Below are 230686 nucleotides of genomic sequence, written 5' to 3' on the forward strand. Positions count from 1 at the left end.
TCTAATGAAATAAGTAACTGGTGCGGGCGGCGGGACTTGAACCCGCATGGCCGAAGCCTCCGGATTTTAAGTCCGGTGTGTATACCATTTCACCACGCCCGCAGGCTGCGCTGTGCCTTATGTCACAGCTTACGTACAGCGCACAAGATCACGTTGCGTGATCCTTACGCGAAAATTCCTATCGACCATTACCCGATGCGGCAATCCGAGCCACAGAAAGAGGGGTAGTTATGATGATGCTCGCGGCTGAACTCAATGTCTGGCCAAGGCCTCGCGCAAGACCATCCACACCACTGGCGATGTTGCCATCCGATGCGGCGCTGAGTTCGTCGTCCCGTTCCAATTGCTGGCCCAGCATTTTGATGAGTTCTGGATTTTCCGCGAAACGCGTATGGCCAAGCGGGTCGCCGCCCGACACACTGCTGACGTCCACAGCAATAATACCGAGTTCCGCTATATCTTTGGCGTCGGAGATGCCCCCGAGACGCGGCCGATTACCGGCGATAAGACCGGAAAGACTAAGCGCGCGATCATTTTTCGAATACATGAGTATGAACGGCTTTTCCGGTTTCCCGATGCGTCGCATCTGTGTCTTGAAGACGTCGACGTCAATATCGGGTGAGGCGAGTAGAACGTCGCCTAGCCGCTCGCGCATCTTCGTCTCCTTCGCGAGGGCCATCTGGCGGAATGTCTCCATCAGGAGCCAGTTTCCCATAGAATGGGCAATGACATCGATCCGTGTTGCGCCATTGGCAGAAAGCATGCGGAACGTTTCTTCCAGAGAGTCGCGCGCCATAGTTGCGGAATTATTGTCGTAGACGTAGTCGATCAACCGACCGGCTGAAGCCCAGGTAAAGAGGAACGGCGTGCCGCCATAGCCTGAGTCATGCACGATCTGCGTCATGCGGTATACGGATTCGTCAAAATAGGTATTGTAACCGTGGACGAACAGAAGAACGCGACCATTCGTCTTGCGTATCTGCTCTGAAAGACGCGGTGAGATCGCCGCGCGATCCTGGTAGGCTTCCATCTTTACCGCCGTGAAATATTCGTGCGGCTTGAGGATGCTTGTTGTTGGGCGCTCGAGATGCCCCGTCTTGTGCGTAAGCGGGACGCTTATTGTAACCGTGGCATAGCTCATGCCGTCGGAACGAAGCCCTCCATAGATTTCCCGTGGCTTCTCTGCTTTCTTGCGCGTCGTTGCAACGAATATCTCGTGAATGCCAGCAACTTCGACACGCCCAAGATTGTAGGGCATCCTTCCCATGATCTCACGCGCGTTTTCGCCGACACAACCGCTCAGGATGAGTGCGCTCAACAGCGGGAAAATCAGCCGTGATTTGAGGAAACGAAGATGCATTTCTCGACCTTGAACAAAGAACGGTACTTCAACCGCGCCAGAATGCTGGCGAAAACATGATCAGTACAACGAGAATTTCCAGACGACCCAATAACATAAGTAGCGCCAATATCCACTTGGCCATATCAGGAAGCGGCGCAAAATTGCCTGCCGGACCAATAATATCGCCAAATCCCGGCCCCACATTGGTCAGCGCCGTTAATGCACCTGTAATGGATGTGAGGAGGTCGAGACCTGTCGCAGCAAGGAGTACGGTCGAGATCGCCCATATTACCAGGAACGAGGCTATAAACATCATCACAGCCCGTTGCATGTCCGTATCGATGATACGATCACCATATCGGACGCTTGCCACTGAGTTCGGATAGATCAGTTTGCGCAAGCCTATGCCCATCATCTTGAACAGGATCAGAAAACGATAAGCCTTGATGCCGCCGGCTGTCGAACCTGAACAGCCACCGAGGAAGGTGGCGACGAAGAGACAGGCTACGGCGAACGGTCCCCATAATGTGTAGTCGTCGCTGACGAAGCCAGTGGTGGTAATAATCGACACGACATTAAAAGCGCTATGCGTGACGGCAGATAGGAGCGAGGCGCCGTTGCTCACCCTCAAATAGACTGCCGCTATGATGATGATCGATAATGTGTAGAAGGCATAGACCAGGATTTGCGGATCGCGCAGGGCTTCAAAACGACCACGCAACGCGAAAAGGATGAGAATGGAGAAGGGCAACCCGCCTATGAACATGAAAATAGTGCTTACCCAGAGGATCGCGTAGTTTCCGCCAAAAAAGCCAAAGGATGAGTCGTGAGTAGAAAAGCCCCCGGTGGCCAGCGTTGCCATGGCGTGGTTGATCGAATCGAACCCACCCATGCCGGCAGCCGAGTAAGCGAGGGCGCAAAGCAGCGTCAAACCGCCATAAATGCCAAAGATGGACAGCGTGAAGGTTGCGACCCGCGCATATGGCCGGTCCTGGATATCGGAGGATTCCATTTTGAAATAGGTGACGCCGCCCACCTTCAGGAACGGCAGCAGGAAGAGGCCAAGGGCGATCACCCCCAAGCCGCCAGCCCAGTTCAAGATCGACCGCCACATGAGAATTCCCGGTGGCAGGTGGTCTAGCCCGGTAATTACGGTGGAACCAGTCGTGGTTACAGCGGAAACCGCTTCGAAGAGGGCGTCTGTAAGGCTGAGATTGAGCGATCCACCCATGAGGGGAAGGGCACCCGCGGCTGCCATTGTCAGCCACAGCATGTTTATCAGGAGAAAGCCGAAACGTGGCGTGACCGCGGGTTGTGCGCCATGCGTGGCCAACGCAACCGCGAGGGAAAATCCACCCAGCACAAGCGCGGACAATGCAAACACCTGCCAGTCGCTATTGCCATAGTAGAGATCGACAGCTGCTGGAATCAGCATCGCGACGGACAGATAAAGCGCAAATATCGCGGCGATATGGATAGCAGCGCGTAGGGCAAGCCTGTTCAAGGAAACATCCCGACTGTTCAAGAAATGCCAGCATTGCACCAGCCAAGCCGCGCAAGAGTGGCGCGGCCCCGTAGAATATGCAATAGCGGCATCCGCGTACCCAACAGTTTTGCATACGAGAAAACAGCTGACGGTGCGTACGCAAGCAAAGCAGGCCGGATGCATCGACGATTCGACACCTGCGATCACGAACTGTCGATCAAAAGGAGAGCAAGACGATGACGCAATTTCTCGACAATGTGAGAAGCGCTCGAATTGCGATTGACGGTTTGTTCGAGCCGACGCCGTTGCAGGAAAACCCCTATCTCTCCCGTAAGTATAATGCCCGCATTTTTCTGAAGCGTGAGGATCTGACACCTGTGCGCTCCTACAAGTTGCGCGGCGCGTTCAATTTCATCCGCAAGGCACTGGAAAACGGTAGCAATAACGCTGTTTTCACCTGCGCATCCGCTGGCAATCACGCACAGGGATTTGCCTATGCTTGCCGCTTCTTTGGTCGCAAGGGGGTCGTTTTCATGCCGGTCACGACGCCGCAGCAGAAGATAGACAAGACGCGCATGTTCGGTGGGGAATTCGTCGAGATCCGCCTCGTCGGCGACTATTTCGATGCATGCTATCGCGCATCGCAGCAATTTGCAGCCGACAGCGGCGCGCACATGGTGCCGCCCTTCGATCATGAGGATATCATCGAGGGACAGGCGACTGTCGGTCTGGAAGTTATCGATCAGATCGAGTCGGAGCCTGATCTCGTCATCCTGCCCGTTGGCGGCGGAGGCCTTGCCGCCGGCATTACGCGCATCTTGCGTGAAAAGGGCTGGAAGAGTGAAATTCTTTTCGTCGAGCCCGTAGGGGCTCCCAGTTTGAAAAGCAGCCTGGCTAAGGGCGAAGTCACGCGACTGACCAGTGTCGACACTTTTGTCGATGGGGCATCGGTCGCAGAGATAGGCAGGACGAATTTCTCGCACCTGCAACAGTTCTCGGAAGGTCATGTCCAGCTGGTGCCGGAAAACCGAATCTGCTCGACCATTCTCGAAATGCTCAATGTGGAAGGCGTTGTGCTGGAGCCTGCAGGTGCCATGTCCATTGATGCGCTGAAAGACGTGCCCCGCGAAAAGATCGACGGGAAAACGGTTCTCTGTGTCGTTTCTGGTGGCAATTTTGACTTCGAGCGTCTGCCGGAAGTCAAGGAGCGTGCTATGCGCTTCGAGGGGCAGAAGAAATATTTCATCTTCCGCTTCCCGCAGCGCCCCGGCATGTTGCGCGAATTCCTGGACATGCTTGGTCCGGATGACGATGTGGCACGCTTCGAGTACTTGAAAAAGACCGCTCGCAACTTCGGCTCGGTATTGATTGGCATTGAAACCACGAATGCTGCCAATTTCAGTGCATTGATCGCCAAGTTCGACGAATCCGGTCTGCAATACCAGGATATAACCAATGATGAGACCATCTCCGGCCTCATCATCTAGCCATTCATAATGCCGGCACATGTTGCCGGTATTGTTGCCCGCAAGAAAAAGCCGCCGCAGATGATTTCTGCGGCGGCTTTTTCAACTCAGAAAGATTTAGCGCTTGTCGATCGATACATAGTCACGGGTCGGCTCGCCGGTGTAGAGCTGACGCGGACGGCCGATCTTCTGGCTCGGATCTTCAATCATTTCCTTCCACTGCGCGATCCAGCCGACGGTGCGCGCGAGCGCGAACAGCACGGTGAACATGGTGGTGGGGAAGCCGAGGGCCTTGAGCGTGATACCCGAGTAGAAGTCGATGTTTGGATAGAGCTTCTTTTCGATGAAATACTCGTCGGTCAGCGCGATCTTCTCGAGTTCCATCGCCACGTCGAGCAGCGGATCGTCCTTGATGCCCAGTTCCTTCAAAACCTCATGCGTTGTCTTCTGCATGATCTTGGCGCGCGGATCATAGTTCTTGTAGACGCGGTGACCGAAGCCCATCAGACGGAACGGATCATTCTTGTCCTTCGCCTTGGCGATATATTCGGGAATGCGATCGACCGAACCGATCTCGGCCAGCATGTTGAGCGCTGCTTCGTTTGCACCGCCATGTGCGGGGCCCCAGAGGCAGGCAATGCCGGCAGCAATACAAGCAAACGGATTGGCTCCTGAAGAACCGGCAAGGCGAACAGTCGAAGTGGAGGCGTTCTGCTCGTGATCGGCATGCAGGATGAAGATGCGTTCCATCGCGCGTGCCAGAACGGGGCTGACCTTGTACTCCTCGCACGGCACGGCAAAGCACATGTGCAGGAAGTTTTCGGCGTAGCTCAGATTGTTCTTCGGATACACGAATGGCTGGCCGACATGATATTTGTACGCCATCGCAGCAATCGTCGGCATCTTGGCGATGAGACGGATCGAGGCGATCATACGCTGCTGCGGGTCGGAAATGTCGGTAGAGTCGTGATAGAAGGCGGACATCGCGCCGACGACGCCACACATGACAGCCATTGGATGCGCATCGCGACGGAAGCCGCGATAAAGCCAGACCATCTGCTCATGAACCATAGTGTGACGCGTGACGCGCTCGTCAAAGTCGGCCTTCTGGGCCTTCGTTGGGAGTTCGCCATAGAGAAGCAGATAGCATGCTTCGAGGAAGTCGCCATTTTCGGCAAGTTGCTCGATCGGATAGCCGCGATGCAGCAGAACGCCTTCATCGCCATCAATGTAGGTGATTTTGGATTCGCAGCTGGCGGTCGACGTAAAGCCGGGATCGTAAGTGAACGCGCCAGTCTGCTTATAGAGCGAAGCGATATCAATTACGTCCGGACCGACTGTGCCTTTGCGAACCTTCAATTCGTGAGTTTCGTCACCAAATTGCAGTTTAGCTGTCGATTCGGTCATTAAAAACTCCTTCTCATACTGCGCCGTCGGTGATCGAACCTGCGCAAAAGGTTGCAATTCCACAACTGCAGCCGATGCCGGCTGTGCCTGAATGTCGCATGTGCTAGCGCATTTCCATGTCGCTGCCAAGACAACCAAAAGGCTCGAGTTGAACCATTGCGATCTTTTGATGGCGCAAAGCCGTTTCGCTTGAAATGCAGTTCAAATTATGGACCAGATCACCCGATTTACACGATGATTGCCTTGATTTTATTACTGAAACGATAGCTGCGGCATACCGACATGGAAAGGAAAAATGATCAGCCATGCAAACTAAATCATGAAGCTGATATTAGAAACCCGGCTTCGAAGCCGGGTTCCATGCAAACTTAACCGATCTGATCACCTATACGTGCAAGGCTTTCGTCTCGTCCAAGGACGGCCAGCACGTCAAACACACCTGGAGACGTGCCCCGCCCGGTCAATGCAGCACGCAACGGTTGCGCAATCTGCCCGAGCTTGATGCTTTCATCCTCGGACAATGCACGGATCGCAGCTTCCGTGTTTTCCGCGTTCCAGTCATTTATGGTTTCGAGCCGGTCCTTGGCTTTGGCAAGAATGGCCTTTGCATCCGGTGAAAGAATGGAAGTCGCCTTTTCGTCGAGCGGCAACGGCCGTTGGGCAACGAGAAAACGTGCTCCATCAGCCAATTCCACCAGCGTCTTTGCGCGGTCCTTGAGGCCAGACATGGCAGCGAGAAGCTGCGCCTTTACATTGTCATTCAGCCCGTCGCGAAGCGCTTCCGCGTTCTCGAGATAGGGCAGTGTCTCAATCAACGCTTTGCACAGCTCGGCATCGTCCATCTGGCGCATGTGCAGGCCATTGAGCGCTTCCAGTTTCTTGAAGTCGAAGCGTGCGGCACCCTTATTGACATCTTTGATATCGAACCAGGAGATCATGTCGGGAGTGGACATGACTTCATCGTCGCCATGGCTCCATCCGAGCCGCGCGAGATAGTTCCGAAGTGCGGCTGGTAGATAGCCCATCGCGCGATAGGCCTCGACGCCGAGAGCACCGTGACGCTTGGAAAGCTTGGCGCCGTCTGCGCCGTGGATGAGCGGAATATGCGCCATCTTCGGCACGGCCCAGCCCATTGCATTAAAGAGGATCGTCTGGCGCGCGGCGTTGGTCAGGTGATCGTCGCCGCGAATAATATGCGTGATGCCCATGTCGTGATCATCGACGACGACTGCCAGCATGTAAGTCGGCGTGCCGTCGGAGCGCAGGATCACCATGTCGTCGAGATCTTTGTTCGGAAAGCGAACGGTGCCCTGAACAAGATCATCCACAATGGTTTCGCCATCGAGCGGCGCCTTGATGCGCACGACGGGCCGGACGCCTTCGGGAGCGTCCGAAGCGGGGCGATCTCGCCAGCGACCGTCATAACGTGGTGGCTTGCCTTCCGCCTTGGCTTTCTCACGCATCTCTGTCAGCTCTTCTGGCGAGGCGTAGCAATAATAGGCTTTGCCGGCAGCAACCAGTTCATGCGCTACTTCGGCATGACGTGCAACGCGGGAAAATTGCGAGACCGGCTCGCCGTCCCATTTCAGGCCGAGCCAGTCGAGACCCTCAAGGATGGCCGCGGTCGCTGCGTCGCTGGAGCGTTCGCGGTCCGTATCTTCAATGCGCAACAGCATCTTTCCGCCCCGGTTCTTTGCATAGAGCCAGTTGAACAGCGCCGTGCGCGCGCCGCCAATATGGAGATAGCCGGTGGGAGAAGGGGCGAAACGAAGCACGATTTCATCGGACATTGAAAAACACTCGTATGGGTAGAAGAAGCGCGATTGCCGCATTTTGACGGCGTGGCGCGGCGTTGCGGTTCATGTACCATAGCAGCCGTATTGCGCAACAGTGTCGAAACTTGAGACGGCGATGGGGTTAGACGAATCAGCTGTTACACGCAGTGAAACTGCGTCCCGGCAGCAAACGCTCCCCGGATCACGATCATCTGGACCACACAGGCTGTTCGTCGACATAAAAAATTCCGTCTCTCGCTGGGTGCGATACGAAGCGACGCATGGAACGGGTTTTCTACTGGGAACGGTTCTGATCGGCACGGGCGTCATATTTCATTTGACGCGGACCAGCCCGATCGGTTGGTGGACGGTTATTGCCACCCTTATCACCTTCCTCGTAGCGTCTGCGGCAGCGCCTTGGCGTTGGGTGAAAGTCGTGTCGATCGCAATAGTACTCGTTACGATAGGGATTGGCACCGCGCGATTTCAGGAAATGCGTCTCGCGACGCCGATGGTTGGGTCGGTAGTCAATACCACGCTGACAGCACAGATAATGCGTATCGAGAAGCGTGATAATGGCAGCCTGCGCTATCTTCTCGATATACGAAAGACAGAGCGCCCAACGCTGCGCTTCGCGCCAGAACGTGTCCTTATAACGCAACGCAGCACCGAAACTGAAAAGATCGAGGTTGGAGACATTGTTATGGCGCGCGTGAGGCTTCTTCCGGCCAGCGGTCCCGTCATGCCAGGCTCTTATGATTTCGGTTTCAATGCTTTCTTTCGCGGCATTGGCGGAAACGGTTTCGTCATGGGCAAGCTTGCTGTTCTGGACAAAAGCGAGAAAAGCTTATCATTCTCGATTGCCGTTGAGCGCATGCGTACCCGGCTCGCTGAGCATGTTCGCTCCCGTATCGGCGGGGTCGAGGGCGAGATCGCAGCAGCGCTGATCGCTGGCGTTCGCAGCGGTATCCCTGATGAAATCAATGCAGCATTGCGCCAAACCGGTCTGGCACATGTTTTGTCTATTTCGGGGTTGCATATGGCAATGGTCACGGGGTTCGCCATGGCCGGTTTCAGGGTCCTACTTGCCCTTATTCCAAGCCTCGCATCCCGCTATCCAATCAAGAAAATCGCCGCGGTTCTGGCTCTTCTGGCGGCGAGCTTCTACCTGGTTCTCTCGGGAGCGGAGGTTGCAGCGCGACGAAGCTTCATCATGGTGGCCATCATGTTGATCGCAGTTATCTTCGACAGAGCCGCGATCACGATGAGAAATGTGGCGTTGTCGGCACTGGTGATCTTCGCGATCTCGCCTCACCAGATCCTCGGTCCAAGCTTCCAGATGTCCTATGCAGCAACAATTGCGCTTATCGCTGCATACGGCGCGTGGGCGCGTGGGAAACGCTCCGGTGCCTGGTGGCTTGCTCCTCGCGGCTCCGTAACGGCGAGCATTGCCAGCTACATTGCCGCACTCTCCATGACGGCGATCGTTGCCGGAGGCGCAACGACTATATTTGGCGCTTATCACTTCTACCGAGTCTCGCCCCTTTCGCTGCCGACCAATCTTCTTGTCATGCCGATCGTATCGATCTTCATGCCAGTCGGCGTTCTCGCCATGATCATGACGCCACTCGGTCTCGACGCACCATTTTTCTATGTAATGGGCGAGGGCATTGGCATGATGAACGCTATAGCGCTCTGGCTGGGGTCTCTTTCCCCGGACGACGCCGTGGGCCGTATACCAGAGCGGAGCCTCGTTGCGCTGACGATAGCGTGTCTTGCGCTGACGCTCTTTCGGACGCGTCTTGTGCTCTTGTCGGTTCCCGTCGGCTTACTAGGTTTGGTTTGGCTCTTTCAACGCACCGAACCGGATATTCTTATTTCGGAAAACGGCAAGCTGGTGGGCGCGCGTCTGGGCAATGGTACTCTTGCGCTCAACAATGGCCGAGGATCCGCCTTCACCATCGATAACTGGCGCTACGCATTTCAGGTCACTCAGATCGTGAAGCCTGTTTCTTCGACCAAAACATCCTCTGAAAACGGTTTCCGCTGTCAGGACAGGACGTGCTATATCGATCTCGGAGGATATGCCATTTGGACCGTCGACTCTGCGCAGAGTGCTAGGGGGTTCTGTGACACGGCCGATCTTCTGATCATTACTGCCGACGCGACCGCAAAGAACATCTGCGGGAATAGTAGTAGGGCTCAACTGGTTACGTTGCGCGATCTCGCACGCCGCGGCGCCGTCGGCATTCATATTCCCCGAGCCCATGTCTCAAGAGAGGGAGCACTAGACAGGCTCCAAAACCGCGATGCCAAGCTGCCGCTCAACATCGTCCATGCGATCAACGAGCCTTACCGGGTCTGGCATCAATATCGGCAATATAGCCGTGAGGCTAGGGGGCTTCCACCCTTTCAGCCCAAGGCAAGGCTGAACGCAGGTTCCGGTCAACGCTCTGATACTACGGCCTCAGACCATCCGACGCAGCGGAACAAACGAGTTGCCAATGAGACCATCCCCGAAGACAGGTTACAATCTCTCGTCGCTCCAAGCCAGTGAGAGCATCCCGCATCTTGTGTACCGGTCACCGCAGAATCTTTGCCCACAAGTGCCAGTCCTCAGGTCTCAATATTTGCGGATCAATCCAGCCAGACGACCCTGGATTTTGACCCGGTCCGGCCCAAAAATCCGCGTTTCGTAAGCGGGATTGGCAGCCTCGAGAGCAATAGATGCCCCTTTGCGGCGGAAGCGCTTCAGCGTTGCTTCTTCGCCGTCCACCAGCGCTACCACGATTTCTCCCGGCGTGGCGGTGTTGGTCTCGCGGATCACCACCGTATCCCCGTCAAAAATACCTGCTTCGATCATCGAGTCACCTTTGACCTCAAGCGCATAGTGCGTGCCGCCCGACAGCATTTCAGGCGGAACCGAGATCGTATGCGTCTGGTGCTGGATCGCGTCGATCGGAACGCCTGCCGCAATGCGTCCCATCACAGGAATGGCAACCGGGCTGTTGGCTGCGTCGCGAACTGGCTCCGGTGGCTTCTTACCGAGACTTCCCTCGATGACGCTCGGGGAAAACTTGCGGGGGTGATTGAAGCCCGCCATCGATTCCGGCAGCCGTACCACTTCCAGAGCACGAGCACGGTTCGGCAGGCGGCGAATAAACCCGCGTTCTTCCAACGCTGTAATCAGGCGGTGAATACCCGATTTTGAAGCGAGATCGAGCGCCTCTTTCATTTCATCGAACGAAGGCGGGATACCAGATTCCTTCATTCGCTCGTTGATGAAGAGAAGCAGTTCATGTTGTTTACGGGTCAACATCGCGATCCCCCGAGAATCGTTGAAACAAAGCCAGAACAATCACTATCCGTTCTATCTGTGTTCCGCAACAATTAAAAGTTTACTGATTTTTGGCAAACAAAATAAGAACAGAGAACAAAAAATTGCATCAATTACGCAGACGCAGCACCCGGCAGGTATCGCCCGCGATGGCGGCGGGAGCAAAAGGCGGACGGACGATCAGGCAATTTGCTACTGCCAGCGTTGAAAGCATCGACGAATCTTGAACTGGAAACGGCTTCGCCACTAGCCGGCCATTCTCTTCATGCAGGGTCGCGCGCAAATAGTCCTGGCGTTGGTCGTTTTCTCGTAATTCCGCGGCAAGGATTGCAGTTTCGAGCCGTGCGCGAGGTTCTTGTCCCGTCATACCAGCAATCAGCGGCACAAGGAAAAGATGCGCGCCGACAAAACTTGCAACAGGATTTCCGGGCAAGCCCAGCACATGAACACCCTTGTCATTGCGGCCATACATCGTCGGCTTTCCGGGCCGCATGGCAATTTTCCAGAAGTTCATCGCGACCCCGCATTCGGCAAGCGCCGTTCGCACGAGATCATGATCGCCAACGGAAGCACCGCCGAGCGTTATCAGCACATCGCAACGCCTCAACGCCATGGCAATGGCTGCATTCAAGGCCGGCATGTCATCGCGAACAATGCCAAGATCGATGACCTCAGCGCCTGCCTGTCGCGCTATTGCCGCGACGCCGTAGGCATTTGAAGCAATAATCTGTCCGGGTTGAAGACTATCGCCCGGTGCGCGAAGTTCGTCTCCGGTCGAAAGGAGGGCCACTCGTGGCTTACGATGAACGGGCAGAACAGCATGATTGCAGGCCGCCGCAAGTGATAACGCCGCCGGATCGAGCAATCGCCCCTTGCGAAGAACAATATCGCCCTGGCGGAAATCCAGTCCAGCTTGCCGGATATGTTGACCGCGCGTGACCGGAGCTGTTGCCTTGATCGTTGCATCGTCCACTCGCGTGGCATTTTCCTGGATAAGAATACTATCGGCTCCTGCCGGGACCGGGGCGCCAGTGAAGATGCGAACGCATTCGCCAGCGCTTACTACGCCGTTAAAGACAGTACCGGCCGGAGCTGCGCCGATAACCCGCAAAGCCTCACCAATAACGAAGACATCCTCCGCCCGCACCGCATAGCCGTCCATGGCAGAGGAATCGAATGGTGGCTGCGTCCGCAACGCGCTCAAATCCTCAGCGAGTACGCGTTCGTCGCATAAATGTAGCGGCAGATGCTCGACAGAGGTTGTTTCCACGCTATCGAGAACGCGGGCCAGCGCCTCTGCCAGTGGAAGCAGAGCCATCAGTCCTGGCGCTCCTGACGCAGGTAATCGCCAGACTTTCCGCCGCTTTTGGCGACAAGCTCAAGGTCCGTAATCATCATGGATTTTTCGAGCGCCTTGCCCATGTCGTAGATCGTAAGGCAAGTGATCGAGGCGGCCGTCAACGCTTCCATTTCGACACCGGTCTTGCCATCGGTCTTTACCGTCGCCTTGACCACGAGACCCGGTACGGCCTCGTCCGCTTCGATCTCGATCGAAACCTTGGAGAGCGACAGCGGATGACATAGGGGGATGAGTTCGTGCGTCTTCTTCGCCGCCATGATACCGGCAATTCGCGCTGCCGCAATCACGTCGCCCTTCGCGGCGTTGCCCGCGAGAATGGTTTCAAGCGTCGCAGCCTGCATTCGAACGACGCCACGCGCCGTCGCCGTCCGCGTCGTCACCGCCTTGCCTGCAACATCGACCATGTGCAAGGCGCCGGTTTCGTCGAGATGAGTGAGGCGACTGCCGCTCATGTTAGGCTCCGGTCATCAGTCTAATGGTCGCGGCGGTCACATCGTCCTGACGCATCAAGCTTTCGCCGACGAGGAAGGTCGAGATACCCTTGCCTTGGAGCATAATGCAGTCTTCATGCGTAAAGATGCCGCTTTCGCCGACCAGTAGATAATCATCCGGCACCTGTGCGGCGAGTCTTACCGAGGTATCGAGGCTGACCTCGAAGGTCCGCAGGTTGCGATTATTGATACCAAGCAGCTTCGAACGCAGTTTCAGCGCCCGCTCCAGTTCTTCCTCATCATGCACTTCGATTAGTACGGACAGGCCCAGTTCATGCGCTGCATCTTCAAGTGCTCGTGCTTCGTCGTCGCTAAGGCTTGCCATAATGATAAGAACGGCGTCAGCTCCCCAAAGACGGGCCTCGAAAACCTGATACGGCTCGAAGAGGAAGTCCTTGCGCAATGCAGGGAGTGTGCAAGCTTTCCTCGCTTGCGCCAGAAATTCCGGCGCCCCTTGGAAGGATGGCTTGTCGGTCAACACGGAAAGGCAGGTTGCGCCGCCCGCCTCGTAGGCGGCTGCCAGAGTCGCCGGATCAAAATCATCGCGGATCAAACCTTTGGAGGGACTCGCCTTCTTGATTTCCGCAATCAGGCCAAACCGCCCGTCATCCCTCTGCGTCTGCAAGGCACGCTCGAAACCGCGTGGCGCTTCAATGTCAGACAAGCGGGCCTTTACGTCCGCGAGAGGCAATGCCTGTTTTGCAGCAGCAATTTCCTCACGTTTATAGGCCTCGATTTTTTTGAGAATATCGGCCATATCAGGCTTCCGTCTTTTCGTTGGACACGGCGACGAGCTTTGCCAATGCCTCTTTTGCACTGCCGCTATCGATCGAACGAGCGCATGCCTCCACCCCTGCCGCAAGACTGTCCACCTTGCCGGAAACGAGGAGGGCGGCACCACCATTCATCAATACGGCATCGCGATAGGCACCGCGTTTGCCTGAAAGCACGTCCAGCAAAGCAAGCGCATTGAAATCGGCATCGCCCCCGCGCAAGGCCTCGGATACATGTCGATCCAGCCCGACATCTTCAGGTTTGATCCTAAATTCGCGAACCGTCCCGTGACGTAGCTCTGCCACAAGCGTCTCGCCGGTCGTCGTGATCTCGTCGAAACCGTCTCCATGCACCACCCAGGCGCTTGTAGAACCAAGCTTCTGCAGGACATCGGCCAGCGGACGTACCCACTGCGGCGCAAAGACGCCGATGACGTGGTGCTTGACTCTGGCCGGATTGGTCAACGGTCCTACCAGATTGAAGATAGTCCGCGTCCCGAGTTCAATGCGCGTTGGCCCGACGTGCTTCATCGAGGAGTGATGCATCGGGGCAAACATGAAACCTATACCGGCCATCTCGACACAACGACTGATGCCAGACGGATCGAGCTCCAGATTGACGCCGAGTCGCTGCAGAACGTCTGCGGTACCGGTCTTGGAAGAGGCTGCGCGGTTGCCGTGCTTGGCAATCTTAACACCGCTACCTGCAACGACGATTGCCGAAGCTGTCGATATATTGACGCTGTGTGAGCCATCGCCGCCAGTGCCGACAATATCAACGGCTCCTGCCGGTACGGTGACCGGAAGCATCTTGGCGCGCATCGTCGAAACAGCGCCGGAGATTTCCTCCACTGTTTCGCCGCGAACCCGGAGCGCCATGAGAAAGGCGCCGATCTGCGAGGGCGTTGCTTCGCCCGACATGATGATATCGAAGGCGGACGACGCTTCTTCGAGGGTGAGGGGGTGGCCGTCGGCAACCCGCGCGATATAATTTTTCAGGGTTGCCATCGTCAGAACGCCAATGCCTGATCGATTGCCGTCTGGTTGACCCGCACATCGTATTTACCGCGCAGACGCGTCACTATCTGTTCAAGCAGGTCGGCGCCGACACCCTGGTCGATTCCTTGACGATCCTGCGCCGAAAGCGCGGATGCGTCGCCTGCGGGAAGCATGGTTTGCGTGATCTGGAAAATCAACCTGCCATCGCCTTCCGCTGCATTTGCAATGCCTACCTCGCCTTCCTTGATATCGAAAACGGCCTGTACGCCGGCTTGGCCAAGCGTGGAATCGGTACCGTCGCGGCGAATGCCAAGACGACTTTCAACTGTGCTGCCAAGCTCCTGTGCAACCGCCTCCAGTGCCTTGCCGCCGGCAATTTCTTCACGAATCTGATCGGCACGATCCTGCAGGCGCTTCTGCGTCTCGGCCCGCGTCCAATCGCTCACGACGCGATCACGCACCTCGTCCAGCGTACGGTCCCGCGGTGCAATCACATCGATCACCTCGTAGAAGAGATAGCCGGTCGTACCTAGATCCAGCGCGGGGTTCTCGACGCCAGGCTCCGTCTGGAACGCCTGCGATACGAGCTGAGGACCCAGCGGCAGATCGGGTACGGGTTCGCCTTCCGGATTATTGCCCTGTGCATCGATGGCGTCGATCGTCACCGCCGATATCTGCAATTGCGAAGCGGCTTCGGCAAGCGTCGCGCCGCCGGCACGCAGATCTTCATATTCATTCCACATATCGGCAATTACACGCGTTGCCTCGCGCTGCGCGAGGTCCGTGCGAATCTGCTCGCGTGCTTCGTCCAGAGCTTGGACGCGTTCCGGCGTGATATTCGTCACACGCAATAGGACGGAACCGAAACTGCTTTTCACCGGTGCACTGACTTCGCCGACCTGAAGAGAGAAGGCAGCCTCGGCAATTGCCGCGTCGGGAATCTGTTCACGGGTGACATTGCCCAGAGATACATCGGCTTCCGTGCGGCCGGACTCGGTGATGAGCTGCTCGAATGGCACACCGGAATTGAGTTTTTCGCGTGCAGCATTCGCGGCTTCTTCATCCGGGTAAAGAAGCTGCTGCACCTGACGCATCTCAGGCGTTGTGAATTGCGCCTCGTTGGCCTCGTAATCCTGAATGATTTGTTCTTCCGTGACAGCATTCGGATCGGCAATCGATTCCGGTGTCAGTGTCGCATAGATAAGTTTGCGATATTCAGGCGCAGCATATTGCGACTTATTTTGATCGAAATAGGTAGAAAGCTGCTCATCCGTCGGCGTTTCGATTGGCTCTACCGCGCTTTGAGGCAAATGGACGAAGGCAATGTTGCGTGTCTCGCCGCGATAAACCGCGACTGCGCTCAAAAAGACCTCCGGCGTCTTCACACCATCCGATAGCGTGGAGATGATTTGCTGACGGGCCGATTCCTTGCTGCGTGTCGCGAAGTAGTCTTCCGGACGCATGCCGACCTGCGCAAGCACATAGTCGAAAGCCTGGCGGCTGAACTGGCCGCCATTCTGGAAACTGGGATCGGAACGGGTCAGCTCGGCGATCTGCTGCTCGGAGATGCCGAGACCGAGGAGGCGTGCCTCTTCATCGAGCAGGGCGCCGGAGACCAGCGACGACTGAACCTGGTTTTCAATTCCGTAGGCGCGTGCCTGCTCGCGTGTCAGACGCTGGCCGAGCTGCTGGGAATAGACAGAGATCTGACGTTCATAAGCCAGACGGTATTCGGTCGGAGACACGGTAGTCTCACCCGCGCTGATGGCAAAGTTGCCGCCAACATTGTCAAAGACCGTGCCTGAAATTCCCCACGCGCCGAAGCTCGCTACAAGAAGCAGCAATAGGATTTTGACGACCCACGTATTGGCCGCCCCACGTAGACTGTCGAGCATGGCGAATTTCCATTCGGTTTTCGTTTCGCTTCCCGAATAACGGCCTTCTGCGCGAGTGTCGATTGCTTTGTTGTCGGATTTTGTTAGTGAAGTCTGCAATTGGAACAAGATTTATTGGAGGAAACGCATGAGCATACGCCCGCTGGTTGCCGGAAACTGGAAAATGCACGGCACCTCGGTTGATCTCGAGCAACTGGTTTTAATGGGAGAGGGCTTTGAAAGCGCGTCGGGCGGAAACGCCGATGCGGCTATCTGCCTCCCAGCTACGCTCCTTGCACGTGGTGCGGACAAGGTTGCGTCCGGGCGCGTCAAGCTTGGCGGACAGGATTGCCATTTCAACGAAAAGGGAGCGCATACTGGCGATATTTCGGCACAAATGCTCAAGGATGCAGGTGCAGAATACGTCATTGTTGGCCATTCCGAACGCCGCACAGATCATGGCGAAACCAGCGAAATCATTCGGGCGAAAGCGGAAGCGGCATGGGCGGCAGGCCTCGTCGCCATCATCTGCATTGGCGAGACGAAGGAAGAACGCGGAGCAGGCAAGACGCTCGATATCCTCACAGAGCAGTTGAAGGGTTCCGTGCCTGCTGGCGCCTCGGCTCAAAACACCGTGATAGCCTACGAGCCTGTCTGGGCGATAGGCACCGGTCTCACGCCCTCGCTGGACGATGTGGCACAGGCGCATGCCCATATTCGTGCGACTCTGGCGGAAATCATGGAGGCTGGGGCGACTGCGACCCGCATTCTCTACGGTGGCTCGGTCAAGCCTTCCAATGCAGCGGAGTTGATGGCCGTCGAGAATGTCGATGGGGCCTTGATCGGCGGTGCCAGCTTGAAGGCGGAGGATTTCCTCGAGATCGCTAAAGCTTACAAATAGGCGTTACGCTCTTCGCCAGGAGTCTTGCAAAAACGTGAAGGATGGCCATATTCCGCCGCAACGGACTTGGAATATGGCGTGAGAGCGTGTATTCCACGCCACTTCACGTGCAGGCTCTGCATCCTTTGAACTAATTCGGGCCACGGCCTATCTGGATAATCTTATGGAAACGGTCCTTATCGTCATTCATCTCATGATCGTGGTCGCGCTTGTCGGCGTTGTGCTCATGCAGCGTTCGGAAGGCGGCGGCCTCGGCATCGGCGGCGGTTCGGGCTTCATGAGTGCACGCGGCGCCGGCAATGCTCTCACCCGCACAACCGCCATTCTTGCGACACTCTTCTTCCTGACCTCACTTGGTTTGTCCTTGCTTGCGCGTTATGGCGGCAACCCGGCTGACATTCTCGATCAGTTTCCAGGAAATGGTACGCAGCAGCAGCAGCAGGGAACGCCTCCAGCCGGCGGATCAATCCTGGACCAGATTGGCGGCGCTCCGGCACAGCAGGAAGCACCCGTCGAGCAAGCTCCGGCTGACACCCAGGGTGGGGTTCCGACAGGCGCCGAGCCACAGGCGCCAACGGCTCCCACCGAATCTCAGGCTCCCGCTGCACCAGCGGAGCAGGGCGGACAAGTTCCGCAGAATTAAGTTAAGTATTAAGTATTTATTAAGCAAACGGCGCCTCCTGTGGCGCCGTTTGTGTTTCATAACTGTCACATTTGAGTAAAATACGAACGAGTCTTGTCCAGGGGGACGATGGCCTTCTTGAGAAGGCTCCATCCGGTTGGTATCAGGTTTCTCGACGGCGCGCCCATCACGAGTCTCGGGCGTCGCTCTGGGGGTTATATCCATGAAAATTTCGTCCATCCTCACCGCTTCATTTTTGAGCGCCTCGGTGGTGCTTGTCGCAATACCTGCCAATGCACAAACCACCAAGGCACGTGAAACGCAGGACGTTAAAAAGACCGCACAGCAGAAGCGCGGTACAATGCCGGCTTCGGCCAGCCGCCAAGCAAAAACGGCAGCTCCCGAAAAGACCTATCTCTTCGACAATCTTTTCGGCGGCGGCGTCAAGCGCGAGGCTCCACGCGCGGAAGAGCCGCGTCGTGCTCCGCTACGCTCTCAGGCGTCTGTGCCGCCCGCTGCTGGTGGTGTCCATCCGGAAGTCGCTCGCTTTGCTAAGGAAGGCTCCAAGCAGGACGCAGCTAGCGTTCTCGCCAATGGTAATGACGGTGAATTGCGCAGCGACGAGATTGTTCGTACTTCCGCGCGTGGCGGCGGCCTTTGGGGTGGAGCTGTTGCAGCGCCGCAATTTCTCCCGCAGACCGCTGCGCTCGATCAGGCTCTCGCCGCGCACGATGCCAAACGCCCATTCACGCCCAGGGCTGAATATTTACCGCAGACCGTTACGTTCAGCGGCTACGAACGGGGCACCGTGGTCATCGATACGAGCGCTCGCTTCCTCTACCTCGTGGAAAGCCGCAATACCGCGCGCCGTTACGCAATTGCTGTGGGCAAGGAAGGCCTTGAGTTCAAGGGCGAAACGGTTGTTGGAGACAAACAGGAGTGGCCACGCTGGTTCCCCACCAAGGAGATGCAGGAACGCAGTCCGGCGCGCTATGGCCGCTACGCCAAGGGCATGCCGGGCGGATTGAGCAATCCTCTCGGTGCGCGAGCCATCTATCTGCATCAGGCGCGCAAGGATACCCATATCCGCATTCACGGTACCACCGAACCACAGTCGATCGGAAGCGCAGCTTCGAACGGTTGTTTCCGCATGATCAATGAGCACGTGATGGAACTCTATAACCGTATCGGTATCGGGACCAAGGTGGTCGTCATCTGACCTATCTCGAGTAACGACCCTTTTGACTGAGGCGGTTTTTGCACGTGCAAAGGCCGCCTTTTTTACATATTCCGAATTTCCAGAAATGATTTCATTTCGCTATTATTGACTTCGAAATGAAATCAATAATAATAGTAAAGCCAATATTTTTATTTTATTTAATTGGTGAATTTAGTTCTTTGAAATAGATTAATACAATGACGAGAGAAGTTACAAGCAATTTTCACCTGTTTGATCAGGGCGCGTTGAATGGCAACGATAATTTGACGGGAAGCCATCACCACGATGGTATCTGGACCGGCGATGGCACGGATCATGTCCAATCCAAAGGTGGCAATGATGCAATTTTCTTAGGGAAGGGGCACAAGGAGGTCGACGCAGGAAAAGGCCACGACACGGTCATCTTCCGGGAGACTGAAGAAATATACGACATCACTATTAATGAACGAGGGCGAATTTCCGTCAACGCCGGAGAGACGCGCGCTAACCTTTGGAATGTTGAACAGATACTATTTCGCAACGACACCCAGACCTCGCATCTTCTGATCACCTCGTTTCTTCGCGCTGGCAAGCTCAATCGCGTGCAGTTTACGAGGAAGGCGCCGTTGATAGCTTCGGACGAAGGTGAAGCACTTCTCTCAATTGGCGACGACGGGTGGCTGAGAGGGGGGCGCGGAGATGACCATCTTATTGGCATCGGCGACCGGACCAAGGTCTTTTACGAGGGGAGCATGTTCGATTATGCAATTCATCGCGACGAGGAAGGAAATCTGCTTATTCGCAGCAAGATGTTTGGCACCGACATGCTGATGAATATTGACTGGCTCCATTTCAGCAATAACACGCGTATCCAGGAAAATTTCATACCCGACGAGTGGTTGGGGGAGACAGGCTTTCAGGGGATTTATGATACGCCTATCGATCTTGCGACGGCTTCGTGATCAATCGCCTGCCGCATCCGGTTGAGGAAAACACACTCATGCTGAAATTTCCTCTGGCGCAAATGCCGCATCGGCGTTAAGGGTCAACTCCCATGGCGCGATATGTATTCATCACCGGCGGCGTGGTTTCCTCCCTTGGCAAAGGCATTGCAGCAGCAGCTCTTGGAGCTCTCTTGCAGGCGCGTGGCTACAGGGTCCGAATCCGCAAACTTGATCCTTATCTAAATGTTGATCCGGGCACGATGTCGCCCTATCAGCATGGCGAAGTCTTTGTTACCGATGACGGTGCGGAGACCGACCTGGATCTGGGTCATTACGAGCGATTTACCGGGCGCTCGGCAAACAAGGCCGATAACATAACCACCGGCCGTATCTATAAAAATATCATCGAGAAGGAGCGTCGCGGCGATTATCTTGGCGCGACGGTCCAGGTCATTCCTCACGTCACGGACGAGATCAAGAATTTCGTCCTCGAAGGTAATGACGACTATGATTTCGTCCTCTGCGAGATTGGCGGCACGGTCGGCGACATCGAGGCAATGCCGTTCCTGGAAGCGATTCGCCAGCTTGGCAATGAGCTGCCACGCGGCCAATGCGTCTATATCCATCTGACATTGATGCCGTGGATTCCGGCAGCAGGCGAACTCAAGACGAAGCCAACGCAACATTCGGTCAAGGAGCTACGTTCCATCGGTATTGCGCCGGACATTCTTCTGGTGCGTGCAGACAGGGAAATCCCGCGCGAAGAGCGCCGCAAGCTGTCACTGTTCTGTAACGTGCGCGAAGAGGCCGTCATTCAGGCCCTCGACGTCAAGCACATTTACGATGTCCCGAACGCCTACCACAATGAAGGCCTGGATACGCAGGTACTTTCGGCATTCGGCATCGATCCGGCTCCCAAGCCGCGTCTTGATCGCTGGAACGAGGTGCGCGAACGCATTCACAACCCAGAAGGCGAAGTCACCATTGCCGTTGTCGGCAAATACACGGGCCTCAAGGATGCCTACAAGTCGCTGATCGAAGCGCTCAACCACGGTGGCATTGCCAACAAGGTTCGCATCAATCTCGAGTGGATCGAATCCGAAGTGTTCGAAAAGGAAGACCCTTCGCCGTTTCTCGAGAAGGTGCACGGTATTCTGGTGCCGGGCGGCTTCGGCGAGCGCGGTTCCGAAGGCAAGATCCTGGCCGCGAAGTTCGCACGTGAACGCAAGGTGCCTTATTTCGGCATCTGCTTCGGCATGCAGATGGCCTGCATTGAGGCAGCGCGTAATCTTGCAGGCGTGGAGCAGGCATCCTCAACCGAATTCGGCCCCGCAAAGGAACCGGTCGTAGGTCTGATGACCGAATGGCTTTCCGGTAACATGCTGGAAAAGCGCGAGGCGGCCGGTAATCTTGGTGGAACCATGCGTCTCGGTGCGTTCGATGCAGCGCTCGCGCAAGGTACCCGGATTGCCGATATTTATGGTTCGACGACGATCTCCGAACGCCATCGTCACCGTTACGAGGTCAATATAGAGTATAAGGAGCGGCTGGAGAAATCCGGTCTGGTCTTCTCCGGCATGTCACCGGACGGGGTACTTCCGGAAACAATTGAATATGCCGATCATCCGTGGTTCATCGGCGTTCAATATCATCCGGAGCTCAAGAGCCGGCCCTTCGAGCCGCACCCGCTTTTCTCCAGTTTCATAGAAGCTGCGATGGAGCAGAGCAGACTGGTTTAACAGATAAAGCCCGCGAAAGCGGGCTTCATCATTTCAGACAATGGAGAACCTAGTTTTCTTCAATCTGAACGCCATTCTGGTCTATGCGCATCTCTACGCCACTGGGTTGGCTTTCCTCCTGATAAACATAGATTCCCAAACCCACGACGATCACTAAAAGCGCGCCGACAAGAAGATAAAGCGTATTCTTCTGCAAATTTGTAACTCCGCTGTGCTGTCTATGCTCGAGGCGAAAATACCCGCCTTAAAAGAAAAAATACCAGATCAATAGAACAGCGACGAGCGGAACGCCCATAAGCCAGAGAATGAAAGCACGCAGCATTTTTTTTATCCTCGAATGATCGTGGAAAAATAATGTCTATCTGCTCGAATTGTTCCTTTCACGATCCGTGGCGTCTGCTTCCCATCTCCCAGATATTTCATTTCGACAGAAAGTTGCAGGAACATCATCCCTTAAGGCAGATTTGTAATGCAAATGAGCGCCTTCGGTGAAACGGCTTTTCAGGTCAAACGGCATTTGTGCAAACCACCCTTGTAATCCCGGCACTTTTTAATTCCGGAAGATACACTAGTTCTACCTTCGAAGGAGTGCAGGTATGGCAGAGCATCATGTTGTCGTGATCGGCGGCGGTTTTGGCGGGTTGGAGGCGGTCAACGGTCTCAAGAATGCGAATGTTCGCATCACCCTTATTGATCGGCGAAATCACCATCTTTTTCAGCCCCTGCTTTACCAGGTAGCGGTCACCACGCTGGCGACCTCTGAAATTGCTTGGCCTATCCGGACCCTTTATCGCGATCAACCGCATGTTCGCACCATACTTGCAGAAGTCGTTGGCGTTGACCCGAACGACAAGATCGTCAGGCTCGATAATGGCCAGACGATGGATTACGACACACTGATCATCGCGACGGGTTCTACACATGCCTATTTTGGCAAGGATGAATGGGCTCACGTTGCGCCAGGTCTCAAGACGCTTGAAGATGCCACCATGATCAGACGTCGCATTTTGCGGGCGTTCGAGGCAGCCGAGCTTGAACAGGATACGGATAAGCGCCGGGCTCTGCTGACATTCGCGATCATCGGTGCCGGTCCGACCGGGGTGGAGATGGCCGGCATTATCGCCGAGCTTGCGCACAAGACCTTGCATGGAGAGTTTCGCAGCTTCGATCCTGCGGAGGCGCGCATTATCCTGATCGAGGGTGGGCCGCGCGTCTTGTCGGCCTTTACGCCCGAGCTATCGGAGTATACGCGGAATTCGCTGGAGAAGCTCGGCGTTGAAGTCCGCACCGACAGTATCGTGTCTGGATGCAGCGAGGAGGGCGTATCCATCGGCGAGGAATTTATCGCGGCTCGGACCATCGTCTGGGCTGCTGGCGTACAAGCGTCGCCCGCCGCGAAATGGCTTGGCGTCGAGGCCGATCGTGCGGGCCGTGCAATCGTCGACGAAAACCTGCGCCCGGCTGGCTTGTCCGATGTGTATGTCATCGGCGACACTGCGGCTGTCGCGAGCAACGGAAAGCCCGTACCGGGCATTGCCCCAGCCGCCAAGCAAATGGGTGCCTATGTCGCTCGCCGCATCCGGTCAAAGCTTGCAGGTACCGAACTCCCAGGCCGGTTCAACTATCGTCATCAGGGAAATCTCGCAACTATAGGAACACGTTCGGCGGTTGTCGATTTCGGTAAGATCAAGCTGCGCGGCGCTCTCGCATGGTGGCTCTGGGGCATCGCTCACATCTACTTCCTCATAGGGACCCGCAGTCGCATGAGTGTGGCGTGGAGCTGGTTATGGATTTATCTCACCGGTCAACGTAGTGCACGTCTGATAACCCAGAAGGAGGCGGCACCGCCGCCTGCACCACCTTCCACCTAGCGAGAAGATCGGCGCGCCTGCGGGCGCGCTATTTCGTCACGATCTCGAAAAAGTCGATTACGATGGCCGACGCCACCCCTAAAGCCGTCAGGCACACGCCGACCAGAAATTGCTTATTCGCCTTATCGTATACACGTCGTTGCAAGGCGGTCGTTCGCAACAGTTTTCCCAACGTCATGATCTGCAGGACAATCCCCCCGATCAGTAGAATCAGCGTCGGCAGATCTCTCAACGTCCACGGAATGGGGTTATTGGCCCACTGAGTCACGAAACCGAGCGAAAAAGACAGGATGATGCCAACAACCGTCAACGTGCCATTGCGAAATAACGTCTCAACCAACTGTTCCGCTTCTTCGCTACTTTTGTCTTGATGCGATCTTCCGGTCAGCCTGGACAATGAACTACCTCTCCAACGATTTCACCTGCGCCGCTCATAGGCGGCTGTTCAGGCAATCATATAGGTAGAACTACGGTTGGGAAGTGGGGGAAGAAGGCGCAGCAGGCTCAGTCGTCTGGAGCGGATCAACATCGCCTTCGGCATCTCCCGGATGCGAGAGAAAAGTATAGGCCCCCGCAATCAACAGCCCCAGGACGAACAGAGTCAGGATGAAGAATTTGAAATTCGACTTAAGCATGAAAATATCCCGTTGCGACTAAGGAGGATAAGCCGCGAGGCTGCGGAACGTTCCAATCTGGCGGAAGCGACATGATCGGCGAAAACTTTTGGGTAGGCCTGTGGGAGGCTCGTGCTTCACAATATGAGCGCATCATCGTTGATGACTGTCGCTTTCCCAACGAGGCGGCCGCCGTGCGAAGGTTGGGCGGAGCGATCGTCAAGCTTGAGGGGAGAAGGGGCGTTTACTCAGGGCACGCTTCGGAGCGCTTCGACTTTTTCGCCGACGCAGTTGTCACTAACGACCGCGGTATAAGGGGGCTTATATGCAGCGTTGTTGAGGCGCTAGCGGCATGAGAAAAGGGGCCGCGAGGCCCCTTTATTTTTGTCCGAAACGGCAAGTAACGCTATCGGCAAAGGCGCGTCACCCAAAGCGCCGCGGCTCTCTGAGTTATGATAAATAGTCAAGGAGGCCAAAAAAGTCAATAAAAACAATGGTCATGGCGGAAGAGGTGGGATTCGAACCCACGGAGAGCTCACACCCTCGCCGGTTTTCAAGACCGGTGCCTTAAACCGCTCGGCCACTCTTCCGTGATGCGGGCAGGCATGGCTGCCTCCCATCGGCAAGCTGTATGCGTCAGAAGTTCGCCGATTACAAGTCTGCAAAACAAGAGGATCAGCCGAAACTGTGAACGAGACCCAAAAGCGTTCGCGGTCATCTCACTCGCCCACCGTTTCATCGTCGCGAACCCCAATGTTCGGCACGCCTTTGTCGAGATTGCGCAGCATCGAGACCGCATAGGCTGCAAAAGGCCCAATCCATCGCTCGTGAATAGCGTGAATGGGGAGCGCGTCCAGATGATTCCAGCGTTCGCGCCCGCGGCGCTCAACAATTACAAGATCGGCATCGACCAGTACCTTTAGGTGCTGCATCACCGTGCAACGGTCAATCTCCGGGAAAAAATCACAGACCATCCCCGTCGTCTTTGGTCCTTCCTTGAGGACGTCGAGCATTTGGCGCCTCGTTCGGTGTCCCAGTGCCTTGAAGAGGGCATCGTCTTTATCGTGCGTTGACATGTTATAAATCTACAACATAATGGAGGAACATTGGAAGGAGGAATATGCAATGGAAATCAGGTTTTCTGTAAGCGGTAGAATTTCCAGACCCGTCTCGGAGGTCTTTGAAGCTGTCGTCAATCCCGAACGACTATCCAGATTCTTCACGACCGGCGGCGCGACGGGACGCATTCAGCCCGGCGCTGTCGTAGAGTGGGATTTTCACGATTTTCCAGGCGCCTTTCCGGTCTATATCGATGAGGTGGAGGAGGACAGACGCATCGTTCTGCGCTGGGACGCAAGCAATGGCGCAGCACAGCCAGATGCGAACGGTGCGGCAAGAACCACCGTGGTCATGACCTTCAAACCGCTTGGCGACGGCCGAACCCTGGTTGAAATCAGCGAATATGGATGGTTGGAAACGCAGGAGGGACTAGGCGCGTCTTATGATAATTGCGAAGGCTGGACGGGTATGCTTTGCGCCATGAAGATGTGGCTGGAACACGGCATCAACCTTCGGGATGGGTTCTACAAGTAAGAGGAGGTGCCCGATCAATGCTGGGATACTCATGATTGGTTAACCATAAATGCAGGCAATTCCAAGAGGTTGTATAAAAGGCCCATAATTTGCCACATTATCCCAGCGTTTTTGACAGCCGGGATGATCTGGCATATTGACCTCTGGTTGAAGAAAAGTTCGGGGACGACACAATGGATTCTGGCAGGACTGCGCTGAAGCGCGCAAGCACGGCACTTGTGCTTCTTGCGGCCTCATTCGCGCTCGTCGGCTGCGGGTCGGCTCTCCAGAGGGAGAATACCAAGCCCTCCAATCGCTCCAAGGAATATTTTCCCGAATCGAAATATGGCAAGGCAAGTCCGCGTGTCTCCAACAAGAAGAGCGGCCTGAAACGTGGCGGCGGCCGATATCATGTCGGAAAACCTTATAAGGTCGCTGGACGCTGGTATAAGCCAAAGGAAGACCCGGGTTACAAAGGCTCAGGCAAGGCATCCTGGTATGGCGATGCCTTTCATGGCCGCCTGACCGCCAACGGTGAAATCTACGACATGACGCATCTCACCGGCGCGCATCCTACCATGCCGTTACCAAGCTATGCCCGGGTCACAAATAAGAAGAACGGTCACTCCGTCATCGTTCGTGTCAACGACCGCGGACCGTTTCATGCGGGCAGGGTGATTGACCTGTCACGCCGCGCTGCCGAGCTTCTCGATTACACTGAAACTGGCACGGCGGACGTTGATGTCGCCTATGTCGGTCCAGCTCCTCTGGACGGTCAGGATGAACAATTCCTGCTTGCCTCCTATCGGCCAAATGGCGCGGCTCCGGATCCATCCGACGGTATGCCTACCGGCGTCATGGTGGCTATGAACGGGCCTACGCCGTCGCAAAGCGGCTCGAACCGCTCACTGGAAAGCTTCAACGTCGCGCAATTGCAAGCGCGGACGCCTGTGCCTGCGGCTCGTCCACAGGCTGCTCTTGTGCCCCAGCCTGTTGCAGCGGCCACGACTATTCCTGCCGAACGTCCAGAGCCGGCAGCTGACGCCTATGCGCCGACTCAGCCACCCGTTCCTGCGAATATCCCCTTTCAGGTCATCGATGGGCCGTATCCGATACCAGAGAGCCGGGCGCCCGAAATGTCCTATGCCGATGTGCGGATCAGCGGCGCGATCGGGCATGTCCCCGATGCATTCAAGGCCTTCTCCCGCCAGTCGAGTGAAATCCGCCAAGCCTGGAAAAACAACATGCAGGCGCATGGCGGCGATTATATTTCAGCCGGCAGCTTTGGCGATAAGGATGCGGCGCAAAAGCTTTTCCGGGCGCTTTCGGCTTTCGGAGCTGTCGAGATGGAAACCAGTCACCTATCCGGCCACGCTATCTACTCGCTTAGTCTGCGGCCGAACGGCACGCTCGGCATTGATCAGCTTTTGCAGAAAAGCTGGACTTTGGGGGCGTCTGACGCCTTTATCGTGCGTCAGGATTCCTGAATTTCATTGGATTGAAAAACCCCATATGGCTCCCGCTTGGGCAAAATAGTAGCATGAAGGCGGGAGACTGATCATGCGCGCTGCATTCATCAAACGTATCATCGTAAGCCTGTTCTTTATCGGCGTTGCGGGCTTGGCCATGGCGCAGGATGCAGATGAAAGCGTCTCTTTCGGCATCCAGACGCGTGCGCCGCAAGCTTTTCTCGTCGATGCCGAGACGGGCACCGTGCTTTTCTCGAAAAATGCCGATCAAAAAGTTGCTCCGGCCTCGCTTGCCAAATTGATGACGGCCGAATTGGTCTTCAAGGCATTGCACGACGGTGACCTGCGTATGGACCAGGCATTCCAGATTACGGAGGATGCATGGCGTCGGGGCGGCGCGCCATCACGCGGCTCCACCATGTTTGCGGCATTGAAGTCCAATGTCGCGGTTTCGGATCTTCTACAGGGCCTTATCGTTCAATCCGCCAATGACAGCGCAATCGTTCTGGGCGCTGGAATCGCCGGATCGGAAAGTGCTTTCGCAACAAAGATGAATGAGCGCGCAGCCGAACTCGGCCTTTCCAACTCGCATTTCACCAATGCGACCGGGCTACCGGATCCTGCACAGCACGTTTCAATGCGTGACATGACGAGGCTCGCCCAGCACATTTGGCGCAGCTATCCGCAATATTACCACTATTTCAGCCAGGAAGCCTTCGAGTGGAACCGGATTTTTCAACGGAATCGAAACCCGCTGCTCTCCCTTGGCATCGGAGCGGACGGGCTGCAAACCGGCAATACCGAGGAAGCCGGTTTCGCGCTGGTTGCCTCCGCGACTCGGGACGGACGCCGGCTCTTTGCTGCCATGAGCGGCATGGCGGACAATAAGGAGCGCGGTGACGAGGCGCGCAAGCTCATCGACTGGGGATTCTCGAATTTCGAACGTGTTCATTTGTTTGATGAGGGCGAGGTCATCGGCACCGCCGTCAGCTTCGGCGCGAACGGCAAGCCAGTCGAACTGCGGACGGATCGGGTAATTGATGTTCTGCTACCGATCGCAGAACGCGATCAGATCGCGGTGGAAGTTGTCTACCAGGGGCCGATCGCTGCTCCTGTTGCCGCCGACACGCGTCTCGGCACTCTGCAGGTCAAGCGCGCTGATGAAATTCTCTATGCGGCCCCCGTATTCGCAAAAACCTCGGTTGAAGCTGCCTCCCTCTACAGTCGTGCCTCCAATGCACTTTGGGAACTTGCGTTCGGCTGGCTGCGCCGATGGCAGCGGCTTTGAAATCTTCGTGTCTATAGGCTAGACGGAGAAGGATGTCTCATCTCCGACGCCCAAACAGTTAAGAGCATTTGTGAAGCTAGGATCGTTCATTACCTTTGAAGGCGGAGAGGGCGCCGGCAAGTCGACGCAGATTGCCCGGCTGGCCAAACTCCTGCGTTCACACGGCCTTGCCGTGATGCTGACCCGTGAACCAGGCGGATCAGCAGGGGCTGAGGCCGTGCGCCATGTCGTGCTTTCCGGAGCGGCAGAATCCTTTGGTGCCCAGATGGAAGCCATGCTCTTTGCAGCGGCGCGCGCCGATCATATCGACCAGCGTATTCGTCCGGCGATCAAGCGTGGCGAAATCGTTCTGTGTGACCGTTTTGCCGACTCAACCCGTGTCTATCAAGGCAAGGTCGGTGGCATGGATCAGGATTTTCTCAAAACCCTGGAGCGCGTCGTTGTGGCTGACATGCAACCAGAACTGACACTCATTCTCGATATCGCGCCGGAAGAGGGGCTTCGTCGTGCCGGCTTGCGTCGTGGCAATGAAACGCCCGATCGTTTCGAGAAGGAAACGCTTTCGGTTCATCGCAAGCGGCGCAAGGGATTCCTCGAGATTGCCAAGGCCGAACCGGAGCGTTGCAAAGTGATAGATGCCAGCCTGGACGAGGATGCCGTTGCGGAACAAGTCGCAAAGCGGGTCAGCGACTTCCTGATGGCCAAGAACGCGATCTCGGAGCCGCTCGTGCCATGAATGAACGTCTCGCACCCGAAAATTACGATACGCTCGACAATGTACTTGAGCCGGCCGAGAATCCCTATCTCGTCGGCCATGATGCCATACAAATTATGCTGGCTCAGGCTTATCGCGAAGGCAAGCTTCACCACGGCCTCATGTTTGCCGGCGCGCGCGGCATCGGCAAGGCGACCCTCGCCTTCCATCTCGCTTATCACCTGATGCGCCACCCCGATCATAGACAGGCACCGGAAAGGCTCCAGCCACCTGATCCATCCTCTGGTTTGTTTCGTCAGATCGCCACGGGGGCACATCCGGCAATCCTGCATTTGAGCCGTCCATTTAATGACAAGACCAAGACCTTCAAGTCGGTAATAACCGTTGAGGAAATTCGCCGCGTTTCAAAATTCTTGTCTATGACGGCCTCGGATGGCAGCCCACGTGTCGTTATCGTCGATCCGGCGGAAGACATGAATATAAATGCTGCCAATGCCTTATTGAAGAATCTTGAAGAACCACCTGCACGAACACATTTTATTTTGATCACGCACGCGCCGGGGCGTCTTTTGCCGACCATCCGTTCGCGCTGTCAGCTTCAGCTCTTTCATCCACTCGAAGACGAGGCGATGACACAAGTGGTCTCCCGCTTCGGCATGCTTGGCAGTGTGGAAAGAAATTTGCCTGAAGCGCTCGCGAGCCGGGCCGATGGCAGCCCGCGCAATGCCGTTCTCCTCACGCAATATGGCGGGATGGACATTGCCGAGGCCGTGGAAAAGCTCGTCGCCTCCAGCACGCCGGATATAGGCACAATGATGCGGCTCGCCGATGCCGTCACGGGTAGGGACAGCGTGGTGCAATTCGAACTGTTCAACCGGGAAATGCTCGACGTAGTGGCAGGTCGTGCGTCAATAGAAGCGCGCACCGGTAACATTGCCTACGCGGATCGTCTTTCCCACCTTTGGCAGGAGGTGCGTCAGACAACAATCGAGTGCGAAACCTACAATCTCGACAAGCGCCAACATGTTTTCTCGCTGATCGAAATGGTGCGCGTGGCCTTCGCAGGCTGACAATTCGAAAACGCATTTCTCATGCGCGAATGCAGGGTGGTCAGGTACGTTTCTATACGCTATTCACGCTTTAACTTTTGAACGACTGGTTTCCTATGGCGCGCGAAAAATTCTATATCACCACTGCAATTTCCTACCCGAACGGCAAGCCGCATATCGGCCATGCTTACGAGTTGATCGCAACGGATGCTCTGGCTCGTTTCCAGCGCCTGGACGGGAAGGAGGTGTTTTTCCTGACCGGCACCGACGAGCATGGCATCAAGATGCTGCAGACGGCCCGCAAGGAGGGAATTACGCCGCAGGAGCTTGCCGATCGTAATACGGCCGAGTTCCAGAAGATGGCCGCCTATCTTAACGCTTCCAATGACGACTTCATCCGCACAACGGAAGAGCGACACAAAATTGCCTCGCAGGCGATCTGGCGGGCGATGGAAGCCAATGGCGACATATACAAAGGCGGCTATTCGGGTTGGTACTCGGTGCGCGACGAAGCATACTATGCGGAAGAGGAAACCGAACTCCGTGCGGACAATATTCGCTACGGTCCACAGGGCACACCGGTCGAATGGGTTGAAGAAGAAAGCTATTTCTTCCGTCTGTCGAAATATGAAGAAAAGCTCCTGAAGCTTTATGAGGAACAACCGGATTTCGTCGGCCCTGTCGAACGCCGCAACGAGGTTGCGTCCTTTGTTCGCGGTGGCCTCAAGGATTTGTCGATTTCCCGCACCACCTTCGACTGGGGTATTCCGGTGCCTGGCGATGAAAAGCATGTCATGTATGTCTGGGTTGATGCGCTGACCAATTACCTGACGGCAACAGGTTATCCAGATGCCAGTGCAGATCGCGCCGCGTTCTGGCCCGCCAACGCCCATATCATTGGTAAGGACATTACCCGTTTCCACGCGGTATACTGGCCCGCCTTCCTCATGTCCGCTGACCTTCCGCTTCCAAAGCGCGTTTTCAGCCACGGCTTCCTGTTTAATCGCGGCGAGAAGATGTCGAAATCGATCGGCAATGTCATCGACCCGCTGGCCATGATCGAGCACTATGGCCTCGATCAAGTGCGTTACTTCCTTCTGCGCGAAGTTCCCTTCGGCCAGGATGGCTCCTATAGCCATGAGGCGATCGTCAATCGCACCAATGCGGACCTCGCCAACGATATCGGTAATCTGGCGCAGCGTTCGCTTTCGATGATCGCCAAGAACTGCGAAGGCAAGGTACCTTCCACGGAGGCGATAGACGAGGAGGATCGTGCCATGCTCTCCATGGCCGATGACGCGCTGGTGCAGGCCCGTAAGTTCATGGCGGAACAGGCGCCCCACCACGCGCTTGCAGCCATCTTCAATGTCGTTTCGGAAGCCAATCGATACTTCGCCGGAAAAGAACCTTGGTCACTCAGAAAGACCGATCCTGTTCGCATGGAAGCAGTGCTCTACACGACCGCCGAGATAGTGCGCCGCGTCGGCATTCTCTGCCAGCCGTTCATTCCGGCTTCTGCGGAGAAGCTCCTCGACCTTCTAGCCGTCAAGGCAGAGGAGCGCGCTTTCGCTCACGTGGGAGATTCCTTTGCATTGAAGACGGGCGACGATCTTCCAGCACCTCAGGGCGTCTTTCCGCGCTATGTAGAACCTGTGGCAGAACAGAAGGCGTAAGATGATGCTCGTCGACAGTCATTGCCATCTGGATTTTCCGGATTTCGCTGAAGAACGCGACGCCGTCATCCAGCGCGCGGTCGATGCAGGCGTGGCATACATGGTCAGCATCTGCACACGCGTCAAGAAGTTCGAACCCATTCTTGCTATCGCCGAGCAATATAAGCAGGTCTATTGTTCCGTCGGCACCCATCCGCATAATGCGGAGGAAGAGCTGGACATAACGGCCGAGCAATTACTTGAGCTGGCAAAGCACCCGAAGGTCGTCGCTATTGGCGAAGCGGGTCTCGACTATTTCTATGACAAGGCACCTCGCGCGGCACAGGCGCAGGGCCTGCGCGTCCATATAGCTGCGGCGCGCCGGTCGGGTCTGCCGCTGGTCATCCATGCGCGTTCCGCCGATGAAGACATGGCGGCCATTCTGCGCGAAGAAACGGAGAAGGGCGCCTTTCCCTTCATCCTGCACTGCTTCTCGTCAGGGGCAGAGCTTGCCCGTATCGGCGTAGAGATGGGCGGATATATTTCTTTTTCGGGCATCCTGACCTTCAAAAACTCGCAGGATATTCGCGATATTGCCGCAACCGTCCCGCGCGATCGTCTTTTGGTCGAAACCGATGCGCCATATCTCGCGCCGATTCCACACCGGGGTGGCCGTAACGAGCCTGCCTATACTGCGGAGACGGCACGCGTCCTCGCCGATACTATCGGTGTAACGCGCGACGAGATAGCACAGATCACGACCGACAATTTCTTCCGGCTCTTCACCAAGGTGCCGGATCCGCGGAAAGCCGGCTAATCCATGGCCGATCGCTTGCGCCTTACTATCCTGGGCTGCGGCTCGTCTCCGGGTGTGCCGCGCCTGATGGGCGATTGGGGGGCGTGTGATCCGAACAACCCGAAGAACCGTCGTTATCGCTCGAGTGCGCTGATAGAGCGCATCCGGGAAGATGGAAAACGTACGACAGTCGTCATCGATACCGGTCCGGATTTTCGTTCGCAAATGCTGATGGCGCAGGTCAAGAAGCTTGATGCCGCTATCTATACACATCCGCATGCCGACCATATTCATGGTATAGATGATCTGCGTGGCTTCGTTCTCGTGCAAAAGAAACTTATCGATCTTTATGCTGATCGCCCGACTACCGCGAGGCTGAAGGATGCGTTTGGCTATTGCTTTGAGACGCCCTCGGGCAGCTCCTATCCGCCTATCGTCAAGGCGCATGAGATTACTCATTATGAGCCCTTCAAGATAGCGGGCGAGGGTGGCCCCATTGATTTCGAACCGCTTACGCAAATGCACGGCGACATTTTCTCTATAGGTTATCGCATTGGCGACATCGCCTATTGCCCGGACGTATCGGCGTGGCCGGAGGAAACCGTTCGCCGGCTTTCCGGGCTGGATCTTCTGGTGATCGACGCGTTGCAATATATTTCTCATCCGAGCCACTATTCGCTCAGTGAAGCGCTGGAATGGATAGAGAAGCTTGGGCCGCGCAACGCCATTCTGACTCATATGCACATCCCTCTTGACTACGAAACGGTCGCCCGCGAAACCCCGGATCACGTTACGCCTGCCTATGATGGCATGATCTGGGAAGTCGAAATCTCCTGATTTACGCACCTTTAAGTGTTCACGCCTCGTTCACCCACGCACATCTAACGTGACGGAACTTAAGGACGCGCCCGACAATTGGTGATGCGATGTCATGCCATGCGATCCAGAGGCCCCAAGGCCTTGGACGCCGGGAGTGAGGAGAATTCTGATGACAATCAAATCCAGACTGTTCGCCAGCGTGGCGGTTCCATTCATGTCGCTGCCGCTCGTCTTGCAACCGGCAGGCGCGATGCCCAATGTCACGCCTTCGGTAAATCACGTCCGAGAGGGCGTAATTCTCGCCCAGCAGCCGCTTTTGCCACGTGAGGGCCAGCCCGAAGAGGAAGAGGCGCAGCCCCGGGAAGGAGAACGTGCGCCGGAACCGGAATCGGAAACTGAATCTGCACCCGGCCAGCAACGGGAAGCGCCTGCTCCCGAAGCAGCGCCAGAATCTGAACCGAACTCCGAGCAGCAGGAAGCGCCTGCCGCGGAGCCGGAACAACCTGAGTCTTCCGGGCGTGAAGCCCCTCCAGAGCCAGCAGAGGAAACACCGAGCTCCGAATCACAGGAACAGGAATCGCAACCGGCGGAAGAGCCTGAGGCTTCTCCGGCGCCAGAGCAGCAGCCGGCCCCTGAACCAGAAGTTCAGCAGTCAGAAGAACCCGCTACACCTCCGGTTCCTGAGTCCGAAACACAGACGCTGCGGCCTGAACGCGATGACGCACAGGAAACCGCCCCTGCATTGGAGGGTGGTGAGGAACAGCGTCAGGATGGAGAGGACGAAGCGCCGCGCATGGAGCGGGACGGCGCGGCTAGCCCGGAAAGTCAGCCGGAAACGTCTACACCTGACGCACCGGCCATGTCTCCGGAAACCCCGGAATCTCCCGCTGATGCCGATGCACCCACGCCAGTATCCCCCACGGAGACGGCACCAACAATTGATCAACAAGCTGCTCCGCAGCCCCCAACCACGCCTCAGGATATTGAGCGAGCGGAAGAGATTGCCAAGGATCCGGCATCGGCTCCAGATGATCAGCCCATGGTACTTCCTGTGGAGAACGGCGCAGCCGTCCTTGATAGCGCCAAGGAAGAAGCTCCGCAGACCCAGGGCGAGAGCCGGCAAGGCGAACCCGGACCTGCCACTCCTCCAGCCCAGGCAGAGGGCGAGATCGTGGTACCTCAATCGGATGCCGAGGCGCAGATCCAGCCCCAGGACAGCGCACCTGTTAGGATTGAAGCTGCCACTGCCGAACGTGGCGAACGTCTCGAGCGTCGGCCGGAATTCGAGCGCCCGCGTGGATGGGAAGAATGGGATAGCGATGGGCGTGATGGCCGGGACCGGGATGATAGTCGCATCATCTTCCAGATCGACAACCGCACGGTCATTCGTCACGATGACAGCCGCCGCTTCTATGGAGGAGAGAACGTCGAGCCAATATACGAGCGCCTGCGCGGCGGTCGCACACGAGAGATTGTCGAACGCCGTGACGGCACGCAGGTGGTGACTATTCGTAACCGCTACGGCGAGGTTATCCAGCGGTCGCGTATCGTCCCGGGCGGCGAGGAATATGTGCTCTTCTATGCGGTTGATCGCGGCGATGAAGGCGAGGATTATGTCTGGCGTGACCCGGGGCTTGATCTTCCTCCGATGCGCCTGACCGTCCCGCTCGACGAGTATATTATCGATACGTCGAGCGATGAGGATCGCGACTATTACGAGTTCCTTGAATTGCCGCCGGTCGAGCGAGTGGAGCGCGTCTATTCCTTGGACGAGGTACGCTACTCGGCCCGTATTCGCGACAAGGTGCGCCGGATCGATCTTGACACGATCACCTTTGACACTGGCAGTGCCGAAATCTCCATGGATCAGGCCCGCTCACTGAGAAAGGTGGCGGAAGCCATCAACAAGGTACTGAAAGATAATCCGGCCGAAACCTTCTTGATCGAGGGCCATACCGATGCCGTTGGCTCTGATGAAAGCAACCTGGTGCTTTCCGATCAGCGCGCCGAATCCGTGGCATCCGTCCTGACGGACGCGTTCGGCATCCCGCCTGAAAACATGGCTACGCAAGGCTATGGCGAACGTTACTTGAAGGTGCGTACGGAAGGGCCCTCACAGGAAAACCGTCGTGTCACTATCCGCCGCATTACACCGCTGGTGAGACCTGTAGCCAGCAACGAATAGTTTCTCTCGATGGAAAGAACTAGGCGCGCTCTATCCGAGCGCGCCTAGTTTCTTGAAGGCAGGGGAACTACGTTGGATGGCAGATGGTTCAGGGCCAGAACCGCGCGGTGCTGCTCAGCGCATCGGCCAGCAACAATTCATACTCGCCGCGCGGCACGTCGATGGCACCGAAACGCTCCAGGTGTTCCGTAGTGAATTGCGTATCCAGCAAACGAAAATCACGTTCTTTCATACGCTGGACAAGAAAGACCAGACAAACCTTGGAAGCGTCCCTCATGCGCGAAAACATGCTTTCACCGAAGAACGCGCTGCCCAGCGATACACCATAAAGCCCGCCGACGAGTTTTCCTTCGTGCCAGGCTTCTACCGAATGAGCGTGACCCAGCGCATGAAGCGCGCTGTAAGCCTTGAATATCGTGGAATTGATCCAGGTCGTTTCGCGTTCGAAACCGGGCTCCGCGCACCCACGCATGACGCCTGCAAAATCCGTGTTCACGCGGATAGTGAACACGTTCTTGCGAATGGTCTTCGCAAGTGAACGTGGCACGTGAAATTTGTCCAGGGGAATAATGCCCCGTTCTTCAGGGCGAACCCAAAACACTTCTGGATCGTCCGCGCTCTCGGCCATGGGAAAAACGCCCGACGCGTAAGCACGAAGCAGCACGTCGGGCGGAATGTCATGGCCGGGAGCGATCGGCTTGCTCAATCAGACCTCTTCGGATGGTTGAGCGAGGTATTTTTCCAGCCAGTGAATATCGTAATCACCATTTGCAATGTCTGGATTATTGATCAGATCGCGGAACAGCGGCAACGTCGTATTGATGCCGTCGACCACAAACTCGTCAAGTGCGCGGCGCAAGCGCATCATGCATTCCACGCGGTTGCGGCCATGCACGATGAGCTTGCCGATCAGGCTGTCGTAATAGGGCGGGATTTTATAACCGGAATAGACGCCGGAATCGACGCGAATGCCAAGACCGCCCGGCGTATGGAAATGCGTGATCAAACCGGGGGAAGGCGTGAAGTTGCGCGGATCCTCGGCATTGATGCGGCATTCGATCGCGTGCCCCTGGAAGCGGATGTCCTCCTGCTTCACCGAGAGACCAAGGCCTGCGGCAACACGAATCTGCTCGTGCACGAGATCGATGCCGGTGATGGCTTCCGTAACCGGATGCTCTACCTGCAGACGCGTGTTCATTTCGATGAAATAGAACTCACCATTCTCATACAGAAACTCGATCGTGCCAGCGCCGGAATATCCCATATCGGCAACGGCGTTCGAACAGATGTCGCCGATCTTGTTGCGCGCATCGACATTCAACGCAGGTGAGTTTGCCTCTTCCCAGACTTTCTGGTGGCGACGCTGTAATGAGCAGTCGCGTTCGCCTAGATGGATGGCGTTGCCCTGACCGTCGCCGACGATTTGCACTTCGATGTGACGCGGCTTCTCGAGATATTTCTCGATATAGACGGAGTCATCACCAAACGCGGCGCCGGCTTCAGTCTGTGCCGTTTGCAACGCAACAACGAGATCATCTTCCGTGCGCGCCACCTTCATGCCTCGACCACCGCCACCGGCTGCTGCCTTGATGATGACGGGGAATCCTATCTCCTTGGCAATCTTCATCGCCTCGACAGGATCGCTGACACCGCCATCGGAGCCGGGAACGCAAGGAATACCAAGCTTCTTGGCCGTGCGCTTTGCTTCGATCTTGTCACCCATCACGCGGATGTGCTGCGAGGAAGGGCCTATGAAGGTGATGTTATGCGCTTCGAGAATTTCGGCGAATTTCGCGTTCTCTGAGAGGAAGCCATAGCCTGGATGTACAGCATCGGCGCCGGTGATCTCGCAAGCGGCGACGATCTGCTGGATATTCAGATAGCTGTCGCGCGAGGCTGGCGGTCCGATGCAGACGCTTTCGTCGGCAAGGCGCACATGCATGGCATCAGCATCGGCGGTCGAATGCACGACCACGGTCTTGATGCCTAGTTCCTTTGCCGCACGCAGCACGCGCAGAGCGATTTCGCCGCGATTGGCTATGAGGATTTTCTGAAACATTGCGTTTCCCGTTACTCGATGATGACCAGCGGCTCGCCATATTCGACCGGCTGCGAGTCTTCGCACAGGATCGCCTTGACAGTGCCGGAGCGCGGGGAAGGAATTTGGTTCATCGTCTTCATGGCTTCAACGATGAGAAGCGTCTGGCCTTCCTTGACCTGCTGGCCCACTTCGATGAATGCCTTGGCGCCTGGTGCCGGTGCGAGATAGGCAGTGCCCACCATCGGGGAGGTCACGGCATTCTTGTCGTCGCGCGGTGCGGGCGTTGCTGCCGGAGCAGAGGCCACCGGTGTAGCAGCGGGCGCAGACGGCGCGGGCGCGGCAAACTGCGGGTAGGGGGCATAGGCCGGAGCAGCAGCGTTCTGGCGCGAAACGCGGATACGCAGTTCACCCTGTTCGATCTCGATTTCCGTCAGGTTCGTATCGTTGAGGATTTCCGCGAGGCTGCGGACGGTTTCCGAATCGACCACCGGTTTCTTGAGCGACATTCTTCTTTATTCCTTATGATCGGAGGCTTAGCCAAGCCGTTCTGCAAGCGCACGCAGCGCCAATTGATATCCGAGCGGACCAAAACCGCAAATGACGCCAATTGCAACCGGAGAAATATAGGATTTCTGGCGAAACGCTTCTCTGGCATGCACATTGGTAAGGTGAATTTCGACGACGGGTACATGGGGCACAGACTTGATAGCGTCATGCAACGCGACCGAGGTGTGCGTATAGGCACCGGGGTTGAATACTATTCCGGCTGCCTTCTCGCCTGCCTCATGGATCCAGTCAATAAGCTGGCCTTCATGATTTGACTGACGGCACTCGACCGTCATCCCGATCGTTTTTCCGAAAGAAATACAGTCGGCCTCGATGCTTACAAGCGTATCGGCACCGTAAATGCCGGGTTCACGCTTCCCGAGCATGTTAAGATTGGGGCCGTTGAGCAGATAGACCGTCTTCACTCTTAATCCTTTCGGAAAGCCGTACGAATTCGCACGTCAGATACGTCGTTCTGACCATGCGGCCAGAAGGGACATGTCTTCTATAAACGCCTGTTTCCGCCGCGGAAAGCCTGTATAGCCTGCTCAGAATGACTAGACGCAGATGATTGCGGCATTTTTCACAGCTTGCTTAGTTTGACTGCTGCTTGGCCGCGGCGATTTTTTCCAGAAGAGTATCTTTGCCCATCGCGCCAAAAACCATCTCGTTGCCGATTACGTAGGCAGGCGTACCATTCACCGCGAGCGATTCCGCCAATGCATAGGTTTTGGCTAGATCTTGCTCGATTTCAGGCTTCCCCATTTCCGCCTTCAGCTTTGCCTCGTCCACGCCCTTGGAGACGGCAAGCTGCACTGCAGTCGCGCCGTCAACGCGTCCTTCAGCGCCAAGCAGATCCTTGTGATATTCGGCGTATTTTTCCGGAGCGAGGCGATGAACAGCCATCGAAACCACGGATGCTTCCTTGGACGCTTGGCCGAGAATTGGAAATTCCTTCATGACGAAGCGAATGTCCTCATTTTCGGCAGTGATCTCCATCATGTCCTGAAGGGCATGTTTGCAGTAGCCGCAATTGTAATCGAAGAACTCAACCACCGTGAAGCTTGCATCGGGATTGCCTACGACGCCATCAGCTTTCGAATTATAGATCGCATCTCTTGCGGCCGCGATTACACGCTGCTGCTGCACCGCCTGCTCATCCTGCTGCTTCGTCTGAAGAACCTGCTGCATCTCAAACAGGATTTCAGGATTAGCGAGCAAATACTCGCGCACAATTTTCTCGACCTCCGCCTTGTCGACGGTCTGAGCGTGGGCCTGGCCGGCCAGCGTAGCGACGGCCAATGCGGCAGCAGACAGGAGGCCACGGCTACGAAAAAAAGAACTGGTCATGGAGTGTACCTTTCGCGACGACTGACAGGTGTCAGTTGCGCTTCTTCTGATTGATAATGTCCTGCGCCCGTATCCAGGAGGGAGATCCCTTCACCAGGCGTGTCTGCGCGCGGGCCGCAAAGATACGCGCCTCCAGGAGATTGCCACCGTGATAATGACCCTCCGCCGTGGCCAGTTCGGCCTCGCCAATCTCTCCCATTTGCCCGTAGGCTTGCGCAAGGAAGCGATAGCCGGTGATATTGCCGGGATCCTTGTCGAGCCCTTCACGCAGGATACGTGTCGCAGCCTTCACATTTCCGGGATTTCCGGTCGCTAGGAGCGCGCGACCGTAGGAGACACGGATCAGGCCAGAGTTGGACTTGTCCAGTTGCATCGCTTTTTTATAGGCGTTGGCTGCCTCGCTGGCCATATTGGCCTTGAGATAGGAATCACCCAGCAACTCGTGGAAATAAGCGTTCTGTGGCTGCTTCTTGGCCAGAGCCTGCGCCCGTGTAACTGCGTCGCGTGGATTGCCATTCGTATAGGCAGAGAGCGCCGTCATATATTGTGAAACGAGCGGATCCGGATTGCGCATCATGCGCGCTGCCGCCTGTGCGCCCTGCATGTGAACCGCAATCTTGGCACGCATCAGATCATGGCGCAGTTGAAGGGCAGGCGGATCCCTTCTGTCGAAATGTGGACTTTTCTTTGCCAACGTTTCCAGATTGGCGATACGCTCACGCGGCATTGGATGCGACACCTGATAGGGATCGACACGCGTGCCTGCAAGCGCAAGCGCGCTTTGAAAACGCGAGAAGGTTTTCAACATGCCTTGCGCGGACTGGCCTGTCGCTTCAAGATAGCTAACGGCCATACGATCTGCCGTCACCTCTTCGCCGCGCTGATAACCAAGGATGCTGCGGCGCGCCATTTCCGGTCCCCCCGCCGCCATGCCCATGCCTGCCTTGCCAAGCCCATCGGAATTCGTGGCGGCAGCCGCCGCAACAGCGCCCATGCCAAGCAGGCTGGCGACGATCGCCATGGTCTGTGCTCGAGCGAGTTGTCCGCGCAACCGCTCCTGGTGGCCGCCAGCAAGATGGCCAGTCTCATGGGCAAGAACGCCGATGATCTCATTAGGGGTTTCCGACGTCATCAACGCACCCGCATTGACGAAAATGCGCCGCCCGTCCACGAAAGCGTTGAAGGAACGGTCATTGACGATGACGATCTCGATACCCGATCGCGAGAGACCCGCAGCCCGGAGAATCGGTGTTGTATAATCGCGGACAAGCGCCTCTATCTCCGCGTCGCGTATAATCGATACGCTGCGCTGGGCATATGCGGCACTTGTTACGGCAATGGAACTGAAGGCCAACGTTAAAGCCAGACTGCTTCGCGCCAAAAACCTGCCGATCATACCTCGCTCCCGAACTGTCTGCATCGTAGCAATCGTGGAACCACGACCCTTATCAACTCTACCGAACCCATAGCATAGAACGCAGCGCGGGTAAGGCCCACTCTTTCGATCACCATTTTGTGGCGAATGGGGCGATTATGCGGTCACGATCGCTTGCCCTTGAGGCAATTCCCAAACCGGATGCAATAGGCTACGACGCACGAAACGGATTTGATGGAGAAAGCCGGTGCAAATCAATCTGTCGACGCGTGGCAACGTCGAACCCTTCCATGCCATGGACGTTCTCGCTGAGGCGAATCGGCTGCGTTCCGAAGGGCGCTCGATAATCTCCATGGCGGTTGGCCAGCCGGCAGCACCCGCACCGCAGATCGTGCGCGATTCTGCTGCCGCGGCACTCGTGGACGGGCGCATTTCCTACACTGACGCGTTGGGTCTCCGCATCATTCGCCGTGCAATTAGCGAGCACTATCGCGATCATTATGCCGTAGATGTCGCTCCAGAGCGCATCTGCATTACGACCGGTTCTTCCGCCGGCTTCAACCTCGCCTTCCTGTCGCTGTTCGATGTCGGCGATCGCGTCGCAATCAGCGAGCCGGGTTATCCTGCCTATCGCAACATTCTGCGAGCGTTGGGTCTCGAGGTTGTCGAAATTCCACTCGATGGTGCCTCGAACCTGACGGCTGCGGCTCTTGAGACTGCCCATCGTGTAAAGCCGCTGAGGGGTGTCCTTTTCGCCAGTCCGGCCAATCCGACCGGCGCCAATATCGCGCAGGACGAACTTAAAGCCATCCTCGAACTGTGCGAAAAGGAAAACATCGCACCGATCTCGGACGAGATTTACCATCGTCTGTCCTACGAAAGCGAGGACGTGACCGCGCTTGGCTTCAGCGCTCGCGTCACCGTCATCAACTCCTTCTCCAAATATTATTGCATGACCGGCTGGCGTATCGGCTGGATGGTTCTGCCGGACCCACTTGTGCGCACCGTCGAACGCATTCAACAAAGCCTTTATATTTCCGCGCCGGAACTGTCGCAGATCGCAGCCTCCAAGGCTTTCGAAGCGAGCAGGGAACTCGACATTATCCGTGAAGGCTATATCAAGAACCGTGCGCTCCTGAGCCATAACCTTGCCAGATTACGCCTGCCGCTGATAACGCCGATGGATGGCGCCTTCTACGCCTATTGTGACATCAGCGCGCATGCTAATGATTCCATGAGCTTTGCCAAGCGTATGCTGCACGAGGCGGGCGTTGCGGCTACCCCTGGTATTGATTTTGACACGCGCGAAGGCCATCGCTCCATGCGCTTTTCCTATGCCGGCAGCTTCGAGGATATGCAGGAGGCTCTTGAGAGACTTGCTGGTTGGATAGGATAATTATTTATTATTTCAGATCGTTATCGATATTTTCTCACCTAAAGAATGCACCTTAAAGAAAGGCCCCCATCCGGAGATGGAGGCCGTCCCCTCTGTGTTATAAAGGCATCCGCCGAATTAGACGGAGTAGTACATGTCGAACTCGACCGGATGTGGCGTCATTTCGAAACGCATCACTTCGGCCATCTTCAGTTCGATGAAGCTGTCGATCTGATCATCGTCGAACACGCCGCCAGCCTTGAGGAAGTCGCGGTCCTTGTCCAGGTTCTCCAGCGCTTCACGAAGCGAACCACTGACGGTCGGAATTTCCTTCAGTTCCTTGGCAGGCAGATCGTAAAGATCCTTGTCCATGGCCTGGCCTGGATGGATCTTGTTTTTGATGCCGTCGAGACCAGCCATCAGAAGCGCCGCAAATCCAAGATACGGGTTTGCAGTCGGATCGGGGAAGCGAACTTCGACGCGCTTTGCCTTCGGATTCGAGCCGAATGGAATACGGCAGGAAGCCGACCGGTTACGTGCCGAATAGGCAAGCAGAACCGGTGCTTCATAGCCCGGGACCAGACGTTTGTAGGAATTGGTCGACGGGTTGGTGAAGGCGTTGATGGCTTTTGCATGCTTGATCACGCCACCGATGAAGAACAGGCAAGTCTCTGAAAGGCCGGCATATTCATTACCAGCGAATGTCGGCTTGCCATCCTTCCAGATCGACATGTGAACGTGCATACCTGAGCCATTGTCGCCGAATACCGGCTTCGGCATGAAGGTAGCTGTCTTGCCGTAAGCATTAGCGACCTGGTGCACGACGTACTTGTACTGCTGCATCTTGTCGGCGTTGCGAACCAGCGTGTCGAACTTGACGCCTAGCTCGTGCTGGGCGGCAGCCACTTCGTGGTGGTGCTTCTCGACCGCAACACCCATCTCGCCCAGGACCGAAAGCATTTCAGAGCGCATGTCCTGACAGCTATCAATCGGTGGAACCGGGAAGTAGCCGCCCTTGACGCGCGGACGGTGCCCCATATTGCCGACTTCATAGTCGGTGTCGTCATTCGACGGCAGTTCCGTGGAGTCGAGCTTGAAGCCGGTATTGTAGGGATCGGCCTTGTATTTGACGTCGTCGAAAACGAAGAACTCGGCTTCAGGACCAACAAAAACCGTGTCGCCAAAGCCCTCTGATTTCAGGTAGGCCTCGGCCTTCTTGGCGGTGCTGCGCGGATCGCGATTGTAGGACTCGCCCGAGATGGGATCCAGAATGTCGCAGGTGATAACCATGGTCGACTGCGCAAAGAACGGGTCCATATGTGCCGTTTCCGGATCCGGCATCAAAACCATGTCGGATTCGTTGATAGCTTTCCAGCCAGCAATCGACGAGCCGTCGAACATGACGCCATCGGCGAACATATCTTCATCGACCAGACCGACGTCCATGGTGACATGCTGCCACTTGCCGCGCGGGTCAGTGAAGCGCAGGTCAACGAACTTGATGTCCTCATCCTTGATCTGCTCCAGGATGTCTTTTGCTGTCGTCATAATGAATTCCCTGTGGATGGCGTGGATAGGTAATTTGCTGGTGGGGGTTAGATCGCGTCGACGCCGGTCTCGCCGGTACGGATACGGATCACTTCCTCTATGCTGGAGACGAAGATCTTGCCGTCGCCGATCCGTCCTGTCTGCGCAGCATTGCGAATGGCCTCGACAGCTGCCTCGACGGATTCGTCAGCGAGGATGATCTCGATTTTCACCTTTGGGAGAAAATCGACAACGTACTCAGCGCCGCGATAGAGCTCGGTGTGGCCCTTCTGGCGCCCGAAACCTTTTGCCTCGGTGACTGTGATGCCCTGCAGGCCGACTTCCTGAAGAGCTTCCTTCACTTCGTCGAGCTTGAACGGCTTGATGATGGCTTCAATTTTTTTCATTCAGTCCGAACTCCGCTTGAGTAAGGTCACCGCGACCGCTCATTCGAATGTTAAGCATGGAGCGTGCCAAGTCCACATGGAAGCATAAATAAAAATCTGCGAACTCGATTTTAAACGAGTAGCGCAGGCTTTCCGAGGTCAGAACGGCTAAAAAAGATGCAGGGTGTCGCGTCGGCTTTGAGTGGTAGATCGGGGCAGAACGATTTCGATCGGGATCATGTGCGTAAATATTAGTCATCGTGATTTAATTTGCGGCAATATACCCAACTCTCCGGGGCAGTTTGTTTTTCTGTGCAGTGGCCTTGAAAAGGACGCATTGCATGAACATATAGGCTTGGTGCAGCGCGTCCCTGACGAGGTCGATGCGCTTTTAGTCCTCAGCTTTTCCGACCACGGATGTACTGGCGAGTTGAGCAAAGAGGGCGCACTCTCACGTGAGAAGCGGGAGCCGTTGGATCAGTCCAGCGGCTTTTTGCGTTTTAAAACTAATCAATGTCTCGATGGACGTCGTTTTCGACAGCAGGTTGATAACGAGACGATAAGTGCAACACCTATCAAACCGGCTGCATCCAGGCGCTGTCCATAAATCACTCATTCAGCAAGAGCGACGAGCAGCCATCGATGAGTGACGGAGAAAGGCGGGTAAAGCCCCGAAGGCTTTCATCGCACTTGTTCGGCGACCTCTGCCATAATCGCTAGGGCGAGAGGAGCGTAGCTGGCATGGTTGAGCAACTCCTTATGGGGAGCTGTCCAACCGTCAGAAATTGTTAGGACCGTCACGCCCTTATTCATGATTGAGAGATTTTGCCTAGTTCAGCTCTTCAGCAACCGCGTCGAAAAACTCCAGCGGATCGATCGGCTCTTTGCCGGTCGGTTTCGACTGCGCGCCGAATGTAACGATAACGACATTCTTCGCTGGGTTAATATAGATGTTCTGGCCGTGAATGCCGATCGCTGCAAAGGCCTTGTCGTTAATCGACGGCTCGGTCCACCCCGTCCACCACATATAGCCATAGTCAAGCGTCTCGCCATTCTTAAGCTTTGTCGGCTGCGATGCCTCCGCAACCCAGCCGTCGGGGAGGGCAGAGATCCCGTCCACCTTGGCTTCATTCAGGAAGAACAGGCCGAAACGGCCGTAGTCGCGCAACGTGGCACTGATGCCGCTCCCCCCGATCTCGACACCGTCCGGTGAATCCAGCCACCACGTGGCATCAGATTCCATGCCAGCCGGCCGCCAGATTTTCTCAGACAGATATTCCGACAGCGGCTTTCGGATCGCACCCCTGACGATCTCGCCAAGCACCTGTGTTTCGCCGGTACTGTAAGTATTGACCGTGCCTGGTTCTGCCGCGCGGGGCAGGGACGCCATAAGCTTCATCGCCGATCCCGGCTCTTGCGATATCTGTGCCTTCAGCAATGCGCGCCGGTCAGAACCGGGATCCGTATAGGTTTCGTTCCACTTGACCCCGGACGACATCATCAGCACGTCCCTAACCGTAACGCCATCATAGGCGCTGCCTTCCAGCGCCGGAACATAATCCACTACCTGCGCATCCAGACCCGAAATAAGCCCATCCTTTATCGCGATGCCGGTTAGAGTTGAAGTGATCGACTTCGCCACTGACATCGACATCCAACGCGTATCTTCCGTATTGCCGCGCTGATAGGTTTCGTAGGCGATCTTACCATCCTTCAACACAAGCAGCGCCGTGATGCTGTCGAGCGCCATGAAATCATGAAGGTCATAGCTTTCGTCGCCGATCTTGAAGCTGACATTGACCAGTTGCTTCTCGGATCTCGGGAGTTCGGAAGGGCGACCGCCCGCCTTGACCACGCGCGTTGGGAACAGGCGATCGATATTGCGGAAAGTCGCGACTGCGTCGTCCGGTAACAGTGCCCCGTCGTAAACCTGTTCGACAGTGCCGATCTTCTCGCCGCTGTGCGGATTTTTCGGTGTTTGCGCAACCGCGTTCAGGCACGTTGCCGCGTATAATGCTGCCCCCAGGATAAGACGGCCCGCTGGTTTTTGCTCGATCATGATCACCTCCCAAGATGCTCCCACTGTTTCTCAAGCCACTCTCCGAAGCAAGGGCAGATCCTGCCGACCGGAACGATTAGACCGGGACTTGTCCGACTAAAGCTTTCCTTCGTCTCCACGGGCAACAGAAATAGTGCACGCCTCATTAGAGAACATAATAATCGAATAAATTCAAAGCCTTACAAAAAAGTCTTCATCGTGGATGCATATCAGCGTCAATGGAATAATTATCCAAGCAATTTCAATCATTTAAAAAAATAAGCGCCGCTAGATCGCCCAAATCCATCCACACCCTGGCCGGCTGCGCGATACTTCTCGTGCGTCAGGGATAGGTGAGCTCCCGAACACCGAGACGCTGAGACAGCGGGCGGAAACCGCCGTTTGGCCTGGCAAGCCGGACGGAGGGCCGAACGAGAGAAGATTTGCGACCTTCTCTCCTCTTCGGGTTCTTCCAGATACCGTCAGGGCATGTGGAAGCATGCGAAATTGAAATGAAATGCAACGGGCCACATGCCCTGATCCCATTTCATTTCCCATCAACCGTGCGGCATTCGCCGTGGCGGATTTCAGTCATGACTATTCGGCATTTGCGAAGATACGCCAGCGGAAAGCCAGCGCCGACGCGTGTCCAGCGCTCAGACGAGCGTCTATACTCCCCTCGGTCACTCTCGTCCCCGAGTTCCGTTGAATACCAAGGATATCAGGCCCGTGAGTGGCGGCGCGACTTGCCGCCTAGTGATATCATTCTGCTGCGTATTCAGACCGGACAACCGTCAGGCAGCGGCGTATCTTCAAAAAGATTTCGTCAATCATATCCGCCCGCCTCGCGATTAAGTCAGTGTCTTGTGTCGTCACCCGGTTGCACCGATGCTGTCATGGTTGCAAATATGATCACCGACGTCCTCCTCGGCCAATCCGGCTCCGCCTCTCTTTGCCATGCCTGAGGACCGCCCTGCGTTACTCGCCTCGCAGCCTCCGCATCAGCGCCTGCGCGCCGAAAGGCGCACGCACCTTGCCCTCCGTGATGAAGAAGACAAAAACGTCCCGCGGCTTTTTCTCTGCATCACCAACCTGGCCGATATAGGGGAGATCATCGGGCGTGCCGCCATCAGCCCAGATTTGTGTCCGCTTCGCCCATGCATCGAGATCGCTGTCCGGATAACAATCGGGATTGTCATCGCTGCCGCGCTGCAAGCGTGCATAGACGAAATCTCCAGTCACATCGGCAATTTCCGGATACTCCGCATGGTGCGCATACACGATGGCACATCCATATTTGCGGGCGAGCGCCGGAAATTGCGGCGTGCAGAAACTCTCATTACGCACTTCCAGCGCATGCCGCAGGACGATGCCGTCCTGTTTACTCGGCAGCAGTTTCAAGAAGGCTTCGAAATCCTCCTGATCGAATTTTTTTGTCGGCATAAATTGCCAGAGGATCGGGCCAAGCTTTGCTCCCAGCTCGCTGATCCCGCTTGAAAGGAACCGTTCCATGGACTCACCGGCCTCGGCAAGTATCCTGCGATTGGTAACGAAGCGATTGCCCTTCAGCGTGAAAATGAAATCGTCAGGTGTTTCGGAAGCCCATTTGGCAAAGGTTTCCGGCTTCTGCGAACCATAATAAGTGCCATTGACCTCGATCGCCGGTACGGCTCGACTGGCAAACTCCAGTTGACGCTTCTTTGCAAGCTTCTCCGGATAAAAGCTCTCATCCCACGGTTCGAACGTCCAGCCGCCCATGCCAGCGCGGATTCTTGCTGCGTGCTCGGTCATATCAAACCTCCCAATAATCCGTAAGCGCGGCGGCTCAGCAGCTGCACTTGTCGCTTATGCCCAAAAACCAGTCGCATGCTTGAAGCGAATGCGTACGATGCCCGCCCGTACGCATTGCAGCATATCCATCGGTTTCATGACAACTTACTCGGCGGCCTCCACCCGTTTTGCGGGGCGGCGCTCCAGAACTTCCTTCAGGAATTTCCCGGTGTAGGAACGTTTCTCCGCAATAATATCGAGAGGACGTCCCGCCGCCACGATTTCACCGCCGCCATCGCCGCCTTCCGGTCCGAGGTCGACGATCCAGTCCGCTGTCTTGATAACTTCGAGATTGTGCTCGATGACGACAACGGTATTTCCCTGATCGACCAGCTCATGCAGCACTTCGAGCAACTTGGCGATGTCGTGGAAATGCAGACCCGTCGTCGGTTCATCGAGAATGTATAGCGTCTTGCCGGTGGCCTTGCGGGAGAGTTCCTTTGCAAGCTTGATGCGCTGCGCTTCCCCCCCCGAAAGGGTGGTCGCCTGCTGCCCGACCTTGATATAGCCGAGACCGACTTTCTCCAGCGTTACCAGCTTGTCACGTACACTCGGCACGGCAGAGAAAAACTGCACGCCTTCCTCGACCGTCATATCCAGTACATCGGCAATCGACTTGCCCTTGAAGGTCACGTCGAGCGTTTCTCGATTGTAGCGCTTTCCGTGACAGACGTCACAGGTGACATAAACATCCGGCAGGAAGTGCATCTCGATCTTGATGACGCCGTCGCCCTGGCACGCCTCGCAACGTCCGCCCTTCACGTTGAAGGAGAAGCGGCCGGGTTGATATCCGCGCGCCTTGGCTTCCGGGAGATTGGCGAACCAGTCGCGGATTGGCGTGAAGGCACCGGTATATGTTGCAGGATTTGATCGTGGCGTGCGCCCGATCGGCGACTGATCAATGTCGATGACTTTATCCAGGAATTCCAGACCTTCGATGCGATCATGTTCGGCAGGATGATCGCGCGAGCCCATGATACGACGCGACGCCGATTTGAATAGCGTCTCGATCAGGAAGGTCGACTTGCCGCCGCCCGATACACCCGTAACCGCGCAAAACGTCCCAATCGGAATATCGGCGCTGACATTTTTCAGATTGTTGCCGCGCGCACCGACAACCCTGATCATCCGGTTTTTCTTGATTGCCCGCGGCTCCTGCGGCATTGGAATGGCGAGCTCGCCCGTCAGATATTTACCGGTGATCGAAGCGGGATTGCGCATGACCTCCTGCGGTGTACCTTGCGCAATGATCTGCCCGCCATGGACGCCGGCCGCCGGCCCAATATCGACAACATAGTCTGCCGTGAGAATCGCATCTTCGTCATGCTCGACTACAATGACCGTATTGCCCAGATCCCGCAGATGCTTCAGCGTATCAAGCAGACGATCATTGTCGCGCTGATGTAAACCGATGGATGGCTCGTCCAGTACATAAAGAACACCGGTCAGCCCCGAACCAATCTGCGAGGCCAGCCGGATACGCTGACTTTCGCCCCCCGAAAGCGTGCCCGAATTACGGGAAAGCGTAAGATAATCCAGGCCGACGTCGTTGAGAAATTGCAGGCGTTCACGGATTTCCTTCAGAATACGGACGGCGATCTCATTCTGCTTGTCGCTCATCGCGTCGGGCAGGTTGCCAAACCATTCGACGGCCTTGCGGATCGACAATTCCGTCGTCTGGCCGATATGCCTGCCAGCAATTTTCACCGCCAGCGCCTCCGGTTTCAAACGATAGCCGTTGCACGCGGGGCAGGGCGTGGCCGACATGAAACGCTCTATTTCCTCGCGCGCCCACGCCGAATCGGTTTCGCGCCAGCGGCGCTCCAGATTCGGAATAACGCCTTCGAATGTTTTGCTGGTCTTGTAGGAGCGCATGCCGTCATCATACTGGAAGGCGATCTTGCGCTCACCCGTGCCGTGCAGGATCGCGTCCTGCGCTTCCTTGCCCAGCGCTTCGAACCGATCCGTGACCTTGAAGCCGTAGCTTTCACCCAGTGCCTGCAGCGTTTGCATATAATAAGGCGAACTGGACTTTGCCCAAGGCGCGACGGCGCCGGCCTTTAGCGTCAGCGTCGGGTCCGGAATGATCAGGTTAGGATCGATCGCGCGCTGGCTTCCAAGCCCATCGCAGGTCGGGCAGGCACCGAACGGATTGTTGAAGGAAAAAAGACGTGGCTCAATCTCGGAAATGGTGAAACCCGACACGGGACACGCGAATTTTTCCGAAAAGAGCATGCGCTCATGCGTCTCGTTCTTAGACTTGTTGGCGGATACGCCCGAAAGCGCCTCCGGGGGCAATGGCTTGTCGGCAAACTCGGCAATCGCCAGACCATCTGCGAGACGCAAGCAGGTCTCCAGGCTATCGGCCAGACGTGTGCCGAGATCACTTCGCACGACAATGCGATCGACCACAACGTCGATGTCGTGCTTGAACTTCTTGTCGAGCACCGGCGCATCGCCGATCTCATAATACTCGCCGTTGATCTTGACGCGTTGAAAACCCTTCTTCTGTAGCTCGGCGATTTCCTTGCGATATTCGCCCTTGCGACCCCGCACGATGGGGGCGAGAAGATAAAGCCGCGTTCCCTCGTCGAGCGCCAGGATGCGATCGACCATCTGACTGACCGTCTGACTTTCGATCGGCAGACCCGTCGCAGGCGAATAGGGAACCCCGACGCGCGCGAAGAGCAGGCGCATATAGTCGTAGATTTCGGTCACGGTGCCGACGGTCGAGCGCGGGTTCTTGGAAGTCGTCTTCTGTTCGATGGAAATCGCCGGCGACAAACCGTCGATCTGGTCGACATCGGGCTTCTGCATCATCTCCAGAAACTGCCGTGCATAAGCCGAGAGACTTTCGACGTAACGGCGTTGGCCTTCCGCGTAGATCGTGTCGAAGGCGAGCGAACTCTTGCCGGAGCCCGAAAGACCCGTCATCACGATGAGGGAATCACGCGGTAGGTCGAGATCGACATTTTTCAGATTATGCTCGCGCGCACCGCGAATGGAAATGGACTTGAGCTCCGCCATGGCGTCCGCCGCTCCGTTCAGCCTGTCTTTTATAGATGCCGGCGGTGGTCTGGTGCCGGATACCGCAATATCGGTTGGTTTAATCCTCTTTCCAAGGGTTTCGCAAGCAAAAAGAACAAAAAAGGAACAATCTTTTTTCGAGCGATTGACATTCCTTGGCGCGCGGTGGTTAAATCGAACAAAAATAGAACGCGACGCGTTTGAAGCTTGTGGACGATCGCTGAAACATGAGGTTTGCGGGAGTTATTCCGGCAATGCTTCGTTTAGGATGATCCATCGTTTTGTGCGCGAATTTGAGCGGAGAGTAAGATGGCGGGTAGTGTCAATAAAGTAATCCTGGTGGGCAATCTGGGGGCAGATCCGGAAGTACGGCGGCTGAATTCGGGCGAGCCTGTGGTCAATTTGCGAATTGCCACGTCCGAAACCTGGCGGGATCGCAATTCAGGCGAGCGCAAGGAACGCACCGAATGGCACAGCGTCGTCATCTTCAACGAAAATCTCGCCAAGGTGGCGGAGCAATATTTGAAGAAGGGTGCAAAGGTCTATCTCGAAGGCGCACTGCAGACGCGTAAATGGCAGGACCAGAACGGTAATGACCGCTATACGACGGAAGTCGTGCTGCAGAAATTCCGGGGCGAATTGCAGATGCTTGATGCGCGCGGCGAAGGCGGCGGAGGACAGGTAAGCTACGGCGGTGGTAGCGGCGGACGTTCCGAATTCGGCCAATCCAGCCCAGGCGACAATTACGGTTCCGGTCGCGGCGGAAGCACCGGTGGCGGTAGCCGCGGCGGCATCGGCTCGGATATGGACGACGAAATCCCGTTCTAATCAGGGTCTTCGACGCGGCGGTTTGAAGCCACATCTTTCGTGATCTGCTTCGGGCGCATCGATATCCTGATGCGTCCGGAAACTTCCTGGCACCCCTGGCAGCGACGAATGACATATGCCGGTAATGCCCACCTCATCGGGTTGATGAGACGTTTGCAAAACAAGCTTACAGAAGAGTGAGATCTCGGCCGCATCAAGTTATTGTGGCGTAACGCTGCGGACATGCGTTCACCCAAGACATTTCCTGCACATGTGCCGGCAAGCGCGCTCCTATGTGAACGAAAATCAAGTACTGGTCATCCGTCACAAGACGCTCGACAAATGGCTTCTTTCAGACAGCCCGGTCGATAATGGCGAGTATATGTGATTTGCCGCAACCAAAGAGCCCGCGGAAGAAATATGCTATCGTGCGAGACTGGAAATTGGTGCGTTGCTCGATATCGACCACCATGCCATTCCCGCCAATCCTAAAACCCGAACCCGATCATTATCATATAGATTCCTGTATCTGTTCGACCGCTTTAAAGGTGTGCTGCTTGCAGATGCGGCAGAGATCATCGGCGCATGATGACTGCAGGGTATTTCCACCATCTTTGAAACGGATTGAAATGCGCGCTCTGAACATTGCCGGAGCGGTCGTCTCAAAATGAAGCCGCGCAAGAAGGGCTCAGAATTCTACCGGCGTTGGCCAGGCTTTTGGCGACAATCGGGCTTTTAGCGACAGCATGCACTCACAAGGTCTTTTTTATCTCGATGACACACTTATTCTTTATGCGGACTCCGCCAAACCGCCAGCCGCCGATCGCTAAGCCGCGATCAGCGCCTTGATGCCATCGGCAACGAACTGGACCGCAAGGCCTGCAAGAATGACACCGAGCAAGCGGGTCAGTACGGAACGGCCCGTTTCGCCCAAAAGGCCATCGACACGCTCTGCAAGCAGGAAAACAGCATAGGTCAGGGCGATACAGATGGCGATAATGCCAAGAAGCGCCAGTTGCCCGACAATCGTGTTCATCTGTCCGGAGACCAGCACGGTGGCGGAAATTGCACCGGGTCCGGCGATGAGCGGAATGGCCAGCGGAAACGCAGCGACATTGTGGATCATGTCCTTGGAGATTGCTCTGTCGGCACTCTTCTCATGACGCTGCTGCCGATGTTCGAATATCATCTCGAAGGCAATGACGAAGAGCAGTATTCCACCGGCGACGCGAAATGCCGGCAGAGTGATGCCGAGCATCTGCAAGGTTGCCGCGCCGAACAACGCGAAGGCCGCGAGCAGGCAGAAGGCAATGATGGAAGCGCGCACGGAAACAATCTTGCGCTCTGCGCGCGACATGCCTCGCGTCACACCAAGAAACAGCGGTGCAAGCCCCGGTGGATCAATGGTGACCAACAACGTGACAAAGGCGTTGAATAGGAGTTCCGCGTTTGGCATCGCCTGGTTCCTCTTTCATTTCTCATTCGCGTTGGTCGCGACAGCCGCGTTATCGAGTGCTTAGCGGTTCACCCGGCATCACGCCAGCCGGATGCCGCTTACGCAACGATTAATTCCGACAATGACCGCCGGTAAGGGGAGTAGATGCATCTGAAGCAGAGACCTGCGATCTTTCCTCGACAACGCACCGTTTCCGAGAAAGACGCTTCGGTGATGTGCTTTTCGGTGCATAGAAGGTCACGATAGCGCCGCACTATTGGTCAATGTCAAACGTATCCTTTATAGAGGATAAATGATTCCATTTTTTGCAGTGATCTGATTTGACCGACTTGACGAAACCCAAGGACCACGGTGACGATCCGACAGGGATCGAACCAGTATCGATCATCGACGAGATGCAGCGTTCCTATCTCGATTACGCGATGAGCGTGATCGTGAGCCGCGCGCTTCCCGACGTACGCGATGGCCTCAAGCCGGTACATCGACGCATTCTCTACGCTTCGCATGAGAGCGGCTATCACTGGAACAGAAAATACGTCAAATCGGCGCGTCCCGTCGCCGACGTGATGGGTAAATATCACCCTCACGGTGACGCTTCGATCTATGATGCCTTGGTTCGCATGGCGCAGAACTGGTCTTTGCGTGTGCCGCTGATCGACGGGCAGGGCAATTTCGGTTCCATCGACGGGGATTCGCCTGCAGCGATGCGTTATACGGAAGCGCGTCTCACCAAGGTTGCGCACGAGCTTTTGGAAGACATCGACAAGGATACAGTCGATTTCCAGGACAATTATGACGGCACGGTCAGCGAACCCATGGTTCTGCCTGCGCGCTTTCCAAACCTTCTGGTCAACGGTTCGGGTGGCATCGCGGTTGGCATGGCGACCAACATTCCGCCGCACAATCTCTCGGAGGTTGTGTCCGGCGCAATTGCGCTGATCGACAATCCGGCAATGGATCTCACCGAGTTGATGGAGATCATTCCCGGTCCTGACTTCCCTACAGGCGGCCTCATTCTCGGCCGTGCCGGTATTCGTAGCGCCTTCGAGACAGGTCGCGGCTCGGTCATGATGCGCGGCAAGGTCGATATAGAGACGCTGCGCGGCGAGCGCGAAGCGATCATTGTCACGGAAGTCCCGTATCAGGTCAACAAGGCCTCGATGATCGAGAAAATGGCCGAACTGGTGCGCGACAAGCGCATCGAAGGCATCTCCGACATTCGTGACGAGAGTGATCGTCAGGGCTATCGTGTCGTCATCGAACTGAAGCGCGATGCCGTTGCCGATGTCGTTCTGAACCAGCTTTATCGTTACACGCCGCTGCAGACATCGTTCGGCGTCAACACGGTCGCGCTCAATGGCGGCAAGCCCGAGCAGCTCAGTCTGATCGATATGCTGAAGGCCTTCATCGCCTTCCGCGAAGATGTTATCTCGCGCCGTACGAAATATTTGCTGCGCAAGGCACGCGAACGCGCGCATGTTTTGGTCGGTTTGGCGATTGCCGTTGCCAATATCGACGAAGTGATCAAACTAATCCGCCACGCACCAGATCCGGCAACTGCGCGCCAGCAGTTGATGGAGCGTAACTGGCAGGCGGAGGATGTTGAATCGCTCATCCGCCTGATCGACGATCCGCGTCACCGGATCAACGAAGACAAGACTTATAATCTGTCGGAAGAGCAGGCGCGCGCTATTCTCGAGCTGCGCCTTGCCCGTTTGACCGCTCTTGGTCGCGACGAAATCGCCGATGAATTGAATGAGATCGGCGTGGAGATAGCCGATTATCTGGAAATTCTCGCATCCCGCGAACGCATAATGAACATCGTCAAGGATGAGCTCGCCGCGGTTCGCGAAGAATTCGGTACACCCCGGCGGACTGAAATCGTCGACGGCGTTGGCGACATGGACGACGAGGATCTGATCCAACGCGAGGACATGGTCGTCACCGTATCGCATTCGGGCTATATCAAGCGCGTACCGCTGTCGCTCTACCGGGCGCAGCGTCGCGGCGGCAAAGGCCGCTCCGGCATGTCGACCAAGGATGAGGATTTCGTGACACGGCTGTTCGTGGCCAACACGCATACGCCGATCCTGTTCTTTTCCTCGCGCGGCATCGTTTACAAGGAAAAGGTCTGGCGCCTCCCGGTTGGAACCCCGCAGTCGCGTGGCAAGGCTCTCATCAATATGCTGCCCTTGCAGCAGGGCGAGCGTATCACGACCATCATGCCACTGCCTGAGAACGAGGAGAGCTGGGCAACGCTAGATGTGCTTTTCGCCACAACTCGTGGCACGGTTCGTCGCAACAAGCTGTCGGATTTCACCCAGGTGAACCGCAACGGCAAGATCGCCATGAAGCTGGAAGACGAGGCCGACGAAATTCTTGGCGTCTCGACCTGCTCCGAATTCGACGATGTCTTGCTGACCGCGCAATCTGGACAATGCATTCGTTTCTCGGTCAATGATGTTCGTGTTTTCGCGGGCCGCAATTCGGTGGGCGTACGCGGCATTGCGCTAGCACCCGGCGACAAGGTCATTTCGATGACTATCCTGGGTGGCGTGGATGCATCGCCCGCAGAGCGCGCAGCCTATCTCAAGCAGTCCGCTACCGAGCGTCGCGCAATCTCCGGTGAGGCGGAAGAGGAAGTCGCGCTTACCAATGAGGAGATCGGCGAGGAAACCTCGCTCTCCGCAGAGCGCTATGAAGAGCTCAAGGCGCGCGAACAGTTCGTTCTGACCATTACCGAGTTCGGGTACGGCAAGAGATCGTCTTCATATGATTTCCGCGTCACCGGCCGTGGAGGCAAGGGCATTCGCGCGACGGACGTTTCCAAAACGAATGAAATCGGCCAGCTGGTTGCTGCCTTCCCGATTGCCAATGACGACCAGATCATGCTGGTGACCAATGGAGGGCAGGTGATCCGCGTGCCGGTGCACGACATTCGTATTGCAAGCCGTGCAACTAAGGGTGTCAAGGTTTTCCGGACCAGTGGCGACGAGCGTGTCGTCTCGGTCGAGCCTATTTCCGAGCCGCAGGGCGAGGATGGCGAAATCGATGAAGCTATCATCGACGGCAGCCTGCCAGAGAATGGCGACGGCGAAGCGCAGGAATAACGCTCTCCCGGCCACCAGAATCAGTAAAGGCCGGCATTCACGCCGGCCTTTACTTTGGGCGATGAGAAAACTGTTTCATCGACGATACATGCTGAAACGGTTTTCAAGATGCCTTATGTCATTGTCCTGCGCGTCCTGATGCAGGCTGAAAGCCGTGGCGATCAGCATAAAGATCATCATTGCGCTTGCGAGCAGAATAATCATCACAGTGTCGTTCTCCTTGGTTCGGGAAAATAACGAGACCATATTGGCTTGGTTCCAACCCTGCTTCATAAAACCTTAACCATGTTTTTCTTGAAAAGGCGGGAACCAACTTTCGTGGGCGCAAAGGCAGCATGGCTATTTCATCGCTCCGCGGATTAAGATAGGAAGCTTCCATGACGTTGCGCATCGCCATCTATGCCGGCTCGTTCGATCCTTTGACCAATGGTCACCTGGACGTGTTGAAAGCCGCTCTTTCGGTTTCAGACCGGGTCTATGCCGCCATTGGCGTGCATCCGGGCAAGCAGCCGCTTTTCACCTTCGATGAACGCGTCGAACTCATCAACACCTCCGCCAGGGAACTGCTTGGCGCAGATGCAGAGCGCATCGAGGTAATGGCGTTCAAGGGCCTTGTTATCGACGCGGCGCGCGAGAAGGGCGCCTCGACCATGATCCGCGGCCTGCGCGACGGCACAGATCTTGATTATGAAATGCAGATGGCGGGCATGAACGAAACGATGGCGCCTGACCTGCAGACGGTTTTTCTACCTGCCAGTCCTTCGGTGCGCACAATTACCGCCACACTTGTACGCCAGATCGCTTCCATGGGCGGCGACGTTCGCCCCTTCGTTCCGAAAGTGGTCGCCGATGCGCTGGCCAGGAAATTCGCCTGATCGAATTTGGAGAAATAAATGCGTTTTGCAAAACTCGCCGCTTTGGCGCTCGTCGCCTCGGTCTCATTCGCGCATGGAGCATTCGCCGCTTCGCCCGAAAACACGCTCATCATTAAGCTAAAGGATGGGGACGTGCAGATTGCGCTGCGTCCAGACCTTGCACCCAAGCATGTCGAGCGCCTGAAGGAATTGGCGAAGGAGGGCGCTTATGATGGCGTGGCTTTCCACCGTGTCATCCCGGATTTCATGGCGCAGACCGGCGACGTGCAATATGGCAAGGAAGGCGGAAACGAAGCAATGGCCGGTATGGGCGGCTCCGACAAGCCGGATTTGCCGGCAGAATTCTCCAAGACCGAGAAATTCCATCGGGGAACCGTCGGCATGGCGCGTTCGCAAAATCCGAATTCCGCCAACTCCCAGTTCTTCATCATGTTCGCGCCTTACCCATCACTCGATGGTCAATATACCATCGTTGGCCAGGTCGAGAGCGGTATGGAATTCATCGACAATATCAAGAAGGGTCGTGCCTCCAACAACGGCTCTGTCGCCAATCCCGACCGCATGATCAGCGTTCGCACCGGCGATCAGCAGTAACGCAAGTCTATCACTGAAAGGAAAGAAAATGGCCGAGTACAAGGACCCGGAAAACACGCTCGTTCTGGAAACCACGCAAGGACAGGTCGTTATTGAACTGCGCCCGGATCTCGCTCCGAACCACGTTGCACGCATCAAGGAACTGGCCCGCGAAGGCGCTTATGACGGTGTCGTCTTTCACCGCGTCATTGATGGTTTCATGGCCCAGACCGGCGACGTCAAGTTCGGCAATTCGTCCAACAATGATTACAATCCCGCTCGCGCTGGCATGGGCGGCTCGTCCAAGCCTGACTTGCGTGCCGAGTTCAGCAATGAAAAGCACTTGCGCGGCGCTTGCTCCATGGCACGCGCCCAGAATCCGAACTCGGCCAATTCGCAATTCTTCATCTGCTTTGACGACGCAACCTTCCTGGACAAGCAGTATACAGTATGGGGCAAGGTCTCTGAAGGAATGGAAAACGTCGACAAGATCAAGCGTGGCGAGCCGGTCCAGAATCCGGACAAGATCGTTTCCATGAAGGTCGCAGCCGACATCGCCGCCTGATTACATATCCACGACGCCGTCGCGTTCTCAGCAACGCGGCGGCATGTTCTCTTGAAAGTCTGAAAGAAATGGTGGGAATTCTCTGGTCCCTGCTGGGGGTCGTCTCCGGCTCGTTCGTAGCGTTGCAAGCGCCGATCAATGCGCAACTGGCGCGCGGCTTGGGGATGCCTGTTGCTGCTGCCGCCATTTCGTTTCTGACCGGAGCGGTTATTCTCGCGATTATCACCGCCATTATGATGCAAGGTCAGGGGCAGGCCATCAACTGGCGCGCGCCCGCGCCGTGGCTCTTCATCGCGGGCGGTGTTCTTGGCGCCTTCTATGTCACCTGCTCGATCTTCCTCGTTACTCGCCTTGGGGCCGCATCCACCATGGCCTTCATCATGGCGGGCCAGCTTCTTGCTGGCATCGTCATCGATCGTATTGGCATCTTCGGTCTGGCCGTGCGCGAAATCAGTCTGGGACGCATTGCCGGGGCCATTCTGCTCTTGAGCGGCGCTCTGTTGATTCGGACTACCTGACATGCGCGTAGATCTGTTCGATTTCACACTTCCTGACGAGTTGATTGCGCTTCGTCCCGCCGAACCGCGGGAAAGTGCCAAGCTTCTCGTGGTCGAAGGCGATCGTCCCCTAGTTGACAAGACGGTGGCGGACCTGCCTGATCTCCTTCGTCCGGACGATCTGCTGGTTTTCAACGATACGCGGGTTATCCCGGCGCATCTGAGCGGCATTCGCGAGCGCGACGGTAATGTCGTCGCCATAGAGGGAACCCTGCATCTGCGCGAAGCACCTGACCGCTGGCGCGCATTCATGAAGCCCGGAAAGCGTTTGAAGGCCGGTGACCGCATCCGCTTCGGCCGGACGCTCGACAGCGCATGTACCCTTGGAACGCTTGACGCTACCGTTGTGGAAAAGAGCGAGAACGGCGACGTGCTGCTCGCTTTCGACCTATCCGGTCCCTATCTGGACGATGCGTTGCGCGAAATCGGCCACGTGCCACTGCCGCCTTACATCGCCTCTCGTCGCGGGGATGATGATCAGGACAAGCGCGATTATCAGACCGTCTTTGCCCGTGACGAAGGGGCTGTAGCCGCTCCGACGGCAGGCTTGCATTTCACGCCGGAGCTTATTGCCCGACTTGAGGAGATTGGTTTAGAGCATTGTTTTGTAACGCTTCATGTTGGCGCAGGAACATTTCAACCTGTCAAAGCGGATGATACGGAAAATCATCGCATGCATGCAGAAATCGGCATCATCAGCGTGGAAACGGCAGAACGCATTAACGCGGCAAAACAGGCTGGGCGGCGGATCGTTGCCGTTGGCACGACGTCGCTGCGCTTGCTTGAAAGCGCGACCGATGAACATGGCGAGATTCATGCCTACGCTGACAAGACTGATATTTTTATTACGCCCGGCTACAGGTTCCGTGCGGTAGACGTGCTGATGACGAATTTCCACTTGCCGAAGTCCACGCTCTTCATGCTGGTCTCGGCTTTTTGCGGGCTGGAAAAGATGAAGCAGGCTTATGTGCATGCCATTGCGCAAGGGTATCGCTTCTATTCCTACGGCGATGCCAGCCTGCTGACACGAGACGACCGATGAACAGTGAATTTTCCTTTCGCCTGTTGGCAACCGACGGCAAGGCCCGTCGCGGTGAGATTTCCATGCCACGCGGGACGATCCGCACGCCAGCCTTCATGCCGGTAGGTACGGCCGGAACCGTGAAGGCCATGTATCTCGATCAAGTTCGTGACCTGGGCGCCGATATCATTCTTGGAAATACCTACCACTTGATGCTGCGCCCCGGCGCCGAGCGCGTTGCCAAGCTGGGGGGCTTGCATGAATTTGCGCGCTGGCCTTATCCGATCTTGACGGATTCCGGCGGCTTTCAGGTCATGTCTCTGTCTCAGTTGCGGAAAATAAGCGAGAAGGGCGTCGTCTTCAATTCGCATATTGATGGCTCCAAGCACGAAATGTCACCTGAGCGGTCCATTGAAATTCAAGGCCTGCTCGATTCGGACATCCAGATGCAGCTGGACGAGTGCATCGCACTGCCGGCTCCGGTCAGCGAGATGGAGCGCGCCATGGAGATGTCGCTGCGCTGGGCGGAACGATGCAAGACCGCCTTCGGCGACCAGCCCGGAAAGGCAATGTTCGGGATCGTGCAGGGCGGCGACAATGAGACGCTGCGCATGCGCTCAGCCGACGCGCTGGCCGCCATGAATCTGAAAGGTTACGCCGTCGGCGGTCTGGCGGTTGGCGAGCCGCAGGATGTGATGCTGGCCATGCTCGACGTGACCTGCGAGCGCTTGCCTCACGAGAAACCCCGCTATCTGATGGGCGTGGGAACACCGGACGATATTTTGAAATCGGTGGCGCGCGGTATCGACATGTTCGATTGCGTCATGCCGACCCGGGCAGGGCGCCATGGTCTTGCGTTCACGCGTCATGGCAAGATCAACCTGCGCAATGCACGCCACGCCGAAGATCATCGCCCTCTGGATGAGGAAAGCGCATGCCCGGCGACGCGCGATTATTCCCGCGCTTATCTGCATCATCTGGTGCGGTCGAACGAAGCTCTTGGCGGCATGCTGCTGACCTGGAACAATCTGGCCTACTATCAGCACCTCATGGCCGAGATTCGTGAGGCCATTGCACAGGGTCGCTTTGAACAGCGTGCAACCGAGATTACCGAGGGCTGGCAACGGGGCGATATCCCGCTGCTTTGAGCTTGCGTCATTTTCCTGTCATGGAGGGTGGCGAAACGGTCGCGAGACCAGACCGCGCCGCATGAAAGGATTCACCTTTGACGAAGACATACGATATCGCGATCATTGGTGGCGGCATCAACGGATGCGGGATTGCGAGAGAGGCAGCGGCGCGAGGATTCTCGGTGGTGCTGGCAGAACAAAACGATCTTGCCAGCGGAACGTCCAGCGCCTCCACCAAGCTGATCCATGGCGGGTTGCGCTATCTTGAGCACTACGAGTTCCGGCTTGTGCGCGAAGCGCTGCAGGAACGCGAGGTGCTGCTTGCCATAGCACCGCATATCATATGGCCGCTGCGTTTTGTCCTGCCGCATTCATCGGACCTGCGCCCGGCCTGGCTGCTGCGCACCGGTCTTTTCCTCTACGACCACCTGGGCGGTCGCAAACTTCTGCCCAAGACAAAGACGCTAGATCTGAAACACGACGTGACGGGCAAGCCGCTCAAGCCAGGCTTCTCGCGCGGTTTCGAATATTCCGATTGCTGGGTTGATGACGCACGGCTTGTGACTCTCAACGCCCGCGATGCGGCCGAACGCGGCGCAAGTATCCGCACGCGAACCAAGGTAACGGGTCTGGCTCGCGACCAGCACTGGACAATCGATCTTCTCGACCAGGTGACGGGGAAGATAAAGAGCATTCAAGCCAGGATCGTGGTGAATGCCGCGGGTCCCTGGATAGATGACGTTCTTAATATGCAGGCGGATCACGACGATGTGCACAACGTCCGTCTTGTGCAAGGCAGCCACATCGTCGTGAAGAAAAAATTCGAACATGACCGCGCTTATATTTTCCAGAACGGCGACGGGCGTATTGTCTTTGCTATCCCCTATGAGGATGATTTCACGCTCATCGGCACGACCGATAGCGATTATCGCGCTGATCCGGCCAATGCGAAAATCTCGCAGGAAGAGACACGTTATCTTTGCGCGGCGGTAAGCGATTATTTCTCTCAGCCCGTGCATGAGGAGGACGTGGTCTGGAGCTATTCCGGCGTACGGCCGCTCTACGACGACGGCGCAACGAAGGCGCAGGAAGCTACCCGGGATTATGTATTGAAGTCAGACGACACGAACGGCCTGTCGCTCGTCAATATTTTCGGCGGGAAGATCACGACCTACCGGCGTCTGGCGCTTTCCGCCATGGAACTGATCGAAACGCGAATCGGCAAGCGCGGTGCTGCGCTTCCAGCCGGAACGCCGTTGCCAGGCGGAGATTTCGCCGTCGGTGGACTTGGAGGACTGGTTGCGCGGCATCATGCCGCTTATCCATTCCTTGAAGAGGCGCATATGCATCGTCTGACGCGACTTTACGGGACGCAAGTCACTGCGCTTCTTGGCCGTGCCGCGAAGAAGGAAGACCTTGGCCAGCATTTTGGTGCAGATCTCTATGAGGCCGAAGTCCGTTACCTAATGAAAAGGGAGTGGGCGCGGCATGCCGAGGACATTTTGTGGCGGCGCACCAAGCTGGGACTGCGCATCGCTCAGCCCGACAAGGAGACACTGGAGAAGTTCATGATGCAGGCGACGGAGGAGACGGTCTGATGGCAGAAAAATTCGTGCTGGCAATCGACCAGGGAACGACCTCGACACGGGCGATCCTGTTCGACGAAAAGATGCGGACTGTTGCCATCGATCAGCGCGAATTCCGGCAGATTTTTCCTCATTCCGGTTGGGTTGAACATGATCCGGAGGAAATATTCGCGACCGTCGTGACCACTTGTCGTGGTGCAATCGATAAAGCCGGTATTACTGCGGGCGAGATTGCGTCAATCGGCATCACCAACCAGCGAGAGACGGTTGTTCTTTGGGATAAAAAAAGCGGCAAACCCGCCCATAACGCCATTGTTTGGCAGGATCGTCGAACAGCCCACATGTGCCGCGATCTGAAGGCGAGTGGACGAAGCGCTGGTGACGGAGCGGACCGGGCTCCTGCTTGATCCATATTTTTCGGGTACCAAGCTTTCGTGGTTGCTCGATAATGTAACCGGCTCACGGGCAGCGGCAGAGAACGGCGATCTCCTTGCCGGGACGATTGATTCCTATCTCATCTGGCGACTGACGAAAGGCCGAAATCACGTAACTGACGCCACCAATGCTTCGCGCACGCTTTTGTTTGATATCGAGCGCCAGCTCTGGGACGATGAACTCCTCGATCTTTTTGACATACCGGAAAGCGTTCTGCCGGAAGTCCTGGATTGCGCCGCCCATTTCGGATCGTGTGACAAATCGTTCTTCGGCGCGGAAATTCCCATCTGCGGGGTGGCGGGCGATCAACAGGCCGCTACGATCGGGCAGGCGTGCTTCTCTCCCGGTATGCTGAAATCGACCTATGGCACCGGCTGCTTTGCGCTGCTCAATACCGGTGAAAAACGCGTATATTCCAACAACCGCCTGCTTTCGACCATCGCCTATCGCCTGAACGGCAAGACGACTTACGCACTGGAGGGATCTATTTTCGTCGCAGGTGCCGCCGTGCAATGGTTGCGCGACGGGCTGAGGATCATCCACAGCGCCGAGATGAGCGGTGAGCTGGCAGAGAAATCGGAGGCCGAGGGCGACCAGCTCTACATGATACCGGCTTTTGTCGGCCTCGGGGCGCCACATTGGGAGCCGGAAGCGCGCGGCGCGATCTTCGGCCTCACCAGAAATTCCTCCCCCGCAGACTTCGCCCGCGCCGCACTCGAATCGGTTGCTTTCCAGACCCGCGATCTGCTCGACGCGATGCACGGCGACTGGCAGGGAACCAGCGACACAGTTCTGCGGGTCGATGGCGGCATGGTAGCCTCCGGCTGGACGATGCAGCGCCTCGCGGACATTCTCAACGCGCCGGTAGATCGCCCAGACATTCTTGAAACCACTGCTTTCGGCGCTGCATGGCTTGCGGGAAGTCATATCGCGTTGTGGCCGGATATGGCTGACTTTGCACAAAACTGGTCGTGTGAACGCCGTTTCGAACCGCTTATGGACAGCGCGATTCGCGAAGCAAAAATTTCAGGCTGGAAGAGAGCCATTAGTGCTACGCTTCAGGCGTAAGCGCATTTCTCTTCCGCAGGGTCAGCGATTTTGTTTGTGATAGCAGTGTAAATTCAAGAAATGGCGCCGTTTTTACGGTTGACCGGATGGCGAGGCGCAACTATGTTCCGCGCCATTCCAGCGGTGTTTTCGCACGCTAGGAGCGCGTAGCTCAGCCGGTAGAGCAACTGACTTTTAATCAGTAGGTCCAGGGTTCGAACCCCTGCGCGCTCACCATTAAATCAATGACTTAGCAGTCCTATGCTGTTGGTCGGTTTGCAAAATCTGGTGGCAGTTTGCAAAATCCGTTCGTCGGATGTTCCAACGACTCAACCTTTGCTAGTGAAAGCCCGATCAGGTCGGGATTTCACTTAAGTGAGTTTTTGGCAGCCTCAAACGATTCCAGCTTCGCAATTGCTTGTTCGGCCAGCGTCGTCTTTCCGCCCAGGTAGTGCGTGTCAAGGATCGACTCTACGTCCTTGAGGCTGTGGCCGGTGATGGATGCGATTTGTGCGGTCGAGCACCCGGCGATGGCCAGCCTAGTCACCGCAGTGCCCCGCAGGTCGTGGAACGTGAGATTCTGGCAGCCAGCCTTATTCTTCGCCTTCGACCAACTGGTGTTGAATCCGTCCTTCGTCCAAGGACGTTTGTGCTTCTTGCTGGTCAGGATCACAGTCGAGATTCGTGGCATGCTGTCCAGAAGCGTTTTCAATGGCCCGCCGATCGGGATTTTCACTCGCGCCCCCGTCTTGCTCTGCTTTACCTTGATCGAGGATCCGTCGTAGTCGCTCCAAGGAGCTACGAGGAGGTCACCCTTGCGCTGACCGGTCCAGAGCGCCATCACGACTGCCGCCTTGATCTCAGCGGACGCTACCGCGAAAAGAGCTTCAAGTTTATCGTCCGTCCAGAGATTCTCCTTCCGATCTGCACTGTAGAGTCGTCCGCCGCGCTCAGCGAGATTAATGGTAATGCGACCTCGATCCTTGGCGCACGACAGGACGCGAGCGAGCACCGACCATGCAAGGTCCGCTGTCCGAGGCCGATCAGACATTGTGTCACGCCATTCTTTAAACTTGCCGCGCGTACGCCTGTCCTGAAGTACGGACAAGGACATATCACCAAACTCGTCGCGTATTAGATCGAGATAGCGATTATATTCCTTCTGTGTCTTTGCGGTCGTCCTGGTAAAGTCTGCTGATGCCTTATACTCGGTAATCAGCTTCTTCATGTTCTCGCTGGGATCAACGAAACGATCTTTTGTTGCCTCAACGAAAGCGCGCAAGAGCAACGGGTCGCCTGGCTGGATCGGTCGCCCGGCCTTATCTTTCAACAGAGGGCCGCCGCGCCATGCGTAGCAGTAGGTTATCGTCTTACCACTTGCGAGACGCTTGTTTACTGTGGCCAGCCCTTTGAGCCTTTCGCGCATTCTGTTCGCGCTCCCATTTCTCGAACTCGTCTTCAACGTTGTCATTGGCGGCAGTCAAGCCGCTGATCTCGTCTAGCTTGGCATCTATCGCGCGACGGTCCCATTTCCGAGTTCCGGCAATCGTGGACGGCATCTTATGCGTGGCAACCCACATGGAGAAGGTCGATTCGGAGATACCTAAGTAGGTCGCCGCGTCTCTTCTGCCGATGAGGCGAGGCGAATTGTCGTTGTCGGTCGTCATGACTTCTCCTGTTCTGCGAGGGCGGCGGAATGCATGGCTTGCCATATCCAGAATAGCCGCGTCTCTTTGGGGACAACGTGATCCCAATCTCCGCAGCCTTCTGGAACAGAACGTCGCATCATCTTGCGCTTTGATAGCCCTTACCACGCGCTCAATCATAGTCATCACGCACCGCCTTTCTCTTCTGCGAGGGCTGCTTGGTCCGGTTTTGCCTTGCCGATGGCGGCGCGGGCATTTACCAATGGGCCAAGATTTGAAAGCGACGGCCACGCATTTTCAACGTTTGCCGTCAGTATTTCCAATGCTTCAAGCAATTCAGGGGCGGCGGCAAAAAGACGGGCGTCGTCATGGCGGTTGTCGCCGTAAACATCGGCAATAGGCACAATCATTCCGTTGGATTGGTCATCTGCATCGCTTCGCGGCCCAACCTGTCCTTTTCTGTCCGCGTACCACGGACCCGGCGTAAATGCTGGCTTCCCCATCACGCACCGCCTTCCTGTTCCGCGAGGACTGCACGGGCATTGAATAGGTCTCCGAACGTAAATTCTCCATGGCGCTCAAGACCATAATTCGGATGCTCCAGACGTGCGGGCGCATCAATGTCAGATTGCTCCATCGGCAGCCAGTTTTCCGCAGCCTTTGCGAATGGCTTAAGCGCTTCCCGCATCCGTTCGTTCTCGGCCTGTAGGGCGTCACGCTCTTTTCTCACTATGCTAAGCTCTGCCTCTGCGGCGAGAGTATCGTTTACCGCCTCGCTCTCACCTGCCTGCATCGCCTCAATTGCAGCGCGAGCTAGTTCCGACCAAGCGCGTTCGAGCGGAATAGCAATGAGTTCTCGACGCTTCGCCCGCATCGCATTTTCTACGTGCTTAGTAACCTCACTGTCACCTGCCTGCATGGCTTCCACATATGCCCGCACTCCAACCGCAAAGGCTCGCTTGAACTGGCTCGGCAATCCGCTGGCTGCGAATGCATCTTGGAACTTCGCATCAGCCATCACCAATACCCCGTCCAAAGGCCGACCATGTACGTGAAGCCAACAGCCGCGCCGAAATTGCAAATGTCGTAAAGCCAAGCGTTCATAGCAGGCCCGCCTTCACAACAATGGCTATTGCGGCGACCGCCACAATGCCCGCGAACACTATCGCGCCAAGCGCCATCGTCTGGATGGCATAGCGACGCGTTTCCGCGTCACTGTGCCGGTGAATAGAGAAGCCAGGCATCACGCGGCCCTCTTGCTGTAACGACGAGCGCGGTTGTCGTTTGCCGGCCTGTGTTGGCGATTGGCGCGCAGACGAATGCCGGTCATGTCGGCAAGCTCGAATGCTGCCGATCTCATCTGTTTTGCTTCTGTCGGATAATTCTGCTTTGCGAGAAACTTCGCGATGGAGAGAACGGCGGAGGCGGACGTGCCTTGCGCTTGGAATTCGGTCGCTGATAGGCATGGGTAGGTCATTTGTAGCTCCTCTTGGTGGTGGTTGGTGAATCAGTCCTTGTACGGGTCGAACTCGTTGCCACCGGCCATGATGACGCCGCGCGGATGCAAAACGTGTTCTATTTTGATTGTGTCAGCGTGTTCGGCCAGAACATCAGGCAGGCGGCGGTAAGCCTGTGGTGCTTCGTCAAGGTCTCCGCCAAGGACAGTTACGCCCTTCGAGCGTATCCACCTCTGCCATTCGTCATGGCGGATCTTGCCGGGCTGACGGATCTTTTTGCCTGTTTCTGGATCGCGGACGAACCGGCCCCGTGCTTCGGTGCGAGACATCACGCGCCCGGCGCCATGAACTGTTGAATAAAGGCTTGCCTTGCTCTCCGGGCTGTCGACGCCACTCAGAATGACTGCATCGTCACCCATAGATCCGCCGACAAAGCCGAACTGTCCAGGAAAGGCGGGCGTTGCACCCTTGCGCACCACCCACATATCAACGCCGTTATGCGTTTCTCGCCAAGCAAAGTTATGATGGTTGTGGACACAGAATGTCACGGCACCGCCGATGATCTGGCGGACACGCTCCACCACCCATTCGCGGCCAGCGTAGGCGTACAAGCCGCCTAGCTCTATTCCTGCAAGATATCCCCGGCCCATGTCCTCATCGGCAGGCAGCAGCGCAGGAGGGACTTCCATGCCGTCTTTAGCTCCGGCCGCAGCCAGATACTTCGTCGTGATTTTGTGGCCGAGACCGCGTGAGCCGAAGTGAACGCCGATCCACGTCGACCCGTCGTCATCCTCGAATATATCGACGTAGTGGTTGCCCGAGCCGACCGTTCCGAGCTGGCTCTGCGCCATTGACTTTAGATCCACAACGTCTGCCGCTCGCCATAGGTCATCACGATCGAAAAGCTCGTGTTCGACTCGCTCATCGTTCTTGCGGCCGACGCCAAAACTGACGACAGACTGAATGTCTTGAAGTATGATGCCGATGCGTGGCGCGATATCCGCGTACGGCGTATCCAGCCGAACGGCCATATTGCCGCAGGCAATATCGAAGCCGACGCCGCTGATGCTGATATGGTCAGTATAGCCAACCACACCGCCGATTGGATGCGCATATCCCAAATGACCATCTGCACATAGTACGCCTGCCGCAGCGCTGCCTGTATTCATGCACGTTTCCATCTGTCTGATGGTTTTTTCGTCATGCTGACCGTAAATCTTGAAGTCGGGCATCTGACGTCCTTTCTGGTTGCAATGATCCTCTAGACGCACGCTCTCAATGCTCGGCGCGTCCGGCGTGAATTTCAGCGATGGGGAAGGGTGGTTTTAATTCAGCGAGCGAGGATCGAAGTCCCACGGTTCGGGGAGAGCTTCGGTAGAGCCAGTGGTAACGCCTGTCGTTTCGAATACTTCGAAGGTTTCGCCGGGATTCATCTTGGCCAGGCGCGCAGCTTCTGCGGCAGCGGAGGCAAGTGAAGGGTGCTCGTAAGGGAGGCTATTGCCGGCGCTGATGCGGCCAGTTTTTTTACCGCGACGGAATACGAAAAATCCGCCGCCTATCTTTTCTCCCTTGCGCGGCAGCGGCTTCTTGGTGCGCCTCGGAAAGGGTGTGTCGCTATAGGCGGCGTGGGTGTTCGGTCTTCTCTCTTCGTTTTCCATGGTAGTAGCTCCTCAGTGGTTGAGGCAGATCGGCTTGCGCTTCTTCGTGCCTGGTGAGGAGATAAAATCACGGGAACTACATTATGTCAACAATCAATTTAGTTTATGTGTATTTTCCTGAAAGGATTATTGGGTGCACACTCACTACCTCGTCGCGGTCGAACTCGATTCGCCGGGATGGATTGTGCTGCATTAGGATGAGCTTGCTGCCAGACCATCCGACCATTTCCTTTATGAAGCCTCGCGGCGACGCGCCTTCTTCCCTGGCTTTTATCTGCACGATGACATCGTCACCGCGACGAGCTGGCTTGCTCGGATGAACGTAGACGGTTTCTCCAGATTTATACCTGGGCGACATGGACTCGCCATCGACGAAGACGCAGTAGGCGTGGGGCACATTATAAAGAGAAGGCGGGCAGGGCATATAGTCCAACACAGAGCCATTAAACAGATACTCGCCATCATCACCGCCAACTGCCTCGCCAAGCACCGGAATCATGCGGTTAGCGGGCGGTTGCGGGAGTTTGTTATCTCCAATAATGGCGTTCGGAGCCGGCAAATCTCCGGCTTCGCCAGATTCCGGGGCTTCGATATTGCCGGTTATTCCTCGCAAAATCCTCAGATTCACCGGAAGAGTTGTATTCCTTTGTGGATCACGTCCGGCTTCAATCATCAGTTCGCGCATCTCTTCCTCTGGAATGTCCAGGATCCTCGCGATCTCTCGCCAGTAGGCGGATGACTGGGATCGGCCATTCAATAGGTTGTTGATGGCTTGCTGTGTGATGCCGAGCTCGCGCGCCAAGTCTACCTGCTTTACGCCGGTTTTCTTCAATTGCTCTTTAAGGCGATCGGTAAGACGGCTCATGGGAATTATCCTTTTTGAGAAGATGAATACCATTGACGGAAAATTTTTACAATAAACCAGTTGACTACACCCGTTTAGTGTGCGATTGTGTATTTGCGTTGCGAAAACAAATAACAAAATCAGACGCGAAACGGCCGCACGAAGAACGGCCGCCATCAATAAGGGAATGCCAATGCCAGACTACATCCTCCAGCGAGTTTCCGCGCTCGCGAGATAGCGTTCCAATTACGCCACCGACCACCAACACGACCGAGGAGCTTCAATAATGAAAAAGACTTCCAAAAAAATCAGAAGATCGGCCGTCGTAAACGAGGTGCCGCCCTAGGTGAATAGATTGGGACGCTGCTAGCCTGCAATGGCTAGTGGCGCGCAACAGCATGCATATTAGCAGGCGCTGGCGGCCACAGTGCCCCACACCGCAAGGCACCAAATTCCCGCCACCAGCGGGATAACCCCACCAATGCCGCAAGCCGAAGCCCGGCACCACCCGCTAAGCGGCATTGATGGGTTCGTACTGACCGGGACGAGGAGCTACAAGAGCGAGTCCCGGCGGTCCTTCCGGCTACCAACCGGCAAAGAACGGCATAGCGCCAGCTATGCTTACATGCAACGCCTTATCGAGGAGGCGTCGTGAGACTTTCCTTAACCGATAGTGCCGTTCGGTGCAGCGATATTGCTGCACGAACTCCCGGCGCATCAACGCGCACCACAAAATTAATCCCGAACAATGACGGATGGTCCACCGGGCCTACGCCTTTCATCTCTGTAAGTCTGCCTCGTCTCCAATGCCTGGAGCAGGCAGCATGAGCGAAGAGAGAGGTTTCATTGAAGGCGATGTCGTCGAGCATCGCATGAACACTGATGTGTTTGGCATCGTGATCGGCCTTTCGGGTTCTCTTGTTTACGTCCGTCTGTCGCCAACTCTGCAAGCCGCAGTGTTTCACGCATGGGAATTGGATCTGGCTGAGGACGACGAATACGAGCCTACCGGCGATGGCGAAAACGTCATTCCAGTTGATTTCACCACGGGCGTCCGGCTGGACAAGAACACCAAAACGAGGGGAGTAGCGTGATGGTTGAGAAGCGCGGCGTCAAGCCGGGTGACGAGGTAACGTGCCTTGTGACGGAATACGATTTTATTAAAGGCTGCATATATATCGTCAAGCATGTCGATAAGGATGGAAAAGTATGGACTATCGATAACGCAGGAGACATGTTCTTTTTAAATCCCGGCGAATACGAGCCTGTACCTGTTGCTGGATCAACCAGCAAGCCGGCTCCACTCAAGATCGAAGCCGGCAAGTACTATCGCACTCGCGATGGGCTCAAGGTCGGGCCGATGAAGCGTTTCTATGGGGGCGTGTGGCGAGAAGAGGGCGGCTCTGGAATGCTCTGGCGCAGCGACGGTGAGCGGTATTTCTATTTGGATCATAGCGACTATATCGACCTCGTCGCCGAATGGGTAGATGAGCAGAAGGCCGGTAACGACAGCTCTCCTGCTGACGATGCGCCGCAGGGATGCATCCGAATCGGCAATACTTGGATAAGCTTACTGCATGGCGGTATCGTCATGGAGGCGCCAAAGCTATATGCGCTATCCACGCCAGCCATCGTCGCCTTGATAGAAGATGGCGCCGCCAAGCCAGCCGCGCGCCCGAAGGTCCATGCCGACAAGGCTAGCGCCACTAAGGTAGCCGAGCGCCTTGCACTCAGGTTCCCAGGCCAGAAGTTCGGCGTATTCGTTCTTGCGGATAGCAAGATCGCCGACACCGTGACGGAAACGGTTACGCGCACAGTGCTCCGCGCCGCCTAACCAAAACCCTGCGGCTGGCCACCAACCAGTCGCACCAAACGAGGAGTTACAAATGGCGGTAAGCCTATCAACGCTCAAATCAACCAAGAGAAACGACCCTCCGGTCATGCTTCTCTATGGCGTCGACGGTATCGGCAAGACCAGCCTCGCAGCTGAGTTTCCAGACCCGATCTATCTCGCAACCGAGGGCGAGCGTCCGCCGTCGGACGTAGAGCTTGCAACGCCCGGCACCATTGAAACATTCGATGATCTTCTGAACATTATCGGCGAACTACTTACTGAAGAGCATGACCGCAAGACGGTTATCATCGACAGCTTGGATGGGTTGGAATCACTGGTTTGGCGCGCAACGTCGGCCCGCCTTGGTCTGAACAGCATCGAGGATGCTGGTTTCGGTAAAGGCTACGTGGAAGCAGATACCGAGTGGAATGAACTGATGGCTGCGGTATCCGCGTTGGCACAGAACGGCATCTTTGTCGTGATGCTGGCGCACCCGGAAATCGTGCGGTTCGACAGTCCGACTACCGACCCATACAGCCGCTACCAGCCCAAGCTGCATAAGCGCGCAAATGCTTTGGTTCGCGAGAAGTCGGACGTCGTGGCCTTCATGAATTATCGCGTGTCGATCAAAGAGAAGGAGGTAGCGCGCCAAACCAAGGTTGCTCACGCCGAGGGTGGCAAGGAGCGTCAGATCCACTTGAACGAGGGCGCAGGCTTCAATGCGAAGAACCGATATTCGATGCCCGATACAATCCCGTATCGCAAAGGGCAGGGCTTCAACGAGCTGGTTAAATACTGGCCTGTGGCGGAGGCGGCGTGATGGAGAAAATGTTAGAACTTCGCCTTCGCTTCTACCCTGAAAATGAGACGGAAGAAATAACCTTAGCGAAGCACAATAGCAACGACGACATTATCGTTGTTAGACAGGGAGAAGACACGATCTACCTTCCTAAAGCCTACGCCGGAGCTGTTGCGGAGTCCATTCTGACATGGATATCGATCGGTGGGACGGCCGCCTGATGCTCCGCTCGTACATCAAATTCGCGTGGTGGCCCGTCATGGCTGCCACGCTTGAAGGAGGCAGGCGTCTTGCCTGGCTCGAATACGTCTGGGTCGAATGGGTCGAGGCGCCCAAAAGCACCAGCAAACCCCGCTACTACACCTACTAAGCCGGAGACAATCGATGGCAAGACTTGGAGCTACCTTCAACGCGCAGGAACACGATACCGAACAGCGCGATTATGCCGAACTACCGAATGGCATCTACCAGCTGGAGATCGAGGCGTCGGAAGTCGCCCAGACGAAAACTGGATCAGGCACCATCCTCAAGACGACCAACGTCGTTATCGAGCCGGAAGAGTTCAAGGGCCGTAAGATTTTCAACAACTACAATCTCGAAAACATAAACCCTCAGGCGCAGGAGATCGGGCAGAAGCAATTCGCCTCACTGTGTCGCGCCATCGGCTTGCAATCGGTCGATGATTCGGAAGAGTTGCATTTCCGAGCCTTCACCGTGAAGGTTGGCCTCGGCAAGCCTTCCAAGGATGGTCAACACCCAGCCCGCGCGGAAATCAAGCGGTACTTCTTCCCCGATGAAGGCAACGTGCCACAGCCGGAAATTGACGCGGTTCAGCCAACTCCGGCACGCGCAGCACCAGCAAACGACAATCGCCGTCCGGCTGCCAATGATAACCAGTCGGAACCAGCCAAGGCTGCGGGCGGCCGTCCGTGGGTCAAGCGCTAATGACTGTGGACGAGTTCAAGGCGTGGCTTGAGGGATTTGAAACCGCAATGAACGGCAATCCTCCTACGGCGGAGCAATGGTCGCGCATTAAGGAGAAAATTCAAAAACTCTCCGGCACCACGCAAGCCACTTCGCGCATCCCGCTACCGAACGGCTGGAACGACCGCATGCGCGAGTTTGACCTTCCTCGCGTTCGCTACAGCTAACCCATAACTACCGGGCCGCTGTCACCACCGGCGGCCCTTTTCTACCAAGAGGAGAGTGAGAATGGGATGCGATATCCATTTCTATGTCGAAAAGAAGATCGGCGATCAGTGGGTTACTGCTGACGAATGGGAAGATGACAAATACGACGAGGGTCGAAAGACCGTCGACTATAAGAAGCAGTTTTACAGCGGCAGATCATACAATCTGTTCGCCATCCTAGCCGACATTCGCAATGGTCGAGGTTTTGCAGGAGTAAAAACCGGAGAAGGGTTCAGCCCGATCGACGCTCCGCGCGGCGTGCCTGGTGACTGCTGCCCCGAATATCGCCAGATGATGGAGGACTATGGACGAGATGGTCACTCGCACTCGCACTTTACCCTCGCAGAGTTGCTGGCTTACGATTGGACGCAAGTGACGGAACAACAGGGTTGGGTCAACCCGATTGAGTGGGCTCAGTGGCGCGACTACGGGAAGCCGAATGGCTGGAGCGGCGGCATTGGCGGCGGTAGCGTTCTCCATCTCAGCAATCAGGAATTCGAAGCGGCTTGGCAGAAGGTGCGCCAAGAACAAGGCTATCCAGAGCAGCGCTACGCCTCTGCGCATCTGAACCGTCATCAAGAAGATGCGGGCGACCTGAAGCGCTTCAGGGAGATTCTTGGCGGCTCGCCATACACGCTCGTGTCTTGGACCGAACCATATTTTGAGGCCATCAACAGCGAATTCTTCAGCCGCACCATCCCGCGCTTGCTGAAGGTCGCGCAGGAGGTCGGCGGCGCGAACAACGTGCGAGCCACATTCTTCTTCGACAACTGAACCAACCCTGCCTGCCGCTCACCACGGCAGGCACCAAACCACCGAGGAGCAACCCATGCGAGTTTCCATCGCCAAGGCCGACCTTGCGCGCGTTTTGGGCGCGGTCACAAAGGTCGTAGAGAGCAGATCGAAAATTCCAATCCTGTCGAATGTCCTATTGTCAGTAGATAAAGGCCGGCTGACAGTCACCGGCAATGACCTTGATATCGAAGCGTCTGCGAGCATCGCGGTTCTGGATGCCGTCGACGGCGAACTAACCGTAAGCGCCAAGATGCTCAACGATATCGTCAAGAAGGCTGGTTCCGGCGACGTGTCGCTTGAGCAGAAAGATGCCACCCTTATCGTCAAATCTGGTCGCAGCCGCTTTCAGTTGCCGATCCTGCCTGCAAGCGACTTCCCATCGTTCCCGCAGTCCGATTTCAGCGTCGACTTCGATATCGATCTTGCAGCGCTCGTTGCTCCGGTGGCGTTTGCAATATCGACTGAAGAAACCCGTTTTTATCTCAACGGCGTGTTCCTGCATGTCATCGAAGGTAAGCTGACCGTAGTTGCAACGGACGGCCATCGACTAGCGCGTAACATGGGTCCTGATGCTGGCGAGTTCACCGGAGTAATCCTGCCGCGCAAGCTGGTGTCGATTTTGCCAAAGGGGTCCGTGCGCGTATCTTTGTCGCAAACCAAGATACGTATCGTTTCCGACGACGTTACCCTAGTGTCAAAACTCATCGATGGCACGTTCCCAGACTACCAGCGCGTCATACCTCGCAACAACGACAAAGCAGTGTCTTGTGACCGTGACGAGTTGATGGCGGCCGCTGACCGTGTTTCCACCATCAGTAGCGAGCGCGGACGCGCAGTTAAGCTTTCCATTGCCAGCGGGCAGATCACGCTGACGGTCAATAATCCCGAAGCCGGATCGGCAACGGATGATGTGGAGGCCGAATACAGCGGCGAGCCAATGGAAGTCGGCTTCAATGCTCAATACGTCCGCGACATTCTCGGCGTTCTACCTGCTGGTCAAGTAACGATGAACCTCGCCGATTCAGGGGCGCCCGCCTTGGTGCGCGGCGGCATTGACGGTCTGACTTTGGTCATTATGCCGATGAGGGTGTCTTAAAATGGCCCCGCTGCCCAAGCCCCAAGCGTCGACTGTCAGTGCCATCTATGCTGCCTATGAGGAGCGCAACGAGCAGCGGGACGGCAAGACCATCCCGGCAAGCCAGATCGCTGAGGAGTGTGGCAGAAAACTATGGTTCGATTTCCGTTGGACCACGCCGCACGAGTTCATCAACGGCCGCACATTGCGCATCTTCGAAACCGGCGTCGTGGAGGAAGAGCGCTGGATCGACAACCTGCGCATGATCGGCTGCGAGGTCGTTTCGCATCAGGGGGACGGTCGGCAAATCCGCATCGAGTTATGCGGCGGCCATGTCGGCGGCTATCTCGATTCCGAAATCCTTGGGCTGCCGGAGGCTCCGAAGACCTGGCACGTAGGTGAAATCAAGTCGCACAACATCAAGAGCTTCACCGCTCTAAAGAAGGACGGCGTCCAGAAGTCAAAGCCGCTGCACTACGGTCAGATGCAGATGTACATGCATGCTCGCGGCCGCGACAGGGCAATCTATTTGGCCGTCTGCAAGGACAACGACGAGCTCTACGCCGAGCGCATTCACTATGACGTCGAATACTGCCTGCGCATGATAGCAAGGGCAGAGCGCATCATCGCGGCACACGAACCGCCTGCCAAGTTGCACGAAGACCCGGAGGCCAAAATGGCCTTCGCGTGCGGGTGGTGCAAGCATAAGAGCATTTGCCACTACGGCGCATGGCCTCGGTCGAATTGCCGGACGTGTTTGTACTCGTCGCCGGAGGATGGCGGCTCTTGGTCTTGTTCGCGGTTCAGCAAGCCACTTTCGCTCGATGAGCAAAAGGCAGGCTGTGCGGCCCACCTTTACCTGCCGTCCTTAGTGCCCGGCGAGCAGATCGACAGCGACGAGGTCGCGGAGACTGTGACGTACCGGCTGACCAACGGCGATATCTGGGTCGATGGCGCACCAGCAAACGATAACCAACCGAAAAAGGATGCCGCGTGATGGAAGCCGCCAATGACAACCACCAGAGGCCGCGCGAGTTCGATGACAAGCTGGTCGCGCACCTTCCTTTTCTGCACAAAATCTCGCGAGAATTGGCCCGTAACAGTGAAGAAGCAGAAGAACTGGTAGCGATGACACTACTGGCTGCACTCCGACGTTGGAGGGTGGCAGTTCAATATGCATCATTCATGAATTGGCTACGGCTGACCATGCGTGCACAGCGCAATTGGATGATTAGAAAAATACGCCCGACCGCCGAAATGCCCCTTAACCTCGCTGCCAGCGTGAACGTCGAGGCAAGCGTCGACGCTAATGCCGTCGTTGCATCTCTCTCAGGTTCGCGCAAGGGGCGCATGATGCTCGCCGTTGGTGCTGGGTATACCTACGAGGAAGCCGGCGCGATGGAGGGCGTAAGCCGCAAGCGCGTCTACCAGATTGTGCAGGAATATCGGAGGGCGGCGTGACCTTGCAGCTGCGAGAGTACCAGCAGGACGCAGAGGATGCAGTCTTTGACTATTGGACGCGCGAGCCAGGTAATCCACTTGTCGATCTTGCCACAGGGTGCGGCAAGAGCTTGGTTATGTCGTCACTAATCCGTCGCCTCGTACAGGGCTGGCCGGACATGCGCATTATGGTCGTGACGCACGTCGCGGAGCTGATTGAGCAGAACTATCTGGAGTTGATGGGAATCTGGCCGTTCGCGCCGGCCGGCATCTACTCGGCAGGCCTTGGGCGGAAGGACGCACGGAGCCAGATCATCTTTGCCGGCATCCAGACGGTTCATAACAAGGCGGCGACAATCGGCCATATCGATGTTCTGATGGTTGATGAGTGCCACCTTATTCCGACCAACAGTAATACGATGTATCGCAAGTTCATCGATGCGCTAAGGGCAGTGAATCCTGATCTTAAGATTTTGGGTCTGACGGCAACGCCATATCGGCTGGATAGCGGTCGACTGGATCAAGGCGACGACCGTCTCTTTGACGAAGTTGTCTATACATACGGCGTCGGCGATGGCATCCGAGACGGTTACCTGACGCCACTGACCAGCAAGCCGACCACGACCGAATACGATGTGAAAGGCGTCGGCCGGCTCGGTGGCGACTACAAGCAGAACGCACTGCAAGCGGCAATCAACACACCGGAGTTGAACGATGCGGTAGTCAGTGAGATCATTGCGAAGGGCGCTGACCGTCGTTCCTGGCTGGCATTCTGTGCGGGTGTCGATGCTGCTATCGACATGCGAGACAAGTTCCGGAGCCGAGGAATTACGTGCGAGACTGTGACCGGCGACACGCCAAAAGAAGAGCGTCGACGCATCCTTGAGGATTTCAAATCATACAAGATCCAGTGTGTGACGAATAACTCAGTTCTTACTACGGGATTTAACCATAAGGGCGTTGATTTAATTGCGTTTTGCCGCCCAACTCTGTCCTTGGCACTGTATGTTCAGATGGCTGGTCGTGGCACGCGCGTTCTCTACAAAAAGGGCATGCCTCTGACGACAGCCGATGAACGCATCGCCGCAATCAAGGCTGGCCCGAAACCGAATTGCCTAGTGCTTGATTTCGCAAAGCTGGTAGATCGTCACGGCCCGGTCGATATGGTGGAGCCGAAGTCGCCGAGCAAAGGTGATGGCGATCCGCCAATCAAAATTTGCCCGCAGGACGATGGCGGCTGTGGCGAGAAGGTTCATATCTCGCTGATGAAATGTCCGTGCTGCGGTTACGACTTCCCGCCTAACGAGGACGAAAAGCTAACCCGCCACGCAGCTGACGCGCCGATTGTGTCGGTGGCTGACGCAGAATGGCGCAAAGTCAATTCGCGGTCATTCTACTTCCACGAAGGTAAGGCCGGAAAGCCGGACAGCGTGAAGTGCACATATATGGCTGGCCTTACGCCAATCAATGAATGGCTATGCCCGGCGCACGAAGGTTTCGCCCGCAGCAAAGCCGATCGGTTCTGGTCGAAGCACGGCGGTCAGCGTCCGTTTCCGCGAACCGTGATGGAGTGGCTGGAGCGGCAGAGCGAGCTACTGACGACTGCCGAAATCAGCGTGAAGCCGAGCGGCAAATATTGGGAGGTGAAAGACCACCGCGCCGGTGCTGCAAACGACAATGCGCCGGAAGCAGCCAATGACAACGAGCCTGCATACCGAGGCGGGATCGGACACGAAATGGATGAGGACTATATTCCATTTTGAAGGAGATAATGATGAGTAGCGAACATGCAATCATAGTGGCGCGCAACACTAATACTGGTGCAATTGAACTGCCTCTGGATGATCTGACGCTTTACGACGCGACTGATCATGGAATTGACGGAGAAAAAGGCGGCGTGGGTAGCGTCAGCAGCATCATTGAACACGTCCGTTCTACATATGACGACAACTGGGTCATCACGCTTTATGTGCGTAAGGGGCAAGATTGGTGTGGAGCTAAAGCCACCAACAATCAACCGCGCTGACCCAACCACCACCACACCACAGAGGAGTTACAAATGACCGAAGCAGCAACGATTGGCCATAACGGCGCGCCGCCAGAGTTCGAAGTGTTCCAGAAGATCGACGATCTTTACGAAGAGGCGAAGAACTGGGCCGATGGTGAGCCCATCACGTCGGAGGAAATGCACGACGCAGTCACCAAGCTGTATGATGGCATCCATGAGGCCGGCAAAGAGGCTGACGAACTGCGTAAGGCTGAAAAGAAGCCGTGGGACGATAAGGTCGCTGCGGTGCAGGACAAGTTCAATCCGTACGTCCAGCCGAAGAAAGGCAAGGTCGATCGCGCCAAGGCAGCGCTAGGCGACATCCTGGCAAAGTGGAGAGCTGAAGTTCAGCGCAAGAAGGCTGAGGAAGCCCGCAAGGCGCGCGAAGAGGCTGATCGTATTGCTGCCGAGGCGCAAGCGGCCATTCGTGCATCATCTGGCAATCTGGAAGAGCGCGAGAAGGCGGAAGAGTTGCTGGCTGAGGCCAAGAAGGTCGAACGCTTTGCTCGTCGCCAGGATAAGGCTGCAACGACTGGCACCGGCTTGCGGACGGTCTGGATTGCTGAACTGAAGGATGCAAACGCGGCCTTGGACTGGGCCTACGAGCGTGCGCCTGAGCGGTTTGAGCAGTTGGTGCAGCAGATCGCTGACGAAGCTGTGCGAGCAGGGCTGCGAACCGTACCGGGGTTTGCGGTCGTGGAAGAGAAGAGGGCGGCTTGACTATACGCCAACCCGCATAAAGCCTGATTATACGCCAGACCGAATAACCAGCGGTCTGGCGTGGGCAGGGTTAGTAAACACGCGAACTAAGAATTAATCGCTTTGGTCCTTGCAGAGCGCCAAACTGGGTTACATGGAAGCGAATTGAAGCGTCTTCTTGCCAGGCTTCAATGTGTTTCGATTTTGCCTCGTAGGTATTGCCATTATACCTGTATTCGCCGGGCTCTTTTGGTTGCCCTAAATCATCATATCCAATGTTCATTTTATGGTTCCTGTTGCCAATACTTGAACAATACCATCCATCGCGGGGTGTTGCCTAGTGCAGCGCCAGAGGAGTTAAAATGGATACGCTACCAGAAGGGCGCTACGGCGCGATCCTTGCTGATCCGCCGTGGGCGTTCAGAACCTATAGCAAAACAGATATTGCACCGGCCCGCGGCGCTCAGCCTTACGACGTCATGTCTCTCGCTGACATCAAAGCGCTTCCGGTTGGCGAGGTGGCAGCGAAGGATTGCCTGTTATTCATGTGGACCGTGTCGCACCTACAGCGCGAGGCGTTCGACGTCGCCGAGGCTTGGGGGTTCCGCCCCGTGAGCGTGGCCTTCGTTTGGGACAAGGGCCGCATGGGAATGGGATACTGGACACGACAAGAAGTCGAAATCTGCCATCTGTTCAAGCGCGGCAAGCCACGTCGTCAGTGTAAAGGAGTAAGGTCATTGATCCGCTCGCCACGCCGTGAGCATAGCCGAAAACCGGACGAGCAGTATGAGCGAATCGAGCGCTTAGTTGACGGCCCTTACTTAGAACTTTTCGCTCGTCAGGCATGGAGCGGATGGACCGCTTGGGGCAATCAGGTCAGCAAGTTTGAAGCGGCGAACGATAATTCACTTGTTCAGGCGAGGGTCGCTTAATGGCGAAGCTTACTAAAGCCCAAGCGAAGGCGCATGCTCAAGCGTGCGACCTTCTTACCAAAGACGTGCTGACTGAAGACGATAAGGAATTCGTCTATCGAAACTGGAATGAAGGGGCTAACCACGTCAACGGCGAGGCTGGCGCGTTCTTCACGCCGTTTGATATGGCTTTTGACTTTGCAATAGACGCTGGCGGTGGACGGATTATCGACCTTTGTGCAGGTATCGGCATGCTGTCTTACGCAGTTTGGCAGCGCAGTCGTTTTTATGACAGCCGTCCGCAGATCACATGCGTCGAGCGAAACCCTGATTATATCGAGGTTGGCAAGAAACTGCTGCCGGAGGCGACATGGATTCAAGCCGACGTACTGGATGTGCTGAATATGGGTTTAGGCCGCTTTGACTCAGCCATAAGCAACCCACCTTTCGGTAACATCCGGCGAGAAAAGAACAGTCCGCGCTACACCGGTGAGGATTTCGAATTTCACGTCATCGACATTGCGGCGCATCTTGCAGATTACGGTTGTTTCATCGTCCCGCAGATGTCTGCCGGATTCAACTATTCTGGCCGTAAGAACTACGAGCGCCAGAAGGATGGCAAGGCGGTTAAGTTTCAAGAACTAACCGGGCTTCACTTTGAATCTGGATGCGGGATCGACACGTCATTTTACATCAACGATTGGAAGGGTGTGTCGCCAATGTGTGAAATCGTCTGTGTTGAATTTGAACAAGAGCAGATAGCGGCAGATCCTGCGCCAATGCCCGTTGCGGCCAATGACAATCGACCTCAGCTATCATTGTTTGGTGAGGCAGCATGATGCCATCAACCTAAATTACTCCGCCAATATCCGTGCCTTTTCTTGATCAGTAAATGTCACATAGCGATTCATAGGGTCCATGCCTCTGAGGATGCTGGCCTTATCATTATTAGAAGCAGTACGGTAAAGGAGGCACTCAGTGCGCAATTGGCGAATCAAAGGAGTGGTCGCAGGAATGGGGTTTCGATGATAGGGCGATTTTGAGTCTTCGTAGTGGCCCACTATGTCGTCGAGTACATGACTAGCAACTGCCGATGCAGCCCTATACTGGGATAATAGGGAAGGATAATTTTCATCAGCAGTACTAAGAAAATTATGCAGCGACATTAAATCTGATGCAAATTCGCGGTGAACCTTTGAAAGACTATAGATGGAGGTGGTTGCTTTATCCCAGCCATCAACCATGCCTGGAAGGTTGCTATCATACGCATTGCTAATCCTGCGAAACAACTCAGATAGATAATTGGCGTCTGCGATAATCTCATTGCGAAGATTCACAAATGCCTGATCCTTCAAGTGCCTTGTGTTTATGTGAGCCGCATAAACAGTCGCCGCGCCACCCGCCAAAGCCAACACTCCAGCCGCAAGGGTCTGATACTTCTCTAACCATGTGAAAAGTACGAAATCGCCAAAGAGATTATAGCTAACCAAAAAACAAGCTACGAACGCCCCGCAAGTTGATCGGTGCCAGACAAAAAAGACCATTGTGACAATGTAAAAAACCGCAACAGCGAAAAGCAGTTGCCTCCAAGAACGCAGCATCTTCCACCCCTCAATCGGTAGGGACGATGCCAGCTTAAGAATACACGCGCAATATATGGGAGCGCTTGTCCCCATGACCTTCACGCCTTCACACGTAAACAACACGCCTGCTGTATGCCATTGCTGCGGCAAACATGCATCTGGAATCGGGATCGGCGAGCTTCGCCGTCCCGGTGATGATCCGCGCTTTCTTTGTCAGGAATGCCTGATGATCGTCGAGCACATCAAGAACGTGCGACGGTTCGATCCGTACGAACTTCAGGCTCTCGACGGCGGCATAGATGCCGTCGGTAGCTACCTTGAGCAGGTTGGCAAAACCGATCTAGCAGACATGAGCGAAGAGGAGGCGCGTATGGTCGTTAAAGCTGCATGGCAAGGCAGTGCCGATCGGCTTCGATCGGTTATCGCGAAGGGCGAGGCGCCTTTTTAATCAGCGAGAAAGCCCGCCTTCTTGGCAGCTTGGACGAACTCGCGATGCGCGTCATCGATCGAGCCGCCTTCCATAGCTGCAAGAAGCGCCGTTCGTGCCGCCATCGTGTCAATGGCGGACCAACCTTTATCTTCCAAGATCAATCGGGCCGCTTCTTCAACAGACGTAACGACGCGCTTTGTGTTGCTGCCGACCCAGATTGCGACAGGAGTTTTGAACCAATGACGCATTACTCGACTGTGCCACGTCAAGCGGCAAACGACAACACGAAGGAGGCCATCCTTGTCGCATCTTAATCTCGCCCTTTCCTACGCCGCCCAAGGCTGGCCGGTTTTTCCATGTAGATCGCATGAGGAAATCGATCCAGACACAGGCGAAATCCTTGCGCCAAAAACCCCGAAGACCAGCAACGGCTTCAAAGGCGCGACCAAGATGGAGCGCATTATCCGCAAGTGGTGGGAGGAGCGATATCCAGACGCGGCCATTGGCCTGCCTACCGGCTCGGCGACGGGCTTTTTCGTGCTGGACGTCGACAACAAGCCGGGCGGAGCAAATGGCTTCGAATGGCTCGATGAAATGGTGGCGGAACATGGTCCGCTGCCAAAGACCGCGCGAGTCGTCTCACCAAACGGCGGTGAGCATATCTACTTTAAATACGTACCAGGCACGCGCAATCGCGGAGCACTTGGCGCAGGCGTCGATATTCGCTCCGAAGGCGGCTACGTGTTGGCCGCTGGCAGCGTCATGGGCGGCGGTCGTGAATATAAATGGCTCGATGATACTCGCGAGATTGCAGACGCGCCTGCGTGGCTCCTAGACCTGCTTTTGGCCAAGTCTGCTCCGGAGCGCACAACGTACGACCTTAAGCCAGTCACCAATAACGCCTATGTTGACGCCGCTGTAAACAAGGAGCTAGCAGACCTTGCGTCGACGCCCATGGGTGGTCGCAATAACGCGCTCAATGATGCTGCATTTGCACTTGGCACTTTCGTCGGTGCGGGAGCTCTGTCGGAAAGCGAGGCACGTGCCTTGCTGCAAGACGTGGCGCGAGGATGGGGCCGGGACTGGGTTCGCTGCGCAAAGACCATCGAGAACGGGCTAAAGGCTGGCATGGCGCAGCCCCGGTCGATACCGGAATCAACCGTCGTGACGCAGGACAACACGCGCCTGGTGGATATCACGCGCATGATTGCGAACGGCCTGGCGAAGGGTCGCGTCGAGACTATGCAGAATAATGCATTGCCCGCCGCAATTGATGCAGCAAACGACAGCAGCGAACCGGAAAGCGTAGACCTAGAAGCCGAAAACGACAACGAGCCGCAGGGCGCAATCGTCGCCACTGCGTTCAAATGGATCGACCCGAAAACCCTGCCGCGCCGCGAGTTTGCTTACGGAAAACACTTGATCCGCAAGTACGTATCCGTGACCGTTTCGCCTGGTGGGCTTGGTAAAACATCGCTCAGCATCGCCGAAGCGCTGGCAATGATATCCGGCAAGCCGCTGCTTGGGACAAAGCCACAGCGCCGTCTCAATGTGTGGGTTTTCAATGCAGAAGATCCGCGCGACGAAATGGAGCGCCGCATCATGGCTGCCTGTATTCGGTATAACTTGAAACCAGAAGACATTGAGGGGCATCTGTTTCTGGATAGCGGGCGCGAGCAGGAGCTTGTCGTCGCTGTCGAAGACAAGAAGGCCGGCGTGCGTATGCAGCAGCCAATTGTCGAGGCCATCGTCGAGCAAATCACGCGCTACAAGATCGACGTGATGATTGTCGATCCGTTCGTTTCCACGCACGGCGTCAACGAAAACGACAACGGTGCAATCGACAAGGTTGCAAAGTTGTGGGCGCAAATCGCCGACAAGACAAATTGCGCCATAGATATTGTCCACCATCTGCGCAAGGTGTCGGATCGGGAGGCGACGGTCGAAGACGCTCGCGGAGCGGTGTCGCTGATTGGTGCGGCTCGCTCGGTGCGCGTTCTCAACCGCATGTCATCAGATCAGGCGAAAGAAGCGGGCCTTAATGAGGCGGATCGGTTCGGTTATTTCTCTGTCGCATATGGCAAGAGCAACCTGTCACCGCTATCGCATGCACTTGACTGGCGCCATCTCGATAGCGTGGCGCTTGGAAATGGACAGGGGCTGGCGCAGCCACAAGACCATGCGCCGGTCGTCGCGCAATGGAAATGGCCAACCGCTGAAGAGATGATCGAAGAGCTGACCTCCGAGCAGCGCGAAGCGATCCGAGGCGCAGTCAATGGCGGAACCTATAAACAAGCGCCGCAGGCGAAGGATTGGGTCGGCAAGGCTGTCGCCTACGCGCTTGACCTTGATCTGGAGGACGAAACCGAAAAGCGCCGGGTCGTCGCCGTAGTTAAGGCTCTGACGAAAGAAGGAATGCTAAAGAAGGTCGAGGATCGAGATCCGATACAAAGGAAGGTAACGACGTTCATGCGGGCGGCGTGAAAAAAGAGGGGCTTCGGCCCCTATTTCTTTACTAGGCTAATTGACTTAGTAGGCTAATTGGCCTATATATAATGCACCAACCACGCAAGACGGCTTCTGCCTGATCTGGTTGCGGTGAAACAGCGGGAGACCGCGCAACTGAGGAGAATGGGATGACGCAGACCTTCGAAATGAACGGCAAGAGCTACACCACAGACAAGGCAACGCTCGATGTTCTCCGCTCCATAGTCCCCGCAGCCAAAGCAGCGAACGATTTCTCCGCTGTCGCAGCCATCATGATCCTCGGTCAACAGACCGGACGGGTTCGGGAGGTGGCGTGATGCAGAACGTTAAGACCGATCTTGAACTGGCGAGAGATCTTCTGGCCTATCTACGGCAGCAGCCTCTCGATTGGGACGATGACATAAACGCCGTAGCGCGGTGCTTAGACAAGCTCGTCGCTTTCAACGATCTAGCGACGCCAGCGCTAGAATTTTACCGAGACGCTTTTCAGCTTCACCCAAAACGCGGCCCTACCGGTATCAATCACTCCGAATGGCTACCGAAACCCGCTCTGTTAGAGGACTGCGGTAACAAAGCCTTGGACGCCTTAGCCGCCATCGCCAAAGCCACCGGCGACGCAGCCTAAACCACACCAACGCTTACGGCGCCCCTGAGTATTCGCGTGGCCCGCAAGACACAACGAGAGGAATGGGAAGATGGCAGACCCAAAGCCAACACCAGCAATGAGGCGGGCGCTTGAAGCTCTCGCCTCTAGTGATCTTGGGAAGCTCCGGTGCGGTGATTTTTACAAGGCTATGGCTGTCACTCAGCGCGGGAAGTACCTGGTAATGAGTCGCATGGAAGAACGCATGTGGATTGAGCGATGCAGTTTTGGTTCTGACGGCGGCGGGTTTGAGATAACCCCATGCGGATTAAAGGCAATCGGGCTTGATGAACGAGCCGAGGCTTTGATCTCCGGTAAGCCTCTCGAAAAGCTAGATACAGACCAGATCAGACGCAATCACCAGGAGTTTTTGGACGGGCTTTCAAAAGCGTCCGATGCACTTGAATGCGTCTTAGCCACCACCTCCCAACCCTAACCCCACCCACCCCGCTTCCCGACCCTTACCCCGGTCTGGTCGCACAACACAGCAACGCGCAATCTTGACCAAATGACGGAATCGACATTGATGGAGTGCATGGCTATCCGTCAAATGACCAACATTGAATTCCGTGCCATACGACAGAGGCTGGGCCTTACGCAGGCCCAGCTTTCGCATGTCCTGCAATACTCAGCCGCGCTCACGGTCAGTACCTATGAGCGCGACAAGAACCCGCGTCCGATACCGACGCACGTTGCGATGCTTATGACGGCATATGACGAAGGATACCGACCAAAGGATTGGCCTAAATAGTTATACGAAAAATCCATAAAACTACCTATAACCTGCTACTTCTCATGAGGTGGCGGGTTTTTCTTTATGTTTGACACGCCTTCCTTTATGCATGTCTTGGGTAGAGGGCATCCGCATGAAAGCACTGGTAGCGTCTGCGTGCATCGCAGTCATCGCGTTCGTTGGATATTATTTCTGGGGTGAGTACGAGGCACGCGCTCGGCAAGTTGCGCGAGTGGAAGCCGCCACTGCCAGAAACAAAGCCGACCGTGACGAGATATTCGAACTGGCCAATGCTAACCCCGGCGAAACAGACATGGCTTCGGCTTGGTGTCGACTGACAGTGATGCGCTTGGACGGCGGCAAGCTTGCTGGCAATAGGGAGGCCGCCAGGCTCGTAACTAACTGCATGCGTTTCGGGCTTCTCTCAGACTAATTCCGCCGCGTCATACCGAGCAACATTTCGCCCATATCGCGATGCTCATAACAGAACCAAGAAGGCTTGCCGCGACCGTAGCCGAAAGCGCCCCATTCCTTGTAGCCAGGATGTTCGCAATAGTGTTCATAAAGGCCAGATGGTGTCTTTGATGTTGTGCCGGGTTCGTCGCTCAAGCCGCATCTCCAATCATAACAAGCCCATCATCTGCAAGCGGACGCTGTAGCGCTCTCGCTTCATCCCAGCTAGCGCGGAGCCATACGTCTATTTCTTCCATCGTCGTCAGGATCACAGGCATCGCCTTAGGATGGATTGGCGCAACCACTGCATTGGGTTCGGTAGTTAGGAACGCGAATATCTCATGCTGCGCAGGTTCTTCCTTTGATTTTCGCTTGCCAGTCCATTGCGTCCAGATGCCTGCGAAGACGAACAGCGGAGCGTCTTCATTCAGCGCAAACCAATGCAATGGCAGCTTGCCATCAGGACCTCGAACCTTGCCGTATTCAGAGAACGACGTGGCCGGCACAACGCAGCGGCTTTCCGGACCGAGCCAGCGTCGCCAGTGCGGCGAGGTGGTGTTCCTGATGTTTGTCACGCCGCTGTCGTGCTTGCCTTTAAGGAATGTTGGCGGGGTTGGCATGCCCCAACGTGCACGCACAAGCTCACGGCCCTCTGCGCCTTCGCGAACGATCGGCGCCGGATAGTCCGGATAGACCTTGCCGCCCTCCATGTTGCCCGTGCGATTGTTCATCGTCCGCGTGAACTCGAGAATAGCTTGCGGGCCTTTGGTCACGTTATAGAGATTGCACATCCTCGTTCCTCTCAAGCCAATCCGCCAACAAACGCACTCGTATCGCGGCTCTTCAGCAATGCTAGCCTTACATGGCCTTTGCATCCACGCTTTTTGCACTTTGCTCGTGACTCAATCTCGTCAAGGTACAGCTGACAGCCTGGCATGGATTCCATCGCATCACTGACGACGACAGTACGGACGTGGCCGCACTCCTTGCATGTCAGTTCAAGCTTCTGATGTCCGTCGAGGTCGCGCAGCTGGAGTTCGGCCTTCCAGTTGCTCCTGCTCATCACCAGAAATCCTCTGCCGATGGAATGCGGGTGAAGCTGATCTTGCCGCCAACATTTCCGCCTTTTGGAGGCTTCCAGTCACCGACCGACACGACAGTGCCGGAATAGCGGCTGTTCAACGCATCGACAGCAGCGCTTGCTTTTTCCCAACGCTGACGTTCGACGTCATCGGCCAACAAAAGGTCGGTCTGGCGCTCTCCAGCTGGCGTGAGGTCCACCAGCGTCACGCCGACACGGAATGGTGTCGTGGTGCGTCCCAAATCGCGCAAGGCGATATCCCAGCCTTGTTTTAGTGCTGAAAGCACCGCCTGGTCATCATTGACCATCGGCAGTTTCATCGTGCGCGTCCATCCGTCTTGCCGGAGCGACAGCCAAATCCAAAGGCCGGAGCAGTAATAGTTTTCACGACGCAACCGGCGAGCAGCCTTAACCAGCAGTAGGCGGGCTATCTCATATGCGGCAGTCATAGACCGCGCCTCTGGCGGCAAGACGCGCGCATGTCCAAATGCGCCGCGCTGCGATTCTGGTGCCTGGATGTCATACCCGTGCAGGGCGTACCAGAGGCGCTCGCCAGTGACGTTGTTCCATATCTTGCGCATCTGCTTCGGCTGCGTGTTATAAAGCATCTCGGTGTCGTAGATGCCGAACCTCATCAGCTTCCGGAACATGTTGCTGCCGACGCCGGGCACGTCATCGAGCTTTACCTTAAACAGGTGCTGTTCGGCTTCTTGCGGGTGCCATATCGCTAGGCCGCTGCCATACCGTCCTTCACTCTTTTTACCCGCTTTGCACGCCATCTTTGCGAGTTGCCGATTGGCCGCATAGCCCACGGAGCAGGTGATGAACTGGCCAATATTTTCGCGAAGCCGTGCGCGGATGCGATACGTCAGCAATTCCGGATCGGCGCGCTGTTCGTCGTCAAGCACACACGTAAGCTCGTCGATGCTCTTTACCGCGTCGATAGGTATGATGGCTTCGAGCTCAGCAAGGATGGCATTGTTTGCGCGGCGGTACAGATCGGGCTTTTGCACGACCAGAACCATGTCCGGACATAGCTTTTTGGCATCGACAACCGACATGACGTTCTTCACGCCGAACATCTTGGCTTCGCGGCTGACGGCTATAACCGACGACCGCACACCGCCTTCGTAAGGCACGACGCCGACCGGTTTGCCACGCAGTCGTTTGTCCGCCTGTTGCTCGACCGAGGCGAAAAAGCCGTCGAAGTCGAGGTAAAGTCTTTCGATTGTTTCTGGTTTGCGCACCGCATAATTCTCCCTTGGCGCGGCCGCAACGCGCTTTGAAATTCGATGATATGATAACGAGCTTTCTTGCTCTGTGTTCCTTAAATGTTCTTATTCTTCGGAACTGTCAAGACGGTCAATTGTGGCGATGCACAGGGTTGGATTACAACCGGAAAAGCGGGTTAGGTTGTAGTTTCTGCAACTGCGCAAGTTATAGTGCGCAAGTCTCGAAAATGGCAAAAAGACTTGCGCGTTTACGCGCTGCAATACCTGCGTAAGTGTATCTCTATGTATACTTACGCAGTGTTGCGCGCAGTGCGTAGTTCTCGGGTTTTGAGAAGTGCGCACTTTTGAAAAATTTGGGGTGTCAAAAAACAACCTAGTTTGCCATTCCGAAAATAATTTCGAAATCGATGTAGCACTTTTTGCCTTTCGCTTGGTCTTCTAGAGCGTGACCAATTACGAAGGAGGGCATGTATGGATTTGAAAGAATGGACGTGGAGCGATGAGTGCCCATATCCAGAAACGCTCGGCACGATAGTCGATGTGAAGATGGCCTGCGGATCCGAGATCAAAGGACAGTCGGTCAGACACTGGCGAGGCCACGCGCACAAGCCGGACGAAAGCTACTGGCATCCTTTTGCCGGTCCTGCGCAGATCACCCATTACCGGGTGCAGTCATGACCAACACAACGAAGACCACAAGACAGACCGTCAGCATCAACGGCGTACGAACGGTCCTTACAACAAGAAACGGGCGCGTCACCACTAAGCCGGCTCTGCCGAAGGAGTGGGAGCTACAGGCGGCTCAGGTGCGGGCCTTGCGAGCTTTACCAGAATACGCCGCCACAGCGAGGTCGGTGGGTCCGGGCATGTTCACCCTGGCAGGCGACCAGAACGCCGCCAAGCGCGGCCCGAAGGCCCGAGCAGAGGCTATCGCTGCGGGCATGACGCCCGGTGAACATGATCTGCGCATCTACATGTTCGGGGGTCGGCTTGGACTGATCGAAAACAAGGTCGGCAAGGCGAAGCTATTGCCGGCGCAGGAGGCGAGACATCCGCTGTTGGCGGCTCTCGGCTTCGATAAGCAGGCCGTCATCAGGGCGGTCACGGAAGAAGATGCTGCAAGGCAGGCTGTTGAGCTTGTTCGCGGCTGGCTATTGTAGGGAAGTGTGCAATGACGATGATTGAGCGAGTGGCGCGGGCAATATCCAAATCCGAGATAAATGACGAGCGAGGTTGGGAGGCGTTCTTGCCGGAAGCCCGCGCAGCGATAGAGGCGATGCGTGAGCCGACGTCCGAGACGAAGGCTGCAATCAATTCCATTGCCGGGCCTGTCGCTGTTGCCTACTGGCTTGCTGGTCACGAGACAATGATCAACGCCGCTCTAGCATCGGAGCCAGCATGACCAACTATCGCAGTTTAAGCGACGGCCTCAAAGCCTGGTACAAGCGCCCGGAAGGCGAGCCGGTAGCAATCAGTACGAATTTTCCGCAGACGGCAGCGAATGACAACGTTCCGGAAGATCTGGTTGATGCTTATCCAGAGCGACGCATTCGCATCCGGCCCTCTGTCGAGGAGATCGAGAAACAGATTGCGTCCGGCACAATCGAGCGCAACGACGAGGGGCAGATAGTCAAGATAGGCCGTCTGCGCTTCAGCGATGGCAACCAGACCGAACCAGCCTATCGATACACAATCGACGGTAAGCTTGAGCGTTACTCGGCCAGGATGCCAACCGGTGCGATGCTTGGTGCCAGCGAGGAGCAGGAGCGTATTTTGGGTGGCGACATAGATCCGCAGGACATGAGCCGCTCCAACAACTTCTTCAACGACGTGTTTGGCGTAAAGCCACGCCGCTATCGACCATCGAAGGGACAGGGAAGGGCTAGCCGTCGAACCGCTGCGGAGTGTCAAGCAGAGTTAGACGCTATCTATGCTCGCACGGATTGGAGCAAGGTCACCCTTACGATCTGCCCGCCGGGATTGCCCGCGGGTGCGCAACGGATCGCAGACAGCTTTCTCGGCATGCAGAAAACCACATGTGCAGGCGGTGGCTCGATGGGATGGGAAGATATCTCAACGGCCATGGTGGAGCGCGAGACATGGGCGCGGACTATTGCCTATCTCTCAGATCGCGACATGGCGGTGTTGGATGCAGCAATGACAGCAAGGAGTTATGCAGATGTTGGGTCAGCAATCGGTCAGTCAGCCGAATACACCCGACGAAAGGGTGGAAAAAAGGCACTACTGGCGGCCAATGATAATCTAATGCGTGCAATTAATCTGGCCGCATAGGTCCATAAAACAACGTTCTCATGGGGATATATAGTGAAGGGGTTGGCAACGGTGTTGCCGGCCCCACACTGTTCCGTGCGCTATTGCGACGGACCCGCCGCCATGCTGCACTTGTTGCAGCCGCTGAGTGCGCGGGTAACTATAGAGGCGCAGACCCTGCGGCGCACTTGATGCGCGAGGTGAACCCTCTCCACCCACAGGCAAGGCAGCGTAGCTGAGAAGGATGGGGATGCCCGCCCGTTCCTTGCTTCACCCAATTCGGTAAGTCCTGCGCCTCGCGTCTATGCGTTGCAACCCTGCGCAGGGTCGAGTTGTTTCCAGTTCGCTTGGCGCTGTCTCCTCCTCCGGCGACGAGCGATGCGGCGGTCTCCTGCTCTTGTGCGGTTGAGACTGCCGCAACTTGTTTATTGCGAGAGCCTGCTCGGGCCGCAAACGTGGTTCGCAGACGCCTTGAGCGTGAAGGGGTGCGAATCCCCACTGCGAACGCGGGCAGGGTAGCCGCTTAGGCGGAGAAACTAACACGAGGCGTCGATACACGCCTACTCGCAACCCCAACAAGACCCCGGACGCCTCTCAACGATGCGCACCTCCCAGTCGTGAGCACACGGCGATCACCTAGCTAGTGGGCGTGGGGTTATCTATTCATCCTGGGTGTAGCTCAGTCGCGTAGAGTGCCGCCCTTGGAAGGCGGAGGCCGCCCGTTCGAGTCGGGCCATCCAGACCATATCTCACCCGAGAACAGGAGATGAGCATGGATATCGTCACGGCTAGGCGACTCTTCTCCTATGATTCATCGACAGGCGTTCTTATTTGGCGTGTGGACAATGGGAGGTCTGTACGTGCAGGCGATCGCGCCGGGTGTGTTGATGGCAGCCATGGATACCGCAAGGTCAGGTATCGTGGAGTGTCGTATGCTGAACATCGCATCATTTGGATGATTTACTACGGTGAGGATGCTCCCGATCAAATTGATCATATCAATCGTGCTCGTTCGGACAACCGATTATCTAATCTCAGGGCGGCGTCGGTTGCTGATAACGCCTTCAATAAATCTCGTTCGAGCGTAAATTCATCCGGTGTTACTGGCGTTTATTGGAGCTCTGAGCACAGGAAATGGAAGGCGCAGATATCCGCGCGGGGGAAACGTCATTTCCTTGGACTCCACGATAGCATTGATGCGGCAAGGACCGCAAGGGAGACGGCCGAGAACCTGTACTTTGGCTCCTTCAGTCCAGCTAATACGAATGACAAACACATTGCCGAAGCAGCCTGACCTACGCAGCGCCGAGGCGGTTTCCTATCGCCGCTGGTACAAGCTGGCGGCGTGGGAGCGCCGACGGCAGGAGTTGTTTGCAAGGCAACCATTATGCGTTAAGTGCCTTGAGCGTGAAGAGGTAACGGTCGCCGACACGGCCGACCACATCGTTCCGCATCGTGGGGATCCAGAACTGTTTTGGTCCGGCGAGCTCCAATCTCTTTGCGCATCGTGCCATAGCCGACTGAAGCAGCGAGAGGAGCTTGGTCAGGACGTGGTGACTTTCGGGCCGGACGGTTGGCCAGTTGATTGATCACCCCGGGGGGCTAGCAAAAGTCCAGAGGCGTGGGGGTCGCGCACCGGCGGCGGGCAAGAACGTGTTATCCCGCAAGTTTTCAAAAAGTGTTCCAAGGGTGATTTGCAGCGATGGGCGCAAGAGGACCGCGCCCCGAGACGCCGGAAATACAGGCGCTGAAGGGCAACCCCGGCAAGCGTAAAAAGCGCGCGCCTTCTGTTAGGCCGACCGGCGACGTCTACATCCCGAACTATCTCGAGGGAGATGCCCGCGAGTGTTTCGAGATGATTGTGGCGGCTATGCCGCCGGAAACATATGCGTCCACAGACGCTGGCGGCATAGCGATCTATGCGGTTGCGTGGGCGGATCATAAGCGAGCCACCGAAGCGTTGAAGACTGAACCCCCACTCGTTCCTGGAGCCAAGGGCGGCCTTGTAAAAAACCCCTGGTTTACAATTCGCAGTGACGCTGCACGCCTTATGATGGCGATGGGAGACAGGCTCGGCCTGGACCCGAAGGCGCGGGCGGGTCTATCAAGGCCGGAGAAGGAAAAATCAAGCAAGTTCGCCGGCCTGATTGGGCAAGGCGCGGAGAAGGCGTAAACCAATATGGGCTGGACCGCGCACAAAAAGTCATTGAATTTATCGAGCTGCTGAGGGTTCCTTCTGGCGAGGGGCAAGGCGGGACGATTGAGCTGCGAGAGTGGCAAAAGCAGTTCATCCGCGACGTATATGCGCCAACAGAATCTGGCAAGCGCCGTGTTCGGCGAGCGATTTTTTCCGTCGCTCGAAAGAACGGTAAGACAATGCTCATTGCCGCTCTTGTTTTGGCTCACCTTGTCGGCCCTGTTGCCGAAATGAATGGCGAGATATACTCTGCGGCGACGGATAGAGAACAGGCCGGTCAGGTATTCAAGTTTGCCCGCCAACTTGTAGAGGCGGAGCCTGAGTTCGCGCCTGATGGCTCCTTGCCGATTACGGTTGTCCCTTCCACCAAAACCCTGGTGCACAAGCCGAACGGGAGCTTTTATCGTGCACTTTCGGCTGAGGCTGGAACGAAGCATGGTCTAAATCCATCTGTATGGATCTATGACGAGCTTGCTCAGGCACGCGATCAAGAGCTTTACGAAGTATTGAATACATCGCAAGGTGCGCGAAAAGAGCCACTTGGTATCGTTATTTCGACACAGTCCCCCGATCCTGAGCATCCGCTGTCGAAACTGATTGACGACGGCTTGGTAGCAAACGATCGAACGGTGCTTGTCCACCTGTATTGCGCCGACGACGAGGCTGATATTGACGATGAGGCGGCTTGGCGTGCTGCCAATCCGGCACTGGATGACTTCCGATCCATTGATGACTTGCGGGCACTTGCGGTGCAGGCGGGACGCATGAAGACAATGGAAGCCAGTTTTCGGAATCTGTATCTGAATCAGCGCGTGGACCAAACGTCGCCGCTTATACCTAGATCCGAGTGGAAGGCGTGTCATTCTGGCGAAACGCTCGTTGATGGAGAGGATGTCTATCTCGCGCTCGATCTGTCGGGGGTTCACGATCTTACATCTCTGGTGGGAGTATCGGCAGCGGTAGGGGAAGAGCGGGTGAAGGCTTGGCACTGGAAGCCGAATGACTTCCTATTTGACCACGCTAAGCGAGATCGTGCTCCTTATGACCTGTGGGCGAAAGAGGGCTGGCTCGAAACACCGCCTGGACGCGCGATTGACTACTCTTACGTCGCCGTGCGCATCGCCGAAATCCGCGAAACATATAATGTCCGCGGCTTGGCATACGATCGCTGGCGCATCGAGCAGTTATTGGTCGAGTTCCAGCGAATAGGTGTCGATGTTTATATCGACGGGAAGGACAAACCATTCGACGGTGCGCTTCGACTGGTGCCGTGGGGGCAGGGTTATCGCGATATGTCTCCAGCGGTAGAGGCGCTTGAGGCGTCCTTTATTCATCGGCGATTCAAGCACGACGACAATCCTGTTTTGTCTTTCTGTTTCGCCAATGCAATCGCCGTCTCCGATGCCAGCGGCAACCGTAAACTGGACAAGAGCAAGACGCGGTTTCGCATCGACGGCGCAGTCGCGACGGCAATGTGCGTTGGGCTTAAAGCTCGCGAGGCTGAGCCGGAACAAGCCGACATCGACGACTTTGTCAACAACATGATCACTATAACCTGGTAGGAGTGCCCATGGGCCTTTTGACTTGGGTCGGGAAGCCTTTCGGGCTTCTATCCGGTCCATGGCGCGCGTTCTTTGGAATGTCGACGACAAGCGGCGAGACGGTCACCTATGAACACGCCATGCAGCTTGATGCTGTCTGGGCGTGCGTGAACCTGATTTCCAATGCCGTGAAAACGCTGCCATGCAATGTTTATAAGGGCGATGGCGTCGAGGTTGACCGCGAGAATCCGCTGTACGAACTGCTGCACAATCTTCCAAATCTAGATGATAGTGCGTGTGATTTTTGGGGTATGGCCGCGCTTTGCCTCTGCCTTGATGGAAATTTCTTCGCCGAGAAGAAGAAAAATGGCGGTCGGCTGGTAGCGCTGAACCCATTCAACCCGCTCTGCGTGGACGTGAAGCGAGATGATCGGAACAATCGCTACTACGAAGTCACCGAGCAGTACAAAAACGGCAAGAAGGGCGGCGTTCGTAAAATCCGCGAAGAAGATATGCTCCATGTTCGCGGCTTGGTCATGCCTGGCTGCGACCGTGGGCTTTCTCCGATTGCGGCGCAGCGCAATGTGATTGGCAACGCCATGGCCGGCGAGAAAACGTCTGGCCGGATGTTCAAGAATGGCATGATGGCTTCGATCATCTTGTCGTCTGATCAGGTTCTGAAAGTTGAGCAGCGCAAGCAGATTGCGGAATCACTTCAGGCTTTTGCGGGCGCAGACAAAGCAGGCGGTATAGCAGTACTTGAGGCGGGGCTTACGCCGTCGCAGATCACCATCAATCCAAAAGATGCTCAGATGCTTGAGACGCGACAATACAGCGTCGAGCAGATCTGCCGCATCTACGGCGTTCCACCCGTAATGATTGGCCATGCCGCGAGCGGCACGACGACTTGGGGGAGCGGGATCGAGCAATTGATCCTGCAATTCACCAAGACGTGCCTGACTCCGATGTTGAGAAGCATTGAATCGGCGATCTACCGCGACTTGCTGGACGCTAGAACCCGCAAAACGACTGTCGTCAAATTCAATATGGAAGGTCTGTTGCGCGGCGATAGCCAGGCGCGGGCAGAGTTCCTGCAAAAGATGGTCCAGAATGGCATCTACACGCCGAACGAGGCCAGATCTTACGAGAATAAGCCAAAGATGGACGGCGGCGACGAGCTGATCGTCAACGGCACCATGCAGCCTCTGTCCATGGTCGGACACAACGGCGGCCCGCCGCTGGATGATGCACAGCCAAGCGCTGGATAAGGATTATGGCATGGCAATAATTGAAATTCAGCCTGAAGCGCTATCGAAAGTCGCGTCTTTTTTTAGCGATGTTGGCGTCAAAATCGTAGGGTCTGCTGCCTCTGAAGGCGTCGTTTCTCTGCGTATTGAAGGGTGCGCGGTGCCTGCATCACCAAGAGCGACTTGTGTGGTTAAATATGAACACGACGGCGATTCCGCGAAACTAGTTGCCACCTTTCGCGCCGTGTAAGGACAATTCATGAAATTCGAACACATTCTGACCGCCTTTGAGGCGGAGCCGTGGGCGATTCAGCGCGAAAAACTAGCCGTTTTGGCTGATGTTCTTGCGGCACGTGTGGCGGGCGACAAGCTCGTCACACCTGAATTTGCAGCAGCCGTTTCCGATGCGCGTGCGAAGGAAATAGCTGAGACAGATGGCAACATTGCTGTTATCCCGGTCTATGGCGTTCTTTCCGACCGGATGGACCTGTTCTCCGCAATGAGCGGCGGAACGTCATATGCCGGCATCAAGCGCCAGCTTCATAAAGCGCTGTCCAACGATGACGTGAAGGCCGTTGTCCTTGATATCGATAGTCCGGGTGGTTCGGTGCCGGGTACTGACGAGCTCGCAACGGAAATTCGCAAACTGCGTGGCGGTGAAAAGCCGATCATAGCGCAGGTCAATTCGCTGGCAGCAAGCGCCGCTTACTGGATCGCCTCGTCTGCCGACGAAATCGTCGTTACGCCGTCAGGGCGCGCAGGTTCGATTGGTGTCTACACGGCACACGACGATATTTCTGCCGCATTGGAAAAGGCTGGCGTCAAGCGCACCTACATTTCGGCAGGCAAGCACAAGGTCGAAGGCAACGAAACCGAACCGCTTGGCAAAGACACGCTTGCCTACATTCAGGACAGCGTAAACCGATCCTATGGCCGGTTTTTGCAGAGCGTAGCCGATGGGCGTGGCGTTACGAAATCCAAAGTCGAAGACGGATTTGGTCAGGGGAGGGTGTTCTATGCAGAAGCGCTCATGGACAGAGGAATGGCAGACCGTATTGCCACAATTGACGAGACCTTGGCCCGATTGGGCGCGAACACCGAGCCGGAATATGTCCGCCGCGTAAAGGCGTCCAACGCCGCAAAGGCAGAAGCTGCGCAATTGTTGGCCAACAAGATGGCCTCCGGCGAAGAAATCACCAAACGCGAGTTCGAAAACGGCATCAGGGGACTGATGGGATTATCGGGCTCTGAGGCAGAGCGGGCCGCTCGGCTCTACCTCAAGGAAGGTCAGGGGGCTCCTGACGTCGAGACGGATGCTGCTGCTTTGGCAGCCCTAGACCGGCTTATTGCCGAAGCAAAATCACCACTTATTCGATAAAAGGAGCCATTCATGGCTGAACTAGCAGAACGCATTGGCGAGCTTGGCGCTTCGCTCGCCTCCATTAAGGAGCAGGTCGGCAATCTTGCGACCGACTTCACCACGAAACTTTCTGCCAATGGCGAAGTTTCTGCCGAACTGACGACCAAGGTTGACAAGGCCCTTTCGGAGCTTGGCGACACCACCACCAGGATTGGTGAGCTGGAGAAGCGCGCAGCTCGCGAACGCGAGCACGCTAATGATAATGAGCCTCGCGATATCGGCGACATTGTTGTTGATTCCGACAAGTTCAAGGCGACGGACGTTTCCGGCGGCTGGCGCGGTTCGATCCGTGTTGGCATGGAGCGCGCTGATATTACGTCGGCGAACACAACTGTTGGTGCAGGCCGTTCGGCCGGCACTTCGCTTGTTCCCGGCGCTCGTGTTGCGGGAATTGTGGCGCCGCCTAACCGTCAATTTACGATCCGTGATTTGATTGCACCCGGCCGGACTTCGGCGTCCAGCGTGGAGTTCGTCAAGGAGACCGGCTTCACCAATAGCGCAGCCCCGGTTGCGGAAGGCGCGCAGAAGCCAAAGTCGGATCTGACTTTCAATCTGTTCACCACGCCCGTTCGCACTCTTGCGCATATCTTCAAGGCATCCCGACAGATCCTTGACGACGCGCCTGCTCTTGCAAGCTACATCAATGCCCGTGGAACTTACGGTCTGAAGTTCATTGAAGAGAACCAGATCCTCAACGGCGATGGCACTGGCCAGAACCTAAATGGCATTGTCCCGCAGGCAACGGCGTTCGCTCCTGAGTTCGCTCCGGACAATGAAACGGCGATCGACCGCCTCCGACTCGCTATCCTTCAGGTCATTCTGGCTGAGTATCCAGCCAGCGGCTTCGTTCTGAATCCGATCGACTGGGCGCGGATTGAACTGACCAAGGATCTTGGCGGCAATTACATTGTCGGAAATGCCAATTCGCCGATTGGACCTTCGCTCTGGAACCTTCCGGTTGTTCAGACGCAGGCAATGGGTGAAGGTGAGTTCCTCACCGGCGCATTCAACCTTGCCGCGCAGATCTTCGACCGCATGGACGTGGAAGTTCTGCTTTCGAGCGAGAACGTCGACGACTTCGAAAAGAACATGTTCACTGTGCGCATTGAGGAGCGTCTTGCGCTCGCAGTTTACAGACCTGAAGCGTTTGTAACCGGCGACGTCAATCCGACCGTAACTCCTTAATCGTTGATGGGGCGCTTCGGCGCCCCTTTTCACGAGGAAATCATGAAAATCCGAGCACTTAAGACGCTGGTTGGCGAGTACGGCCGGTTGGCCAAGGGTGACATTGCCGATCTTCCGAACTGGCAAGCCAGGCCGCTGCTGGCGCTCGGATATGTCGTTACCGAACAGGAGGCCATTGATGGCGGACGCAAAGATACGAAAGCGCCGGGTGGCGAGCTACATCGGCGCGGGAGTCGTCGATCTAAATCCAGCGCCGGCGCCGGAACCGGAGCCAGAACCGGATCCTGAAACGCCGCCAGAAGGTGGTGATGATGGCGCTGGTTGACCTGGATTTATTGAAGCGACACTTGCGTGTTTTTCACGATGATGAAGACGTTGAACTGGGTTTGTACCTGGCCGCATCTGAAGCCATCGTTACTGAATACATAGATCGCGAGGTCGTCGCGACAGGTGCGACGCCTACCTTGCCGGACGGCATTGTAATAGCGCCTCCCATTACAGCTGCGATCTTACTTGTCGCGGCGGATCTTTACGAGGTCCGAGAGCCGGACCCCAAGGCAACAGGCGATGCGGTCCTTCCGCGCCACGTTCGGGCACTGCTGGCACCATATCGGGTGTGGCGGCAACACACGGAGTAGCCCATGCCATGGGTCAGATTCACGGCGAACTTCGACTGGTCGCCTCGCTACGGCGTCACCATCGCATACAAAACCGGCGAAACGTACAACGTGACGCGGGCGTGTGCGGCGAGGGCACTTGATGTTGGACGGGCAGAGCGAACTACGAAACCGCAGGAGACGCCATGTCCGGTGCAGGAAGCCTCAGAGAGCGCGTGACGTTTGTCGAGTTGGTGTCTGGTGATGATGGCTATGGCGGCACGTTTGAGGGCTGGGAGGACGCGTTCACCGATGCGGCACGTCTGGCGCCTAAGATGGGTAGTGAGCCAGTAATTGCTGGCCGGATGCAGGGTATCCAGCCTTACACTCTGACGGTTCGATCGAATGTCAATACCCGTCGCGTCAGGCCGTACTGGAAGGCGCGCAATCATCGCACCGGCACGACCTACGAAATCAAAACAATCGTCAACATCGATGAACGCAACGCGTATCTCGAAATGCTGGTGGTCGAAGGTGAGGCGTCATGAAGATCATGAATCTGGAACGGCTAAAGCGCAAGCTTAGTCGTATTCCTGAATCAGTCAAAAAGCGTGCTCAGGCTGACCTTATGCTTGCTGGTCGAGAGATTAACATGCTCCAAAGATCACTTGCGCCGAAAGATGACGGTACTCTCGCGGCATCCATACGCACCGAACCGCTCGACGATGGCACTGTGGGCGTTGAACTAAAGGCCGGCGGCCCGACAACAACGCGCGTTGTGCGAAATACCGAAAAGGGAAACTCGCCCGCATACGATTATGCTCTTGCTCAAGAGTTCGGCAACGAACACCAGAAAACGCCAAATCCATTCTTTTATCCAGGATATCGAGCGCGCAAGCGCAGGGCGATGAGCAGGGTTCGTCAGGGAGTTCGTCGCTCATTGCGACAGGCGGTGAAAGGTGACTAGCCCAAGTCTCGCCATCCAGGCGGCGTTGGTAGCACAAATCCGCGCTCTAAACACTGCTGCCGACGCGCGTGTATATTCGGTCATTCCACAGAATGCAGCCTATCCATATGTGATGGTTTGGCCTGGCGTTGAAACGCCGATCGATGAAGAATGCTTCGACCGAACCGAAACGGCTCAGCAGATCGATGTTTGGGCCGACAGTACATCCTACATCAAAACCAAAGAAGTCGCTGCGGCTATCCGTGCCGCGTTCCACGAAAAACCGATGACGATTGATGGTCACACCGTCGATCGCGTTCGCGTGGAAACCATCAACTACAGCGACACGCCGCCGACCTACCGCGCGCGCATCAACCTTACAATCGACACTCAGCCGGTCGCATAAGCGGCCTGGAGTACATCATGGCAACTACAAAGCAGCTCCTCATCCAGTTCTCGGATGGTGGATCGCCCGAGACGTGGGCGCATTCTTGCACGATTAATACGACGCAAGAATTTACAATTGAAGCCACGACGACTGAGGCCACCGCGCCGAACTGCGAAGATCCAAATGCTCCTGGCTGGGTTCTTCGTGCTGTCGATACGCTCTCCGCCGGTATCAACGGCGCTGGAACAATGGATCCTGTTTCATTCGGAGTTCTTCGCGACAAGACTTTGGCAGGTGAATCATTCCCAGTTCGCGTTACGCTAGGTGGTCTTACTGGCGTACAGGGCGGCGGTCATTTCGAAGGCAACTACGTAATGACATCCCTCGGCCTCGCCAAAGAGGGCAAGGGTTATGTCACTTCGACTGTTGCATTGTCGAGCGACGGCGAAATTACATGGGTTGATGCAACCTGATGACGCAAACCCATGAAGATATTCTGGGTGGGGTGAAACGTAAGTTTCGCCTCCCCATTGGCGAGCTTCGTGAACTGCAAGAGAAGTGCGAGGCAGGCCCTGCAACTATACTGGCGCGGCTTATGTCGTACCAGCCAAATGCAACCAAACGACCGGAACCTTCGGACTATACGCACGGCGATGCCGATCCGGATTATATTGCAGACTTCAACGTCTATAGCATGCTTCGTAGTTTTGGCGGCGATTGGCGTGTCGACGATATCCGCGAAACCATCCGACTTGGCTTGATTGGTGGCGGCACAACGCCGACTGACGCGTATATCGCCGTTGCGAGATATATTGATACGCGCCCCTTGTGGGAACATGCCGGCCTTGCCTGCGCAATTCTCCTGAAGGCACTCACTGGCGACAAGGACGACGATCCGGGAAAAGCTCCGGTGGAGACGACGACGCCAACGGAAGCGGCGACGGAAAGCTAGTCTTCTCCACCTTTTACGGCGCTGGAGCGACGATGGGATTTAGCCCGCGCGAAGTCGATCAGATGACGCTATGGGAGCTTGCAGTTGCCGCGCATGGATGGATCAAGGCCAACGGCGGTGAAGAAGAAACCGCGGCGCCGTCCTGGGAAGAGCATATCGCGATGGTGAATGCTGTTAAGAAGTGATTATTCGACAAATGCGACCGATTTAATGTCCTTTGCCGCGCCTGTACAAGTAGTCTCGCGCGGCATGCCTGAATCAATTTTGGTCGGCCGTATAATGACCGCGCGCGGCTTGGAATCTCCGTCTCGTATAAAACTGGCCTTGATGTCGTTTACTGGTGGACGTGCGGCGATGCTCTTCTTGTGTATTATAATCTCGATACATGAGTTGAGAAGATCATCATCCATGGATGGCTTCAATTGTGTGCTCTTGGCGTCGACGCTAACCGAATTCGCTGCCCCCAGATACGCCAGTAATTCACCTCCGCCTTGTCGAGCCGATCGGGATGGGGAAAAGGTAAACACGCCATCGTAGTAACGAAATAAGCATTGATGTGTAGAGCGGATAAGAGCACCGTAACCGTTCTGTGCATCATACTCAACAACAACGCTGTTTTCGAAATACGAAGTCTTAATTCGCACATAACTGGACGGCGACCTTAACGTCGACACCGCAACTGCTTCGCATCCAGCGATTTCAGGCTTGTCTGCATAACACGCGGTCCCGGTGGAAATAACCAAGCAGGCCGCAATAAGTGTACTGCGCATCGCCCCTCCTTCTGTTTCTCCCCAACTAGCAGGAAATTCTATGGCAGTCACTGTCGAAGAACTCCGCGCAGTGATGCGCATGGAGATGAAGCCGCTTGAGCGGGATTTGCAGAAAATCCACGGCATCAACACCAAGGCGGCCAAGCAAGTCGAGAACACTTGGCGAAACGCGAACCGTAGGCTTGATGGCATTGGCCAGAATATGGCTCGCAGTCTTGCCGCGCCACTTGCTGGCGTGACAGCTGTACTCGGCATTGATGCTGTTCGTCAGATGACAGACACATGGACCGATCTTTCCAGTCGCGTTCAGATCGCGGCCGGTGGCGTAGAGCAGGGCGCTCAGGTGATGGAGCGTCTCGGCGACGTTGCCCGACGCACCTATTCGTCATTGGAAACGACCGCTGAAGGTTATCTGCTGAACGCCACCGCAATGCGCGAACTAGGCTACAGTACAAGCCAAACGCTGGATTACACTGAAGCTGTCAATAACGCGCTGGTTATCTCTGGTGCCAAAGGCCAGCGAGCCGAGTCCGTCATCAATGCACTTTCGAAGGCTATGGCTGCCGGCAAGTTATCCGGCGACGAACTCAACACGGTCATCACTACGGGTGGCCGAGTGGCGGAAGCTTTAGCCGCGGGCCTTGGCGTATCGGTCAACCAGCTTCGTTCACTAGGTCAGCAGGGCAAGATTACCGGCAACGACGTCGTCCGCGCGCTGTCGACGCAGATGGAGCGCCTGCGCCGCGAAGCCGAAGGCATGCCTGCAACCATCGGCGATGGCATACAGCTCCTGCAAAACGCGATGCTGCAATATGTTGGCAGTACAGATCAAGCATATGGTGCATCGGCAAGGATCAGCGAAGCGCTGGTCATCATGGCCGACAACTTCGACAAGACGGCCGACGTAGCGTTGCAGCTTGCCGGCGTGATTGCTGGCGCACTTATTGGCCGGTCGCTTCTCAAGATGATTTCGACGCTCGGCCTCGGTAGCGCCGCGCTAGTTAATTTCACCAAGGCGTTGCTGGCCGCAAGATCAATGGCGAGCCTCGGTATCGCATTCAACGGGTTGAGCGCAGCAGCTGGTCCGGTTGGTCTCTTGGTCGGCGGTGCACTCGTAACCGCATTGACGCTCTACAGTAATTCAACATCTGAAGCGTCAGCCGCATCTAAGGTTTACGCAGCAGCCCTAGAGGACGTTCGTGCGGCCGCAGAAAAGACTGGAGATGCAGTCGAGGGCGCGGCGCAGCAGATCGACGAGAAGACCAAAAACGCTCTTTCGGGCGGCATTGCAATAGGCGTTGCTGATATAGAAAATGCACGAGATGCTGTAATCGACTTGTTCGATCACCTTCTCCGGAACGTCAGTCAAGATACTGTGTCTCCGCAGCAGATCGCGCAACTTGAAGATCTTCGTGATAGCCTGAACAACGGCACACGTTCTGCGGACGAAGTTGAACAGGCACTATTTGCTCTGGCCAACTCAAATCCGGACTTCCAGGCGGTTGCCAACGCTTTCTCCCCACTACTAACGGTCCTGCGCCAGGCCATTGATTCCACCGATATACTTCGCAACAAGCTAGGTGCTCCAGACAAAAATATCGTCGAGGGGTACCAGCAGTACGCACGCACGCGTGTCGAAGGTAATCGCATTGAAAGCGAGCGGAATGCTTATGAGCAAGAAGCGCTTCGGCGGGCGAAGCTCGGCAAAGCGCAGCTTGACCTCGAAAACGAGATAGCAAGAGTTAGGACAGACGCTGAAAAGCAAAATGTCCAGCTTACCGACGATCAGGTAAAGCGCATCGCCGAAGCCAATCTTTCAGGTAATGCGTCACGTTCTGCCGAAGGCAAAAAGCCAAAGAAAGAACGTGAAAATGAGTACCAGCGGCTTACTGAGCGCATCGTTGAGCAGACAGCAGCGATAGTTGCAGAAACCGAAGCCCAGCGTCAGGTTAATCCGCTCGTTGATGATTACGGCTATGCCGTTGAGCGGGCGCGTGCAGAACAGGAACTTCTCAATGCGGCAAAGGCCGCAGGTCTGCCGATCGACGAGAAGCTTCGTCAAGAAATAGCTGCGCTTGCCGATCAGTACGCGGTTGCGACCGTTGAGGCTGCTAAGCTTGGTGAAACGCAAGACGATATTCGCCGCAAGGCGGAAGAAATGGCGGACTTTCAAAAAGACCTGTCTCGCGGCATCGTCGATGGCTTCATGCAAGGCAAGAAGGCCGCTGACATTTTTGCGGATGCCTTGTCCAAGGTCGGAAACAAGCTGCTCGACATGGCCTTTAACGCTGCTTTTGATAAGGGCGGAGGAAGCTGGCTTGGGAATCTTTTGGGTGGCCTTTTCGGCGGCGGTGGCCGCGTTAGCCTTCCCGCAAGCGGACCCATTCCAGCGCTGCGGCCCTTCTCCGACGGCGGATACACCGGACCTGGCGGCAAGTATCAACCCGCTGGCATCGTCCATAAAGGCGAAGTGGTGTGGTCGCAGCGGGATGTTCGAAGCCACGGCGGCGTTGCTGCGGTGGAGGCATTGCGTCGCGGCTACGCTAACGGCGGTGCTGTTGGCGTCTCTGTGCCGCGATTGCAGGCTCCTGCCAATCAGAACCAGCCTACGGCGGTCACCTTCAAGATCGATGTCACAGGCGCGCGCGGCAATGCCGAGATTCAGGAAATGGTTCAGCAGGGCGTTGCGCAAGGCATTCAGCATTGGAGCAAAAGCTCTGATTTCGTAGGTCGAACGACTTCTATCGTTGATCAGCGCAAGTCCAATCCGCGCATCACTCCAAGACTCGGCGGTTAGAGAATGGCTCTTCCTGAAATCCTCGACATCCTGGCCGACTGGCCGGGATGGTCTACTGCGTTCGACATCAAGCGGCGCCAGGAGCGCAGTGGCAGTACGAGCGGGCGGATATATGTGAAAGACATTGGCGACCCGCTTTGGGTCGCTTCATATCAGACCGTCAGCTTGCGTCCGAATGATTTAGACAGATGGCGCGCTCGCCTCGACGCGTTGGAAGAGGGCGGGCGTCTGTTTTATGGTCGTCACCTGGCGCGCTGCTATCCAATAGCCTATCCGCGCGGTTCGTGGACGCCTGCTTCGTTTTCGGGTTTGGGCGCAGTGGCTTCGCTCGGTGCAAACCGCAAGTCGCTGACGGTCGATGATTTACCGGCAGGCTTTCGCTTGCAGGAAGGCGACCTGATCCAGATTGGCGCACATGACCTTCACCGCGTTGTCGAGAATGCGACCGCCAATGCATCTGGCGTAACCCCTCTCTTTGAAATTCGCCCGCACCTTTGGCCATTGGCTGCGGTTGGTCAGCCGGTGTCTGTTCTTCGTCCGCGCTGTTTGATGGCCATCGTGCCAGGCTCGATCTCGTCAACAGCGGATCTTGCGACGGGGCGCGGCACAATCAGCTTTGATGCCATAGAGGCCAGATAATATGCGCAATATCTCAAGCGAAAACCAAGCCGCGCTATCGCAACGGCTTCTGGTGGCGCGTGACTTCCTTTGGCTAGTGGCGCGCGATGCTGCTGGCGCACCATTTCAGTATGGTTTTTGGTCGGGCGTTGGTGATGTGTCCGCGCCAATGCTTAACCCTGATACCGGCCTCGCCGTTACGCGCAATTTCGAAGGCTCCGGCACGCTTATTCAGGTCAGCGATATTATCGCGACGTCAAGCATCTCGACACAGAACGTCACGGTTGAGATGTCGCAAATCCTGCCGGAAGTCGAGAACATTGTTCGCGGCTATGATCTCCAGCAAGCGCGGGTTGAGGTCTATCGCGGCCTCTTCTCGACAGAGACGCGCCAGCTTGCGGCTTTGGCCTTGTGCCGCTTCGTTGGCTTCGTCGATAGCGTTGATATCCACACACCAGAAGAAGGTGGCGAAGGCTCGATCACGCTGACTTGCGTTTCTCATACGCAGGAAATGTCCCGCTCTAATCCTGATACGCGGTCTGACGCCAGTCAGCGCTTGCGCAACGCGTCGGACAATTTCTTTCAGGACGTTGCGACGGTTGGTGAGACAGAGTTTTTTTGGGGTCGGAAGAGCGGCAAGATCGCTTCTGTAAAAGCCGCGCCACCAACACCTACGAACCTACAAAAAACGGTGTCGCGATGATCAGGCTCGCCACCGTCCAGGACAAGCACCGCGTCATGGCGATGGCCAAGGTCTTTCACGAAAGCGCGGGCCATCCTTTTCCATACAATGCGGTCCATTGTTCATCTGTCATCTCGGCCTGCATCGCAGGCGGTGATGCACTCTGCCTCGTTCTTGAGAGAGACGGCAAGATTGTCGGTGCACTTCTGGCGCATGCAGGTCCGCACACATTTAACCCTGTTCGTATTGCCTCGGAAATTATGCTTTGGATTGAGCCTGGCCATCGTGGCGGCAGACACGCGGCTGCAATGATCGACGCTTTCGAGACATGGGCAAAGGGCAGGGGCTGCGCTCTGGCCCACATGGTCGGTCTGGGCGGCAACCCCGCAATTGGCAAGTTCTATGAGCGCCGCGGCTATTATGCCGCCGAGTGCCATTACGTGAAGCGACTGGCCGCATAAGGCCGTAAGGTTTTCAGGAAACATCGATGGCTATTTTTACCGGGATCGCTGCGGCGTTCACTGCCATTTCGTCGTGGACGATTGGAACCTTTGCTGCTGGCGCATTCCTACTGCAAACAGCTGCGGGAATTGGCCTCAACCTTCTCGCCAGCGCCATTGCAGGCAAGCCAGACAAGCCATCTTTTTCGGTGCAAGGCCAGCTGCAATCAGGCGGCGACGTTGCGCGTTCGTTTATTCTAGGACGTACAGCAACGGCTGGTTCGCTCGTCTATGCCAACACGTGGGGCAATGCTGGCAAAACGCCGAATGCCTACTTTACGCAGGTCATTGCGCTCTCTGACTTGCCGACGCAAGGTCTCGGCACTGTCTGGATAAACGGTGAACCTTGCACGCTGTTGCCTGATCAGTCGCACGCAGAATATGGCGTGCCTGTTCAGGAGTATCGTAAGGACGGCAAGGATTATCTTTGGGTCAAGTTTTACGACGGCACACAGACGCAGGCTGACAACTTCCTGACCAGCCGTGTTTCGTCGGCAGAGCGTCCATACCAGTCGACGCGCGTGGGATATGGCGTTTCCTATGTCATCTGCACAGCGCGCATTCATGAAGAGCTGTTCACGGGCTTTCCTCAGTACAAATTCGAACTGGTCGGCGCGAAGCTCTATGATCCTTCGCTAGACAGCTCTGTCGGCGGAAATGGCACGCAGCGGCTTGCCGATCCTGCGACATGGGGTGGGGACGGCGATCATTTACCCGCCGTGCAGGTCTACAATCTGCTACTTGGCTTCAAGTATGCTGGATCATGGTTCTATGGCGTCCAGAATATGGCGTCGGCTCGGCTTCCGGCTGCTGACTGGATTGCACAGATCAATAAATGTCGTGCGCAGGTGGCAGCGCCAGGCGGTGGAACCGAAGTCCAATATCAGTCCGGCCTTGAAATTCAGGTCAATGCGCAACTTGCTGATGCGATCGAAGCCCTTGCGACTGCGTGCCAGGGCCGATTGATCGAAACGGGCGGCACATACAAGATGCGCCTCGGCGCGCCTGATCTGCCGGTCGCTTCGTTCACGGATGGCGACATTCTTTCAACCGAAAGCCAGAGCTTCACTCCATTTTTCGGTCTGGCCGACACGATCAACGGTATTGCGGCCACGTATCCGGATCCCGCCGAGGGCTGGAACGCTAAGGCAGCGCCATCGCTGTTTCGTCCTGATCTCGAAATCAAAGCTGGCAATCGTCGCCTGATGGCGGACGTATCGCTTGGCGCAGTCTATCGTCCTACGCAGGTTCAGCGTCTGATGAAGTCGGCGCTTGAAGAAGCGCAGCGCGCGCGGCGCCATACGTTCTCGCTTCCGCCACACTTCTGGACGTTGGAGCCGGGTGATTACGTTGAATGGACCTCAGTCCGCAACGGCTATGTGACGAAGCTCTTTCGAGTCGACGGCATTGTCGATAAAGCCAATCTTGATGTCGTGGTCGATCTGACTGAAGTCGATCCGAGCGATTATAATTGGAATCCGTCAACGGATTATACGACGCCGGTTTATGGCCCGGTTGGCGTGGTTCGTCCGCAGCCGCAGCCAATTGTTGATTGGTCTGCACGGGCTGAACCAATTCGAGACAACTCATCTGGAGCGCGTCGGCCTGGCATCCTGCTGCAATGGGATGGCGATCAGGAGGATATAGACGCTGTCATCTTTGAGGTGAGGTTGGCCTCGACTCTTGACGTCATATATACCGGACGAACTGACACTCCTGAAAAGGGCGAAATCCATATCGGGCAAAATCTTCTGCCGAACGTGCAATATGGCGTGCGTGGCAGATATGTTGCGTCCGGCAATAATCGCCCCATGGAGTGGTCAAGCTGGCTGGTTGTTACCACTGATAATGTCCTTCTTGGCGAAGAGGATATCTATTTCCCCGGCCTTGTCGAAGAGGTGACGGAATCGGTGCGTGATGCGATGGAGTTCATCGATACGCGCTCACTTCTGGAAGAAGCCCAGCGGTTGATGAACTCGCTTGCCGATCAGGACGCAGGCAACTTCATCGAGCGTGAAAGCATCCGCACCGAACTCAAGGTGACAGCAGGCGGTTTAACAGCAAGCTATACCCAAGCCATTGACGCCGCTGTCGGGCCAGATTCCGCCATTGTGCAGGAGCTGACAAGGCTAACTGTCGAGCTAGACGGCAAAGCCAATGCAGACGTTGTGCAGCTACTGCAAACGCAAGTCACGGTGCTTGGTGAAGATGTTACGGCTGTCGCCAACGCGCTGACGCAGACCAATGCGCAAGTAGGCCGATTCTCTGCAAGTGGCTTGTTTAGAGCATCGTCCGAGGCATCGGGATCTGGTGCTGTTTCGCGTGTCGTGCTTGCGGCAGAAGCCAGTGCAGGCGCGAATAGTGCAACCGCGGCGATCTTTCTTGAGGCGCTTTCGAATGGTCAAAACCGCGTCGGTATCCTTGCTTCGCAGTTCTATGTCTACTCGGCGGCCAACCAGCTCCTGCGGCCATTTATTATTCAGGATGGGGTCGTTATCGCTGACAATTTGCGGGTTGCTTGGGCAAAGATCACCGATGTTCAGATTACCAATGCGCAGATTGCCAATCTGACAGTCGGAACCTCTAACCTCGATTTTAATGCAGTGACACAGACGACAACGGGTGTTTGTACAGCGTATTCGCAGCAATGGACTGTGCCCCCCGGCTCGGGCGGAGCGCTTGTCCAGACATGGCCCGTTTCCACAATTACGGTTCCGCCGGGCGTTGGCTCTCAGCTTTCGACTACTGGAACGTTACAGTTGTACGTCGGAGCCGGATCGCGAGGAAGAGTTTCACTTGTCATTCGAAACGCAACAACGGGTGTTTTGGTTTATCGTAGTTCTTACATAGACCTTTCGCCGTCCGGAGGGACCGGAGGCACCGGTGAAACGGCCACCAGTCCTATCGATACTTATCAAATCGATCCTTCGCTCTCGTCTGCGGCGAATAACACATACCAGTTGTACGTCGAGACAGAAGTGCTTGTCGGTTATGAGTTAAGATTCTCCTTCACAGGTCCCACCTTCAAAAACCTCCTCTGGAAACGCTGATCGCGCGTCAAGGGAAATCATCACATGGCAAATCAGGCACAACAGTCGGCACCTTTCATGGTGTCGGCTGAGGCACAACTGCGCGAATTGCAGATCGATTATCAGGTCAAAAGCATGCGGTGCTCGCAGCTATCACAGCTCAACATGGCGCTCGAGGCGCGTGTGAAGGAGCTGGAAGCTGAGCTGGCCGAGCTTAAGCCGCAAGAAATAGTCGAGGCTGAAAATGGCGAATAGCTTCTATAATACTGGCACCGCCACCGTTGCCGCCAACGGCACTGTCGTTACAGGTCAGGGGACCGCATGGGGCGATGGCATCAATGGTCCGATCCGGCCAGGCGACGTGTTCGGCATGCACTCCGGCTTTCCGACAATCATCAAAACTGTTACGCCAACCCAGTTGACGCTTGAGACGCAATATAAGGGTCCTGCGCAGACGGCAGCGGCGTACATTATCGGTTTCACGCCTTACAACGTGACGCTTGATCAAGATGTACGCGAGATGATCCGGCTTTTGCGCGCTGGTGTCTTGCCAGGTCTTTCGACGCTCGCTCCTGCTGCGTCATCGCTACTGGGCTTTGACGCTGCGGGCCAGCCCACCCAGCGCCAGATACAGGCGTTCATGAATACCTTCCTTACTGCCAATTCGGCGAGTGCGGCTCAGTCAGCTTTAGGTGGGGGTGCGGCAGGTAGAAACGTATTTACTGCTGCAAGTACAGCAGACGCTCGTGCTGCGTTAGGGGCGCTTGGTGTAGACCAAGCGGTCACTCATGGGTTCGTCAGCGGTAATAAGGCTTCTCCCTACACGCGACATTCTGACGGCACAATAGTGTTGCTGCAAACTGCACTTAGCGGGGTCTGGACGGATGCCCGTGCGTCGGCTGGCGGCAGCGGATCACAACGATGGTGGAAATTGCCCAATAATATGCTGGTGCAGATGGGCAGTAGTGTAGTGACGCTTTCGGCAGGCGGCAACGTCGTCATTACGTTCCCGGCAGCATTTGCTAGTACGCCCATAGTTCAAGCGCTGGACGGGGACATGGGGTCAACTTCATCCGGGAGAATTGTTGGCATGTTTAACTATGGCGAGTTGACGACCGCGAGCGCCACTGTGTCGGTGCGGCCAAACCCGGGCGCAGTCAACGTCCGTATAAACTGGCTAGCGGTAGGGGCTGCGTGATGCAAAATTTCGTTCTTGTAGATGATCTAGGCGATTTCGTTGGCTTTACGAACGACGCAATCTACCCGCCCATCCCAATTATGCGAAAAGAGCCCGTCTATCATGTAAAAGAAGACGAGTCCTTACTCATTGGCGAAGATGGCAGTCCGGTGCAAATCGGCGAGGTCGAGGTAATCGATGGCTACGAACGCAATCCGGCTATTCCTGAAACTGCAATAGAGATCAGCGACGAGGAATATTGCGATTTCCTTGACAATCAGGGGCAGCGTCAGTGGGACGCAAACTTGAAGAAGTTCGTTGAATATGTCCCGCCACCTGTAGCGCCGTCAGTTGATTCCTATCGCGTTGCCACCCAAGCAATGCTGGACAACAGGGCAACAGAACGACAGTACGATAGCGGAGCAACGCTTGCCAGCTACGTCAACTCGACGATTCCTCAGTGGGCGCAAGAAGCGCAAGCCTTCGTCGCTTGGCGAGATCAGGTCTGGTCTTATGCGCTGACTGAGCTTTCGAAGGTGGAGGCCGGCGAACGTGACATTCCAACAATCGAAGACTTTCTGGCGGAGCTGCCAGCCTTTGAGTGGCCAAGCTCCGCCTAGCGGTCAGGCATGTTTATGTTTGCGCCAAAGCCGTTGGCCTAGATAACCTCGCAATGCGTCCTCTGCGACTAGTAGCGCGGTCATCGACACTGCAACAACAATCACTACTGTCGTAACGAGCGCAATATACTGGTTCAGACCAGCGCTTACCAACTGTCTCAGCATGTAGGCACCTACAACATCATGGATCAGATAAAGCGGATATGTAGATAGACCTGCGGTTCGGATAAGGTTTGCGACGCGCGGAGACATGCGTAAAGAAATGCTTTTGTCGAACCAAATTGACAACCCTAAAGCAATAATTGCGCCGAGAAACACAAGTACAGGCGTCAGTGCTGATGCGGATATCTTCGTTACTCCGATGATTCCTCTTGCATCAAGATAGATGCTGGACGAAGAGCTTAAGATGCAAACCAACAAAAGGGCGATCCGTGGAAGGGTGATACCTTTCGATGAGAGGAACCATAGTGTTGTGCCGAGCGCGAACGAAGATCCATGGTATACTAAAAGCAACTGTCCAGTTCGCGCTGATAGGCCCATTTCGCCAACCCAATTAGTCGCGAGGAATATGCGTGCAAAAATGAACGCCGCGCTTATGCCGCCGAGAATCCAGGTGCCATATTCAAGCCACGTGAAGCGCTTTATCGCGATGAAAAGCGAGACGAATAGATAGAAAGATATCTCGATCCCTAAGGTCCAGTAAACACCATCGATCCATGGGCCGTACGGCCAGAAAGTAATGGATCGAAAGTATCGATCCCAAAGTTGCGGCTCTGGCCACAACTGCATGATACCTGCAATTAGAAGCGTCAACGTTGCGCAGACGAAGGCGGCTGGAAATAATCTTAAAAACCGTGACCGGAAAAACTCGCCCAATGATCTGTTCGCCGCAGAATAGGCGATAATAAATCCGGAAATCACGAAGAATATATCCACTCCGTATTTTCCCCACCAGCTGTAGGCAACAAGGTTTTCGAAGGAAACAGCACCGCGAACAACCTGCCCGGGCGTTGAGCCTGGAATCGCCCATGACCAGAACGCTAAGTGAAATATCATGACTGCTACAGCCGTAATAAAGCGCAATAAATCCAGGCCAAGCAGTCTGTGCACGGCAATCCCCCACCAATTAGTTGAGTTGATCTCAACCACAGCGATGTATTTGTCAACAAGGCCTTGCTGAATTTTTACTTGAAGCGGCACAAATCATGATGATGAGCGCCTAGAGTAAAATCGACTCGAGATTTCGTTCCCACTCCAAAAGGAAGATCACATGAACGCAACCGTAACCGGTGGCGCGCTTTCGCGTGCCTACTCGCTTCTCTAAAATCACCAGGACACCCTATGAACCGCACAACGTTCTTCGCTTATGCGAGGCGCGCGCCTTTTGGCGGCCGTCTTTCGCAGGCGCAGGTTGATGGCACGAATGCCATCCTCGACGAGGCCAAGCGCCGCAGCGTCTCAGACCGGGAGCTGGCCTATATCCTCGCAACGGTTTTTCATGAGACCGGCGGCAAGATGCAGCCAGTCGAGGAAAATCTAAACTATAGCGCTGCGCGTATAAGACAGGTCTGGCCATCCCGTTTTGCCTCTGTTGCCGCAGCTCAGCCCTACGCGAACAACCCGCAGAAGCTCGCCAACAAGGTCTATGGCGGACGAATGGGCAACACTCGCCCGAATGATGGGTGGCTATTCCGCGGACGCGGCCTGCCGCAGATCACGGGCGCTGAGAACTATAAAAAGTTCGGAATCTACGACGCGCCAGAGAAGGCGCTTGAACTCGCAACCGCTATACGCATCTTGTTCGATGGTATGCTCAAAGGCATGTTCACCGGCCGGAAATTGTCCGACTATTTTGGTAGTGGCAAAGAAGATCCGATCGGCGCTCGACGCGTCGTCAGTACCGACAAGGCCAGCCTCATCGCCGGCTACTATCGCAACTTCCTCGACAGCATCACTGCTGCGAAAGAGGCCAAGGTTTTAGCCGGTGAAGAGGCCAAGCCCGACGACGTGCCGCTTCTCAAGGATAAGACAGTCCAGACCATTGTGACTGCCGGCGGCGGCACGTTCGTGACTGGCCTTATCGGTGCGGTTTCGAATCCATGGGCGTTTGCAACAGTCGCACTTGTTGTCGTTATGGCCGCTGCGGGCTTCTGGCTTTGGAAGAGCGGCAGGCTGGAGTTGAAGCGTGCTTAGCCGCATCAAAGGTTGGCTTATAGCCGCTGGAGCAGCACTGGCGATTGTCGCCAGTGCGTTCCTCTATGGACGGTCGTCGGGCCAGAGTGCGACCGCCATTCGCCGTGCCGAAGATCGAATCAAGGCCAGCAACGAAGCCAGGAAAATTGAAGATGAAACGAGCAAGCTGGGCGGCGGCGATCTTGATGACGCTCTTGGTCGCTGGATGCGCGACAAGCGGTGATTATTGCGACATTGCGCGCCCGATCCGACCGAGCATTGAGGATCGTCTGACCGACGGGACGAAGATCGTCATTCTCGCCGAAAATCAAAAACTTGAGAAACTATGCGGGGTGAAACCGTGAACAGAATACACTGGCACGTTGTGTCCTTCATAATTGGCATGCGGGGGTTGATCGGATGACCCCAGCAGAAATTGCGGCTGCTGTCGGCTTCTTCTTGATGGTGTCTGGCGCGCTTTGGGGCATCTGGTGGAAGATCATTGGCGAAGTCAAAGATGCAAAAACGCAATCCGACAACAAAGCGTCCGCTGCGATTGCAAAGGCCGATTTCGCACTCCTCGAGCTAAATGCGCACAAGCTGCATGTTGCCGAGACATTTGCCACAAAAGCCGGGATGCAGGAACAAACGGTGCAACTGATGCGCGCCATCGAGGGCGTGGCTAATCGCCTGGATAGCGTTCATGAGCGGCTTGATCGTGTTCTCGACCGGCCTGCGCGTACCCGTTCCTAAAAATAAATCCCAAATCGATGTAGCACTTTTTGCTTCTGCCTTGGTCTTCTACCAGCAGAAGCATTTTTTTTGGCTTCAGCTAGAGGAGAGTTCATGACCACAAACCAAAGAGTGCCGGAGGGCCGTATCGCGGAAGCCGGCAGACTTTATGTCGAGCATAACAGCATCAGGCGCGTGGCAAAGGCCATGGGTGTTGGATATGCAACGGCTCACAAATACATCCATCGTGCGGCTGAGCGCGGGCTGCTTGGCACAAAGCCGGTTCTGCCAGGCTTCGCTATCAAAAGCGTGGCTAGTAAGAGCGATGATGGTGCCTGGATCAAGCAGACCAAGGCGCCGGGCGAGGTGTTCGAGCTGCCGGCCGGCCAAATGGTCAAGGGTGTGTCCGCGCTCGTCGACGGGCAGGGCAGGGAAGTCGCCAAGTGGATCAAGACGGCCGCCGATGCAGACAACCAGATTGCCGCCATGCAGGCCGCCGTGGATGCATTCAAGGAGGCGATTCCGCGCGCTGAGCCGGTTGCCCGCACTCACCGCGCCTCAGTCGACCTGCTCAACTTCTACGCAGTTACCGACGCGCATTTCGGCATGCTGTCATGGCGTGAGGAAACTGGATCTGATTATGACCTGACCATTGCCGAGAAGCTGCTGACCGATTGGTTTTCTGCGGCAATCGAACTCGCGCCCGCGTCGTACACCGGCGTTCTGGCACAGATGGGCGATCTGGCACACTACGACGGCATGGAGAGCAAGACGCCGACCAGCGGCCATATCGTCGACTCCGACAGCCGCTTCCAGAAGGTCGTCCGCGTCATCATCCGCACCTTGCGCCGAATCGTCCGCATGATGCTGGAGAAGCACGAGCGCGTGCACATCATCATGGCCGACGCGAACCATGATCCGGCCAGCGGCGCTTGGCTGCGCGAGATGTTCGCCGCGTTCTACGACAACGAGCCGCGAGTGACGGTCGATAGCTCGGCCAGTACCTACTACGTCGTCGAGCACGGCAAGACATCGCTCTTTGTCCACCACGGCCACCGTCGAAACGTTGGCAACGTCGATTCGGTGTTCGCCGGCAAGTTCCGTGAGGTTTACGGCCGGACGCAGTTCTCCTACGCCCACATCGGCCATCTGCACTCCGACGAGCTCAAGACGACCAACCTGATGAAGGTCGAACGGCACGAAACGCTGGCGGCGCCAGATGCCTACGCTGCAAACGGCGGTTGGCTGTCTGGCCGAAGCGCCAAGGTCATCACCTACTCGTCTAGGCACGGCGAGGTGTCGCGCCTGACGCTGTCGCCAGAGATGGTCGACGGCTGGTCTGGTCGCGTAGCGGCGAATGACAACGATCCAGCCGAGCGGAGGGCGGCGGCATGAAAAAGCACGAAAAGCCGATGCGTGATAAACTGAAAATGGTTGGGCGGGTCATCCGCGCAAGTGGGGCGGCCCGCTTTTACCACGATGGCGACGGCGCAGGATTTGTTTGGAGATGGTGGAGCCCTGTTGCGTGGGTCTTGGCCCCGCTGTCTTTCATTGTCGCGTGCCTCGCAATTGGCATCCCTGACGCATGGCGCGATCGGCACGACTTCGGTTTCGGCATGAAGCCGTGGTTTATCCAAAACCCGGACCGTCTTTTCTGGGACTAACCACACACCACACCACACCACCGTTGCCCACCAAGCGGCGGTGGCTACCATAGAGGAGAAGAGAGAATGCAATGGCAACCGATTGAGACTGCGCCGAAGGATGGGACGCCTATACTTACGTATAGCATGGATGCGTATGACGACGGCAGGCCATACCCGATGCTGATTGTGGCGTGGGATTTGCCATGGGAATGGACCATCTTTAGCGAGGATGGAACCACGCAATCCGGAACCGATTACGAACCAACCCATTGGATGCCACTTCCTGCTGCCCCGACGGGTGCAGCATGACCAGGAACTGGGATAGCATCGCACGCGCCTATGTCGAATACGACACGGCCGTGATGGAGACGTTTGGCGAGATGCCGGCGAACGACAACGTGCCTGTTGCTCATCAACAGGCGCGCACCACCACAGCCGAAGAGCGCTTGCTCGATGGGCTATCTGAAGATGTGAGGAAAGGTAAGTTAACGCCAAACAACGCCAGATTTATCGCTGATCTTTCAATTCCGATCATCCAAGAAGGTCGAGAAAATTTCAACGCGATGATGGATTCCGTTGGTTTTATGGGTGGACTGACAAATGATCAACTAAAGGCCGCCTTGGCTTATGGTGGTCCGGTCAATCACGGCGATCCTGCTTTTGCAACACGCACCACCGAATGGATACAAACGTTCCTTGGGGGTCAGTTCTGGCCCATGGAGCCGCGCGCTGAAGATGTCCACATCGAAGACATCGCGCACGCGCTTTCGATGGAGTGCCGTTACAACGGCCACTGCATACGTTTCTACAGCGTCGCGGAACATTCGGTGCATCTTGCCGAGTATCTTTATGCGCTGGGATTACCTGCGTCGACGTGTCTGTGGGCTCTCCTGCATGATGCGCCGGAAGCTTACATCCGCGACATCGCCCGGCCGGTTAAACCTTACCTGGTTGGCTACAGCGAAGCTGAGGCGCGTTTGATGTCTGTCATTGCCGAGCGCTTTGGATTGCCAGCAGAGATGCCTGCGATCGTCAAGGAAGTCGACTCTCGCATCATTGGTGACGAGCGCGTGAATATGGCTCCTTGCGTTGCGGAGTGGGAAGACACCGGACATGCGCTGGGTATCAAGATCGAGTGCTGGAAGCCGGACGAAGCCAAACGCCGGTTTTTGAATTTTTACCGGGTGCTTTCGGGCATGAGCGAGGGGAGGGCTGCATGAACTACGTATTGTTGAAGCGTGACCTCTTTGAGAATCCAGAGCACAAAGGCTATACTGGCATCCGCGATAAGGCGGGTGTCTGGACCGAGGCGGAAATTGAGAATTACCACCGTAAGAACCGGTACGATCCCTCTTTCCGCGACAGCTACGCTTTACCCCTAGATCAAGCGCCAGAGTTCACAAACGAGTGCTACCATGACCTATCGCTGGATCATCTGCGTGGGAAGGTGGAGCGTCTGCAAGAGGCGCTGACGCCGAGTGGCGCAACGAAGGCGGCATACATCGGAGAATTTAGCTTCGACGTCGACGACCGGGACGAGGATGGTGATGAGTGTTCTCGGAATGTTGTCGTGCCTTGGACGACGGTCAAGGAAATCATGGCGACTATTCGGACGCGGGCCGAGATGAAGGAGGCGGCATGACCAACTTCCACGTAGGCCAGCAGGTCGTTTGCATCGATGCTGCTTTCAAGAGTGTCACGATACCGCAAGGGCTGACAGAGGGGCAGATTTACACGCTTCGATGGGTCGGAGAGTTCACGACTTACGTTGATGGCACGTTCATCGGCGTGCGACTCGAGGGTGTCGAGCGCGGCGTTGATCCGACCTATGGATACGAAGACCCTCCATTCGCCGCGCGACGTTTTCGTCCCCTGGTAAGCGACCCGATTTCGATCTTCCGGCAGATCGCATTCGATCCCAACTTCAAGGTGAGTGGGCCGGAAGATCCGGGTCGCAAAAAAGAAAAGGTACGCGAGAAGGAGTGTGTGGAGTGAGCCGAGCCTATACTGTCCGTGAAATTGATGATCTGCGCAACGCTTGCCGCAACAAGTTTATATGGGGATTTTACAGCGGCGCCATCGTCGCAGGTATCAGTCGATCCTACAAAGAATCTGAAATGATTAGATCATCAGAAGAGCTGGTGCGCACGCATATGCTGGCTGGGCACACCGCAACAGACCTTTTGGCGAGTGAACCGACAAGGAGAGTGTGGAGTGACCAATAATCAGAAAGCGGGCGCTGCGCTTGCAATGGCGACAATGGCGTTCGTGGGCGCTGCGGTTGCGGCAAATGTCTACCCACTGGCATTTGTGGCCGTCGGTGTAGCTGCACTCATTGTCACAGCATTCCATTTCGATCCTTCAGCATTTGAGGTCTACTAATGACGCCAGCAAACGATAACTTTCCCCGCGTCATCGCCCTTGCCGGTGCGGCCGGCAGTGGCAAGAGCACTGTGGCTGACCACCTAGTGGATCTTCACGGATACACCCGCGTCAAGTTCGCCGGTCCCCTCAAGGACATGTGCCGAGCAATAGGCTTAACTGATGAGCATATTGAGGGCGGGTTAAAAGAAGTCCCCGCAGATATTCTGCAAGGCAAGTCACCAAGGCAATTCATGCAGGCGCTCGGTACCGAGTTCGGCCGAGACATGATTGGTGAGAACTTCTGGGTTGGACTGTGGGAGGCGCGTGCCGCTCAACATGACCGAGTTGTCGTCGATGACTGTCGCTTTCCAAATGAAGCGGCCGCCGTACGCAGGCTTGGCGGCGTCGTGATCAAGCTAGAAGGCCGAGGAGGAATTGGATTCGGCCACGCTTCTGAGCGCTTCGACTTCATTGCTGACGCCGTTATTCAGAACGACGGCGGCATAAGGGATCTCATAAGCAGCGTTGTTGAGGCGCTGGCGGCATGAGAAAAGGGGCCTCGAGGCCCCTTTATATTACTTCTCTTTTTCGTCGCTGGTGATAAAGCAAAACTCAAACTCAAGCTGCTTTTCGTCAGGTGTATGCTTCTCTACAGATTTGACGTCGCTCATAGGCGAACCTTTCAAGGTTTGTTTTGACAATCCCTGTAGGTTCGCTATTGCGTAATACAGAGATCGCCTTGCAGGGTGAAATCGACCCGGCTTTTGAGAGCCGAATCATGCCGACGAGTTCGTACCTCGTCGGCATACCTTCTTCGCCCGAAAGGTGGTTAACGCGCAATCACGCAAACAGTGATTCCGAGATTGTACACAGGCCTCCCCACTTTATTTGTTCATGCTCTGATCTATTTTTAAAACCTCCCCGCAGAAATAGCGTTCTCGATCTCCATCGAGTACTCCGTACATCTCCCGCCCCCGAGAGCTACGGCTACGCCAGAACACCACCGCAGGCATAGTACCGTCGACGTGCGTAACGCGATCCTCAATTTCAAATCTGTAGGAATCGCGCTCATTATCTACGCGATGCATGCGTGCTAGTGCGTTCATTACGTGTTGCCTCAGCTTTTCGGAAAATGGCCGATGCGGCGGCCAAGCCGGGGGTTGAACACGTGCTTTACAGACACGCCGGAGCGCTTTTAGGCTGGCCTTGGACATGGCGCACCGCCCCCGGCCGATAGGCCTTGGCGATTGCGCCAGCCGCTAGACTGCGCATCCGTTCGCTGAAGCGGGCGCCTCAGCTATGTAAAGTCAGGGTGTTCAAGCCCGATGTTGCTAAACGATATTCCCACGATCGTTTCAAGCGGCATTATTAAGATGGGGCTAATTAGAGGTTACCGATTTGACGCGTTACGGTTGTAAATGTAGTATAAATTTTAGCGGTAGACCATTTTGCATTTAGCCCGCAACCCACTGAATAATAATAGCCGCAATCGTATCCATTTTGTATCTATGTTATTGTTATAATTACATAAAGATCTGACTTTTAATCAGTAGGTCCAGGGTTCGAACCCCTGCGCGCTCACCATTTAACCCCTTGAAATAATTCACCTAATAGACACGCAGGAAAAGCGCGTAAAAGTCGCGTTTTGCAATTTTCGCGTCCATTTTACATTTTCTGTTCCCGCGACGTTCTAATCTGCGACCGTCAGTTGCGTTACTGCTTAGAGAATCGATGTGCCTTCCAGCATTTTGACAGATGCTGACGAAAGAAAGGCAAAGGGTCGAGATCCGATACAAAGGAAGGTGACGACATTCATGCGGGCGGCTTTTTTATCGTAGTTCCTGAAAGAATCGAGCGACAATTTGGCATTTGCTTGATCTGTCTAGCCAGCATACGAGGGTTCGCAACCGTCGCGAGCCTCCTGTCTTCGAGCCTGGAAATATTTCAAATGATGGACTTGTTCCCCATAATCTTCCTGCCACTCAAAATTCTCGTGTTAGGCGTGGGCATGTTCTTCGCCTGTAAATGGCATCACGATCAAGCTAAGAAGAAATAGCGAATCCAGCGGGTCGTAAGTGATCTGCGGGCCTTTTGTTTCCGCGTGAATTGCACATTCGGACCCGCAAGCGACCGGCACGAATACGTGCGCACCATTGCCTGCGCCTCCAGACAATCGGGCATCAAGCTGTCGCCGCATGGTATTAGTTTAATCTAAGATAGAAAGAGCTAATCCGCTCTTGCGCGTGCGGCTATGTTCGCCCAATATGCGGCAAGTGAGTTGGGTTCGGCGGGGAATAAGCGTGATGACCGCTGGTTGTCAGACCCTTGATGATCTGGACCGCGCAGCTTATCAGCACGCCTGCGTAATCTGGAAAATCCAGCGTGGCACGCCTGCATATGACGAGTGTATGTTGCAACAGCAATGCATAGATAATGACAATCTTCAGCGATCCATGGACCGGTCGGCAGAAGAACGTCTTTTGAGAAACCTCTGATCTGAACCTGCGGCGTGCACGTCCGATCGTATCGCGTCCGCCTGTGAAATATGCCACGCTCCGCGGATCAATGACACTTTACGCAAGAACTTCTCTACTTGTCCTGCTGTTTGCGATGTCGCTGGGATGGGCAAATGTCGGCGTCGCCCAGGAAACAGCTGATTCACCATCGACGATCACCGCTGGCGTCTACGTGAGTCCACCGTTCGTGACAAAAGAAGGCGAGCGCTATTCCGGCATGGCGATCGAACTCTGGGAGGCGGCGGCCAAAACGCTTGGCCGCACGACCGAATATCGTGAGTATCCATCATTTGAAGCCCTCATTTCCGCGATCGAAGCAGGCGAAGCGGAGGTTGGCGTCTCAAATCTGACCATCACGAGGGATCGTGCCCAGCGTGTTTCATTTTCGCAGCCATGGTACGACGCTGGCCTCCGCCTGATGATAGCCGACAAGGATACTAGCGGCTTTTGGCAGGTGCTTGGCGGCCTGGAAGCGGCAGGCCATCTGCGAGCAATGCTCTGGATGGTGATATTCATTCTGACCGCCACGGTTCTGCTCGCACTGTTCTATCGTCGATTTGACAGATCTTTTCCTCGTAAGTGGCATGTCGGTCTGGCAGAGAGCTTTTACGAGGTGATGTCTGTCGCGACGTCCGGGAAAATCACCAGACCCAATATTCTTGGGTGGCTCGGTCGGATCTCCGGTGGCTTGTGGATGGTTTGCGGGGTGGCAGTGATCGCATACGTAACGTCGTCCGTGACCAGTGTCATGACCGCTCTGTCACTCACCCACCAAATAAACTCGATCGCAGATCTTCCAGGGCGCTCCGTTGGCGTTCTGACTGGCAGCGTAGCAGAAACATACAGCCAGGAATTGCGCCTCGGCGTGAGAGATTTCCCAGACACTGAGCAAACAGTTGCTGCACTGCTTGATGAAGAAATCGACGTGATCGTGGGAGACGCGCCGGTTTTAGAGTATTACGTTCACTCAAACCCGCAACTGCCTCTGTCGGTTGTCGGTCCAATTTTTCATCCCGACAAGTATGGTTTCGCCTTCCGACATGATGATCCGATGGTGCGCCAAGTCACTCTCCAGATACTTGCCCATCAGGAAAGAGGTGAACTCGGCATTCTGCGTCGCAAATACTTCGGTAGCGACCGATAAACTTAAATGGGAATTCGAACCTGGCCCGCAACAGCCGAATTCGCGAACAGCATCCAATCACGCAACGGAAGGGGACATAGAGCATTCTGATATCCGCAAGGTTCCGTCACAAATTTGCACAATGCCCTGTTGATCAAACATATGTTGCTCCAGTAACGCCGAATTTTATTAATGTTCGCTAATAAAATTGACTAGAGTTCCCGCGTGATTTCTGACAGATCCTGCCTTGGGGAGATATTGGGGATTTTATGCGTAGATCCAAAGTACTTCTCCTTGGCTCGATCCTGGCGTTCGGGGCGATTGTTCTGCCGCTCGCAGTGACGAGCTATCTCGCGTGGCGTATCGCTGATCGCTACGAGGAAGCCAGCTTGAGCGGGTATGCGCAACTTGCGCTCCAACGGGCCACGACCAGCCTCGCGGAAATCGGCAAAGTGCTAGAACAGATGAATGCGCTCGAATTCGAAACCTGTTCGCAACAGCATATCGCCGCGATGCGCCTTGCCACTATTAACAACGTGGCCGTCGACGAGATCGGTTATCTCAATGACCAACGTTTCGTCTGCACCTCCTGGGGCGAAGCCAGCCATCTCATGTCCACTGTCGAGGTGGATTTCGTACTCAACGACGACTTGCAGGGCAATATCGATGTCCGTCCGCTCGGTGGCTATCGGCATAATATGATCGCACTGCGCAATGGCCGCTACAACGTGCTCTTCGATCCGCGGCGGCTCGCGGACGTCACTGTCGCGGAGGGCGACGTTGGCGTCGCAATCTCCCACGCCAATGGTACGCTCCTCAGCATTGGTGGAAACCACGATGACGACATGCGCGAGGCGGTCAGGCGGGTGCTGATGCAAGAAAGCGACTCCGATCATCGAGGCAGCGTCGCGGCGGAGGGAGATATCGTAGCGATCGCCATTGCAAGCAAGCCCCCCGCCTTCGCTACAGTACTTGAACAGGGCTGGATCATTCTGCCCCTTAGTCTGGCTCTGTCAGCGCTTGGCATATCGGCCATTACGGCCATGTCGCGACGCCAGCTGTCTTTAGCCTCCGAACTCGCCTCGGCCATTCGTCGCAAGAAGCTGAGTGTGCACTACCAGCCGGTCATCGATCTCAAGACAGGAGATTGCGTGGGTGCCGAAGCACTGGTGAGATGGTTCAAGTCGAACGGCACCTCCGTCCGCCCCGACATTTTCGTCGATGTGGCAGAGGAGACGGGGCAGATCCGCGCGCTCACCGACCTTGTTATCGAAACGACAATGCGCGAATTAGGTCCGGCGATGCGCAGGGACCGAAGCTTGCACGTCGCGATAAACCTCAGCGCGGACGATGTAAGTTCCGGCCGTTTTCTGCCCATTCTGGAGCGCATTTTGGCACGCTATGACGTCCTGCATGAGCAGATATGGCTCGAAGCGACCGAACGTGGCTTTCCTGAAATGGAAGCAGTGCGGGAAACCGTCGCCAAGGCTCGCGCGCTGGGTTTCAAAATTGCCATTGATGATTTTGGAACAGGATATTCGAGCTTGTCCTATATCGAAAGCATACGGCTGGACGCCTTGAAGATCGATAAATCCTTCATCGATTCTATTGGGCAGGATTTGGCGACCAGCAGTGTTACGCCGCATATTATCGACATGGCCAAATCACTCGATCTCATTACGGTCGCTGAGGGCATAGAAACGCGAGAACAACTAAATTATCTCGAGCAACATGGCGTCGCGCTGGGGCAGGGATGGCTTTTCGCCAAAGCCATGCCCGCCAGAGATTTCGTCGCGTTTGTCGCGGCGCATCGAAAGAAGATCAGCGCTTCTGGCACGGCGTAAAAGAGGCAGCGCTTTGCGTGCGCTATTCCTTGAGACCTTTTGTCGCCACCTTATGGTGATTGGCACAAGTAACTCTAACCTGTTATGCCCCTCGCGACGCCAAAGACCAGCGTCCCAAATGGCATGACACTCGGAGAATTCGCCGCGCATGGCCCTCGACATCGGTTATCTTTCAGCGCTCGGAGCAGGCGCACTTTCCTTTCTGTCGCCCTGCGTCTTGCCGCTTGTACCACCATATCTCTGCTATATGGCCGGCGTCTCGATCGACGAGTTTCGCTCGGACGAAAAGAGGTTGGTGTCGGCCAAACGCTCGGCATTGCTTTTCGCGTCAATCATGTTCGTCCTAGGTTTTACGACCGTCTTCGTGGCATTAGGTGCCGGCGCGTCGAGCATAGGCCGCCTCTTGCGCGCGTGGCAGGATACGCTGGCACTTGTTGCTGGCTTTGTTATCATCGCGATGGGCTTGAATTTTCTGGGCCTGCTTAAAATACCGTTCCTCTACCGTGAGGCCCGCATCCAATCCCATGCCAATCCGGCAAAGCCCTTCGCCGCCTATCTCATGGGCCTTGCTTTTGCTTTCGGCTGGACGCCGTGCATTGGCCCGGTCCTCGGTCCGATCCTGACGCTTGCTGGTGGGCGTGCGACGGTTGGCGAGGGCGCCCTCCTGCTCGGCGTCTACTCACTGGGCCTAGGTATTCCATTCATTCTTGCAGCTCTATTTTCCAGCGCCTTCATGCGCTTCCTCTCACGTTTTCGCGCACATATCGGCAGCGTAGAAAAGGTGATCGGCATCCTTCTTGTTCTAGCAGGCATTTTCTTTATCACCGGAGGCATTCAACGCGTCGCTTTCTGGCTGCTCGAAACATTCCCCGTCCTTTCGCGGCTCGGTTAACGTAAATCCGCGGCGGTCCTTTGTTTTTGCCCAAACCCGATGCTAAGGAATATTCGATTCGAACCAATGTGCGGTCTCGACGAATAGGTAACGGCATAACAAGGTGAGTTTTTCATGAGCCAGAGAAGCTGTCTTTCGGTCATCCTCGCGGCAGGTGAGGGAACGCGCATGAAAAGTGCCTTGCCGAAAGTCCTTCACCCCGTTGCCGGTCGAGCGATGGTGCAGCATGTGATTGCAGCAGCAAAAGAAGCAGGCATCGAGGATGTCGCGCTCGTCATTGGCCACGGCGCAGACCAAGTTGAAAAGGTGCTAGGTGCTGGCAATCACACGATCCATCTGCAGGAAAAGCGCCTCGGAACGGCCAATGCGACGCTTGCCGCCCGTGATGCGATTGCCAGGGGCTATGACGACATCCTTGTGCTCTTCGGCGATACGCCGCTCGTCGATCCCAGCGATCTTATGGCAGCGCGCAAGGCTCTCAGCGAGGGTGCAAGCATCGTCGTACTCGGTTTTGAACCGGAAAACCCAACCGGCTACGGCCGTCTTCTTGTACGGGACGGTGTGCTTGAGGCCATTCGGGAGCACAAGGATTGCTCGCCGGACGAACTGAAAATCAGCCTGTGCAACAGTGGCATGATGGCTATTCGCGGCGATGTGGCGCTTGAACTGCTCGAAGCCGTCGAGAACAATAATGTCAAAGGCGAATACTATCTCACCGACCTGGTTGAAATCGCGCGCTCGAAAGGTCTGAATACTGCTGTTTCTCTGGCTTCGGTCGAAAGCGCACTCGGCGTCAACAGCAAGATCGAACTAGCCGAAGTTGAGAACATCTGGCAGAGGAAGCGTCGCCGGACGCTCATGGCGGCGGGCGTTTCGATGCACGCCCCTGAAACTGTCTTCCTATCGTTCGACACGGAAATCGGGGCGGATACCACGCTCGAGCCGAATGTGTTTTTCGGTCCAGGAGTACGTGTCGAGGACGGCGTTATCATCCGCGCCTTCTCGCATATCGAGGGCGCTACAATTGCCAGGGGTAGCGAGATCGGTCCCTTCGCCCGTCTGCGTCCTGGCGCAGAACTGGCAGAGAAGGTCAAGGTAGGAAATTTCTGCGAGGTCAAGAAGGCCGTGGTCGAAAAGGGCGCCAAGATCAATCACCTAAGCTACATTGGTGACGCTCATATCGGCGCCGGTTCGAACATCGGCGCAGGTACCATCACCTGCAATTATGACGGCTTCAACAAACACAAAACGATAATAGGCGAGAGCGCCTTTGTCGGCTCCAACACCTCTCTCGTCGCGCCTATCACGCTTGGAAATGGCGCCTACGTCGCGTCCGGCAGCGTATTGACTCAGGACGTGCCTGCGGGCGCTTTGGCGTTTGGCCGCGCTCGTCAGGAGATCAAGCCAGAACGTGGCAGTTTCCTGCGTGAAAAACTTTCTAAAGCCGCTGCTGCAAAAAAGAAAACCTAACACTCCAAACCCGACACTCCTAAGAATAATCCTCCTCAATCCGGAGTTCCCCTATGTGTGGTATTGTTGCAATCGTAGGCCGTGAACCGGTCGCACCGTTGATCGTCGATGCGCTCAAGCGCCTTGAATATCGCGGTTATGACTCTGCGGGTGTCGCTACGATCGAAAATGGCGCACTGGATCGCCGCCGCGCCGAAGGCAAGCTGGTCAATCTCGTTCGCCGTATCGAGAGCGAACCTCTCGCCGGCACAATTGGTATCGGCCACACGCGCTGGGCAACGCATGGGGTTCCAAACGAGACAAATGCGCATCCGCATTTTTCCGGGGATGTCGCGATCGTCCATAATGGCATTATCGAAAACTTCGCCTCGTTGCGCGAAGAACTCGTCGCCGATGGCTACGCCTTTTCCTCGCAGACCGACACGGAGACCGTCGCGCACCTTGTTGCCAAGCATATGAAGGCTGGCAAAGGCCCTGTTGAGGCCGCGCACGAAGCGCTGAAGCGTCTCGAGGGCGCTTTTGCGATTGCGCTTATATTCCGCAACGAACCGGATCTTATCGTGGCGGCACGCCAAGGTCCGCCCCTTGCTGTCGGCCACGGCGAAGGCGAGATGTATCTGGGCTCGGATGCGATTGCGCTCTCTCCCTTCACGGACACGATCACCTATCTGGAAGATGGCGATTGGGCAGTCGTACGCCGCGCTGGTGTCGAAATCTTCGACATCGACGGCAACACGGTTGATCGCAAAAGCCAGAAGGCTCTCTCGGCATCCTTCTCGGCAGACAAGGGCAACTATCGCCATTTCATGGAAAAGGAGATCCGCGAGCAACCGGAAGTGATCTCGCACGCCCTGGCGAACCATGTTGATTTCACAACCAACCGTCTGCGCCCCTCGACATTGCCGTTCAATTTCAAGGACCTTGATCGCATCGCCATCTCGGCTTGCGGCACGGCTTATCTTTCGGGTCTCGTCGGAAAGTACTGGTTCGAGCGCTATGCGCGCCTTCCGGTAGACATCGACATAGCCTCGGAGTTCCGCTACCGCGAAATGCCGATTTCGAAGAAGAGTGCTGCTTTTTTTATCTCTCAATCAGGCGAAACTGCCGATACGCTGGCTTCTCTACGTTATTGCAAGGCGGCCGGCATCCCGATTGGCGCCATCGTCAACGTTCGCGACTCGACCATCGCGCGGGAATCCGATGTGGTACTGCCGATCCTGGCCGGTCCGGAAGTCGGCGTAGCCTCCACCAAAGCCTTCACCTGTCAGCTGGCAGTCCTTGCTTCGCTTGCCATTCGTGCCGGTGTTGAGCGCGGCTTTCTCAACGAGGAAGACGAAAAGCGCCTGATCGCAGAACTTGCCGAGGCACCACGCCTGGCGACAGACGTTCTGAAGCTCGATGAGCAGATAAACGAAGTTGCACGCGATCTTTCGCAGGTTGATCATGTGCTGTATCTCGGTCGCGATACGAGCTATCCGTTGGCTCTGGAGGGCGCGCTCAAGCTCAAGGAAATCTCCTATATCCATGCCGAAGGCTATGCCGCGGGCGAACTCAAGCATGGACCGATTGCGCTGATCGACGAGTCCATGCCGGTTGTCGTCATTGCGCCACATGATCGCATCTTCGACAAATCAGTTTCCAATATGCAGGAAGTCGCTGCTCGCGGCGGTCGCATCATCTTGATCACCGATGAGAAGGGCAAGAACGCCTCCGCAACCGAGACGGCGGAGACCATTGTTCTACCGGAAGTCCCGGAGATCATTTGTCCGATCATCTATGCTCTGCCTGTCCAGATGCTGGCATATTACACCGCTGTGCATATGGGAACCGATGTGGACCAGCCGCGCAACCTGGCAAAGTCAGTCACGGTCGAGTGATCTGACTTGCACAGTGCCGTCACACCGCTTTAGGAAGCCGTCCTTATGATAGAGCTTTCCTGAAGCGGTGGATCGCATCACGCGTTTCGCCGTTGCCTCTCACGATAGGAGAGATGATGCTGCGACTGCGAAACTATTTTCTTGCGGGTTTTATTGTGTCGGCGCCGCTGGCAATAACCGCCTATCTAGCCTGGAGTTTCGTGGGCTGGGTCGACTCATGGATGAAACCGCTCATTCCGGGACGTTACAATCCTGACAATTATCTCCCCTTCGCCATACCTGGACTTGGTCTGCTCTTTGCCTTGCTGCTGATCACATTAGTCGGCTTTCTGGCCGCCAATATCATTGGGCGCAGTATCGTCAATGTCGGCGAGTCCATTGTTGGACGGATGCCATTGGTACGCAGCATTTATCATGGCTTGAAACAAATTCTGGAAACGGTGCTTTCCCATAAGAAAGACACGTTTCGCAAAGTTGCCTTGATCGAGTACCCGCGCAAAGGCCTCTGGTCGATCGCTTACGTCTCAACCGACAAATATAACGAAGCAACCGCCAAGCTAAATCGTAATGGCAAAGAACATGTTGCGGTCTTCCTCCCCAGTACACCCAATCCGACAACTGGCTATCTGCTCTATGTGCCGCGGGAGGATATGCTCGAACTCGACATGTCACTTGAGGAAGGCGCCAAACTCATCATTTCGGCAGGTATCGTTGCACCCGAGTACGAAGAAAAGACGGAAGAGCTCGCGCGACTTGCAGCAGCCGCACTTTCAGCCCGCTCGCAGGAGACGGATCGCGTCGTCACGCCCGAAGAGATAGAGAAGTAGCCTCACGGCTTCACCGCGTTGGCTCTTCAGTTCCGGGTCCCGGTGCAAAAGAAGCCGCGCATCGTCGCGGGCGAGTGCCAAAAGATCGGAATGTTGCTCCAGGCGAACCATCTGAAAACCGGGCTGACCTGACTGCTTCGTTCCGAGGACATCGCCCTGACCGCGCAATTTCAAATCCTCCTCGGCGATCCGAAACCCGTCTTCCGTCTCACGCATGACTTCAATGCGACGCTTCGATGTCTCGCCAAGCGGCCCTTCGAACAGAAGAACGCAGGTTGAGGAATCGGAGCCGCGGCCTACACGCCCGCGCAACTGATGCAATTGTGCAAGCCCGAACCGCTCGGCATGCTCGATAACGATGATCGTCGCATCGGGCACATCGACACCAACTTCTACGACGGTGGTTGCAACTAGAATACGAGTGCGGCCTTCTTTGAACGCCGCCATTGCCTCCTCCTTCTCCGTGCCCTTCATGCGGCCGTGAATTAGCCCCACCTTGCCGGGAAAGGCGAACGTCAAATCCTCAAAGCGCTGCCGCGCCGAGGTCAGGTCCATCTCTTCGGATTCGTCTACCAGCGGACAAATCCAGTAGGCCTTCCGGCCCTCAGCCAACGCGCCACGCAGCCGCGCGACGAGATCACCTATGCGCTCGGAGGACAACGAAATTGTCTGGATTGGCTGACGCCCTGCCGGCTTTTCGGTGAGCCGCGATACATCCATATCACCGAATGCCGTCAGCACGAGTGTGCGCGGAATTGGCGTCGCGGTCATGACCAGCATGTCTGGCGCAGCTCCCTTGGCACTGATGGCAAGACGTTGATGCACGCCGAAACGATGCTGCTCATCGACAATGGACAGGACGAGATTCTTGAAGGAAACGCCTTCCTGAAACAGTGCATGTGTACCGACGGCAATGTCGATCTCTCCAACCTCCAGAGCCTCCAGAACTGCACGCCGTTCAGTAGCTTTGGAGCGGCCAGTCAGAATGCCGACGCGCAAACCGGCCTTTTCGGCAAGCGGCAGAATGGTGGCAAAATGCTGACGCGCCAGAATTTCCGTCGGCGCCATCAGCGCTGCTTGCCCACCAGCCTCGATCGCGCGTGCCATGGCAAGAAGCGCGACCACCGTCTTGCCCGAGCCGACATCGCCTTGCAGAAGGCGCAACATGCGCTCCGGCTTTGCGAGATCGGCATGAATTTCTTCCACCGCAAGTGTTTGCGCGTCGGTTAGCTTGTAGGGCAGGGCATCCTGTATCGCATGAACGACGTGCCCGTCTCCCATCAGTGGTGCGCCCGCAACCTTGCGCACTTTGTTGCGAACTAGCGCGAGCGCCACCTGGCCTGCCAACAACTCATCATAGGCAAGCCTGCGCCACGCGGCCCCTTCGGGCACGGCATCGAGCGGGTCTGACGGTGTGTGCAAACGCTGCATTGCCTTCCGGAAGCTCGGAAAACTATGCTTTTGAGCAATGTCATCATCCAGCCATTCCGGGAGTTCAGGGATTGCACGCAGACTCTGCTCGACGGCGTTGCGCAACACCTTGCCTGAAAGCCCACCGGTTCCCGGATAAACGATTTCGACCGCTGGTAATCTATGGCTTTCTGTCATGGGCACAGCGTGATCGGGATGTACCATGCTGGCACGACCGTTGAACCATTCGATCTTGCCACTGACCAGCATTTCGACGCCCACCGGGAACTGTTTCTCCAGCCAAATCGTATTTCCGTGAAAAAACGAAAGCGCGATTTCGCCGGATTGGTCGAATGCAAAAACACGATAAGGAACAGATCGATTGCCGCGCGGCGGGGGCTGGTGTCGATCGATTGTCAATTCCAGCGTTGCCAACGCTCCTTCTGGCGTATCCATGATGCGCGAGCGTTTGCGTCGGTCGATTACAGAACTGGGAGCCAGAAAAAGCAAATCGGCAATACGCGCTTCGCGATCCGACAGATCTGCCGGAACGACCTTTCTAATAAGTGCGGCAACCTTTGGCCCGATCTTGTCGAGCGTGGTCAGCGAAGCAAAAAGAGGCGTAAGCAAAGCAGGGCGCATAACCATCAATAGACGTTTCACATCAGCCATTGCAAACTGCTTCGACCGGGCTGACATCGCAATCCACACAGGCTATATCGCTTGCGAACTTATCGTGTGCGCTGGCGTTCTATCGAATACCGGCCTTCGCCTATTGCTACCCAAGGACATGTCATGACCGGAACCACCCGCTCGAGCGCCAATCTCGATGTTACGCGCCGCCGTCTCCTGTTCCGCTCCTGGCATCGGGGTATGCGCGAGGTCGATCTCATCCTAGGAACCTTTGCCGATGCCCATATTGCTGACATGGCGGACGAGGAGATTAGGCTTTACGAAGCGCTAATCGAGGCGAACGACCAGCATCTTCTGTCCTGGTTCACGGGCGAACGCCCGATCGATCCGGAATTCGATACGCCCATTTTCCATAAGATTATGGCACACCGCCAGACGCTCTCCTTCTAAGAACAATCAGGCCGTAAAATTCATGACGCTTCTCGATCGCATCGGCGTTGCCGCAGACAAACCCGTTCACACGATGGTGGATGGCGTCGCGGACGGTTACGAAGGGTTCGCGCTCGCTCAGCTTGTCTCGGAAATCGCACCGCGTAGACCCCTTATCTTCGTGGCGCGCGATGGCCAGCGACTAGGACCGATTGCCGAAACATTGCGCTTCGCGTATCCGCAATTGCCAGTCCTTGAACTGCCTGCCTGGGATTGTCTGCCTTATGATCGCGTCTCGCCAAGCGCGGATGCTGCCGCAAGACGTCTTGATGCAATGGCCGCCATCGCTAATCTGGCGCATGATCCTCATGGTGCGGTAGTGCTGACGACCGTCAACGCGCTTCTTCAGAAGATGCCGCCCGCCGAAGTCATCGCAAGCCAGGGTTTCGCGGCAAAGCCTGGAAACCGCCTCAACATGGATGCGCTGATTCGTCAGCTCGAAACCTCCGGCTTTGAACGCGTTTCGACCGTGCGCGAGATGGGCGACTATGCGGTTCGCGGCGGCATTCTCGACCTTTATGCACCTGGAGCCGAAGAGCCACTTAGACTCGACTTCTTCGGTGATACGCTGGAATCCATCCGCGCGTTCGACCTGGCAAGCCAGCGGACGACGGGGCAGCGGAAATCCCTCAATCTCCAACCCATGAGCGAAGTGGCGCTGACGGATGCGACCATTAGCCATTTCCGACGCAGCTACATTGAAGCGTTTGGCGCCCCGTCACGCGAAGACGCCCTCTACGCAGCGGTGACGGAGGGGCGCCGCTTCGCGGGCGTAGAACATTGGCTGCCAATGTTCTACGAAAAGCTCGACACACTGTTCGACTATCTGCCTGATGCACCTGTCGTCCTCGACCATCTGGCACGTGAGGCGGTGGACGAGCGGCATAAGCTGATAGTTGATTATTATGACGCGAGAAAGCGCCAGCAGAGCGAGGGCGCGGGGGATGCGGTGCCTTACAAGCCGGTGCCGCCACAAATGCTCTACGTTTCGCCGGATCTGCTCGACAAACGTCTTGCCGATCGATTGCGTGTAACTTTCTCGGCATATGACGTACCCGAGACCTCCGGCACAAAGATCCGGCATGCTGGTTCGATGTCCGGCAAGAGCTTTGCGGAAGAACGCGCCGATCCAAATGCCAACGTTTTTGCATCGGTCGTCGAGTATATTGGCCAGGAGCGTGCAGCAAAACGCAAGGTTCTGCTTGCCGCCTGGACGGAAGGGTCGCTGGACCGTCTCGGACAAATCCTGGTCGAACACGGTCTCGGCAATCTTGCTCCCGTTGCATCGCTGAAAGATCTTGAGACACTAGAGGCGGGCCAGGCTGGCCTTTGCGTTCTCTCGCTCGAGCAAGGCTTTCGCAACGACCAACTAAGTGTAATCGCCGAACAGGACATACTGGGCGATCGACTCGTGCGGCGCGCCAAGAAGCGCAAGAAGGGCAGCGACTTCATCAGCGAAGTCTCCGCTCTCGCAGCTGGCGACATCGTGGTCCATGCCGATCACGGCATCGGTCGCTTCATTGGCTTGCGCACTATCGAGGCACTCGGCGCGCCGCATGATTGCCTCGAGCTGCACTACGCCGGTGACGACCGGCTTTTCCTTCCGGTTGAAAATATTGAACTTCTGTCGCGTTTCGGTTCGGATTCGGCTACGGCCACGCTCGACCGCCTTGGCGGCGCCGCCTGGCAGGCTCGCAAGGCGAAGCTGAAGAAGCGCCTGCTGGACATGGCAGGCGATCTCATCAAGATCGCTGCCGCCCGTCAGATGCGTGCCGCCCCCAAGATCGTTGCTCCCGAAGGACTTTACGGCGAGTTTGCCGCGCGCTTCCCTTATGAGGAAACGGACGACCAGTTGAATGCTATCGAGGCGGTAATCGAGGACCTCGCGGCGGGTCGGCCGATGGATCGCCTGATCTGCGGCGACGTAGGGTTCGGCAAGACGGAAGTGGCGCTGCGCGCCGCTTTCGTGGCCGCCATGGAGGGTTTCCAGGTAGCAGTGGTCGTGCCTACGACCCTTCTCTCGCGCCAGCATTACAAGACATTCAGCCAGCGATTTCAAAACCTGCCACTGACGGTGCGTCAGGCATCGCGTCTGGTGCCTGCCAAGGAACTTACTGAGACGAAGAAGGGCCTTGCGGCGGGCACCGTCGATATTGTCGTCGGCACGCATGCACTTCTCGGCAAATCTATCGATTTCGACAGGCTGGGTCTTCTTATTATCGATGAGGAGCAGCATTTCGGTGTCAAGCATAAGGAACGCTTGAAAGAGCTGAAAAGCGACATCCATGTGCTCACCCTGTCGGCCACGCCAATACCGCGGACGCTGCAGCTGGCGCTCACAGGCGTGCGCGAGCTTTCGTTGATCGCCACGCCGCCCGTCGACCGCATGGCGGTTCGCACCTTCGTCTCACCCTTCGACCCTCTCGTCATCCGAGAAACGCTGCTGCGTGAGCACTATCGAGGCGGGCAGAGTTTTTATGTCGTTCCCCGCATTAGCGATCTGTCGGAAATAAATGATTTTCTTAAGGAAAATGTTCCAGAACTAAAGGTAGCAATCGCCAACGGCCAGATGCCCGCGGGTGAGTTGGACGACATCATGAATGCTTTCTATGATGGGCAGTATGACGTTCTTCTTTCCACCACCATTGTCGAATCCGGTCTGGACGTGCCGACTGCCAATACGATGATTGTCCACCGCGCCGACATGTTCGGCCTGGCACAGCTTTACCAGCTGCGCGGTCGCGTCGGCCGATCAAAGGTACGCGCTTATGCGCTTCTGACTCTGCCGGCCAACCGCAAGATCAATACGGTCGCGGATCGGCGTCTCAAGGTGCTGCAATCGCTCGATACGCTTGGCGCTGGCTTTCAGCTCGCTAGCCACGACCTTGACATTCGCGGCGCGGGTAATCTGCTCGGAGAAGAGCAGTCCGGCCATATCAAGGAAGTCGGCTTCGAACTTTACCAGCAAATGCTGGAGGAAGCCGTTGCAGAGCTGCAGGGGGCTGAGGAAGAAGCCGACAGCGGCTGGTCGCCGCAGATCAGCGTCGGCGCCGCGGTCATGATCCCGGAAGCCTACGTGCCGGACCTGCAGTTGCGTCTTTCGCTGTACCGCCGCCTCGGTGATCTCACGGATGCCACCGACATAGATGCTTTCGGCGCCGAACTCATCGACCGCTTCGGCCCGCTGCCCACGGAAGTGGATCACCTGTTGAAGGTGGTGTTCATCAAGGCGCTGTGTCGCAAGGCGAATGTGGAGAAGCTGGACGCCGGTCCCAAGGGCATCGTCATCCAGTTCCGCAACAAGAGCTTTCCTAATCCAGCAGGCCTTGTCGGCTACATTGCCAACCAGGGCAATAACGCCAAGATCAGGCCCGACCAGAGCGTGTTTCTGGCACGCGACCTGCCGAGCGAAGTCAAGCGGCTCGCAGGTGCAGCCGTGGTAATGACACAGTTTGCGAAGATCGCCGGCGAAGGCTGACGGCTCGCCGGATCAGCGCGGAATCAGATTTCGCCGCGTGCCTTGGCGTCTGCAATCTGACGGATTGCATTGACCAGCGTGTCCGTCTCCTGTGCACCCATGACGATGTACTTTGCTTCGAACAGGAAGGCGGGAACGCCCTGAACGCCCATTTGCGAGGCGCTTTCGAGATCGGTCTCGACCTCTTCGACATCCGCATCGCTGGCAAGCAGCCGCCCTACCAATTCCTCATCCATGCCGACATCTTTCGCTGCGCGCATGAGAACGGCATGATCGCCAATATCCTGGCCTTCAGTGAAATAAAGGGCGAAAAGCCGCTCGACAAGCTTGCTTTCCACGCCATCGCCAGCCGTATCGGCCCAACGGATCAGGCGGTGGGCGTCGAAGGTGTTCGGAGAGATCCTGATCGCGTCAAAATCGAATGCAATGCCCTCCACGGCACCAAGCTCATAGAGACGGGCATGTATATCGTCAACGCGCGCTTTGTCTCCGCCGAACTTCTGCATCATATAGGCTTGGCGCTCCACACCTTCCGCAGGAATCTCCGGGTCTAGCTGATAAGGGCGCCAGCGCAAATCGACTTCCAGATCGCCTATCTGTGCAAGTGCGGCATCGAGTCGTCGCTTGCCGAGATAGCACCACGGGCAAACCACGTCCGAAATGACGTCGATAGTAAGAGACTGGCGGATATCCATGGCGCTTGTCCGATTCTATTTAGCTGGCTTCTGCCACCAGGCGGGCAGATAATAGCCGGTTAGGGGCGTCTTTTCAGGATGCTGATAGTTCGCCCAATAAGCCAGCCACTGCTGATCGTCGTACTGCGAAAGAACGATATAAGCACCCGAAATAAGCAGCCTGTCGAGGCTGCGTACGGCATCGATATATGCATCCTCGCTCCTGGCATTCAACATGGCATCAATGGCAGCGTCGATAGCCGGACTCGAAGCACCCGAAAGATTGAAGCTGCCTTCGGTCTTTGCTGCTTCCGATCCCCAGCGACTGATCTGCTCGGTACCCGGAGAGAGCGTGCCGGAAAAGCCAAGCGACGCATAGACCATGTCAAACTCGAAGCGCTGCTTGCGCTGCTGCATCTGGCTGTCATCGAGCATACGGATGCGCACAACGATACCCAGACGCGCCAATGAACGTTGATAGATCGCCGCAAGACGCGCCTCAAGATCGGATGCAGCGAGAATTTCGAACGTGAAAGGATTGCCGTTCGCATCCACCATCCGGCCGTCCCTCAACTCGAAACCAGCCTGGTTGAGCAACTCCAGCGCTTCCCGATAGGCCTTGCGGCCGGAAACCGCGGCGTCGCCTTCGTTCGGGCGATAGCTGCCGTCGAGGATATCAGGCGTAACCGCCTGAGCAAAAGGTTGAAGCAAAGATCTTTCACCGGCACTTGCAACCACGCCAAGCGCCGAAAGCTCCGCCCCCTGGAAATAGCTTCCTGTTCGTTTCATCTGTCCACCGAACAGATTGCGATTGGCCCAGTCGAAATCATAGAGTTTGGCGAGAGCACGCCGCACCCGTACATCCTTGAAAACCGGACGGCGCGTATTGAAAAGGAAGCCGCGGGGAACCGGTGGGATGCCGTTCTTGAACTTCTCGGCCACAACCTTGCCTTCGGCAAAAGCAGGAAAATCGATGGCGCGCTGGCGCTTGACCGGATCGGTTTCCTCGTAAATGGCGCACAGTCCCTTCTTAAAGGCCTCATACATAGAGTTCGTATTGAGGAAATAGTCGATGACGATCTCATCATAGTTGAAGAGGCCACGCATCGCCGGAATGTCGCGCCCCCAATAGTCCGGGTTACGTGCGAATGTAATGCGTTCGCCGGGCCGCACTTCCTTCACCGTGTAGGCACCGCTACCGATCATAGGCTTGAGCGTCGTCTGGTCGAAAGTCTCGACGTCGATACTCTTTTGCGAAAGAATCGGCGTCATTGCCACGATCAATGGAATCTCGCGGTCCGCACTTTCCTTAAATATAAATTTCACGGTGTGTGGACCGCTAATCTCAATCGCTTCTATGCTGTTCATGCGGGTCGAGTAGGGCGGACGTCCCTTTTTCGCGTAAAGTTCGAAGGTAAACTTAACATCTTCCGGACGAACCGCATCTCCGTTCGAGAACCTGGCGTCGGGATTTATGTTGAAGGTCATCACCTTTCGGTCGTCCGAAATTTCAACCGACTGAGCAAGAAGTCCGTAAAGGGTGAAGGGCTCGTCGGCACTGCGAATCATCAGTGATTCAAAGACGAGATTGCCGAAGATGACGTCGATTACCCCTCGAGCGGTCGTGCGAAAGCTCTTCAAGATGAAGGGATTGAGATTATCGTAGCTGCCAATGACGCAATAACGGATCATGCCGCCTTTCGGCGCATCAGGGTTTGCATAGGGGAAGTGGGTAAAATCTGCGGGCAGGGCTGGTTCCCCATGCATGGCTAACGCATGAGTGGCCTTATTCTCTGCGGATATGGCCTGTCCGGTCAGTACGATCGCAACAAGGCTCGTCGCGAAAGAAAGCCCGTACCGCATAAATTTCTCCATTCAATCTCATGGCAGCATGCCGACACGAGCAAAACATGCGTCAGCATCGAAATTACGGCATGCAAGACGAATCAACGTGATTTGAATATCACGCTTGCGAAAAATTGGCTTGCCTTCCAAAGCAAATGAAGTCGAGGTGCTTTATTTACACATTTGCGCAGTGTAACACCGCCCTTACAGTCATGCTGTCGCCGCATTTGCGGGTCATCTGCGCTGGAAAGTCACATCTGAAAAGATGCCGGCAACGAAACAAGGGAATTGCAGAATATGAGAAAGCTGATGATTGGCGCTGGCCGCCTCTCGATTGCCGCAGCAGGCATGGTCGGTCTCTTTGCAGGCATTCAGCCGGCAGCCGCTCAGCAATCCGCACCACCGCAGGGTTGGTTCAAGGTCTGCTCGAAGCAGGGCGACAACGACATCTGCAACGTCCAGAATATTATCGTGGCCCAAACCGGCCAGATGGTAACGGCGGTCAGCCTGCTCGAGATCAAGGGTCAGGTCAATCGCAAGGTCTTCCAGGTATCCGTTCCTACGGGTCGTCTCGTTCCTCCCGGTATTGGCTTGCAGATCGATGGCCAGAAGCCGCAGAAGATCGATTACGCGATCTGCCTGCCGGATCGCTGCGTTGCAGAAGTGCAGCTAACGGACGCCATGGTCGCTTCCTTCAAGAAAGGCCAGGAACTCACGCTCACCTCGGTGAACTTCCAGCAGCAGCCGAGCCCAATCAAGGTCAGCCTTACCGGCTTCACCGGCGCTTATGACGGTGAACCGATGCAGCAGTCGGACCTGCAGGACCGCCAGAAGAAGCTTGAAGAATTCGTCAATAAAAACAACGAGGACTTTGCCAAGAAGCTTCGCGAGGAGCAGGAGAAGGCAAAGACCGCAGGCAACTAAGCCTGCTATCGTATCGAGCAATACCAAAGGCGAGGCCCATGCCTCGCCTTTCTCTTTGCTGCGAAAATGGATTCGTTTATAGTGCTTGCACACCGAACTCCGGGGTTAGAGAGGCTGTTGATCCAGCGTTCGGGGGACATTTCGTAGGGAAGAAGAAAGTTTGTCCGGTATCAATCTTACAAAAAATTGGGAGAGCGCGTTGCAGCGCTGCAACGTCTTCCAAGTAAGTGACCAGAACACGTAATATTCCTCTTTCGTGCCGCTTTTTCGCGGTAACGAGCATTGCGCGGCACGAGCCGGCCAGAATTGTTTCGGCAATGTGCTGAGTGGGATCAGGCTTATTCAAGCCAACTGGAGCAGGCATGATACGTCTTTTAGGCTATTTCTTCGGGGTAGGGGTCATGTTGGCCCTCGCAGCGGCCGTTGGCGTTGCGATCTACATCGGCGCGCTTGTCAAGGACCTGCCCGATTACGAGGTCCTCGCCCGGTACGAGCCTCCCGTCACGACCCGTATACATGCCAGCGACGGGGCCCTGATGGCCGAATTTGCCCGCGAACGTCGCCTTTATTTGCCCATCCAGGCTGTTCCGGATCGCGTCAAGGCAGCGTTTCTTTCAGCTGAAGACAAGAATTTCTATCATCACCCAGGCATCGACTATACGGGTGTTGCCCGCGCCGTCATCACTAATATTCAGAATATCAGCACGGGCCGTCGCCCAGTCGGTGCATCCACAATCACGCAGCAGGTGGCGAAGAACTTCCTGCTTGATTCGACGCAGACCTACGATCGCAAGATTCGCGAGATGATCCTCGCATTCCGCATTGAGCAGGCCTATTCGAAGGACCGGATTCTGGAATTATATCTCAACGAGATATTTTTTGGTCTTGGTTCCTACGGGATCGCGGGCGCAGCGCTTACCTATTTCGACAAGTCGGTGAACGAACTTACAGTTTCTGAGGCCGCCTACCTTGCTGCTCTGCCCAAAGGTCCAGGCAATTATCATCCGTATCGCCATACCGACCGGGCCATCGAGCGTCGCAACTGGGTGATCGACCAGATGCTCGAAAACGGTTATATTGGCCGTGCGGAAGCCGACAAAGCCAAGAGTGAAAAGCTTGGCGTGACACCGCGTCACGGTGGCTCCTATATTTCTGCGGGCGAATATTTCACGGAGGAAGTGCGTCGCGAGATTATAGCTCGCTATGGTGAGAAGGCGCTTTATGAAGGGGGCCTTTCGGTTCGCACGACGCTCGACCCAGCCTTGCAGGCTCAGGCGCGCAAATCCTTGCACAATGGTCTGTTGAGCTTCGATCGTCTACGCGGCTATCGCGGCGCAAAGTCGAAGATCGAAATTGCCGGCGATTGGGGAAAGCCGCTTGGAGAGGTCACGCGGCTCAGCGACATTCCGGAATGGCAGAATGCAGTCGTCCTGGAGGTTGGATCCGATACAGTGCGCATCGGCCTGCAGCCGGCCCGTGAACCTTCTGGTGATCTGTCCCGCGAGCGCAAGATGGCAAGCATCGACGCCGAAGATATGCGCTGGGCCATGCGCCATGTCGTGGATGGCAAGCTTCTGAAAGCAAACAAGCTCTCCGACGTCCTTTCGCCTGGTGATGTCATTCTCGTTGAGAAAGTCGCCAAGAAGGATGATGGTTACGCGCTACGTCAGGTTCCCGAAGTGTCTGGCGGCATGGTCGCCATGGATCCTCATACTGGTCGCGTATTGGCGATGGTCGGTGGCTTCTCCTTTGCCGAATCGCAGTTCAATCGTGCGACACAGGCATGGCGCCAACCCGGTTCGGCCTTTAAACCGATCGTTTATGCGGCAGCGCTCGACAATGGCTATACACCGGCTTCTGTCGTGATGGATGGACCGATCTCCATCCGCACCGGCAATTCGGTTTGGGAGCCGAAGAATTATGGTGGCGGGTTCGCCGGACCATCTACGTTGAGAGCTGGCATTGAACGCTCACGTAACCTGATGACGGTACGTCTGGCCAACGACATGGGCATGCCGCTGGTGGCGGAATATGCCGAGCGCTTCGGCGTATATGACAAGATGCTGCCAGTGCTGGCAATGTCGCTTGGCTCCGGCGAAACGACGGTGATGCGCATGGTCTCCGCCTATTCGGTGATGGCCAATGGCGGCCGTCAGATCAAGCCCTCGATGATCGATCGTATTCAGGACCGCTACGGCAAAACTGTCTATCGTCACGACGAACGCAAGTGTGATGCCTGCTCGGCTTCCTCCTGGCTGGAACAGGAAGAGCCGGAACTGACAGATAATGCCGAGCAGGTTCTCGACCCGATGACGGCCTACCAGATCACCTCGATGATGGAAGGTGTCGTTCAACGCGGCACCGCCACATCCCTTCGTGAACTGGGGCGTCCAATCGCCGGCAAGACGGGCACGACGAACGATTCGAAGGACGCCTGGTTCATGGGTTATACGCCGGATCTCGTTGTCGGCCTTTACATTGGCTACGACCAGCCTCGTTCACTCGGCACCGGCGCAACCGGTGGCGGGTTGTCTGCTCCGATTTTCAAGGATTTCATGGCCGCAGCCATGAAGGATAAGCCGGTCGTTTCCTTCAAGGTGCCTGAGGGCATGAACGTACTGCCGATCGATCGCAAGACAGGCATGCTGGCCCGCGAGGGACAACAGGGTTCGATAATGGAAGCCTTCAAGCCGGGCACCGGTCCCTCCGACACCTATTGGGTTATCGGTGGCGATCAGGTTGCAGCCGGTCGCGAACCGCTCTCAGAGCGCGCCAACGAAGCCGTGATGCAGGGGGGCGGCGGTCTCTATTGAGTTCTTTGCCTGGATGATATCGCAATTGATATCCGTGTTGAAAGAAGCCGCGTCCGATCAGAGCGCGGCTTCTTTCTCTTTACAAGGCGGCAGGCCCCGCCATATGGTCCGCGCAATTCCGCCGGCTGAAACGGCGAACGAATTTCAATGACAAGAAGCAAGGCTGACTGACGAACATGCGTAACGAGACGCAAAATTTGGTCGATGAAATCAAGCAGGCCATAAGCCTGCTGAGGAGGCATCTTTGACTGGGATCAAGCCCTCAAAAGACGCGATTATCTGAACGTACGCGCCGAAGATCCCACGCTTTGGGATAATCCGCAGGAAGCGCAGAAGATGATGCGCGAGCGCCAGATGCTTGACGACAACATCAACGCCATCGAGCGCATGCAGTCCAGTCTTTCCGACAATGTCGAGCTTATCGAAATGGGGGAAGCCGAAGGCGATGAGGATGTCATCCGCGACGCCGAGGACGCGATCAAGCTCCTGAGCACGGAAGTGCGCAAGGCGCAGATCCAGGTCATGCTGTCCGGCGAGGCTGACGGCAATGATACCTATCTCGAAGTACATGCCGGCGCCGGCGGAACGGAGAGCCAGGACTGGGCCTCCATGCTGCTGCGCATGTATACTCGCTGGGCGGAGAAGCGCGGCCTCAAGGTCGAGCTGATGGAAGTCCATGACGGCGAAGAGGCTGGCATCAAGTCCGCGACGATGCTGGTCAGCGGCGAAAATGCCTATGGTTGGCTAAAGACAGAGTCAGGCGTGCATCGTCTTGTGCGCATCTCGCCTTACGATAGCAATGCGCGGCGTCACACGTCGTTCTCATCGATCTGGGTCTATCCCGTGGTTGACGATTCGATTGATATCGTCATTCCGGAATCGGACGTGCGCATCGATACATATCGCGCTTCGGGCGCTGGTGGCCAGCACGTCAACACGACAGATTCGGCCGTACGTATCACGCACATTCCGACAAATATCGTGGTGCAATGCCAGGCCGAACGTTCGCAGCACAAGAACCGCGCAAAAGCGTGGGAAATGTTGCGCTCGCGACTTTATGAAGAAGAGCTGAAGAAGCGGGAGGCTGCTGCCAGCGCAACGGAGGCTTCCAAGACCGAGATCGGCTGGGGGCACCAGATCCGTTCCTACGTTCTTCAGCCCTACCAGATGGTGAAGGATTTGCGCACCGGCGTGGAAAGCTCCAATCCGTCAGGTGTTCTCGACGGCGACCTTGATGAATTCATGGAAGCAGCACTGTCGCATAGAATCGGTGGCGGTGAGGGATCTGTCGAAGACATCGACTAATCCTCCTGAAAAGCATTATAAAGGTCCCGCAAAGCATTGCCGGGCCTTTATAATATTTGCTTCTATCTTTTTTAGGGGCCGGCATCGAAGTTGAGAACGTCCTGCGGATTGATTTCGCCATCAAAGGACGCATCAACCTCGAAATAGATCAGAGAGAACTCGCCATTGCGGAACGCCCAGCGACCGTTGGAAGAAGCGTCCCCGACACTGCGCCATTTGCTGAACGACTCAAACGTCATCGTGCGCGGATCAAACGATGCATTAATGAGCTCGGACACTGTGTTGTAGCCGATAATCCGCATCGAATCGACATCCTTTGGATCTTCCTCATTCTCGTAGCGAATATCGAGTTCGGGCACCGCGAAGTGCAGCGGCTTTATGCCATCTGTCTCCGTGGCGAAGTAATATGTTTGGCCAAGATTATAGGCGCCTAGAGAGCAGGGGAACTCCAGTACAAACCCCTTGCGGCGTGGCATGTCCTGTTCATCATGCGAGAAGTTATATTCGATCGTATAGGCCTTGGGTTCATTTCCTGCCGGCACGGCCTCACGGTCATAAAAGCTGCATGTGGCGCGCCGCTCGGCGTCAAATACACGTTGCGCACGCAGCAGCCAGAGCTGCTCCTCCGAGAGCCTTTCTTTGCCTTCGCAACTGGCCGGAACGGATGCGAGAAAAGCCGCATCGGACGGACCAAGCTTCGCGCTTGTGAGGTGACCTGGATTGAAATCCGGTTCTTCCTGCATTTGTGGATTGACGCTGCGGGCCGTGTAGCAACCGGTAAAGACCTTTTCTTGACCTTTGTCGTCTACGGATCGGATGGCGACCGGCACATTCGTATAAACGCTGCCGGCAGCGCCTTCTTCTTCCGGTTTACCAATCTCAATCTCGATATCGCGTGTGCCCTTGAAACCGGCCACGAAATCTTCGAAGGTTTTCGAAGGTTTATCACTATCGAAATAGCTCCAGGCCCGGTTATATTCCTTGCGCGCGATCGCATTGAAATAGGACTCCACAAGCGCCGCACCTGTCGTGCGATCATCCTTGTAATCAGGTGGCGTCGCAGCCTCCTGCTGTCGCTGATTCTCTGCGCCAGGCGAAGCTGCTTCCTGCGCCAAGGTCACCCCCACAGAGATCATTGAAAGAGCGCCGGCGAGTGGCAGAAGAAAAATGCGCATCAAACTCTCCCGAATCCGAACTTTTCCGGATTCTCCGCGTTGAAGCTGACAAGAAATTGGCGAAAATTAAAGAAAATTCGCAGCAGAGCTTCAAATCGGCGTTAAGCTTTTCCAAGCTAGGATGTCAAAGAAGGTGCTCAAATTACAAGTCGCCTATACGCGGCAAGCGGAGGAACTGTGGCAACCAGGGAAGGGGACTTCGCATCTTTGTTGGACGACCTTTTCGATAAGGTCCAGCCAGCCAGCGTCACACCCGTTCAGGCGAGTGCGATCGATGCCTTGAACGTCGCCGACGAGCTTTATTCGGGACGCATCAAGGTCAGCGCAACAGTCGCTGAGAACATTTATCGTGAAGCCCGAGAAGCTTTAGGCGAGGGCGTCCGACCAGCAGAACCGGACGTCGAAGAAGCTGGACCGGACGACAAGGTCGATCAGGAGGCAATCGCTGCGGAGCTCGGGCTTCGCAGGGCTTTCTGGCAAAGCAAGCTCAAGCCTGACGATTTTGATCGCATCCGTCGCAACTTCGCCATGCAGAATCATCCGGATCGCGTCGCACCTCATCTGCGCCAGCGCGCCCTGGTGCGAATGCAGATCGCCAACATGTTGATCGATGAAGCCAAACGAGGGAAACGCTGAAGGTTTTCCAAAACTTTTGATCGCTGAATCAGACAGCCTTATCGTGGATCATGGATTTTGGACGCCGACGCTCTATGATCGCGACTTGTCATTCACCGGACTGTCGAAAGGTCGATCATCCGTGGCGCTAAAAAAGAAAAAAGTCACCGCACCGCAGGCCAAGGCCTTTTCCGTTCATCTGCTGACTGCCTCCGGGTCGTTTCTCGCTTTCCTGTCACTGGTCGCGGCAAGCGAGGAAAATTGGGTAGCGATGTTTCTATGGCTGGGGCTTGCGCTATTCGTCGACGGCATTGACGGCCCCATCGCACGCAAGCTGCAGGTGAAGGACATTTTGCCAACGTGGTCCGGGGATCTGCTCGATGCGGTCATCGATTATGTGACCTACGTACTCATTCCCGCCTTTGCGCTCTATCGCAGCGGTTTCATGGGCGAGGGACTTTCCTTTCTCTCCGGCGCGATCATCGTCGTAACCAGCGCGATTTATTACGCCGACACAGGAATGAAGACAAAGGAGAACTTTTTCAAAGGCTTCCCCGTTGTATGGAACATGGTTGTATTCACGCTCTTCGTCGTCGAGCCCGGCGAGTGGGTGGCATTTTCCGTTGTGCTGCTCTCGGGAATCCTGACCTTCGCACCAATCAATTTCCTGCATCCGGTTCGCGTCGTGCGTCTGCGCCCGCTCAACCTCGGCATTTTTCTCGTCTGGTCGGTGCTGGCCGTAATCGCAATTCTTCAGCAATTACATGCGGATGAATGGGTCCGCATTGGTATCGCTGTAACCGGCATCTACCTTTTCGTCATAGGCGCAATAATGCAAATCCTGCCTGGATTGGGCAAGAAGACATAAATAACAACGCGTTATAGGCCAAGCCACGCGTAGAGATAAGGAGAAATCTCTACGCCTCCGTGATAGAGCATACGCAGCGCCACGATGACGATGACAGCGAGACCAACATATGCAATCCAGCGGAACCTGTGCAGTATCTGGGCGATGAAATTCGCGGCCAGACCCATCAACGCGATCGAAACGACGAGGCCCGCGATCAACACCGTGGGATGCTCGCGCGCCGCGCCGGCGACAGCGAGAACATTGTCCAGGGACATCGATAGATCAGCAATGACGATCTGCATTGCCGCCTGACCGAAGGTCTTCTCGACCTTGGTCTTCCGGGCTTCTTCCTGCGATGTCTGCAGAGCTGCCGTACCTTCCGCAGATTGCAACTCAGTCCACATTTTCCAGCAGACCCAACAGAGCAAAAGCCCGCCGAGAAGCTGCAAGCCGACGATCGAAAGCAGATAGACGGTGGCGATCGCAAAGCAGATGCGCAGGAAGGTTGCCGCCAGAATACCAACCAGAATAGCTTTTTTACGTTGTGCATCCGGCAAGCCGGCGACCGCAAGACCGATAACGATTGCATTGTCGGCGGCCAGCACCAGATCGATCATGATGACCTGAAAAAAAGCCCAGAGGCCTGCACTTGTGAAAATATCCATGAGTAGCCTTTGCAGGATGCGGCCCAGCAGCGGATCGCATATGAGCGACGCGGCGATCCCGATGCGGCCTACCGGAACGCGTCGATAACTCACAGCACTTTGATCCAAGCGTGTCAAAGGCTTTAAACAGAGCCTCATCAGCTTCGAAATCGGCGGCGAGAACTGCGTGACGCAGAGGGGAAAGCGCGATCAAATCGTTCCCACGGCTACAGATTCAAACTGCATAACGTAGATTATGGAACATATAATAGTACAGACCGCCACATTGCAGTTCGATCAGGCAAACCGTCGCGCAGCAGCTACGCAGCCGATCACCGCCACGGTAACGAGCACCATGCTCAATGTGACAGCCTCGTTCAATAATGTTGCGGCCAGAGCCAACCCGAAAAACGGCTGAAGCAGTTGCAATTGACCGACTGATGCGATTCCACCCCGTGCCAGTCCGCGATACCAGAAGACGAACCCAATGAGCATGCTGAAAAGAGAGACATAGGCAAGACTAATCCAAGCCGGCAGTTCCACGTTTGCCAGTGTTGCGGGCCAGTTTACGAGCGTCAGAACAAGCATCAGCGGCAGCGACAATGCAAGGGCCCAGGAAATGACTTGCCATCCGCCAAGCTCACGCGAAAGTTTTGCGCCTTCTGCATATCCCAAGCCGCACACAATAACGGCGGCTAGCATCAGGCCGTCGCCAATCGGAGATGCGACCAAACCTTGTGAAAACGCGAATCCGGCTACAACCGAACTTCCGATGAGGGAGAATAGCCAGAACGCGGGTTTCGGTCTTTCGCCGCCGCGGACAACACCAAAGATTGCCGTCACCAGCGGTAAGAGGCCAATGAAGACAATCGAGTGCGCTGATGTCACGTGTTGTAGAGCGAGAGCAGTTAGCAGTGGGAAGCCTACGACGACGCCTAATGCAACTATGACCAGAGAAAGCAAACTCGTGAGTTCCGGCCGCTTTTCCTTATGGAGAACAAGCAAGGCCACGCCGAGAATGCCCGCGAGTGCAGCTCGCGCGACGGTCAGGAAGACGGGATCGAAAGTCTGGACCGCTACTTTCGTGGCGGGTAGCGAGCCGCTGAAGATAATCACTCCAATCATCCCGTTAAGAAAACCGCTTGTCATCCGTTGCATTGGAGGCCCCTTTCGGTGCCCTTATCCATTGCCTGGTGAGCTCGCGCCAGTTACAGTTCCGTACGGTTGGGACAAACTGTTATGGTCGAAGAAGCAATACAAAGTAAAAGCGCGAGCCGGATAGATCGGGTCATGCTCACGATCAAAAAGCGCATAGCCTCCAGAGCCCTTCCCGCCGGATCTAAGCTACCTTCCGTGAGATCGATCGCCGGATCCTTGCAAGTGTCCGTTTCAACGGCGGTCGAAGCCTATAATCGCCTGGTCGCCGAAGGGGCTATTACGGCGCGACCTGGCTCGGGATTCTACGTCGCCCATCAGACCGCGCCCATGTCATTATCTGCTGTGGGCCCCAGGCTGGACCGCGCAATTGATCCATTATGGGTATCGCGGCAATCTCTGGAGGCTGACGGCTACAATCTGAAGCCAGGTTGTGGCTGGCTCCCTGCCTCCTGGTTCCCGGAACAGATCATCCGCAAAGCGCTCCGCAATGTTTCTCGCTCGGAGGTGGATACATTGTCGAACTACGGAACGCCTCTAGGGTTAGGGCCACTCAGGCAGTTGATCAGCCGCAGGCTAGTTGAGCGGGAGATCGAGGCAGCCCCTGATCAAATCCTTCTGACCGAGAGCGGGACCCAGGCGATTGATATGCTTTGCCGTTTTCTTCTCCAGCCCGGTGACACCGTCCTTGTGGATGATCCCTGCTATTTCAATTTCCAAGCGCTATTGCGGGCCCACCGCGTGAAAATCGCCAGCGTGCCGTACACACCGGCGGGTCCGGATGTTGAGAGTTTCGCATCTGTCCTGTCGCAGGAGAATCCCCGCCTCTACATAACAAACGCAGGTATTCACAATCCGACAGGCGCAACCTTATCGTCGGCGGTTGCGCATCGCGTGCTCAAGCTTGCCGATCAGCATGGCATGATCATCATCGAGGACGATATTTTTGCCGATTTCGAACACACACCCGCACCCCGTTTAGCCGGATTCGACGGGCTCGATCGCGTTATCGAGATCGGCAGCTTCTCCAAGACACTGTCTGCTTCCGCCAGATGTGGATATATCGCAGCAAGACCGGAATGGATCGAAGAACTGGTCAACCTGAAAATCGCGACAACTTTCGGCGGAGCGCGATTGAATGAAGCGCTGGTCTACACCGTCCTGAGCGACAGGGGATATCGCAAACATATCGATTCGCTTCGACAGAAACTTGAAAAAGCGCGCCACCATGTTGCCGCACGGCTTCGTTGTCTCGGAATTGAACCCTGGCTGGAACCTCGCGCGGGCATGTTCCTGTGGAGCAAACTGCCAGCCAGTCTCGACTCTGCTGATCTTGCGCGTTCTGCCTTGTCAAAAGGTGTGGTCCTTGCCCCGGGGAATGCATTCAGCGTGTCCCAGACCGCAAGCGATTGTATGCGGTTCAACGTCTCTCAGATAGATGATCGGATGTTTGAGACACTCCGATCTCTCATCTAGTGACCGCCACGCATTCTGCCCCTCTTTTCAATACGGATGCGCTAAGGCATTCTGTTTCCAGAGGAAGTGAAGCGACCTGATGAGTTCCACCGAGCACGGTCGCATGGGGGGATGCATGGGCTTGGATCAATGTCTCAATTTCGATGATTTTCAGAAGCTGGCACGTCAACGCCTCCCCTCTCCCATCTATAATTATATCGCCGGCGGCGCGGATGACGAGGTCACGCTGCGGCAGAATACAGAGAGTTTTGCTTCCGTCGATCTGGTTCCCAATGTTCTGCGCGGCGTCGAAACCGTAGACCTTACGACCAATGTTCTGGGGCAAAGGCTTGCCTTGCCTATCTATCTTTCTCCAACGGCTTTGCAGCGGCTCTTTCACCATAAAGGCGAGTATGCGACAGCCGCCGCGGCCGAGAAATTCGGGACGATGTTCGGATGCTCGTCGCTCGGCACTGTCTCAATGGAAGAGCTGGCAAAGAAGCATAAAACGCCTCAAGTCTACCAGTTCTATTTTCACAAGGACCGCGGGCTCAATACGGCTATGATGCAAAAGGCGAAGGAAAGCGGCATCAATGTCATGATGCTCACCGTCGATAGCATCACCGGAGGCAATCGCGAGCGCGATCTGCGCACTGGCTTCACTATCCCGTTCCGCCTCACAGCTGCTGGTCTAGCGCAATTTGCAATTAAGCCACGCTGGGGCATCGACTATGTCCGTAGCGAGAAATTTTCGCTGCCGCAGCTGGACTCCCATATCAAGATGAAGGGCAACACACTGACCATTGGGCGGTATTTTACCGAGATGCTTGACCCTTCCATGACATGGGATGATGTAGAGGCCATGAAGGAAGAGTGGGGCGGCACCTTCTGTCTCAAGGGCATCATGAGCGTCGCGGATGCACGCCGCGCGGCCGACATCGGCTGTCATGGAATCGTGCTTTCAAATCACGGTGGCAGGCAATTGGACGGTTCACGCACTGGTTTCGATCAGTTGGACGAAATCGTACAAACTGTAGGCGAGAGGCTGGACGTTCTGGTCGATGGGGGCTTCCGACGCGGCACCCATGTACTCAAAGCGCTGGCGCTAGGCGCCAAAGCGGTTGGACTTGGTCGTTACTATCTCTTCGCGCTGGCCGCAGCAGGCCAGCAGGGCGTGGAGCGTGCCTTGGCGCAGATGAAGGCGGAACTTGAGCGCGACATGCGTCTTATGGGCTGCACGAAGATCTCAGAACTTAACCGAGACATGTTGCGCTTCAGATAATCCCGGCGACGGCCAGGGCGATAATTGTGTAACGCCCCGCTTTTGCAAGGGTGACCAGAACGAGAAACACCGGCAGAGATTCCCGCAATACTCCGGCGACAAGCGTTATCGGATCACCAATGACGGGCATCCAGCTTGCGAGCAGAGCCCAGCGTCCGTAACGGCGATACCAGGACTGCGCACGCTCCAAATTCTGGGGCGTGGCGGGAAACCAGCTTCTGTTCTTGTACGCTTCGATGCGTCGGCCCATGAACCAGTTGATCAGCGAACCCATAACGTTTCCGACTGTTGCAACAAGGACCAGGAGAAAGACATTTAGCTGGCCACCATAGATCAAACCAACCAGAACTGCCTCGGATTGCATCGGCAGCAATGATGCCGCAATCAACGCCGACAGAAAAAGGCCGCCATAGGCGCTTAATATCGAAACCATGCCACGCCTATAGCGACGCAAGTGCCACAGCGGCAGCACTTTTCACGGAACTGGTGCCACAAAGCAATGAATTCGCCGTGATGCATATAAGAAGCGCCTCCGATTACGCGGAGGCGCTCGTAATAATCTTAATTCTGCCGGTTCAATTGGCAAGCTTGGACGTTGTGCCCTCCCCGATCCACTTATCACGCTCGCGCCAGAGGGCTGGAAGCGCAAGAAGCGAGATGCAGAACAGCGCGATTATCGTCTTTGCAAACTGTGTCAGTTCCGCCGTACGCCCATCGAAATAGTACACCACATAGACGATAAACACATGCCAAACGTAGACCTGCAAGGAATGCCGTCCCAGCAGGCGCAGGAAGCTCAGCGTAAATACCCAGGACACTGCTGCGGCGAAAGTCCTTACCCAGGCGCTATGATGCTTCGGACCAGCGATCAGAAGCCAGGTCATGCCGGTTGCAACCGCGGCGAAGTTCAGCAGATAAACCGGTCCGAAATCCGCCCGGATTTCCATGCTGGCAAACTTGCCGATCATGAATTCTGGCATCAGGCCCCAAGCCGTCACGATACGCAGCGGCATGAAAAACAGACATATCGCCAGCGCGATCTTCGGCAGCAACGTCTTTTCAGGCGTGAAGATCTTATTCCATTCGATTTTCTTTGCGGAGGTCAAGGCGCCCATGACAAGCGCCGAGAAAAACACGATCTGCCACCCGAGCATGTTGAAACTGACGCGTACGCCCTGATTGTCCGGACGCATAAAGAAGTCATTTGCAGGCGCGATGAAAAGGAGTTGCAGACCCAGCTGGCCAGCAATCCAGGCCAGGAGAGAACCCGTCATCACATAAGCCCACTTGCCCTCGAGCGTCAGCTTGATGAGCCAAGGCGCAAAAAGCATGTAAACGATATACTGCGGCAGGATATCCATAAAGGTGGGCTGAAAGAAGAAGGTTGCGATCGCGCCAAGGCGCAACGGGTCGGTAAACGAAGTCTGACCTAGCCAATCCGACCAGATACGGGACGCGTCCGGAAGCACGAGCCGAAGTACCAGTATCGCAATGATAACGCCCATTGCGTATCGATAAAGTTCCCAGGCGCGCGACCATATTTTCGAGCGTCCTTCAGCGAAGCCGCCTTTTATCATCTTGCGAGCATAGACCATCCCGACCAGAAGACCTGAGAGGAAAACAAAGCCCTGTGCATCTTCGACAAAAGCAAACTGACGATGATTGACCTCCATCATCCAATACCCGCCCACGAATATCAGGTGATTGATCATCATGAAGACGAGGAAATACCCCCTCATCCCGTCGAATATCTCGAAGCGTCTCACGGCTAACTTCCCATCCCATTGGTTTTTCGCGAATACCTGATTTGCAACGCCCTTTAAATAAGGAGAGTTCCTGTTAATCGTCCTCACTTACTGTACCGATCGGTAACAGAGCAGCTATGAAATGCCGGACGTGCAGGATTTTTAACCTTTCGAAAATTCATCAGCTGGCGTATCCGTATCGCCATGAAGGCTTCCAAAGAAATCTCATCCATTCTCGATATAATGCGCGCTCTTCGCGATCCTGAAAACGGCTGTCCATGGGATGTCGAGCAGACATTCGCATCGATTATTCCTTATACTATTGAGGAAGCTTACGAGGTCGCCGATGCGGTAGAGCGCAACGATCTGGACGACCTGCGTGAGGAACTTGGCGACCTCCTACTCCAGGTCGTCTTCCACGCCCGTATGGCCGAAGAAATGGGCAAGTTCGATTTTGGTGATGTGGTGGAAGCCGTTTCCTCCAAGATGATCCGCCGTCACCCGCATGTCTTTGGAACGCCGGAAGATCGTGAGAGGGGCCTTTATCCCGATCTCTGGGACAGCATCAAAGCGCAGGAGAAGAGGGATCGTGCCGCGCGCCGCGCCGATCGCGATACGCTCGAGGCGGATCATAAGCACCTGCTCGCAGACGTGCCGCGTGCCCTGCCCGCATTGACACGTGCGCTAAAGCTCCAGACCAAGGCAGCGAAAGTCGGTTTCGACTGGTCAGAGGCCGATCCGATCCTTGCGAAGATCCAGGAGGAAATCGATGAGCTAAAGGAGGCGCGTGGGACAAAGGACCAAAAGCGTATCTCGGAAGAATACGGGGATCTTCTTTTTGCCGTCGTCAATCTGGGACGTCATCTTGGCGTTGATGCCGAAAACGCGCTGGCTGGCACAAACAGCAAGTTCATCAATCGTTTCAGCTATATCGAAGACGCGCTGGCGCAAGAAGGCCGGACGCCGCAGGAAGCGACGCTAAACGAAATGGAGCGCCATTGGCAGGACGCCAAGCAGAAGGCAAATCCGCAGAGTAGGCTTAAAGTTACGCGATGACGATTTGCGCACGCTCTGCCAGCGAAAGTGGATAAATAATTTCATTCGCTTGGGCATAAGGGCGAAAGCCCAGCTTCTGATAGAGTGGTAAAGCTGCCGGATGATCAAGGGTGCATGTCTGGACAACGACGCGCTTTGGGTGATGGGCCCAGGCAGTCGAAATTGCAGCCCCCAGGAACCACTTGCCCAATCCCTGTCCCATCGCGTGATCCATCATACCGAAAAAGGCCAGCTCGACTTCGTGACCGTCAACATGAAGCTCAAAAAATCCGGCTGGCGCACCATCGAGATATAATACGCGAATATCACGTGACTTGGCGTGCAGAATCGCGGCGAGCGCTTCGTCGTCCTTACGCAACATGTTAACCCAGTGCCAGCGGCGACCGACACGATCTATGAGATAACGATAGAAGTGCAGCGGAATACCGTTTGCCTTGAGCAGCGCGATGTTACGTCCGATCGGCTGCGGGACACCGGCCTTCGCAGGCTCAACCATTTCAAGAAACGTTACCGTCACCTCGACGGGTTCGGGTGTCCTGTCGTCCAATGCCATTTGCCTCTGCCCAACCTGCTTTAGTTCTCGTCCTTGACGATCGGCGTATCGGGCAGGCTACCCCACTCCGACCACGACCCGTCATAGAGGCGATGATTTTCCTTGCCAAGGCTGGTCAGCGCGAGAGAAATAATAGCCGCTGTTACCCCTGAACCGCAGCTCGTAACAACAGGCCTGTCCGGATCGAGTCCCTGTCGTGCAAACAGAGCCCGAATATCCTGTTCAGACACAAGACTGCCGTCCTTTGACAGGTCCGAAGCCTGTACATTAAGAGCTCCCGGCATATGCCCGCCGCGCATGCCGGGACGCGGTTCGTTATCCCGCCCGGAAAAACGCCCAGCGGGCCTCGCATCGGCAATCTGGACGCTTGCGGTTTCGACGATATTGCGCATCTCGGCAATCGAGACAACGCGATCAAGGTCTGGACTTTCCTTGAAATGACAGGGAGCGATCTTCGTAGGTTGATCGGAAACGGGACGCCCCTCCTCACTCCACCGCTTGAAGCCCCCGTCAAGGATCTTGACATTGGTCGCTCCCATCACGCGAAAGAGCCACCAGGCGCGCGCAGATGAAAACAGACCGGGGCCATCATAGATGACTATCTCGTCATCGACTGCTATGCCCATGGCGCCGACTGCGCGCGCGAACTGGCGCGGCTTTGGCACGCTGTGCGGCAGACCGGTGGATTTGTCGGCAACCTCGTCGTGATCGAAGAAAACGGCACCGGGAATATGTGCCCTACGATATTCGTCGAAGGCGTTGCGGTTTGCCGTCGGCAGATACCAGGATGCGTCGACAATGGAGAGTCCTGGACGGTCGAGATTGGCCTGAAGCCACTCCGCACTCACGATCAGTTCATCACGCTTGCTCATGGACCGTCCCCTGTTTGTTGCAGCGACAATGATTTATCAGCCACCGACTATCAAGCGGGCATCGGCCCGAAGCGCAAACGGAAGCGGCGGTTTTCCCGGCCTTTCTTCTCGATCTTACCAATATGAACCTCGCCAATTTCGCCTGTCGTACGCACATGGGTTCCGCCGCAGGGCTGGCTATCGACGCTTCCATTCTCGCCTATGCAGACCAAGCGTACCTGCCCGGTGCTTGGCGGCCGGACGTTCTTCGATTTGATCAAGCCTGGGTTCGCCGCCAGCTCTTCTTCCGTGATCGTGCGAATATAGACCGGATGATCCGCCGTCACTAATTCCATCAACGCCCGCGTCGTCTCTTCCTTGTCTGCGGTCGCGCCCTCCATGTCGAAATCAATGCGTGCATCCTCGTTGTTGATCGAGGCTCCGGTCACCGGATAGGGACAAACCACCGAGAGAAGATGACAAGCAGTGTGTAGACGCATTAGGCGATGGCGACGTTCCCAGTCTATTCGAGCGATAACCTCCTCGCCAACCGCCAATTGCGGCTGGCTCGCGTCAGGGACGTGAATAATATGATCCTTGCTCTCGCCCGTTGTCGTCGCGGCGATCCCGATCCTTGTCCCGTCGCGGCGCTCCAGCCAGCCACTATCTCCGGGTTGCCCGCCGGACGTGGCATAAAACACCGTGCGATCCAGCACGATACCTCCACCACCAACCACCGCGGCAACCTTCGCATCGACTTCGGTGAGATAGGAATCCTCGCGAAACAGCGCTTCGACCTTCAATGCATACTTCCTTCATGTCACGACTCGGCAACGCATAATGACGCGTCGGCGAGAACGTGTCACGCAGCGGTGGTCTCTATGAATGGAATGTCGAATTTAGGCTCGCGCTCGATCCATTCGGGGATTGGCAAACCATGCGCGCGAAGAAACACTGGGTTGAACAGCTTGGACTGGTAGCGCGTGCCATAGTCGCATAGCACCGTCACGATCGTATGCCCCGGCCCAAGATCGCGAGCCAGGTGCACGGCACCTGCAATATTGATGCCGGACGACCCGCCGACGCAGATACCCTCGTGCTCGATCAGGTCAAAGACGTACGGCAGCGCCTCTTCATCGGAAATGCGATAGGAGAAATCAGGCTCGAAGCCCTCAAGATTGGCTGTAATGCGGCCTTGACCGATACCTTCGGTTATAGAACTGCCCTCAGCCTTCAGGGAACCGGTCGTGTAGTAGCTGTGCAGCGCCGCGCCGTGTGGATCGGCGAGCGCGATTTTGACGTTACCGCTGCGATCTCGCAAACCGGCCGCCACGCCGGCAATCGTTCCGCCAGAACCGACCGAGGCTACAAAGCCGTCGATCTTTCCATCGGTCTGACGCCAAATTTCCTGCGCCGTTGTCGCAATGTGGCCGTCGCGGTTCGCGACATTATCGAACTGATTGGCCCAGATCGCACCTTGGGGCGCCGTTTTGGCAAGTTGCTCGGCAAGGCGGCCGGACAGACGGACATAATTATTGGGGTTGGAGTAAGGAGCGGCAGGGACTTCGAGCAATTCCGCACCGAGCAGACGCAACGCGTCCTTCTTTTCCGCGCTCTGGGTCTTCGGGATCACGATTACCGTGCGATAGCCGCGCGATTTGGCAACGACCGTCAAGCCTATACCGGTATTGCCCGCGGTCCCTTCCACGATAACGCCGCCTGGCTTCAAAAGTCCCTTGCGTTCGGCATCTTCAATAATGAAGAGACCGGCGCGATCCTTGATGGACTGCCCGGGATTTAGAAACTCAGCCTTCCCGTATATCTCACAGCCGGTTTCCTCCGACGCTCGGCGCAGACGGATCAGTGGCGTGTTTCCGATCACATCCGGCACATTCTTGAACATCGGTTTGCTCCTTACTCTGGCTTCAATATCGATGGCCGCATTCTAGAGAAGAGCTTGGAGCCCGCAAGAAATTGGTTTTTTCGTAGCAGCGCCAACACGAGGTGCGAGAACTAATATAGCGTGTTTTTTGGCATAAAACTCCCGACGAGAAGCGCGGCAGGAATTTTGTACCTCCGCTTATGCAGCCTCCGCTGCTGCGCCCGCCCCGGTGACTTCACGGTAGGCGGCAGCGATGATTTCAGGTCCTGCGCCGGGCTTTGCTGCGTCGGTAGACAATATTTGCCGCCAGCGGCGCGCACCCGCTCTTCCTTGAAAAAGTCCAACCATATGACGCGTGATATGGATCAGGCGGCCGCCATTGATGATATGTTGACGTGCATAGGCCTGCATTGTTTCAAGCACCAGTTCCATGTCCACTTCGTCTACCGTTGCCCCGAGCAAGGCGTCGACACGCGTCAAAACCTGCGGATTCTGATAGGACGCTCGCCCAAGCATCACGCCATCCATATGCGTCAAGTGATCTCGCGCGACATCGATCGAGTGAATTCCGCCATTGATCCCGATGAATTTCTCCGGCCACTTCTGTTTCAAACGATAGACGCGGTTATAATCCAATGGCGGAATATCGCGATTTTCCTTTGGACTTAGACCCTGCAGCCAGGCTTTGCGTGCATGTACCCAAAGTGCCTTTGAGCCTGCTGCAAAAGTCAGTGCGGCAATCGCATCGAGCGCTTCTTCGGTGTCCTGATCATCCACGCCGATGCGACATTTAACTGTGACCGGAATATCCGTAACCTCTACCATCGCGGCAACGCAGTCGGCGACCACTTGCGGCGTCTTCATCAGGCAAGCCCCAAATGTGCCGGATTGAACGCGGTCGGATGGACAGCCAACATTGAGATTGATCTCGTCATAACCGTAATCGGCGCAAATTCTCGCCGCTTCAGCAAGCTTCCCCGGATCGGAGCCGCCGAGTTGAACGGCGATCGGATGCTGAATCTCCTCAAAGGCCAGATGCCGGTCGCGATCCCCATGGATGATAGCATCGGCGACGATCATTTCAGTATAGAGCAACGCCTGGCTGGAAAGCTGGCGGTGGAAGAACCGGCATGGCCGATCCGTCCAGTCGATCATCGGCGCAACCGCGAAGATTTTCTGGTCTCTCTGGGCGTAAATCTGTGCTGTCCGGCTCAACGCAACGAAGCTCCTATTTTCTTCCGCTTTATATATGAAGCAAAGAGATACGTGAAGAAGACGCCCAAAAAACGGAAAAACCGGGCGTCAAGGCCCGGTTCTTTCGATCAAGTCGTAAACGAGAATTAGCCGTTGACGGCGTCCTTCAGGCCCTTGCCCGCGGTGAACTTCGGAACGTTGCGAGCCGGGATCTTCACTTCTGCGCCGGTCTGCGGGTTGCGGCCGGTGGTGGCAGCGCGCTTGGAAACGCCGAAGTTGCCGAAACCAACGAGACGGACTTCACCGCCATTCTTCAGCTCGCCGGTAATTGCAGCGAACACGGCGTCGACAGCAGCCTGGGCGTCGGTCTTCGACAGATTCGCGGATTCTGCGACTGCGGATGCAAGCTCGTTCTTGTTCATTATAAGGTTCCTTCCCTATGAAGGCCGGAGACGACTCAACCGGCTGGTGCCATCGGTTATAGAAACAGTTGCCGGACGAACCAAGCTGGAACCGCCTAAGCAAGCATAAAAAAGCCCGGATTTCTGCCGTTTTTCACAACAAACAAGCAATTCCGATCATGCATGATGATGCCGACGAATGGCATTCGCGTCCACCAATGCCGATTCACGATGCGTGAGCTCATATAAAAGGGCGGGACATTGCTGCCCCGCCCTTAATGATCCATCGATCAATCCTTAATGCGCCAAAGCCGCGGACTTGTCGTCCTTGACATCGGTGGAAGCCGCAGCCGCTTCCGGTTCGACCCATTCGATAGCCTCCGGCATGCGAACCAGCGCATGCTGTAGAACTTCGCTGGCCTTGCTGACCGGCACGATCTCCAGAGCGTTCTTCACGTTCTCCGGAATATCGGCCAGATCCTTGGCGTTTTCCTGCGGGATCAGCACTTTGGTGATGCCACCACGCAAAGCTGCGAGCAGTTTTTCCTTCAAGCCACCAATCGGCAAGACGCGGCCGCGCAAAGTAATTTCGCCCGTCATGGCGATATCCTTCCGTACCGGAATGCCTGTCATGATAGACACGATCGACGTCATCATGGCTACACCGGCGGACGGACCATCTTTCGGTGTCGCACCTTCCGGTACGTGCACGTGGATGTCGCGCTTGTCGAACACCGGCGGCTCGATACCGAAATCTACTGCACGTGAGCGCACATAGGATGCAGCAGCCGAAATGGACTCCTTCATCACGTCGCGCAAGTTGCCCGTGACGGTCATCTTGCCCTTGCCTGGCATCATCACACCTTCGATCGTCAGCAACTCGCCACCAACCTCGGTCCAGGCAAGACCGGTTACGACGCCGATCTGATCCTCACCCTCTGCCATGCCGAAGCGATAGCGTTCGACGCCCAGATAGTCCGCCAGATTGTCCGGCGTAATATGCACGTCCTTGACACCATCCTTGAGGATCTTCGTTACGGCCTTGCGTCCGAGTGTCATCAACTCACGTTCCAACGAACGCACACCAGCTTCCCGCGTATAGGTCTGAATGACCTTGCGGATGGCATCTTCGCTCACCGAAAACTCGTGTTCACGTAGTGCGTGATCGCGAATGACCTTCGGCATCAGATGACGCTTGGCGATCTCGACCTTTTCGTCTTCCGTATACCCGGCGATACGAATGATCTCCATACGGTCCATCAGGGCCGGCGGAATATTCAGCGTATTGGCCGTTGTCACGAACATGACGCTCGAAAGATCATACTCGACCTCGAGATAGTGATCCATGAAGGTCGCGTTCTGTTCCGGGTCGAGAACCTCCAGCAGGGCCGAAGACGGATCGCCGCGGAAGTCCTGACCCATTTTGTCGATTTCATCGAGCAGGAAGAGCGGATTGGACTTCTGTGCCTTCTTCATCGACTGAATGACCTTGCCGGGCATCGAGCCTATATAGGTGCGTCGGTGACCGCGGATTTCGGCCTCGTCGCGCACGCCGCCAAGCGCCATGCGGACATACTCCCGACCCGTTGCCTTGGCGATCGAACGCGCAAGCGAAGTCTTGCCGACGCCGGGAGGGCCGACGAGGCACAGGATCGGCCCCTTGAGCTTCTTCTGACGGGCCTGCACGGCGAGATATTCGACAATGCGATCCTTGACCTTGTCGAGGCCGTAGTGATCCGTATCCAGCACTTCCTGCGCCAGATTGAGATCGTGCTTGACCTTCGAATTCTTCCCCCACGGGATCGAAACAATCCAGTCGAGATAATTGCGTACGACTGTCGCTTCCGCAGACATGGGCGACATGGTCTTCAGCTTGCGCAACTCCGCTTCCGCCTTGTCGCGGGCTTCCTTGCTGAGCTTGGCCTTCTTGATCTTGGCTTCGAACTCGGCAGCCTCATCACGGCCATCCTCGCCCTCGCCCAATTCCTTCTGAATCGCCTTCATCTGCTCGTTGAGATAATATTCGCGCTGCGTCTTCTCCATCTGGCGCTTGACGCGCGAGCGGATACGCTTCTCAACCTGCAAAACAGAAATTTCAGCTTCCATGAATTCCATCGCCTTTTCGAGGCGAGCCTTCACGGAAACGGTACCGAGAATGTCCTGTTTGTCGGAAATTTTGATCGCCAGATTGGCAGCGATTGTATCGGACAGCTTCGAATAATCTTCGATTTGACCAGCCGAACCAACGACTTCTGGAGAAATCTTCTTATTAAGCTTCACATAGTTTTCAAAATCTGCAACGACAGAACGGGCCAAAGCCTCGATCTCGACCGCATCTTCTTCCGGCTCCGGCATGACGTCGGCATGCGCTTCGTGGAATTCGGTTTTGTCAGTGAAAGTGGAGATGCGCGCACGCGCAGTGCCTTCGACCAGAACCTTTACGGTGCCATCCGGCAGCTTGAGCAACTGGAGCACGTTCGCGAGCGTGCCAACGTCGTAGATCGCGTCCGAAGCCGGATCATCGTCCGTAGCGTTCTTCTGCGTCGCCAGAAGAATCTGCTTCTCCGCACCCATGACCTCTTCGAGCGCGCGAATAGACTTTTCGCGTCCGACGAAGAGCGGCACGATCATATGCGGAAAAACGACGATGTCACGCAGCGGGAGCACTGCGAACACACCCTTCTCCTGGGAGGGAATGACCTTGGTCATTGTTCAACCTTTCTCACGCATCCGCAAAAGGCCAGATGCGCATTTCGTGTGCGGCCCCGGAACCCCCGCCCAATCTGCCTGTCGCAGCCAAGTGGCGCGAATGGGTTCCGATCCATGAACCATAAGTGGTCCCGATGCGGGGTAAGATCAAGAGCAAGTCCTCATCGAACACGTCCACGCATGAACCGACAAGGACTTCGATTTCAACACGACCAATACTGGCCGCAACCGGCAGGCGGGCGCTTATTTAAGCGCTTGCCGAACCCTTTTCCTTCTCCCGCTCAGAATAAATATAGAGCGGACGCGCATTACCGTTAACGACCTCATCGGAGATCACGACTTCCTGCACGCCTTCGAGCGCGGGCAACTCGAACATGGTGTCGAGCAGGATCGATTCCATGATGGAGCGCAGACCGCGTGCCCCCGTCTTGCGTTCGATGGCGCGGCGGGCAATAGCGAGAAGCGCATTCTCGTGGAAAGTCAGCTCAACGTTCTCCATCTCGAACAGGCGCTGATATTGCTTCACCAGAGCATTCTTTGGTTCGCTCAGTATCTGCACCAGCGCAACTTCGTCCAGATCTTCCAGCGTTGCCAGAACAGGCAGACGACCGACAAATTCCGGAATGAGACCGAATTTCAGCAGATCTTCAGGTTCGACCTGACGGAACAGTTCACCAGCCTTGCGCTCATCCGGAGCCGCGACATTCGCCGCAAAGCCGATTGAGGTCTTGATGCCCCGATCCGAGATGATGCGATCAAGACCGGCAAATGCACCGCCACAGATGAACAGGATGTTCGAGGTATCGACCTGAAGGAATTCCTGCTGTGGATGCTTGCGGCCGCCTTGTGGCGGTACGGAAGCGACCGTGCCTTCCATGATCTTCAGAAGCGCCTGCTGAACGCCCTCGCCCGACACATCGCGGGTGATCGAGGGATTGTCCGACTTGCGACTGATCTTGTCGATTTCGTCGATATAGACGATGCCGCGCTGCGCGCGTTCGACATTGTAATCCGCCGATTGAAGAAGCTTCAGGATGATATTCTCGACGTCCTCGCCGACATAGCCGGCTTCTGTCAGCGTCGTGGCATCCGCCATCGTGAACGGCACGTCGATGATGCGGGCAAGCGTCTGCGCAAGCAACGTCTTGCCGCAACCGGTCGGACCGATCAGCAGAATGTTCGACTTCGCCAGTTCGACGTCATTGTTCTTTCCGGCATGTGCCAGGCGCTTATAATGGTTATGCACGGCAACCGAAAGAACGCGCTTGGCATGAGGCTGACCGATGACATAGTCATCGAGCACCTTCATGATTTCTTGCGGGCTGGGAACGCCCTCGCGGGACTTCACCATCGAGGACTTGTTTTCCTCGCGAATGATATCCATGCACAGTTCGACGCATTCGTCGCAAATGAAAACGGTGGGACCAGCGATCAGCTTGCGCACTTCATGCTGGCTTTTTCCGCAGAACGAGCAGTAGAGCGTGTTCTTGGAGTCGCCGCCGTTGCTGACCTTACTCATATCTTCCAGTCCTTTCACTGCCCCCGAATAGAAAACATCGGGGCCGATCCAGCAATCTATGACGCGAATCGCTCGCCGCCAACCCGGCTAAACGAGGTCATACGCAGTTTTTTCTCCATCGCCGCGAAAACCGGAACCGGCTTCCACACCTGCGATGCTACGGCTTCATACGTCAGCGCATGCTCTGCCCGTCTGGATAACGCACGACGCGCCATTCGGTTGGCCTGTGCCAACGCCCGACAGACCTTAGCGTGTTGACGATATCAACGCTATGCGCCTTATGCTGAACAGAAGCTTAATATCTCTGAACGAGGCACCTTTCGATCAGCCGCATGTCGACTGTTCGTCCAACGAAAATGTGGAGAAACTATGCCGGCTGCCATTGTCGGCATGGAACCATGCCGACAACCAACAACTCCACGGCCGCTTTAGCCTTCAGCAGGTTCGCGTGACTGCACGACCTTGTCGATGATTCCGAATTCCAGCGCCTCTTCCGAAGTCATAAAGTGGTCGCGATCAAGCGTTTTTTCAATAGTCTCGTAATCGCGACCGGTATGCTTGACATAAACCTCGTTCAGACGACGCTTCAGCTTGATAATATCCTTGGCATGGCGCTCGATATCGGAGGCCTGCCCCTGGAAACCACCTGAAGGCTGGTGCACCATGATACGCGCGTTCGGCGTAGCAAAGCGCATGTCCTTGTGACCTGCGCAAAGCAGCAGCGACCCCATTGAAGCGGCCTGCCCGATGCAGAGGGTAGAAACCGCCGGCTTGATGAATTGCATAGTGTCGTAAATTGCCATTCCGCTCGTCACCACGCCACCGGGCGAGTTGATATAGAGCGAGATCTCCTTCTTCGGGTTCTCGGCCTCCAGGAAAAGCAACTGCGCACAGACAAGCGTTGCCATGCCATCTTCTACCGGACCGGTAATGAAGATGATGCGCTCTTTCAGGAGGCGCGAGAAAATATCATATGCCCGTTCACCGCGATTGGTCTGTTCGACGACCATGGGTACGAGGTTCATAGCGGTTTCAACCGGGTCTCTCATCGAATGTCCTTCATTGTGGTTCGGATTCCATCAGAACCGCTTCGTGAATCGCAAAGTTCTCAAGGTCCATAGATAGGATGGCTGAAGGGCGTCGTGCAAGGGCCGGGAACGCGGATCTTGCGCTGTCGAATTTCCCTGTTCTGAACGCTTATACAGCGAAATCGAAAACAATTCGCTGCGATGGTAAAGCAAGGTTTTATATGCGTCCTTGCTATATTATTGACGGGCCAGACGAAATTGTTGGCATCTGTTGAGGATTGGGTTACATTTCCTAATATTCGAAATTGTGTCACCGTTTGCGATATTACCGCTTTCCGTTGGAACACAAGGCATCGGCCTTCTGAGCTGGACCATGCCTCGCAGATCTTGGTAACCCCGCTTAAAAAAGCCTCAAGAACCGGCTAATAAAACCTTTCCTGCATCAGCAGCATTTGAATCATGTTTGATTCAAATCTGTGTAGCTGATTTGTGCCGCTGTAAATGCCGCGTGCGTGATCGTCTTCCTCGAACTTGGGGACATCGCAATGATCGGCAGTATCGCAAAGAAAATCGCTCTAATGACATTTGCTCTTGGGGGATTTTCACAACCCGCCATGGCAAATGGCGCATCCATGACCGTTGGCGCCCGCACGAGCCAGCCCATTGGTCATTACGAGTTCTGCCAGGTCTTGCCAGATGAATGCGCGGCAACCACCCCGGTGCGATCAATTGAACTGACCCGCCCGCTGTGGGAGCTTCTCAAGAAGGTCAACCTCGACGTCAACTCCAGCTATGTGCCCATGACCGACATGGAAATGTGGGGCGTTGAAGAAAGGTGGTCCTATCCTGAGATTGGCGCGGATTGCGAAGACTACGCACTCGAAAAACGTCGTCGTCTGACGGCAGCCGGCATCCCCGCTAGCAATCTTCTGATGACCGTTGCTCTTCAACCGGATGGCTCAGGTCATGCCGTCCTGACCTTGACCACTCGCCAGGGCGATTTCATCCTGGATAATATCGAGCCAAAGATCCTCGCCTGGCACGATACCTCCTACACTTATCTCAAGCGTCAATCAGCTGCTCATGCAGGTGTGTGGCTCGCAATCAATGACGGGCGCGACGTTCCAGTGGCCAGCTTGCGCTAATCAGCGGCGTATCTGGGTAACCTGCTTGCCTTCATAGCCGCGGTAAACTCTCCGTGAGCCGACATCCGGAGTTATATGGTTCGCACAAAGCAGCTGGCCATTTTGCTCAAGAATCAATTTCGGTACATTCGACTCTGAAACGCTTGCCATTCTCCACGTAATGTGCGGCCGATCTGCGCATGCGCTCGAATGTTAGCTCATCCAGGCTTCGCACGACGCGGGCGGGCGATCCTACGATAAGAACACCGTCCGGGAACGCTTTTCCCTCTGTGACAAGCGTGCCTGCTCCAACGATGGAATTGGCTCCGATCTTCGCGCCGTTGAGCACGATTGCGCCCATACCGATCAGCGTATTTTCGCCGATGGTACAGCCATGCAGCGTAGCACGGTGCCCGATCGTGCAGCCTCGTCCGAGCTTCAGCGGAAAGCCCACATCGGTATGGAAAATACAATGCTCCTGTACATTGGTATCATCGCCGATCTTGATCAGTTCATTGTCGCCGCGCAACACGCTTCCATACCAGATTCCCACATTGCGACCAATCTCGAGATTGCCGATAAGTGTCGCGTCGGGTGCGATCCAGTTCGTTTCTCTTGCCAGGAACACAGGGGCGGTTTCTCCCAGTCTGAATATCGGCATGCATGTTCCTCTGCTTTATTGCGCTTTTAAGCGTCGTGTCCCCAGCGTCCACCGCATCCTCATTTTCAGCGAGAACGCTATGACGATTCCTTTAGCGGTAACGATCGGTGAAAAGCGGCACCGTCGCAAGCGGTCGCGCTTGATGAGGCGGATAATAACTTTCGGCACAATGATGACCGCCAGCGTCGTAATTTTACCATGGGTGCAAAACGGAATATCCACCTTCCTTCACGGAGGCCATAGTCCGAACCCCTCACCCATCTTGATTACGATAGCAGGAACTGGACTCGCTATTCCGGGAAATATGATCCGATATACCCACGAGCGCCGCGAAAGTGGCCTCGACCGCGTGCATCTGTATTTCGACTGGCCGGCAATGCAGGGTTACCGGCCAGCCGCCCGCAACATTTTTAATTATACGCTTGAAGAAGGATCGCAGAATATTCTGTTCGCAACGATCGAACCTCATCTGACGCTACGTGACATGAGCGATCGTTTCGAGCCGATCTATAGCCGCCTCGTGGCCAGCGAACCGATTGCGGGCATACGGGGGCTTCTCATGTATCGCTTCAAGCCCGAACTCCGCGAATATGCGCAGGAAATTCTGGTCTACGGCGAACGTGAAGATGCCCCACCCTTTATTGCCTTGTGTCTGAAGGGGGCATGGGCGCGAGAGACGCTCACCTCTTGCACCCGCGATGTCCGTCTGAGCGAAAAGCTGACGATCAGCTATCAGTTCTCCAACGCCATGCTGATGCGTTGGCCCGAGATGGAAGATGCCGTCCTTAGGACGGCATCTTCATTTCTTCCTATAAACGAACTTGGCTTGAGATAGCTCAGTCGTCGAGATCGACGCCGAGCACGGCCATCGAGAAATTGTAATCTTCGCCATCATCCTCGTCACGATAAATCAGGCCGAGGAATTCGTCGCCGATATAGACTTCGCAGGAGTCGTCCTTCTTCGGACGCGCCTTGACGGCCAAAGCCTGATTTCCGAACGTCTTTCTGAAATAGGCTTCGAGCTTCTTGATTTCGTCTGGCTTCACGGAATGTCTCCAATCGGGTTATGCAGCCGCAAATAAGATTGGCAGAACACGCGGTTCTGCCAAGCAGCTCAGATGCGTGTTTCTGGCACGGCTTCCGCGGCCATGTAAAGCATCCTCACGCAACCGCACGGGTTTTATGATATCCAGCGTGGATATCGGGCATTATGTCGCAAACCGCGCATCAGATAACGAAATCGATACCTTCTGTAGGCACTTGCGGTATGCATTGGTCCATCTGACGCGACGGTTCCGCACAACCGCTTTCGCCCACGATCCGTGCCGGCACGCCTGCTACCGTTTTGTTATTCGGGATTGCCTGAAGCACGACCGAGCCGGCAGCGATCTTTGCACAATGCCCCACTTCTATATTGCCAAGGATTTTTGCTCCGGCGCCGATCAACACACCGTGCCTGATCTTGGGATGGCGATCGCCCGCATTCTTGCCCGTGCCGCCAAGCGTCACATTATGCAGGATGGAAACATCGTCTTCCACCACGGCCGTTTCACCGACGACGAGGCCCGTTGCATGATCGAGGAAAAGCCCTTTACCCAGAACAGCGGCAGGGTGAATATCGGTCTGAAAGACAGATGAAGATCGGCTCTGCAGATAAAGCGCAAAATCCTGACGACCATTACGCCAAAGCCAATGCGCCAGCCGATGAGTCTGAATGGCGTGAAATCCCTTGAAATAGAGAATGGGCATCAGGAAACGGTCGCAAGCAGGATCCCGATCATAGTAAGCCTGGATATCGATCCGCAGCACATCTGACCAGCCCGGTTCGTGCTCCCACATCTGGGCGAAGCTTTGCCGCAGCAGGTCGGCACTTAAATCCGGGTGGTCGAGACGCTCCGAAATCCGGTGTGCTACCGCTTCTTCCAGATGGTCATAATTGAGGATAGTGGCGTATAGAAAACCGCCCAGTATCTGATCATTCGCCACGGCCTGCTTAGCCTCGTCGCGAATGGTGCTCCAGATCGGATCGAGAAGGTCTACTCGCTCGACTGGGCGAAGTTCGGTGCGGCTCATCGTCTGCCTCCGATGGTATAGATCGAAAAATTGATCGCGCATTCCGCGCACGCAAGATGGGCGTGACATGATGCGGCATCACCCGTGGTTCAAGGTTTAAAATACGGCATCGGCCAGTTTCAGGAAACTCAATTTTTCTGAAATCCGCTTCCAATGGTATGAGAAGACCGCCTCTCAGCCCTTTAAAGGATGTTCGCCAAGAAATTCAAGATAGCGCTTTTTGAAGGTCCGGTCCCCGACCGAGAGCATATGGTCTCGTCCTTCGATGTCGAAGCTTTCGCCATTTGGCATAAGTGCGGCAAAGGGAGCCGCTGCACCGGCAATATCGTCCGCCGTACCGACGGCAACCAGTGCCGGCTGATTGATTTGACCGATTTGCTCCGGCGTCAACTCGTCACGCGAGCGCGCGATACAAGCGGCGAGCGCCTTGCGGTCTGAACGCGTCGCGTCAGCGAATTTGCGGAACATGAGGCCGCGAGGATGCGTGACGGAGGCGACGTCATCTGCGTTCAATGCCTCCGCGATAGGGTCCCAATCGCCAACACCATCAACCATGCCCATGCCCAATCCGCCGAAAGCCACGCTGGCCACGCGCTCCGGATAGCGCAGAACCATGAAGGCGCTGACGCGCGCACCCATCGAATAGCCGAGAACATGCGTCTTTTCGATGTCGAGATGATCAAGCAGCGCAACTGCATCGCCCGCCATAGCGTCGGGAGTATAGGCATCGCGGTCGTAAGACTTGGAGCTTTTCCCGTGGCCACGGTGGTCAAAAGCAATGGCCCGATAACCCGCTTCACGCAACGTCTTGAACCATCCCGGCGTCATCCAGTTAACCTGGAGGCTCGAGGCAAAGCCGTGGATCATCAAAACGGGATCGCCCTCGCCCTCATCCTCGTAGTTGAGTTCGAAGCCATCATTTGTAAAACTGGGCATGAAAAACCTAAGCTCTCGTCAATTGCTCGTGCCGGTGCGCGGCTCAACCTTGGAGATGCGCGAAATCACTGGATGTTTCAAGACCGTGCCAGCGGTAATACCATGGCGTTCGGCCATACCACCGGCGATTTCAAGCACAAAACGCGACGGCTGCTCGACCTCGATAGGTGACAAGGAGTAAGGTACGCCTTGCTTTACACCCGTTACCGCCCCGTCTTCATTGATGAAAACAAGATCGAGCGGGCTGGGCGTTTCCTTCATCCAGAAAGAGACGATACGGGTCTCGTCAAACACGAAAAGCATGCCGCGATCAGCCGCGAGAGGCGCACGGAACATAAGCCCCGTTGCTCGCCTCTCGTCGGTATCAGCGATCTCGATACGCAGCGAAATCGGCAGTTTGCCCGGATTTTCAATTGTCAAAGGAACAGGATCTATCGGCAAGGTTTGGCCGCGCATCTGTGCCATCGCTGGAAGCGCGCTACCCACCATAAAGAACATGAGGGCTAGGAAAGTGGCAACTCGACCGCTGGCCATGGAACAGAGCATCACATTTTCCTCTGGAACGCTGAACGCTTAAATTCGTAACAGAGGCCGGACAAAGCCGATACCCGGGACACGCAAAAACATGAGCTAATCTCAATGCCCCGAAACCAGCCGAGGATAGTGGGGCAACTTCCCATTGGTAACCAGGCACCAAACATCCTGCTCATATCAATGCGAAAACGGAACGGACCCCACATCGGGATGCACTTCGGCAGCCATCAGGCCTTTGCCACTTTTACCGTAGCGGACCAGCACCACCTGCCCCTGATGAACCTCCGTGACACCGAAGCGGCGCAACGTCTCCATGTGAACGAAAATATCTTCCGTGTCTTCGCCGCGGGTGAGAAAGCCGAAGCCCTTGTCACGGTTGAACCACTTGACGATTGCGCGCTCCAGACCGCTCTCGGGAGAAACGTTCTTGTGCGTCCGAACGAGATGCTCGGAAGGATGACGCGCCGTTGTCAGATCAAGCGACAAGACCTTGATCGCCTGCCAACCGCGATCGCCGCGTTTTGCGATACAGTTCACTCGCGCCCCTTCGCCGATGGTCTGAAAACCATCCTTGCGCAGGCACGTCACATGCAACAGTACATCGCCGACCGAGCTGTCGTCGGTGTCCACGAAGCCATAGCCTTTCGCAACGTCGAACCACTTGATCACGCCGAAGATTTCTATCAAACCTTCACTATGATCACTTTCCGCCGTGGCCGAAGCGTCGTTTCCAGCTATGCCTCTCTGAGAGGCTTTGCCTTCCATGCGAACGCGTCCTTTCCGATACCGCAAATGATTCTATGCCTGAATCATAGCATTCACCGGGCGTGGTCCGGCAAGGGGCGAAACCTGCTTTTCCCGTCATTCACTCACCGTCTGGTGGTATCCTTAGAGTTTTGAAGAAACGCCTCAATTAGCCAATATCTCAGACCGAAAGAGCTGGAGAATCGCCCGAATTTGATCTTAACCCTCTGAATGTTCTTGAAAAAGCAGCCACCTCGCCTTCTGGCGATACGGTTTGCCCGATCGAGAATTCGACGAAGATAAACAGGCAAGGAGCAATTATGCGTTATCTGCACACAATGGTTCGCGTCACCGACCTCGACGAATCACTCGACTTCTATTGCAACAAGATGGGTCTGACCGAGGTGAGGCGAATCGAAAACGAAGCGGGACGTTTCACGCTGGTATTCCTGGCCGCCGACGAAGATACGAACCCAGGCGAAGGCCGTCCCGCCTCGTTGCTCGAGCTGACTTATAACTGGGACCCGGAAACCTATTCAGGCGGCCGCAATTTCGGCCACCTCGCCTATGAAGTGGATGATATTTACGAGTTTTGCCAAAAGCTGATGGATGCTGGTGTGACGATCAATCGTCCGCCACGTGATGGCAACATGGCTTTCGTCAAGTCGCCGGACGGCATCTCGTTCGAAATTCTGCAAAAGGGCAAGCCGCTGGAAAAAGCGGAACCATGGGCTTCGATGGCCAATACCGGCACCTGGTAAGCCGAGCTTTGACGCAAAAGGGGCGGGTCTAACGTCCCTTTTGCTTTGCTATCTCGGCTAGAACGACCTCCGCCGCAATCTCGCCCGATGGACGCTCGGTCTGCATCGCGTCCCACACCTCATCAAGACCGGCAAGATGCGCGTACCGCGTCGGTTGATGCTGTGTCAGTCCCTCGATCGCGCGCGCAAGCAGACCGGGCCGGATCATCTTGTCATAAAACTCGGTGACGATCGGCCTGTCTGCGATGATATTCGGCAAAGCTCCCGACCAGGATGTGATCAGATGCGTAAATAGCCGCATAGCAAAGTCGGTTCGATAGCAGGAAAGCATCGGAACCCGTGCCAGGGCGAGCTCAAGCAAAACGGTTCCCGAGGCAGCCAGCGCAGCGTCAGCCTTGCCAAAAGCCTCCCACTTCGCAGCGTCGTCTACGAGGATTTCAGCCGAAACCCGCCAAGCTTTGGCTAATTCCCTGATTTTCTCGGCATGACGCGGCACAGAGGGTAGCAGAACATGAAAATCATTACCTCGCTCGACCAGCGTGGAAATGGTTTCGCCAAACGCCGGCAAGAGCGCATCAATCTCGCTGCCGCGCGAACCTGGCAGAACGAGCAATGTCTTCAACTCAGTCCTGTCGCGGGACATTTGCGCCTCACGCGCTTTCACCAGCGCAGGGTTGCTGGCCAGCCGATGTCCGACATAAGTACCTTGCGGCCCGTTTAGCGCCTTCAGCACCGACGTCTCGAAAGGCAGTACACACAGGATATGATCTACATAGGGTTTCATTGCCGGTGCGCGCTGCGGGCGCCACGCCCACACGCTTGGGCATACATAATGCACGATAGGTAGACCGGGAGCAGTGGCGCGGGTCTTTTTCGCCACACGCAGCGCGAACTCCGGGCTGTCTATCGTAATCAGGCAATCAAGACCGGCATTGGCGAGAGCTTGCGCTGTCTGCCCGATGCGTCGCATCAGCCTGGGCAAGTCGCGAATGATAGCCGACAGCCCCATCAATGCGATTTCGGACGAGTCAAACAGACTAGTCAGGCCCTCTGCGATCAGGTGGCGCCCGCCTACGCCGAAGAGTTCAACGTCGCGACCGGAACCCTGCCGCAGCGCCCTGACCAGATCAGCCCCCAGAAGATCCCCCGACTCCTCCCCTGCAACAATGCCTATACGTAGGGGCCTCTCGGTCATGGCTTCTGCTCCTCCGCAGTTACGCCGTAAAGATAAAGGCCGAGGCGATCAGCTTCGCAAACAGCTTCAGCCGCTTCCAGAAGGAGGCTACGTTCCGCCTCGACACAGACTCCGTTCAGACCAGCAGCATGCGCCATACGCAACGTATTGGGTCCAATGGTGGGCAGATCGGCGCGCAACTCCTGCTCCGGTTTCGCGCATTTCACCAGGACACCGCCCTCTTTGCCTGCCAGGCGGCCATGCCCACGCATCGCCGCCACGCGCTCGAGAAGTCCATCCGTGCCTTCGATACCCTCCAGTGCAATAACACGTCTGCCGACAGCAACAGCTCCTTGTCCGATATCCAGCGCACCAATGGCCTTGGCTGCCTCCAGCGCCTTGCGGATTGCCTCCAGATCCCTCGCAGAAGGTTTGATGTGACCAAGCGGGCCTTTTGGCGTAAGCAGATCCGGTACGATCTCGTGTGCGCCGGCAACCTTAAGGCCGCGCTTCTCAAGATAACGAACGATGACGCGCAACAATCCATCATCACCGAGAGAAAGTCCCCTGATGATTGTCGGCACGACCCGGAGCGTCTCCCAGTTCGGCCTGATTTGTGACAGTTTGGGACGGCGCTCAACGCCGCCAGCCAGGACCACGGTCTCAACCTCCATGGCCTTCAACCGTCTGGCGAGAGAGCCGAATTCCTCAAGCGCAATAAACTCATGCTGGTATTGTGACAATGGCCCCCGCGGATCCATCTCTCCGGTAATACCGAGAACGGCGAAGGGCCTCCCCTGACTGGCCAGCGAATGCGCGACCGAAATTGGCAGAAGACCGTTTCCGGCGATGATGCCGATCTTGCCGAAAGAGGTTACGTCGATGCCGGCGTCAGTGCGCGTCATCGGCATCGCCGCCCGCCCCGCTGCGTGCTGGCGTGGTGACGTGGCGCTTGCCACGTTCTTTCAGGAAGCTGATGATCTTATCGATCATTGCCGAACCACCGAAGGCCTGCTCCGCACGCTCGATATTTTCGGCAAGCGAACCGCTTTCATCGAAGATCATGTTATAGGCGGAGCGCACCTCGTGCAGCTGGCTGTGGGTCAACCCGGAGCGCTTCAAACCGACAACATTAAGGCCCTGCAACTTCGCGCGGTTGCCGACCGCCATTCCGAAGGGAATGACATCGAAGACAACCGCCGAGCAACCGCCGATGAAGGCATTATCGCCTATGCGGACGAATTGGTGAACTGCCGCAAGCCCCCCGATGCCGACATTATTGCCAACGACAACATGGCCGCCAAGCGTCGCATTATTGGCGAATGTCACATTGTTGCCGACTTCGCAATCATGCGCAATATGGCTATAGGCAAGGAAATTACCGTTGTCGCCAACGGTCGTCTCACCGCGGCTCGTATCCGTGCCAGCATGCATGGTGACAGCTTCGCGGATTGTGCAATTCGCTCCGATAACGAGCTTGGTCTTGCCACCCTTGTGACGGCCGTTTTGCGGCGGCGCACCAAGCACTGCCTGCGGGAAAACCTTGGTTCCGGCGCCGATGGTTGTCACGCCCATGATTGATACGTGGCTGATCAGCTCGACATTATCATGCAGCACGACATCCTCGCCAACATGGCAAAAAGGACCGATCTTGACATTCTGCCCAAGATCGGCGCCGCGCTCGATGATGGCTGTCGGATGTATCAATGTGCTCATGGCGATGCGTGCTTTCTCAATCGACCTTCGGTGACATCATGGCCGAGATTTCAGCCTCTGCGACTTTAGTGCCGCCAACCATCCCTTCACAGGCGAAGCGCCAGATATTACCGCGCTGCTTGAGTTTCTTGACCCGGATCTCCAGGACGTCGCCCGGTACGACCGGCTTGCGGAACTTGGCGTTGTCGATCGTCATGAAATAGACGAGGCTGGGCTGCTCCTCCCCGGTACTCAAAATGCAGATCGCACCTGCCGTCTGTGCCATCGCCTCGACAATGAGTACACCGGGCATGACAGGATGTTCTGGAAAATGGCCGAGGAAATGCGGCTCGTTAAAGGTAACGTTCTTGATACCGGTCGCGGAATTATCGCCGTCTATATCGATGATCTTGTCTACGAGCAAAAAGGGATAGCGATGCGGCAAGGTTTTGAGCAGCTTGAGAATATCGGCTGCACCCAATGTTTTGGCCTGAGAATTATCCATTGCTGTCGCCTTTTTTCGATTTTGTAAGCCCACGGATCGCGGCGACCTCGCGGAAAAATTCACGCATCGGCCGCGCGGGCGTGCCAGCCCAGCGTTCTCCGGAAGGAATGTCGTCCATGAGCCCGGCAGATGCGGCAACCTGCGCGTTGGAGCCAATGGAAATATGATCGGCAATGCCGACGCGTCCGCCCAGCATGACGAAGTCGCCGAGCGTAACGGAACCGGAAAGTCCAGATTGGCCGGCGATCACACAGAAACGCCCGGTCCGGACGTTGTGGGCAATCTGCACCAAATTGTCGATCTTGGTGCCCTCGCCGATCACCGTGTCAGACATGGCGCCGCGATCCACTGCACTGTTGGCACCAATCTCGACATCGTCCTGCAAGATTACGCGACCAATCTGCGGCACTCGTTCAAGACCTGCCGGACCGGACACAAATCCAAAACCATCCTGACCGATCTGCGCACCATTATGAACAATGACCCGGTTGCCTAGCAGTGCGTATTGCACCACCGAATTGGCGCCCACAAAGCAGTCTCGACCGATCTGCACATTTGCGCCAATCACTGCGTTCGGGGCAATGACGGTACCAGAACCAATGGCAGCCCCCTTGCCGATTACCGCGCCTGCTTCAACGATAACACCCTCCTCCAGAACGGCGTCCTCGGCAACAAACGCGTGCGACGAGATACCCGTTTCGCCGGTAATCGCAACAGGACGGGCCGCCGACGGGTAAAGCAAGCGTCCCACCTGCGCGAAAGCACGCTGTGGTTTGCTGGTAACTAATTTAGCGACGGATTGAGGAAGCGCCGAAACGAGATCTGACGTGCAGAAGATCGCAGCTGGCGTAGGCCCGCCAAGCATGGAAAGATTTTTCTTTCCATCGATGAAAACAAGCGAGCCTTTTCCACCATGACTGGCAGGGGCGATACGTTCGATCACGACATCTGCAAGGCTCTCATCGGCAAGTTCCGCGCCGGTGAATGCTGCAAGCTCAGCCGCAGTGTAACGCCGTGAAGGCGCAAAGAAAACAGGTTCTGTCATTGGGCGCCTATGCTTCTGGGGCGCGTGCTATCTACGCGCTCGCGCCCCAAAAGTCTATGCGTTCGTTAGAAACGCGTGGAAATGCCGAAGTTGATTTCCTGCGTCTCGTCGGTGTCTTCCTTCATCAAAGGATGAGCGTAGTCAACACGCAACGGGCCGAACGGCGAGTTCCAGAGAAGACCGACACCTGCGGAGGCGCGCCAGGCCATGTCACGCGAGGCGGTGACCTGAGCAAGATCATTACCGTACAGCGTACCGATATCGGCAAACACCGCACCGCGCAGACCGAAGCTTTCTGGCAGAACCGGCATGGGGAACTGAACTTCCGCCGATGCACTCAGATAGGTCGTACCGCCGAGATGTTCAGGATCGGCGATGCCGGCATCGACAGGTCCGAAACCATTATAGTCAAAGCCACGAACGATGCGGTCATTGGCTTTGAACATATCGAATATGCGAATGTTATCTGAGCCGGTGTTGATGATATGGCCGCCACCGACGCTGAGAAGACCGACGAGATCGAGCTCTTCAGACAAGGTTTCGTAAGCTGTAGCTCGTGCCGTCAGCTTCACATATTCTGCATCGCCACCAAGACCGGCAAATTCTGCCGTACCCGTCGCGAAGATACCAGAATGCGGGTTCTTCATGTCGTCGATGGTATTATAGGTGAGCGAAGCCGAGATCGAACTGCGCACCCAGGGACTCTGGTTGATACCATCGACAATCGCCTGAGAAAGATCAGTACGGTTACAGGCGCTGAAAACATCGCCCTCATCGCAATCATACTCTTCCTGCGAATATGTATAGGCAAGCTGACCGGTCAGCGATTCAGTGATCGGCAAGCCGAGGCGAACCGTCGCGCCCGTCTGCGTGCTGTCATAATCGTCATAGTCACGCGACTTGCGGAATACGTCGAAACCGGCCGAGACGCGGTAACCGAGGAAATAGGGTTCGGTGAAGGACAGGGTATAGTCGCGAGATTTACGTCCGCCGCCGGCAGCCACGCGAATAAACTGACCGCGTCCGAGGAAGTTGCGCTCGGTAATTGATCCTTCGACCGAAGGTCCAGCCGTTTCACCGCCCGTCGTGTAACCCGCGCCAATGGAAAACTCACCGGTCGATTTTTCATTAACGTCGACAACGAGCACTACCTGATCAGGCTGCGAGCCCGGAGCGGTCGAGACGTTGACGCTATTGAAGAAGTCGAGGGCTTCCAGACGACGCTTGGCGCGCTGAACCATTACCTGGTTGAAAGCATCCCCTTCGGAAAGATCGAATTCACGACGGATGACATAGTCACGTGTGCGACCATTGCCGCGAATTTCAATGCGTTCGATGTAAGCGCGCGGGCCTTCATCGACCGAATAAAGAACGGAAATCGTCTTGTTTTCAAAGTTGCGATCACCACGCGGCGTTACTTGCGCGAAAGCATAACCGCTGCCAGCGAGACGCTCGGTGATATCGATGATCGAATCTTCGACGTTCTTGGCGCTATAGACATTGCCCTCGCGCGTCTTGGCGACACTGCGCAGGCTTTCGCTATCGAGATTTGGAATCGTCGATTCGACCTGAATATCGCCGAAGCGATAACGCTCACCTTCTTCCACAACAAAGGTGATCGTATACTCGTTGGTGGCTTCGTCGAGCTGTGCGTTCGCGGAAACGACCTGGAAATCGGCGTAACCACGATTGTAATAGAAGCGGCGAAGCACCTCCTCATCAGCGCGCAAGCGATTTTCGTCGTAAATATCGTTGCGCGTCAGGAACGAAAGGACATTCGATTCCTTCGTGCTGACGACGTCCGAGAGACGACGATCGCTGAATGCGGTATTGCCTTCAAAATTGATGGCCTTGATCTTGGTGCGATCGCCTTCGTTGACTGTGTAGACAACATTGACGCGGTTCTCGCCGAGATCGATCGTCTGCGCCGTTACCGTCGCATCGTCGCGACCCACACGCGAATAAGCCGCACGGATAGCCTCAATGTCGGCTTCCATTGTCGCATTGGAGAAATTGCTGCGCGGCTTCAGCTGCACGGCACCCGCCAGATTGGCATCCTTGATCTTCTTGTTACCCTGGAAGATCACCTGATTGACCACGGACAGCTCGTCAACCTGAACAATCAGCGTTGCGCCAGACTGGTTGATACGCACATCCGAGAATAGGCCCGTCGCGAACAGACGCTTGACGCCTTCGTCAATATCGGAGGCAGAAAAATTCTGACCGGGCCGAATACCGACATAGCCGCGAATGGTCTCGTCATCAACACGCTGGTTACCACGAACGTCGATGGAGCGAACGACAGCCGCATGAGCCGCATTGGTCGAAGCCAGCTGCACCATGACAGCACCGCCGGTAGCGGCGAGAGAGGAGCAGATAGCTGCCGCAGAAACGGCGTTAACAAGTTTCGAAACTGCCTTCATCGGGCTTATGCACCTTTTTCTCGAAGTCCCCAAAGCGAGAATCCGCGATGATCGGTTACCCTAATAACCGTATTTTGCCTACACGCAAGACTTCTCGTTAATTTCCATTTACTAAGCAGCCGATCGTGGCATTCAGGACACGCCAATTCGTCAATCATAGTAAACACATTCTAAAGTTCTTATTCTCCAGACGCTTAACAGCCGAACAGGTCATTCCAGAACACGAGCACCATCAAACCCAGAACGAGAATGAAGCCGAGGCGATAGAATATCTCCATCACCCGCTCCGAAACAGGACGGCGCGTAATTGCTTCGATCGTGTAGAAGGTCAAGTGACCGCCGTCCAGCGGGGGCACCGGCAAAAGATTGAGGAAGCCAATACCTGCGGACAAGACAGCCGCCAGCTGCAGCAGTGTAGGAATACCCAATGCAGCAGCCTTCTCGGCCATTCCCGCAATCCGTACAGGACCGCTCAACTGGCACCGATCGCCCCTGCCTACAACGAATTGTGAAATAAACTCACCGGTCCTGTAGAGTATCTCGCCGGTAGCCTTCACGCTCTCGCCGACGGCAGCGATCGGCCCGTAGGTAATCTTCTGTGGATTGCCAACCTGGATATTGGTCACGATGCCGATGATCGCCGTCCTGACCTTGTTGCCAAGCGGGTCTGTATGCTCCGTCATCTCCGGAGTGGCCCGCAACGTCAATTCCTGGTTGCCGCGCTGCACAAGGAACGGGAGTTCCTCGCCAGCCTTATCGAAGACGTGCATCTGCAAATCTGCGAACGTCTTTATCTCTACGTCGCCGATGCGAACGATGCGATCACCGGGATGAAAGCCGGCGGCCGCAGCAGGGCTATCAGGGCGAACCTCCGCCACAACAGGGTCTGAGACCGTCCGTCCGTAAATGGAAAACAGAATCGTGAAGATCGCGACGGTGAGAATAAAGTTGAAGACTGGCCCTGCAAGCACGGTCAGAAAGCGCTTCCAGATCGGCTGGACCTGAAACGCGTGCTTTCGTTCGTGATCGCTCATGGCTGCCAAGGCCTCTGGATCGGATTGGCTCGCCACCCCCATGTCGCCCAGAAACTTGACATAGCCACCCAGCGGAATGGCACTAAGCTTCCAACGCGTGCCGTGGCGATCATTGAAGCCTATCAGCTCCGGCCCGAATCCGAGCGAGAAGGCCTCCACGCCGATTCCGCACCAGCGTCCGACCAGATAATGGCCAAGTTCGTGAATAAAGACCACGAGAAGCAGCACGAAAAAAAACGGAAGAAGCATTCCGATCACGAGATCGCCCATGCCCCAGACGAAGGTTGAAAGCTCCTGCAACGCGCACCCCACCGAAAAACATAAACCGACGACAACAACGCAGATGGCACCCTCGCCTTGCTGACCATCTACTACCGCCATAACGCGAGATCATCGCGTCGAAATCGCGGCTATTTCCGACAATTGGAGGAGATATGCCAGTGTTTAAAGAACACAGGCGCGTTACCAACCATCAAAAACACCGTATAAGAATAGTCTCAACGTCGCATTAAAATACTGATGACGCTGCGTAAATCCCTAAGCAAAGGGCTGGTATCCGATAAGCCAGCCGAGCAATGCCATGGCAATCGCAGCCGCGACAAGACCATCGACCCGATCCAGAATGCCTCCGTGTCCGGGAATTATCCACCCCGAATCCTTCACTCCGAAACGTCTTTTCACCCATGATTCGAACAGGTCGCCCGCTTGCGATACGATAGAGAGGACCGCCATCAAAGCGATCGCTCCGGCACTCAACGCTACGGAGAAGGACAGAAGAAATACGGAAGTGCATGCAACCGCGAGAATCAGCCCCCCGACCGCGCCGCTGATTGTCTTTCCAGGTGAGATCGACGGTGCAAGCTTCGGCCCCTTCAAGGTTTTCCCCACGAAATAGGCAAAGATGTCGGTCGCCCAGACCAGGACGAACAGATAGGCGATCGCCAGAAGCCCCGTCCCCTCTCCTTCACGCAGATAAATCAACGAAAAAGCCGCAAGACTCGCGTATAAATAGCCAGCTACGGGCCAACGTGGCGTGTTATAGGCAATGCCGGCACCAAACAAAGCCAGCATACCTATGACGATAAAGATCAGTGCCAGCATACCAGCGCCCGAGAAAAACAATGCACCCATTGTCAATGCCGCCAGACCATAGGATGCCACTCGTAAATTGGGTTCCCACTGTCTGCCCGTGATGCTGACCCACTCGAAGAGCATCAGAAAGCCGGCTATCGCGACGAGCGCGCGGTAAGGAAACCCGCCAAGCCCGATCAATGCCAGAACGACAGGAGCAAGAATAACGGCAGAGACAATGCGCGTGCGCATATTGCTGGGCTTCGAGGTCTCGCTCATGACGATACCAGATTAACGGCAGTTGTGCCGCCGAAACGACGCTCGCGCTTGGCAAATTGTGCAAGCGCGTCGTCTAGAACTGATGCGTCGAAATCAGGCCAGTGGGAGTCGAGGAAAACGAACTCGCTATAGGCTGCCTGCCACATGAGAAAATTGGAAAGTCGTTGCTCCCCACTCGTGCGAATGATGAGATCCGGGTCGGGGATGCCAGTCGTATCCAGATGCTTCTCGAACGCGCAGCCATCTATATCGTCAACGCCGCATTCTCCATCGCTCACAGCTCTTGCCAAAGCCTTGGCAGCACGCAGGATTTCATCGCGTGCGCCGTAATTGAATGCAATAACGAGGTTCATCCGGGTATTTTGCGCGGTAAGGTTTTCCGCGTCCTGCAAAAGTTTGAGAATATCCGGTTCTATCCCCTCACGACTGCCTATGAAATGGATCCGCACACCGCTGCCATGCAACTCTGCAAGGTCGCTGCGAACGAAGTGACGCAGAAGCCCCATGAGACCGGTGATTTCCGCTGCTGGACGGGTCCAGTTCTCTGACGAGAAAGCGTAGACCGTCAGCCATTTGATCTCGCGTTCACCGACTAGGCGAACCGCGCGACGCAGCGCTTCCACGCCGGCCTTATGCCCGGCCAGACGCGGCAAACCGCGCGCTTTTGCCCAGCGGCCATTGCCATCCATTATGATCGCAAGATGATCGGGCTTCATAATGCCTCTTTCACACTGGCCACGCCGTCACGATGCAGTCAGCTTGCGCAAAATACGCGTTCCAGACAAGCCGTCGTCGCACAATGCGCTGGCGACCGGCTTCATTGCAAAGAAATTAACCGTAAAGGATGCCGAGGATTGGAAGAAGCACCGGCACCCAAAAAGTTTCATGTCACATCGAAGACAGGTTAAACCTGCATGATTTCCGCTTCCTTGGTCTTCAGCTTCTCGTCGATGACCTTGATGGTCTCATCCGTCACCTTCTGAACGCGATCGGACTGTTTGCGCTGGTCGTCCTCGCTGATGACACCGTCTTTTTCAGCCTTCTTGGCCTGATCCATGCCATCGCGACGGATATTACGAACGGCGATGCGCGCCTTTTCGGCATAATCATGCGCAATTTTGGACAGTTCCTTGCGGCGCTGTTCGTTAAGCTCCGGCAGCGGGATACGCAGATTTGTGCCGTCAACGATCGGATTGAAGCCGAGATTCGATTCACGGATTGCGCGATCGACTGCACCGACGAGTGTCTTGTCCCATACCGAGACCGAAAGCATCCGTGGCTCCGGCACCGAAACTGTAGCAACCTGGTTGATTGGGGTCGTTGAACCATAGGCCTGAACCACGATCGGGTCGAGCAGATTGCTGGAAGCGCGCCCGGTCCGCAGCGATGCCAGATCGCTTTGAAAGGCGCTTACGGCGCCGTCCATACGGCGTTGCATGTCGGAAAAATCGACTCCGTCGCTCATGCGAGTCTCCTTGTCTGGTTTTCAGCCCGCATGTGCGGGAAAATTCATGGAAATTCTTCTATGGCTGCTCGGCACGCGGATCAAGACGCGTCACGCACGATCGTGCAGTCCTGCCCGCCTTTGAGGATTGTGCCGAAACCGCCAGCCTCATGGATCGAGAATACAATGATCGGGATACGGTTTTCGCGCGCAAGCGCAATTGCCGCCGTATCCATGACGCTTAGCCCCTTCGCCAGAACCTCATCATGGGTGATCGTCTGGTAGCGCGTTGCAGTCGGGTCTTTCTTCGGGTCTGCCGAATAAACCCCATCCACCTGCGTCCCCTTGAAGAGCGCGTCGGCTCCGATTTCAGCCGCGCGCAACGCAGCAGCCGTGTCGGTGGTGAAGAAGGGATTTCCGGTTCCGCCGGCGAAAAGAACAACCTTGCCTGCATTCATATATGCTGTCGCCTTGCGTTGCGAAAAGGTCTCACAAAGCTCCGGCATGGCCACGGCAGAGAGCACGACAGCATCAATGCCGCGTTTACCAAGCGACGTGCGCAGTGCCAGTGAATTGATCACGGTTGCCAACATGCCCATATGATCACCGGTTACGCGATCACCGCCCTTCGACGCAACGGCAACGCCCCGGAAGATATTGCCGCCCCCGATGACGACACCGACCTCCACACCCATTTCACGCGCCGCAGCGATATCGCCCGCGATTTGATCGACGATGGCTACGTCGATTCCGAAGCCCTGCGAGCCCATCAGCGCTTCACCGGAGGCCTTCAACAGCACGCGTTTATAAAGTGGTTTGTCAGCCATCACCGTGAATTCCTTGTTTTTATGTTCTTTTTACTCGCATATACCGGAATGCGCCGGTGCGACATAATCCGGGCAACGCCGGATTAGATTGCTTCTCGCATACAACAAGGGCACCGCGTTGTCCACGCGATGCCCTTGGAGAATTCACCACAAATTGCTTGAAAATCAGCCCTTTGCTGCGGCAGCCACTTCCGCTGCGAAATCGCTTTCTTCCTTTTCGATGCCTTCACCGACGAGAATGCGAGCGAAGCCCGTAATCGTCACACCAGCTTCTTTGGCTGCCTGCTCGACCGTCTGATCAGGGTTCAGCACGAAAGCCTGCTTCACGAGAGCGACTTCCTCGAAGAACTTGCGCATACGGCCTTCGATCATCTTTTCGATAACGTTCTCCGGCTTGCCGGATTCACGTGCCTGCTCGGTGAATATCGCCTTTTCGCGTTCAGCAGCAACCGGATCGACCTCGTCGGGATTGAGCGCGAGCGGATTCATCGAAGCCACGTGCATCGCAACTTTCCGGCCGAATTCATTTGCAGCAGCCTTGTCGCCTTCCGTTTCAAGGGCAACGAGAACAGCGAGTTTGCCGAGGTTCGGAGCAGCCGCGTTATGGACGTAGGATGAGACAACGCCAGCCGACAGCTTCGCAGAGCGACGGAAGGTGATGTTTTCACCGATCGTACCGACAGCGTCCTTAACCGTCTCGGTCACAGACTGACCCGTCGACGCGATCGTTGCAGCAGCAACAGCGTCGGTGGAGCCGTCAGTGGCCAATGCAGCACCAGCGATTTCCTTGACGAGCGCCTGGAACTGTTCATTGCGGGCCGCAAAGTCGGTTTCGCAATTCACTTCGACGATAACCGCGCTACCTGCATCGGAGGCAACCGCAACGAGACCTTCGGCAGCCGTGCGATCGGCCTTCTTGTCGGCCTTGGCAATGCCCTTCGCGCGCAGCCAATCGGTTGCAGCGTCGAAATCGCCATTGTTTTCGGTCAGCGCGGTCTTGCAGTCCATCATGCCTGCGCCGGTTGCTTCGCGCAGTTTCTTTACGTCTGCAGCTGTAAAGCTCATCTCTGCCTCATCATAAAATGGAAAAAGGGCCGGTTACGTTTGGCCCGTCAGGAATGCCTCGCGGCATTCACTCCAGAGGAATGTGAAGGCCATATGAAACGACCCTCACATAACTCGAAATTATTCGCCCTTGGCTTCTTCGGCCGGAGCTGCGTCGAGCGCCGGTTCGACCGGAGCTTCTTCCGATGCGCCGACGTCGATGCCGAGTGCGCCCTGCTGGCGTGCAATGCCATCGATGGCAGCCTTGGCGATAAGATCGCAATAAAGCGAAATTGCGCGGGCAGCATCGTCATTGCCCGGGATCGGGTAATCGACAATGTCCGGATCGCAATTCGAGTCAACGATGGCGACGACCGGGATGCCAAGACGCTTCGCTTCCTGAATGGCGATCGCTTCCTTGTTGGTGTCGATCACAAACATAAGGTCAGGGGTGGAACCCATATCCTTAATGCCACCAAGAGCGCGATCAAGCTTTTCCATTTCGCGCTCGAGGTTCAGGCGTTCCTTCTTGGAATAGCCCTGAGCTTCCGACGACAGAAGCTCTTCGAGCTTGCGAAGGCGACGGATCGAGTTCGAAATGGTTTTCCAGTTCGTCATCATACCGCCGAGCCAGCGGGAGTTGACGTAGTACTGAGCCGAGCGAGCAGCAGCATCGGCAACAATGTCCGAAGCCTGACGCTTGGTGCCGACGAAGAGAACGCGACCACCGCGGGAAACAGTATCCGAAACGACCTTGAGGGCCTGATCCAGAAGCGGAACGGTCTGCGAAAGGTCGAGAATATGGATATTGTTGCGTTCACCGAAGATGTACTGCTTCATCTTCGGGTTCCAGCGGTGCGTCTGGTGACCGAAGTGTACGCCTGCTTCGAGAAGCTGGCGCATGCTGAATTCAGGCATGCTCATGCTAATTTTCCTTTTTCCGGTTTGCCTCCACGGGCCGTGAATATCCTCAACTCGCGTTTCAGATACCACCGGCGGATGCCTGACTAAAGTCACGTCACCCTAAGCCCGTGTGTGGAATATGTGCGCCTATAGAGCGCCCGAGCTCAAAATGCAAGCACGAAGCCAGCTATTCTGCCGGTTGCGCCGCCGAACGCGCCTCTTCGTCCGCCTCCCTGCGCCTCCGCGTGCGCTCGGCAATGATGTCAGCCGGCTGTGCGTTACCGCGAACTAGCTTACGACCTGCATAAATGCCGTCAACGATCTCGACTTCGAAGCGCTCGGCATCCAACTCACGAAACTCTTCGATCAGGCGTTGCGACAGTTCGGGATCCCCCTCGAGCTTGTCGAGAACTGCTTCGCTGAATGCGAGTGCCGAGCCTAAGGTTTCACGGATCTGGTAATCCACCCCGGCTTTAACGAGATCAATGGCGTGGCCGCGATCATAAGCACGCGCCATCACCGGAACGAGCGGAAACTCCTCCTTCACCATACGCGCGATCGCGAGAGAAATCTCCTTTTTGCCAACGCAGATCAAGATAGCCTTCGCCGTTGCAGCGCCCGATGCGTGGAGAATATCGGAGCGCGTACCATCGCCATAATAGACCTTGAACCCGAAACTTTCAGCTTCGCGCACGAAATCCGCATCCTTATCGATCAGCGAGAGCTTATAGCCACGGCCGAGCAGCGGCTGGCTGACGATCTGGCCAAAGCGACCAAAGCCGATCATCAGAATCGTGCCTTCGACATTTTGCGGGAGAGCCAGCCCGTCAGTATCGGGTTCGGGCGCAGCCGGCATCAGCCTATCGTGTGCGATCAGCATCAAGGGCGTCAGAATCATCGAGATGATGATCGTGGCGGTGAGAATCGCATTCGTTTCGGCATCTAGAATACCAGCCGCCACGGCTGCCGAATAAAGCACGAAGGCGAATTCGCCGCCCTGCGCCATCAGCACGGCTCTCTCGATGGACTCGCTGCGGCAGGTACCGACAAGCCGCGCGACGCCATAGATGATCGCTGCCTTGGCCACCATGTAGGCCCCGACAGCGATGACAACGAGTTGCCAATTCGCGGCGATGACCCCAAGATCAATCGCCATGCCCACACCGAGAAAGAACAGACCTAGCAAAATGCCGCGAAACGGTTCGATGTCAGCTTCCAGCTGATGACGGAAATGCGATTCGGAGAGAAGCACGCCCGCAACGAATGCGCCCATCGCCATAGAGAGACCTGAAACCTGCATCAGCAGCGCCGATCCGAGAACAACGAGAAGTGCCGCCGCCGTCATCACCTCACGTGCTCCCCAGGAAGCAAGAAGCCGGAACATCGGGTTAAGAAGATATCGTCCCGCAATCACCAGCGCGACAACCGCCGCAATGGCGATGCCGATTGCAGTCAAGCGTTCCTGCCCGTCCATTTCGGCAGAACCGGTGCCGAGCAGCGCGACAATGGCCAGCAGTGGTACAATCGCCAGGTCCTCGAAAAGTAGTATCGCGATAATGCGCTGCCCTTTCAACGTAGCCATGGCGCCCCGCTCCTGGAGAACCTGCATCACGATAGCCGTCGAAGTCAGCACAAAGCCGGTGCCGGCCACGAATGACACAGTCGGGGAATAGCCAGCCGCAACGCCAATCAGCGTCAGGCCGCCAATTGCAGCTAGCACTTGCGCAGCGCCAACACCGAAAATGTCCTTGCGCATAGACCATAGCTTGGCGGGTTCCATCTCCAGTCCGATGATGAACAGGAACATGACCACGCCAAGTTCCGCTATATGAATGACCGCCTCGGAGTCCTGAAAGAACCCCAACCCCGAAGGTCCGACTGCAAGTCCGGCTGCCAGATAGCCAAGAACCGATCCCAGACCAATCCGACGAAAGATCGGCGCTGCGATAACGCCTGCTCCAAGCAGAATGACAACGTTCGCAAGCTCGGTTGAGTTGATTTCGGCTGCCACCTTGTTTGCGCCCCCAGCGCTCTTCCGGTTATAAACTGGATAGACAAATTATGATTTTAAGATAGTACTCTACTCAGGTTTCTTATCGCAGTTATTGCTTTGTTCGATCGGCTTGAATTCGACAAGCTTACCCAAAATCGAGAACTCCCCATAATCCATCATCAGGTCGCGTGTTACGCCATTTTCGTGCAATTTAAATGTCGTGCGATATTTTGGCGTCTCGTCCACATTTTGGGTCTGGGCCGCGTCAAAATAAGCGATGTCGACCGGCCATACTTTCTCTTCCTTGTGCGCGCCAAGCGCCTTGGCTTCCGGATCATTAGCACTCGCGGTTTCCGCATTACCTATCGCGACAGTTGTCGACATAAGCTCGTTTGCGTCGTCGGAGCCGTCAAAGATCGTCTGCTCGTAGAATTTGCGATCGGTCTGGGCGCTTTTGATCACCTCCAGCAAATGCTGCGTCGGAAACTTCGTGGCGGGCAGTTCGAATTCCCCAGCATCGGGCTTTTCGACCTCGACGCGAGTTTCACCCTTTTCCTGGCGCGCCACGCCCTTAATCTCTGTATCGGCAGCCTGATCGACGAAGGAGCGGGTCGAAAAATTATACTCGTTTCCGTCGGCCGTCTCAAAACTCGTCGTCTGCTGATCGGTCGTTCGCCATTGCCCACCAGCATTGATGCGGGAGACGAAGCGATATGTCACTGTGTAGCCCTCGCAGGGAGAACCGCGAAACTCATAGACCATGCGTCCCTGCACACCACTGATACCAGAACGCTCCGTAGCACTGCCAAGCGAGAGTTCATACACTGCCAGATGCGGCAGAAGCTGAGGGGCGGCGCTTAGGCCTGCGTTGGCCGATAGGGTCATCACCAGTGCCGTCGTTACGGTAAGAAATGTGCTGCGGCACTGCATCAAGCTACTCCTGAACAAGATCGGCGCATTTCCTGCGTCCGTTGATTTTCCATGAGATAGGTTAAATTCGCCGGTGCGACAATTGCATGGCAAGTGGGAAACAAAGCGCCGGCAAAACCTCTGTCACGAAAACACGCTATCTGACGCGATTATCCGAATCGCGTAAAGCTCGTTTATCTCGAGTCGCGGCACCTAATTCTGCTATCGTTCAAGGTTTTCTCCATGCGCAACACTGATTTCATCATTCGCCGGCCTATCGCCCACCGCGGCCTGCACGATCTGAATCGAAATGTATGGGAGAATACGCTTTCGTCATCAGAGCGCGCCATCGAAGCAGGATATGCCATCGAATGCGACGTAATTCTCTCCTCGGACGGCGTGGCCATCGTTCATCATGATCTGGATTTGAAGCGCCTCACCGGCCAAAGCGGCTTTGTCTGGCAGAGAACCGCAGATGAATTTTCTGCCCTTCGTGTGGGCGGCACAGACGATCATCCGCCACGGCTCTCCGAACTCCTTGACCTTGTTTCTGGTCGCGTGCCGCTTATTGTGGAAATCAAGGGCGCACCGGGTCACGATGCAGGACTGGTTGCCAGCGTCGCCAACGATCTAACGGCGTATGACGGCGAAGTCGCCGTCATGAGCTTCGATCACTGGATCATTCGCGATTTTGGCTGCATCCCGCAACACATTCCGCGCGGCTTGACGGCAATGGGCATGAAACAGCAGGAAATGGAGGCACATTTCTCCATGCTGGCGCATGATATCGATTTCGTTTCCTATCACGTCCAGCAGCTTTCCAATCCTTTCCTGCGTTTCTGTCGTGAAAAGCTGTCCATGCCGATTATCAGCTGGACTGTACGCGATCAGGAAACCGCCGCAATCAGCGCCAAAAGTGCAGACCAGATCACTTTCGAGGGCTTCGTTCCGGAACCCGTTTAAGAGGCAGAATGTCCGACCCTGCGATCACCAATGCCGTTCTCTCGCTGCGTGATTCACTTCGCGACATTGGGGAGGTTGCGTGGTCGCGGCTTACGGGCGCTGCGGGCGAGGATGCCACCTACAACCCCTTCCTCTCCTATGGCTATCTTAGCGCACTGGAGGAATCCGGCTGCGTTGGAGAAAGCTCCGGTTGGGTGCCAAAGCATTTCGTTGTCCAGGATGAGGAGACGGGAACGCTGCTGGGGGCAGCTCCCGCCTATCTCAAGTCCAACAGCCAGGGAGAATATGTGTTCGATCACGGCTGGGCAGACGCTTTTGAACGTGCCGGCGGACGATATTATCCGAAGCTTCAGGTTTCCGTTCCCTTCACGCCTGCAACCGGTCCTCGCCTGTTGGCCACGCGAGACACAGACCCTGACACGATCCGCCGGGCATTGGCAGCCGGTCTGAAATCCGTCGCCGTCCGCAATGCTCTTTCCTCCGTCCATGTCACATTCGCACAGGAACGCGACATCGACGCCCTCGCCAACGAAGACTATCTCCTGCGGACTGATCAGCAATTCCATTTCGTCAATCCGGGCTACGCATCTTACGAGGATTTTCTTGGTCAGCTGCGTTCCTCAAAACGCAAAGCCTTGAAACGCGAGCGACGCGATGCGCTGGAAAACGGTATAGAGATCGACTGGCTGACCGGCAGAGACCTGACCGAGGAGATATGGGACCAGTTCTTTGTCTTCTATATGGATACGGGCCGACGCAAATGGGGGCGCCCATACCTGAATCGCACCTTCTTCTCGCTCATTGGCGAACGCATGGCGAATGATATTCTGCTCGTGATGGCAAGGCGCAATGGGCGTTACATCGCCGGTGCGATTAATTTCATTGGTTCGGATCGTCTTTTCGGCCGTCACTGGGGTTGCGTGGAAGATCAACCGTTCCTGCATTTCGAGGTTTGCTATCATCAGGCAATTGACTTCGCGATCGAACGCAAGCTCGCTGTCGTTGAAGCAGGCGCACAGGGAGAGCACAAACTGGCGCGGGGCTACATACCGGTGACGACGCATTCGGCGCATTTCGTCGCACATCCGGGTCTACGGCGCGCTATTGCGGATTATCTTGCTCACGAGCGTCGGGACGTGGCGGACGTCGGCGCCTACCTTTCCGAACACACGCCATTTCGCAAAACAGAGGAGCACTCATGACGGCCTATCAGAACGACAACGTCTTCGCCAAAATTCTGCGCGGCGAAATTCCGGCCCACAAGCTTTATGAAGATTCTGAAACACTGGCCTTCATGGATGTCATGCCGCAAGGCAAAGGTCATTGCCTTGTCATCCCCAAGCGCGCCGCTCGCAATATTTTTGACGCCGACCAAGCCATGCTCACAGCCGTAATCGACACGACACAGAAGCTTGCCATCGCCGTCAAGAAAGCCTTCAACGCCGATGGTGTGCAGATCGTACAATTCAACGAATCGGCAAGTGGCCAGACCGTATTCCATCTACATTTTCATGTAATTCCGCGCTTCGAAGGCGTACCTCTGAAGCCTCATACAGGTACGATGGAAGACCCCGACGCGCTTTCTGAGAACGCCGCCAGGATTCGGGAAGCACTCGCTTGATCACCGTTATAGGTGCGCGCTCGTTATATCACAGGAATGAGACGAGTGATCCGCATATCGCAAAATATGGATCGAGGCGGCCAAGCACAGGCCGAACACGACTACCCCTCCGATGACATCCATCACATGATGCCCGCCATGAAAGAGAATGGCGGGTATCATGAGAAGGTTGATCAGAAGAAGAGGCAAGAAGAGCCAGCGGTGGCCATATGAGAACCAGACTGCCATGCAGGCCATCACCATGTGAAATGACGGAAAGCCGATAAGACCCAAGGCCTCGCGCGGAGAGATATAGAACGCTCCTTCCGCTATGAGGTCGGTGACCTTCAACGCGTAGCTATTGTCGACCAGCAAGGCCGCAGCCTTGGAGAGTTCTTCTGGAAGAATATAGTGCGCAGCTGCACCCACACTCGGGACGACGCTCCATATCGCGATGCTCATCAAGGACCCGAACACCCCTGTTAGCAGGAAAAGATGTAGAGAGCGCGCGTGACCGCCAATGCCCAGGGTCAGGATCATCGCGACCAGCTGTGGCAACGAAGATACGTAGATCGCCAGCAGCAAATTGCGGGCGTACGGGATACTGACAATCCAGGCAACATAGCTTGGCCAATGAAAGCCTATCCATTCATCCATTTGCGCGAACCACGCTTCATTCGCGCCCCACGGAAGTGGCAGCAACAGATAGTTGAATGTCGACGCGACGAGTGTGAACTCAACGAACAACCCCGTCGCGATAAGCATGAGGGCGATTTTGCCGTCACGTCTCGAAGTCCGGTAGGCAACGCCGATGCCAGTTATCGCCAGCCCAACCATTGCTGTGAAAGCAAAAGCTCCATGATCAACGGGAACATTTTTCAGCGTGATCAGGATAAAATCAAGAAACAAAAGAAAGCAGGTTACAAGAATTATGATGCGTTCAGCGCGGTAGGTAAAAATGCGTACAAAGTGGTATTTCAACATGGATTAAATCCGCTTCAGGATGCGGATCAATATAAAAGATTTTTACTTATAACCGGTGTAAATGGAGCTATAAAATGAGCAAGCCAGTCACCAGGACAGCTTCACCAACCAGGATACCAAAGATCATTCTCTTTCCGAGCAAGAGATAACACAAGAATCCGGCAACCGCCGCGCCAATCCGCAAGAGAAGTGGAGAGTCCGCCAGCGCTCCCGATGGGAAAACGATAAGGTTGCCGATCACGGCTGCAACCAATGCCGTCGCCACGCAACGCACCAGAACAAGAGACGGCGACTCTATATTTACTTTCGCCCCGAAATAGACGCCCAGAAAGCGCCATCCGTCCGTCGCAAGCCATCCGGCAAACAGAATATAGCTCAGTTGCCACCACCAGGCGGAGTCAAACGCGGTAAAGCTCATGCGTCTCTCTCCCGAAGAAGAAAGGCTGCGCCTCCACCAATGATGCCAGCACCGAGAAGAGAAAATTCCGGCGCGAAATAGCTGATGATCGGACCTATGACCATGCCGAAAATCAGCGCGTACCGCCCTGCCCGTTCTCGGGCCGTACCCCAGAGCGACGTAAGGAAGTAAATCGGCGTCAGGAAGAGCAGCGCTGCATTGGCGGCTGGCGGCAAGCTCCCCGCCAACGCGAAGACCACGCCGACAACCAGCATATTAGCCATGACCAATGTGGAACCAGCGCCGAAATACCAGCTGGTCCTGTAATTTTCCGGAATATGGCGCAATCGCTCCATGGCCATTACCCAGGAGGTGACAGCAATGAAGTGCGACAGGAAATAAAGCGTCACGGTCCGCGTGCGTGGCGTACGCATTTCCGGCACCAGAGCGACGACCATCGGCATCAGGCGAATTGAGGACAATGCGACAGCAAAGGCCGCGCCCAAAATCCCAGTACCCGAGGTAATTGCTCCAACCAGAACCACTTTTGCGGGCAGCGCCCAGATTATCATTGTCATGAAAACGGATTGCAAAAGCGTCAGGCCCGATTCACGCGCCAGCCCGGCAAAGCCGACGAATGAGAAGACAAGCATCAAACCGGGAATGGAGACGGCACTGCGCGCTCCGCGCCCATACCAGCGAACGGCATTTTTCAAGGTGTAAGGTTGCGGGGATTCGGGTTCGGCTAATGCAGACATTTTTATGTAATAGCGCAAACTATAAGCATAGCGAAGGGTTAGCACGCAACTCGACTGCAAGTAAGGCACGAAAAATGCGGCACACCTACGTGCGCCGCATTCGTATTTTTCATCAAGTTCAGCTTAGGCAGAAGCGTCGCTTGGCTTTGGCTTGGCGGCAGGCTTCTTCACCGTCTTTCGCCGTGGCTTCGCCTCACTCTCCTTCTCCGCCTTTGGCTTGACCGGCGCGCGATCGTCGATCAGATTAAGCTTGAGTACCTTCGCGCCGGTCGTGTCCGCTTCGACACTCACGCGGACCGTACCCCCATTCTTGAGTCGTCCGAACAGAACCTCCTCGGCCAACGGCTTCTTGATATGTTCCTGGATCACCCGTCCAAGCGGACGCGCTCCCATGAATTCGTCATATCCCTTTTCGGCCAGCCAGTTGATCGCACCCTCTGACAATTCGAAGGTCACGCCGCGTTCTGCAAGCTGTGCCTCAAGCTGCATGACAAACTTCTGAACCACCTGGTGGATGACCGGAACAGGTAGCGGGCCGAACGGAATGATCGCATCAAGACGATTGCGGAATTCTGGCGTGAACAGACGGTTGATCGCCTCCATATCATCGCCTGTGCGCCGCTGCGAGCCGAAGCCAATTGCGGCTTTCTGCGCCTCCGAGGCACCTGCGTTGGTCGTCATGATCAGAATGACATTGCGGAAGTCGATCTGCTTGCCATTATGATCAGTCAGCTTGCCATGGTCCATCACCTGCAACAGGATGTTGAACAAGTCCGGATGCGCCTTTTCGATCTCATCCAGCAGAAGCACGCAATGCGGATGCTGGTCCACACCGTCCGTCAGCATGCCCCCCTGGTCGAAGCCGACATAGCCAGGAGGCGCACCAATAAGCCGCGATACCGTGTGACGCTCCATGTATTCCGACATATCGAAGCGCAACAACTGCACCCCAAGGGAAGAGGCAAGCTGCTTGGCAACTTCCGTCTTGCCGACACCTGTCGGGCCGGAAAACAGATACGAGCCAATCGGCTTGTCGGGTTCGCGCAAGCCCGCACGCGCCAGCTTGATCGCAGACGACAGCGCGGTGATTGCCGCATCCTGACCATAGACGACGCGCTTCAGTTCGGTTTCCAGTCCCGATAGAACGACCTCGTCGTCGGCCGAGACCGTCTTTGGAGGAATGCGCGCCATCGTCGCAATGGTTTCCTCGATCTCCTTGACCGAGATCGTCTTCTTGCGCTTCGATTCCGGCAACAGCATCTGCGCAGCACCAGTTTCGTCGATCACGTCGATCGCCTTGTCCGGCAACTTGCGATCGTTGATATAGCGCGCTGAAAGTTCAACAGCCGCTTTCAGCGCATCATTTGTGTATTTCACCTGATGAAAGGACTCAAAATACGGCTTCAAGCCCTTCATGATCTCGATCGCGTCACTCACGGTCGGTTCGGACACGTCGATTTTCTGGAAACGTCGCACGAGTGCGCGATCCTTCTCGAAGAACTGGCGATACTCCTTATAAGTGGTTGAGCCAATGCAACGGATAGCACCGGACGAGAGGGCCGGCTTCAACAGATTAGACGCGTCCATTGCTCCGCCGGACGTTGCACCGGCACCGATCACTGTATGGATTTCATCGATGAACAGAACGGCGCCAGGAAAGTCTTCCAGCTCTTTCACGACCTGCTTCAGGCGCTCCTCAAAGTCGCCGCGATACCGGGTGCCTGCAAGCAACGTTCCCATGTCGAGCGAGAAGATCGTTGCATCCTGCAGAACAGCCGGAACCTTACCCTCGATAATGCGTTTCGCCAGGCCTTCTGCGATAGCTGTTTTACCCACACCCGGATCCCCCACATAAAGCGGGTTGTTTTTGGAGCGACGGCACAGAATCTGGATCGTCCGGTTGACTTCCGCCTCGCGCCCGACCAACGGATCGATCTTGCCAGACCGGGCCTTGTCATTGAGATTGACGCAGTAGGCCGTCAGCGCATCCTGCTGCTTCTTCTTTGGTGCTTCTTCATTGTCGGAATGTGCAGACGAAGCTTGTTCTTCTTCTGCACCGCGCGCCGATTTGCTCTCCGCAGCGCCAGGACGCTTGGCGATGCCGTGGGAGATGTAATTGACCGCGTCGTAACGGGTCATCTGTTGCTCTTGCAGAAAATAGGCGGCGTGACTTTCGCGCTCGGCAAAAATCGCCACAAGCACGTTGGCCCCCGAAACCTCTTCCCTGCCCGACGATTGCACATGGATGACCGCACGCTGAATAACCCGCTGAAAACCGGCAGTCGGCTTGGAATCTTCCACATAGCCTGTCACCAGATTATCCAGCTCGTTGTCCACGTAGGCGAGCAAGGTCTGGCGCAATTCATCGAGTTTTACATTGCAGGCGCGCATGACCGCCGAGGCATCGGCATCATCGACCAGCGCCAGCAGCAGGTGCTCCAGCGTAGCATATTCATGATGACGCTCGTTTGCCAGAGTCAGCGCCTTGTGCAGCGCCTGTTCTAGACCTTGCGAAAATGCCGGCATTAGAACCTCACTTTTTCTCCATCACGCATTGCAGCGGGTGCTGATGCTGACGGGCAAATTCCATGACCTGAGACACCTTTGTCTCGGCCACCTCGTAGGTATAGACACCGCACTCCCCAACACCGTGGTTATGGACGTGCAGCATGATCCGGGTCGCGGCCTCCCTGTCCTTCTGGAAAAAGCGCTCCAGAACGTGGATCACGAATTCCATGGGGGTGTAATCGTCGTTCAGAAGAAGCACTCTGTAAAGGCTTGGTTTTTTCGGCTTGGTTTTCGTTCGCGTAATAACGGAGGTATTGCGATCCGTACCGCCGTCTCCGTCGTCACCAACTTGCATCGACGGATGCTCACGTTCATGGAAATCTTTGCCGTTCATCACCCTTGCATTGTCCTTCACACTCTGCCCCGGAAAACCCTATGTAGGCATTCCGGTTCCGATTTTAAGCTCTTCATCGACGCTGGCAATATGATCTATCCGACAACGTCAACAATTCGACCTGTAACCCGCGATTATAAGTTTTATGAACCTGTGCCACGTTCTGGCCACAGCTTCGCTTTTTAAAACGTCCGCACACAAACGGCACCGATACGGCATTTCATTAATTCGTTTTTTACGAAATTTGCCGAAAAATTTTTCATACGGCGTTAGCCTAAACGGATTGGTAACGCTGTTGGTTTTAGCTGCTGCTTTGAAAGCTGCCCCAGACTACCAAAGGACGTAACAGTGCGTATAGCGTGGAATAGCGTAGGAGCCAAAGCGCGCCGATCGATCACTCCGGTTTGTGCCTTGGCAATAGCCCTTGTCGCCGTCATCATTGCATCGCCTGCAAGCGCCAACTCGAAATATGCGGCCATCATTGTCGACGCCAATACTGGCAAGACACTGCATGCCTCGAGCGCCAATGAGCTAAGATACCCGGCTTCTCTCACCAAGATGATGACGCTTTATCTGCTTTTCGAGCAGATGAAGGCTGGCCATCTCGATTTGTCGAGCCGGATCTCCTTCTCCGCCAACGCCTCTTCCGAACAGCCAACGAAGCTTGGCGTGAAGCCTGGCAATTCCATTACCGTCGAAACCGCGATCAACGCCCTCGTCATCCGCTCGGCTAACGACGTTGCGACAGCAGTTGGTGAAAAAATTGCCGGGTCTGAAACCGCTTTCGCTCAACTGATGACCCGCAAGGCGCGTCAACTCGGCATGACCAAGACCGTCTTCCGGAATGCGCACGGCCTACCGAACAGCCAGCAGGTGACCACCGCCGCCGATATGGCCAAGCTAGGCATCGCGCTGCGTGAACACTTTCCGCAGTATTATAAATTTTTCTCTGCCCGCTCCTTTACGTATGGCAAGACGACAATTTCGACGCATAATCGTCTCGTGACCAGTGTTAAGGGTGTGGACGGTATCAAGACCGGGTATACGCGCGCCTCCGGTTTCAACCTCGTTTCCTCGATGCAGGACGACCAAGGGCGCAGCGTTGTTGGCGTTGTTCTCGGCGGCACTTCCACTCGCGCCCGCGACGACCAGATGCGCGCACTTCTCGCCAAGTACATGCCGGCCGCCTCCAAACGCGACCGCGGCCCGCTTATTGCTTCCGCCACCGGCCCTGCGTTTGAAGCTCGTGTCGCCGGCATCCGACTGCCAAAGAACGACATTCCGACGCCTGACTTCCGTCCGGGTACCGAACTTGCCTCCAATGAAGGCGGCGATGCAATTGCAGCTCTTATGGCCGCGACCAACGAGCAGTCCCGGACTTCCAACGCCCCAACCGTCCAAGCCTATGCCGCTCCGCTTCCTAGCGCCCGCCCAACAGTGCAGATCGACGGCATCCAGACTGCCGCGACCGTCCGCCCCAAGGCGCCTATTGCCAACGCTCCTTCCGCACCGGTGCAGGCGGCCGCACAGCCCGCCGTCGCTGTTCCGCAACCCCAACCGGCATCGAATGGCTGGGTTGTGCAGATTGGGTCGTTGCCATCTGAAAGCGACGCGCAAGCTGTTCTGGCGACAACTTCTCAGAAAGCCGCGACCATTCTTGCGGACGCATCTGCCTTCACCTCCGTTTTTGAGAAAGACGGATCGACCTTTTATCGGGCTCGCTTTGGGGGCTTCAATTCCAAGGAAGCTGCATGGAACGCTTGCAGCGCACTGAAGAAGCGCGACATCAGCTGTTATGCGGTCCAGCAGTAGGTCGGGGACGCATGACCAGTCTGATACGCGATAGCATGAGGGGGATTAGTATGATCGGACGCCTGAATCTGTTCGGAAACAATGAAAGCGCGCGTGAAGCAGGACCGCTTACCCACGCACGCAAACAGATAGCCGGTCAGATGAAGCCCACACGTCCCTCCACGAAAGCCCTTGTCGGCATCCTTCTGACGCATGGCGCACGCGCTTTCCGCTCATCGCAGCCGAAAACACTATCGCGAGTCAAGGTTTGCAGTCCCGCGGGGAAAGCGCCCGTAAGGATCAAGCTGGAAAGCTGAGAAACGAAAAAGAAGTTGAATGCCGGGTTCGCCCGGCTTTTCCTTTACAGCAAGCCAAGTTCTGCGAGCTCCGCACGCAGGGTCGCCGGCATCTGGGCGATGCTCTCATCACCCGCTCCTAAATCCGCAGGCACATCTTCCGGCTTGAAATAGCGCCAGCCCTGGAAAGCCTTGCGCGGCACCCACTGTGTGCGAACGACTTCTGGCTCAAGCAGAATGCGACAGCGCGATATTCCCTCGCCATCAGTGAATGGCTCGATGCCTATCAGCTTTTGCCGACACTGAATATTGCCCTTAATGACCCAGTAAAGTGAACCGTCGCGCAGCTCGTCCTGCCGCGTGGGCACCATCCGCGTAACATGCCAATGGATTTCCCGTTCTCCGACAAGGCGCTTTTCCGTCAGGCGGTGCGCGATCCAGGCTTCAAGATCCTCGACGGAGTCGCAACCGACGCAGAGTTTTACAATATTCAGAGACATGAGTTGAAAATGCGCTTCCTGCTAAAAAGCATCAAGCGCCGTCTACCTTTTTCAACAGGCAGACGACGCTTGAAAAAACTCCATGAACCAAACTTAGCGGGCCGCGGCAACCACAGTCGCGCTATCGCCGCTACCCAACCAGATAAGCAGAATAATCGCTGCGAAACCCAAGGCCGCCTTCACTGCGACGCCCCAACAGGATTTCTCTACCGTATCTTCCATGATTTTCCTATGTACCTCGGATCACATGATCCGGGAGCCATTTTGCTCCTGTTGCAACCGGATTTGCGCGGACGCACATCCCGTTAGCTGCCGGTGTCTACAGTTATTCAAACGGTTTGGCAATTCACGTTTTAGGCTAATTCGCGGCACATTTCGACATGCCTGCCATGCGGTTAATAGGCTAGATTTAATAAAATCAGTAGTTTGCGACTCCGTTTTTTTTTAGTACTTCGTCAACACATGGGGCAATTTCTGGACGATTAGCGGACAAGGCAGCATGCGCGACCTGGTACATTTCACATGGATCGACTATCTCGCCATCCTCTATTTTGTCGGCATATGGATGTTGTTTAGCATCGCGGCCAACGGCGGCGTGGTCAGGCGAAAGTCCCTGTCCGCCTACATGAACCAGCAAAGACGGCTGTGGATGCAGACCCTCGCGCATCGTGACTTGCGCATGATCGACACCTCCATCATGGCCAGTCTTCAACAAGGAACCGCCTTTTTCGCGTCGAGCGCTCTCATCGCCATTGGCGGCTGCTTTGCCCTGCTGGGTGCACCGGACCGGGTCATGGCCGTGCTTTCCGATTTGCCGGTTACGTCGCAAGCACTACGGGTAACGTTCGAGATCAAGGTTATCGGCCTGATTTTGGTCCTCGCCTTCGCCTTTTTCAAGTTCACCTGGTCTTACCGTCTGTTCAATTACTGCGCGATTCTGATCGGTGCGGTTCCCGTCATGTCTGTCCGCCATTCCGATCCGGAGAAGATGGATCGTGCCGTCGAGCGCGCAGCACAGGTCAATATCATCGCGGGAAAACATTTTAACGAGGGCCTGCGCGCAATCTTCTTCTCGATCGGCTATCTCGGCTGGTTCGTGAACGGCTGGATATTTTTCCTGACCTCCACGGTCCTGACGCTCGTCCTCATCAAGCGCCAGTTTTTCTCGTCAGCCCGTTTGGCCGTCATGGACGAGCTTGATGAAGCGAAGGCACCTCCAGCTCAAGGAGCAGGGAGCAGGTCGGACGTGCGTCCTGAAAATCTGTAGACGACAAGCCCAATCCATTCGCGAATGCCGAGATTGAGCTTGGCGATGTTGTCATTCGTATTATCTCGAAAGAAGCCCACGCCTTCCGCTCCGCTCGTACGATAATCGACCGGCCACGCGATCACGTCGAAGCCGACCTGCCTAAACAGTGCGACCGACCGGGGCATATGGAATGCCGACGTAATCAAGAGCCATTTCTGACCGGGCTGCGGCCTCGCGACAGCCTTTGAGAAAACAGCGTTTTCATGCGTGTTTCGCGACTTGTTTTCCGGCACGAGACGCTCACGATCAACACCAAGCAGAGTTAGAAGCCGCAGCGCGGTATCCGCGTCGCCCTCTCCTTCGAGGACGAGTTCCCCGTTTCCACCGGAAATAATGATTGGCACATCGGGAAACTGCCGCGCCAGGATGGCCGTCTCGACGAAACGGTCGCCAGCACTGTTGAGATCGTGCGTTCCACGCGTCAGATTGATCGCGCCCTCCATACCACCACCGAGAACGATGATTCCGGCGATCCGACCAATCGATGCAGCCTCGGGACGAGGAAAATGATCTTCCAGAGGTATCAGAAGCATGCTGCCCAGCGAACTCCAGGCTGCAAGGATCAGTATCAGGATTCCTCCCGCTGCGAAGCTCGTCGAGATTTTTACGAAACGCGTGAACCTCAGCGCGAAGCCAAGAGCCAAAAACAGGATGGTAAGATTAATGGGATGGAGAAAGAAGCCAACGATTTTCGAAACGATGAAAAACATCGGCTTCCTTTCAAACGATTACCACCAACGCTGTGGCTTGAACGTGCCAGCAGCATGCTCGATCGCATGTGCCGCCTTGAACAGCGTCTCTTCCTCGAAAGGGCGCCCGATCAGCTGCAAACCGAGCGGTAACCCCTCTGCGCTCAGTCCGGCGGGAACCGAAATACCCGGTAGGCCGGCCATATTGAGCGTTACGCTGAAGACGTCATTAAGATACATCTTCACCGGATCGGCCTTGAGGGCTTTGTCGCCGATCTTGAAGGCAGCGGAAGGTGTAATCGGCGCCAGGATTGCGTCGACGCCAGCGTCGAAGCACTGTTCGAAGTCGCGACGGATCAGTGTGCGAACTTTTTGGGCCTTCAGATAATAAGCGTCGTAATAGCCCGCCGAAAGTACATAGGTGCCGATGAGGATACGGCGCTTCACCTCTGTGCCGAAACCAGCCGCACGGGTGTTTTCATACATCTCGGCAATGTCCTTGCCCGGCACGCGCAAACCGTAGCGAACGCCATCGTAGCGAGCGAGATTTGATGACGCTTCGGCCGGGGCGACGATATAATATGCAGGCAACGCATATTTCGTGTGCGGAAGCGAGATATCCACGATCTCCGCACCAGCGTCCTTCAACCAGGCGATGCCCTTCTGCCACAGAGCCTCTATCTCTTCCGGCATGTCATCAACGCGATATTCACGCGGAATGCCGATCTTCATGCCCTTGACTGATTGTCCGAGGGCAGCCTCATAATCAGGCACGGCGACATCGGCGCTGGTCGTGTCCTTTTCATCGTAGGACGCCATCGATCTGAGCATGATCGCGGCGTCGCGTACGTCACGCGTGATCGGGCCTGCCTGATCGAGTGATGATGCGTAGGCAGCCACGCCCCAGCGCGAGCAGCGCCCATAGGTAGGCTTGATGCCGACGGTGCCGGTAAAGGCAGCCGGTTGGCGAATCGAACCTCCCGTGTCGGTTGCGGTGGCCCCGGCGCAAATCTGTGCGGCAACCGCCGCCGCCGAACCACCAGACGAGCCGCCCGGCACGCGATCATCTGCCTCACCGGTCGCGCGCCACGGGTTTTTCACGGCGCCATAATAGGACGTCTCGTTGGAAGAACCCATCGCGAACTCATCCATATTGAGCTTGCCGAGCATGACGGCGCCATCGGCCCATAGATTTGCCGTCACGGTCGATTCATAGGTCGGCTTGAAGCCGTCAAGCACATGCGAACACGCCTGCATATGCACGCCCTTAGTTGCGAAGAGATCCTTCACGCCCAGCGGAATGCCTTCCAGAGCGCCCGCTTCGCCCTTTCCAAGACGGGCATCGGAAGCCCTCGCCATATCCCGGGCCTGATCGTGAGTCACGGCAACATACGCGTTGACTGTCGGATTCGCGGCATCGATGGCTGCAAGATAGGCGTCCGTCAGCTCGACCGCGGAAAATTCCTTTGCACGCAGCTTCTCGCGAGCTTCGGCGATTGTCAGATTGGTCAGTTCGGTCATCGTTTTTCCAGTCAGGCTGCGGCTTGGTTCGTCAGTCGCTTTTCGTAGAAGACGGACCACTCAGAGTCCGGATAGTCAAGAACGGCACCGCATCGCGTAAACCCGGCACGTTCGTAAACGCGCCATGCTGCGGAATGCTGATTGCCGGTTTCAAGAACGAGATGGCTCAACCGCTTGTCGCGGGCCAATGATTCGATGCGATCAATGATCCGCCCGCCAATGGCCCGCCCCCGATAATCCGGACGAGTATACATGCGTTTGACCTCGCCAATGCCGCGGTCGTGAACGCGAAGCGCTCCACAGGCCACGGCCTTGCCTTCGTCGCGTGCGATCAACACGGTCGTTTTTGCATCAGCCATCTGTTCGACGGTCATGTGGAAGCAGAACTCCGGCGGCGAAAGCTTGAGAAGTACGGCATTCAGCTCGGAAACGAGCGCGCGCACGTCATCCTGCAAAGGCGATTCGATATTGATCGCAATCGCCATCTCACTCCACCACTTTAGGAACCAGGAAGAACCCGGCGTCGGAGGCCGGCGCGTTGGCGACGATGTCGCTTTGGCGATCACCATCCGTGACTGCATCCTGACGCTTTTTCATGACCATCGGAAGAACCGACGTCATAGGCTCTACATCAGTAACATCGACTTCATCGAGCTGCTCGACGAAGCCTAAAATGCCATTGAGATCGGCAGTCATTTTTTCTGCCTCCTCATCGCTGATGGCGATGCGGGCAAGATGCGAGACGCGTTTAACGGTGTTGATATCGACAGACATTGCTTCTCCGGAGGTACCGGTCCTTGATTCGTCTTGGGCTATAGCTGCGATGGCGCGTATGCGCAATCGCCGGAACCCGAGGCATTGTGTTCAATCACAGTTCGAAGGCATCCCCGATCGTGGGAACAAGCACTCTCGTCTGCTTTTTCCCCTCCTGCATGCTGGATACGAACTTGTCGGCATTCTGGTCGATGATCGGGAATGTCCCATAGTGACAAGGAATAACCGTCTCGAAGTCGAAGAACCGCTGACAGGCAAGTGCTGCGACGGCGCCGCCCATGGTAAAGCGGTCGCCAATGGGCACCAGACCGATCTGCGGCTGATGCAGTTCGTTGATCAGCGCCATGTCACCGAAAATGTCAGTATCGCCCATGTGATAGACGGTCTTGTCTTCCGCAAAATGCAATACGAGACCAGCCGGATTGCCTAGATATACGTTTGTGCCGTCGTCGTTCGGAAAGGACGACGAATGCAGGGCATTGACGAAGGTCGTCGTGAATCCACCGCAATCGACGGTGCCACCGTGATTACCCGGATTGATGCGATCCTTGTCCGCCCCTTTTCCGACGAGGAAATTGCATAGTTCGAAATTGGCAACCAGTGTGGCTTTGGTATTATGCAGAATATCGAGGCTGTCACCGACGTGGTCCATATGGCCGTGGGTCAACAGAACATGTGTTGCGCCTTGCGCTGCCTGTCTCCAGCCGCCATTCCAGGTGGAATTTCCAGAAAGAAAGGGGTCGATCAGGATGACATTTTCGCCCGCTTCGATGCGAAAGGCGGAATGGCCGAACCAGGTCAGTTTCATGTTGCGCTCCATTTAACGGCACCCCGCGTCATTTATATCGCGCCAAGGTCGCCGTAACCCGTTAAAGATGCTCGAGCTGGAACATAAGCACCACGCTTCAAGAGTCAAAGGTAAGATACAGTGCCCGTCGTCACCATCGAAGAACTCGCGCAAACCCTCGAAGCCGGTAAAACTCTCGTGGGTCTCGATCTCGGTGAAAAAACACTGGGCCTGTCCGTCTCCGATGCTATGCTTGCCTTGGCCCATCCTCGTCCACTCATCCGCCGCGTCAAATTCACCAAGGATGCCGAGCAACTTATTGCGCTCATCGACAAGGAAAATATCGGCGGTATCGTCATGGGCCTTCCGGTAAATATGGACGGAACGAGCGGACCACGTGTGCAGGCCAGCAAGGCATTCATCCGTAATTTCGCAAAGCTGCGCGACCTGCCTGTCCTTTTCTGGGACGAGCGACTTTCTACCGTCGCCGCGGAACGCGCGCTTCTGGAGATGGATGTCTCCCGTGCCAAGCGTTCACAGCGCATCGACTCCGCTGCTGCAACCTTCATTCTGCAAGGCGTTCTGGATCGTTTGGCTGCTATCATGGCAGACCAGGAGTAACAGCCGTTTCGGTTCCAGTTTGTCGGTTCCCAAGTATTTCCCACCATTTTCAAGTGCAGACCCGAACTGCACAATTCATTTAATTACAAAAAATTTTTAGTTTCTAATTTTCGGCTAGAACATGAATGTTATTTTTGACACGATCATCCCGATCTTTCTCATCATTATAGGCGGTAACATTCTGCGCCGATCTCCGCTGATCGACAGCGCGGGCTGGTCTGCAATCGAAGAGCTCGCCTACTGGATTCTCTATCCCGCGCTGACCTTTATCGTCATCATGCGGGCTGACTTCGAGGCAATACAGTTCACTGCAATCGCAGTCCCATTCGCGATGGCGCTGGCAGCAATTTGTGTGATCATGCTTTGCACACTCCTGCTCCTGCAACGCATGCGCCTTATCGCGCCGTGGGAGTTTTCGTCCGTTTTTCAGAGCGCCATTCACTGGAATGGCTACATCTCGGTGGTAATCGCCGGCAAGATGTTCGGAGAACACGGCCTAAGCATCATGGTTTTCATCGTCGCGCTCTTCATGCTTCCTCTTAACGGCATCGTGGCTCTCGTCACTGTGATGCACGCTGATGAACCAAAACCGAAAATGGATATTCTGCGGTTCCTGCGTGGAAACCCGGTTCTGCTGGCCGCGTTTGCCGCGCTGGCATGTCGGGCATCGGGTTTGTCGGTTCCGTCCTCAATTCATGCGGGCCTTGATCTTCTTGGTCGCGCTGCCTTTGGTGTCGGGCTTCTCAGCGTCGGAGCCAGCATCAAGATCACGAGACTATGGTCTGTCCGCTTTCCGCTTTGGTTTCCCATTCTGGTAAAGCTTCTGGTATTTCCTGTGCTGATGATGGCAGTCGCGATCGTCACCGGCGTCAAGAGCGACAACCTGATCTACCTGACCCTTTGCGTCGCTGTTCCGGCGACGACGCACGGATATCTCCTGGCGCGACAGCTGGGCGGTGACGCGCAGCTTTACGCCGTCATCACTGCGTGGCAGACCGCGCTTTCTTTCATCACGATTCCGTTGATGCTTTGGTGTGCCACTCAACTCGCGGGCGGATAGAGGCTATCGATGATAGCGCGGCAATTATGACGCCCGTCAAGCATGCCATAGGTCGAGCGCCATTGCCCGGCTAGGCGGCTCTCAATGAAGGCGTCCGCTATCTGGCCGGATTGCAGCCTGCGCAGCTCCGCAGCCGCTGCCGAAAGTGCAAGCTGCTCGCTCAGAAGGCGGGCAGCACCCTCGTCATTATGCGCAACCTGAACGGCCGCGCGCAGTACCTTTACCGTGCCTGATCCGGAATTGCCGAGATCACGTTCGATGATCTCCATCACATTGTCGAAGAGTGCCGGACCACGTTGCAATACACGCAGGACGTCAAGAGCCATGACATTGCCTGAGCCTTCCCAGATCGCGTTGACCGGAGCTTCACGGTAGTAGCGCGCCAGCGGCGCTTCCTCGACATAGCCATTGCCCCCGAGGCACTCCATCGTTTCGTAAAGCAGCGCCGGGGCCATCTTGCAAACCCAATATTTTACGACAGGCGTCATGGCGCGAGCATAGGAGGCTTCCGCATAATCATCGGCAGCATAGTCGAAAGCACGTGCAAGCCGCAGGGAAAGTGCCGTCGCAGCTGCAACATCGAGTGCCATATCGGCCAGAACGCGCTGCATCAGCGGCTGGTCGATCAACGCCTCGCCGCCGACCTTGCGATGACGCGCATGATGCACCGCTTCGGCCATACCTGCACGCATCAGCGCCGCAGAGGCCACTGCGCAATCAAGACGCGTCAGCGTCACCATGTCCATGATGGTTTTGATACCGGCACCTGGTTCGCCAATCATCTCGCCATAGGCGCCCGTAATCTCAACCTCGGAAGAGGCATTCGAGCGATTGCCTAGCTTGTCCTTCAGACGGATCAGACTAAGACCGTTGGCATCACCATTGCTCAAAATGCGCGGGACGAGAAAACATGAAAGCCCCTCATCCGCTTGCGCCAGCATTAAAAATGCATCCGACATCGGCGCTGACAAAAACCACTTGTGGCCATCCAGCCGATAAATACCATTGCCCGCATGTGCAGCGCTCGTCGTATTGGCCTTGACGTCGGTTCCACCCTGCTTTTCCGTCATGCCCATGCCCAGGGTGAGGCCGTTCTTTTCCACCGGCGGCTTGCGGGAATTGTCGTAGGTGCGCGTAGTGATCCGTGGTGCCCAGTCCCGGAACAGCTTGTTGTTGGCCATGAGCGCGGCAAGCGAGGCGCTGGTCATAGTCAAAGGGCAGAGATGACCGGCTTCGAGCTGGCCTGTCAGATAGAATCGCACCGCGCGTATCTGATGACGATTGCCTGCCTCTTCCGGGATATTTTCCCACATCGAACAATGCAGACCGTTGGTGATCGAGCGACGCATCAATGCGTGGTAGGCGGGATGAAATTCCACGGCGTCGACGCGGTGACCGTAGCGATCATGGGTCCTCAGCTTTGGCGGCTCGCTGTTTGCCAGACGTGCCAGATCCTGCGCTTCGCCGCTCATGACGAAGCGACCGAGTGCGTTGAACCCCTTCTGTACAACCTGCGGAAAACCTTCTGAAAGCTGCACCATCAGCGGGTCGCTCTGCCATGCATTTGTACCGGTCAATGGCGGGGTCTGGTTGATAACCTCGTGCGTCACCGCTTGCTCATCCTGAAATTCGATTGGAATTAACCCGATACATAGATACCAAGTTCTTAATAACTCATATTTGCAGCAGCACTCATCTACCACGCAAGCCTCAAGCTATGTATGCCATGAAGGCGACCGATCAAAGGCCCGGCTAGCAAAAGCTGAATTCGGCGTCACCAGACCTGCGCTCGGAAAGACTTGCTCCGACCACGCCTCCGGCGTAGAAGCTGCGTTTTAAGATGACACAAAATTCTCCCTTTCCGCTCTTCGAGCATCGCCACCTGCTTGGCATTCAGGGCCTTACCCCGCCCGATATCGAAACATTGCTCGACCGCGCCGATGCCGCGGTCGCGATCTCCAGACAATCCCAGAAGAAAACCAGCGCTTTACGCGGTCGCACCCAGATAAATCTCTTCTTCGAGGCCTCCACTCGCACGCAATCCTCCTTCGAACTCGCCGGCAAACGTCTCGGCGCGGACGTCATGAACATGTCAGTGGCAAGCTCTTCAGTGAAGAAGGGAGAAACGCTGGTCGACACAGCGACGACTTTAAACGCCATGCGTCCCGATATTCTGGTCATTCGCCACTCGTCCGCAGGTGCCGCTGCGCTGCTTTCGCAGAAGGTCGATTGTTCGGTCGTCAATGCAGGAGACGGCGCCCACGAACATCCCACGCAAGCGCTGCTTGACGCCCTCACCATCCGCCGTGCGAAGGGTCGGATCGGCGGACTAACGGTGGCAATCTGTGGCGACGTGCTGCATTCGCGCGTCGCGCGCTCCAATATTCTTCTTCTGAACGCCATGGGTGCGCGCGTCCGTGTTGTTGCCCCCTCCACGCTTTTGCCAACCGATGTCGACCAGATGAGCGTCGAAGTCATGCAATCGATGGCGGACGGTCTCAAGGGTGCCGACGTCGTCATGGCGCTGCGTCTTCAAAGGGAGCGGATGGCGGGCGCCTTCGTTCCTTCGATACGCGAATATGCACGCTATTACGGCCTTGACGCCGAAAAGCTGAAAGCCGCCAAGGACGATGCGCTCGTCATGCATCCCGGTCCGATGAACCGCGGCGTCGAGATCTCCTCGGAAATTGCCGATGGTCCCCAAAGCGTTATTCAGGAGCAAGTGGAAATGGGCGTCGCCGTTCGCATGGCGGTGATGGAAGCCCTGCTCGATCCGCGCCGCGAGAACAAGGATGCCGACCGATGAACGCCACCCTGTTTGAAAATGCGCGTATCGTCGATCCGTCGCGGGACATGGACGAGACCGGATCGGTTCTCGTCGAGAATGGCAGGATCGTGGCCAGCGGTGCGGGTGCCCGCAACCAGGGCGCTCCCGCGGGTTGCGAAATCGTCGATTGCAATGGCTCGCTCCTAATTCCCGGCCTCGTCGACGCCCGGGTCTATGTTGGCGAGCCTGGTGCCGAACATCGCGAAACCATCGCGTCTGCCAGTCAGGCAGCAGCAGCAGGGGGTGTCACCTCTGTCATCACCATGCCAGACACGCATCCAGCGGTCGATGACCCAGCACTCGTCGAGCACGTGCTGCGCACCGCCCGCGATACGGCCATTGTCCACGTCTATCCTGCCGCATCGGTCACCAAAGGACTGGAAGGCGTGGAAATGAGCGAGTTCGGCCTGTTGCGCGATGCGGGAGCTGTCATGTTCACAGACGGCCGTCACACGATCAAAAGTTCGCTCGTCATGCGCCGTGCTCTCACTTATGCGCGTGATTTCGGGGCCACTATTGCGCAGGAAACGCAAGACGACGATCTTGCATCCGGCGGTGTCATGAACGAGGGTCTGTTTGCCAGTTGGCTGGGACTTCCGGGTATCCCGCGCGAAGCTGAAACCATCCCCCTCGAACGCGACCTGATGCTTGCCCGCCTCACGGGCGGAAAATATCACGCCGCGAAGATTTCGACGGATCTTTCGGCGCGAGCTATCGCACGTGCCAAGAATGACGGTGCACCTGTCACGGCTGGCGTATCGATCAACAATCTGGCACTCAACGAAAACGACGTAGGAGCCTATCGAACTTTCTTCAAGCTTGCGCCGCCCCTGCGCGCTGAAGACGATCGCAGGGCGATGATAGAAGCGCTCAACGACGGTACGATTGATATCATCGTTTCCTCGCATGATCCGCAGAACGTCGACACCAAGCGCCTGCCCTTTGCCGACGCAGCCGACGGCGCTGTGGGCCTCGAGACACTCCTTGCTGTCGCGCTCCGCCTGTATCACAGCGGTGACGTTTCACTCCTACGCCTTATCGACGCACTCTCCACCCGACCGGCCAAGCTGTTCGGCCTCGACGCTGGTACATTAGCCAAGGGAGTCCGCGCGGACATCACGCTTGTCTCACTCGATGAGCCATGGCTGGTGAAAGAAAACGAATTGCGTTCGCGTTCAAAGAACACTTGTTACGAAGGCGCACGGCTTCAAGGCAAGGTGTTGCGCACCATGGTCGCAGGCCGTACCGTCTACAGATAAGGAATGAGAAATGGCGCGGGAGACAAAGAGTCATCCTGCGCCGATTTCCGATATTGCGCAATTGCAGGATCACGCAATTGTAGAAACTTGAAAAATCCCTCATCAAACCCGCTGGAACGAGGACTTTTCCGTGTTCGACTTGATTGCTACGCCTCTTCAGGCCGTCATTGCCCTGGCAACGGGCTACCTTCTCGGCTCGATACCCTTCGGCCTTCTGCTGACGCGTGCCGCAGGTTTCGGAGACGTGCGTTCCATCGGTTCAGGCAATATCGGTGCCACAAATGTGCTGAGAACCGGCAATAAGAAACTTGCCGCCCTTACCCTCCTGCTCGACGCCTTGAAGGGCACTGCTGCGGTGGTCCTCGCGCGCTACATTGCTCCAGACGCAGCTCTTTTCGCCGGCCTTGGCGCGTTTCTCGGCCATCTCTATCCAGCTTGGCTCGGCTTCAAGGGCGGCAAGGGTGTCGCGACTTATCTCGGTGTGCTGATTGCCCTCTGGTGGCCGGGTGCACTCATCTTCGCGGTTTTCTGGCTTGGCACCGCGTTCCTGACGAGAATTTCGTCCCTTTCGGCCCTGGTGGCAGCAGTTGCCGTTCCAGCATCGATTTTCATTGCCGGTCATCCCAAGATCGGTACGCTCCTCGTATTCATGAGCCTTATCGTTTTCATCAAGCACCGGCCAAATATCGGCCGGATCCTTTCCGGAACCGAAACCCGGATCGGATCGAAAGGATAATATGTCGGACAGGCGCGGCAGACCAGAACTCACCGATCAACAAAGACTGAGCTGGCTGCGTCTGATCCGTACTCCGAACATCGGCCCCGCCACCTTTCGCGATCTGATAAACGCCTATGGTTCTGCCGACGCAGCGCTGGAAGCTCTTCCCGATCTCGCACGCCAAGGCGGAAACACGAAACCGTTTCGCGTGACTACGCAAGCTCAAGCAGAACGCGAAATGGATTTCGCCCGAGACACCGGCATCCGTCTCGTCGCCATCGGCGAAAGGGACTATCCAAAATATTTACGCGCTATCGACCATCCACCACCTCTGCTCGGCATCAAAGGCGATCCCAGCGTCTTCACCATGCCTCCGGTCGCCATCGTCGGGGCGCGCAATGCCTCGATCGCCGGCACGAAATTCGCGCGGCAGATCGCGGCAGAACTCGCCAGTGCCGACTTCTGCATCGTCTCGGGCCTCGCCCGCGGCATAGATACCGCGGCTCATCTCGGCAGTTTGCAGAGCGGCACCATCGCCGCTCTGGCGGGTGGCATCGATCGCCCCTACCCGCCGCAGAACTTCGATCTTGCGCAGGACATCACCAAGCGCGGTATGCTTGTCTCGGAGATGCCGCTCGGCTGGGAACCACGCGCCCAGGATTTCCCGCGCCGCAATCGATTGATTGCCGGGATTTCACTTGGTCTCGTCGTGGTCGAAGCCACACACAAAAGCGGCTCCCTGATCAGCGCGCGCCTGGCCGGTGAAATGGGCCGATTAGTCTTTGCGGTTCCTGGTTCGCCGCTTGATCCTCGCTCTGGCGGCACCAATCGCTTGCTGCGTGACGGCGCATCCATCGTTTGCGAAACCCGCGATATAGTCGAAGCACTTCTCCCCATGATCGACAACCCGCCGGTGATTCCACCCCTTGCATACGAGCCCCCCGATTTATCCACCGTCTCTCCCCCAGGCGACAGCGAACGCAGTGCCGTGGTCGAAGCGCTTGGTGCGATACCTACCCCTGTGGACGAGATCGTACGACACACGGGAATCGCGCCGGCAAAAATCCACCTGATACTTCTGGAGCTGGAGATTGCCGGTCGCTTGGAGCGGCACCCCGGTAATCGCGTCTCACTTCACAGTTTCTGAGCACCGTTAGCGGGCGATGAAGCGGGTCTGAGTGGATCGCGCGGTTGCGCGGGCTTGGGATTGAGCGGCCTCATGCCCTCTTTCATATCGGAGGCCTCCGAATAGGCCATTTCAATTAGATATGTAAGAAAACCGAGATCACGCCGCCGCGAAATGCGGCAAAGTTCGAGCAGCATTTGTTGGATATAATCGAGTTCGGCGAGCTTCATACCGTCGTCTCGGCGCATCGTCATTGAACCACCTCCCGTGTAAGACGCATGCGCAATCGCTCCGAGCGTCTCGTGCCATCCGATACGATAGCTACAGCGCATTCGTATTAGACGTTGCGCATTCAATTTCGATTGTGTTTAAGTAGCCGCAGCAACTTGAAATAGAGATTGCCGTAAACTCAACCCAAAGCGCAATAGTTGTTTTTTGCATATCTACGGTTGCATTTCAGGTTGAAGGCTAGGCAAATCCGTGCTGTGCACTTGACCAAAACCATTTCCAGCGCCATGTGACGAAGCAATTTGCAAATCGTCGGCGGGGGCTGGCGGTATTTCATTAGTTTTAAAACAAGGACGGACATGGACGTCGTTATCGTCGAGTCTCCGGCTAAAGCGAAGACCATCAACAAATATCTCGGCAATGATTACAAGGTTTTGGCCTCATTTGGCCATGTCCGCGATCTACCGCCGAAGGATGGATCGGTGCGTCCGGACGAGGATTTCGAAATGTCCTGGTCCGTCGATAGCGCCTCTTCCAAGCGACTTTCCGACATCGTCAGCGCTGTCAAAGGCGCTGACCGTCTGATTCTGGCGACTGATCCGGATCGCGAAGGTGAAGCAATTTCCTGGCATGTACTGGAAGTGCTGAAGCAAAAGAAAGCGATCAAGGATAAGCCGGTTCAGCGTGTCGTCTTCAATGCCATCACCAAGAAGTCGGTGCTGGACGCAATGGCCAATCCACGCGAGATCGATACCGCACTGGTTGAGGCTTATCTTGCCCGCCGTGCGCTCGACTATCTCGTCGGCTTCAATCTCTCGCCGGTCCTCTGGCGCAAATTGCCCGGCGCACGTTCTGCTGGCCGCGTCCAGTCGGTTGCGCTGCGGCTGGTTTCCGATCGGGAAAATGAGATCGACCGTTTTATTCGTCAGGAATATTGGCAGATCGCCGCCAAGCTGAAGACACCACGCGGCGATGGTTTTGAAGCCCGTCTTACCGCTTATGATGGTAAAAAGCTGCAAAAGCTCGACATCGCCAATGAAGAACAGGCCTTTGCGATTCGCGATATGCTGAATGGCGCAAGCTTCAACGCCACTAGCGTCGAAGCAAAGCCGACGAAGCGCAATCCCGGCCCGCCCTTCACCACGTCGACCTTGCAGCAGGCCGCTTCGTCGCGTCTGGGCTTTGCCGCGTCCCGCACCATGCAGATCGCCCAGCGCCTTTATGAAGGCGTCGATATCGGCGGCGAAACGGCAGGTCTCATCACCTATATGCGTACGGACGGCGTGCAGATGGCGCAGGAAGCCATTACTGCCGCCCGCAAAACCATCGCCGCGGAATTCGGCGACCGCTACCTGCCTGAGAAGCAGCGTTACTATGCGACGAAGGCCAAGAATGCGCAGGAAGCGCACGAAGCCATTCGTCCGACCGATTTTTCGCGCACACCTGCCAGCGTCAAGCGCTTCCTCGACCAGGATCAGTTCCGCCTCTATGAAATCATCTGGCAGCGGGCAATTTCGAGCCAGATGGAATCGGCCGAGATCGAACGCACCACCGTCGAGATTGAGGCCAGAAACGGCGCCCGGAATGCCATTTTGCGCGCGGTCGGCTCCGTGATGCGTTTCGATGGCTTCCTGGCTTCGTATTCGATCAATCGGGAAGAAGAACCGGAAGGCGAGGATGACAAGCGTCTGCCGGAAATCCGATCCAATGATGCCCTGCAACGCGAGGCAGTCAATCCAACGCAGCACTCGACGGAACCACCACCCCGCTACTCGGAAGCAGCCCTCATCAAGAAGATGGAAGAACTCGGTATAGGTCGCCCCTCGACCTATACCTCCATCCTCAACACCCTGGTCGACCGCGACTACGTGCAGATGGAAAAGCGACAACTCGTGCCGCAACCCAAAGGTCGCTTGCTGTCGGCGTTCCTTGAAGGTTTCTTCGAGCGCTATGTTGAATATGATTTCACGGCCTCGCTTGAAGAGAAGCTCGACGACATTTCTGGTGGTCGCATCTTCTGGAAGGAAGTTTTACGTGATTTCTGGCGCGACTTCTCTGGTGCGATCGATGATATTTCGGAACTGCGCATTACCGACGTTCTGGACTCGCTCAATGAGCAGCTTGCCCCGCTCGCCTTCCCGGATCGAGGTGACGGTTCCGATCCGCGTTCCTGCCCACGTTGCGGCTCAGGTCAGTTATCGCTCAAGCTCGGACGCTACGGTGCCTTCGTGGGCTGCTCCAACTATCCGGAGTGCGGCTTCACGCGCCAGCTGACCGATGGCGCCAATGGCGACGAACAAGTTGCCTCCGGCGACCGCGTTCTCGGCGCGGATCCCGCCACCGGTGAAGAGGTTTCATTGAAGATCGGCCGCTTCGGCCCCTATGTTCAGCGCGGCGATGGCAAGGACGCCAAGCGCGGTAGCTTACCGAAGGGTTGGGACGCCAACTCGATCGATCTGGAAAAGGCACTGCAACTTCTCGCCCTGCCACGCGACGTTGGCAATCATCCGGAAAGCGGCAAGATGATCACCGCCGGGATCGGTCGGTACGGTCCCTTCGTGCTGCATGATGGCACCTACGCCAATCTCGAAAGCGTTGAGGACGTCTTCACCATTGGCCTCAACCGGGCTGTAACGGTCATTGCCGAGAAGATGGCTAATCCGCGCGGACGCGGCGCTTCAAGCTCGGCAACGCCGCTCAAGACGTTGGGGGATCACCCGGAAGGCGGCGCGATTACCGTGCGTGCCGGACGTTTTGGGCCGTATGTAAATCATGGCAAGATCAATGCCACCTTGCCAAAGAGTATCGATCCTGAAAACGTAACGCTGGAACAGGCTCTGCAGCTCATCGCTGAGAAGGAAGCCAAGGGCGGGGGCACGAAAAAAAAGGCTGCACCCAAAAAGGCAACTGCGAAGAAGGCAGACACCGCGGAAACTAAGAAAGCGGCGCCGAAGAAAAAGGCCGCGCCCAAGAAAACAGCAAAGAAAGCTGCTAAAGAGGATTAGGTAATTTGGCCAAGAAGAAGCCCGGCTCGACAAGACAGCAAGATCAGGCCGGCAGTCGTGCCAAAGGTGTCGGGCAATACCGTCCGACGCGCGAGCAGATCCTCGAATTCATCAATGAGAACCCGGGACGCTCAGGAAAACGGGAAATTGCGCGCGGTTTCTCTCTCAAAGGAGAGGATCGCCTATGGCTCAACGATGAGCTTCAGGCGATGGAGGATGATGGTGTCCTGAAATCGCAGGGCAAACGCTTCGGCAATGCCGGCCGGTTGCCACCGCTCTCCGTTCTCGATATTTTCGGCCGTGAACGCGATGGCGGCCTTCTGGCAAAGCCAGTCGAGCGGGATGGCAGCAGTGAAAATCTCCCCATTGTTTCGGTAAAGATGCCGCGCCACGTCAAAGGCCCGACGCCAGGTGTTGGGGACCGGATTCTCGCAAAAATATTCTTCGTTTCCGGTGACGAGGCGATCCCGTACTCCGGTCGCGTCGTCAAGGTTCTCGAGAAGAAGCAGACGGCGGTTCTCGGTATTCTGCGCAAGGATGGGGAGCGCTATCGCATCGAGGGAATAGACCGTCGTCAGCCGGACGTGACGCTGCGCGAGGAAGATTTAAACGGGGCTCAGATCGGCGATCTCGTCGAAGTGGAGACCGGTCGCACCAATCGTTACGGTCAGGCCGTCGGGAAGGTTGCACAGGTCGTCGGCGCGCAACAGAGCGAAAAGGCGATCTCTATGATCGCCATTTATGCGCACGATATCCCCCATATCTTTCCAGACGCCGTCATCACCGAAGCCGAATCGGCACCGGCGAAGGTTTCGCTTGAGGGCCGGGAGGACTGGCGCGACCTGCCGCTCGTTACTATAGACCCGGCAGACGCGAAGGACCATGACGACGCCGTGTATGCCGAACCGGATACGGACGAGAAAAATCCGGGCGGCGTCATCGCTACAGTGGCAATCGCCGATGTCGCCGCTTATGTGCGCCCGGGCAGCGCACTGGATCGCGAAGCGTTGAAGCGCGGCAACTCGGTCTATTTCCCGGACCGTGTCGTACCGATGCTGCCCGAACGCATCTCGAACGACCTCTGTTCGCTCAAGGAGGGCGTCGAGCGCCCTGCCCTTGCCGTGCGCATGACGTTTGCCTCTGACGGTCGTAAGATCAGGCACAGTTTCCACCGTGTTGTCATGCGGTCCGCTGCCAAGCTGGCCTACCAAGCTGCGCAGGCAGCCATCGACGGCACGCCCAACGACGTACCCGAGTCTATTCGTGACACCGTCCTGAAGCCCCTCTGGTCGGCCTATGAGGTTCTGAAACGCGGGCGGGATCGCCGCGAGCCTCTGGAACTCGATCTACCGGAACGCAAGATTCTGCTCACTGAAGATGGGCGCGTCGATCGCGTCATCATCCCGGAGCGTCTCGATGCGCACAAGCTCATCGAGGAATTCATGATCCAGGCCAATGTCTGCGCTGCCGAAACCTTGGAAACCCGGAAGCAGCCGCTGGTTTATCGCGTCCACGATGCGCCCTCACTCGCCAAACAGGAAACCTTGCGCGAGTTTCTGGCCACGATAGGGCTTTCGCTGGCACGCGGGGCTGATCTCACCCCGGCCAGGTTCAATGGCATCCTATCACAAGTCGAGGGGACGGATCATGAGGAACTCGCGTCCAAAGTGGTACTGCGTTCGCAGAGCCAGGCGGAATATGCCCCGTCCAATCTTGGACACTTCGGCCTCAACCTGGCGCGCTACGCACATTTCACCTCGCCGATCCGACGCTATGCCGATCTGATCGTGCACCGAGCGCTCATCTCGGCTCTCGATCTCGGATCCGACGGGCTTATGCGGCAGGAGGAACAAAATCTGGTCGAGATCGCCGCAACGGTTTCAACAACCGAACGTCGCGCCATGGCAGCCGAACGCGATACGATCGATCGGCTCGTCGCCACGCATCTGGCTGATCACATTGGCGAAACTTTTGACGGACGCATTTCGGGCGTGACCAAATCGGGACTATTTGTCCAATTGCCACTTTACGGTACCGATGGTTTTATTCCGATCTCGAAGCTCGGCAATGAATATTTCCACTTTGACGAAGCCATGCAGGCTCTGATCGGCGAAAAAAGCAGAGCCGGTTATCGACTGGCTGATCATGTCGAGATCAAGATCCTTGATGTCCTGCCAATGGCTGGGGCCATGGAGTTCGAGATGGTCTCGGATCCCACACCGCTGCAAGGCTCAAAGCAGTCGCATCATAAGGCAAAAACTCAGCGCATGCGCGCCCGTGCCTCGCAATCCGGACGGCATACCAGACGCAAAAGGTAGGAATCATGAAGGTCTATGGCGGAGAAGACAAAGCGCAAAAACCTGCCGAACGCTCCCTCTGGACCGCCATGAAGAACGGCTTCTTCTGCCGCTGCCCGCGGTGCGGACAAGGCAGGCTCTTCTCGAGCTTTCTCAAGACCGCGCCGGCTTGCGAAGTCTGCGGCCAGGAGTTTCACCATCACCGTGCCGACGACCTGCCGGCCTATCTGGTGATTTTCCTGGTCGGCCATATCGTCGTTGCCGGATTCATGGGCGCCGAACAGGCCTTCAGTCTGTCCATGTGGGCTCATCTCGCGATCTGGTTGCCAATCACGCTCGTTCTGTCTCTGGCGTTGCTCAACCCTGTCAAGGGAGCGGTCGTCGGCCTCCAGTGGGCCCTGCGTATGCACGGTTTCGATACAGGTAAGGAAGCGCTGGAAAAACGCGGCGGCGATCACTAATCTCCCTTTTCAAGAGGAGAGCTTTGCATGAAGAAAATGTCGCGCGCCGAACTGGATACGGCGGAGTCCAAGGATTCCGCTCTGGGAAAGGGTCCAAAACGTCCACGCGATGCAGCGACGCTTCTGCTTCTCGATCGCACGTCACCAGATGAGATTTCAGTTCTCATGGGCAGACGTCACATGAGCCATGCCTTCATGCCCGGCAAGTTCGTCTTTCCAGGCGGACGCACCGACCCAACAGATTCGCGCGTGAAAACCTCGGACGAGTTGCACCCGCTTGTCGAACATCGCCTCTGTACCAATCGGACCAGCAAGGCACGCGCGCGGGCGATCGCGCTTTCCGCAATTCGCGAGACCTATGAAGAATGTGGGGCGCTGATCGGCAGGCGCGCCGACTACCAATCCGGTATTTCAGGCTGGCAGGGTTTTTGCAACCATGGGGTCGCGCCTACGCTTTCTCAGCTGCGGCTGGTCGCCCGCGCCATCACGCCACCCGGTCGCGTGCGCCGATATGATACACGTTTCTTTGCCGTTTGGCGCGAGGATGCCGTTGCGCTGACGCTTCCGGATGGTGGCCCGACCAATGAGTTGGAAGAACAGGTCTGGATGCCCCTTGACGAAGCCAGAACCTTGGACATTCCGCGTATCACAAGCTGGATTCTGGGCGATCTCATCGAGCGTCTCAAGGACGATCCACAGCTTTCGCCGGACAGTAATATTCCCTTCTACCAGATGCGCTATAACCAGTTCCTGCGCACGATGGTCTGATACTTCCTGCGCGAAGAACCATGGCAGAAAGTATCCCTATGCAATCCGAAGCGCTTCCAGAACACGTCCGCTGGCTCTCTGTCGGCGCGGCCATCGCAGCCATCAGTGTTGTTGGCATCGCTATTGGTCTGGGTATCCCACTCTTGAGCATCACCCTGGAATCGCGCGGCTATTCCACATCGATGATCGGCGCGAACACCGCAGTCGCAGGCCTCGCCTCCATCGTCGGCGCCTGGTTCGCCATCCCGATTGCGCGCAGGTTCGGTGTCATCAACATTTTACTGACGATGATCGTCATCGGCGCGCTTTCATTTTTGGGCTTTTATCTCGCGACGGATTTCTGGATGTGGTTTCCGCTGCGCGTCACGCTCCACGTCGCTCTGACAACCCTCTTCATCCTTTCAGAATTCTGGATATCGACTTCCGCTCCGCCAGCCAAACGCGGGCTGGTGCTTGGTATTTATGCAACAATGCTCTCGCTCGGATTCGCGCTCGGCCCCTTCTTGTTTTCGCAGATAGGAAGCGCCGGCTTCATGCCTTATCTTGTCACGGTACTGATCGTGTCGCTCGCCCTGGTGCCCGTTGCCATCGCCAGACGCGAAGAACCCTCTCTCGACGGTGGCACCCACGGCAAATCGGCAAGTTTTGTGCCCTACATCTTCATGGTACCGGCAGCGACCGCAGCCGTTCTCGTCTTTGGCGCTGTGGAAACAGGCGGCTTCGCGCTCTTCCCCGTCTACGGCGCGCGTTCCGGTTTCAGCGAAGGCGATGCGGCACTTCTGCTTACTGCCATAGGTCTTGGCAATGTTATCCTGCAAATTCCGCTAGGTATTCTTTCCGACCGTGTCAGCGACCGCCGTGTCTTGCTCGCCGTGTGCGCGGTCTTTGGACTAGTGGGCATGGGAATTCTACCCTTTGTCATTCAAAGCTGGTATCTCGCTGCCCTTGTCTTGTTCTTCTGGGGCGGTGTCGTCGCCGGCCTCTATACCATTGGCCTTGCGCATCTCGGTTCACGCCTGTCTGGCGGCGATCTTGCCTCGGCAAACGCCGCCTTCGTCTTCTGCTACGGCTTCGGCATGCTGCTTGGGCCGCAAGCGATTGGCTCCTCGATGGACCTGTTCGGGGTGCACGGCTTCGAACTCGCAATCGGCGCATTTTTCGTGCTTTATCTGCTGCTCATTATCATTCGCGTTATAGCAACCGGGCGCAAATGACGTCTAAGCCGACACTGCGTGCTTGACTTTTAGGCCTATTTCTTTATGTGTCGGCGCAACAATCGCCTGTCCGCATGCAAATGACTCGGATCGGCCGCAAAACTTTCTAATCAAGACTGGATCCGATCATGGCGAAGGCCGCAAATATCAAGATCAAGCTTCTGTCCACCGCTGACACCGGCTTCTTCTACGTCACCAGCAAGAACAGCCGTACCAAGACCGAGAAGCTCTCGTTCCGCAAGTACGACCCGGTGGTTCGCAAGCATGTGGAGTTCAAGGAAACCAAGATCAAGTAATTGATTTAATTCCTTGCAAACATTAAAAACCCCCGCCACCGTGCGGGGTTTTTTATTGTCGCCCTTGGGAGGCATTCATGCCGGCGCTCATCCTCAGACGGTTAAGGACAAGAGATGCTGAAGCGTATCGCGCAATTCGGCTCGAAGCACTGCGCTTGCACCCGAATTGCTTCGCCTCATCTTTCGAATCCGAAGAGACACAGCCGCTCGCTTTCTTTAAGAAGCGTATCTCCGACAGCACCTTGCTCGGCGCCTTCCTAAATGAAGGACTTGTCGGAACTGCCGGGTTACGCGCCGAGAATTCCGCAAAGATCGAACATGTTGCGCATATTTGGGGCGTCTATGTGCAGTCACACCTACGCGGATACGGCGTCGCAAGCAAGCTAATGTCAGAATTGCTCGTGGCTGCGCGGGGTTATCGGTCGATCCGCCTGACGGTTACGGTAGGCAATGAAGCGGCTTTGGCACTTTACGCCTCGCTTGGTTTTGAGGCAGGGGCCAGAGATCGTGAGGCGCTGAAGGTCAATGATGAGTTTTACGACGAAATCCTGATGCGACTGGACCAGCGGGCACCTTCACTCTACAGCGATGGTATTTGCTGAAGCATGCATCTTTGCGTTGCGGTCGTTGCCTGTCTGGCGCGAAACCTCGCCGATCTATCGAATAACTCCTCCCGCTCAGCCAGATACGGGCGATGCCGTTCAATCCGTCGGCCTATCCCTAGTTGAACCTGTGCGGGAAAATGCGGGCGCAGATCGCATTCATCGTGATCGGTACAGTCTCTGCTAGAGACGATTATAGATCTCTTTCTGAGAGCATCTCCTCCTCCCAAGGATAGAGATGCTCGGCCTAACTGAACAAGAGTATCTTCTTCCCAAAATTCGATCACGCATGCGTATCCCGCAGGCTGTCGATTTTGCACAGAACAAATAAAAAGGCCGCCGAAGTACTCCGGCGGCCTTTCATCTTTTGCGTAGTAGCAAGCAACCTTACTGGTTGCCGTCCGTCATATCTGCAAGCATCGCATCCGCGACATCGCCACCCGAAGCCTGACGACGTGCGTCGAGGATGAGTTCATCGCGTGAAGAGGCAATCCGACGAATCTTGCTCATCGAGCCGCCCGTACCGGCCGGGATGAGACGGCCGACGATGACGTTTTCCTTGAGGCCCTGCAACGTGTCCATCTTACCGGCCACGGATGCTTCGGTGAGCACTCGGGTCGTTTCCTGGAACGATGCAGCCGAGATGAAGGACGGCGTCTGAAGCGATGCCTTGGTGATGCCGAGCAGCACCGGCTGGCCGACAGCAGGCTTCTTGCCTTCTTCTTCCAGCCGCTCATTGACCTCAAGCAACTCCAGCGTATCGACGTGATCACCAGGGATGTAGGTCGAGTCGCCTTGCTCGGTGATCTCGATCTTCTGCAGCATCTGGCGAACAATCACCTCGATGTGCTTGTCGTTGATCATAACGCCCTGCAAACGATAGACTTCCTGGATCTCGTTGACGAGGTAGGAGGCGAGAGCCTCCACGCCACGGATAGCCAGAATGTCATGCGGTGCCGGATTGCCGTCGAGGATGTAGTCGCCCTTCTCGATGACGTCTCCATCCTGAAGATGGAATGGCTTGCCCTTCGGAATGAGATATTCGACCGGCTCTGCACCTTCCTCATGCGGCTCGATGATGATGCGGCGCTTGTTCTTGTAATCGCGACCGAAACGCACGGTACCATCAAGCTCGGCGATGATCGCGTGATCCTTCGGACGACGTGCTTCGAACAGTTCCGCCACGCGCGGCAGACCACCGGTGATGTCCTTGGTCTTGGCGCTTTCCATCGGAATACGCGCCACAACGTCACCTGGAGCCACGGCCGAGCCAGGTTCGACCGAGAGAACCGCATCTACCGACATCTGGAAGCGTGCATCGCCGCCCTTCGACAGCTTCTGCACCTTGCCGTTCGGCCCCATGACGGCAATCGCCGGCTTGAGGTCGTTGCCACGCGGCTTGCCGCGCCAGTCAATGACTTCACGCTTGGTAATGCCGGTCGACTCGTCGGTTGCTTCCTGCATCGAGATACCATCGATCAGGTCTTCGAAGGCGACCGTACCACCGACTTCCGTCAAAATCGGACGGGTATACGGATCCCACTCAGCGATACGCTGACCGCGCTTGACCTTGTCACCGTCGTCAACATAGACGCGGCTACCGTAGGTGACGCGGTGTGAAGCGCGTTCCTTGCCCGCTTCATCGACGATGACGACAGCCATATTGCGGCCCATGACGACCAGATGGCCGTCCGAGTTGCGCACCACGTTGCGGTTGCGGATCTTCACAATACCTTCATACGAAGCTTCCAGGAACGACTGATCGACAACCTGTGCCGTGCCGCCCATGTGGAAGGTACGCATGGTGAGCTGCGTGCCTGGTTCACCGATGGACTGCGCGGCGATGACGCCGACAGCTTCGCCGATGTTGACCGGAGTACCGCGTGCAAGATCGCGACCGTAGCAGACCGAGCAGACACCGCCGCGAACGTCGCAGGTGAGCGCCGAACGGATGCGAACAGACTGGATAGCAGCCTTTTCGATCACTTCGACATCACGCTCATCAATCATTCTGCCGGCAGCAACGAGAACGTCGCCACTGGTCGGATGAATGATGTCTTCGAGCGCCGTACGGCCCAGAACGCGTTGACCAATGGAGGCCACAACCTGACCGGCATCAACGATCGGCTGCATGGTAAGACCCTTGTCAGTTCCGCAATCCGGAACAACGACAATGCAATCCTGGGCAACGTCGACGAGGCGTCGGGTCAGGTAACCCGAGTTCGCGGTCTTAAGAGCCGTATCGGCAAGCCCCTTACGGGCACCATGGGTCGAGTTGAAATATTCAAGAACGGTCAAGCCTTCCTTGAAATTCGAGATAATCGGGGTCTCAATGATCGAACCGTCCGGACGAGCCATCAGGCCGCGCATGCCAGCGAGCTGACGCATCTGCGTCGGCGAACCACGGGCACCGGAGTGGCTCATCATGTAGATCGAGTTCATCTGCTTTTGACGCCCGGTCTCAGCATTGAATTCGACCGCCTTGATGCGGCTCATCATTTCATCGGCGACCTTGTCGGCGCACTTGGCCCACGCATCGACGACCTTGTTATACTTTTCGCCCTGAGTGATCAGGCCATCATTGTACTGCTGCTCGTATTCCTTCACCAACGTATCGGTATCAGTGATAAGCTTTTCCTTTGTGTCAGGGATGAGCATGTCATCCTTGCCGAAGGAAATACCGGCGCGGCAAGCATGGGCAAAACCGAGCTGCATGATGCGGTCACAGAAAATGACCGTCTCTTTCTGACCACAGTGACGATAGACCGTATCGATCATCTTGGAGATGTTCTTCTTGGTCATCTCCTGGTTGCAAATTTCGAACGGAATGTTCGGGTTCTTTGGCAGGAGTTCACCGATGATCAGACGACCTGGGGTCGTGTCATAGATCCTCGCGACGAGCTTGCCATCGGCATCCATCGTCTTGAAACGACCCTTGATCTTGGTGTGATAGGTCACGATGCCGTTGTTAAGCGCATGATGCAATTCGCCCATGTCCGCGAACGCCATGCCCTCGCCCGGCTCTTTCTCGGCCACGATGGACAGATAGTAGAGGCCCAGGACCATGTCCTGTGACGGAACGATGATCGGTGCGCCTGAAGCCGGATGCAGGATGTTGTTTGTCGACATCATAAGCACACGCGCTTCCAGCTGCGCTTCGAGCGACAGTGGAACGTGCACAGCCATCTGGTCACCGTCGAAGTCAGCATTGAATGCCGTACAGACGAGCGGATGCAGCTGGATTGCCTTGCCTTCAATCAGGATAGGTTCGAAGGCTTGGATGCCAAGACGGTGCAGCGTAGGTGCACGGTTCAGAAGAACCGGGTGCTCACGAATGACCTCGTCGAGAATATCCCAGACTTCCGGCTTTTCCTTCTCAACCAGCTTCTTAGCCTGCTTGACCGTGGACGAATAACCTTTAGCGTCAAGACGTGCATAGATGAAGGGCTTGAACAGCTCGAGTGCCATCTTCTTTGGCAGACCGCACTGGTGCAGCTTGAGTTCCGGACCAGTCACGATGACCGAACGACCAGAGTAGTCAACACGCTTGCCGAGCAGGTTCTGGCGGAAACGGCCCTGCTTGCCCTTGAGCATGTCAGAGAGCGACTTCAGTGGACGCTTGTTAGCACCCGTGATGACCCGACCGCGACGACCATTGTCGAATAGCGCGTCGACAGCTTCCTGCAGCATGCGTTTTTCGTTACGCACGATAATGCCCGGAGCGCGCAGCTCGATGAGGCGCTTGAGACGGTTATTGCGGTTGATGACGCGACGATAAAGATCGTTCAGGTCCGACGTCGCGAAGCGACCGCCATCCAGCGGAACCAGCGGACGCAGATCCGGAGGAATAACCGGTACGACGCGCAGAATCATCCATTCCGGACGGTTGCCCGATTCCAGAAAATTCTCGACGATCTTCAGACGCTTCAGAAGTTTCTTCTGTTTCAGGTCGGAAGTCGTAGTCGCAAGTTCGTCGCGCAGTTCGATTGCCGTCGTTTCAAGGTCAATCGAAGCAAGCAACTCATGAATAGCCTCGGCACCGATCAGCGCGGTGAAAGCGTCTTCGCCGTACTCGTCAACAGCCATCATATACTCTTCTTCCGAAAGAAGCTGATGCTCCTTCAGAGCAGAGAGGCCCGGCTCGGTGACGATGTAATTTTCGAAGTAGAGAACGCGCTCGATATCCTTCAGCGTCATGTCGAGCAGCGTGCCGATGCGGCTCGGAAGCGACTTGAGGAACCAGATATGCGCGACCGGAGCGGCGAGCTCGATATGGCCCATGCGTTCACGGCGAACGCGCGACAGCGTAACTTCCACGCCGCACTTTTCGCAAATGACGCCTTTGTATTTCATGCGCTTGTACTTGCCACACAAGCATTCGTAGTCCTTGATCGGACCGAAAATGCGCGCGCAGAACAAGCCATCCCGTTCCGGCTTGAACGTACGATAGTTGATCGTCTCAGGCTTCTTGATTTCGCCGAAAGACCACGACAGAATCTTTTCCGGGCTCGCGATCGAGATCCGGATCGCATCGAAATGCTGAACCGGTGCCTGGGGATTGAAGAGATTCATGACCTCTTGGTTCATGCCGTTCTCCTTTGCGGGACTGCCAGTCCCTTATCCGAACTTGCGGGCGTTTTCGCGGCAGAAGCGAAAGACGCCAATAGCCGCGTGCTAGCGGCTCTGAATTAGAAAGCGTCTCTTCAAAGAGACAGCGGGCGAGCCGCTGGATAGTTCCAACGGCTCTGCCCTAAAGTTTTATTCCGCCGCGTCAGGCAGCTGCATTTGCTGGTCGTCCGACGAGGAATTGACCAGCTCGACATTGAGTCCGAGCGAGCGCATTTCCTTGACGAGAACGTTGAAGCTCTCCGGAATACCTGATTCGAACGTGTCGTCGCCGCGAACGATCGCTTCGTAGACCTTGGTTCGGCCGGCAACGTCGTCCGACTTCACCGTCAGCATTTCCTGGAGCGTATATGCCGCGCCGTATGCTTCCAGTGCCCAGACCTCCATCTCACCGAAGCGCTGGCCGCCGAACTGCGCCTTACCACCGAGCGGTTGCTGGGTGACGAGCGAGTACGGACCGATCGAGCGAGCGTGGATCTTGTCGTCCACCAGGTGGTGCAGCTTGAGCATATAGATATAGCCAACTGTCACCTGACGATCGAAGGGCTCACCTGTACGGCCATCATAGAGCGTAACCTGACCCGACGTGTTCACGCCCGCTTCTTCAAGCATCGCGTTGATGTCGACTTCGGTTGCACCGTCGAAGACCGGTGTTGCGATGGAAACGCCGCGCTTCATCTGATCACCGAGGCGAGCGATGGACTCATCGTCGTAAGAACGCACAGGCTCGTTGCGATCATTGTCCGGGATCAGATTTTCGATCTCGAGACGCAACGGCTGGATGTCACCACCCGAACGGTAGGCTTCCAGAAGGTCGCCGATCTTCTTGCCCATTCCGGCACAGGCCCAACCCAGATGGGTCTCAAGGATCTGGCCAACATTCATGCGCGAAGGCACGCCCAACGGGTTCAGAACGATGTCGACATGCGTACCGTCTTCGAGGAACGGCATGTCTTCCGATGCCATGATGCGCGACACGACACCCTTGTTGCCGTGACGACCTGCCATTTTATCGCCAGGCTGCATCTTGCGTTTCACGGCAACGAAGACCTTGACCATCTTCATCACGCCGGGGGGCATCTCGTCGCCGCGCTGTACCTTTTCGACCTTATCCATGAAGCGCGCTTCGAGCAGCTTCTTGGACTCGTCGTACTGGGCACGCAGAGCTTCAAGATCCGACTGGACCTGCTCGTTGTCGGAGGCAAACTGCCACCACTGCGAGCGCGGGAAATCGCGCAGAAGCTCAGTACTGAGCGTCTGGCCCTTCTTGTAGCCCTTCGGACCTGCAATCGCGTCGATACCAACGAGCATGTCCGAGAGACGCGAGTAGACGTTGCGATCCAGGATCGCCTGTTCGTCGTCACGATCCTTGGCGAGACGCTCGATCTCTTCGCGTTCGATCGCCATTGCACGTTCGTCTTTTTCAACGCCGTGGCGATTGAAGACACGCACTTCGACAACCGTACCGAAGGTGCCGGGCGGCATGCGCATGGAGGTGTCGCGAACGTCGGAAGCCTTTTCACCGAAGATGGCGCGCAGAAGCTTTTCTTCAGGCGTCATCGGGCTTTCGCCCTTCGGAGTGATCTTGCCGACAAGAATGTCGCCAGGCTTCACTTCCGCACCAATGTAAACGATGCCGGCTTCGTCGAGATTCTTCAGCGCTTCTTCCGAAACGTTTGGAATATCACGCGTGATTTCTTCCGGCCCGAGCTTCGTATCGCGGGCAGCAACTTCGAACTCCTCGATGTGGATCGAGGTGAAGACGTCTTCCGACACGATCTTTTCCGAAAGAAGGATCGAATCTTCGTAGTTGTAACCATTCCACGGCATGAACGCGACGAGCACGTTACGGCCGAGCGCGAGATCGCCCAGATCGGTCGACGGACCGTCAGCGATGATGTCACCCTTGTTGATGATGTCACCAACGCGGACAAGCGGACGCTGATTGATACAGGTCGACTGGTTCGAACGCTGGAACTTCTGCAGACGATAGATATCAACGCCTGATTCGGAGGACTTGAGATCTTCCGTAGCGCGGATAACGACACGTGTCGCGTCAACCTGGTCCACTACGCCGCCTCGACGGGCGCCGATAGCAGCACCGGAATCGCGAGCAACGATCGGCTCCATCCCCGTACCCACGAACGGTGCTTCCGCACGTACGAGCGGCACGGCCTGACGCTGCATGTTCGAGCCCATGAGAGCGCGGTTTGCGTCGTCGTTCTCAAGGAACGGAATGAGCGCGGCAGCAACCGAAACCATCTGCTTTGGCGAAACGTCCATCAGGTCGACGTTCTCATTCGGCGTCATCATCACTTCGCCGGAGTGACGGCAAATGACAAATTCCTCAGTGAACTGGCCGTTTTCGTCGAGCTCAGCGTTTGCCTGTGCGACGTAGTGCTTCGCCTCTTCCATCGCCGATAGGTAAACGACTTCGCTCGTCACCTTGCCATTTTTTACGCGACGATACGGGCTTTCGATGAAACCGTACTTGTTGACGCGTGCGAAGGTAGCCAGCGAGTTGATCAGACCGATATTCGGACCTTCCGGCGTTTCAATCGGGCAGATACGGCCGTAGTGCGTGACGTGAACGTCGCGAACTTCGAAGCCGGCGCGTTCACGAGTCAGGCCACCCGGTCCGAGTGCCGAGAGACGACGCTTGTGCGTGACTTCCGACAGCGGATTGGTCTGATCCATGAACTGCGACAGCTGCGAGGACCCAAAGAACTCGCGTACGGCTGCGGCAGCAGGCTTGGCGTTGATCAGATCCTGCGGCATGACGGTGTCGATCTCGATCGACGACATGCGCTCCTTGATCGCACGTTCCATACGCAACAGACCGACGCGATACTGATTTTCCATCAGTTCGCCTACCGAACGAACGCGGCGATTGCCGAGATTGTCGATGTCGTCGATTTCACCCTTGCCGTCACGAAGACCGACAAGGGTCTTGACGACCGCCAGGATGTCTTCCTTGCGCAGAACGCGAACCGTATCGGCGGCATCCAGCTCGAGACGCATGTTCATCTTGACGCGACCGACCGCCGACAGATCATAACGCTCGTCCTGGAAGAACAGCGAATTGAACATGGCTTCAGCGGTTTCAAGCGTGGGCGGCTCGCCCGGACGCATGACGCGATAAATGTCAAACAGCGCGTCCTGGCGGCTTTCGTTCTTGTCGGCTACGAGCGTGTTGCGGATGTAGGCGCCGACATTGACGTGATCGATGTCGAGGACCTTGATTTCCTGCTCGCCAGTGTCCAGCAAAACCTTGAGCGTTTTCTCATCCAGCTCGTCGCCGGCTTCGAGATAGATCTCACCAGTGCCGTAGTTGACGACGTCCTCTGCAAGATAGGAATTGTACAGATCCTCGTCGGTGACGCGGATGTACTTGAGGCCCTTTTCAACCAACTGACGGGCAGTGCGTACCGTGAGTTTCTTGCCTGCTTCCAGAACGACTTCGCCGGTTTCGGCATCGATCATGTCGTTATTTGTCTTGTATGACCGAAAACGAGCTGCATCGAAAGGAATGCGCCAGCTATCGCCATCACGCTGGTAGCTAATCTTGTTATAGAACGTATCGAGGATTTCCTCGCCGTCCATGCCAAGGGCCATGAGAAGCGACGTGACCGGCAGCTTGCGGCGACGGTCAATACGCGCATGCACGATGTCCTTGGCATCGAACTCGATATCGAGCCAGGAGCCACGATACGGGATGACGCGCGCGGCAAAGAGCAGCTTGCCGGACGAATGCGACTTGCCGCGGTCGTGGTCGAAGAACACACCAGGCGAACGGTGCATCTGCGATACGATGACGCGCTCCGTGCCGTTGACGATAAACGTACCGTTCATCGTCATGAGCGGCATGTCGCCCATATATACGTCTTGTTCCTTGATGTCCTTGATCGACTTCGTGCCGGTGTCTTCGTCAATATCGAACACGATAAGACGCAGCGTCACCTTAAGTGGCGCTGCGTAAGTCAGATCGCGCTGACGGCATTCGTCGACGTCGAACTTCGGCTGTTCGAACTCGTACTTGACGAACTCGAGCATTGCCGTGCCCGAGAAATCCTCAATCGGGAAGACCGATTTGAAGACGGACTGCAAACCCTCATTGGCCCGACCGCCTTCCGGCTCGTCTACCATGAGGAACTGATCATAGGATGCTTTTTGAACCTCGATGAGGTTCGGCATCTGTGCAACTTCCGGAATGTTTCCGAAAACCTTACGAATGCGTCTGCGGCCATTGAAGGTTTGGGTCTGGGCCATCGTCGCTCCTTGCTGCTTTTGGCTCGCCTAGCCAAATCACCGACCGCGCGGCACGGTCTGTAGAGACAGGTATAAAACCCGTTTTCGAAAGACCGGCTTACGGACTTTGGAAAAGGGGTTTTCGTTCATTCAGAGGTGGAAGGCGGCCAGCAAGCCGCCCTCCGGCAAACCGAAATTACTTCAGTTCAACCTTTGCACCGGCACCTTCGAGCTGAGCCTTCAGCTTCTCGGCTTCATCCTTGGCAACGCCTTCCTTGACGGCCTTCGGAGCGCCTTCAACGAGGTCCTTAGCTTCCTTCAGGCCGAGACCCGTGATAGCGCGGACTTCCTTGATGACGTTGATCTTGTTTGCGCCTGCGTCAGCGAGAACGACGTCGAATTCGGTCTTCTCTTCAGCAGCAGCAGCAGGAGCAGCGCCACCGGCAGCAGCAGCAACTGCAACAGGAGCAGCAGCCGAAACGCCCCACTTTTCTTCGAGCATCTTGGAAAGCTCAGCAGCTTCCAAAACGGTCAGCGCGGACAGGTCTTCAACGATTTTGGCGAGATCAGCCATTTTTTACATTCCTTGGTAAGTTCGAACAGTTGTTTATTTTGATAGCAAGGACCGCGCTCACGCAGCCTCGTCCTTCCGGGCATAAGCGCCAAACACGCGTGCGAGCTGACCCGCCGGTGCGTTGACGACCTGTGCGATCCGGGTTGCAGGGGTAGAGATCATACCCACCAGCTTTGCACGCAACTCGTCGAGCGACGGCATGGTGGCCAAAGCCTTCACGCCGGTTTCGTCGAGAACGGTCGTACCCATTGCGCCGCCGAGAATGACAAGCTTGTCATTACCCTTGGCGAATTCGGATGCGACCTTCGGTGCAACAATCGGATCGTCCGAGTAGGCAATCAGCGTCTGTCCTTGGAACAGGTTCTGAATGCCTTCGGAAGGCGTACCCTGAAGGGCGATTTTGGCGAGACGGTTCTTCGCGACTTTTACGGTGCCGCCGGCTTCACGCATCTTGGAACGAAAATCGTTCATCTGCGCAACCGTGATACCGGCGTAGTGGGCCACAACAACCGAACCCGTGTCCTGCAGGACCGAATTCAGTTCAGTGACGAATTCGCGTTTTTCCGCTCTTTCCACTGCCTATCTCCAGTTGATGCCTGGTTTGACCCAGTCATCGGTTGCCTTTGTCGCGCGGGCACCATTCATACGAAAGATCACCCGAGCGACGCTCGATGATCCTGCCCCCTTTCCCTACTGCTCTCACAAGGAGCGCAATCGACAAAAGGCCAACACGGTTCGAACCTTACGTGTGGAACTTAACGTTCCGCTTGTTCGGTTTCTCACCCGCCTATGCAGGCTCGGGTAGAATTAAGGCGAGCCGCCTGCAGTCTTGGACAGGATATTCCGGAAGTCTCCTTCCGGTACCGGACATTTCCATACGGAACTGCCGGAATTCAGTGACCGGTCGGGCAACGATAACACCGCCTGACCGGAAAACTTATCAGGATGCGGCGTCGAGCGTCGCGACGTCGATCTTCACACCCGGACCCATGGTCGAGCTCAGAGAAACTCGACGAACGTAAACGCCCTTTGCACCGGCTGGCTTTGCACGGTTGACGGCATCCGAAAGAGCGCGAACGTTTTCAGCAAGCGCCTTGGTGTCGAACGAAACCTTGCCAACACCAGCGTGAATGATGCCGGCTTTCTCGACGCGAAACTCGACAGCGCCACCCTTGGAAGCCTTGACAGCAGCAGCAACGTCGGTGGTCACAGTACCGACCTTCGGATTAGGCATCAGGCCACGCGGGCCAAGCACCTTGCCGAGACGACCGACCAGCGGCATCATATCCGGCGTAGCAATGCAGCGGTCGAAATTCAGTTCGCCCTTCTGCATGGATTCAACCAGATCTTCCGCGCCAACAATGTCCGCACCGGCAGCCTTGGCTTCATCAGCCTTGTCGCCACGAGCGAACACAGCAACGCGAACGTCACGACCCGTGCCGTTTGGCAGGTTAGCAACGCCGCGAACCATCTGGTCCGCATGGCGCGGATCAACGCCGAGATTCATCGCAATTTCGATGGTCTCGTCGAACTTCGCGCTGGCGCGTTCCTTCAGAAGCGCGATGGCTTCGTCGAGTGTATAGGCCTTGTCGAAATCAATTCCTTCGCGAGCCTTGGCAGTACGCTTTGCAATCTTAGCCATCGTATCAGCCCACCACTTCCAGGCCCATCGAACGGGCGGAACCTTCAACCATACGCATCGCGGCTTCGACGTCGTTGGCGTTCAGGTCTTTCATCTTCGCTTCAGCAATCTCACGAACCTTGTCGCGGCTGATCTGACCGGCTGAAGCTTTGCCGGGAGTCTTGGAGCCGCTCTTCAGGTTCGCTGCCTTCTTGAGGAAGTAGCTGACCGGAGGGGTCTTCATCGCGAACGTAAAGGACTTGTCCTGGTAGTAGGTAATGACGACCGGGATCGGCGATCCCTTTTCCATTTCCTGCGTAGCGGCATTGAAGCCCTTGCAGAATTCCATGATATTAATGCCACGCTGACCAAGCGCAGGACCGATCGGGGGCGACGGCGTCGCGGAACCCGCAGGAACCTGAAGCTTGAGCTGGCCTGCAATTTTCTTAGCCATATCTCATCTGCCTTCATCTAACCGGCGAACCGGCGTTGCAGTCTGGTGGTTCGATTTTATGTGACAGGCTAACGCCACATGCCTCTCCCACCGCTCTTATTGCCACACAATGCAGAAGCACCATGCAGAAACCGCCCGCGCGAACGCAGGCGAAACCTTATCCCTCAGACCTTGTCGACCTGAGAAAACTCCAGATCAACGGGCGTCGCGCGACCAAAGATCGAAACTTCGACTTTAAGACGCGAACGCTCTTCATCAACCTCCTGAACAACACCGTTAAACGACGCGAACGGACCATCAGAAACGCGGACGTTTTCACCGATCTCGAAACTGACCGAATGCTTCGGACGCTCAACACCCTCCTGCACCTGCCCCAGAATGCGATCGGCTTCCGAATCCGGGATAGGAACCGGACGCGAGTCACCAAGGAAACCGGTGACACGCGGTGTATTCTTGATGAGGCTGAACACCTCGTCGGTCAACTCTGCACGAACCAGAACATAACCGGGAAAAAACTTGCGCTCCGAATCAACCTTGCGGCCGCGGCGCACTTCGACAACCTTTTCGGTCGGCACGAGAATCTTTTCCAGAAGATGATCAAGACCCTTCTGACGAGCCTTGTTCTCGATGTCCTCAGCGACCTTCTTTTCGAAATTCGAATAGGCGTTGACGATGTACCAGCGCACTGCCATTTGCGATTCTATCTCC

Annotated in this window: 231 protein-coding genes, 4 tRNA genes and 1 pseudogene; 132 read left to right on the forward strand and 104 right to left on the reverse strand. The window is 56.0% G+C overall.

Annotated features, from left to right (window positions below):
- Positions 1 to 18: 18 nt before the first annotated feature.
- The 3 genes from IE151_RS00585 to IE151_RS00595 all read right to left on the reverse strand — a co-directional run bounded on the left by IE151_RS00585 (position 19) and on the right by IE151_RS00595 (position 2846).
- A tRNA-Leu gene (locus IE151_RS00585) sits at positions 19 to 102 on the reverse strand.
- Positions 103 to 178: 76 nt separating this feature from the next.
- Positions 179 to 1360, reverse strand: a complete 1182-nt coding sequence (locus tag IE151_RS00590) for an alpha/beta hydrolase (RefSeq protein ID WP_189486779.1) — start codon at positions 1358 to 1360, stop codon at positions 179 to 181.
- Positions 1361 to 1388: 28 nt separating this feature from the next.
- Complete coding sequence (locus tag IE151_RS00595) at positions 1389 to 2846, reverse strand: TrkH family potassium uptake protein (RefSeq protein ID WP_189486781.1); 1458 nt, start codon at positions 2844 to 2846, stop codon at positions 1389 to 1391.
- Positions 2847 to 3064: 218 nt separating this feature from the next.
- Between IE151_RS00595 and ilvA the strand changes: the two genes are divergently transcribed.
- Positions 3065 to 4315, forward strand: a complete 1251-nt coding sequence (gene ilvA, locus IE151_RS00600) for a threonine ammonia-lyase IlvA (protein ID WP_189486783.1) — start codon at positions 3065 to 3067, stop codon at positions 4313 to 4315.
- Between the two features lie 96 nt (positions 4316 to 4411).
- Here the strand turns inward: ilvA and gltA are convergent, their stop codons facing one another.
- Both gltA and gltX read right to left on the reverse strand, forming a co-directional pair.
- On the reverse strand, positions 4412 to 5701 hold the full coding sequence (gene gltA, locus IE151_RS00605; protein ID WP_189486786.1) for a citrate synthase: 1290 nt from the start codon (positions 5699 to 5701) through the stop codon (positions 4412 to 4414).
- A gap of 368 nt (positions 5702 to 6069) precedes the next feature.
- Entirely contained in the window at positions 6070 to 7491 is a 1422-nt protein-coding gene (gltX, locus tag IE151_RS00610) for a glutamate--tRNA ligase (protein WP_189486788.1), read from the reverse strand.
- A gap of 322 nt (positions 7492 to 7813) precedes the next feature.
- On the opposite strand from gltX, the gene IE151_RS00615 reads away from it, so the two are divergent.
- Positions 7814 to 10033: a ComEC/Rec2 family competence protein gene (locus IE151_RS00615; RefSeq protein ID WP_189486790.1), complete on the forward strand. Its 2220-nt coding sequence runs from the start codon at positions 7814 to 7816 to the stop codon at positions 10031 to 10033.
- 66 nt (positions 10034 to 10099) lie between these two features.
- Here IE151_RS00615 and lexA read toward each other — a convergent pair whose 3' ends face one another.
- The 6 genes from lexA to IE151_RS00645 all read right to left on the reverse strand — a co-directional run bounded on the left by lexA (position 10100) and on the right by IE151_RS00645 (position 16331).
- On the reverse strand, positions 10100 to 10795 hold the full coding sequence (gene lexA, locus IE151_RS00620) for a transcriptional repressor LexA (RefSeq protein WP_189486792.1): 696 nt from the start codon (positions 10793 to 10795) through the stop codon (positions 10100 to 10102).
- A 127-nt stretch (positions 10796 to 10922) separates the two neighbouring features.
- A complete protein-coding gene (locus tag IE151_RS00625; RefSeq protein WP_189486793.1) occupies positions 10923 to 12131 on the reverse strand; it encodes a molybdopterin molybdotransferase MoeA in 1209 nt (402 codons plus the stop codon).
- Positions 12131 to 12625: a cyclic pyranopterin monophosphate synthase MoaC gene (gene moaC, locus IE151_RS00630; protein WP_189486795.1), complete on the reverse strand. Its 495-nt coding sequence runs from the start codon at positions 12623 to 12625 to the stop codon at positions 12131 to 12133. The genes IE151_RS00625 and moaC overlap by 1 nt, the downstream gene beginning before the upstream one ends.
- A 1-nt stretch (position 12626) precedes the next feature.
- Positions 12627 to 13421 (reverse strand): indole-3-glycerol phosphate synthase TrpC, encoded by a 795-nt coding sequence (gene trpC / locus IE151_RS00635; RefSeq protein WP_189486797.1) that lies wholly within the window; start codon positions 13419 to 13421, stop codon positions 12627 to 12629.
- A gap of 1 nt (position 13422) precedes the next feature.
- Positions 13423 to 14445 (reverse strand): anthranilate phosphoribosyltransferase, encoded by a 1023-nt coding sequence (gene trpD / locus IE151_RS00640; protein WP_189486799.1) that lies wholly within the window; start codon positions 14443 to 14445, stop codon positions 13423 to 13425.
- Between the two features lie 2 nt (positions 14446 to 14447).
- The gene (locus tag IE151_RS00645; RefSeq protein WP_189486801.1) at positions 14448 to 16331 is read right to left on the reverse strand and encodes a SurA N-terminal domain-containing protein; all 1884 of its coding nucleotides are present in this window, start codon (positions 16329 to 16331) and stop codon (positions 14448 to 14450) included.
- A 127-nt stretch (positions 16332 to 16458) separates the two neighbouring features.
- On the opposite strand from IE151_RS00645, the gene tpiA reads away from it, so the two are divergent.
- From tpiA to pyrG, 5 genes are all read left to right on the forward strand, one after another.
- Positions 16459 to 17211 carry a triose-phosphate isomerase gene (gene tpiA, locus IE151_RS00650; RefSeq protein WP_189486803.1) on the forward strand — a complete coding sequence of 251 codons (753 nt, stop codon included), beginning with the start codon at positions 16459 to 16461 and terminating at the stop codon, positions 17209 to 17211.
- A gap of 163 nt (positions 17212 to 17374) precedes the next feature.
- The gene (secG, locus tag IE151_RS00655) at positions 17375 to 17854 is read left to right on the forward strand and encodes a preprotein translocase subunit SecG (protein ID WP_189486805.1); all 480 of its coding nucleotides are present in this window, start codon (positions 17375 to 17377) and stop codon (positions 17852 to 17854) included.
- Between the two features lie 202 nt (positions 17855 to 18056).
- The gene (locus IE151_RS00660) at positions 18057 to 19052 is read left to right on the forward strand and encodes a L,D-transpeptidase (protein ID WP_189486807.1); all 996 of its coding nucleotides are present in this window, start codon (positions 18057 to 18059) and stop codon (positions 19050 to 19052) included.
- 197 nt (positions 19053 to 19249) lie between these two features.
- Positions 19250 to 19993 (forward strand): hypothetical protein, encoded by a 744-nt coding sequence (locus IE151_RS00665; protein ID WP_189486809.1) that lies wholly within the window; start codon positions 19250 to 19252, stop codon positions 19991 to 19993.
- Between the two features lie 92 nt (positions 19994 to 20085).
- Positions 20086 to 21714, forward strand: coding sequence for a CTP synthase (gene pyrG, locus IE151_RS00670; RefSeq protein ID WP_189486811.1), 1629 nt, complete (start codon positions 20086 to 20088; stop codon positions 21712 to 21714).
- 49 nt (positions 21715 to 21763) lie between these two features.
- Here the strand turns inward: pyrG and IE151_RS00675 are convergent, their stop codons facing one another.
- A complete protein-coding gene (locus IE151_RS00675) occupies positions 21764 to 21910 on the reverse strand; it encodes a hypothetical protein (protein WP_189486813.1) in 147 nt (48 codons plus the stop codon).
- A 400-nt stretch (positions 21911 to 22310) separates the two neighbouring features.
- On the opposite strand from IE151_RS00675, the gene IE151_RS00680 reads away from it, so the two are divergent.
- Positions 22311 to 23585 (forward strand): NAD(P)/FAD-dependent oxidoreductase, encoded by a 1275-nt coding sequence (locus IE151_RS00680; protein ID WP_189486815.1) that lies wholly within the window; start codon positions 22311 to 22313, stop codon positions 23583 to 23585.
- Positions 23586 to 23613: 28 nt separating this feature from the next.
- Here the strand turns inward: IE151_RS00680 and IE151_RS00685 are convergent, their stop codons facing one another.
- The 4 genes from IE151_RS00685 to IE151_RS00700 form a co-directional block, all read right to left on the reverse strand.
- Positions 23614 to 23982, reverse strand: a complete 369-nt coding sequence (locus tag IE151_RS00685; RefSeq protein WP_244636553.1) for a hypothetical protein — start codon at positions 23980 to 23982, stop codon at positions 23614 to 23616.
- 70 nt (positions 23983 to 24052) lie between these two features.
- Positions 24053 to 24220 carry a hypothetical protein gene (locus IE151_RS00690; protein ID WP_189486817.1) on the reverse strand — a complete coding sequence of 56 codons (168 nt, stop codon included), beginning with the start codon at positions 24218 to 24220 and terminating at the stop codon, positions 24053 to 24055.
- 479 nt (positions 24221 to 24699) lie between these two features.
- A tRNA-Ser gene (locus IE151_RS00695) sits at positions 24700 to 24789 on the reverse strand.
- Between the two features lie 129 nt (positions 24790 to 24918).
- The gene (locus IE151_RS00700) at positions 24919 to 25275 is read right to left on the reverse strand and encodes an ArsR/SmtB family transcription factor (RefSeq protein ID WP_189486819.1); all 357 of its coding nucleotides are present in this window, start codon (positions 25273 to 25275) and stop codon (positions 24919 to 24921) included.
- A gap of 49 nt (positions 25276 to 25324) precedes the next feature.
- Between IE151_RS00700 and IE151_RS00705 the strand changes: the two genes are divergently transcribed.
- From IE151_RS00705 to IE151_RS00745, 9 genes are all read left to right on the forward strand, one after another.
- Positions 25325 to 25792: an SRPBCC family protein gene (locus tag IE151_RS00705; protein WP_189486822.1), complete on the forward strand. Its 468-nt coding sequence runs from the start codon at positions 25325 to 25327 to the stop codon at positions 25790 to 25792.
- 173 nt (positions 25793 to 25965) lie between these two features.
- Positions 25966 to 27258: a septal ring lytic transglycosylase RlpA family protein gene (locus IE151_RS17800; RefSeq protein WP_189486824.1), complete on the forward strand. Its 1293-nt coding sequence runs from the start codon at positions 25966 to 25968 to the stop codon at positions 27256 to 27258.
- A 73-nt stretch (positions 27259 to 27331) separates the two neighbouring features.
- Complete coding sequence (locus IE151_RS00715) at positions 27332 to 28528, forward strand: D-alanyl-D-alanine carboxypeptidase family protein (RefSeq protein ID WP_189486826.1); 1197 nt, start codon at positions 27332 to 27334, stop codon at positions 28526 to 28528.
- A gap of 70 nt (positions 28529 to 28598) precedes the next feature.
- Positions 28599 to 29264 (forward strand): dTMP kinase, encoded by a 666-nt coding sequence (gene tmk / locus IE151_RS00720; protein WP_189486828.1) that lies wholly within the window; start codon positions 28599 to 28601, stop codon positions 29262 to 29264.
- The gene (locus IE151_RS00725; RefSeq protein WP_189486829.1) at positions 29261 to 30313 is read left to right on the forward strand and encodes a DNA polymerase III subunit delta'; all 1053 of its coding nucleotides are present in this window, start codon (positions 29261 to 29263) and stop codon (positions 30311 to 30313) included. The genes tmk and IE151_RS00725 overlap by 4 nt, the downstream gene beginning before the upstream one ends.
- Before the next feature lie 95 nt (positions 30314 to 30408).
- A complete protein-coding gene (metG, locus tag IE151_RS00730) occupies positions 30409 to 31965 on the forward strand; it encodes a methionine--tRNA ligase (protein WP_189486830.1) in 1557 nt (518 codons plus the stop codon).
- 4 nt (positions 31966 to 31969) lie between these two features.
- The gene (locus IE151_RS00735; protein ID WP_189487566.1) at positions 31970 to 32761 is read left to right on the forward strand and encodes a TatD family hydrolase; all 792 of its coding nucleotides are present in this window, start codon (positions 31970 to 31972) and stop codon (positions 32759 to 32761) included.
- A gap of 3 nt (positions 32762 to 32764) precedes the next feature.
- Positions 32765 to 33577: an MBL fold metallo-hydrolase gene (locus IE151_RS00740; RefSeq protein WP_189486831.1), complete on the forward strand. Its 813-nt coding sequence runs from the start codon at positions 32765 to 32767 to the stop codon at positions 33575 to 33577.
- A 151-nt stretch (positions 33578 to 33728) separates the two neighbouring features.
- Positions 33729 to 35744: an OmpA family protein gene (locus IE151_RS00745; protein ID WP_189486832.1), complete on the forward strand. Its 2016-nt coding sequence runs from the start codon at positions 33729 to 33731 to the stop codon at positions 35742 to 35744.
- Positions 35745 to 35832: 88 nt separating this feature from the next.
- On the opposite strand, the gene aat is transcribed toward IE151_RS00745, so the two are convergent.
- The 6 genes from aat to IE151_RS00775 all read right to left on the reverse strand — a co-directional run bounded on the left by aat (position 35833) and on the right by IE151_RS00775 (position 41077).
- Complete coding sequence (gene aat / locus IE151_RS00750; protein ID WP_189486833.1) at positions 35833 to 36450, reverse strand: leucyl/phenylalanyl-tRNA--protein transferase; 618 nt, start codon at positions 36448 to 36450, stop codon at positions 35833 to 35835.
- Positions 36451 to 37803: an acetyl-CoA carboxylase biotin carboxylase subunit gene (gene accC / locus IE151_RS00755; protein WP_189486834.1), complete on the reverse strand. Its 1353-nt coding sequence runs from the start codon at positions 37801 to 37803 to the stop codon at positions 36451 to 36453. It abuts the gene before it with no gap.
- Positions 37804 to 37814: 11 nt separating this feature from the next.
- Positions 37815 to 38291 (reverse strand): acetyl-CoA carboxylase biotin carboxyl carrier protein, encoded by a 477-nt coding sequence (gene accB / locus IE151_RS00760; RefSeq protein ID WP_189486836.1) that lies wholly within the window; start codon positions 38289 to 38291, stop codon positions 37815 to 37817.
- A 27-nt stretch (positions 38292 to 38318) separates the two neighbouring features.
- Positions 38319 to 38756 (reverse strand): type II 3-dehydroquinate dehydratase, encoded by a 438-nt coding sequence (gene aroQ / locus IE151_RS00765; RefSeq protein ID WP_189486838.1) that lies wholly within the window; start codon positions 38754 to 38756, stop codon positions 38319 to 38321.
- 169 nt (positions 38757 to 38925) lie between these two features.
- A complete protein-coding gene (locus IE151_RS00770; RefSeq protein WP_189486840.1) occupies positions 38926 to 39681 on the reverse strand; it encodes a DsbA family protein in 756 nt (251 codons plus the stop codon).
- 31 nt (positions 39682 to 39712) lie between these two features.
- Entirely contained in the window at positions 39713 to 41077 is a 1365-nt protein-coding gene (locus IE151_RS00775) for a M48 family metalloprotease (protein WP_382344707.1), read from the reverse strand.
- 226 nt (positions 41078 to 41303) lie between these two features.
- On the opposite strand from IE151_RS00775, the gene IE151_RS00780 reads away from it, so the two are divergent.
- Positions 41304 to 42452 (forward strand): pyridoxal phosphate-dependent aminotransferase, encoded by a 1149-nt coding sequence (locus IE151_RS00780; RefSeq protein ID WP_189486844.1) that lies wholly within the window; start codon positions 41304 to 41306, stop codon positions 42450 to 42452.
- 117 nt (positions 42453 to 42569) lie between these two features.
- On the opposite strand, the gene glnA is transcribed toward IE151_RS00780, so the two are convergent.
- The 5 genes from glnA to uvrA form a co-directional block, all read right to left on the reverse strand.
- A complete protein-coding gene (glnA, locus tag IE151_RS00785; protein ID WP_189486846.1) occupies positions 42570 to 43979 on the reverse strand; it encodes a type I glutamate--ammonia ligase in 1410 nt (469 codons plus the stop codon).
- Between the two features lie 47 nt (positions 43980 to 44026).
- Positions 44027 to 44365, reverse strand: a complete 339-nt coding sequence (locus tag IE151_RS00790; RefSeq protein WP_189486848.1) for a P-II family nitrogen regulator — start codon at positions 44363 to 44365, stop codon at positions 44027 to 44029.
- A gap of 808 nt (positions 44366 to 45173) precedes the next feature.
- Positions 45174 to 46403, reverse strand: coding sequence for a serine hydrolase domain-containing protein (locus IE151_RS00795; RefSeq protein WP_189486850.1), 1230 nt, complete (start codon positions 46401 to 46403; stop codon positions 45174 to 45176).
- A gap of 957 nt (positions 46404 to 47360) precedes the next feature.
- On the reverse strand, positions 47361 to 48173 hold the full coding sequence (locus tag IE151_RS00800; protein ID WP_189486852.1) for a DUF72 domain-containing protein: 813 nt from the start codon (positions 48171 to 48173) through the stop codon (positions 47361 to 47363).
- A gap of 144 nt (positions 48174 to 48317) precedes the next feature.
- Positions 48318 to 51239, reverse strand: coding sequence for an excinuclease ABC subunit UvrA (uvrA, locus tag IE151_RS00805; protein WP_189486853.1), 2922 nt, complete (start codon positions 51237 to 51239; stop codon positions 48318 to 48320).
- Between the two features lie 309 nt (positions 51240 to 51548).
- Between uvrA and IE151_RS00810 the strand changes: the two genes are divergently transcribed.
- Both IE151_RS00810 and IE151_RS00815 read left to right on the forward strand, forming a co-directional pair.
- Positions 51549 to 52067, forward strand: a complete 519-nt coding sequence (locus tag IE151_RS00810) for a single-stranded DNA-binding protein (RefSeq protein WP_189486854.1) — start codon at positions 51549 to 51551, stop codon at positions 52065 to 52067.
- 430 nt (positions 52068 to 52497) lie between these two features.
- Positions 52498 to 52635 carry a hypothetical protein gene (locus tag IE151_RS00815; RefSeq protein WP_189486855.1) on the forward strand — a complete coding sequence of 46 codons (138 nt, stop codon included), beginning with the start codon at positions 52498 to 52500 and terminating at the stop codon, positions 52633 to 52635.
- 237 nt (positions 52636 to 52872) lie between these two features.
- Here the strand turns inward: IE151_RS00815 and IE151_RS00820 are convergent, their stop codons facing one another.
- Positions 52873 to 53502, reverse strand: coding sequence for a MarC family protein (locus IE151_RS00820; RefSeq protein ID WP_189486856.1), 630 nt, complete (start codon positions 53500 to 53502; stop codon positions 52873 to 52875).
- 320 nt (positions 53503 to 53822) lie between these two features.
- On the opposite strand from IE151_RS00820, the gene gyrA reads away from it, so the two are divergent.
- Positions 53823 to 56612, forward strand: a complete 2790-nt coding sequence (gyrA, locus tag IE151_RS00825; protein WP_382344708.1) for a DNA gyrase subunit A — start codon at positions 53823 to 53825, stop codon at positions 56610 to 56612.
- Positions 56613 to 56730: 118 nt separating this feature from the next.
- Here gyrA and IE151_RS00830 read toward each other — a convergent pair whose 3' ends face one another.
- Positions 56731 to 57009, reverse strand: a complete 279-nt coding sequence (locus IE151_RS00830) for a hypothetical protein (protein WP_189486857.1) — start codon at positions 57007 to 57009, stop codon at positions 56731 to 56733.
- Between IE151_RS00830 and coaD the strand changes: the two genes are divergently transcribed.
- From coaD to IE151_RS00875, 9 genes and pseudogenes are all read left to right on the forward strand, one after another.
- On the forward strand, positions 56996 to 57487 hold the full coding sequence (coaD, locus tag IE151_RS00835) for a pantetheine-phosphate adenylyltransferase (RefSeq protein ID WP_189487570.1): 492 nt from the start codon (positions 56996 to 56998) through the stop codon (positions 57485 to 57487). The two genes, IE151_RS00830 and coaD, sit on opposite strands and share 14 nt — an antisense overlap.
- A gap of 18 nt (positions 57488 to 57505) precedes the next feature.
- Positions 57506 to 58081, forward strand: a complete 576-nt coding sequence (locus tag IE151_RS00840) for a peptidylprolyl isomerase (RefSeq protein ID WP_189486859.1) — start codon at positions 57506 to 57508, stop codon at positions 58079 to 58081.
- Between the two features lie 28 nt (positions 58082 to 58109).
- Positions 58110 to 58625, forward strand: a complete 516-nt coding sequence (locus IE151_RS00845; protein WP_189486861.1) for a peptidylprolyl isomerase — start codon at positions 58110 to 58112, stop codon at positions 58623 to 58625.
- 68 nt (positions 58626 to 58693) lie between these two features.
- Positions 58694 to 59143, forward strand: a complete 450-nt coding sequence (locus IE151_RS00850; RefSeq protein ID WP_189486863.1) for a DMT family transporter — start codon at positions 58694 to 58696, stop codon at positions 59141 to 59143.
- Between the two features lies 1 nt (position 59144).
- On the forward strand, positions 59145 to 60224 hold the full coding sequence (gene queA, locus IE151_RS00855) for a tRNA preQ1(34) S-adenosylmethionine ribosyltransferase-isomerase QueA (protein WP_189486865.1): 1080 nt from the start codon (positions 59145 to 59147) through the stop codon (positions 60222 to 60224).
- Positions 60221 to 61351: a tRNA guanosine(34) transglycosylase Tgt gene (gene tgt / locus IE151_RS00860; protein ID WP_189486867.1), complete on the forward strand. Its 1131-nt coding sequence runs from the start codon at positions 60221 to 60223 to the stop codon at positions 61349 to 61351. Before queA ends, tgt begins: the two co-directional genes overlap by 4 nt.
- A 77-nt stretch (positions 61352 to 61428) precedes the next feature.
- Complete coding sequence (glpD, locus tag IE151_RS00865; protein WP_189486869.1) at positions 61429 to 62931, forward strand: glycerol-3-phosphate dehydrogenase; 1503 nt, start codon at positions 61429 to 61431, stop codon at positions 62929 to 62931.
- Positions 62931 to 64422, forward strand: a pseudogene (glpK, locus tag IE151_RS00870) (glycerol kinase GlpK). The gene glpD and the pseudogene glpK overlap by 1 nt, the downstream one beginning before the upstream one ends.
- A 140-nt stretch (positions 64423 to 64562) precedes the next feature.
- A tRNA-Lys gene (locus IE151_RS00875) sits at positions 64563 to 64638 on the forward strand.
- Positions 64639 to 64768: 130 nt separating this feature from the next.
- Here the strand turns inward: IE151_RS00875 and IE151_RS00880 are convergent.
- The 9 genes from IE151_RS00880 to IE151_RS00920 form a co-directional block, all read right to left on the reverse strand.
- Positions 64769 to 65827 carry a tyrosine-type recombinase/integrase gene (locus tag IE151_RS00880; RefSeq protein WP_189486871.1) on the reverse strand — a complete coding sequence of 353 codons (1059 nt, stop codon included), beginning with the start codon at positions 65825 to 65827 and terminating at the stop codon, positions 64769 to 64771.
- Positions 65772 to 66068, reverse strand: coding sequence for a helix-turn-helix transcriptional regulator (locus tag IE151_RS00885; RefSeq protein WP_189486873.1), 297 nt, complete (start codon positions 66066 to 66068; stop codon positions 65772 to 65774). The genes IE151_RS00880 and IE151_RS00885 overlap by 56 nt, the downstream gene beginning before the upstream one ends.
- A 164-nt stretch (positions 66069 to 66232) precedes the next feature.
- Complete coding sequence (locus IE151_RS00890) at positions 66233 to 66550, reverse strand: hypothetical protein (protein WP_189486875.1); 318 nt, start codon at positions 66548 to 66550, stop codon at positions 66233 to 66235.
- Entirely contained in the window at positions 66550 to 67065 is a 516-nt protein-coding gene (locus tag IE151_RS00895) for a hypothetical protein (RefSeq protein WP_189486878.1), read from the reverse strand. The genes IE151_RS00890 and IE151_RS00895 overlap by 1 nt, the downstream gene beginning before the upstream one ends.
- An 82-nt stretch (positions 67066 to 67147) precedes the next feature.
- Positions 67148 to 67291 (reverse strand): hypothetical protein, encoded by a 144-nt coding sequence (locus IE151_RS00900; protein WP_189486880.1) that lies wholly within the window; start codon positions 67289 to 67291, stop codon positions 67148 to 67150.
- Complete coding sequence (locus tag IE151_RS00905; protein WP_189486882.1) at positions 67291 to 67524, reverse strand: hypothetical protein; 234 nt, start codon at positions 67522 to 67524, stop codon at positions 67291 to 67293. Before IE151_RS00905 ends, IE151_RS00900 begins: the two co-directional genes overlap by 1 nt.
- A gap of 30 nt (positions 67525 to 67554) precedes the next feature.
- Complete coding sequence (locus IE151_RS00910) at positions 67555 to 68673, reverse strand: RtcB family protein (protein ID WP_244636555.1); 1119 nt, start codon at positions 68671 to 68673, stop codon at positions 67555 to 67557.
- Between the two features lie 156 nt (positions 68674 to 68829).
- Entirely contained in the window at positions 68830 to 69162 is a 333-nt protein-coding gene (locus tag IE151_RS00915) for a hypothetical protein (RefSeq protein WP_189486886.1), read from the reverse strand.
- Positions 69163 to 69265: 103 nt separating this feature from the next.
- Entirely contained in the window at positions 69266 to 70027 is a 762-nt protein-coding gene (locus tag IE151_RS00920; protein ID WP_189486888.1) for a LexA family transcriptional regulator, read from the reverse strand.
- Between the two features lie 803 nt (positions 70028 to 70830).
- Between IE151_RS00920 and IE151_RS00925 the strand changes: the two genes are divergently transcribed.
- The 16 genes from IE151_RS00925 to IE151_RS01000 all read left to right on the forward strand — a co-directional run bounded on the left by IE151_RS00925 (position 70831) and on the right by IE151_RS01000 (position 81636).
- Positions 70831 to 71100, forward strand: coding sequence for a hypothetical protein (locus IE151_RS00925; protein WP_189486890.1), 270 nt, complete (start codon positions 70831 to 70833; stop codon positions 71098 to 71100).
- A complete protein-coding gene (locus IE151_RS00930; protein WP_189486892.1) occupies positions 71100 to 71840 on the forward strand; it encodes a hypothetical protein in 741 nt (246 codons plus the stop codon). Before IE151_RS00925 ends, IE151_RS00930 begins: the two co-directional genes overlap by 1 nt.
- A gap of 52 nt (positions 71841 to 71892) precedes the next feature.
- Positions 71893 to 72660 carry an ATP-binding protein gene (locus IE151_RS00935; protein ID WP_189486894.1) on the forward strand — a complete coding sequence of 256 codons (768 nt, stop codon included), beginning with the start codon at positions 71893 to 71895 and terminating at the stop codon, positions 72658 to 72660.
- On the forward strand, positions 72660 to 72860 hold the full coding sequence (locus IE151_RS00940) for a hypothetical protein (RefSeq protein ID WP_189486896.1): 201 nt from the start codon (positions 72660 to 72662) through the stop codon (positions 72858 to 72860). Before IE151_RS00935 ends, IE151_RS00940 begins: the two co-directional genes overlap by 1 nt.
- The gene (locus tag IE151_RS00945; protein WP_189486898.1) at positions 72860 to 73009 is read left to right on the forward strand and encodes a hypothetical protein; all 150 of its coding nucleotides are present in this window, start codon (positions 72860 to 72862) and stop codon (positions 73007 to 73009) included. Before IE151_RS00940 ends, IE151_RS00945 begins: the two co-directional genes overlap by 1 nt.
- Positions 73010 to 73023: 14 nt before the next feature.
- A complete protein-coding gene (locus IE151_RS00950; RefSeq protein ID WP_189486900.1) occupies positions 73024 to 73584 on the forward strand; it encodes a DUF669 domain-containing protein in 561 nt (186 codons plus the stop codon).
- A 5-nt stretch (positions 73585 to 73589) separates the two neighbouring features.
- Positions 73590 to 73790, forward strand: a complete 201-nt coding sequence (locus IE151_RS00955) for a hypothetical protein (protein WP_189486902.1) — start codon at positions 73590 to 73592, stop codon at positions 73788 to 73790.
- 61 nt (positions 73791 to 73851) lie between these two features.
- Positions 73852 to 74604, forward strand: a complete 753-nt coding sequence (locus IE151_RS00960; protein WP_189486904.1) for a hypothetical protein — start codon at positions 73852 to 73854, stop codon at positions 74602 to 74604.
- Positions 74605 to 74659: 55 nt separating this feature from the next.
- Positions 74660 to 75721 carry a DNA polymerase III subunit beta gene (gene dnaN, locus IE151_RS00965; protein ID WP_189486906.1) on the forward strand — a complete coding sequence of 354 codons (1062 nt, stop codon included), beginning with the start codon at positions 74660 to 74662 and terminating at the stop codon, positions 75719 to 75721.
- Between the two features lies 1 nt (position 75722).
- Positions 75723 to 76697, forward strand: a complete 975-nt coding sequence (locus tag IE151_RS00970; RefSeq protein ID WP_189486908.1) for a PDDEXK family nuclease — start codon at positions 75723 to 75725, stop codon at positions 76695 to 76697.
- Positions 76697 to 77161 carry a sigma-70 family RNA polymerase sigma factor gene (locus tag IE151_RS00975; protein ID WP_189486910.1) on the forward strand — a complete coding sequence of 155 codons (465 nt, stop codon included), beginning with the start codon at positions 76697 to 76699 and terminating at the stop codon, positions 77159 to 77161. Before IE151_RS00970 ends, IE151_RS00975 begins: the two co-directional genes overlap by 1 nt.
- Positions 77158 to 78903, forward strand: coding sequence for a DEAD/DEAH box helicase (locus IE151_RS00980; RefSeq protein WP_244636556.1), 1746 nt, complete (start codon positions 77158 to 77160; stop codon positions 78901 to 78903). Before IE151_RS00975 ends, IE151_RS00980 begins: the two co-directional genes overlap by 4 nt.
- An 8-nt stretch (positions 78904 to 78911) precedes the next feature.
- A complete protein-coding gene (locus IE151_RS00985) occupies positions 78912 to 79166 on the forward strand; it encodes a hypothetical protein (protein WP_189486912.1) in 255 nt (84 codons plus the stop codon).
- Between the two features lie 33 nt (positions 79167 to 79199).
- Positions 79200 to 79907 carry a hypothetical protein gene (locus tag IE151_RS00990; RefSeq protein WP_189486914.1) on the forward strand — a complete coding sequence of 236 codons (708 nt, stop codon included), beginning with the start codon at positions 79200 to 79202 and terminating at the stop codon, positions 79905 to 79907.
- Positions 79908 to 80248: 341 nt separating this feature from the next.
- On the forward strand, positions 80249 to 80818 hold the full coding sequence (locus IE151_RS00995) for an MT-A70 family methyltransferase (RefSeq protein WP_189486915.1): 570 nt from the start codon (positions 80249 to 80251) through the stop codon (positions 80816 to 80818).
- Complete coding sequence (locus tag IE151_RS01000) at positions 80818 to 81636, forward strand: methyltransferase (protein ID WP_189486917.1); 819 nt, start codon at positions 80818 to 80820, stop codon at positions 81634 to 81636. The genes IE151_RS00995 and IE151_RS01000 overlap by 1 nt, the downstream gene beginning before the upstream one ends.
- Positions 81637 to 81651: 15 nt before the next feature.
- Here the strand turns inward: IE151_RS01000 and IE151_RS01005 are convergent, their stop codons facing one another.
- A complete protein-coding gene (locus IE151_RS01005; protein ID WP_189486920.1) occupies positions 81652 to 82398 on the reverse strand; it encodes a hypothetical protein in 747 nt (248 codons plus the stop codon).
- A gap of 208 nt (positions 82399 to 82606) precedes the next feature.
- Between IE151_RS01005 and IE151_RS17665 the strand changes: the two genes are divergently transcribed.
- Positions 82607 to 82828, forward strand: a complete 222-nt coding sequence (locus IE151_RS17665; protein WP_244636557.1) for a DUF6511 domain-containing protein — start codon at positions 82607 to 82609, stop codon at positions 82826 to 82828.
- Here IE151_RS17665 and IE151_RS01015 read toward each other — a convergent pair.
- The gene (locus IE151_RS01015) at positions 82825 to 83058 is read right to left on the reverse strand and encodes a DUF982 domain-containing protein (RefSeq protein WP_189486924.1); all 234 of its coding nucleotides are present in this window, start codon (positions 83056 to 83058) and stop codon (positions 82825 to 82827) included. The genes IE151_RS17665 and IE151_RS01015 overlap by 4 nt on opposite strands.
- Before the next feature lie 52 nt (positions 83059 to 83110).
- Here IE151_RS01015 and IE151_RS01020 point away from each other — a divergent pair, with 52 nt between their 5' ends.
- The 5 genes from IE151_RS01020 (at position 83111) to IE151_RS01045 (ending at position 87106) form a co-directional block, all read left to right on the forward strand.
- Positions 83111 to 85294 (forward strand): bifunctional DNA primase/polymerase, encoded by a 2184-nt coding sequence (locus IE151_RS01020; protein ID WP_189486926.1) that lies wholly within the window; start codon positions 83111 to 83113, stop codon positions 85292 to 85294.
- Positions 85295 to 85446: 152 nt separating this feature from the next.
- Positions 85447 to 85614 (forward strand): hypothetical protein, encoded by a 168-nt coding sequence (locus IE151_RS01025; RefSeq protein ID WP_189487626.1) that lies wholly within the window; start codon positions 85447 to 85449, stop codon positions 85612 to 85614.
- Positions 85614 to 85922: a hypothetical protein gene (locus tag IE151_RS01030; RefSeq protein ID WP_189486928.1), complete on the forward strand. Its 309-nt coding sequence runs from the start codon at positions 85614 to 85616 to the stop codon at positions 85920 to 85922. Before IE151_RS01025 ends, IE151_RS01030 begins: the two co-directional genes overlap by 1 nt.
- Positions 85923 to 85992: 70 nt before the next feature.
- The gene (locus IE151_RS01035; protein WP_189486930.1) at positions 85993 to 86376 is read left to right on the forward strand and encodes a hypothetical protein; all 384 of its coding nucleotides are present in this window, start codon (positions 85993 to 85995) and stop codon (positions 86374 to 86376) included.
- 430 nt (positions 86377 to 86806) lie between these two features.
- Positions 86807 to 87106 carry a hypothetical protein gene (locus IE151_RS01045; RefSeq protein ID WP_189486934.1) on the forward strand — a complete coding sequence of 100 codons (300 nt, stop codon included), beginning with the start codon at positions 86807 to 86809 and terminating at the stop codon, positions 87104 to 87106.
- Here IE151_RS01045 and IE151_RS01050 read toward each other — a convergent pair.
- The 3 genes from IE151_RS01050 to IE151_RS01060 all read right to left on the reverse strand — a co-directional run bounded on the left by IE151_RS01050 (position 87103) and on the right by IE151_RS01060 (position 89454).
- The gene (locus IE151_RS01050; protein WP_189486936.1) at positions 87103 to 87282 is read right to left on the reverse strand and encodes a hypothetical protein; all 180 of its coding nucleotides are present in this window, start codon (positions 87280 to 87282) and stop codon (positions 87103 to 87105) included. The two genes, IE151_RS01045 and IE151_RS01050, sit on opposite strands and share 4 nt — an antisense overlap.
- Positions 87279 to 87917 (reverse strand): SOS response-associated peptidase, encoded by a 639-nt coding sequence (locus IE151_RS01055; RefSeq protein ID WP_189486938.1) that lies wholly within the window; start codon positions 87915 to 87917, stop codon positions 87279 to 87281. Before IE151_RS01055 ends, IE151_RS01050 begins: the two co-directional genes overlap by 4 nt.
- 271 nt (positions 87918 to 88188) lie before the next feature.
- A complete protein-coding gene (locus IE151_RS01060; RefSeq protein ID WP_189486940.1) occupies positions 88189 to 89454 on the reverse strand; it encodes a Y-family DNA polymerase in 1266 nt (421 codons plus the stop codon).
- A 456-nt stretch (positions 89455 to 89910) separates the two neighbouring features.
- On the opposite strand from IE151_RS01060, the gene IE151_RS01065 reads away from it, so the two are divergent.
- The 21 genes from IE151_RS01065 to IE151_RS01165 all read left to right on the forward strand — a co-directional run bounded on the left by IE151_RS01065 (position 89911) and on the right by IE151_RS01165 (position 102367).
- Complete coding sequence (locus IE151_RS01065) at positions 89911 to 90117, forward strand: hypothetical protein (protein ID WP_189486942.1); 207 nt, start codon at positions 89911 to 89913, stop codon at positions 90115 to 90117.
- Entirely contained in the window at positions 90114 to 90599 is a 486-nt protein-coding gene (locus IE151_RS01070) for a VRR-NUC domain-containing protein (protein ID WP_189486944.1), read from the forward strand. Before IE151_RS01065 ends, IE151_RS01070 begins: the two co-directional genes overlap by 4 nt.
- 11 nt (positions 90600 to 90610) lie before the next feature.
- On the forward strand, positions 90611 to 90841 hold the full coding sequence (locus IE151_RS01075) for a hypothetical protein (RefSeq protein ID WP_189486946.1): 231 nt from the start codon (positions 90611 to 90613) through the stop codon (positions 90839 to 90841).
- Positions 90838 to 91731: a hypothetical protein gene (locus IE151_RS01080; RefSeq protein ID WP_189486947.1), complete on the forward strand. Its 894-nt coding sequence runs from the start codon at positions 90838 to 90840 to the stop codon at positions 91729 to 91731. The genes IE151_RS01075 and IE151_RS01080 overlap by 4 nt, the downstream gene beginning before the upstream one ends.
- Positions 91732 to 92378: 647 nt before the next feature.
- Positions 92379 to 92455 (forward strand) — tRNA-Pro (locus IE151_RS01085).
- Between the two features lie 27 nt (positions 92456 to 92482).
- Complete coding sequence (locus tag IE151_RS01090; RefSeq protein WP_189486949.1) at positions 92483 to 93004, forward strand: HNH endonuclease; 522 nt, start codon at positions 92483 to 92485, stop codon at positions 93002 to 93004.
- A complete protein-coding gene (locus IE151_RS01095) occupies positions 92976 to 93299 on the forward strand; it encodes an HNH endonuclease (RefSeq protein ID WP_189486951.1) in 324 nt (107 codons plus the stop codon). Before IE151_RS01090 ends, IE151_RS01095 begins: the two co-directional genes overlap by 29 nt.
- A gap of 113 nt (positions 93300 to 93412) precedes the next feature.
- Complete coding sequence (locus IE151_RS01100) at positions 93413 to 93883, forward strand: phage terminase small subunit P27 family (RefSeq protein ID WP_189486953.1); 471 nt, start codon at positions 93413 to 93415, stop codon at positions 93881 to 93883.
- A gap of 92 nt (positions 93884 to 93975) precedes the next feature.
- Positions 93976 to 95469, forward strand: a complete 1494-nt coding sequence (locus tag IE151_RS01105) for a terminase large subunit (protein ID WP_280517232.1) — start codon at positions 93976 to 93978, stop codon at positions 95467 to 95469.
- 8 nt (positions 95470 to 95477) lie between these two features.
- Positions 95478 to 96716 carry a phage portal protein gene (locus IE151_RS01110; protein WP_189486955.1) on the forward strand — a complete coding sequence of 413 codons (1239 nt, stop codon included), beginning with the start codon at positions 95478 to 95480 and terminating at the stop codon, positions 96714 to 96716.
- Positions 96717 to 96726: 10 nt separating this feature from the next.
- Positions 96727 to 96945 (forward strand): hypothetical protein, encoded by a 219-nt coding sequence (locus tag IE151_RS01115; protein ID WP_189486957.1) that lies wholly within the window; start codon positions 96727 to 96729, stop codon positions 96943 to 96945.
- Positions 96946 to 96954: 9 nt separating this feature from the next.
- Positions 96955 to 98073: a S49 family peptidase gene (locus tag IE151_RS01120; protein WP_189486959.1), complete on the forward strand. Its 1119-nt coding sequence runs from the start codon at positions 96955 to 96957 to the stop codon at positions 98071 to 98073.
- A gap of 12 nt (positions 98074 to 98085) precedes the next feature.
- Positions 98086 to 99300 carry a phage major capsid protein gene (locus IE151_RS01125; protein ID WP_189486961.1) on the forward strand — a complete coding sequence of 405 codons (1215 nt, stop codon included), beginning with the start codon at positions 98086 to 98088 and terminating at the stop codon, positions 99298 to 99300.
- Positions 99301 to 99342: 42 nt separating this feature from the next.
- Positions 99343 to 99588, forward strand: coding sequence for a hypothetical protein (locus tag IE151_RS01130; protein WP_189486963.1), 246 nt, complete (start codon positions 99343 to 99345; stop codon positions 99586 to 99588).
- Between the two features lie 20 nt (positions 99589 to 99608).
- Entirely contained in the window at positions 99609 to 99938 is a 330-nt protein-coding gene (locus IE151_RS01135; RefSeq protein ID WP_244636558.1) for a head-tail connector protein, read from the forward strand.
- A 164-nt stretch (positions 99939 to 100102) separates the two neighbouring features.
- On the forward strand, positions 100103 to 100444 hold the full coding sequence (locus tag IE151_RS01140; protein ID WP_189486965.1) for a head-tail adaptor protein: 342 nt from the start codon (positions 100103 to 100105) through the stop codon (positions 100442 to 100444).
- Positions 100441 to 100863: an HK97 gp10 family phage protein gene (locus IE151_RS01145; RefSeq protein WP_189486967.1), complete on the forward strand. Its 423-nt coding sequence runs from the start codon at positions 100441 to 100443 to the stop codon at positions 100861 to 100863. Before IE151_RS01140 ends, IE151_RS01145 begins: the two co-directional genes overlap by 4 nt.
- Entirely contained in the window at positions 100856 to 101248 is a 393-nt protein-coding gene (locus IE151_RS01150; protein WP_189486969.1) for a DUF3168 domain-containing protein, read from the forward strand. The genes IE151_RS01145 and IE151_RS01150 overlap by 8 nt, the downstream gene beginning before the upstream one ends.
- Before the next feature lie 17 nt (positions 101249 to 101265).
- Complete coding sequence (locus IE151_RS01155) at positions 101266 to 101703, forward strand: phage tail tube protein (RefSeq protein ID WP_189486971.1); 438 nt, start codon at positions 101266 to 101268, stop codon at positions 101701 to 101703.
- Entirely contained in the window at positions 101703 to 102182 is a 480-nt protein-coding gene (locus IE151_RS01160) for a gene transfer agent family protein (RefSeq protein ID WP_189486973.1), read from the forward strand. The genes IE151_RS01155 and IE151_RS01160 overlap by 1 nt, the downstream gene beginning before the upstream one ends.
- 32 nt (positions 102183 to 102214) lie before the next feature.
- Positions 102215 to 102367 carry a hypothetical protein gene (locus IE151_RS01165; RefSeq protein WP_189486975.1) on the forward strand — a complete coding sequence of 51 codons (153 nt, stop codon included), beginning with the start codon at positions 102215 to 102217 and terminating at the stop codon, positions 102365 to 102367.
- Here the strand turns inward: IE151_RS01165 and IE151_RS01170 are convergent, their stop codons facing one another.
- On the reverse strand, positions 102368 to 102952 hold the full coding sequence (locus tag IE151_RS01170) for a hypothetical protein (protein WP_189486978.1): 585 nt from the start codon (positions 102950 to 102952) through the stop codon (positions 102368 to 102370). It abuts the gene before it with no gap.
- A 40-nt stretch (positions 102953 to 102992) separates the two neighbouring features.
- Here IE151_RS01170 and IE151_RS01175 point away from each other — a divergent pair, with 40 nt between their 5' ends.
- From IE151_RS01175 to IE151_RS01210, 8 genes are read left to right on the forward strand one after another with little or no spacing between them, the layout of a single operon-like run.
- Positions 102993 to 105749 carry a tape measure protein gene (locus IE151_RS01175; protein WP_189486979.1) on the forward strand — a complete coding sequence of 919 codons (2757 nt, stop codon included), beginning with the start codon at positions 102993 to 102995 and terminating at the stop codon, positions 105747 to 105749.
- 3 nt (positions 105750 to 105752) lie between these two features.
- Positions 105753 to 106388, forward strand: coding sequence for a hypothetical protein (locus tag IE151_RS01180; protein WP_189486981.1), 636 nt, complete (start codon positions 105753 to 105755; stop codon positions 106386 to 106388).
- A gap of 1 nt (position 106389) precedes the next feature.
- Complete coding sequence (locus IE151_RS01185; RefSeq protein ID WP_189486982.1) at positions 106390 to 107070, forward strand: hypothetical protein; 681 nt, start codon at positions 106390 to 106392, stop codon at positions 107068 to 107070.
- Positions 107067 to 107510, forward strand: coding sequence for a GNAT family N-acetyltransferase (locus tag IE151_RS01190; RefSeq protein WP_189486983.1), 444 nt, complete (start codon positions 107067 to 107069; stop codon positions 107508 to 107510). The genes IE151_RS01185 and IE151_RS01190 overlap by 4 nt, the downstream gene beginning before the upstream one ends.
- A gap of 26 nt (positions 107511 to 107536) precedes the next feature.
- A complete protein-coding gene (locus IE151_RS01195) occupies positions 107537 to 110599 on the forward strand; it encodes a phage tail protein (protein ID WP_189486984.1) in 3063 nt (1020 codons plus the stop codon).
- A 24-nt stretch (positions 110600 to 110623) separates the two neighbouring features.
- Positions 110624 to 110833 carry a hypothetical protein gene (locus IE151_RS01200; protein ID WP_189486985.1) on the forward strand — a complete coding sequence of 70 codons (210 nt, stop codon included), beginning with the start codon at positions 110624 to 110626 and terminating at the stop codon, positions 110831 to 110833.
- The gene (locus IE151_RS01205; RefSeq protein WP_189486986.1) at positions 110823 to 111776 is read left to right on the forward strand and encodes a gp53-like domain-containing protein; all 954 of its coding nucleotides are present in this window, start codon (positions 110823 to 110825) and stop codon (positions 111774 to 111776) included. Before IE151_RS01200 ends, IE151_RS01205 begins: the two co-directional genes overlap by 11 nt.
- Positions 111776 to 112375: a hypothetical protein gene (locus tag IE151_RS01210; RefSeq protein ID WP_189486987.1), complete on the forward strand. Its 600-nt coding sequence runs from the start codon at positions 111776 to 111778 to the stop codon at positions 112373 to 112375. Before IE151_RS01205 ends, IE151_RS01210 begins: the two co-directional genes overlap by 1 nt.
- A gap of 3 nt (positions 112376 to 112378) precedes the next feature.
- Here IE151_RS01210 and IE151_RS01215 read toward each other — a convergent pair whose 3' ends face one another.
- A complete protein-coding gene (locus tag IE151_RS01215) occupies positions 112379 to 113575 on the reverse strand; it encodes an acyltransferase family protein (protein WP_189486990.1) in 1197 nt (398 codons plus the stop codon).
- 141 nt (positions 113576 to 113716) lie between these two features.
- On the opposite strand from IE151_RS01215, the gene IE151_RS01220 reads away from it, so the two are divergent.
- The 17 genes from IE151_RS01220 (at position 113717) to IE151_RS01300 (ending at position 129838) form a co-directional block, all read left to right on the forward strand.
- On the forward strand, positions 113717 to 114568 hold the full coding sequence (locus IE151_RS01220; protein ID WP_189486992.1) for a chitinase: 852 nt from the start codon (positions 113717 to 113719) through the stop codon (positions 114566 to 114568).
- Positions 114561 to 114791 (forward strand): hypothetical protein, encoded by a 231-nt coding sequence (locus tag IE151_RS01225; protein WP_189486995.1) that lies wholly within the window; start codon positions 114561 to 114563, stop codon positions 114789 to 114791. Before IE151_RS01220 ends, IE151_RS01225 begins: the two co-directional genes overlap by 8 nt.
- Before the next feature lie 176 nt (positions 114792 to 114967).
- On the forward strand, positions 114968 to 115300 hold the full coding sequence (locus tag IE151_RS01230; protein ID WP_189486998.1) for a hypothetical protein: 333 nt from the start codon (positions 114968 to 114970) through the stop codon (positions 115298 to 115300).
- A 93-nt stretch (positions 115301 to 115393) separates the two neighbouring features.
- Positions 115394 to 116674 carry an oxidoreductase gene (locus tag IE151_RS01235; RefSeq protein WP_189487001.1) on the forward strand — a complete coding sequence of 427 codons (1281 nt, stop codon included), beginning with the start codon at positions 115394 to 115396 and terminating at the stop codon, positions 116672 to 116674.
- On the forward strand, positions 116671 to 116943 hold the full coding sequence (locus tag IE151_RS01240) for a hypothetical protein (RefSeq protein ID WP_189487003.1): 273 nt from the start codon (positions 116671 to 116673) through the stop codon (positions 116941 to 116943). Before IE151_RS01235 ends, IE151_RS01240 begins: the two co-directional genes overlap by 4 nt.
- Before the next feature lie 66 nt (positions 116944 to 117009).
- Positions 117010 to 117234 (forward strand): DUF551 domain-containing protein, encoded by a 225-nt coding sequence (locus IE151_RS01245; protein WP_189487006.1) that lies wholly within the window; start codon positions 117010 to 117012, stop codon positions 117232 to 117234.
- The gene (locus IE151_RS01250; RefSeq protein ID WP_244636559.1) at positions 117231 to 118145 is read left to right on the forward strand and encodes a hypothetical protein; all 915 of its coding nucleotides are present in this window, start codon (positions 117231 to 117233) and stop codon (positions 118143 to 118145) included. The genes IE151_RS01245 and IE151_RS01250 overlap by 4 nt, the downstream gene beginning before the upstream one ends.
- Entirely contained in the window at positions 118142 to 118567 is a 426-nt protein-coding gene (locus tag IE151_RS01255) for a hypothetical protein (protein WP_189487009.1), read from the forward strand. Before IE151_RS01250 ends, IE151_RS01255 begins: the two co-directional genes overlap by 4 nt.
- On the forward strand, positions 118564 to 118920 hold the full coding sequence (locus IE151_RS01260) for a CAP-Gly domain protein (protein ID WP_189487011.1): 357 nt from the start codon (positions 118564 to 118566) through the stop codon (positions 118918 to 118920). Before IE151_RS01255 ends, IE151_RS01260 begins: the two co-directional genes overlap by 4 nt.
- A gap of 219 nt (positions 118921 to 119139) precedes the next feature.
- The gene (locus tag IE151_RS01265) at positions 119140 to 119307 is read left to right on the forward strand and encodes a hypothetical protein (protein WP_189487014.1); all 168 of its coding nucleotides are present in this window, start codon (positions 119140 to 119142) and stop codon (positions 119305 to 119307) included.
- Positions 119307 to 119837: a deoxynucleotide monophosphate kinase family protein gene (locus IE151_RS01270; RefSeq protein ID WP_189487017.1), complete on the forward strand. Its 531-nt coding sequence runs from the start codon at positions 119307 to 119309 to the stop codon at positions 119835 to 119837. The genes IE151_RS01265 and IE151_RS01270 overlap by 1 nt, the downstream gene beginning before the upstream one ends.
- 2017 nt (positions 119838 to 121854) lie before the next feature.
- Positions 121855 to 122949, forward strand: coding sequence for a transporter substrate-binding domain-containing protein (locus IE151_RS01275; RefSeq protein WP_244636560.1), 1095 nt, complete (start codon positions 121855 to 121857; stop codon positions 122947 to 122949).
- A 248-nt stretch (positions 122950 to 123197) separates the two neighbouring features.
- A complete protein-coding gene (locus IE151_RS01280) occupies positions 123198 to 124772 on the forward strand; it encodes an EAL domain-containing protein (RefSeq protein WP_189487020.1) in 1575 nt (524 codons plus the stop codon).
- 148 nt (positions 124773 to 124920) lie between these two features.
- Complete coding sequence (locus IE151_RS01285) at positions 124921 to 125664, forward strand: cytochrome c biogenesis CcdA family protein (protein WP_189487023.1); 744 nt, start codon at positions 124921 to 124923, stop codon at positions 125662 to 125664.
- Between the two features lie 114 nt (positions 125665 to 125778).
- Entirely contained in the window at positions 125779 to 127134 is a 1356-nt protein-coding gene (gene glmU, locus IE151_RS01290) for a bifunctional UDP-N-acetylglucosamine diphosphorylase/glucosamine-1-phosphate N-acetyltransferase GlmU (protein WP_189487026.1), read from the forward strand.
- Positions 127135 to 127187: 53 nt separating this feature from the next.
- Positions 127188 to 129011, forward strand: a complete 1824-nt coding sequence (gene glmS, locus IE151_RS01295; RefSeq protein WP_189487028.1) for a glutamine--fructose-6-phosphate transaminase (isomerizing) — start codon at positions 127188 to 127190, stop codon at positions 129009 to 129011.
- Between the two features lie 116 nt (positions 129012 to 129127).
- Positions 129128 to 129838, forward strand: a complete 711-nt coding sequence (locus IE151_RS01300; protein WP_308430484.1) for a DUF502 domain-containing protein — start codon at positions 129128 to 129130, stop codon at positions 129836 to 129838.
- Here IE151_RS01300 and recG read toward each other — a convergent pair.
- Positions 129782 to 131890: an ATP-dependent DNA helicase RecG gene (recG, locus tag IE151_RS01305; protein WP_189487582.1), complete on the reverse strand. Its 2109-nt coding sequence runs from the start codon at positions 131888 to 131890 to the stop codon at positions 129782 to 129784. The two genes, IE151_RS01300 and recG, sit on opposite strands and share 57 nt — an antisense overlap.
- 153 nt (positions 131891 to 132043) lie before the next feature.
- On the opposite strand from recG, the gene IE151_RS01310 reads away from it, so the two are divergent.
- Positions 132044 to 132331 carry a succinate dehydrogenase assembly factor 2 gene (locus tag IE151_RS01310; RefSeq protein ID WP_189487031.1) on the forward strand — a complete coding sequence of 96 codons (288 nt, stop codon included), beginning with the start codon at positions 132044 to 132046 and terminating at the stop codon, positions 132329 to 132331.
- A gap of 22 nt (positions 132332 to 132353) precedes the next feature.
- On the forward strand, positions 132354 to 135848 hold the full coding sequence (gene mfd / locus IE151_RS01315; RefSeq protein ID WP_189487034.1) for a transcription-repair coupling factor: 3495 nt from the start codon (positions 132354 to 132356) through the stop codon (positions 135846 to 135848).
- Between the two features lie 23 nt (positions 135849 to 135871).
- Here the strand turns inward: mfd and IE151_RS01320 are convergent, their stop codons facing one another.
- Both IE151_RS01320 and IE151_RS01325 read right to left on the reverse strand, forming a co-directional pair.
- Positions 135872 to 136543 carry a DsbA family oxidoreductase gene (locus tag IE151_RS01320; protein WP_189487036.1) on the reverse strand — a complete coding sequence of 224 codons (672 nt, stop codon included), beginning with the start codon at positions 136541 to 136543 and terminating at the stop codon, positions 135872 to 135874.
- A 15-nt stretch (positions 136544 to 136558) separates the two neighbouring features.
- Positions 136559 to 138397 (reverse strand): extracellular solute-binding protein, encoded by a 1839-nt coding sequence (locus tag IE151_RS01325; RefSeq protein ID WP_382344710.1) that lies wholly within the window; start codon positions 138395 to 138397, stop codon positions 136559 to 136561.
- Positions 138398 to 138664: 267 nt separating this feature from the next.
- On the opposite strand from IE151_RS01325, the gene IE151_RS01330 reads away from it, so the two are divergent.
- The 3 genes from IE151_RS01330 (at position 138665) to prfB (ending at position 143409) form a co-directional block, all read left to right on the forward strand.
- Positions 138665 to 139291 (forward strand): invasion associated locus B family protein, encoded by a 627-nt coding sequence (locus tag IE151_RS01330; RefSeq protein ID WP_189487039.1) that lies wholly within the window; start codon positions 138665 to 138667, stop codon positions 139289 to 139291.
- A gap of 362 nt (positions 139292 to 139653) precedes the next feature.
- Complete coding sequence (locus IE151_RS01335; RefSeq protein WP_189487041.1) at positions 139654 to 142104, forward strand: penicillin-binding protein 1A; 2451 nt, start codon at positions 139654 to 139656, stop codon at positions 142102 to 142104.
- A 176-nt stretch (positions 142105 to 142280) separates the two neighbouring features.
- Positions 142281 to 143409, forward strand: a protein-coding gene (gene prfB / locus IE151_RS01340) for a peptide chain release factor 2 (RefSeq protein ID WP_189487044.1) whose coding sequence is annotated in 2 segments (ribosomal slippage) — positions 142281 to 142349 and positions 142351 to 143409 — 1128 coding nt in all. Because the reading frame shifts where the segments join, the coding sequence is not laid out codon by codon here.
- Positions 143410 to 143480: 71 nt separating this feature from the next.
- Here prfB and IE151_RS01345 read toward each other — a convergent pair.
- Positions 143481 to 144584: a DUF1176 domain-containing protein gene (locus tag IE151_RS01345; RefSeq protein ID WP_189487048.1), complete on the reverse strand. Its 1104-nt coding sequence runs from the start codon at positions 144582 to 144584 to the stop codon at positions 143481 to 143483.
- 177 nt (positions 144585 to 144761) lie between these two features.
- On the opposite strand from IE151_RS01345, the gene IE151_RS01350 reads away from it, so the two are divergent.
- Entirely contained in the window at positions 144762 to 145220 is a 459-nt protein-coding gene (locus IE151_RS01350) for a hypothetical protein (RefSeq protein WP_244636561.1), read from the forward strand.
- A gap of 121 nt (positions 145221 to 145341) precedes the next feature.
- Positions 145342 to 146067, forward strand: coding sequence for a phosphatidylcholine synthase (gene pcsA, locus IE151_RS01355; RefSeq protein ID WP_244636575.1), 726 nt, complete (start codon positions 145342 to 145344; stop codon positions 146065 to 146067).
- Between the two features lie 11 nt (positions 146068 to 146078).
- Here pcsA and IE151_RS01360 read toward each other — a convergent pair whose 3' ends face one another.
- Together IE151_RS01360 and IE151_RS01365 are read right to left on the reverse strand one after the other, a co-directional pair.
- Positions 146079 to 146714 carry a TerC family protein gene (locus IE151_RS01360; RefSeq protein ID WP_189487588.1) on the reverse strand — a complete coding sequence of 212 codons (636 nt, stop codon included), beginning with the start codon at positions 146712 to 146714 and terminating at the stop codon, positions 146079 to 146081.
- Positions 146715 to 146990: 276 nt separating this feature from the next.
- Positions 146991 to 147851, reverse strand: a complete 861-nt coding sequence (locus tag IE151_RS01365; protein WP_189487055.1) for a DMT family transporter — start codon at positions 147849 to 147851, stop codon at positions 146991 to 146993.
- An 81-nt stretch (positions 147852 to 147932) separates the two neighbouring features.
- Between IE151_RS01365 and IE151_RS01370 the strand changes: the two genes are divergently transcribed.
- Both IE151_RS01370 and IE151_RS01375 read left to right on the forward strand, forming a co-directional pair.
- On the forward strand, positions 147933 to 149324 hold the full coding sequence (locus IE151_RS01370) for an aminotransferase-like domain-containing protein (protein ID WP_189487058.1): 1392 nt from the start codon (positions 147933 to 147935) through the stop codon (positions 149322 to 149324).
- A 115-nt stretch (positions 149325 to 149439) separates the two neighbouring features.
- Positions 149440 to 150585, forward strand: a complete 1146-nt coding sequence (locus IE151_RS01375; RefSeq protein WP_189487590.1) for an alpha-hydroxy acid oxidase — start codon at positions 149440 to 149442, stop codon at positions 150583 to 150585.
- Here the strand turns inward: IE151_RS01375 and IE151_RS01380 are convergent.
- A complete protein-coding gene (locus tag IE151_RS01380; RefSeq protein ID WP_189487060.1) occupies positions 150578 to 151018 on the reverse strand; it encodes a YqaA family protein in 441 nt (146 codons plus the stop codon). The two genes, IE151_RS01375 and IE151_RS01380, sit on opposite strands and share 8 nt — an antisense overlap.
- Before the next feature lie 142 nt (positions 151019 to 151160).
- Positions 151161 to 152351, reverse strand: coding sequence for an OpgC family protein (locus tag IE151_RS01385; protein ID WP_189487062.1), 1191 nt, complete (start codon positions 152349 to 152351; stop codon positions 151161 to 151163).
- A gap of 183 nt (positions 152352 to 152534) precedes the next feature.
- Here IE151_RS01385 and mazG point away from each other — a divergent pair, with 183 nt between their 5' ends.
- Entirely contained in the window at positions 152535 to 153386 is an 852-nt protein-coding gene (gene mazG / locus IE151_RS01390) for a nucleoside triphosphate pyrophosphohydrolase (protein WP_189487094.1), read from the forward strand.
- Here the strand turns inward: mazG and IE151_RS01395 are convergent.
- The 7 genes from IE151_RS01395 to lon form a co-directional block, all read right to left on the reverse strand.
- Complete coding sequence (locus IE151_RS01395) at positions 153376 to 153939, reverse strand: GNAT family N-acetyltransferase (protein ID WP_189487098.1); 564 nt, start codon at positions 153937 to 153939, stop codon at positions 153376 to 153378. The two genes, mazG and IE151_RS01395, sit on opposite strands and share 11 nt — an antisense overlap.
- Positions 153940 to 153959: 20 nt before the next feature.
- Positions 153960 to 154811 carry a 3-mercaptopyruvate sulfurtransferase gene (sseA, locus tag IE151_RS01400; RefSeq protein ID WP_189487100.1) on the reverse strand — a complete coding sequence of 284 codons (852 nt, stop codon included), beginning with the start codon at positions 154809 to 154811 and terminating at the stop codon, positions 153960 to 153962.
- A 50-nt stretch (positions 154812 to 154861) separates the two neighbouring features.
- Positions 154862 to 155593: an alanyl-tRNA editing protein gene (locus IE151_RS01405; protein ID WP_189487103.1), complete on the reverse strand. Its 732-nt coding sequence runs from the start codon at positions 155591 to 155593 to the stop codon at positions 154862 to 154864.
- A gap of 59 nt (positions 155594 to 155652) precedes the next feature.
- Positions 155653 to 156693, reverse strand: coding sequence for a cysteine synthase A (locus tag IE151_RS01410; protein WP_189487106.1), 1041 nt, complete (start codon positions 156691 to 156693; stop codon positions 155653 to 155655).
- A 177-nt stretch (positions 156694 to 156870) separates the two neighbouring features.
- Entirely contained in the window at positions 156871 to 157869 is a 999-nt protein-coding gene (dusA, locus tag IE151_RS01415) for a tRNA dihydrouridine(20/20a) synthase DusA (RefSeq protein ID WP_189487592.1), read from the reverse strand.
- A 143-nt stretch (positions 157870 to 158012) separates the two neighbouring features.
- Positions 158013 to 158288, reverse strand: coding sequence for an HU family DNA-binding protein (locus IE151_RS01420; RefSeq protein ID WP_189487109.1), 276 nt, complete (start codon positions 158286 to 158288; stop codon positions 158013 to 158015).
- Positions 158289 to 158564: 276 nt separating this feature from the next.
- Positions 158565 to 160943, reverse strand: a complete 2379-nt coding sequence (gene lon, locus IE151_RS01425) for an endopeptidase La (RefSeq protein WP_382344711.1) — start codon at positions 160941 to 160943, stop codon at positions 158565 to 158567.
- On the opposite strand from lon, the gene IE151_RS17905 reads away from it, so the two are divergent.
- Positions 160840 to 161094 carry a hypothetical protein gene (locus tag IE151_RS17905; RefSeq protein WP_382344712.1) on the forward strand — a complete coding sequence of 85 codons (255 nt, stop codon included), beginning with the start codon at positions 160840 to 160842 and terminating at the stop codon, positions 161092 to 161094. The genes lon and IE151_RS17905 overlap by 104 nt on opposite strands.
- Positions 161095 to 161223: 129 nt before the next feature.
- Here the strand turns inward: IE151_RS17905 and clpX are convergent, their stop codons facing one another.
- Positions 161224 to 162495, reverse strand: a complete 1272-nt coding sequence (gene clpX, locus IE151_RS01430; RefSeq protein ID WP_189487115.1) for an ATP-dependent Clp protease ATP-binding subunit ClpX — start codon at positions 162493 to 162495, stop codon at positions 161224 to 161226.
- A 428-nt stretch (positions 162496 to 162923) separates the two neighbouring features.
- A complete protein-coding gene (locus IE151_RS01435) occupies positions 162924 to 163544 on the reverse strand; it encodes an ATP-dependent Clp protease proteolytic subunit (RefSeq protein ID WP_189487118.1) in 621 nt (206 codons plus the stop codon).
- Between the two features lie 524 nt (positions 163545 to 164068).
- Here IE151_RS01435 and IE151_RS01440 point away from each other — a divergent pair.
- Positions 164069 to 164668, forward strand: a complete 600-nt coding sequence (locus IE151_RS01440; protein ID WP_189487120.1) for a transglutaminase-like cysteine peptidase — start codon at positions 164069 to 164071, stop codon at positions 164666 to 164668.
- Positions 164669 to 164774: 106 nt separating this feature from the next.
- Here the strand turns inward: IE151_RS01440 and IE151_RS01445 are convergent, their stop codons facing one another.
- Positions 164775 to 165308 carry a gamma carbonic anhydrase family protein gene (locus tag IE151_RS01445; protein WP_189487123.1) on the reverse strand — a complete coding sequence of 178 codons (534 nt, stop codon included), beginning with the start codon at positions 165306 to 165308 and terminating at the stop codon, positions 164775 to 164777.
- 304 nt (positions 165309 to 165612) lie between these two features.
- Here IE151_RS01445 and IE151_RS01450 point away from each other — a divergent pair, with 304 nt between their 5' ends.
- Positions 165613 to 166143: a hypothetical protein gene (locus tag IE151_RS01450; protein ID WP_189487126.1), complete on the forward strand. Its 531-nt coding sequence runs from the start codon at positions 165613 to 165615 to the stop codon at positions 166141 to 166143.
- 1 nt (position 166144) lies between these two features.
- On the opposite strand, the gene IE151_RS01455 is transcribed toward IE151_RS01450, so the two are convergent.
- The 5 genes from IE151_RS01455 to IE151_RS01475 all read right to left on the reverse strand — a co-directional run bounded on the left by IE151_RS01455 (position 166145) and on the right by IE151_RS01475 (position 169616).
- A complete protein-coding gene (locus IE151_RS01455) occupies positions 166145 to 166354 on the reverse strand; it encodes a DUF3126 family protein (RefSeq protein WP_189487129.1) in 210 nt (69 codons plus the stop codon).
- 181 nt (positions 166355 to 166535) lie between these two features.
- Complete coding sequence (gene cysE, locus IE151_RS01460; RefSeq protein ID WP_189487132.1) at positions 166536 to 167381, reverse strand: serine O-acetyltransferase; 846 nt, start codon at positions 167379 to 167381, stop codon at positions 166536 to 166538.
- Between the two features lie 174 nt (positions 167382 to 167555).
- Positions 167556 to 168317 carry an alpha/beta fold hydrolase gene (locus IE151_RS01465; protein WP_189487134.1) on the reverse strand — a complete coding sequence of 254 codons (762 nt, stop codon included), beginning with the start codon at positions 168315 to 168317 and terminating at the stop codon, positions 167556 to 167558.
- A gap of 18 nt (positions 168318 to 168335) precedes the next feature.
- Positions 168336 to 168863 (reverse strand): DUF192 domain-containing protein, encoded by a 528-nt coding sequence (locus tag IE151_RS01470; protein WP_189487136.1) that lies wholly within the window; start codon positions 168861 to 168863, stop codon positions 168336 to 168338.
- Between the two features lie 165 nt (positions 168864 to 169028).
- Entirely contained in the window at positions 169029 to 169616 is a 588-nt protein-coding gene (locus IE151_RS01475; RefSeq protein WP_189487138.1) for a cold-shock protein, read from the reverse strand.
- 299 nt (positions 169617 to 169915) lie between these two features.
- On the opposite strand from IE151_RS01475, the gene IE151_RS01480 reads away from it, so the two are divergent.
- Entirely contained in the window at positions 169916 to 170356 is a 441-nt protein-coding gene (locus tag IE151_RS01480) for a VOC family protein (RefSeq protein WP_189487140.1), read from the forward strand.
- A 28-nt stretch (positions 170357 to 170384) separates the two neighbouring features.
- Here the strand turns inward: IE151_RS01480 and lpxB are convergent, their stop codons facing one another.
- The 15 genes from lpxB to IE151_RS01555 form a co-directional block, all read right to left on the reverse strand.
- Positions 170385 to 171551, reverse strand: coding sequence for a lipid-A-disaccharide synthase (gene lpxB, locus IE151_RS01485; protein WP_189487142.1), 1167 nt, complete (start codon positions 171549 to 171551; stop codon positions 170385 to 170387).
- Positions 171548 to 172435, reverse strand: a complete 888-nt coding sequence (locus tag IE151_RS01490; protein ID WP_189487144.1) for an LpxI family protein — start codon at positions 172433 to 172435, stop codon at positions 171548 to 171550. The genes lpxB and IE151_RS01490 overlap by 4 nt, the downstream gene beginning before the upstream one ends.
- A complete protein-coding gene (gene lpxA / locus IE151_RS01495) occupies positions 172422 to 173246 on the reverse strand; it encodes an acyl-ACP--UDP-N-acetylglucosamine O-acyltransferase (RefSeq protein WP_382344713.1) in 825 nt (274 codons plus the stop codon). The genes IE151_RS01490 and lpxA overlap by 14 nt, the downstream gene beginning before the upstream one ends.
- Positions 173247 to 173262: 16 nt before the next feature.
- A complete protein-coding gene (fabZ, locus tag IE151_RS01500) occupies positions 173263 to 173730 on the reverse strand; it encodes a 3-hydroxyacyl-ACP dehydratase FabZ (RefSeq protein WP_189487147.1) in 468 nt (155 codons plus the stop codon).
- Positions 173723 to 174775, reverse strand: coding sequence for a UDP-3-O-(3-hydroxymyristoyl)glucosamine N-acyltransferase (gene lpxD / locus IE151_RS01505; protein WP_189487150.1), 1053 nt, complete (start codon positions 174773 to 174775; stop codon positions 173723 to 173725). The genes fabZ and lpxD overlap by 8 nt, the downstream gene beginning before the upstream one ends.
- A 65-nt stretch (positions 174776 to 174840) precedes the next feature.
- Complete coding sequence (gene bamA, locus IE151_RS01510) at positions 174841 to 177198, reverse strand: outer membrane protein assembly factor BamA (protein WP_189487153.1); 2358 nt, start codon at positions 177196 to 177198, stop codon at positions 174841 to 174843.
- A 194-nt stretch (positions 177199 to 177392) separates the two neighbouring features.
- A complete protein-coding gene (gene rseP / locus IE151_RS01515; RefSeq protein WP_382344716.1) occupies positions 177393 to 178532 on the reverse strand; it encodes an RIP metalloprotease RseP in 1140 nt (379 codons plus the stop codon).
- A gap of 237 nt (positions 178533 to 178769) precedes the next feature.
- The gene (locus IE151_RS01520; protein WP_189487156.1) at positions 178770 to 179582 is read right to left on the reverse strand and encodes a phosphatidate cytidylyltransferase; all 813 of its coding nucleotides are present in this window, start codon (positions 179580 to 179582) and stop codon (positions 178770 to 178772) included.
- On the reverse strand, positions 179579 to 180298 hold the full coding sequence (locus IE151_RS01525) for an isoprenyl transferase (RefSeq protein WP_189487158.1): 720 nt from the start codon (positions 180296 to 180298) through the stop codon (positions 179579 to 179581). The genes IE151_RS01520 and IE151_RS01525 overlap by 4 nt, the downstream gene beginning before the upstream one ends.
- 188 nt (positions 180299 to 180486) lie before the next feature.
- Positions 180487 to 181047 carry a ribosome recycling factor gene (gene frr, locus IE151_RS01530; RefSeq protein ID WP_189487160.1) on the reverse strand — a complete coding sequence of 187 codons (561 nt, stop codon included), beginning with the start codon at positions 181045 to 181047 and terminating at the stop codon, positions 180487 to 180489.
- Positions 181048 to 181127: 80 nt separating this feature from the next.
- Positions 181128 to 181853, reverse strand: coding sequence for a UMP kinase (gene pyrH, locus IE151_RS01535; RefSeq protein ID WP_189487162.1), 726 nt, complete (start codon positions 181851 to 181853; stop codon positions 181128 to 181130).
- A gap of 165 nt (positions 181854 to 182018) precedes the next feature.
- Positions 182019 to 182918: a translation elongation factor Ts gene (gene tsf / locus IE151_RS01540; protein WP_189487164.1), complete on the reverse strand. Its 900-nt coding sequence runs from the start codon at positions 182916 to 182918 to the stop codon at positions 182019 to 182021.
- A gap of 120 nt (positions 182919 to 183038) precedes the next feature.
- Entirely contained in the window at positions 183039 to 183821 is a 783-nt protein-coding gene (gene rpsB, locus IE151_RS01545; protein ID WP_189487166.1) for a 30S ribosomal protein S2, read from the reverse strand.
- A 166-nt stretch (positions 183822 to 183987) separates the two neighbouring features.
- Entirely contained in the window at positions 183988 to 185811 is a 1824-nt protein-coding gene (locus tag IE151_RS01550; RefSeq protein WP_189487168.1) for a monovalent cation:proton antiporter-2 (CPA2) family protein, read from the reverse strand.
- 69 nt (positions 185812 to 185880) lie between these two features.
- Positions 185881 to 186723 (reverse strand): cell envelope integrity EipB family protein, encoded by an 843-nt coding sequence (locus tag IE151_RS01555; RefSeq protein WP_189487170.1) that lies wholly within the window; start codon positions 186721 to 186723, stop codon positions 185881 to 185883.
- 222 nt (positions 186724 to 186945) lie between these two features.
- Here IE151_RS01555 and IE151_RS01560 point away from each other — a divergent pair, with 222 nt between their 5' ends.
- The 3 genes from IE151_RS01560 to IE151_RS01570 are packed head-to-tail and all read left to right on the forward strand — an operon-like array spanning position 186946 to position 189286.
- Positions 186946 to 187665, forward strand: a complete 720-nt coding sequence (locus IE151_RS01560; protein WP_189487172.1) for a glycerophosphodiester phosphodiesterase — start codon at positions 186946 to 186948, stop codon at positions 187663 to 187665.
- A gap of 23 nt (positions 187666 to 187688) precedes the next feature.
- Complete coding sequence (locus IE151_RS01565) at positions 187689 to 188867, forward strand: GNAT family N-acetyltransferase (protein ID WP_382344717.1); 1179 nt, start codon at positions 187689 to 187691, stop codon at positions 188865 to 188867.
- On the forward strand, positions 188864 to 189286 hold the full coding sequence (locus tag IE151_RS01570) for an HIT family protein (RefSeq protein ID WP_189487176.1): 423 nt from the start codon (positions 188864 to 188866) through the stop codon (positions 189284 to 189286). The genes IE151_RS01565 and IE151_RS01570 overlap by 4 nt, the downstream gene beginning before the upstream one ends.
- A gap of 6 nt (positions 189287 to 189292) precedes the next feature.
- Here the strand turns inward: IE151_RS01570 and IE151_RS01575 are convergent, their stop codons facing one another.
- Entirely contained in the window at positions 189293 to 190102 is an 810-nt protein-coding gene (locus IE151_RS01575; RefSeq protein WP_189487178.1) for a phosphatase PAP2 family protein, read from the reverse strand.
- 21 nt (positions 190103 to 190123) lie between these two features.
- Here IE151_RS01575 and IE151_RS01580 point away from each other — a divergent pair, with 21 nt between their 5' ends.
- Positions 190124 to 190327 (forward strand): hypothetical protein, encoded by a 204-nt coding sequence (locus IE151_RS01580; RefSeq protein WP_189487181.1) that lies wholly within the window; start codon positions 190124 to 190126, stop codon positions 190325 to 190327.
- On the opposite strand, the gene IE151_RS01585 is transcribed toward IE151_RS01580, so the two are convergent.
- The 4 genes from IE151_RS01585 to clpS form a co-directional block, all read right to left on the reverse strand.
- Positions 190317 to 190667: an AzlD domain-containing protein gene (locus IE151_RS01585; protein WP_189487183.1), complete on the reverse strand. Its 351-nt coding sequence runs from the start codon at positions 190665 to 190667 to the stop codon at positions 190317 to 190319. The two genes, IE151_RS01580 and IE151_RS01585, sit on opposite strands and share 11 nt — an antisense overlap.
- A complete protein-coding gene (locus tag IE151_RS01590; protein ID WP_189487185.1) occupies positions 190664 to 191404 on the reverse strand; it encodes an AzlC family ABC transporter permease in 741 nt (246 codons plus the stop codon). The genes IE151_RS01585 and IE151_RS01590 overlap by 4 nt, the downstream gene beginning before the upstream one ends.
- 123 nt (positions 191405 to 191527) lie before the next feature.
- Positions 191528 to 193930 (reverse strand): ATP-dependent Clp protease ATP-binding subunit ClpA, encoded by a 2403-nt coding sequence (gene clpA / locus IE151_RS01595; protein ID WP_189487186.1) that lies wholly within the window; start codon positions 193928 to 193930, stop codon positions 191528 to 191530.
- Between the two features lie 7 nt (positions 193931 to 193937).
- Positions 193938 to 194267, reverse strand: coding sequence for an ATP-dependent Clp protease adapter ClpS (clpS, locus tag IE151_RS01600; RefSeq protein WP_189487598.1), 330 nt, complete (start codon positions 194265 to 194267; stop codon positions 193938 to 193940).
- A 450-nt stretch (positions 194268 to 194717) separates the two neighbouring features.
- Between clpS and IE151_RS01605 the strand changes: the two genes are divergently transcribed.
- Both IE151_RS01605 and IE151_RS01610 read left to right on the forward strand, forming a co-directional pair.
- On the forward strand, positions 194718 to 196118 hold the full coding sequence (locus IE151_RS01605; RefSeq protein WP_244636562.1) for an SPOR domain-containing protein: 1401 nt from the start codon (positions 194718 to 194720) through the stop codon (positions 196116 to 196118).
- A gap of 50 nt (positions 196119 to 196168) precedes the next feature.
- The gene (locus tag IE151_RS01610; protein ID WP_189487188.1) at positions 196169 to 196414 is read left to right on the forward strand and encodes a hypothetical protein; all 246 of its coding nucleotides are present in this window, start codon (positions 196169 to 196171) and stop codon (positions 196412 to 196414) included.
- Between the two features lie 44 nt (positions 196415 to 196458).
- Here the strand turns inward: IE151_RS01610 and IE151_RS01615 are convergent, their stop codons facing one another.
- Both IE151_RS01615 and IE151_RS17805 read right to left on the reverse strand, forming a co-directional pair.
- Complete coding sequence (locus IE151_RS01615) at positions 196459 to 196893, reverse strand: DUF1489 family protein (protein WP_189487189.1); 435 nt, start codon at positions 196891 to 196893, stop codon at positions 196459 to 196461.
- A 93-nt stretch (positions 196894 to 196986) separates the two neighbouring features.
- Positions 196987 to 197115: a hypothetical protein gene (locus tag IE151_RS17805; RefSeq protein ID WP_280517230.1), complete on the reverse strand. Its 129-nt coding sequence runs from the start codon at positions 197113 to 197115 to the stop codon at positions 196987 to 196989.
- Positions 197116 to 197392: 277 nt separating this feature from the next.
- Here IE151_RS17805 and IE151_RS01620 point away from each other — a divergent pair, with 277 nt between their 5' ends.
- A complete protein-coding gene (locus IE151_RS01620; protein WP_189487190.1) occupies positions 197393 to 198160 on the forward strand; it encodes a DUF599 domain-containing protein in 768 nt (255 codons plus the stop codon).
- Here IE151_RS01620 and IE151_RS01625 read toward each other — a convergent pair.
- From IE151_RS01625 to IE151_RS01645, 5 genes are all read right to left on the reverse strand, one after another.
- Positions 198115 to 198912, reverse strand: a complete 798-nt coding sequence (locus IE151_RS01625; protein ID WP_189487191.1) for a YdcF family protein — start codon at positions 198910 to 198912, stop codon at positions 198115 to 198117. The two genes, IE151_RS01620 and IE151_RS01625, sit on opposite strands and share 46 nt — an antisense overlap.
- A gap of 18 nt (positions 198913 to 198930) precedes the next feature.
- Positions 198931 to 200412, reverse strand: coding sequence for an Asp-tRNA(Asn)/Glu-tRNA(Gln) amidotransferase subunit GatA (gene gatA, locus IE151_RS01630; RefSeq protein WP_189487193.1), 1482 nt, complete (start codon positions 200410 to 200412; stop codon positions 198931 to 198933).
- A gap of 11 nt (positions 200413 to 200423) precedes the next feature.
- Positions 200424 to 200897: a GNAT family N-acetyltransferase gene (locus IE151_RS01635; RefSeq protein ID WP_189487195.1), complete on the reverse strand. Its 474-nt coding sequence runs from the start codon at positions 200895 to 200897 to the stop codon at positions 200424 to 200426.
- 1 nt (position 200898) lies between these two features.
- Positions 200899 to 201186, reverse strand: coding sequence for an Asp-tRNA(Asn)/Glu-tRNA(Gln) amidotransferase subunit GatC (gene gatC / locus IE151_RS01640; RefSeq protein WP_189487197.1), 288 nt, complete (start codon positions 201184 to 201186; stop codon positions 200899 to 200901).
- A 94-nt stretch (positions 201187 to 201280) separates the two neighbouring features.
- The gene (locus tag IE151_RS01645) at positions 201281 to 201994 is read right to left on the reverse strand and encodes a metal-dependent hydrolase (protein WP_189487199.1); all 714 of its coding nucleotides are present in this window, start codon (positions 201992 to 201994) and stop codon (positions 201281 to 201283) included.
- Positions 201995 to 202114: 120 nt separating this feature from the next.
- Here IE151_RS01645 and ruvX point away from each other — a divergent pair, with 120 nt between their 5' ends.
- Both ruvX and IE151_RS01655 read left to right on the forward strand, forming a co-directional pair.
- Entirely contained in the window at positions 202115 to 202594 is a 480-nt protein-coding gene (gene ruvX / locus IE151_RS01650; protein WP_189487201.1) for a Holliday junction resolvase RuvX, read from the forward strand.
- A 121-nt stretch (positions 202595 to 202715) separates the two neighbouring features.
- A complete protein-coding gene (locus IE151_RS01655; RefSeq protein ID WP_189487203.1) occupies positions 202716 to 203654 on the forward strand; it encodes an AEC family transporter in 939 nt (312 codons plus the stop codon).
- On the opposite strand, the gene IE151_RS01660 is transcribed toward IE151_RS01655, so the two are convergent.
- Complete coding sequence (locus tag IE151_RS01660) at positions 203636 to 205264, reverse strand: acyl-CoA dehydrogenase family protein (protein ID WP_189487205.1); 1629 nt, start codon at positions 205262 to 205264, stop codon at positions 203636 to 203638. The genes IE151_RS01655 and IE151_RS01660 overlap by 19 nt on opposite strands.
- Positions 205265 to 205494: 230 nt before the next feature.
- On the opposite strand from IE151_RS01660, the gene IE151_RS01665 reads away from it, so the two are divergent.
- The 4 genes from IE151_RS01665 to dprA all read left to right on the forward strand — a co-directional run bounded on the left by IE151_RS01665 (position 205495) and on the right by dprA (position 209605).
- The gene (locus IE151_RS01665) at positions 205495 to 206460 is read left to right on the forward strand and encodes an aspartate carbamoyltransferase catalytic subunit (protein ID WP_189487207.1); all 966 of its coding nucleotides are present in this window, start codon (positions 205495 to 205497) and stop codon (positions 206458 to 206460) included.
- Entirely contained in the window at positions 206457 to 207740 is a 1284-nt protein-coding gene (locus IE151_RS01670) for a dihydroorotase (protein WP_189487209.1), read from the forward strand. The genes IE151_RS01665 and IE151_RS01670 overlap by 4 nt, the downstream gene beginning before the upstream one ends.
- A gap of 130 nt (positions 207741 to 207870) precedes the next feature.
- On the forward strand, positions 207871 to 208476 hold the full coding sequence (gene plsY, locus IE151_RS01675; RefSeq protein ID WP_244636563.1) for a glycerol-3-phosphate 1-O-acyltransferase PlsY: 606 nt from the start codon (positions 207871 to 207873) through the stop codon (positions 208474 to 208476).
- 1 nt (position 208477) lies between these two features.
- Complete coding sequence (gene dprA / locus IE151_RS01680) at positions 208478 to 209605, forward strand: DNA-processing protein DprA (protein ID WP_189487216.1); 1128 nt, start codon at positions 208478 to 208480, stop codon at positions 209603 to 209605.
- On the opposite strand, the gene IE151_RS01685 is transcribed toward dprA, so the two are convergent.
- Complete coding sequence (locus IE151_RS01685; RefSeq protein ID WP_189487218.1) at positions 209593 to 209814, reverse strand: hypothetical protein; 222 nt, start codon at positions 209812 to 209814, stop codon at positions 209593 to 209595. The two genes, dprA and IE151_RS01685, sit on opposite strands and share 13 nt — an antisense overlap.
- Positions 209815 to 210171: 357 nt before the next feature.
- On the opposite strand from IE151_RS01685, the gene topA reads away from it, so the two are divergent.
- The 7 genes from topA (at position 210172) to IE151_RS01720 (ending at position 218455) form a co-directional block, all read left to right on the forward strand.
- On the forward strand, positions 210172 to 212817 hold the full coding sequence (topA, locus tag IE151_RS01690) for a type I DNA topoisomerase (protein WP_189487220.1): 2646 nt from the start codon (positions 210172 to 210174) through the stop codon (positions 212815 to 212817).
- A gap of 5 nt (positions 212818 to 212822) precedes the next feature.
- Positions 212823 to 215135, forward strand: a complete 2313-nt coding sequence (gene rnr, locus IE151_RS01695; protein ID WP_189487222.1) for a ribonuclease R — start codon at positions 212823 to 212825, stop codon at positions 215133 to 215135.
- Positions 215136 to 215140: 5 nt separating this feature from the next.
- Entirely contained in the window at positions 215141 to 215575 is a 435-nt protein-coding gene (locus IE151_RS01700) for a DUF983 domain-containing protein (protein ID WP_189487224.1), read from the forward strand.
- A gap of 27 nt (positions 215576 to 215602) precedes the next feature.
- Complete coding sequence (locus tag IE151_RS01705; RefSeq protein ID WP_189487226.1) at positions 215603 to 216343, forward strand: NUDIX hydrolase; 741 nt, start codon at positions 215603 to 215605, stop codon at positions 216341 to 216343.
- Positions 216344 to 216363: 20 nt separating this feature from the next.
- A complete protein-coding gene (locus IE151_RS01710) occupies positions 216364 to 217557 on the forward strand; it encodes an MFS transporter (protein ID WP_189487228.1) in 1194 nt (397 codons plus the stop codon).
- A gap of 128 nt (positions 217558 to 217685) precedes the next feature.
- A complete protein-coding gene (gene rpmG / locus IE151_RS01715; RefSeq protein ID WP_189487230.1) occupies positions 217686 to 217853 on the forward strand; it encodes a 50S ribosomal protein L33 in 168 nt (55 codons plus the stop codon).
- Between the two features lie 77 nt (positions 217854 to 217930).
- Entirely contained in the window at positions 217931 to 218455 is a 525-nt protein-coding gene (locus IE151_RS01720) for a GNAT family N-acetyltransferase (protein ID WP_189487232.1), read from the forward strand.
- A 387-nt stretch (positions 218456 to 218842) separates the two neighbouring features.
- Here IE151_RS01720 and rpoC read toward each other — a convergent pair whose 3' ends face one another.
- From rpoC to nusG, 7 genes are all read right to left on the reverse strand, one after another.
- Complete coding sequence (gene rpoC, locus IE151_RS01725) at positions 218843 to 223042, reverse strand: DNA-directed RNA polymerase subunit beta' (protein ID WP_189487234.1); 4200 nt, start codon at positions 223040 to 223042, stop codon at positions 218843 to 218845.
- Positions 223043 to 223213: 171 nt separating this feature from the next.
- A complete protein-coding gene (gene rpoB, locus IE151_RS01730) occupies positions 223214 to 227350 on the reverse strand; it encodes a DNA-directed RNA polymerase subunit beta (protein WP_189487236.1) in 4137 nt (1378 codons plus the stop codon).
- A gap of 175 nt (positions 227351 to 227525) precedes the next feature.
- The gene (gene rplL / locus IE151_RS01735; protein ID WP_189487238.1) at positions 227526 to 227903 is read right to left on the reverse strand and encodes a 50S ribosomal protein L7/L12; all 378 of its coding nucleotides are present in this window, start codon (positions 227901 to 227903) and stop codon (positions 227526 to 227528) included.
- A 57-nt stretch (positions 227904 to 227960) separates the two neighbouring features.
- Positions 227961 to 228479 carry a 50S ribosomal protein L10 gene (gene rplJ, locus IE151_RS01740; protein ID WP_189487240.1) on the reverse strand — a complete coding sequence of 173 codons (519 nt, stop codon included), beginning with the start codon at positions 228477 to 228479 and terminating at the stop codon, positions 227961 to 227963.
- 364 nt (positions 228480 to 228843) lie between these two features.
- On the reverse strand, positions 228844 to 229545 hold the full coding sequence (gene rplA / locus IE151_RS01745; protein ID WP_189487243.1) for a 50S ribosomal protein L1: 702 nt from the start codon (positions 229543 to 229545) through the stop codon (positions 228844 to 228846).
- Positions 229546 to 229549: 4 nt separating this feature from the next.
- Positions 229550 to 229978 (reverse strand): 50S ribosomal protein L11, encoded by a 429-nt coding sequence (gene rplK, locus IE151_RS01750; protein ID WP_189487245.1) that lies wholly within the window; start codon positions 229976 to 229978, stop codon positions 229550 to 229552.
- A gap of 164 nt (positions 229979 to 230142) precedes the next feature.
- On the reverse strand, positions 230143 to 230670 hold the full coding sequence (gene nusG, locus IE151_RS01755; RefSeq protein WP_189487247.1) for a transcription termination/antitermination protein NusG: 528 nt from the start codon (positions 230668 to 230670) through the stop codon (positions 230143 to 230145).
- Positions 230671 to 230686 lie beyond the last annotated feature (16 nt).

It is taken from the genome of Limoniibacter endophyticus, assembly GCF_014652835.1.
GTDB classification, from domain to species: domain Bacteria; phylum Pseudomonadota; class Alphaproteobacteria; order Rhizobiales; family Rhizobiaceae; genus Limoniibacter; species Limoniibacter endophyticus.

Bases quoted from the DNA above. Each gene is read 5' to 3' on its own strand.
- IE151_RS00590 (WP_189486779.1), bottom strand. From the start codon at position 1,360: ATGCATCTTCGTTTCCTCAAATCACGGCTGATTTTCCCGCTGTTGAGC.
- ilvA (WP_189486783.1), top strand. From the start codon at position 3,065: ATGACGCAATTTCTCGACAATGTGAGAAGCGCTCGAATTGCGATTGAC.
- gltA (WP_189486786.1), bottom strand. From the start codon at position 5,701: ATGACCGAATCGACAGCTAAACTGCAATTTGGTGACGAAACTCACGAA.
- gltX (WP_189486788.1), bottom strand. From the start codon at position 7,491: ATGTCCGATGAAATCGTGCTTCGTTTCGCCCCTTCTCCCACCGGCTAT.
- lexA (WP_189486792.1), bottom strand. From the start codon at position 10,795: ATGTTGACCCGTAAACAACATGAACTGCTTCTCTTCATCAACGAGCGA.
- IE151_RS00625 (WP_189486793.1), bottom strand. From the start codon at position 12,131: ATGGCTCTGCTTCCACTGGCAGAGGCGCTGGCCCGCGTTCTCGATAGC.
- moaC (WP_189486795.1), bottom strand. From the start codon at position 12,625: ATGAGCGGCAGTCGCCTCACTCATCTCGACGAAACCGGCGCCTTGCAC.
- trpC (WP_189486797.1), bottom strand. From the start codon at position 13,421: ATGGCCGATATTCTCAAAAAAATCGAGGCCTATAAACGTGAGGAAATT.
- trpD (WP_189486799.1), bottom strand. From the start codon at position 14,445: ATGGCAACCCTGAAAAATTATATCGCGCGGGTTGCCGACGGCCACCCC.
- IE151_RS00645 (WP_189486801.1), bottom strand. From the start codon at position 16,331: ATGCTCGACAGTCTACGTGGGGCGGCCAATACGTGGGTCGTCAAAATC.
- tpiA (WP_189486803.1), top strand. From the start codon at position 16,459: ATGAGCATACGCCCGCTGGTTGCCGGAAACTGGAAAATGCACGGCACC.
- secG (WP_189486805.1), top strand. From the start codon at position 17,375: ATGGAAACGGTCCTTATCGTCATTCATCTCATGATCGTGGTCGCGCTT.
- IE151_RS00660 (WP_189486807.1), top strand. From the start codon at position 18,057: ATGAAAATTTCGTCCATCCTCACCGCTTCATTTTTGAGCGCCTCGGTG.
- IE151_RS00665 (WP_189486809.1), top strand. From the start codon at position 19,250: ATGACGAGAGAAGTTACAAGCAATTTTCACCTGTTTGATCAGGGCGCG.
- pyrG (WP_189486811.1), top strand. From the start codon at position 20,086: ATGGCGCGATATGTATTCATCACCGGCGGCGTGGTTTCCTCCCTTGGC.
- IE151_RS00680 (WP_189486815.1), top strand. From the start codon at position 22,311: ATGGCAGAGCATCATGTTGTCGTGATCGGCGGCGGTTTTGGCGGGTTG.
- IE151_RS00690 (WP_189486817.1), bottom strand. From the start codon at position 24,220: ATGCTTAAGTCGAATTTCAAATTCTTCATCCTGACTCTGTTCGTCCTG.
- IE151_RS00700 (WP_189486819.1), bottom strand. From the start codon at position 25,275: ATGTCAACGCACGATAAAGACGATGCCCTCTTCAAGGCACTGGGACAC.
- IE151_RS00705 (WP_189486822.1), top strand. From the start codon at position 25,325: ATGGAAATCAGGTTTTCTGTAAGCGGTAGAATTTCCAGACCCGTCTCG.
- IE151_RS17800 (WP_189486824.1), top strand. From the start codon at position 25,966: ATGGATTCTGGCAGGACTGCGCTGAAGCGCGCAAGCACGGCACTTGTG.
- IE151_RS00715 (WP_189486826.1), top strand. From the start codon at position 27,332: ATGCGCGCTGCATTCATCAAACGTATCATCGTAAGCCTGTTCTTTATC.
- IE151_RS00725 (WP_189486829.1), top strand. From the start codon at position 29,261: ATGAATGAACGTCTCGCACCCGAAAATTACGATACGCTCGACAATGTA.
- metG (WP_189486830.1), top strand. From the start codon at position 30,409: ATGGCGCGCGAAAAATTCTATATCACCACTGCAATTTCCTACCCGAAC.
- IE151_RS00735 (WP_189487566.1), top strand. From the start codon at position 31,970: ATGCTCGTCGACAGTCATTGCCATCTGGATTTTCCGGATTTCGCTGAA.
- IE151_RS00740 (WP_189486831.1), top strand. From the start codon at position 32,765: ATGGCCGATCGCTTGCGCCTTACTATCCTGGGCTGCGGCTCGTCTCCG.
- IE151_RS00745 (WP_189486832.1), top strand. From the start codon at position 33,729: ATGACAATCAAATCCAGACTGTTCGCCAGCGTGGCGGTTCCATTCATG.
- accC (WP_189486834.1), bottom strand. From the start codon at position 37,803: ATGTTTCAGAAAATCCTCATAGCCAATCGCGGCGAAATCGCTCTGCGC.
- accB (WP_189486836.1), bottom strand. From the start codon at position 38,291: ATGTCGCTCAAGAAACCGGTGGTCGATTCGGAAACCGTCCGCAGCCTC.
- IE151_RS00770 (WP_189486840.1), bottom strand. From the start codon at position 39,681: ATGACCAGTTCTTTTTTTCGTAGCCGTGGCCTCCTGTCTGCTGCCGCA.
- IE151_RS00775 (WP_382344707.1), bottom strand. From the start codon at position 41,077: ATGATCGGCAGGTTTTTGGCGCGAAGCAGTCTGGCTTTAACGTTGGCC.
- glnA (WP_189486846.1), bottom strand. From the start codon at position 43,979: ATGACGACAGCAAAAGACATCCTGGAGCAGATCAAGGATGAGGACATC.
- IE151_RS00790 (WP_189486848.1), bottom strand. From the start codon at position 44,365: ATGAAAAAAATTGAAGCCATCATCAAGCCGTTCAAGCTCGACGAAGTG.
- IE151_RS00795 (WP_189486850.1), bottom strand. From the start codon at position 46,403: ATGATCGAGCAAAAACCAGCGGGCCGTCTTATCCTGGGGGCAGCATTA.
- IE151_RS00800 (WP_189486852.1), bottom strand. From the start codon at position 48,173: ATGACCGAGCACGCAGCAAGAATCCGCGCTGGCATGGGCGGCTGGACG.
- uvrA (WP_189486853.1), bottom strand. From the start codon at position 51,239: ATGGCGGAGCTCAAGTCCATTTCCATTCGCGGTGCGCGCGAGCATAAT.
- IE151_RS00810 (WP_189486854.1), top strand. From the start codon at position 51,549: ATGGCGGGTAGTGTCAATAAAGTAATCCTGGTGGGCAATCTGGGGGCA.
- IE151_RS00820 (WP_189486856.1), bottom strand. From the start codon at position 53,502: ATGCCAAACGCGGAACTCCTATTCAACGCCTTTGTCACGTTGTTGGTC.
- IE151_RS00830 (WP_189486857.1), bottom strand. From the start codon at position 57,009: ATGGCGATGCGCAACGTCATGGAAGCTTCCTATCTTAATCCGCGGAGC.
- IE151_RS00840 (WP_189486859.1), top strand. From the start codon at position 57,506: ATGCGTTTTGCAAAACTCGCCGCTTTGGCGCTCGTCGCCTCGGTCTCA.
- IE151_RS00845 (WP_189486861.1), top strand. From the start codon at position 58,110: ATGGCCGAGTACAAGGACCCGGAAAACACGCTCGTTCTGGAAACCACG.
- IE151_RS00850 (WP_189486863.1), top strand. From the start codon at position 58,694: ATGGTGGGAATTCTCTGGTCCCTGCTGGGGGTCGTCTCCGGCTCGTTC.
- queA (WP_189486865.1), top strand. From the start codon at position 59,145: ATGCGCGTAGATCTGTTCGATTTCACACTTCCTGACGAGTTGATTGCG.
- tgt (WP_189486867.1), top strand. From the start codon at position 60,221: ATGAACAGTGAATTTTCCTTTCGCCTGTTGGCAACCGACGGCAAGGCC.
- IE151_RS00880 (WP_189486871.1), bottom strand. From the start codon at position 65,827: ATGCGCGAAAGGCTCAAAGGGCTGGCCACAGTAAACAAGCGTCTCGCA.
- IE151_RS00885 (WP_189486873.1), bottom strand. From the start codon at position 66,068: ATGACGACCGACAACGACAATTCGCCTCGCCTCATCGGCAGAAGAGAC.
- IE151_RS00890 (WP_189486875.1), bottom strand. From the start codon at position 66,550: ATGGGGAAGCCAGCATTTACGCCGGGTCCGTGGTACGCGGACAGAAAA.
- IE151_RS00895 (WP_189486878.1), bottom strand. From the start codon at position 67,065: ATGGCTGATGCGAAGTTCCAAGATGCATTCGCAGCCAGCGGATTGCCG.
- IE151_RS00900 (WP_189486880.1), bottom strand. From the start codon at position 67,291: ATGCCTGGCTTCTCTATTCACCGGCACAGTGACGCGGAAACGCGTCGC.
- IE151_RS00905 (WP_189486882.1), bottom strand. From the start codon at position 67,524: ATGACCTACCCATGCCTATCAGCGACCGAATTCCAAGCGCAAGGCACG.
- IE151_RS00910 (WP_244636555.1), bottom strand. From the start codon at position 68,673: ATGAATACAGGCAGCGCTGCGGCAGGCGTACTATGTGCAGATGGTCAT.
- IE151_RS00915 (WP_189486886.1), bottom strand. From the start codon at position 69,162: ATGGAAAACGAAGAGAGAAGACCGAACACCCACGCCGCCTATAGCGAC.
- IE151_RS00920 (WP_189486888.1), bottom strand. From the start codon at position 70,027: ATGAGCCGTCTTACCGATCGCCTTAAAGAGCAATTGAAGAAAACCGGC.
- IE151_RS00925 (WP_189486890.1), top strand. From the start codon at position 70,831: ATGAGCGAAGAGAGAGGTTTCATTGAAGGCGATGTCGTCGAGCATCGC.
- IE151_RS00930 (WP_189486892.1), top strand. From the start codon at position 71,100: ATGGTTGAGAAGCGCGGCGTCAAGCCGGGTGACGAGGTAACGTGCCTT.
- IE151_RS00935 (WP_189486894.1), top strand. From the start codon at position 71,893: ATGGCGGTAAGCCTATCAACGCTCAAATCAACCAAGAGAAACGACCCT.
- IE151_RS00940 (WP_189486896.1), top strand. From the start codon at position 72,660: ATGGAGAAAATGTTAGAACTTCGCCTTCGCTTCTACCCTGAAAATGAG.
- IE151_RS00945 (WP_189486898.1), top strand. From the start codon at position 72,860: ATGCTCCGCTCGTACATCAAATTCGCGTGGTGGCCCGTCATGGCTGCC.
- IE151_RS00950 (WP_189486900.1), top strand. From the start codon at position 73,024: ATGGCAAGACTTGGAGCTACCTTCAACGCGCAGGAACACGATACCGAA.
- IE151_RS00960 (WP_189486904.1), top strand. From the start codon at position 73,852: ATGGGATGCGATATCCATTTCTATGTCGAAAAGAAGATCGGCGATCAG.
- dnaN (WP_189486906.1), top strand. From the start codon at position 74,660: ATGCGAGTTTCCATCGCCAAGGCCGACCTTGCGCGCGTTTTGGGCGCG.
- IE151_RS00970 (WP_189486908.1), top strand. From the start codon at position 75,723: ATGGCCCCGCTGCCCAAGCCCCAAGCGTCGACTGTCAGTGCCATCTAT.
- IE151_RS00975 (WP_189486910.1), top strand. From the start codon at position 76,697: ATGGAAGCCGCCAATGACAACCACCAGAGGCCGCGCGAGTTCGATGAC.
- IE151_RS00985 (WP_189486912.1), top strand. From the start codon at position 78,912: ATGATGAGTAGCGAACATGCAATCATAGTGGCGCGCAACACTAATACT.
- IE151_RS00990 (WP_189486914.1), top strand. From the start codon at position 79,200: ATGACCGAAGCAGCAACGATTGGCCATAACGGCGCGCCGCCAGAGTTC.
- IE151_RS00995 (WP_189486915.1), top strand. From the start codon at position 80,249: ATGGATACGCTACCAGAAGGGCGCTACGGCGCGATCCTTGCTGATCCG.
- IE151_RS01000 (WP_189486917.1), top strand. From the start codon at position 80,818: ATGGCGAAGCTTACTAAAGCCCAAGCGAAGGCGCATGCTCAAGCGTGC.
- IE151_RS01005 (WP_189486920.1), bottom strand. From the start codon at position 82,398: ATGCTGCGTTCTTGGAGGCAACTGCTTTTCGCTGTTGCGGTTTTTTAC.
- IE151_RS17665 (WP_244636557.1), top strand. From the start codon at position 82,607: ATGATCGTCGAGCACATCAAGAACGTGCGACGGTTCGATCCGTACGAA.
- IE151_RS01015 (WP_189486924.1), bottom strand. From the start codon at position 83,058: ATGCGTCATTGGTTCAAAACTCCTGTCGCAATCTGGGTCGGCAGCAAC.
- IE151_RS01025 (WP_189487626.1), top strand. From the start codon at position 85,447: ATGACGCAGACCTTCGAAATGAACGGCAAGAGCTACACCACAGACAAG.
- IE151_RS01030 (WP_189486928.1), top strand. From the start codon at position 85,614: ATGCAGAACGTTAAGACCGATCTTGAACTGGCGAGAGATCTTCTGGCC.
- IE151_RS01035 (WP_189486930.1), top strand. From the start codon at position 85,993: ATGGCAGACCCAAAGCCAACACCAGCAATGAGGCGGGCGCTTGAAGCT.
- IE151_RS01045 (WP_189486934.1), top strand. From the start codon at position 86,807: ATGAAAGCACTGGTAGCGTCTGCGTGCATCGCAGTCATCGCGTTCGTT.
- IE151_RS01055 (WP_189486938.1), bottom strand. From the start codon at position 87,917: ATGTGCAATCTCTATAACGTGACCAAAGGCCCGCAAGCTATTCTCGAG.
- IE151_RS01065 (WP_189486942.1), top strand. From the start codon at position 89,911: ATGGATTTGAAAGAATGGACGTGGAGCGATGAGTGCCCATATCCAGAA.
- IE151_RS01070 (WP_189486944.1), top strand. From the start codon at position 90,114: ATGACCAACACAACGAAGACCACAAGACAGACCGTCAGCATCAACGGC.
- IE151_RS01075 (WP_189486946.1), top strand. From the start codon at position 90,611: ATGACGATGATTGAGCGAGTGGCGCGGGCAATATCCAAATCCGAGATA.
- IE151_RS01080 (WP_189486947.1), top strand. From the start codon at position 90,838: ATGACCAACTATCGCAGTTTAAGCGACGGCCTCAAAGCCTGGTACAAG.
- IE151_RS01090 (WP_189486949.1), top strand. From the start codon at position 92,483: ATGGATATCGTCACGGCTAGGCGACTCTTCTCCTATGATTCATCGACA.
- IE151_RS01095 (WP_189486951.1), top strand. From the start codon at position 92,976: ATGACAAACACATTGCCGAAGCAGCCTGACCTACGCAGCGCCGAGGCG.
- IE151_RS01100 (WP_189486953.1), top strand. From the start codon at position 93,413: ATGGGCGCAAGAGGACCGCGCCCCGAGACGCCGGAAATACAGGCGCTG.
- IE151_RS01110 (WP_189486955.1), top strand. From the start codon at position 95,478: ATGGGCCTTTTGACTTGGGTCGGGAAGCCTTTCGGGCTTCTATCCGGT.
- IE151_RS01115 (WP_189486957.1), top strand. From the start codon at position 96,727: ATGGCAATAATTGAAATTCAGCCTGAAGCGCTATCGAAAGTCGCGTCT.
- IE151_RS01120 (WP_189486959.1), top strand. From the start codon at position 96,955: ATGAAATTCGAACACATTCTGACCGCCTTTGAGGCGGAGCCGTGGGCG.
- IE151_RS01125 (WP_189486961.1), top strand. From the start codon at position 98,086: ATGGCTGAACTAGCAGAACGCATTGGCGAGCTTGGCGCTTCGCTCGCC.
- IE151_RS01130 (WP_189486963.1), top strand. From the start codon at position 99,343: ATGAAAATCCGAGCACTTAAGACGCTGGTTGGCGAGTACGGCCGGTTG.
- IE151_RS01135 (WP_244636558.1), top strand. From the start codon at position 99,609: ATGATGGCGCTGGTTGACCTGGATTTATTGAAGCGACACTTGCGTGTT.
- IE151_RS01140 (WP_189486965.1), top strand. From the start codon at position 100,103: ATGTCCGGTGCAGGAAGCCTCAGAGAGCGCGTGACGTTTGTCGAGTTG.
- IE151_RS01145 (WP_189486967.1), top strand. From the start codon at position 100,441: ATGAAGATCATGAATCTGGAACGGCTAAAGCGCAAGCTTAGTCGTATT.
- IE151_RS01155 (WP_189486971.1), top strand. From the start codon at position 101,266: ATGGCAACTACAAAGCAGCTCCTCATCCAGTTCTCGGATGGTGGATCG.
- IE151_RS01160 (WP_189486973.1), top strand. From the start codon at position 101,703: ATGACGCAAACCCATGAAGATATTCTGGGTGGGGTGAAACGTAAGTTT.
- IE151_RS01165 (WP_189486975.1), top strand. From the start codon at position 102,215: ATGGGATTTAGCCCGCGCGAAGTCGATCAGATGACGCTATGGGAGCTT.
- IE151_RS01170 (WP_189486978.1), bottom strand. From the start codon at position 102,952: ATGCGCAGTACACTTATTGCGGCCTGCTTGGTTATTTCCACCGGGACC.
- IE151_RS01175 (WP_189486979.1), top strand. From the start codon at position 102,993: ATGGCAGTCACTGTCGAAGAACTCCGCGCAGTGATGCGCATGGAGATG.
- IE151_RS01180 (WP_189486981.1), top strand. From the start codon at position 105,753: ATGGCTCTTCCTGAAATCCTCGACATCCTGGCCGACTGGCCGGGATGG.
- IE151_RS01185 (WP_189486982.1), top strand. From the start codon at position 106,390: ATGCGCAATATCTCAAGCGAAAACCAAGCCGCGCTATCGCAACGGCTT.
- IE151_RS01190 (WP_189486983.1), top strand. From the start codon at position 107,067: ATGATCAGGCTCGCCACCGTCCAGGACAAGCACCGCGTCATGGCGATG.
- IE151_RS01195 (WP_189486984.1), top strand. From the start codon at position 107,537: ATGGCTATTTTTACCGGGATCGCTGCGGCGTTCACTGCCATTTCGTCG.
- IE151_RS01200 (WP_189486985.1), top strand. From the start codon at position 110,624: ATGGCAAATCAGGCACAACAGTCGGCACCTTTCATGGTGTCGGCTGAG.
- IE151_RS01205 (WP_189486986.1), top strand. From the start codon at position 110,823: ATGGCGAATAGCTTCTATAATACTGGCACCGCCACCGTTGCCGCCAAC.
- IE151_RS01210 (WP_189486987.1), top strand. From the start codon at position 111,776: ATGCAAAATTTCGTTCTTGTAGATGATCTAGGCGATTTCGTTGGCTTT.
- IE151_RS01220 (WP_189486992.1), top strand. From the start codon at position 113,717: ATGAACCGCACAACGTTCTTCGCTTATGCGAGGCGCGCGCCTTTTGGC.
- IE151_RS01230 (WP_189486998.1), top strand. From the start codon at position 114,968: ATGACCCCAGCAGAAATTGCGGCTGCTGTCGGCTTCTTCTTGATGGTG.
- IE151_RS01235 (WP_189487001.1), top strand. From the start codon at position 115,394: ATGACCACAAACCAAAGAGTGCCGGAGGGCCGTATCGCGGAAGCCGGC.
- IE151_RS01240 (WP_189487003.1), top strand. From the start codon at position 116,671: ATGAAAAAGCACGAAAAGCCGATGCGTGATAAACTGAAAATGGTTGGG.
- IE151_RS01245 (WP_189487006.1), top strand. From the start codon at position 117,010: ATGCAATGGCAACCGATTGAGACTGCGCCGAAGGATGGGACGCCTATA.
- IE151_RS01250 (WP_244636559.1), top strand. From the start codon at position 117,231: ATGACCAGGAACTGGGATAGCATCGCACGCGCCTATGTCGAATACGAC.
- IE151_RS01255 (WP_189487009.1), top strand. From the start codon at position 118,142: ATGAACTACGTATTGTTGAAGCGTGACCTCTTTGAGAATCCAGAGCAC.
- IE151_RS01260 (WP_189487011.1), top strand. From the start codon at position 118,564: ATGACCAACTTCCACGTAGGCCAGCAGGTCGTTTGCATCGATGCTGCT.
- IE151_RS01270 (WP_189487017.1), top strand. From the start codon at position 119,307: ATGACGCCAGCAAACGATAACTTTCCCCGCGTCATCGCCCTTGCCGGT.
- IE151_RS01275 (WP_244636560.1), top strand. From the start codon at position 121,855: ATGACACTTTACGCAAGAACTTCTCTACTTGTCCTGCTGTTTGCGATG.
- IE151_RS01280 (WP_189487020.1), top strand. From the start codon at position 123,198: ATGCGTAGATCCAAAGTACTTCTCCTTGGCTCGATCCTGGCGTTCGGG.
- IE151_RS01285 (WP_189487023.1), top strand. From the start codon at position 124,921: ATGGCCCTCGACATCGGTTATCTTTCAGCGCTCGGAGCAGGCGCACTT.
- glmU (WP_189487026.1), top strand. From the start codon at position 125,779: ATGAGCCAGAGAAGCTGTCTTTCGGTCATCCTCGCGGCAGGTGAGGGA.
- glmS (WP_189487028.1), top strand. From the start codon at position 127,188: ATGTGTGGTATTGTTGCAATCGTAGGCCGTGAACCGGTCGCACCGTTG.
- IE151_RS01300 (WP_308430484.1), top strand. From the start codon at position 129,128: ATGCTGCGACTGCGAAACTATTTTCTTGCGGGTTTTATTGTGTCGGCG.
- recG (WP_189487582.1), bottom strand. From the start codon at position 131,890: ATGCGCCCTGCTTTGCTTACGCCTCTTTTTGCTTCGCTGACCACGCTC.
- IE151_RS01310 (WP_189487031.1), top strand. From the start codon at position 132,044: ATGACCGGAACCACCCGCTCGAGCGCCAATCTCGATGTTACGCGCCGC.
- mfd (WP_189487034.1), top strand. From the start codon at position 132,354: ATGACGCTTCTCGATCGCATCGGCGTTGCCGCAGACAAACCCGTTCAC.
- IE151_RS01320 (WP_189487036.1), bottom strand. From the start codon at position 136,543: ATGGATATCCGCCAGTCTCTTACTATCGACGTCATTTCGGACGTGGTT.
- IE151_RS01325 (WP_382344710.1), bottom strand. From the start codon at position 138,397: ATGGAGAAATTTATGCGGTACGGGCTTTCTTTCGCGACGAGCCTTGTT.
- IE151_RS01330 (WP_189487039.1), top strand. From the start codon at position 138,665: ATGAGAAAGCTGATGATTGGCGCTGGCCGCCTCTCGATTGCCGCAGCA.
- IE151_RS01335 (WP_189487041.1), top strand. From the start codon at position 139,654: ATGATACGTCTTTTAGGCTATTTCTTCGGGGTAGGGGTCATGTTGGCC.
- IE151_RS01345 (WP_189487048.1), bottom strand. From the start codon at position 144,584: ATGCGCATTTTTCTTCTGCCACTCGCCGGCGCTCTTTCAATGATCTCT.
- IE151_RS01360 (WP_189487588.1), bottom strand. From the start codon at position 146,714: ATGGATATTTTCACAAGTGCAGGCCTCTGGGCTTTTTTTCAGGTCATC.
- IE151_RS01365 (WP_189487055.1), bottom strand. From the start codon at position 147,851: ATGCAACGGATGACAAGCGGTTTTCTTAACGGGATGATTGGAGTGATT.
- IE151_RS01370 (WP_189487058.1), top strand. From the start codon at position 147,933: ATGGTCGAAGAAGCAATACAAAGTAAAAGCGCGAGCCGGATAGATCGG.
- IE151_RS01375 (WP_189487590.1), top strand. From the start codon at position 149,440: ATGGGCTTGGATCAATGTCTCAATTTCGATGATTTTCAGAAGCTGGCA.
- IE151_RS01380 (WP_189487060.1), bottom strand. From the start codon at position 151,018: ATGGTTTCGATATTAAGCGCCTATGGCGGCCTTTTTCTGTCGGCGTTG.
- mazG (WP_189487094.1), top strand. From the start codon at position 152,535: ATGAAGGCTTCCAAAGAAATCTCATCCATTCTCGATATAATGCGCGCT.
- IE151_RS01395 (WP_189487098.1), bottom strand. From the start codon at position 153,939: ATGGCATTGGACGACAGGACACCCGAACCCGTCGAGGTGACGGTAACG.
- sseA (WP_189487100.1), bottom strand. From the start codon at position 154,811: ATGAGCAAGCGTGATGAACTGATCGTGAGTGCGGAGTGGCTTCAGGCC.
- IE151_RS01410 (WP_189487106.1), bottom strand. From the start codon at position 156,693: ATGTTCAAGAATGTGCCGGATGTGATCGGAAACACGCCACTGATCCGT.
- IE151_RS01420 (WP_189487109.1), bottom strand. From the start codon at position 158,288: ATGAACAAGAACGAGCTTGCATCCGCAGTCGCAGAATCCGCGAATCTG.
- IE151_RS17905 (WP_382344712.1), top strand. From the start codon at position 160,840: ATGACCTCTTCGAGCGCGCGAATAGACTTTTCGCGTCCGACGAAGAGC.
- clpX (WP_189487115.1), bottom strand. From the start codon at position 162,495: ATGAGTAAGGTCAGCAACGGCGGCGACTCCAAGAACACGCTCTACTGC.
- IE151_RS01435 (WP_189487118.1), bottom strand. From the start codon at position 163,544: ATGAGAGACCCGGTTGAAACCGCTATGAACCTCGTACCCATGGTCGTC.
- IE151_RS01440 (WP_189487120.1), top strand. From the start codon at position 164,069: ATGATCGGCAGTATCGCAAAGAAAATCGCTCTAATGACATTTGCTCTT.
- IE151_RS01445 (WP_189487123.1), bottom strand. From the start codon at position 165,308: ATGCCGATATTCAGACTGGGAGAAACCGCCCCTGTGTTCCTGGCAAGA.
- IE151_RS01450 (WP_189487126.1), top strand. From the start codon at position 165,613: ATGATCCGATATACCCACGAGCGCCGCGAAAGTGGCCTCGACCGCGTG.
- cysE (WP_189487132.1), bottom strand. From the start codon at position 167,381: ATGAGCCGCACCGAACTTCGCCCAGTCGAGCGAGTAGACCTTCTCGAT.
- IE151_RS01465 (WP_189487134.1), bottom strand. From the start codon at position 168,317: ATGCCCAGTTTTACAAATGATGGCTTCGAACTCAACTACGAGGATGAG.
- IE151_RS01470 (WP_189487136.1), bottom strand. From the start codon at position 168,863: ATGCTCTGTTCCATGGCCAGCGGTCGAGTTGCCACTTTCCTAGCCCTC.
- IE151_RS01475 (WP_189487138.1), bottom strand. From the start codon at position 169,616: ATGGAAGGCAAAGCCTCTCAGAGAGGCATAGCTGGAAACGACGCTTCG.
- IE151_RS01480 (WP_189487140.1), top strand. From the start codon at position 169,916: ATGCGTTATCTGCACACAATGGTTCGCGTCACCGACCTCGACGAATCA.
- lpxB (WP_189487142.1), bottom strand. From the start codon at position 171,551: ATGACCGAGAGGCCCCTACGTATAGGCATTGTTGCAGGGGAGGAGTCG.
- IE151_RS01490 (WP_189487144.1), bottom strand. From the start codon at position 172,435: ATGACGCGCACTGACGCCGGCATCGACGTAACCTCTTTCGGCAAGATC.
- lpxA (WP_382344713.1), bottom strand. From the start codon at position 173,246: ATGAGCACATTGATACATCCGACAGCCATCATCGAGCGCGGCGCCGAT.
- fabZ (WP_189487147.1), bottom strand. From the start codon at position 173,730: ATGGATAATTCTCAGGCCAAAACATTGGGTGCAGCCGATATTCTCAAG.
- lpxD (WP_189487150.1), bottom strand. From the start codon at position 174,775: ATGACAGAACCTGTTTTCTTTGCGCCTTCACGGCGTTACACTGCGGCT.
- bamA (WP_189487153.1), bottom strand. From the start codon at position 177,198: ATGAAGGCAGTTTCGAAACTTGTTAACGCCGTTTCTGCGGCAGCTATC.
- IE151_RS01520 (WP_189487156.1), bottom strand. From the start codon at position 179,582: ATGAGCGAGACCTCGAAGCCCAGCAATATGCGCACGCGCATTGTCTCT.
- IE151_RS01525 (WP_189487158.1), bottom strand. From the start codon at position 180,298: ATGAAGCCCGATCATCTTGCGATCATAATGGATGGCAATGGCCGCTGG.
- frr (WP_189487160.1), bottom strand. From the start codon at position 181,047: ATGAGCGACGGAGTCGATTTTTCCGACATGCAACGCCGTATGGACGGC.
- pyrH (WP_189487162.1), bottom strand. From the start codon at position 181,853: ATGGCTGACAAACCACTTTATAAACGCGTGCTGTTGAAGGCCTCCGGT.
- tsf (WP_189487164.1), bottom strand. From the start codon at position 182,918: ATGAGCTTTACAGCTGCAGACGTAAAGAAACTGCGCGAAGCAACCGGC.
- rpsB (WP_189487166.1), bottom strand. From the start codon at position 183,821: ATGAGCATGCCTGAATTCAGCATGCGCCAGCTTCTCGAAGCAGGCGTA.
- IE151_RS01555 (WP_189487170.1), bottom strand. From the start codon at position 186,723: ATGCAGTGCCGCAGCACATTTCTTACCGTAACGACGGCACTGGTGATG.
- IE151_RS01560 (WP_189487172.1), top strand. From the start codon at position 186,946: ATGCGCAACACTGATTTCATCATTCGCCGGCCTATCGCCCACCGCGGC.
- IE151_RS01570 (WP_189487176.1), top strand. From the start codon at position 188,864: ATGACGGCCTATCAGAACGACAACGTCTTCGCCAAAATTCTGCGCGGC.
- IE151_RS01575 (WP_189487178.1), bottom strand. From the start codon at position 190,102: ATGGTTGGGCTGGCGATAACTGGCATCGGCGTTGCCTACCGGACTTCG.
- IE151_RS01580 (WP_189487181.1), top strand. From the start codon at position 190,124: ATGATCAACGGGAACATTTTTCAGCGTGATCAGGATAAAATCAAGAAA.
- IE151_RS01585 (WP_189487183.1), bottom strand. From the start codon at position 190,667: ATGAGCTTTACCGCGTTTGACTCCGCCTGGTGGTGGCAACTGAGCTAT.
- IE151_RS01590 (WP_189487185.1), bottom strand. From the start codon at position 191,404: ATGTCTGCATTAGCCGAACCCGAATCCCCGCAACCTTACACCTTGAAA.
- clpA (WP_189487186.1), bottom strand. From the start codon at position 193,930: ATGCCGGCATTTTCGCAAGGTCTAGAACAGGCGCTGCACAAGGCGCTG.
- clpS (WP_189487598.1), bottom strand. From the start codon at position 194,267: ATGCAAGTTGGTGACGACGGAGACGGCGGTACGGATCGCAATACCTCC.
- IE151_RS01610 (WP_189487188.1), top strand. From the start codon at position 196,169: ATGATCGGACGCCTGAATCTGTTCGGAAACAATGAAAGCGCGCGTGAA.
- IE151_RS01615 (WP_189487189.1), bottom strand. From the start codon at position 196,893: ATGTCTCTGAATATTGTAAAACTCTGCGTCGGTTGCGACTCCGTCGAG.
- IE151_RS17805 (WP_280517230.1), bottom strand. From the start codon at position 197,115: ATGGAAGATACGGTAGAGAAATCCTGTTGGGGCGTCGCAGTGAAGGCG.
- IE151_RS01620 (WP_189487190.1), top strand. From the start codon at position 197,393: ATGCGCGACCTGGTACATTTCACATGGATCGACTATCTCGCCATCCTC.
- IE151_RS01625 (WP_189487191.1), bottom strand. From the start codon at position 198,912: ATGTTTTTCATCGTTTCGAAAATCGTTGGCTTCTTTCTCCATCCCATT.
- gatA (WP_189487193.1), bottom strand. From the start codon at position 200,412: ATGACCGAACTGACCAATCTGACAATCGCCGAAGCTCGCGAGAAGCTG.
- IE151_RS01635 (WP_189487195.1), bottom strand. From the start codon at position 200,897: ATGGCGATTGCGATCAATATCGAATCGCCTTTGCAGGATGACGTGCGC.
- gatC (WP_189487197.1), bottom strand. From the start codon at position 201,186: ATGTCTGTCGATATCAACACCGTTAAACGCGTCTCGCATCTTGCCCGC.
- IE151_RS01645 (WP_189487199.1), bottom strand. From the start codon at position 201,994: ATGAAACTGACCTGGTTCGGCCATTCCGCCTTTCGCATCGAAGCGGGC.
- IE151_RS01655 (WP_189487203.1), top strand. From the start codon at position 202,716: ATGAATGTTATTTTTGACACGATCATCCCGATCTTTCTCATCATTATA.
- IE151_RS01665 (WP_189487207.1), top strand. From the start codon at position 205,495: ATGACACAAAATTCTCCCTTTCCGCTCTTCGAGCATCGCCACCTGCTT.
- IE151_RS01670 (WP_189487209.1), top strand. From the start codon at position 206,457: ATGAACGCCACCCTGTTTGAAAATGCGCGTATCGTCGATCCGTCGCGG.
- dprA (WP_189487216.1), top strand. From the start codon at position 208,478: ATGTCGGACAGGCGCGGCAGACCAGAACTCACCGATCAACAAAGACTG.
- IE151_RS01685 (WP_189487218.1), bottom strand. From the start codon at position 209,814: ATGAAGCTCGCCGAACTCGATTATATCCAACAAATGCTGCTCGAACTT.
- topA (WP_189487220.1), top strand. From the start codon at position 210,172: ATGGACGTCGTTATCGTCGAGTCTCCGGCTAAAGCGAAGACCATCAAC.
- IE151_RS01700 (WP_189487224.1), top strand. From the start codon at position 215,141: ATGAAGGTCTATGGCGGAGAAGACAAAGCGCAAAAACCTGCCGAACGC.
- IE151_RS01705 (WP_189487226.1), top strand. From the start codon at position 215,603: ATGAAGAAAATGTCGCGCGCCGAACTGGATACGGCGGAGTCCAAGGAT.
- IE151_RS01710 (WP_189487228.1), top strand. From the start codon at position 216,364: ATGGCAGAAAGTATCCCTATGCAATCCGAAGCGCTTCCAGAACACGTC.
- rpmG (WP_189487230.1), top strand. From the start codon at position 217,686: ATGGCGAAGGCCGCAAATATCAAGATCAAGCTTCTGTCCACCGCTGAC.
- IE151_RS01720 (WP_189487232.1), top strand. From the start codon at position 217,931: ATGCCGGCGCTCATCCTCAGACGGTTAAGGACAAGAGATGCTGAAGCG.
- rpoC (WP_189487234.1), bottom strand. From the start codon at position 223,042: ATGAACCAAGAGGTCATGAATCTCTTCAATCCCCAGGCACCGGTTCAG.
- rpoB (WP_189487236.1), bottom strand. From the start codon at position 227,350: ATGGCCCAGACCCAAACCTTCAATGGCCGCAGACGCATTCGTAAGGTT.
- rplL (WP_189487238.1), bottom strand. From the start codon at position 227,903: ATGGCTGATCTCGCCAAAATCGTTGAAGACCTGTCCGCGCTGACCGTT.
- rplA (WP_189487243.1), bottom strand. From the start codon at position 229,545: ATGGCTAAGATTGCAAAGCGTACTGCCAAGGCTCGCGAAGGAATTGAT.
- rplK (WP_189487245.1), bottom strand. From the start codon at position 229,978: ATGGCTAAGAAAATTGCAGGCCAGCTCAAGCTTCAGGTTCCTGCGGGT.
- nusG (WP_189487247.1), bottom strand. From the start codon at position 230,670: ATGGCAGTGCGCTGGTACATCGTCAACGCCTATTCGAATTTCGAAAAG.